The organism is Mesorhizobium sp. P2_B11, from assembly GCF_056404855.1.
Genome location: NZ_JBFUDF010000003.1, coordinates 1 through 230686 on the forward strand (window position 1 = coordinate 1; position 230686 = coordinate 230686).

Below are 230686 nucleotides of genomic sequence, written 5' to 3' on the forward strand. Positions count from 1 at the left end.
CCAGCCGCACCCCACCCCGGACCTGCGGTCCGACCCTCCCCATCGAGGGGAGGGTGGGCGCCAAGCTGGCGAACGCCGCGCAATGAAATATGTTGAGGATATAGATGATGAACTGGATATCGATCGGCTCCCTGTCGGACATCCCACGCCGCGGCGCGCGCTGCGTCGCCACGCCGGAAGGCAAGGTTGCCGTCTTCCGCACCCAGGACGATCAGGTCTATGCCATAGACGACCATTGCCCGCACAAGGGTGGGCCGCTCAGCCAGGGCATCGTGCATGGCACGGCCGTCACCTGTCCCTTGCACAATTGGGTGATCTCGCTGGAGACCGGCAAGGCGCTCGGCGCCGACGAGGGAGCGGTGCGCACCATTCCGGTGCGGATCGACGGCGAGCATCTGTTCATCGCGCTGGAAGCGCTGGCCAGCCGCGCGGCCTGAAATCATGGAGATCGACGCAGCGCGCGAGGTGAGGACCACCTGCCCCTATTGCGGGGTAGGCTGCGGCGTGCTGGCGAAGGTCGCCGCGGACGGGCAAGTGTCGGTCCGCGGCGATCCTGACCATCCGGCCAATTTCGGCCGGCTCTGTTCGAAGGGCTCGGCACTTGCCGAAACCATCGACCTCGATGGCCGGCTGCTCCATCCGGAGATCGACGGCCACCGCGCCGGCTGGGACGATGCGCTCGATCTGGTTGCCTCGACCTTCTCAAAAACCATCGCCGAGCACGGTCCGGATTCGGTCGCCTTCTATGTCTCAGGACAGTTGCTGACCGAAGACTACTACGTCGCCAACAAGCTGATGAAAGGTTTTATCGGCTCGGCCAACATCGACACCAATTCCCGCCTCTGTATGGCCTCGTCGGTCGCCGGCCACCGCCGCGCCTTCGGCTCCGACACGGTACCGGGAACCTACGAGGATCTCGAGCTTGCCGACCTGATCGTGCTGGTCGGCTCCAACCTCGCCTGGTGCCATCCCGTGCTCTACCAGCGCATCGCCGCAGCGCGGGAAAAGCGGCCGGAGATGAAGATCGTGCTGATCGATCCGCGCCGCACCATGACATCAGACATTGCCGACATGCATCTGGCGATCGCGCCGGATGGCGACGTTGCTTTGTTCACCGGGCTGCTCGCCTGGCTCGGCCAGCACAACGCGCTCGACCGCGGCTACATCTCGGCGCACACCGCCGGTTTCGGCCAGGCGCTTTTTGCCGCCTCGAAACTCGACCTTGCAGGCGTCGCCGCCGCAACCGGCCTCAGCGAGGACGAGCTTGGCCGCTTCTACAGCCTTTTCGCGGCCACCGCGAAGACGGTGACGGTCTACAGCCAGGGTGTGAACCAGTCGTCCTCCGGCACCGACAAGGTCAATGCCATCATCAACTGCCATCTCGCCACCGGCCGGATCGGCAAACCTGGGGCAGGGCCGTTTTCGGTGACCGGCCAGCCCAACGCCATGGGCGGCCGCGAGGTCGGCGGCATGGCCAACATGTTGGCCGCCCATATGGAGATCGAAAACCCCGAGCACCGTGACCGCGTGCAGCGCTTCTGGAATGCGCCGGCCGTTGCGCAAAAGCCCGGCCTGAAGGCAGTGGAAATGTTTCAGGCGCTGGCCGACGGGCGCATCAAGGCGATGTGGATCATGGCCACCAACCCGGTCGATTCCATGCCGGACGCCGACGCCGTTGAAGCGGCAATCAAGGTTTGCCCCTTCGTCGTGGTGTCGGACGTGTTGGCCAAGACCGACACAGTGCGCCACGCCCATGTCCGGTTGCCGGCTGCAGCCTGGGGCGAGAAGGATGGCACCGTCACCAATTCAGAGCGTCGCATCTCGCGCCAGCGCGCGTTTTTGGCCGCGCCTGGGGAGGCGCGACCAGACTGGTGGATCATTGCTGAAGTGGCGCGGCGGATGGGGTTTGGCGCGGCGTTTTCGCACGAGGCGCCGGTGGAGATTTTTGCCGAGCACGCGGCGCTGTCCGGGTTCGAGAATGACGGCGCGCGGGATTTCGATATTGGTGCTTTTGGCGAAATGGACGCGGTGGCCTACGAGGAGTTGGCGCCCTTCCAATGGCCAGCGCCGAGCCAAGGCACCCCCCTCTGGCCTGCCGGCCATCTCCCCCTCAAGGGGGGAGATCAGCCTGCACCCCGGCCTTCGCCAATATTCGGCGTTGCAGAACAGGCGGCGAGCGCAACGCTGCCAATCTCCCCCCTTGAGGGGGAGATGGCCGGCAGGCCAGAGGGGGGCGCTCGAGCTGGACGCTTACCGGAGTGGGTCGTTCAAACTGAGCCTCGACCGGAGCGTGCTCTAGTTGGACCTCAGCCAGAGGAGGGCGCCCAGGCTACCCGCGCCGCTTCCACCACCCGCTTCTTCGCCAACGGCAATTTCTACACACCCGACCGCAAGGCGCGCTTCATCGCCATTCGCCCAACCGTCGAAATCCGCACCAATCCGGACTATCCGCTCATCCTCAACACTGGCCGGGTCCGCGACCACTGGCACACCATGACGCGGACCGGCAAAAGTCCACGCCTGTCGCAGCACATCGCCGAGCCCTTCGTCGAAATCCATCCAGCGGATGCGCAGCAACACGGCATTGGCGACGCCGACATCGTGCGTATCTCCAGCCCGCGCGGCGAGGTGCTGGTGCGTGCAATGATCACGTCCCGCCAGCGCCGTGGCAGTCTGTTCGCGCCGATGCATTGGACTGACCAGTTCGCCGCCAAGGGCCGGCTCGATACGCTCACCGCGCCGCTGACGGATCCTGTTTCCGGCCAGCCGGCGCTAAAACATGTCGCGGCTCACATCGAGAAGTTTGCGGCAAGGGCCTTTGGTTTCGCCGTGATGCGCCAGCGGCCGGCGATGGTCGACGCGACGTATTGGGCCGTGGCCAAATGCAAGGGCGGCTGGCGGATCGAACTCGCCTTTGCCAACGACGACATCGACTGGGCAGGTTTCGCCCAGTCCCTGTTCGGCGCGCCGCCGGAAACCGAAATGCTCGCTTACCACGACCGCGACGCGGGCCAGCAACGTATCGCCGGCTTCGACGACAAGCACCTCGCGGGGGCCTTGTTCGTTGCGCCCGGCCCGGTTGCAGTATCACGCGGCTGGGCAGCGCAACAGCTCGAGGAGGTGCACGCCAGCCAGCGCGAACGCTTCCGCATCGTCGCCGGCCGCGCCGGAACTGAGCGACCAGATGCCGGTGCGATCGTCTGTTCCTGTTTCGGCGTCGGGGTCAACCAGATCGTGGCGGCAGTGGCGGCCGGCTGCACGACGGTCGATGCCATCGGCGGCGCCCTGAAGGCCGGCACCAATTGCGGCTCCTGCCGCGCCGAGATCAGGGCGATCATCCAGGTCAATCGGGTTCAGGCCGCAGAGTAGATCGCCCGGCGCTTGGAGTGTCGATGCCTTCGGATCCTGCTTACTGTGGCATCTCAAGTTCCGGCCGCAATCCTGTCGCGACGACTGAGACCCGGAATTTTCCGGCAAGTGCCCGGTCGAATATCGCGCCGACGATGATGTCGGCGTCGGCGTCGACCTCCTCGCGGATGCGGGTGGCGGCCTCATCGACTTCGAACAGCGTCATGTCCATGCCGCCCGAGATCGAGACCAGGACGCCCCTGGCGCCGATCATCGAGGCTTCGTCGAGAAGCGGGTTTGCGATAGCCGCTTCGGCGGCCCTCTTGGCGCGGCCTTCACCCGTGGCTTCGCCGGTGCCCATCATCGCGCGGCCCATGTCGCGCATGACCGACTTCACATCGGCGAAGTCGAGATTGATCAACCCCTCCTTGACGATGAGGTCAGTGATGCAACCCACGCCGGAATAGAGGACGCGATCGGCCATGGCGAAGGCGTCAGCGAAAGTCGTCTTGGCGTCGGCGATCCTGAACAGGTTCTGGTTCGGAATGACGATCACGGTATCGGCGCATTCGCGAAGCCGCTCGATGCCCTCTTCGGCGGCTTGCATGCGGCGTTTTCCTTCGAAGGTGAATGGCTTGGTGACGACCGCCACCGTCAGGATGCCGGCTGTACGCGCAGCGTTCGCGATGACGGGCGCGGCACCGGTTCCGGTTCCGCCTCCCATGCCAGCGGTCACGAAGCACATATGGGTTCCCGCAAGGTGGTCCCTGATCTCGTCGATCGATTCCTCGGCGGCCGCGCGGCCGACCGCAGGCAGCGATCCGGCGCCCAGGCCTTCCGTGACATGGGCTCCCAACTGGATCAGCCGCGTCGCTTTGGACATGGTGAGAGCCTGGGCATCGGTGTTGGCGACGATGAATTCCGCCCCCTGCAGATTTTCGGCAATCATGTTGTTGACCGCGTTGCCGCCGCCACCGCCGACACCGACAACGGTTATCTTCGGCCGCATTTCAGAGATGACGGGCCTTGCCGCGGTGCTCATCGTCTTGTCTCCTTGGAATCGATCGACAAAAAATTCATCCCGAAACGCGCCGTTTGAACACGCCAGGAGCAAGAATCAGCTTTTACAGCCTTGGCGCAGGGAATCAGAGGGTGAATTTCGCGGCAAGACAAGATGTAGCGCTCGTGCCAATTGCGCCGACCTGGCAGAGACGCCATCGCTCGCCTCGCCTATGGACAGCGCGCCACGGAGCAGCGACATTGGCGGCTCACAGCAAGCGAAGCAGGGCAGGCGGCATGGCATCGGTTTCGGATTTCGAGCAAGGGCAGAGTTTTTCGGTCGAAGCCGGCGGCAGGACGATCGCACTGGAACTGAGCGCGGTAAAGCCGATTGCCAACAGCGCGCGTGAGGGCGGCGGCTTCACGTTGCTGTTCAAGGGACCGCGCGACGCGGCGCTGCCGCAGGCGATCTATCGCCTGGTCGGCGAGGGCCGGTCGCATGAGATCTTCATCGTTCCGGTAGCGGCCGACGCGACCGGCTATGTTTACGAGGCCGTCTTCAACTGATTTTCGGCAGTCCGGCCGGTGAGGGCGGCGATCAGACCATCAGGGCGATTTGGCGGGGCGGCGGCTCGACACATGATCGACTATATCGAGATCGCTGGTGTGCTTGACGAAGCAGCATGCAACGCGCTGCGCGCGGAAATTCGGGCGGCCTCGGGCGGTCCGGCCGGCCTGATGGGACGCCCCGACCAGAAGCCGGCATGGCCGGAGATTCGCAAAACCACCCGCGCTGAAGTCTCGCCGGCCACCGAAGCGCGGGTGGATCTGCTGCTGGCAGGGCAAAAGGCGGCGCTTGAGCGGCATTTCGGCGTCGCGCTCGGCCATGCAGAAAAACCCCAGTTCCTACACTATCGTGAAGGCGATTTCTTCGTGCCGCATCAGGATGGCAACACGCCGCTCATTCACGACGAGTCGCGATTCAGAAAAGTCTCGGCGGTGATCTTCCTCAACCGCCAATCGGAAGATTCTTCCCCCGAAAGCTACGCAGGCGGTTCACTGGTCCTGCATGGTCCGTATAGCGGTCCGGACCTGCGCGTCGCCATGCCGGCACTGCCTGGCTCTCTCGTCGCGTTTCGTTCAGAAACGACGCACGAAGTCACCCCGGTCACCCGCAACGAACGTTTCACCATCGTATCCTGGTATCGCGGCGCGTAACGATCACGCGGGCGAACGGACCATCAGGTCGTAGACGCCTTTGTCCTCGGCGACAGCAAAGCCAAGGCGCTGGTACAGCTGCATGGCCGGATTGTGCTTCTCGACATGGATCGACACCGCCTTGCCGACGGCGCCTGCCTCGTCGATGAGGTCGCTGAGCAGAGCGGCGCCGAACCCTTTGCGGCGATATTCCGGCAGGAAGGCGATATCGATGACGCGGTGCTGGCTCGGCCAGCGCTCGATATAGAGGCGGCCGATGTCGTTGCCGCCTTGCACGATCACCAGCCAATCCGCCTCGGGATAGTGTTGACGGTAGTGTGCATGCTGCGCCCGGAACTGCATGTCGAGGAAGGCCGTCTTCTGCTCGGCGCTCCATCCGGTCACACCGAGTTCCTCGGCCCGGGTCGAAGCATAAAGCCGCGACAGGAAAGGCAGATCGGCATCCATGGCCGGGCGGAACGTCAGCCCGACACCAGCCGCCCGCACCCACTCGGCCGAAACCACTCTACGAAAGTCGTCCATGATGAAATCAGGGACGTGGTGGGAAGACACCCTGCAGCGCAATGCAAAAATAGCAGGTGAGGTAGGGCTGCATATTGTTGTGCGGCTGATCGCCACCCGCGGGCGATATTGACTCGGTTGCCAGCGATACCAGGCTGCCTGGCGCGATATAGGCGTTTCCCTGGCTCGACTTGGCAAACGCATTGCCGGGGGCAATGTTGCTGTCCCCGGCAACGAGCGACGGAGCGGCCATCACCAGATGGGTGTGGCTTGGAGTCTCGGACTGAAGCAGCGTCACGACATCCGAGCCACCAGTCTCGCCGAGATCGTGCAGCGACAGACCGGGACCTTGCCCCGGATGCATCGGCGCCCGGCCCTGGAGGTCCGGAAGCGCGAAATTGGACTTGCCGTTGCCGCCATAGGTGGTGCCGAGCAGCGAGAACAGCGCAGTGTTCTGCGACAGCGGCAACAGCTGGCCGTCGCACCAGGCCCAGCCCTTGGGCGCGAAATTGAACGGGAAGATGCGGATTTCGGCAACGAACGGATCGGCCATGACGGTCCTCTTTAAGTCGGCGACGGAAAGATTCCGAACAGCGAGATGATGAAGTCGACGCACAGGTAGGGCTGGAAATTTGTATGCGGCTGGCTGCCGCCGACGGGGCCGAGAAACTGGGGCGCCATTGCCACGGATGGACCGGCGTTGAGGAACGCGTTGACCTGACCCGATCTGCCTATGACGCTCTGGGCCGGATTTGGCGAATTGGCGATATCATTGGACGCGAGGAACGCATGGCTGTGCGCCGGGATCTGCTGTGTCGTCAGCGTGATCTCCTCAGCGCCTCCCGTCTCGGCCAGGATGAACCCGTTGCCCTGGTGAATGGGAATACGGCCACGCAGATCGGGCAGCGCAAAGGTGCTCTCGCCGTCACCGCCATAGGTGGTGCCGATCAATTGGAACAAGGTCTCGTTTTCCGAGATCGGCAGAAGCTGCCCTTCACAGAACATCCATCCCGCCGGCGCAAAATTGCCGGCAAACATGCGGATCTCACCAACATAAGGCTGTGCCACAGTGCGTCTCCGTCAATTCGGCGAGGGGAAGATGCCCTGCAGGGCGATGCAGAAGCTCAATGTCAGGAATGGTTGCATGTTCAGATGCGCCTGGCTGCCGCCGACATTGCTGATCGTGCCCGCTGCCATGGCACCGAGGTTTTGCACCGGACCATAGAGCAGGTTCGGCGTGCTGTTGCCGAACAGGTCGTTGGCCGGCAGATTGGTCGCCCCCGTGACGGACGATGCATTGGCTACGTGCACATGCGTCGGGATTTCCGCAATCGACAGCGTGTGCGCCTGCTCTCCGCCACGCTCGCCAAGCGTGTGCGCGCTGCCGACATGGATTGGCGTGCGTCCGCGATAGTCGGGAAGCGCGAAATTGACCCGGCCGTCGCCACCAAAAGTGGTGCCGAGCAGGGAAAAGAGCCCCTGGTTCTGATTTATGGGGAGAAGCTGGCCGTTACACAGTGCCCAGCCTTTTGGCGCGAACACGAACGACATGATTCTGATTTCCGACAAAAACGGTTCAGCCATACGCCCTCTCCCTAGACTGCTCTACTGACAGTAGGCCAATTACATTAGCAAGTCGACATCAATCTCGAAAGAAAATTTGTTACTTCTTTACTGCCAGCCATCTTGCCAAATGCTTTGAAATCGTATCCGCGTTGCCATCAGTTCGTCGGCACAAGAACCAGCCCCCCATTGTGGCCGGCCGGAACCGCGGCATAGGCCGGCGCGCCGCCGGCATCGATCGCGGTCGCCTTATTCGCCGAATTGGTGACAGTGTTGCCGCCGGCATTCCAGGTAGCGAGAGCGCTCGCCGCGTTGTTGGCGCCGCCGACAAAGCCTTGGAAATAAAGGTGCGACGTGCTGCTGCCTATGCGTGCCAGGAAGCCAAAGTCGTCGGCCGGCTGGCCAAGGGTCACGGTGTTGCCGGTGATATTGAGATAGGTGGTCGTGAGGTCGCCGGCGTTCGAACCCGCGCGGACGTCGATCGCGGGAACGCCGTTGCCCGCCGTGCCATCGCCGGACGTGGTGATCGTGTTGTTCATGATCGTCAGGTCGAGCGAACCGTTGTCGGCACTCGGGCCGGCGCCATCGCCATGCGGTGTGGCAAAGATCGCCGGATCCTTGCCGGTGTTGGTAATCGTGTTGCCGATGATCTCGACGATGCCGGTCGAGGCATCTTCGGGATGGATGAAGATCGCCGAGCCGGTCGAACCGACGCCGCCGCCCTGGATGTCGGCATTGTTGTTGATGCGGCCCATGATGGCGGCGGTGTTGATGCCGAACACGTTGATAACCGGGCCGCCATTGCCATAGATCTTCTTGTTGTTGAGGATCTTGAAGTTCAGGTGCGCGGTGTCCTCGGCATTGAGGCCGATGGCGCGGCCGAGGCCGCCTTGCGGGTCGAATGTGTTGCCGTTGCCGACCGTGCCGCCGTCGGTGATGTTGACGTTCAGCGTCGAGGTGTCGCGCGCAAAGGCTTCGACGCCCGAGGTCTTGAGCTTCAGGAAGCTGCTGTTCGAGATATTGACCGTCGCATTCGCACTGCCAAAGGCCTCGAAGTTCAGACCCTGCGCGCCGTTTGCCGAATCCTTGGTGTTGCTGAACGTGCTGCCGCTGATGTTCAGCGTCAGACTGGTGCCGGAGTCGTTGCGGATATCCACCAGATTGTCGCCGGCACTCGCGTCGCCGGCCGCGAAGCTGAATGTGGAATTGGTGATCGATGACGTGCCGGTGAGATTGTAGAACCGCATATCGCCTTCGAAAACGGCGTCGCCGAAGCCTGTCACCGTGGTGTTGGCAATCGTCAGGTCCGATACGTTCTGGCCGTTGATGCCGACCTGGACGCCGCCGTTCAAATTCAGGTTGGTGAACGTCGCAGTCGCCACGCTGCTCATGTTGATGGCCGCCTGGGCGGCGCTGTTGAATGTCGGACCGTCGACATTGTTCAGCGTGCCGTTGCCGGTGTTGGCATTGGTGAAGTTCATGTTCGACAGCGACAGGTTCTTCGTCGACGTGAACACCGCGCCTTGCGCGGTATTCTGGATCGTTCCGCCGGAGCCAGCCGTCACGCCGCTGCCGGTTACCGTCAGGCCGCCATTGCCGGCGGCGAGGCCGGTGTTGTTGAGCACGATGCCGTTGGTGCCGCCATTGGCCGAAATGCTCTGGAACGTCAAATTGCCGCTGCCGATCGTCGTGTTGACGACGTTGAGCGCGGTGCCAGTGGTTGATGTGATGGTGTTGCCGGTGCCTTGCACCGTCACTGTGCCGCCGGTGGTCGCTGCCGGACCCGCCCCGGTGGCGTTGAAGCCGGTGCCGCTGGTGGTGTTGATGACCAGCCCGCCGCCGGTGAAGTTGATCGTCGCGCCGGCATTGTCGGTCAGGTTCACGGCAATGGCCGACCCCGTGGTGATCGACTTCGATGTGCCGGAGAAGGTGATGGTGCCGGCAGCGTTGTCGTCCAACTGGATGCCGTTCACGCCCGCCACATTGTGCGAGATGTTGCCTGACAGCGTGATGTTGCCCGCGCCCGCGGCGCGGTCCTGGATGTTGACCGCCTGGCCAGTGCCGCTGGTGACCGTGCCGGCATAGGTGAAGGCCGCCGTGCCGCCGCTGTTGGCTGTGCCGGCGCCGTCGCCGATACGGATCACGGCACTGGTGCCGCCGACCAGCGCGCCGGTGCCGAGATCGATCGCCCCGGCACCGGTAACGGTGTCGAGGATAACGGCGCTGGTGCCGCCGGCGCCTTTGTTCGTGGACGCAAAGGTCACGCCGCCCGCCGCGACGGCAACGGTGTCCATGTTGACGGCGACGCCGCTGCCGGTCGAAATCGTATTGGCATTGCCGCCTGTGCCAACGCTCAACGTGCCGCCGCCCGTGGCGTTGAAGCCGATGCCGGAGGTGGTGGTGATCACAAGCCCGCCGCCGGTGAAGTTGATCGCCGTGCCGGTGTTCGTCGTCAGATTGACGGCATTGTTGGCGCCAGTGGTCAGTGTCTTGGTGGCGCCGGAGAAGGTGATCGTGCCGCCGGTGTTGGCGTTGACCAGGATGCCGTTGTCGACGGCGCCGGTTGCGCTGAGATTTCCCGACAGCGTCGTGGTGCCGCCGCTGCGGCTCGAAATGCTGACGACCTTTCCGGCCGTCGTCTTGGTGACGGAACCGCCATAGCTGATGCTGGCCGAACCGCCGCTGACCAGGAACGCTTCGTTCGTCGCGCCGGACAGCGCACCTGTGCCGAGGCTGACCGTGCCGGCACCGGTGACATTGGTCAGCGCCACATTGTTGGCGCCGCCGGTCGATGTCGTCGAGGTGAAGGTGATGCCGGTCGTGGTGGAGATGCCGTTCAGGTTGATGGCCTGGGCAGTCGTGGAGTTGAGCGTGCCGGTGGTGACGTTGACCGTGCCCGTGCCCGTGGCGGTGAAACCTGTCGTGCCGCTCGTCACGATATCGATATTGGTAAAGTTGACGGTCGAGTTGGTGGTAGCCAGCGAAACCGCAGTGCCGGTCATCGTCGTACCGGTTCCGAGATCGACGGTGCCGGTGAAGCTGACGGTGTTCGCGGCTGTCGCGCCAGAGATGACGATGCCGCTCTGCCCGCCATTTGCACTGACGGTGCCAGCAAAGGCGAAGCTGCCGCCGGCGCGGTTGGTGATGCTTGCCGCCGTACCGGTGCCGCCGGCGGCGATGGAGCTGGCGCTGTCGAAGCTGATCGCCGCGTTGCCGCCCACGACCGAGACGCCGCTGCCGCCCGATATGTCGACATTGGTGCCGTTGATCGTGCCTTGCGGACCCGAGGCGCCGCCGAAGGCGATACCGGTGCCGGTCGCTGCCGTTGTGATGTTGAGGTTGGTTAGCGTCGTCGTGCCGGTAGTGTTGCGCAGGTCGAAGGCGATGCCTGTCGCGCCGGTGCTGGTGACGTTGGTGATGGTGGAGTTGAACGCGTTGAGGATGACATCCGACGCGTTGCCGGAGAACGTCACATTGTCGATGGTCGTGCTGGTCGACGGCGTGATCTCGACGCCGGCGGTCAGGAAATTGCGGATCGTCATGTGGCTGATGATAGTGCCGGAGGCGCCCGCGCCATTGTCCTTGATGCCGCGCGCGGCGCCCGCCGGGCTGCCGTCGAGGATGAAGCCGTCGATGATGTTGCCGCTGGCGCCAAGCGTGATGGCGTTGCTGCCGGCATTGGTTGTCAGTGTCGCGGCGCCGTCCGGCGTCTGGTCGATGATCGAGATGGTGTTGCTGGACAGCTGGATTGTGGAGGGCACCGTCAGCGCCAGGTTGATGTTGCCGTTGCCGAAACCGCGCACCTGCTCGCTGGTGGCCAGCGCCAGCGTGTCGTTGCCGTTGCTGCCCTGCGCGGTGATGACGCCGCCATTATTGACGAGGACGATGATGTCGGTCGCGACCGCTGCCGCTTCGGCTGTCGAGAGCGTGGCCAGGTTGTTCTGGTCGCGGCCGCTGCCGTCGCCGGTTGCGCTGGCGCCGACGAAATAGACCTTGCCGACACCGAAGCCGAGGCCGGGGGTCGCCTGGAAATTGACGTCCTGGAAATTGTAGGTGCCGGCCACCGGCGCGCTGGAGGCGTCGATGCCGACATTGGCGCCGATGGTCGAGAGCTGGTCCGTCGCCGATTCGCCGTCGCCATAGATGAAGGCGAGGTTCGTCGTCGAACTCAGGAAGACGCCGGTGTTGACGCCGGCAATGCTGGAGCTCGCGCCGCCAACCACGGCATCGCCGAGCCGTACCGTCTGGCCGCCGGTGGCGCCGCGCAGGTCGACGGCGATCGAGGTGCCGGCGGCGGCCGCGTTGGTGACGTCGAAATCATTGGCCGTTATCGCCGCGTTGATCGCCGCGCCGTTGAGGTCGAAGGCGACGCCCGTCGTGCTGTTCAGGCCGATGTCGAGATCGTTGAACGACAGGGCAGCACCGAGCGTGCCGGAAACATCGACGCCGCGCGTGGTGATGCCTTGCAAATTGACCGTGCCAAGCGCGATGGCGCCGCCGCCGGACGAGGCAATGTTGTTCAGCGAGATGCCAGTCGCCGCGCCATTGACGGAGATGGAGCTGAAGTTGAGGCCGCCCGCGCCGATCGTCGCGCCGCTGAGGTTCAGCGCGGTGCCGGGGCCGGTCGAAATCGTGTTGGCGCCGCCGGTGACGCTTATCGTGCCACCGCCCGTGGCGTTGAAGCCGGTGCCGGACGTGGTGGTGATCCCCAATCCGCCGCCGAAATTGATCACGGCTCCGGTGTTGGCAATCAGACTGACTGCCGGGCTGGCGCCCGTGGAAAGCGTCATGGCTCCGTTGAAATTGAACGTGCCGCCACTGTTGGTGTGGACATCGATGCCGTTGTCGAAGCCGCCGGTGGCGCTGAGGTTGCCTGACAGCGTGACCGTGCCGCCGGTGACGCCGGAGATGTCGACGATATTGCCGAAGGTGGCCTTGGTGACCGTGCCGCCATAGCTGACGGTCGCGTTGCCACCGCCGAGCAGGAATGCGACGGCCGACGCACCGGTCAGCGAGCCGGAACCGAGGCCCACCGTGCCGGTGACGTTGGTCAGGCTGACATTGTTGGTGCCACCACCAGACGATGTCGAGTCGAGCGCGATGATGGCGGCGACGTTGGTGAGGCTGATTGCCTGGCCGAGGGTCGAATTCACCGTTTCGGCGCCGCCAGTGGCGGTGATGCCCATCGTGCCGCCGGTTCCGGAGATGGCCGTGCCGGTGGTGGTGTCGATGGTCAGGCCGCCGGTAAAGCTGGTCGTGCCGCCGCTCTGAGACAGGCCGACGCCGCTCGTCGTATCGATGTTGGCGAGGCCGGTGACGTTGACCGTGCCGGATACCACATTGATGCCGCCACCGGCGGTGGCGGTGTTGTTGACCGTCACCGCGCCGAAGGTGAACGTGCCGGTGTTGGCGCCGGTGACGTCGATGCCGAAGCCGCTGGTGCCGGCGATGCTGGTTGCGCCGGAGACATTCACCGCCCCTGTGACGCCGTTGAGGATGATGCCGCTGGTGCCGCCGCTCGAGGTGATGCTGTCGAAGTTGACCCCGCCGGCGCCGAGCGTGCCTTGCAGTGACAGCGCCGTCTGGCCCGTCGCATTGATCGTCGTGGACCCGGCATTAGCGACGGTCAGGACATTGAGCCCCGACAGGCTGAGGCCGGTGGCGGCGGATGTCGTGATGTCGAGGCCGCCGTTGAAATTGACCGCGGCTGCCGCGCTGCCGCCCGAAATCGAGACGCCATTGCCGTCCGTGATGGTCACCTGGTCGGTAAAGGTCACCGCGCCGCCGGTGCGGTTGGCGATACTGATGCCGCCACCGGTCAGCGTTCCCGGCGTTGCGCTGTTGGGCAGGATGCCGCGCGACACCGAGATGGTGCCGGTGCCGCCATTGACGTCGAGCAGCGTGCCGGCAACGTTGATGTTGTTGTTGATGACCGTCAGATTGCTGTCGAGGGCGACGACCTTGATGGCCGTCTGGCCGGCGGCGACATTGCTGATCGTCACGCCTTCGATGGTGATGCCGCTGGCATTGCTGAAGCCGACCGCGCTCTGGTCGATGAGGAAGGCGGCGCCGGTGGCGCTGCTGAAGTCGAAGGCGGTGTGGCGCACGGCGTTGTCGCCGAGCAATTGCATGAGGTTGGCCGTTCCGCTGACCACGGCCTCGTCGCCGGTGATGTTGCCGCCGGTGGCGCCAAGATTGCCCTGGACATTGACCGGCTGGATGGTGCCGGTCGAAACCACGTTGCTGTTGCCGAAGCCGGTGATCGTCTGGCCGGAATCCAGGGTGAAGGCGGTGGCGCCGAGATTGATCGTGCCGACGAAGGCGAAGTTCTGCGCGCCGGTCAGCGCATCGGCAGCGGCGAGCGAAATGGTGTTGACGCCCATGCTGAGATTGCCGGTCGTCCCGGCGGCGATGAAGCCGCCCGACTGCGAGACCAGAGTGACCGAACCGGGCGCCGTTGCCAGATTGGCGCTGCCGGTGAAGAACACGTCATCGAAATCGTAATTGCCGAGCGTCGGATCGAGACCGACCGTGTTGACGGTAAAGCCGCCAGCGGCGGCAATGATGAAGGATTCCAGCCCGTCGGTGGAGTCGCCGTCGCCGAAAGTGAAGGTGGCGTTGGCTGAGGTCGCGGTGGTGCCGCCGGACGACAATTCGACGCCGACGCCAAGATTGTCGATCTTGGACCCCTGCAGGAAGGTGATGACCTTGTTGCCGGTGGTCGACGACAGGTCGATGCCGCGCGAGGTCAGATCGCCAAGGCCGGTGATCGTCGTCAGGCCGAAATCGGCCGTCGTGGCGGAACCGCTGAAGTCGATGCCGGTCTGGTTGGCGCCAACATTGTCGATGGTCGTCGTGCCGAAGCTCACGTCGGCATTGGTGCCGCTGAAATTGATGCCGGCCGTGTTGGCTGCGGCGCCCATCGTGACCTTGGTCGTGCCGAGGGTGACAGAGCCCGAATTGCCTGAAATGTCGATGCCGTTGCCACCGGCGCCGCTCACCGTCACCGCTCCGAAGGTGGCACTGCCGGCGACATTGGCGACCGACAGGCCGTTGCCGGTCGCGTTGGTGACGGAAAGCGCCGCGGTGGCGTTGAAGGCCGCGCCGACGCCGAGCCCGCCGATCACCGCGCCGCCGCCGCCCGTCGCCGTCAGCGTCGAGCCGGTAAAGCCGATCGTGCCGCCGGTCGGTGCCGTCGTCGAGCCGATGTTGAAGAGATTGCCGGTGCCGGTCGAGGTGACATTGCCGCTGAATGTCACCGAACCACCGGTGATGCCGTCGACCTTCACCGCCGTGCCCGGCGCGGTGGCCGAGCTGGAGATGCCGGCCGAGACCGTGATCGCGGCGCTGCCACCGGATACGACGACGCCGTCGCCGCTGCCGGAGTTGGTGATGGTGCCGCCAATGCCAATCGTGCCGGTGTTGTTGGTCAGGCTGACGTCGGCGCCCGAAACCAGCGTCGTCACCAGGTTGTTGACATTGACCGTCGCGGCGCTGTTTTGAACCACGAAGCCAGGGCCGCCGCCAACGACCGTGTCGATCGTCGTTGTGCCGTTGAAGGTAACGGCGTTGGCTACGTTGGTAAGGCGGATGGCATCGCCATTGACACGGTTGATGTCGACGGCACCGAAAGTGATATTGCTGCCGATGGTGTTCTGGATGACGATGCCCGTCGCCGCCGCTCCGCCAGAGCCGTCGACAGTGACACTGTCGAAAGTAAAGCCTTGCCCGATGACCAGGGTGTTCGGGCCGCCCTGCAGTTGGATACCTCTTTCGGCTAGCCCGGCGCCCGTTGTAACCGTGTTGCCGGAGCCTGTGACGCTCAGTATGCCGCCACCGACGGAGCTGAAGCCAAAGCCGCCGTCGGTTGTCAGGTCGAGCCCGCCGGTGAAATTGATCGTACTACCCAGATTGTTGGTCAGGTCGATCGCGTTGGCAGCGCCGGTGCTGGCGGTAATCTTGCCACCGAAGGTCGCCGTGCTGCCGCCAGACATGGCATTGATCTTCACCGCGCTTGCCGCGCTGGTCTGGTTGATGGTGCCGTTATAGGTCAGGTTCGGCTGGGCATTGTCGATGTTGAACGCCACGCCCGTGGTGTTGGCAATCGAACTCGCGGCGTCAAAGGTCAACGTGCCTGTAGAACCACCAACGAGGTTGATCCCTGTACCGGCGCCGTTGATGTCGAAATTGGCAAAGTTGGCGGTGCCAACGAAATTGTCGAGTGACAGTGCGGTTCCGGTGACGCCACCGATCGTCGTGCTGCCGCTGAAGGTGACCGCGGCCCCGGTATTGTCCAGAGCGATGCCGTTCTGGGCCGCCTGGATCGTTAGGTTGGTGACGCTGACGGCGCCCGACGCGGCGGTCAGGTTGACGCCGGTGACGGCGCTTTCGATGGTCACGCCGCTGATCGTCACGCCGACGGAGCCGGCTCCGTCGATCGCAGAGCCCGAGCCGGCGTTTCGGACGCTGAGATCGGCGACGCGGTTACCGTTGGCGAGGTTGATTGCGCTGCCGGTCGAATTGTTGAGCGTGGCGGCGCCATTGCCGAACGGATCAACCTGGGTGCCGGCGGTCACGACCTCGGTGCCGGTAACGTTGGCCGGAGGCCCGCCCAGAGCGATCGTGTTGCCGTTGGCAAACGAGACGATCTGCTGGCCGTCGGCAAGCGTAAAGCCGTCGGCATCGGTGCCGAGGTTTCCGTTACCGTCGTTGACGAGGACGAAAATGGTACTGGCATCGGTCGTCAGATCGTCGGCAGCCGCGGCATTGATCAGGTCATTGACGCTGGCGCCGGTGCCGGAACCGGTATTGGCGGCACCGACAAAGACAACATTGGCGGCATCGAACAGCTGCGGGCCGACCAGATGGGTGGCGTTGAAGGCATAAGTGCCGCTGCCGGCCATCAGGCCGCGCATATCGAGCGAGGCGGTCGTGCCGGTGATCGTGCCGCCGCCGGTGGCGCCGAAGGAGAACACCGTGTTGGCGGTGGTTCCGGCTGCCCCATGCGTGCCCATCTGCACGCCGGTATCGGCCGTAATTGTTCCGGTGCCGATCGTCACCGAGCCGCCGGTCGTGCCCGACAGGTCGATGCCGGTCGACGTGGCGCCGCCGAAGACGGTGAGCGAATTGGCGGTAAAGGTCGACTGGCTGCCCGACAGGTCGAGGCCGGTGGCTTCGACGGCGCCAATAAATATCGTGCCGAAGCTGATCGTCCCGTTGACGCCCTGAACGTCGATGCCGTTGAGGGCCGGCGTGGTGATTTCCGCATAGCCGAAGCTGACGGCGCCGGTGTTGCCGCTGAGCGCGATGCCATTGCCGAGTACCTGGCTGATGAGCACATCGCCGCTGAACCCGACCGTGGCCGTGCTGCCGCTGATCGAGATGCCGTCGCCCGTGGTGCTGTCGATCGTCGTCGGGCCGGTGACGCTGAAGCTGCCGCTGACGCCCGACAGGCTGACGCCATTCGCGCCGCCGACCTGGCCGATATTGGAGAGCGTGACGTCAAGCCCGATATTCGATGCCGTAAAGGCGGATGCTGTGTTGCTGCTGACGGTACCGCCGTCGATCGAAAGCGAGCCGGTGCCGGTTGACGTGGCCTTTACGCCATTGCCGCCATTGCCGGTCGCATTGAGCGTCTGGAAGCTGGTGATGGCATTGCTGTTGATCAGCAAGCCGTCGCCGGTATTGTCCGACAACGTCGTCGTGCCGGTGAAATTGTACGTGCCGTCGCCCTGGATCGACAGGCCGGCGCCGCCATTGCCGGTCGAACTCAAATTGCTGCCGGAAACGCCATTGCTGCCGTCAAACAGCACGCCGTTGAGATTGGCACCCGACACGGTCATGCCGGTCAGCACGACGCCGGTGACGCCGCTGCCATGGATGCCGTTGGCGGTGCCGCCGGAGATGTTGAAGTCCTGCAGCGAGGTGTTGTTGGCGAGCGTGACGACGTCGCCGCTGGCGGAAGCGGTCAGTGTTGCGGCGCCCGCCCCATCCGAGACCGTGCTGCCGTGATTGACATTGGTGCCGGTCACATTCACGGGCAGGCCGCCGAGCGAGAAGGTGCGGCCGTTTCCGAACGAGGCCAGCGTCTGTCCGGCGCTCAGCGTGAAGCCGTCGGTGTCATCGATGACGCCGCGATTGACCAGCACGAAGATGGCGGTGCCGTCGGCGTTGGCGTCGGCTGTGGTGATCGTGGCGAGATTGTCCAGCGATGACCCGTCGCCGGTGCCGGTTGCCGCGGTGGCGACAAAGATCAGTTGCGTCTGGTCGAAAAGCTGCGGCCCGTTGAATGTCGTCGTGCCGAAGGCATAGAGCCCGGAACCGGAATTCAGGCCGCGCGCGTCGAGCGAGGCGAGGTTGCCGCCGATCGAGCCGCCGCCGAAGGTGAACTGGGCATTGGCGGTGTCGGCCGGCGAGCCGACGAGGCCGAGACGCACGCCGGTGCCGACATTGGCGATGGTGCCGCCATTGGTGATGATGATCGTTCCGCCGTCGGTCTGGACGAGATCGATGCCGATCGACGTCGTTCCACCGGTGCCGGTTATATTGAGCGACTGCGCCGTGAAATTCGTCGCGCTGTTCGAGAAGTCGAGGCCGACGCCGGTGCCAAGGCCCGCAATGACAATGTTGCCGGCAATCACCGATGTATTGGCGCCGGCAAACACCATGCCGTCGGCGAGGGGATTGGTGATGTTGATGTCGCCGAAGCGGATTGCCGCCGGCGATTCCGTAATCGCGATGGCGGGTCCGGTCGTGCCCGTCGCATTGGTCGCGCCGGTAACGGTGAAGCTGCCGGAGACATGGTCGAGGACAACGGCCGACTTGCCGCCGGTCTGGGTGATCGAATCCAGCACGATATGGGCGGTGATCGGATCGATGAAGACGCTGACGCCGTCATCGCCGAGCGCCTTGTTGCCCGACACCTGGCCGCCGGTGATGGTGATCGAGCCGGCGACCCCGGTGCCCTTGACGGTTATGCCGGCGTCGTTGTTGTCGAGGGCATTGAGGGTGGCGAAGGTGTAGGTGCCGTGGCCGGTCGCATCGAGGCCGTCGTCGCCATTGCCCTGCAGCAGCGTCGTGCCGGTGAAGTTGTAGGTGCCGTCGCCTTCGATATGCAGGCCGTCGAGGCCATTGCCGGTTGCCGTGAAGTTCGAGCCTTTGACGCCCGTCGACGTGCCGGTGAAGCTGGCGCCATTGCCGCCGGTGCCGGTGACCGTGACGTTGGTTAGCGTGGCGCCGGTGATGTTGTTGCCGAAAATGCCGTCCTTGCCGCCGGTGATGGTGATGCCGCTCAGCGTGTTGCCGTTGGCGAGCGTGAGAACGTTGTTGGCGGGATTGGTGCCCTGGATGGTGCCGTTGGAGCCGCCGAAATTGTAGGTACCTATGCTGCCGTCGGCGAGCTTTGCCTGGACGCCGCCACCACCGCCGATGACGATCTGGCCGTTGGCGAGCGTCACGCCGGCTGTCGTAATGTTGCCCTTGCCACCGAGCGCGACGACAACGCCATTTGCGCCCGCGCCGGCAACTGCATTGTCGAGCGTGGTCGGGTCGCCGATCGTGCCGAGGCCGAGCGCGTCATTGTCGCCATCGGCGAAGAAGAACTTGCCGAACGCCGTGTTGGTGGCGGCGTTGATCGCCACCCGCGTCGTCGAACTGGTGACCTTGTCGTGGCTCTCGATGCGGACGCCGATGTCGCCGCGCACGCGCTCGTTGAGACGTTTGCGCAGGCCGGGGCTGACCGGGTAGACCGGCTCGGTGCCGTCATCGACCGACGCCGTCGTTTCCCTCTCGAAGGCGTTGAGCGGCACCGTCAGCCGGATGCTGCCGGCGAACTGGGTATCGTCGCGATTGTCGTTGCGCACCTCGCCGGTGAAGGTCAGCGACGTGCCTCTGCCGATGACGTCACCGATCGAATATTCCAGGCCGGCCTTGGCGCCGGTTATGCTGCGGTCGTCGCCATCCGGATCGCCGAAATGGTAGGCGCCGACATCGAAGCGCAGCGAATGGTTTTCGGGCAGGTCGAGCGGCACCTGGACGCCGACCTCGCCCTCTATGCCCCAGGCCGCGTAGTCGCGGTGGTCGATGGCCGATATCTGCTCGATCAGCTGATTGCCGACCAGTGACAGGCTCGACTCTTGCCCGCTCGAGTGGCGGTCGCCGCTGATCGGCAGATAGACGTTTACGTGCGCGTCGTATTTCGAGGTGATGGCCTCGAGGCCGAGTGTCGAAGCGACGAACTGATGGCTGTCGTGATTCTGGATGTTGAGGTAGGCGTAGCCGCCGACCATCAGATCCGGATTGACGATGCGGCGAACGCCGAGGCCGACATCCTGGCCGAAGCCGTCGTCGAAATCGTATTTCGAGCGCACATCGAGGAAGAGAACGGATTCGAGGTTCTGCTTCAGCGGCAGGAAGCCCTCGATGGCCGTGTTGCCGCCATTGTTGTTGGCGCCGATGATGGCGCGGACCTGCGGCTGCCAAAGTCCATTGTCACCCGCCTGCGCGGCCATGCTGGAAAGGGCAAGTGCCAAGGTGGAAAGCGCTGTTGTTTTCCACAAATGTCTGGAGAAGCCTGACCGGCGATACTCAGTATTCGCCCGGAAGAGTCTTCCGTGCATCGCCATGTCATTGATTTGCCGAGTTTTCTCGGTCGTCTCCATCCCGTACCAGCCCCTTGGAGTACACGCTCCGCGCGAATATTTAACCGAATCCTACTGTATAGCGAGCGTCGATTCTTCTTTTTATACGTTCACGACTGCAAAGTTGTTTATTGTGGCAACAGGGCAACAGTACGTTAGCCGGCTCTTATGTACCTGTAGTGGCTTCCCGGCCAAGCCCGCCTGCTGTATCAATGCAATCGCATTAATGTACTTTAGGAAATTCTAATACTGCGAGGATCGGGTGGCTTCATTTCCAGGAACCAAATCCCGCCGGGCCGCATGGTTTGGCGCGTTGTGCCTGATCCTGTCGGCAATCGGCCCGGCGCTCACCCAGGAAGCAAAGCCCGCCGAGACAAAGCCGGCCGAGGCAAAACCCGCCGACGCCAATCCATGGGCGGTTAACTGCTCCAGCGGCTCGGCGAATGCCGAGCTTCAGTGCCAGGTTTCGCAAAACCTAACCGAGGCCAAGACGGGCCAGCGTGTGCTGACCGTGACCGTGCGCCGCGACCCTGGCAACGGAAGCCTGGCAATGTTGCTTGCCCTGCCGCACGGCTTGTTCCTGCCGTCCGGCGCCAGCTATCAGATCGACCAGGGTCAGAAAACGACCATCGCGATCCAGACCAGCGACCAGAACGGAGCGTACGCCGCCACGCCGCTGTCACCGGAGCTTGTCAAGGCGATGAAGTCGGGAACCAATCTGAACATAGGCATGGAATCGGTGACGCGTAAGCCGGTCACCATCCCGGTATCGCTAGGCGGCTTCACCGCAGCCATCGCCAAACTGGAAAGCCTCAAATAGCGGTCAGATTCCAAACTTTACGAAAGCATCGGCTTACGCAACGCCCGATCACCTCACACCTGCTTGCGGCCGGTCCTCACCGCCGGGCTGCGGCTAAAATGCGTCGATGCGGCGGCCGTGCTTGATGCCGCCGCAGTTTCGCTCCACATCGTTAGGAATGAAGACGGAGACATCGCAGCGGCGTCGGACATTGCTGTGGGCCTTGCCCGCATCGCTGATCCTGCATGCGCTCATCGCCGCGCTCCTGGTCTACGGCCTGCCCATTCCTCCTCGGGAGCCGCAGGAGGAGCAGCCGATCAATGTCGCGCTCGTGCCGCTGCCCGAACCGCCGCAGCCCAAACCCGAAGCCAAAAGTCAGCCTGAAAAGAAGGTCGAAAAGCCGACACCGGAGAACCTGCCGTCAGAGAAAGTCCTTAAGCGTGTGTTCCAGTTCGGTGACAAAGACACCGGCCCCAGGAAATCACTGGATGGCAGCAGCGATCAGGACCAGGCGTCATCACCGGCCAAGGACAGTGAACCGAAACCGGCTGCCATGCCAACCGATGCGGAGAGCAGATCTGAACCGACGCCCGACGCTGCAAAGCCGGCAGAGCCTGCCAGCATCGACGAGAAGCCGGAAGCTGACAAACAGGAGGCGGGAGCCCCTGACGCCGACAAACAGGAATCGGCTGCTGCAACGCCTTTGGCTGATGACGGCGGTGAGATCGAGCTTCCTGCGTCGGCTCAGGCGCCTCAGGCCAGACCCGACACTGCACCGAAACCCAGCCCGGCGAAGGCCGCGAAGCCGCCACGCGCAAAGGCCGCAGGGTCAAGCCCCACGGCCAACTCACTGGCGTATGCGGGGCTTCCGGGTGTTCGCAAGCTTTTTTCAAAAGGCGCTACCGGCGATCCCTTCGCAACGAACTCAATGGCCGACGAGCCACGGGGGCAACGCGTAGCCGACCTTTGCTCCAATCTTCTGGGTCAGCAACTGAACGACGCCGCTTATCGCCCCGTATTGCTCCCAAGCATTCCACTAGAGGTCGGCAATCTTCTGGACGCCCCGGATACCGCTTTTCGTACCGCGACGACTTGGTATCATGTGCGCTTTCGCTGTGGGATCGACACCAATGCGACGCATGTGACGTCCTTCACCTTCCGTGTCGGAGCCGCCGCTTCACCCGAGGAAAGCGTTTTTCTAGATCGGGAGGCCCGTCGGCAGGGTTTTCGAGTGGGGCCGGGCATGTAGCCGAAGGCAAGGGTCTCAAAACCCACGTCTTGCGGGGCAAAAAATCACCTCTTGAACGGTTTGCGTGCCGAATGCCGTTGCTGCCGGGCCTCAGCCCTTCACTGGATTGGCTTTGCGCCATTCCTCATATTCGCCGCGGGCATCGTCGTGCAGCGGATAGTAGCGCTGCAGCGGCGCGCCTTGCATCAGCTTCATGCGGGAGAACTCCTCCCACTCGTGATGCTTCTGCGATTCTTCGATCACTTTTGCGGCCATTGCGAGCGGAAGCACAACCACCCCGTCGTCGTCGGCCACGATGATGTCGCCGGGGATCACCGTGACACCGCCACAGGCAATCGGCACGTTGACGGCATTGGGGTAGATGCTGGTCTGCACATGATAGTTTGGGGTCCAGCCGCGCAGCCAAAGGGGGAGGTCGAGCTTCTCGACATTGGGCCGGTCGCGCATGCACCCGTCGATGACGATGCCGGCGCCGCCTCTGCCCTTGAAATACGTCGACATCATATCGCCGAAGACGCCGGAGCTCATGTCGCCGCGCGCGTCGACCACGACCACGTCACCCTCCTGAGCGTGATAGAGCACGTGGCGGTGCAATTGCGTCTCCGGATCGGCATATTCTCCCTCGTTGAAGAGGTCGGGCCGCTGCGGCAGGAATTGCAGCGTCAGCGCCGGCCCGACGATCGACTTGCCGTGGTTCTGCGCCACCGGACCGACCATGTGCGGATTGCGGAAGCCCATGTGGCCAAGCGTGCCGGCAACCGTCGCGGCGCCGATCTCCCTTAGCGCGTCGATCAGGTCTTTTGGCGGCCGCTGCGTGATGTCGGAAGTATGCGTCATTAGGGACTCCGGTTGAATTGAACTACCAGTTGGTGACTGAACCATCGCGGCGCTTGAGGTGAGGCGCTTCCCAGAAGCGGAAGCTCTGCGCCTGGATCGCCTCTTCGTTGATCTCGACGCCCAGTCCCGGCAGATCGCTGACCGGGTAATCGGCGCCGTCCAGCCGTGGTTGCACGGGAAAGAACTCGGAATTGTCGAAGCCCAGCTTCCTTTCCGGCGCCCTGGTCTCGAGCCACGCGAAATTCGGCACCGCCGCGGCGAGATGAATGGTGGCGGCCGTGCAGACCGGGCCAAGCGGATTGTGCGGCATCAGGTCCACATAGTGGGCCTCGCTCCAGCCAGCGACCTTCATCGCCTCGGTGAGCCCGCCGACATTGCAAACATCGAGCCGGTTGAATTGGTGGATGCCACGCTCGATGTAGGGCAGGAACTGCCACTTGCTGGCAAATTCCTCGCCGATGGCGAACGGGATGTCGGTCATCGTGCGCAGTGATTCGTAGGCCTCCGGCGTCTCGTCGCGTATCGGCTCCTCGAGGAAATCGAGCACGCCACGGCCGAGCTTGTTGCAGAAGCTTGCCGCCTCGGCCACCGACAGCCGATGATGATAGTCGATGCCGAGGACCACGTCGTCGCCCAGCGCCTCGCGTGCCTTGTTCAGCATCCTCGCGGTGGCGCCGATCGACTCGCGCGGCTCGAAGATGTCCTTGCTGCTTTGGCCCGCGGGGAAGAAGCGGATCGCCTGCCAACCCTGCGCGCACAGTTCCCGGGCACGTTCGATGGCAACGTCGCCCTCGGCCTCGTCTCCGGTCGAGGCGAAGGTGGGGATGCGGTCTCGCTGTTTGCCGCCGAGCAACTGGTAAACCGGTACTCCCAGTGCCTTGCCCTTGATGTCGTGAAGGGCGATGTCGATGGCGGAAATCGCCGCCTGCAGAACGCGTCCGCCTTCAAAATACTGGCTGCGATAGGCCTCTTGCCAGATCCGCCCGATCTGCATCGGGTCGCGGCCGATGAGGAATTCGCGATAGTGCTCGATCGCGCCGGCCACGGCCTTTTCGCGACCGCTCAAGCCGCTCTCGCCCCAGCCGTGTATGCCCTGGTCGGTCTCGACCTTGACGAGCATCTGGTTGCGTGTTCCCACCCACGCCGGATAAGGCTTGATCGCCGTGATCTTAAGTTTCGTGGTCATTCACCCGCATTCCCCCAACGCATCCGCCCCTGTCTCAATCGGCCTGGAGGGCCATCTCCGTCTCGCCGTCGAACAGATGAATGCGTTCCTGATCGAACTCGAGCCAGATGTGCTCGTCGGGTGTGACGGCGATGTTGGGGGACACGCTGATGTTGACGATCGCGCCGGAGAGGAACGCCTGTACGAAGGTGACGTCTCCGGTTGGTTCCACCGTATAGGCTTTGGCCGGAATGGCGCCGGGGGCGGCGCTCTTGTGCAGTTTGATCGTCGAATGTCGCGCGCCGAGCACGACCTTCCTGGTGGTTGCTCCCGCGACCTTGCGGGCGTTGAGTTGCGACAGCGGCAGGCTCCAGCCTTCGGCGCTCGTCAGGACGGTGCCGCCGTTTGCGGTCGATGCCTCCAGCGGGATAAGGCTCATCGCCGGGCTGCCGACGAAGCTCGCGACGAACATGTTGGCGGGATGGGCGAAAACTTGCGCCGGCGAATCGTATTGTTGCAGGAAGCCGCCGTTCATCACAGCCATCCTGTCCGCCATGGTCACGGCCTCGAGCTGGTCGTGCGTCACATAGACGATCGTGGCCTTGAGGTCCTGGTGGAACCGCTTGATTTCAGACCGCATCTGCACGCGCAGCTTTGCGTCGAGATTGGAGAGCGGTTCGTCCATCAGGAATACCGCGGGATCTCGAACCAGGGCGCGACCGAGGGCCACGCGCTGCTGTTGCCCGCCCGAAAGCTCGCGTGGCTTGCGCTCGAGCAGTTGCGTCATGTCGAGCACCTTCGCCGCGTCCCTGACCTTCCTGTCGATCTCGTCCCTGGGCAGCTTGCGCATCTGCAGCGGGAAGGCGAGGTTCATGTAGACCGACTTTTGCGGATAGAGCGCGTAGTTCTGGAACACCATTGCGATATCCCGGTCCTTGGGGTCGAGGTCGTTGACCACCCGGTCGCCGATGACGATATCGCCCGACGTGATCGGGATCAGCCCGGCGATGAGATTGAGCGTCGTCGTCTTGCCGCAGCCTGAAGGGCCGACGAGCGCAACGAATTCGCCGTCATTGACTGTCAGCGAGACGTTGTTGACGGCTTTGAAGCTGCCATAGGTCTTGACCAGATCTTTGAGGACCACGTGGGCCATCGGCAGCTCCCTAGTGCTTGACCGCGCCTTCTGTAAGGGCACGTACGAAGTATCGTTGCAGGACGAGGAACAGCACCACGACGGGCACGCTCATCATGAAGCTGGCGGCCATCAGGCCGGGAAAGTCCGTCGTATTTTCCGAGAAGAAGCGCTGGATACCGACCGGCAGTGTCAACTGCTCGTTCTTCGACAGGAAGGTATAGGCGTAGATGTACTCGTTCCACGCGCCGATAAAGGAATAGATCGCGGTCGCGATGATCCCCGGCGTCGAGAGCGGCATCACGATCAGGATAAAGGCCTGGAACCGCGTTGCCCCATCGATGCGCGCTGCCTGTTCGAGTTGCACCGGAATGTTGTCGTAGAAGCCCTTCAGCAGCCAGATTGCTAGCGGCAAGCCGAATGTGAGGTAGGTGAGGATGAGCGATCCATGCGTGTTCACCAGCCCGAGCATGCGCATCAGGATGAAAAGCGGCACCAGAAAGATCACCGCCGGGAACATATTGCGCAAAAGCACAGTGAAGAACAGGAAGTTGCGGCCGGGAAAACGGAAGCGCGAAAACGCGTAGGCGGCAGGCACAGCCACGATCACCGAAAGGATTGTCGTGGCGGTCGACACGAAAAGGCTGTTCCAGAAGAAGCGGAGGAAGTCCTGACCGACGCTGTTTTGCGGATCGAGCAGCTTCTGGTAGCTGGCGAGTGTAGGTTCATCGGGCCACCATTGCGGCGGGAATTGCATCGCCGCAAACCCGGATTTGATCGACGTGATCAGCATCCAAACCATCGGCAACGCCGTGTAGAGCAGCATGAACACCAGGAAGATGCGACCGGCCCAACGCCATCCGTCCACGCCTCTACGGCGACGGGTCTGGCTCCGGGGACCTCTCTCGGCAATCGTGCTCATGAGCCTGCCTCTTTCCGCTCGTTGCCGCTCAGCGCACGGACGTAGAAGTAACCCAGCGTCATCATGAACAGGAACAGGAGCACCGAATAGGCGGAAGCCACACCCCAGCGCTGCCGGCCGAAGGCGAGTTCATAAATATGGGTGATCCAGATATGCGACGCGTTGGACGGTCCGCCGCCGGTCATGATCCAGGGGATGATGAAGGAATTGAAATTGGCCACCGCGAGCAGCAGGATCGTCACCGTCGAGACGTCCCTCAGGTGCGGGAAGGTGACGTGCCAGAAGCGCTGCCACGCATTGGCCCCGTCGACTTTGGCGGCGCGCAGCAACTGGTCGGGAACTGTCTGCAGGCCGGCCATCATCATGATCATGGCAAACGGAAACTCGCGCCAGATATTGACGACGATCAGCGAGGGCAGCACCGTTGAGACGCTGTCGATGAAGTTCGGCGGCCGGTCGGTCAATCCGAGGCCGACCAGCACCGCGCCGATGATGCCGAAATCCGAATGGTAGATCCACTTCCAGATATAGGAGGCGGCGACCGCGCTGATCACCCAGGGAATGATCAGGATGGCGCGCAGCACGCCACGACCGACAAAGTCGCGGTGAAGCGCCAGGGCGGCGGCAAAGCCGAGGGCGAAGGAGATGAACGTGGATGCCAATGTCCAGACAAGCGTGTTCCAGGTGACCTTCCRGAACACCGGACTTGTGAGGATGGCCGTGTAGTTGTCGAAGCCGATGAAGATCTTGTCGCGGAGCTGCAGGCCCGGCGGCGTATTAAAGAACGACAGTTCGACCGTGTAGTAGATCGGGTAAGCGATGACGATGAGCATCACGACGATCGCAGGCAGCACATACGCGTAGTCAGCGCGATGCGCCCAGATCTTGCGCAGCAGCAGGCTCCAACGAGCGGGCCGCAACTCTTGCCGAGCTCCGGTCTTGCCGGTCACGATCGTCACTTTGGCGTGCCCTTGTTCTTCGGAACGGACCGGCTGCACCTTTGGCGCAGCCGGTGAGATCGCAGCTCAGGCTTCGGCTAGAGTCCGCCGTCCATCAGTTCTTTCACTCTCTTGGCCGCATCGTCCGCTGCCTGGTCGACGGTCATCGCTCCGGTGAGGGCGTTCTGCAGCATGTCCGGGACGATGATGTTCATGATCTCGGGGGACTGCGGCAGTGCCGGGAACGGGATGCCGTATGGCAACATAGAGGTCGTGACATCGAGGAACTTGATCTTCTCCAGACGTTCCTTCATCCATTTGGTCTTGAAGCCGTTGAGGTTGCCGGGGTTCGAGCCGGCATAGGCCATCTTCAGCGACCATTCCGGGCTCGTCCACATGCAGATGATGGCCTTTGCCGCCGGCTCGTCCACCTTGCCGCCCTCGACATATTCGGGCTTGAGGATGTGAATGTTCGAGCCGCCGAACACCACTGCGCGTTTGCCGTCCGGGCCGGTTGGAATCAGACCGTAGCGCATGTTGTCGATGACGGTCTGCGCCTTGTCCTTGTCGGTGCCTGTCGCCTTCTTCTGCAGGTCGAGCATGACGTTATAGTCGGACGGGTGCGAGACCATCATGCCAAGCTGGCCGGCCAGGAACAGGGGCTGGTTGTCGGCCTGCTGGTTGGTGAGTGCCGAAACCGGAACCGATTTGTCCCTGACATACATGTCGTAGGACGCCTGCAGCGCCGCCTTGCTTTGCGGGCTGTTGAGCTCGATCTCCTTGTAGGTCGGGTTCGCCTTGGCCTCGTCGAAGACGCCGCCGCCATAGGCCCACAGCTGCGGCATGAAACGGTACGGCGTATTGCCGGCATTCTTGCGCGCCACGAGGCCGTAACCGGCAATGCCGAGCTTGTCGTGGATTTGCTTGGAATCCTTGACGACGTCGTCCCAGGTTGCAGGAGCCTTCTCCGGATCGAGGCCGGCACGCTTGAAGATGTCGGCATTCCAGATGAACGCCATGGTCTCATTGTTGGTTGGAATGCCGTAGGTCACCCCGTCCCAGGTCACGGCCTTCATGGCGCCGGGCCAGAAGTCGTCGGTCGAATACCCTACATCCTCGGGCTTGAGCGGCTGCAGGTAGCCCTTTGATGCGAACTCGGTACCACCCAGGATTTGCAGGCGGACCGCCATCGGCGCCGCATTGCCGAGCAGCGCGGTACGGAACTTGTCGAGCAGGTCGTTATAGGTGAGGGCCTGTTCCTCGAGCTGGATGTTCGGATAGGTCTTGCGGAAGGTCTCGAAGAACTCCTTGTAGTACTGGCGCAGGAGGTCGGGGTCGCCCTCGAACACACCCTGGTACCAGAAGGTCAGTCGCCCCTTGTAGTCGAGCGGGGTGACCTTGCCGCAATCGGCCGCCGTATCGAACTCCTGCGTGCCCGCAATGGAGCGCACATATTCCGGCGACCACTTGCTCAAATCGACCGGCGGCGCGCCGAGCGCCGACGCGGACATCAACGATACCATCAAAGCAGTGGAGACAGTGCCGCGCAGGACGGCACCGCCGAGTGAAATCCTCGTCATAGGGTATCCTCCAGGTTTCTCTCCCACGCCGCTCTGCGTCGAGGCGAGCGGTCCTGCTCGTCGGTGGCCGAACGCTTCGTTCGATGTATCCCTTCGAGCACTTCATACGTTTTCAGATCGTGGATTGTCTGTCAACGCGCCAAATCGTACATTGTTTATGGAAACCGTGCGTGATATCGATTGAAGTGTGTATTGATCTGGGGGCAGCCTTGGCCGAAGCAAGCGATTTCAAAGCAGAGCCACCTGAAGGGATCGACCCTAACGGGGCCTCCAGCGAGGGCGCTTCGCTTTATCAACTGATCCGGGAAGACATCATCGAGGGAAGGCTCGCCGCCAATGAGCGGCTTGTGGTCACCGATCTCGCCCGACGTCACGGTACCTCGACCAACCCGGTGCGCGAGGCTCTGCAGCTGTTGCGGGGCGAGGGGTTTGTCACCTTTGTCGCCAACCGTGGGGCGCGCGTTCGGCCCATAGACCAGGATTTTGTCCGCGATATCTACGAGATCGGAGTCCTGATCGAGCCGGCCCTGACGCGATGGTTTGTGAATATGGCTACCGTCGAGGACATTGCCGAACTCGAGCGTATCCAGGGCCTGATTGAAGAGAACAACTTTGCCGACACGTTCCGGCACAGCGAGCTGGATACCGCCTTTCACACCGTGATGTACCAGAGGCACTACAACCGCCATGCTGCCGAGCTTTGGTGGAAGCATCGCGAAGTGCTGCGGGCTGTGAGCCGGCGTTTCAACTTCACGCTCGCCCGGCGTGCCGCGATCCTTCGCGAGCACCGCGAGCTCATCGCGCATGTAAAAGCGGGAAATGCCGACGAGGCAGCCGAACTCATTGCGCGCCATGTCGAAGGCTCCGGCCGGCATGTCCTTGAACACATGCGCGCGCGCAGCGCCGCGCGGGCCGGATAGAACATCCGGTCCGCAACGCAGCTATCCCGATCCACTTCACACAAGGCAGTTGAGATGAAAATCACGAGCGTTCGGCCGTGGCTGATCAAGTCCGGTGCTTCTTATTGGGGAGAGTTCCTGTTCGTCGAAGTGACGACCGACGAGGGGGTGAGCGGCTGGGGAGAGATCACCACCACCACTAGGCTCGCCAACCGCGCGCTCTGCACGATCCTGCGGCAGATCGGTGCCGCCGTGACAGGTGAGGATCCGGCGCGTATCGAGTATCTATGGCACAAGATATTCCGCAGCTTCACCTATATGGGCAGCCGCGGCGCCGCCGTCGAATGCGTGAGCGCCCTTGACATAGCGCTCTGGGACATTCGCGGCAAAGTTCTTGGCAAGCCGATCTACGAGCTGCTGGGCGGACCGGTGCGCGATGAGGTCGCGCTCTATACCCACCCTGATCAACGCAAGTTTACCAGCAAGGAGGCTGTGGTTCGCGAGATTCGAGACATCGTCGAGTCCGGACACACGGGGCTGAAGTTCGATCCTTTCCCGCATCAGGGCCGCACCGCCGATGGGCAGTCGCGCGAGCAGCGGGACGGCTACCTCGATGGCAGCATGAGCCGCAAGGACGAGCGTGAGGCCGCCGAACTGACGGCTCTGATCCGCGAAACGGCGGGGCCAGATGTAGACGTTCTCATCGACGCGCATGGTCGCTTCGACGTCCCCACCGCCATTCGCCTCTGCCGGAGCCTTGAGGAAGCGGGCCAGATCGACTGGTTCGAGGAGCCTTGCCCGCCCGAGAGCCTCAACGCCCTCAAGCAGGTGCGCGAGAAAGTCAGTGCCGCCATCTCGTGGGGCGAGCGCGGCCATACGAAGTGGGATTTCGTGCCGGTGCTCGAGAACAAGCTCGCCGACTACATCATGCCCGACGTGACCTGGACCGGCGGCATTACCGAACTCAAGAAGATTTCCGCTTTGTGCGAAGCCTACTACATCCCGGTGTCGCCGCATGACGCGGCGGGACCGATCAACGTGGTTGCGGGAGCGCAGGTGATGATGACCGTTCCCAACTTCTACAAGCTCGAGACGTCGGAGTGGAACCTTGGCAAATACGATCACCTCATCGACAGACCCCTCGACGTGTCAAACGGCAACCTCAAACTGACGTCGAAACCCGGTCTGGGTATCGAGATGAACCGCGACTATTTGCAGGCCCACGAGATTGAGCTGGGCTAGCAATGCTCTCGCCGGGCGCAGCGTGCGGGCGCCAAGCGCAGCCAAACAGAACGAGGATAGATCATGCCAAGGACGGACGCAGCCGACGAGGCGCTCAATCGGGTAAACACGAATTCCAGGCCGAGCGAGCTGCGCATCACCGATTTGCGCGTCGCCGAGATCGTCGGCGCGCCGTTCACCTCCGCGCTGATCAAGATCTACACCAACCAGGGCATTGTCGGCCTGGGCGAAGTGCGCGACGGCGCAAGTGCCACCTATGCGCTGATGCTGAAGAGCCGGTTGCTGGGCGAGAACCCCTGTGACGTCGACAGGCTGTTTCGCCGCATCAAGCAATTTGGCGGCCATGGGCGGCAAGGTGGCGGCGTCTCGGCAATCGAGATCGCGCTGTGGGACCTCGCCGGCAAGGCCTATGGCGTGCCGATCTACCAGATGCTCGGCGGACGGTTCCGCGACAAGGTGCGGGTCTATTGCGACACCGATGCGGACAAGCCCAGCGGCACCGAGACCGGCAAGCGGCTGAAGGCGCGGATGGATCTCGGTTTCACCTTCCTCAAAATGGATCTCGGGCTGGCGCAGATCGCGCACATACCGGGCGCGGTGGTGGCGCCTGCCGGCGTGCTCGACGGTTTCCGCAGCCATGCCGCCCGCAGCCCGGCACGCACGCTGGACGAGCGCCGGGCGCGCAATGCCGCCTATGATGCGCAGAATGTGCCGCATCCCTTCACCGGTCTCCATTTCACCGAAAAGGGCATCGACCTGCTCGATCAATACATCCATGAGGTGCGCGAGGTGATCGGCTACGAGGTGCCGCTTGCCATCGACCATGTCGGCCACATCTCGCTGCAGGACGGCATTCGTCTGGCACGGCGGATCGAGAAATACGCACCGGCCTGGCTCGAGGATGTGATCCCCTGGCAGTACACCGAGCAGTATCGGCAGCTGCAGCAGGCGACCTCAGTGCCGATCTGCACCGGCGAGGACATTTATCTCAAGGAAGCATTCGAGCCGCTGCTCAAATCAGGCATCTCGGTCATCCATCCGGACTTGCTGACCACCGGCGGCATTCTCGAGACCAAGAAGATCGGCGATGCGGCGCAGGAGCACGGCGTCGCCATGGCCATTCACATGGCGGAAAGCCCGATCGCGGCGATGGCAGCCGCCCATGTCGCGGTGGCCACGGAGAACTTCATGGCGCTCGAATATCACAGCGTCGAGGTCGACTGGTGGGACGATATCGTCACCGGCCTGCCCAAGCCGCTGGTCAAGGACGGCTTCATCACCGTGCCGGACAAGCCGGGCCTCGGCATCGACGACGTCGTCGATGAAGTGATCAGCCGGCACCTGCAGCCCGGCGTCACCGGCATCTGGCAGCCGACCGATCACTGGGACGATGAATATTCCTGGGACCGCACCTGGAGCTGAACCTACACGTCTCCCCGGAGGGAGAGGTGAACAGAAGGATGGACCATGATCTACGAACTTCGTCTTTACGACTGCCTGCCCAGCCGGCTGCCGGCGCTGCTCAAGCGTTTCAACGACCATACCTTGGCGCTGTGGGACAAGCACGGCATCCGCCAGGCCGGGTTCTTCACCACGATGGTCGGCGAAAACAGCAATCGACTGACCTATTTCATCGCCTGGGAATCCCTTGCCGAGCGCGAAGTGAAATGGAAGGCCTTCACCACCGATCCGGCATGGCTCAAGGCCCGCGACGAGTCCGAGCGCGACGGCCCGATCGTGGCCAATATTTCCAGCCAGTTTCTCGCGCCAACCGCCTTCTCGTCGGTGAAATAGAGGGACATCAATGAAAATCACCGATCTCCGGTGCGCCGTCATCGGCAAGCACCCCATCGTGCGCATCGTCACCGACGAAGGTCTTTATGGCCTGGGAGAAGTCGAATACACCAAGACCTATCTCAAGCCGTTTGTCCTGCATTTTCGCGACGCGTTGATCGGCGAAGATCCGACCGACGTCGAGCGGGTAATGCTGAAGATCCGCCAGCGCGGTTCGTTCAAACCTTATGGCGCCGCCGTCAGCGCCATCGAGCACGCGCTGTGGGACATCGCCGGCAAGGCGGCAGGCGTGCCCGTTTACAAGCTGCTTGGCGGCAAGGTGCGCGACCAGGTGCGGGTCTATAACGGCTCGATCCGCCGCAAACGTACGGGCGATCGGCCGGAAGACTATGCGACCGATGTCAAATGGATGATGGAGCAGCCGCAGAATTTCTTCATGGTCAAGCAGGGGATTTCGTTCCACTCGAATATGAAGGACACCATCGAGGGCTTCCATTACGGCGTGACGCAGAAGAAGGCAGGCTATCACGGCGCAATGGACCAGGGGCAGATCAGCGAGCGTGGCTTCAACCATATGCTCGACTGCGTGATCGCGATGAAGGAAGTGCTGGGCGACAAGGTCAGCCTGGCGCTCGACTGCGGTCCCGGCTGGTTCCTGCCGGACGCGATCCGCTTCGCGCAGGCGGTCGAAAAATACAATCTGATGTGGCTGGAGGACATGCTGACGGGCGACTACGTGCCGTGGGTCAATCCGCAGGCCTATCGCGAGCTCACCACATCGACCTCCACCCCGATCCACACCGGCGAGCAGATCTACCTGCGGCACAATTTCAAGGAACTGATCGAGACGCAGGCTGTCCGCATCATCGGCCCGGACCCCGCCGACATTGGCGGCATCGCCGAGCTGAAATGGGTGGCGGAACACGCTTACATGCACTCGATCATGATGGCGCCGCATGGCACGGCCAACGGCCTGCTCGGCCTCGGCGCGCTGATCAATGTCTGCGCCACGCTGCCGGCCAACTACATCGCCTTCGAATATCCCAGCGCCTCCGATCCCTGGTGGGAGGACATCGTCATCGGCCTGCCGGCGCAGATCGTGAAGGATTCGATGGTCGACCTGCTCGAAGCACCGGGGCTTGGCCTCGACATCGATGCCGCGGGAGCGAAAAAATATCTCGCGGAAGAGGACGCCGGTTTCTTCGACTAGCGTGTGCGGCCACGGGGGGGCGACGGTTCTAACCCGTCAATTATAAAACCCAACCACCCGCTATTCGAAATAGCATTGAAATAATTATACGGTTTTCGCGCGAAGTATCTTTAAACCCGTTGGCGCTATGCCTACGTCATTTGATGTAGTGTCTATCAAGGCAACACCGATGTGAGATAACTCACGGCCACGCCGCCCCCACTGGGGACTCGGGACGCGCGGTCATTTTTCCACACAATGAGCAGCCCAAACGTTCGACACGCCCTTGGTGCGTCGGGCGCGCCGGTGCGCAATCTCCCCGCTTCGTCAATCAACACCAACCGGGTGGCCCTCGGGTGAACGAACCCGCGCGCCCCCACAGGAGAGAAGAGATGGAAGCCCTGCAATATCTCGGCCCGATCGAATGGACGGCGATCGAGGTCGCCGTAACAGTCATCGTGCTGGCAATCCTGTTCAGGTGGAGCGGCGTGGTCCGCTACATTCCAAACGACAGGCTCGGCATTCTGGAAAAACTGTGGAGTTTTCGCGGCTCCATCAGCAATGGCTTCATCGCGCTCAACCGTGAGGCCGGCTACCAGCCGGAAGTCGTGCGCGGTGGCCTGCATTTCTTCATGCCGTTCCAATATTCGATGCATCGGGCTAATCTTGTCACCATCCCGCAGGGTCAGATCGGCTATGTCTTTGCCCGTGACGGCAAGCCGCTGCCTCCGACGCAGACACTTGCTTCCAACACCGAAGCCGATGATTTCCAGGATGTACGCGGCTTTCTCGAAAAAGGCGGACAGAAAGGACCGCAACGCAAGATCTTGCGTGAAGGCACCTATGCCATCAACCTCGCACAATTCATCGTGCTGACCGCCCAGTCGATCCATTCCGTCAATCTGAGTTCGTCGGAACAAAGCCTTTTTTCCAACATGTCCAGCATGATCTCGGAGCGAGGCGGCTTTGAGCCGATCGTCATCCACAATGCCGATGACATGATCGGTATCGTCACCATCCATGACGGTCCGGCCCTGCCGGACGGCGAGATCATCGCACCGACCGTCGCCAATGATCCGAACGACCCGAACTTCCACAACAATTTTCAGGACCCGGAGAAGTTTCTCAATGCCGGCGGTTACCGCGGCCGACAGCTGCAGGTGCTGGCGGACGGCAGCTACTTCCTCAATCGCATTTTCGCGACCGTCGAACTGGTCGAGAAGACGATCATCGACGTTGGCACGGTGGGTGTCGTCGTCTCCTATAACGGCCGCCACGGCACCGATATTTCCGGGCAGGCTTACCGTCACGGCGAGCTGGTCGAAATCGGCGCACGCGGTGTCTGGTCCACGCCGCTGCTGCCAGGCAAGTATGCGTTCAATACCTATGCCGGCAATATCATCACCGTGCCGACCACCAACTTCGTGCTCAAATGGACGAAGGAGCAGTTTGGCGAACACAGGCTGGACGAGAACCTGTCTGAAGTGTCGTTGATCACCAAGGATGCGTTCGAGCCTGTGCTGCCGCTCTCCGTCGTCGTGCATATCGACTATATGAAGGCGCCGCTCGTGGTGCAGCGTTTCGGAGATATCAAGCGGCTGGTCGAACAGACGCTCGACCCGATGGTCTCTGCCTACTTCAAGAATATCGCCCAGACAAAGACGCTGATCCAGCTTTTGCAGGAGCGCAGCGATATCCAGCGCAAATCGGGCGAGGAGATGCGCGAAAAATTCAATTCCTACAGCCTCGAGCTGCAGGAAGTGCTGATTGGTACGCCTCGTGCTGCCAATGGCCAGAACAGCATAGAGCAGATCCTGATCCAGCTGCGTGATCGCCAGATCGCAGTCGAAAAGGTCGAGACTTATAAATTGCAGGAGAAGGCTGCCATTCAGGAACGCACGTTGCGTGAGAAGGAGGCGCTCGCCGAACAGCAAGCCAAGATCACGACGTCGGCCCTTACCATCGAGATCAGTGAGAACGAGGGCAAGGCGCAACTCGCCCGCACCCGCCAGGAGGCGGAAACCATTCAGGTCACTGCCAAGGCAGAGGCCGAGAAGGTACGCCTCGGCGGCCAAGGCGAGGCCGACATGATCAAGGCTGTCGCGCTTGCCGATGCCGAACGCATCAAGGCGACCGGTTTTGCGGAAGCCGAGAAGGTGCGCGCCATCGGCCTGGCGGAGGCCGAGGCCACGGAGAAGAAGGTCGCGGCCTTCGGCGGACCGGACTATCAGCTCAACTCGCAGGTTCTCACGCGCTTTGCCGAGGCGATCGAGAATGGCAGGCTGCCGATCGTGCCGCAGATCCAGATCGGCGCTGGCGGTGGCGAGAAGGGGGCTGCCAATGGCCTTGTCGAGATGATGCTTTCGATGCTCGTTGCCGACCGGATTGGACCGCGGAACCTGCCGGATGCGATCCCGGAACCCGTTGAGGAGGAAACCGTCGAGGAGGAATGATTGAAAATGGGCCGGTTGTACCGGCCCATCTTTTTGCGCACTGCCCGCATCGAGTGAACCCGGCGCAGCGGGACCCTTCCCGATAGCGGCTGCTCGTCGGGGCGATGCGGCATGGATTGTTGCCAGAACCGGATTTCTGGTTGAGAATCTGACGGTAATGTTGCGCATTGGGGAAGAATAGATGGACCGTATCGAAGCCATGCGGGTGTTTGTGGCGGCGCTGGACGAGGGCAGTCTGGCGGCCGCGGGGCGAAAGCTGCGGCGCTCGCCCGCCGCGGTGAGCCGGGCCATTGCCTTTCTCGAGCAGCATGTCGGCGCCGAATTGCTTCACCGCACCACGCGGTCGATCAAGCTCAGCGAAGCGGGCGAGCGATACGCCTCGGCCTGCCGGCGTGTGCTGATCGACCTCGAGGAAGCCGATATGTCGGTCGCCGGCGAGCGCGCCGCGCCGCGCGGAACGCTGACCATCAGCGCGCCGCCGATCAGCGGCGAAGAGATCCTGCGCCCGGTCATCGACGCCTATCTCGACGCCTATCCGGCCGTGTCGGTCAATCTCATCCTGATCGACCGTCACGCCAATCTGGTCGAGGAGGGGATCGATGTTGCCCTTCGCGTCGCGCAGTTGCCGGATTCATCCCTGGTCGCCGTGCGGGTCGGCGGTGACGTCAAGCGCGTCATCGTGGCGTCGCCGCGCTATCTCGCCCAGCATCCGCGCATTGTCGAGCCCGCGGATCTGACCAGGCATCGCATCGTGACGACCACGCATTTCGGTCATGACGCGTGGGTCTTTGCGCCGCCGCCGGGCGGCACCATCGCCCGTTCTGTCCACTTCAAGCCACGGCTCGTGGTCAACAGCGTTCGCGCCGCGCTGGCGTCGGCTGTGGCCGGCCATGGGGTTACGCGCCTCTACACCTACCATGTGGCCGAGCGCGTTCAGGACGGCTCGCTGAAGATCGTGCTGCGTGACGCCGAACCCGCCGCTCTGCCCGTACACCTGCTCACGCCGCAGGGCCGCACGCTCGCGCCAAAGGTGCGTACCTTCGTGGACTTTGCGGTGCCGCGACTGCGCGCCGAGTTTGCAAGGCTGTCCGCGCAGGCCGACGCCCTGAAGGACTGAAAGCGCCCTCATTCTTCCGCTTTTAGGAAGGATGCCTGCCGAACAGCGGTTATTCAGTGGATTTCCGATCGAACCGATATTCGTGTCCGACCGCATTGATGGGTCGCCGGCGGCAATTGGCCTGCCGGCCCTCTTTTCAGGACAGGACAGATCATGAGCAACGAACAGAAAGTCGCCATCATTACCGGTGGCTCGCAAGGCATCGGCGGCGCGCTGGTGAAAGCCTATCGCGATCGCAATTTCAGGGTTGTCGCCACCTCGCGTTCGATCAAGCAAGGCAGCGACAAGGATATTCTCGCCATTGCAGGCGACGTCGGCGATCCCGCGACCGCACAACGCATCGTCGGCGAAGCGATGGCGCGGTTCGGACGGATCGACACGCTGGTCAACAATGCCGGCATTTTCATCGCCAAGCCGTTCACGGATTATACCGCGCAGGACTTCACGTCGAAGATCTCGACAAACCTGGCAGGCTTCTTCCACGTCACCCAGGCGGTCGCCGCGCAGATGCTGAAGCAGGGCTCCGGCCACATCGTCAGCATCACCACCAGCCTGACCGATCACGCCATCGCCGGCGTGCCGACTGTGCTGGCCAACCTGACCAAGGGCGGCATCAATTCGGCCACCAAGGCGCTGGCCATCGAATATGCCGACAAGGGCATTCGGGTGAACGCCGTCTCGCCCGGCATCATCAACACCTCGATGCACGCCTCGGAAAACCATGAGTTCCTGGCGGCACTCCATCCGGTCAAGCGCATCGGTGATCTCAGCGATGTCGTGGACGCCGTGCTCTACCTCGAAACCGCCGGCTTCGTGACGGGTGAGATCCTGCATGTCGATGGCGGCCAGAGCGCCGGTCACTAAGGAGGTTCCACCATGCCCATCGTCACCATTCAAGTCACCCGGGAAGGGTCCGCGCCCGGCCGGGATTCCGTCACCGCCGAGGAGAAGGCCGCGCTGATCGGCGGAGTCAGCCAGTTGCTGCTCGACGTCCTCCACAAGCCGCTCGAGGCGACCTTTGTCGTCATCGAGGAGGTCGAGCTGGAAAACTGGGGTTGGGGCGGATTGTCGGTGCCCGAGTACCGAAGGCGAAAAGCCGCCGGCAACAGCTGACCAACCGGGCCGCCACACTGTGGCAGCCCTCAGTCGTCTTCAATTCTCCTGGGGCAATCCGAAGGCCCCGCGACCAACGCAGCGAAGGCGAGGGCGGGCAATACAGCCTGAGGGGGGCGGGGAGACCCCGCGGCAGCCCACCAATAAGGCGCGCTTTTAGCTTTGCCGGTTACATCCCTGGCAGGGGAGCCTTGGCAGTTTACATGCGCCTTCTTCGCCCGACGCTCAAATAAACCTGTGGATATTTGGTTTGCGACCGGATTGTGTCGTATCGCCCAAGTGAAGCCGGAGTAGCGTCCAGCAACTGACTCGGGCGATTCAATGAAGCGGTTGCTTTTGGGCGCGGCTATGTTTGCCGCAGGCATCTTCGGCGCGGATATATCTCACCGCAGTAACCCACCTCGCCACCAACAAAGCTGTGGCTAATCCGTCCTCCACGTTCTCGCTGATATCCCCGTCACACCAGCCCCTGTAATCTCAGCGCGAAAGCCTTCGGCTTAGAATCAACCGGGGCGAGGTGGCTCGTGGCGGCATTGAGCGCGCAATGTCTGGATTTTCGGGACTGGTGGCTGGACGAGCTGCGAGGGGCGCGGCTTTCGCCGAAGCAGAAGCAGGCGCCTGCCGGCGACTGGATCGTCAGCCTGGCGGATGACGGTATTCGCGTGCGCGAGGCGGGCGCGCCGGAGTTTCAGTCGATCCCGCTGGCGCTCACCGCCTCTTCCGACGAGATCCTGGCGCTGCTGCAGGGTGGGCGTCGGGTCAGGCGGCCGCGCTTCGATGTTGTCATCCAGCCCGGCCTGTTCCTGACACGGCAACTGGCGCCGCGACGGCTGCCGGYCCGGCAGGCGCGCGACATGGCCGAGCTCGACCTGCTGGCCGCGACGCCGCTCGATCCGTCGCAGGTGCATGTCGTGTTTGTGAGGGATGACGGGGCCAGGGATGGCCGGGAGGACAGCTCCTATCATGTCGTCAAGGGCAAGACGCTTGCCGCGGTGCTGGATGCGGTGCGCCGGGCCGGCGGCTCGGTGCGCAGCCTGTCTCTGGCGCAGCCCGAAGCGACGCTGCGCGCCGATCCGCTCAGCCTGGCCGCCATCTGGCCGCCGACGGCGCGTGACCGCCGCAAGCGCCGCGCCTGGATCGCGGCTTGTTCGGCGCTGGCGGCGGCCCTGCTCATCACCTTCGCCCACGCGCATTGGCTGATATGGCAGGCCGATGGTGAACTCGACGCGCAGATTGCCGACGCGCAGGTGCTGGCTAAAACGGCGCGCGCGTCGCTGCAGAAGCGCCAGGCCGGCATCGAGCGGGTCGAGAAAATCCGCCAGGAGAAGAAGACGACGGCGTCGCTGGTGCGGGTCTGGGCCGAACTCACGCATTTGCTGCCCGACACGGCCTGGCTGACCGATCTCTCCGCCAAGGGCGATGACCTGACGATCACCGGCTTTTCCACCTCGGCGGCCGAACTGATCCAGCCAATCGATGCCTCGCCGCTGTTTTCGGCGCCTGAGTTCGCCGCACCCGTGGTCAAGGTGCCCGGACAGGATGGCGAACATTTCACCATCTCGGCCAAGATCGGAGCGCTTTGATGCTCTCCGCCATCCTCAACACCAGCCCGCCGCTGCGCCGCCTGATCGCGCTGGCGGTGGCGGTGGTGGCGGCGTGTCTGTGTGCCTGGCTGGTGTTCGCGGTGTTCGACAGCGTCGCCTCGGCGCGGGCCGGGATCGAGGACAAGCGCGCGCTGCTCGGCCAGCTGCAAAACGTGGCGGCGCTGGCCAAGCGCCTCGACAGCGACGCCAGCCCGGTGGCGGCGGCCACTCCAGAATTCCTCACCGGCGAAAGCGAAGCCATCATTCGCGGCGGACTGCAGAAGCGGCTGAACGCGATCGCCGCCGCCAATGGGGTCAGCGTGCTGTCGGCCGGCAACGCTCCGGCGCTGAGTGAAGGCGGGGTCGATTTCATCGGGCTGCGGGTCAATCTGTCGGGGCAGCTGGAAGGCATCCACAACGCCGTGCTTGCCCTGGAGACCTCGCTGCCGGTGCTGTTCATCCGCGAGGCGACATTGCGCACCACCGATGTCAGCCCGGCCGCCGGCCGCACCGGCGACCCCGAGCTGTTCGCCGAGATCCTGTTTTACGGCCCGCTGCAGACGCAAGCAGCACCCGGCGGGGCCAAGCCATGACGGGCAAGGTCGCAGCGCTGGCAATTGTGGCCGGCATGGCAGTGCTGGTGCTGGTCAATGTCGCGCTCTACAACACGCCGGTCGACATCACCCCGATCAGCTCCGGCAAAGGACATGATGGCGGCCCGGCTTCCGCTGCCGGATCGCTGGAATTTCCCACGGCCGGCGATTTCAGCGAGACGTTCCAGCGGCCGCTGTTCACGCCGATGCGGCGAAAGATCATACCGCCGCCAGCGCCGCCGCCTGTGGAGGTTGCCGTGGCACCGGTCGAACAGGCGCCGGCGCCCGTCGACGTCGCGCCGGGGGCTGCGCCATCGCTGCTCGGCATCAGCATTCAGGGCGGGGCGGGAAAAGCCCTGCTGCGCGTTGCCGGCAAAGATGAAGCGGTCTGGTACACCAGCGGCGAGACCGTCGATGGCTGGACTGTCTCGGCGATCGACAGGGACCAGGCCGTGCTGGAGCGGGACGGCAAGGTGGCGCGCATCCTGCTGAATCCACCATGGACGAACCCGCCGCCAGCTCCACCACCGCCGCCTCCGCCGCCTGAGCCACAACTATGAGCGCGCGCGCAACTGCAGTGGACGAAAGCGCCCGCGCCGGCTTTTCGCTGGTCGCGGTGCTGGTGTTCATGCTGATCGTCTCGGCCATTGTCGTGCCCTTCGCCGTCACCGCCAGGACGCGGCTGATGATCGCCAACAACGAGCTGGAGCAGGAGCGCCTGTCGCTGCTGGCCGAGGGCCTCGGCAATGTGGTTGCGAGCGAACTGACCGGCGAGCAGGCGACGCAAAAGCTGCCACTGGATTCCACGCCAGCCGCATGCCGGTCGGGACAATACAGCTTTGTCCTGCGCGTCCAGGATCATGGCGGGCTGATCGATCTCAATGCCGCCGACGACCGCCTGCTGGGGCTGGGCTTTGCCGCGCTCGGTTTTGAGCAGCAGATGTCGGACGAACTGGCCAAGGCCGCGATGCGGTTTCGCGACAGCGCCAAACTGTTCCCCGGTCTGCCACAGGCCAGAAGCCCGGTCGGGCCGTCCGAGGACAAACAGGCGCCGTTCGAATCCGTATCCGAGCTGCAGGAGTTTTCCGCTCTGGCGCGCATCCCGCTCAGCAACCTGCAGGGAATTTTCACCGTCAACTCCAAGCGCGGCACGGTCAGCGCCGACCGGGCGCCGCGCCGGCTGCGCGCTGTTCTCACCGGCGGCCCCAACGCATCGGTCGTTGCGGGCGCAACCGATGTGTCGGCCTACACGGTTGACGTCGTTGTCAGGCGTGACGGTTCCGGCATTACAGGCGAGGCCGGCTTCGTCATCGAGAAATCGCAGGCAGGTGCGGCGTCGTTCGCTCGCGTTTCGCGCAGCCCGGCCGGCGATGCCTCAGCACTGCCACCAGCCGCGATCACCGCCGGCTGCGAGGCGCTGTTCGGCGCTGACGCGGCGCAATTGCTGGCGAGGTGGAGCGCATGAACGCGTCCGTCCAGACCAAGGGTATCGAGGCGTTTCTCAGCTTTCTCGAGGGCGAGAAGGTGCTGACCGCGCATGCTGCCCAGCGTGCTTTGGGAGCATCGCGAACATCCGGGCACCCGTTTGATACGGTGATGACCGAACTCGGCCTGATCGGTGAGCAGGAGCTTGCCAACAGCCTCAGCCGCTATCTCGAAGCGCCGATGCCGGTGGAAGTTCCTGAGCAGGTCGGCGCCGAAATGCTTGCCGGCGTGCCGCTCGCCTATCTCCGGGAAAACGCCATCCTGCCGCTGCAGATGGATGCCGAGCGGCTGGTCGTCGCCGTCGCCGATCCGTTCTCGTCGGCTACCATCGATGCGCTGGCCTTCCATTATGAGCGGACGCTTTCGCTGCGCGTCTTGCCAAGGCGCGTGATCGCCGAATGCATCGACCGTATCGAGCAATCGGCGCTGGCGGCTGTCACGAATGGCAATGGCGCCGGCGAGATCATGGATTTCGGACCGGACGACCTCGAACGGCTGAAGGATTTCGCCCGCGAGGCGCCGATCGTGCGCTTCGTCGCCGAGACCATCCACAAGGCGGTGGACGCCAGAGCCACCGACATTCACATCGAGCCGCTCGAGGATCACGTCCGCATCCGCTTCCGCCACGACGGCATGCTGTCCACGGTCGACACCGCCTCGATTGCGATGCTGTCGGGCATCTCCACGCGCATAAAAATCCTGTCGCGGCTCAACATTGCCGAGCGCCGCCTGCCGCAGGATGGGCGCATGCGCATTGCCGTGCGCGGCCGGGATGTCGATTTGCGCGTCTCGGTCATTCCGTCCATTCACGGCGAGGCAATCGTGCTGCGCATTCTCGACCGCGCCGGGGTCGAGCTGAAGCTGGAGAAGCTCGGCTTCGACAATGCCGCGCAGGCCAAGATCCGCTCCATGTCGCAAGCCGCCAATGGCATCGTGCTGATCACCGGGCCGACCGGCAGCGGCAAGACGACGACGCTCTATTCGATCCTCGCCGAGCGGTCGCGGCCAGACGTCAAGATCTTCACCGTCGAGGATCCGGTGGAATACCGCATGGCCGGCATCACCCAGCTGCAGGTCAATCCGGCAATCGACCTCGATTTCGCCGCGGCCCTGCGGTCGATCCTGCGCCAGGACCCCGACATCATCCTGCTTGGCGAAATTCGCGACCGCGAGACGGCGCAGGTTGCGGTGCAGGCGGCGCTCACCGGCCATCTGGTGTTTTCCACACTGCACACCAACAGCGCGGCGGGCGCGCTGACGCGGCTGCGCGACATGGGCATAGACGGCTATCTCCTGGGCGCCACGATCCGCGGCGTCATCGCGCAGCGGCTGCTGCGCCGTGTCTGCCCGGCCTGCCACGGCGTCGAGCAGGTCGGCTCGCCCTGCCGCACCTGCAACGGCTCGGGCTATAGCGGGCGCACGGTGACTTACGAAATGCTGCAAGTGTCGCCGCGCATCGCGGAGTTGATCGACCAGGGCGCCGGCGAAATGGAGATCGGCCGCATAGCCGCGCAAGACGATCTGGTGCCGATGTCGGTCCACGCCACAGCGCTTGCCCGCGCCGAGGTCACCACCATGGACGAGGTCCGGCGTGTCATCGATCTCGCGGGAGACGGCTGATGCCGGCCTTTGCCTATCGCGCCTATCTCGTCGACGGCAGCACCGAGACCGGTGTTCTCGATGCCTCGACCAAGCAGGAGGCGGCGCGCAAGCTGGCGCAGCAGGGCCGGCGGTCCTACCATCTTGCGCCGGTGAGCAGCGACAAGACGCAGTTGCGCCTGCCGGGCCGCAGCGCACTGACCTTTACCAGGAAGGTCGATCTCAGCCGGCTGTTTTCCGAGTTGTCGGTGCTGCTGAATGCCGGCTTCACCGTTGATCGCGCCTTGGGCGCGGTCATCGCGGGCGAAGCCAATGGCCAGCGGCGCCAGCAGCTGCAGTCGGTGCTCGATCTGACGACAGGCGGACGGCCGATTGCCGAGGCCTTTGCCGCCCTGCCGGGCATCACCTCCGATGTCGCAGCACTTCTCGCCAGCGGCGAGCGCAGCGGCAAGATGGCCTATATCTGCCAGCGGCTGGCGGACACGTTCGAAGCAACCGCCAAGCGCCGCGCGGCAATCGGCGAGGCGCTGGCCTATCCGGCCTTTCTGCTTCTGGTGATGAGCGGGGCGCTGGTCATCCTGGCGACGGTGCTGGTGCCGGCGCTGGAGCCGATCTTTGAGGGCTCGTCCGCACCCAAGCCGTTCACCATGAAGATGCTGTCCGTGTTCGGCACGGTGTTTCGCGACTACCCCTTCGTCTTTCCGCTGGCGGCAGTGCTCGGCCTTTTGTCCTATCTCCTGATATCCCGCTCTGCCGGCGCCAGAAGACAGGTCTCGCACGCGGTGTTGAAGATACCGCTGATCGGCGCGCTGGTCCGGGACGCGGTGATTGCGCGTTACCTCGAAACGCTGGCCTTGCTGCTCGGCAATGGCGTGGCGATGACCGAGGCGCTTGGGCTTGCCGCCAATGTGTCTAGGCAAAACTCGCTGGCGGCAAGCTTTGCCTCGATCGAAGACAATGTCGCCAATGGCGCGCGCCTGCACGGTGCGATCGTCAAGGCGGGGATTTTCGATCATGCGACGATGTCGCTGGTCTCGCTCGGCGAGGAGGCGAACGCATTGCCGGTGGTGCTCGACCGCGCCGCCAAAATGCTGCAGCTGACACTGACACGGCGGATCGACACGGTGCTGAAGCTGCTGACGCCGGCGCTGACGATCTCGCTCGGCTTCCTCGTCGGCAGCCTGGTCATTTCGGTGATGACCACGATCCTCTCGATCAACGATCTGGCGCTGCAATGAACGCGCGGCAAGCCAGCGCAAAGGCGGACGCGACGGCCGGGTTCACCCTGGTCGAAATGCTGGTGGTGCTGGCGATCATGGCGCTTGTCGCAACGATTGCCGCGCCGGGGCTGGTCAGCCACTATCGTAGCAAGACCCTGGAGGCGATGGCCGGCGAGATCACCATGCGGCTGCGCCTGTCGCGCACAACGGCAATCGCCACCGCGCGGCCAAAGCAGGTCCTCGTCGATCTCGGCGCCCGCACCATCCGCTTTGGCGAGCGCGATGTTTTCGCCTTGCCGGACGACGTCAAACTGACCGTGGTCACCGGTCAGGAGACCGTCGTCGCCGACCGCCAGACGGTGCTGACTTTCCTGCCCGACGGCAGTGCGTCCGGCATGGACATTTCGCTGCAGCAAAAAGGCCGGACCGCACGCATTGCGGTCAACTGGCTGACCGGGCTGCCAACATGGCGGGCGCTGCCATGACCGAGCCTTCTCCCGAAGACGGATTTTCGATCCTGGAGATGATCGTGGCCATGACCATCCTGGCGCTGGTGCTGGGCATTGCCAGCCAGTCTATCGTGCTCGCCAGCCGCAGCATCGCCACCGCCAAGGCGCAGATCGAAGCGGCGAGGGCGGCCCGCATCATGCTGGCTGACTACGAGGCCGGGACAAGCGGTTCAGGCGAGCGGGTGCAATCCGGCTGGCGGTTGCAGGCGCGCCCGATCATGGTGTCGAAAGCCAAGATGGCCGCCGTCGTCATTGCCAGAACCAGCGGCGCCGGCCAGCCGTTCTTGACCTTCGTGCCGGTGAAGGACCAGCAATGATCGGGCGGCGGATCCGAGCCTATGCGGATCGTGGCGGTCCGCCATCCGGCTGGCGTGTTCTCAAACAGATATTCCGTTCCCGCAGGCGTCCCAAATCATCGGGATCGATGGAAGGCTTCGCGCTCATCGACGTGCTGGTCGGGCTGGCGATGATCGGCGTGATCTCCGCGCTGATGATCGTCTTCCTCGGCCAGGCGCGCACGATGATGCGCATCCAGAAGACGACCGAGATGCAGATGGAGGTCGATGCCGCGGCGCGATTTCTCGAGACGGCGATCGGCAGCGCCGAACCGCTGCCGCTGTCGCAGTCGACGCCCGACATGGTGCTCTACCTCAGCGGGACCGGCGCGCGCATCGAGTTCAATGCCGTTCAGGCCATAGGCTTCAAATCCTCCGCTTTGCGCGAGATCGCCGTTTCGCTTGGAAGCGACTTGACGATCACTCAGAAAATCCGGCGCGGCACCGATGCCGCCAAAGCGACCGGAGGCGAACCGGTGCGGCTGATCGCCGGCGTCAGCGCGGTCAGGTTCGAGTATCTCGACGGGTCGGCCAAAATTCCATCGTGGTCCTCGACCTGGGCCGAGCCGCGGCGTCTGCCCGCTGCCGTGCGGTTCACCATCTCGGTGGTGAGGGATGGCGCCACCTATTCGTCGACGGGCTTTGCCCGCCTCGATCTGGCTGATATCCAGCCGCCGCCGGCGAAGGGAGGGGCCTGATCGACCCCGGCCTCGTTTCAGCCGGGATCGATCACGGGGATCAGTTGGTGATGTCCTGGTCCTCGCCGGTGCCGTCCGGCTTGCCGTCCTTGCCAAGCGTGCGGATGACCACGCCGCTCGCATCGGCCTTCACTTCATAGGAATAAGGCTTGCCCCAGGGATCCTTGAGGCCGCCCTTGAGATAGGGCCCGTTCCAGCGCGCTTCGCCGGCGGGTTGCGTGACCAGGGCGGCGAGGCCCTCTTCGTCGGTCGGGTATTTGGCGTTGTCGACATAGTAGAGTTCGAGCGCGCTTTCGATGTTGCGGATCTGCGCCTTGGCGGCGTTGGTCCTGGCCGAGCCGAGATAGCGCAACACCTGAGGGGCGGCGAGCGTCGCGATCAACGCAATGATGGCGAGCACCACCAGAAGCTCGACCAGCGTGAAGCCGCTTTCGCTGGAGTCGCGGTCGCGGCGGGATTTTTCGGAAGCTCGGCTAAAGCGCAGCGTGATCATCAGAGCAGTCCCATGTTCAAACCGGCAAATTGTTCCAGCACCCAGCTAGAGCCGAGGCCGATGGCGATAAACGGACCGAAGGCGATGCGGGCGCGCGCGGCTGCCGGTCCTGTCGCAACCACGTGCCCACCGACGAACAGCAGCGCGGTGGTGCTGGCGATGAACAGCAGCATCGGCAACAGCAGCGGGTCGATCCAGCATGCGGCGGCGGCCAGCATCTTGACGTCGCCGAGGCCGAGCCCGATCCGACCGGTGATCAGGAAATGGCCGCGCCGCAGCAGCCAGGCGGCAGCGAGCGTTGCGGCGGCGAAGAGGAGATGCAGCGGCAGGCCGTCAGCGCCGGCGGCTCCCTGATAGCCAAGGCCGATCGCCGCCAGTGCAAGGTTCAAGCGGTCCGGGATGATCTGGCGGCGGAAATCGGCGATCGAAATCGCGGCGAGAATGGCCGCCAGGGCGATCGTGGCAGCCAGCAGAAGCGATGGGTGCGCGGCTGTGATCAATAGGCAAGCCTCTTCAAATCCTGCTGCAGCTTGGTGCCGCCGCGGCGCTTCTGGATCGGCGTCTGCAGGCTGATCTTGCCGCGGAATTCGTCGGTCACTTCGCGCGCCTCGTTGATGTCGCGCACGACATGCGGCCGAATGAAGATGATCAGTTCGGTGCGGATAATCTTGTCGTCTTTCTGTTTGAACGCATTGCCGAGGATCGGGATGTCGCCGAGGATCGGCACCTGTGTGCGGCCGACGCTGTTGGTCTGCTGGATGAGGCCGCCCAGCGCCAGGCTCTCGCCGTCATTGACCAGCACGCGGGTCTGGATCTTGCGCTGCTGTATGGTCGGTGAATCGATGCCGGAGCTCTTCGTCTCGGCAACGTTGCTGACCTCCTGCTGAATGTCGAGCATCACCCGGCCCGCATTGTTGATGCGCGGCGTCACCGTCAGGATGACGCCGGTGTCCTTCATCTGCACCGAGTTGATGATCGGCGCCGAGCCGTTGCCGGTATCCTGCGATTGCTGGGTCAGGATCGGCACCTGGTCGCCGACCTGCAATATCGCCTTCTGGTTGTTCAGCGCCATGATGGTCGGCGCCGAAATGACGTTGACATCGGTGATCGAGGCCAGCGCGTTCAGCGTCACCTGTATGTTGTCGGTGGCATAGCTCCAGTTGAAACCCGGCAAAGTGGCGGCGGCAGCCGCCTTGGCCACGTCGGTCACCGATACCTTCGTGCCGCCATTCTCGAAGAACCAGCGCAGGCCGTATTTCAGCTCGTCGTTGAGCGTCACTTCGGCAATGACCGCTTCCAGCATGACTTGCGTCGGCAGCACGTCGACCTTGGTCAGGATCTGCTCGATGCGCTCGTAGTCGCGCGCCGTGGTCTGGATCAGCAGCGCGTTGTTTTCGATGTCGGCGACAACGGTGGCGTGGGCAGGCGGCTGCCCGTCCTGCTGAGGCAGCGATGGCGACGGTCCGGTCAATGGCACCGGGGTGATGCCGTCCGACTGCATGGCGATCGGCGTCTGGTCAGGCGACACGTTCGAGCCGCCTGAATCGCCCTCGGTCTTGACCGAGGTGCCGAGAACGGAGCTCAGCACCGCGGCCAGTTCCTTGGCCGGGCGGTTCTGGATCTGGTAGACGAACAGCTGATCTTCGTTGGACTCGGCCAGCCTGTCGAGCTTGTTGATCCAGCTTGCGGCCCGCGTGAGATAGGCCGGACGCGAGGTGATCACCAACACCGAATTCAGCCGGTCGTTGGGTATGAACTGGATGAGCTTGGCGCCCGGCCCGTCTTTTGTGCCGAAGATGGAATCGAGCTCGGCGGCAACGGCCTCGGGCTTCGAGGTCTTCAGCGGGTGCAGCGCCACCGACATGCCGCGCATCCAGTCGACGTCGAACACCGACACCGCCTCGCGGATGGCATTGAGGTCGCTGTCGTTGCCGGCGACGGTGATCAGGTTTCGGGTGGCATCGACCCTGAGCACCGAGCCCTGGCGGGTGATCGGCTCGAGAATGGTCTTCATCTCGTCGGCGGCGATGTATTGCAGCTGCAGCACCTGCACCTTGACGCCTGGACCTGACGGCGACACTGAAGGCACGCTGACCGGCGGTGTGCTGGACATGATCTCGGACAGCGGCACTATCTGGTAGGTGCCGGCGCGCTTGGTGATGCCCGCGGCGTTCACCGCCAGCGCCGATTCCAGTATATCGACCAGCGCGTCCTTCGACACCGGCTGCGAGGTCTGCAGCGTCACCGTGCCTTGCACGCGCGGGTCGACGATGTAGTTGAGGTGCAGCGCGTCACCGAGCACCGCCTTGGCCGCGTCGGCGATCGGCGCGTTGACCAGATTGAGCTCGAACTGGCCCGAGCCGTCTGTCGTCACCCTTGTGACCGGGGCGCCGGACGAGACGAACTGGCCGGACCCCTGATACTGCGCGCCGTTGAAGCGCTGCCCGGCGGCTGCGGCCGAGGTGACGGTGGACGGTCCGGTGTATCCTGCCCGCAAGGGCGAGTTCTTGGCGTGCAGGCTGTCGATGGTCTCGGTAAAAAAGTCCTTGCCCGGCGCGGAAGTACAGCCAGCAATAGCAAGCATTGTCAGGCACAAGATTACGCGATTGCTTGACCCGATTGCCATACGCCCGATTCCCCAAGGACTTTAGTCTAGGACGTCCTGAGGTTCAGCGCTTGGATTGATGGGGAGATTTGGAGTCTATCCACAGGGTTAGTGGCAGGGTGAGCGGGCGCTACCAGAGGTTGGGTCTGGTTCTGTTGCGGAAATGCACGTCGACATCCTCCCGCAGGAGCCGGGGCGGGGAGGAGGAGGGGCGCTCCGGCTCCCACGGGAGGACCTCACCGGGGGCGCGCGTGAAGCGGCTCCTGGCGATGCCAGTTTTCCAGGATACGGCCATCGGTGTGCTTCTGGTTCGCCCGGGACGGACTGCGTCCAGGCATGGCGTTATCGCCTATTTGACACCTCTCGGCTGTGAGCACATAAATCGCGCCCCAAGTTACGGAGACCCCAATGACTGTCGAGCAGACGCTACCGGATGCGGCGCCGGTGGAGGCCGAAGCCAGGCCTGATCTGACGACACTGGTCGTCTATTTCGGTGCGTTGATCGCCATGTTCATGGCTACTATCGACATGCAGATCGTCGTCACTGCCTTGCCCACCATTGCCGGCGAACTGGGCAATCTGCATTTGTTCGGCTGGGTGGGTGCTGCCTATCTGCTCTCGACCGCCGCGGTATCGCCGTTCTACGGCAAGCTTGGCGATATGTATGGCCGCAAGAATGTGGTGCTGACGGCGATAGGTCTTTTCCTGGTGGGTTCGCTGGTCTGCGGCATGGCGTGGTCGATGGAAAGCCTGGTCGCGGCGCGCGTGCTGCAGGGCATCGGCGGCGGTGGCCTGATGGTCTCGGCCTTTGCCATGATCGGCGAGCTGTTCGGACCGCGCGACCGCGCCAAATACCAGGGCTACAGTTCGGCGGTGTTCGCGCTGTCGTCGGTGCTCGGCCCGCTGGCCGGCGGCTACATCACCAGCCTGTTCGGCTGGCGCTGGGTATTCCTGGTCAACCTGCCGATCGGCATTATCGTGATGGCGGTGCTGGCGTTCGCCATGCGCAGCCGGTTCAACGAGAAGCGGCACCACATCGACTATCTCGGCGGTGCGCTGCTCGCCATCGGCACGACATCAATCGTCTATTGGGGCTATCACGTGCTCGACCCTACCGGGCCGGACCTTTTCACCTTCGCACTGCCGCTTCTCGCACTGGTCGCCATCGCCCTGTTCATCATGGTCGAGCGCCGGGCCGACGAGCCGATCGTGCCGCTGCGGCTGTTCGGCAATTCGACGGTCAGCATCGTCTCGGGCGTGTCGCTGGTCGCCGGAACGGTGACGCTCGGCATGTTCTTCTATTTCGCGCTCTACATGCAGACGCTGACGGGTCTGAGCCCGGCCGAAGTGGGCTTCCTGTTCCTGCCGGCGTCGCTGACGTCGATGGTCATCTCGATCGTGGCCGGGCGGGTGATTGCCGCAACCGGACGCTACAAATGGATGCCGGTTGTGGCGATGGCCATTGGCGGGTTCCTGATGCTGGGCTTCGTCATCACCAACCAGCACACGCCAATCTGGGTGCTGGCGACGATGATGGCTGTGTTCGGCATCAGCATGGGCCTGCAATTCCAGGTGCTGATCGTGGCGATCCAGGCGGCAGCACCCCTGCAGGATATCGGCGCGGTGACGTCGCTGATCACGCAGGCGCGGACGCTCGGAGCATCGCTTGGACTGGCGCTGAACGGCGCGGTGATGATCTGGGCGCTGAACCGGCAGACATCAGAGCTTCCCGCCGATGCTGCCGCCCTACTGCCGCAGGGCCTGAACGGGCTGACCCCGCATCTTGCATCGAGCCTGCCGGACGCGATCCGCGAAGTGGTGCTCGGCCATTACTCCAGTGGGTTCAACGTGATGTTCATCTGGGTGGCGGCACTCTACTTCGTTGCCATGGGGCTGACATTGCTGCTCGAGGACAAAGAGATCCCGAAACGGGGTTGAGCGGGCAGACTATGCGCTGGGCACCGGTCGACGCTCGACGATGTAGATGTGGTCCGCGGCCAGCACCACATCGCCATGCTGGTTGATCACTTCACAGCGCTCGATCACGCGGCCTGAGCCCGGCCGCTTTGGGTCGTCTTCCTTAGCGGTGATTGTCGTGCGGGTCTTGATCGTGTCGCCGATGAACACCGGCTTGATGAAGCGCAGCCGGTCGTAGCCATAGGAGAAGGCGACAGGATTGACGATACTTGCCGTCAGCCCGACGCCGACCGAGAACACGAGCGTGCCATGCGCAATGCGCTGGCCGAACGGCGTCGTCTTCATGAACTCGGCGTCCATGTGGTGCGGGAAGAAATCGCCGGTGTGGCCGGCATGAACGATGAAGTCGGTCTCGGTGATGGTGCGGCCGCTGGTCAGGCGCGTCGAGCCGATCTGATAGTCCTCGAAGTAAGTGATCTGTTCCATCAGGGCCTTTCCGCGATCGGCGTCGCCGGCGCCGCGCTCGATTTGTACGCCGCCTCGACCAGCGCCATGGTGTTCCAGGCGTCCTCGGCCGAGCTTATCAGCTCGTTGTCCTCGCCGGCGGCAAAACGCTGGACATTGGCCATGCGACCGACAAAGGCATCCGGAAACCATTCGCCGGCCAGCGGCACCGCAACCCAGTCCGTTCCGCCTTTGGGATAGATCTCCAGAATGTCCGGCTCGCCGGTGGGATAGTCGAGATTGAGGCCGAGTTTCAGGTAGGCCGCGCCCTCGGTGCCGCAGATCCGGAATTCACAGGCCTGGTGCCGGCGGCCGAATTTGTGATCGTGGTTGATCGACAGCGCGCAGCGCACGGTGTCGCCATAGTCGAGAATGGCGCTGGTGCGCGTCTGCGCCACCTTGTGGTTGGGATGGCCAAGCGTCTTGGCGTGGACGCCTTTGGGATCGCCGAGCAGCTGCCGGATCAGGTCGAGATAGTGGATCGAGTGCATGGCGATCTCGACGCGCGGCGCCTTGAGCAGGAACTCCCAAAGCTGCCAGGGTGTGGCCAGCGCCAGCCAGGCGTCGAAATCGACGACGTCACCCAGCCAGCCTTTGGCGATGGCATCCTTCAGCGCCAGCATCATCGGCGCAAAGCGCAGCTGGAAATTGACGGCCGCCTTGAGGTTTTTGGCGCGGCAGATTTCGAGGATTTCAGTGGCCTCGCCGAGATAATTGCCCATCGGCTTCTGGATCAGGGCGACCGCGCCGTCGGGCAGGGCCTTCAGGATCTCGGCGTGCCGGCCCGGCGGTGTCGCCAGGTCGAAGATCACGTCCTGGACAGCAGCGGCTTCTTCCACCGAGCTGAATGCCCCTACGCCCCACCGTTCGGCCAGGGCCTGCGCCTTGGCCTGATCCGGATCGTAGAGGCCGGCAATCGGAAAGCCAGCCTTGCGATAGGCCGGGAAATGCGCGTCGCCGACAATCGATCCGGCGCCGAATGTGACGATCGGCCGGGGTTTCGACGGTCTGGGCCAGGACTGAACGAGCGAGGCCGGATCGAAGGCATCAGTCATGATGGAAGACTTCATCCATCGACGCCCACCACTCGCCGTCCTTGCGCGTCGCCAGCGGCTCCTGGCACGGCATGCAGACCGCCCACCATTCCTGCGTCCTCGGATCGGCAGCCATCTTCGCCGTGTCGGCGGCATAGTCGGTGCCATGATATTCGAAGGTGGAAAACAGCAGGTTCTCCGGCCGCTTCAGGTAGATGGAATAGTTCTTGATGTTGCAGGCCGAAATCATGGTCAGCACATCGGGCCAGACTGCGGCGTGCAGGCGGACATATTCCTCGACTTTTTCCGGCTTGAGGCCGAGCACCATTCCCATCCTCTGCATGTGCCAGCTCCCTATTTGGCAATCGTCGTGGTGAATTCGGCGATGCTCTTTGCCTTGACTGCGTCCCAGTCCCAGTCGATGCCGATGCCGGGCTCGTCGGGCGCCAGCGCCTCACCGTTCTCGATGCGCATCTTCTTGCCGGTCAAATCGTCCAGCTGCGGAATATACTCGACATACCTGCCGTTCTGAACAGCGCAGGCCAGGCTGACATGCAGTTCCATCAGGAAGTGCGGGCAGACCGGGATGTCGAAGGCTTCGGCCGCATGCGCCACTTTCAGCCAGGGTGTGATGCCGCCGATGCGGCCGGCATCGACCTGCACGATCGAGCAGGCGCCTTTTTGCATGTATTCGCGAAAATGCCGGATCGAGTAGAGCGACTCGCCAATGGCGATCGGCGTCGACGTCGCGTTGGACAGCCTGACATGGCCGTCAATGTCGTCGGCCGGCAGCGGCTCCTCGATCCAGGCGAGGTCGAGGTCGCGCAGCCGCTCGGCCCGGCGGATGGCTTCGTCGACGGAGAAACCCTGGTTGCAGTCAGTCATGATCTCGTAGCCGTCGCCAACCGCCTTGCGCACCGCCGAGAGGCGGGCCAGATCTTCCGAGCCATGCGGCTTGCCGATCTTGACCTTCGAGCCGCGGAAGCCCTTGGCCTTGGCGGCGACCGCGTCATCGACCAGTGCTGCCGTCTCGATGTGCAGCCAGCCGCCTTCGGTGGTGTAGAGCGGGCAGCGGTCCTTGGCGCCGCCGGCGAGCTTCCACAGCGGCAGGTTCTGTTTCTTCGCGCGAAGGTCCCATAGAGCCGTATCGATGGCGGCAATCGCGATTGCGGTAATGGCGCCGATCGTGGTGGCGTGGGTGGCGAATTCGAGCTCGTGCCAGATCGCCTCGATCTGGTCGGCATCGCGGCCGATCAGGCGCGGCGCCAGATGATCGGACAGCAGCCGCATCACCGAGGAGCCGCCGGTGCCGATCGTGTAGCTGTAGCCGGTGCCGACCGCGCCGTCGGCATCGGTTATGGTGACGATCGGCGTCTCCTGGCTGACAAAACTCTGGATCGCGTCGGTTCGCTTGACCTTGGGGACAAGGTCGACGATGCGCAGCTCGACTTTTTCGATTTTCGCCATGTCGGTCAGCTCCGCAATGTCTTGCCGGTTGCGGCGGAAAACAGATGTGCCTGCGACAAATCGAGGCTCATCTTCACCCGGTCGCCGGCCTTGAGCGGCTTCGGGTTGAGCATGCGCGACACCCAGTCGCTGCCATTGAATTCGGCGAAGACCAGCGTCTCATTGCCGAGCGGTTCGGTGACCGTCACCGGCAGCTCGACCTGATGGACATCGGTGTCGGCACCGGAGTTGAGGCCGTGCCCGGTTGGGTAGATGTCGTCGGGCCGCAGCCCGAAGACGACCTTGTCACCGGTGGCGGCGTTTGCCTTGAACTGGCCGGGCAAGGGCAGGCGCTCGCCGCTGGCAAACAGCAGCTCGCCATTGTCGACCGTCGCCTCATGCAAATTCATCGGCGGCGAGCCGATGAAGCCGGCGACAAAGCGTGTCGCTGGGCGGCGGAACACCTCGTCGGGCGTGCCGACCTGTTCGATGAAGCCGTCGCGCATGATGACGATGCGGTCGGCCAGCGTCATCGCCTCGACCTGGTCGTGGGTGACGTAGATCACCGTCGACTGCACCTTGGCGTGCAGCTTCTTGATCTCGGTGCGCATTTGCGTGCGCAGCTTGGCGTCGAGATTGCTGAGCGGCTCGTCGAACAGGAAGACATCGGGATCGCGCACGATGGCGCGGCCCATGGCGACGCGCTGGCGCTGTCCGCCCGACAGCTGCGACGGCCTGCGTTCGAGCAGCGCATCGAGGCCGAGGATGCCGGACGCTTCGGCAACGCGGCGGTCCATTTCTTCCTTGGCCGCGCCGGCGATCTTCAGGGAGAAGCCGAGGTTCTCTCGCACCGTCATATGCGGATAGAGCGCGTAGGACTGGAACACCATCGAGATGTTGCGCGAGCGCGGCGGCAGATCGTTGACCTTGCGGCCGCCGATCTCGATCACGCCGCCGCTGATGTCTTCGAGGCCGGCGATCATGCGCAACGTCGTCGATTTGCCGCAGCCGGAGGGGCCGACGAGCGCGATGAATTCGCGGTCGGCGACTTCGAGGTCGATGCCGTGCACGACGGCGACCGGGCCATAGTTCTTCGAGAGGTTTTTCAGGGATACGGTTGCCATGTCAGCCTTTCACCGCGCCGGAGGTCAGGCCGCCGACAAGGTGTTTCTGGACGATGAAGGTCAGCGTGAGCGCCGGGATGATCATCACCACGGCCAGCGCGCACATGCCGCGCCAGTCGATGGTGAATTCGGAGGTGTAGTCGAGCAGGCCGACCGGCAGCGTCTTGGAATTGATCGAGCGCGTCAGCTGCGAGGCCAGCGCGAACTCGTTCCAGGAGGTCAGGAAGGCAAAGATGCCGGCGGACGCAATGCCGGGGCCAGCCAGCGGAAACTCGACCTGCCAGAAAGCCTGCCAGCGCGTGCAGCCGTCGATCTGCGCGGCCTCGGCAAGGTCCTTCGGCACCTGGCGGAAGAAGCCGTCGATCAGCCAGACGGTGAACGGCACGTTGAGCGCGACATAAACCAGGATCAGGCCGAAATGCGTATCGATGATGCCGAGCCGCGCGTAGACGAAGAACAGCGGCAGCGACAGCGCGATGCCGGGCACGGTGCGGGTCAGCATCAGGCCAAGGAACATCGCCGACTTGGCGCGGAAGCGGTAGCGGGCGAAGGCGTAGCCGCCGGCCATGCCGATGACGATGGCGATCACCGTCGAGGTCACCGAGATGATCAGCGAATTGCGGAAATAGTCGAGCACCGGAATGCCGCCTTTGCCGACGCCGCTGAACATGGCGACGTAGGCGTCGAGCGACAGCTCCTGCGGAATCCAGACCGGCGGCTTGGCCATGATCTCGACGGTTGGCCGCAGCGACGACAGCACAATCCAGATGCCGGGCAGGCAGATGACCAGCATGGCCAGGAACAGGGTGACGCCGTGGGCGATGCCGAGCGCCTGGCGGCGGACGCGATGCAGGCTGTTCTGGTCCATGTCTACCACTCCGCCGCGATCTGCGTGCGCGCCGCGGCGAGCTTGCGGTAGAAATAGACGGTGAAGCCGATCGACAGCAGGATCGAGAAGTAGGCCATGGCGTTGGCCAGCCCCATCTTGGCGTCGCTGTAGGCGGTGCGGGCAACCAGCGTCCATACCAGCTCGGTGCGGCCGGCCGGTCCGCCATCGGTCATGATCTTGACGATGTCATAGGCGCGCGCCACGTCGAGCGAGCGGATGGTCATGGCGATGAAGGCAAACGGCATGATGAACGGCCAGGTGACATAGCGGAATGTCTGCCATGGCGTGCAGCCGTCGACGCGCGCCGCCTCGACCGGTTCGCGCGGCATGGCGAGCAGGCCGGCCAGGATCAGGATGGCGAAGACCGAGGTCGACGACCAGATCTCGGCGGTGAGGATGGCGATGAAGGCGAGGTTGCCGTCGATCAGCCAGGGGATGGCGCGGTCGGTCAGGCCAAGCGCCTGCAGCGCGTTGTTCACCAGGCCGATATTGTCGTTGAACATGAACTTGAACTGGAAGCCGACCAGGATCGGCGAAAACATCATCGGGAACATCATGATGGTGCGCAGGAGGCGCTGCCCGCGCGAGGCCTTTTCGACCAGCAGCGCCAGGCCGAGGCCGATCAGCATTTCCAGGTTGAGCGCCACCGTCAGCAACACAACGGTGCGGGCGAAGGCGACCCAGAAATCGCGGCTGGTGAAAATGTTGATGTAGTTGCGGGCGCCGATGAAGACCCAGAAGGTCTCCGGCCGCGTCAGCCGAAACGGCGTGAAGCTGGAATAGAGCGACAAAAGCAACGGCACCACCACCACCGCCGCCAGCACGATGACGGCCGGCAGCAGAAGCAGGAAGGGTGGTGAGGGTTTCCAGCCTTTCATGTCGATCCGGTTCTGGTTGGCGCCGTGATGCCGCAAGCCGCTGGGCGAGGGGACATCAGAGAGCATCTTGCTGTTGGAAACAATTCGGGGGCGCTGCTCCTTGGAGATGCCGCGCCCCCGGTGGAAAAGATCAAAGCTTGCCGGCGTCCTCGAGGATCTGGGTGGCCTTGGCGGCCGCGTCGTCCAGTGCCTGCTTGGACGTCTTGTCGCCGAGGATGGCGGCCTGCAGCTCAGGATAGACGGCGTTGGAAATCTCGATCCATTCCGGCGTCTGCGGCACCGGGAAAGCGTTCTTGGCGGCTTCCTGGAAGGCCTGCAGCACTTCGGTCTTGTAAGGATCGGACTTCGCCTGCTCGATGTCCCACTCCCAGACTTTGGTGCGGGTGGGCAGCGGGCCGCCGGCTGCCTCCAGTTTCTGGCTGTCCTCATTGGTCAGCCACCAGACGAGAGAAGCGGCGGCTTCCTTGTTGGCGCAGTTCTCGGTCACCGAGAAGCCATGCGCGCCGGACCAGCCGGACCGCTTGCCGGACGAGCCCTTGGGCTGGACCTTGACGCCGACATTGCCGGCGACCTTGGACGATTTCGGGTCGTTGAAGAAGCCGGCCCAACCCGGCCAATCCAGGTTGATGGCGACGGTGCCCGAGGCGAAGCCCTGGCCGAGATCGTCCCAGAGATAGTTGGTGGTGCCGGCGGGAACGGCCTTGGCCTTATAAAGATTGACGAACCAGTCGAGCGCCTTGACGCCGGCTTCCGAGTTGAAGGCCGGCTTGCCGTCCTTGTCGAGATATTCGCCGCCATCGGCGATGACCATCTCGTAGAAGCGGCCGTTGATAGCCTCTTCCTTGCCGGCATATTGGGTGCCGTAGAAATCCGGCGGGCTGGCGAAGAATTCGGCCTGCTGCGCCATCTCGTCGAACGTGTCCGGCGGCACGAGCTCCTCGCCGTATTTGTCCTTGTAGGCCTTCTTCTTGGCTTCGTCCTGATAGAGGCTCTTCTGGTAGTAGAGCGCGGAGACGTCGAACTGCGCGCGCGGCAGCATCACCAGCTTGCCGTCAAGCGTGCCGGCGGCGATGTTGGCCGGAACGAAGGCGTCGATTTCTTCCTTCGGCAACAGCTTGGCAAGATCGGTGTAGATGCCCGGATATTGCGGTGCGAACGAGGTGTGGTTGGAGCCGACGCACCAGTTGATGCTGCCCGAGGCGATGTCCGATTTGATTTCCTTGTCGAGCTCGAAATGGTTCTTCTTCGAGATGACGTTGACCTTGGCGCCGGTCAGCTTTTCCCATTCGCCGATGCGCGCATAGAGGCCTTCATACTGCTGGCCGCCGATCAGCTTGGCGTCGATGGTGACGCCGTCGAATTTGCCCGGCAGGTCGCCGGCAAAGGCGACGCTCGCGGACAGAGCAAGCAATGTCACGCCGGCCGACAGGCCGGAAAACAGTCTGTTCATTTGGTTTCCTCCCAAAGAGCCTGCGTCGAACCCGTTGTGGGATTCGATTGACAGCCTTCATTCATATACAAACAAAACATTTATGGTAGCGTCAAGCCGGAAAGTGCTTTCAGATGACGATCTGTATGCGTATATGAAGTCTGAAATTCACTGGAGAGTGAGCATGGCCGAGGACGATGACGACGACCGCTATCGTGCCCCCGCGCTGGACAAGGGGCTCGACATTCTCGAGCTGCTGGCAGGCGTTGATGGCGGCCTGACGCAAGCGGAAATCGCCAAAAAACTCGACCGCAGCCCGAACGAATTCTACCGCATGCTCGACCGCCTGGTGCGGCGCGGCTATGTCACGCGTCCCGACGGCGACCGTTACTCGCTGACGCTGAAGCTGTTCGGCCTGGCGCAGTTGCATGCGCCGGTGCGCAGGCTCGGCTCCTTTGCCACGCCGCTGATGCGGGAACTGGCCGAAACTTCGCAGCAGGCCAACCAATTGGTGGTCTTCGACCGCGGTTCAGCCGTGGTGATCGCGCAGCAGGAGGCGCCGGACTATTGGGGCATCTCGATCCGCGTCGGATCGCATATCAGCCTGTTCGACACCGGTTCGGGCCATGTGCTGCTCGCCTTCCGCTCGGACGAGGAGCGGCAGATGATGATTTCGGAGCACATCCGCAGCACCGACAAGCCGGCGCAGTCGCCGGAATTCTTCGCCCGCCTCGACCAGATCCGCGAGCGCGGCTACGAGATGATGGCATCGCTGCAGACGGCCGGCGTGTTCAACCTGTCGGCGCCGGTGCTGGGATCGGACGGCAAGGCGATCGCAGCCCTGTCGGTGCCCTACATCACGCTGGTCAATTCGCCCCAGGCGCCCGACATCACCAAGACCATCGCGCTGTTGCAGGCGGCGGCAGAAAAGCTGTCGCAGCTGGCGGGGTCAACCTTCAAGCCATCGAAGTGAAATTCTTATTTGAATGAACGATTTCTCCATGAGATGATTTGAAATCGCCGAAGAGGATAGCGCCACCATGATCATCGACACCCATCTGCACCTGATCGATCTGTCGGCACTGCGCTATCCCTGGCTCGGCGGCGTGCCGGCGCTCAACCGCGATTTTTCGCATCAGGAATATGCGACCCAGGCCCGCCGCGCCGGCATCGAGGCAGCCTTGCATATGGAGGTCGATGTCGACCCGGCCGACATCCAGACCGAGACCAACCAGGTGAAAACACAGTCACTGGAGAAGGGCAGTCTGCTGCGCGGCGCGATCGCCTCATGCCGTCCCGAGGAGGCTGGCTTTGCCGCCTATATCGAGCGCCAGCAGGCCGATCCCTTCGTCAAGGGGTTTCGCCGCGTGCTGCACGTCATGCCCGACGAACTTTCGGAAAGCGCGCTGTTTCGCGAGAACATCAAACGACTTGCCGGCACCGGCCTGACCTTCGACCTCGTGGTGCTGCCGCACCAGATTCCGCACGCGATTATGCTCGCCGATCTCGCGCCCGATGTGCAGTTCGTGCTCGACCATTGCGGTGTGCCCGATATCAAAGGCAATGCCGAGCACCCATGGCGCGAGCACATGGTCGAGATCGCGCGGCGGCCCAATGTCATCGGTAAAATCTCCGGCGTGGTTGCCTATGCGGATGCCGGCTCATGGACGGTCGAAAGCTTGCGGCCCTATGTCGAGCACACGATCGGCTCGTTCGGCTGGGACCGCGTCGTCTGGGGCAGCGACTGGCCGGTGTGCACGCTTGGCGGCGGCCTGGCTACCTGGGTGGCGGCGACGCATGCGCTGATCGCCGGCGCCAGTCCCGATGAGCGGACGAAGCTGCTCTCGGCCAATGCCAGGCGGATGTGGAAGCTTTAGCGGTCGACGGATAGTGCTCGCCCGCTGGCGAGCGCGTCTCTGCGTCTGGTTCAGGCTCCTCCACCGGCAGCGCCAGGCGCCGGACTACTCTCCCGAAACAGGCTGTTGAGATCGGCAACGACCTGGCCGGGCCGATGCCTTGATCTCAGGCCGCCGATGATGCGGTCGGATGCTTTCTGCTGGAACGCCATGTAGCCGTCATGGCGCGGCCGCACCCATGCGCCTTCCAGCGTCGCGCGTGTGCCGCTGTAGAAATTGCCGGTCGCGGCGTTGACGCTCAGGTCTTCCCAGGCAGCGGCATGACCCGGCTGTCCGCCGGCAGCGGCATAAGGACCGCGCTGGACATCGCCGCTGGCGACCCAATAAGCGAAATCGATCGCTGCCTCCTTGGTCTTGGAGAAAGCAGAGACCGCTATGCCGGTGCCGCCGAGCGCCGAGCCGATCGGGCCGCTGGAGCCGATCACCGGGATGTCGGCGAAGGCCAGCCGGTGCGCGCGAAACCCAGATATTGCGTAGGAGACATAACCGTAGATCAGCGGCGCGCAGGCGATGCGGGCATTGGCTTCCGCCATGCGCTCCGAAACGGCGATCGGATCCATCTCGAAACAGGCGGGATCAACCAGCGCCGCGATCTCGCGCATCGCTTCGAAGACTTTGTCGCCGGTCTCGCTGTCGATGAGATCGCCCGACGGATCGGTGGCGCAGGCGTGACCGAGATTGCCGGCCAGCGTGTAGAAGGTCATCAGGGAATGCGGCGGCCGCAGCGGCAGCAGCACGCGGCCTTGCCGGGCGAGATCGAGCACCTCGCTCCAGCGCGCCGGCGGCGCATCGAGCGCGTCCGGTCGCCAGGCCTGAACCTGTGTTGCCGCATCGATGGGAAAGGCCCATTGCCGTCCCTGCCAGCTGTAGCTCGGATAGGATTGGCCAACGCTGCCCGCGGCAAGAGCTGCGCGCTCGGCTTCGCGGCCGGCGACATCGAGCGGCGCGAGGCAGCGCTCCGCGGTGATCTGGCCGACATGCGGATGGTCGATGACGATCAAATCATAGGCGCGCGCCAGCTCCTCGACCGGGAAGGATTCGAAATCCTGCAGCGAGCGCTTGTCCCACTCGATGGCTATGCCGGTCTTCTGTTCCCACAGCGCCGAACAGGCGACCATCGGATCGTAGCCGCGCGGATGGCTCCAGGTCATGCCGCGCAGCGTCACCTCAGTCACAGGCCGAACTCCGCACGGATTGCAGCACTGTGCTCGCCGATGCGCGGTGCCGCGCGGTCGACCTTGGCCCTGACACCGTCGACCCGGAGCGGCGAGCTGGTGGTAAGGATCGAAACGTCGTCCTCACGCGTCACCGTCTGCAACATGTCGAGCGACTGAAAGCCTTCGCTGGCCAGCATTTCGGGCCAGGTCAGCACCTTGGCGCACCAGATGTCGGCTGGTTCGAGGATGGCAAGCCACTCGTCGATGGTCTTGGTGGCGATGCGCTGCGCGATGATTGCCTTGATATCGTCGCGCGCGGTGAACCACGAGGCCGGCTTGTCGCGATAGGGCGCGAGCGCATCGAGAGCCAAGAGATCGGCGAGTTTCGGGATCGGCGTCATGGCGATGGCGAGATAGCCGTCACTGGCCGGATAGACGCCGTAAGGCGCCGACAGATAGGCATGCGCGCTGCGGAAGCTGGAGCGTCTGGGCAAGCGGCGGCCATCGTTGAGATGCGTGGTCAGCACCTCGAACTGAAAGTCGACCAGCGCTTCGAGCAGGCTGGTTTCGATATGGCTGCCCTGGCCGGTAATGCCGCGCCGAACGAGGGCGGCGAGAATGCCTTGCGCGCAGGCCGCACCGGCCAGCATGTCGCCGATGGCGAGGCCGAACGGCACCGGCCCCTGGTCCTCGTCGCCGTTCAGCCACATCACGCCCGAGCGCGACTGCGCCAGCAAGTCCTGGCCCGGCCGTTTGACCCAGGGACCTTCCTCGCCATAGCCGCTGATCGAGGCATAGACCAAACGCGGATTGATCTTGCGCACGGATTCGTAGTCCAAGCCGAGCCGCTCGATGACGCCGGGGCGAAAATTCTGGATCAGCACGTCTGCCTTGGCCAGCAGCCCGCGCAATGCTTCCAGGTCGGCCTCGTTCTTGAGGTCGATGGCAAAGCTTTCCTTGGCCCGGTTGATGGCATGGAAGATGGTGGAGTCACCGCCGATCTCGGTGTCGCTGAGATAGAGCCGGCGCGACAGGTCGCCGCCATCCGGACGTTCGATCTTGATGACGCGGGCGCCGAGATCGAGCAGCCTGAGCGAACAGTAGGGCCCGGACAGGAACTGGCTCATGTCGACGACGGTGAGACCGGCAAGCGGCAATTCGGCTGCCATCGTCATTTCTCCGTCTTGCCGACGAAGTCCGCGGGATTGCGGTACTTCACCGTTTGCAGGTGCTCGCAGTAGAGAACAAGTTCGCCTTCGCCCTTGAACACTTCGTAGGAGGCGCGAATCAGCCCCATCTCCTTGTAGCGCGGCTTCTTGTCGAGGTTGGAGCGGATCGAATAGATGGTGTCACCAATGAAGACAGGTTTTATGAAACGCAGTCTGTCATAGCCGTAGGAAAAGGCGTTGACGCAGTTGGTGGCGACGAGGCCGAGGCCGGCCGAAAAGACAAAGGCGCCGGCGATCAGCCTCTTGCCGAAAATGCCTTCCGCCTCGGCAAACATCTGGTCCTGCACATAGGGGTGGATGTCGAGCACCAGCGTGTTGAACAAATGGCTGTCGCCTTCGGCCATTGTGCGCCGCAACGAACGGATTTTCTGGCCGACCGGCCAGTCCTCATAGAACCAGTTCTCCGCGTTCCAGACCGGGAGATCGGCATGATCTCTGGGCATGTTGGCAGGATGCGTCGATGCCACGCCGACGGTCGGCGCAAACCCCGTCATGGCGCCATCCCCGGGACGAACAACGCATCCGTCCGGGCGGGCCGCGGACCCGCTGATTGCATGATCGATCCTCCCGTCAATCTTCTTTTGTGAATAGTATTTTCACATATGGGGTTATCTTGCAAGCATGAACAGGCGGCTTGGCAGCCTTACTTCACGCCGATGCCGGCGGTCAGGCCGCCATCGATCCGGTAGTCGGAACCGGTGCAGAAGCCGGCTTTCGCCGAGCACAGGAACGCGATGAGTTCTGCCACTTCCTCCGGTTCGCCGATGCGGCCGAGCGGATGCGCCGCGCCGAAACGCTTATAGGCTTCGTCGACATCGGCATCGCTGCCACTGTCGCCGCGCGCGGCCTTTTCCAGGATCGGCGTGCGGATTGAACCCGGGCTCACCGAGTTCACCCGGATGCCGGCTGAGGCATAGTCGAGCGCCAGCGAGCGCGTCAGCGTGTGGATGGCGCCCTTGGTGGTGGCGTAGGCGGCGACGTTCTGCTGGCAGGCAAAACCTTGCACCGAGGCGACATTGACGATGGCGCCGCCGCCGCGCTTGATCATTTCCGGAATGCCGAAATGCGCCGTCAGGTAGATCGAGCCGACATTGACCGTCATCGTCCGGTTCCAGGTTTCCCAGTCGGTCGTCGTCGCCGTGCCATAGGGATGCACGGCGGCCGAATTGACGATGACGTCGAGGCCACCGAATTTTGCCACGCCAGCCGCCACCGCGTCGCGCACCTGGTCGGAGACGGAGACGTCGGTGTCAATGACCAACGCCTTGGCGCCGGCGCTTTCCAGTTGCGCTTTCATCGCCACGTTGGCGGTGCGGTCGATGCCGCAGGCGATGATCGCAGCGCCGCCGGCCGCAAGGCGTCTGGCGGTCGCCAGACCAATGCCGGTCGTACCCGTCACCAGGGCCACCTTGCCCTCGAAATCCGTCATTTCTAAAAACTCCTTCCTTTTCTATCGACTCCCGTCGCGGTCCAACAATAAGTTGCCAACCTCTCGCAGAAGGAAAGCCGAAAATGGAACAATGCTGGCGCTGGTATGGACCCGACGATCCGGTGACGCTCGATCATGTCAAGCAGGCCGGCGCCACCGGCGTGGTCTCGGCGCTTCATCACATCTATGACGGAAGGGCGTGGCCTGAAGCCGAAGTGCTGGAGCGCAAGCGCATCATCGAGCAAGCCGGACTGACCTGGTCGGTCGTCGAGAGCATCCCGGTCCACAACTCCTTCAAGATCGGCGCGCCGGAACGCGAGCGCTATGCCGGCTACTATCGCGACTCGATCCRTGCGCTGGCCAAGGCCGGCATCGCCACGATCTGCTACAATTTCATGCCTGTGGTCGACTGGACCCGCACCGATCTCGCCTACCGGCTGCCGACGACCGGCTATGCCCTGCGTTTCGATGCGATCGATTTCGCCGCCTACGATCTGTTCGTGCTGAAGCGCAAGAACGGCGCCGACAGCTACACGCCGGCGCGCATTGCCGAGGCGGAGAAGCGGCTCAAGGAATTGCCGCCCGCAAAGATCGACCAGATCGAGCGCAACCTGATCGCCGGCCTGCCGGCGACCGAGCGCAAGTATGATCGCGATAGTTTTCGCGAGGCGCTTGCCGACTATGAGGGGATCGGGCCGAAGGAACTGCGCGACAACCTCGCCTGGTTCCTGCGCGAGATCATTCCGGCGGCGGAAGAGGAGGGGGTGCGCATGTGCATCCATCCTGACGACCCGCCATTCTCGCTCTACGGCCTGCCGCGCGTCGTTTCGACCGCCGAGGATGCGCGTTTCATTCTCAATGCCGTCGACAGTCAGGCCAATGGGCTGACGTTCTGCACCGGCTCTTACGGCACGCGCGCCGACAACGACATTGTCGCCATGGTCAAGGAATTCGCCGACCGCATCCATTTCGCCCATCTGCGCAACATCACCATCGAGAAGGACGGCTCGTTCTACGAGGCCGAGCATCTTGAGGGCGGCACCGACATGGCGAATGTCATCCTGGCATTGATGCAGGAAGAGGCGCGCCGCCACAGGGAAGGCCGCGCCGACTGGCAAATCCCGATGCGGCCGGACCATGGCCATCTGCTGGCCGACGATATCGGCAAGACAAGGATCAATCCCGGCTACTCGCTGATCGGCCGCCTGAAGGGGCTGGCCGAACTGCGCGGCATCATGCGCGCCGTGGAGACGTTCGGGCTGGCTTGAGTTGGCTGGACTTTATGCCCTGTCATTTCAGTGCCGGCCCAACGTGCCGTCGCTGTAGATCATGCGGCCGGCGCGGAATGTCGCCCGCACCCGCGCCACCGGCCGGCGATCGGCGACGACGAGATCGGCCAGCAGTCCAGGCTCGATGGCGCCGCGATCGGTTAGGCCTAGCGCCGAGGCCGGATTGGCGCTGGTCAGCGCTGCCGCCGCCACCAGGCCACCGTCACGCAGTTCGGCGAGGCCGAGCACTGCCGGCAGGATCGAGGCCGGGTGATAGTCGCTGGCCAGCATGTCGAGCAGTCCGGCTTCATAGGCCTGCCGTGCCGACAGATTGCCGGAATAGGACTGGCCGCGCAGCGCATTGGGCGCTCCCATCACGGTATGCATTGCCAGCCTCCTGGCTTCCTGCGCCGCTTCCAGCGTCACCGGGAATTCGCTCAGCGTGGCGCCGAGGCCGTGAACCAGTTCCACCTTCTCTAGCGTGTCGTCATCATGCGAGGCAAGCGCAACGCCATTGGCCTGCGCCCGCGCCGACAAGTCCTGCAAACCGTTGAGCACATCGCCCTGGCCTTCGCGGCCGGCGATGCGATGGCCGACCACCTCGGACGCCTGGGCAACCGACATGCCGCGCTCCTTGGCGATGCGGGCGATGTAAAGCTCGACATCGCGATACTGGCCTTGTCCGGGCGTGTGATCCATCAGCGAGATCAAATGCAGCCTGCCGGCATCCATCAGCTTCTGCAGCATGGCAATGGCCGGCGTGAAAGTGACTTCGAAGCGGGCATGGATGCGGTGGTCGACCAGCAAATGGTCCTTCATCCCGGCGATGGTATCGATGATCGCCGAAGTGTGCTCTTCCGACCGCGCCACGCCACTGGTGATGCTGGCGCCGATGAAGGACAGCGCGGCATAGGCCGTGGTGACGCCGCAGGAGGCCAGCTTCTTGTCGAGTTCGGCAATGCCGATCTTCATCGGCACATGCACGCCGAGGCGCGGCTCGACTTCCTTCTCGACCATGTCGCCATGCATGTCGATGAAGCCTGGCAGAAGCAGGCGACCGCCGCCTGAGATGTCGGCATTTTCGACCGGCTCATTGCGGATCTCGGCGATCCGGCCGTTTTCGATGCGGATGGCGCCGTTCGGGATGATGCGGTCGCGCAGGACAATTTCGAATTCACTTAGCCACATGCAATTTCTCTTCGGGCGGTTCAGGACGGGGTTTCGGTCGACATGACCGAGCGACAGCCGTCCCATAACAGCTGCTTGCCCCTGAAAAATGACAGTCGGTGACATGCCTGGTGATTGACGCGAAAAGTCACGGGCCATGCGGTCGACAGTCGCTTTTCTTTCGAAGCCGGCTTGCAACGGCTTGGCGCTCGATTGCCAGCTTGACAGAAAGCTGACAATGTATCATATCCAAAAAGCTGACTATGTATCATATTATTCCGTGCAGCGATCAAGACCGGTCAAGCCGGCCGTTCCAGGGAGGCGCCAAGTGGGAGAGGCTATCAGCCGGTGGAGCAATTGGTCGGGCTATGTCACGGCCACGCCGCTGGCTTTTGCCGAACCGCAGACTCTCGATGCGTTAAGCGCTGCCATTCGCAACTCGCCCGGGCCGGTTCGCTTCGCGGGCACGGGCCATTCCTTCACGCCACTGGTCAAGAATGACGGGACCATCCTGTCGCTCGATCGCTTCGAGGGCCTGAAGGCACACGACCCCAAAAAGCTTACGGCGCGAGTCGGCGCCGGTACCAAGATCGGCACGATGGCGAAGCTTTTGCACGGCGTCGGCCAGGCGCTGCCGAACATGGGCGACATCGACAAGCAGGCGTTCGGCGGCGCGCTGGGCACTGCTACCCATGGGTCGGGCATCACGCTCGGCGCCTATCATACCCAGCTCGAGGCGATGCAGATCGTCGACGGGCGCGGCGTGGTGAAAGAGTTCGACCGCGCAAAAAGCCCCGACATGATCGAAGCCATGGGCGCCTCGCTCGGCGCCTTCGGCGCCGTCACCGAAGTGACGATCCGCAACATGGCAAGCTACCGGATGCGGCACCGCCGCTGGACGGCGCCGATCGGCGAGGTGCTGTCGCAATTCGAGGCGACGATGACGGCGCATCGTTCAGCCGAGTTCTACTACGTGCCGTTCTCCGGCCAGGCGCTGCTGATCGCCAGCGACATCACCGAGGCGCCGGCGACGGTGCGCCCGCCGACGGAAGACGACGATGCCGTCACCACACTGAGGAAACTGCGCGACTATCTCAGCTGGTTCCCGTGGCTGCGCCGCCGTCTCATCGGTTCGGCCTTCGCCAAGGTGCCGCCTGAGGACTATGTCGAGGACTGGCTGAAGGTTTTTACCTCCGAGCGCAACGTCAAGTTCAACGAGATGGAATACCACCTGCCGTTCGAGGAAGGAGCGGCGGCACTGAGCGAAATCATCGCGCTGCTCGAGACGCGGTTTCCGGAGGTATACTTTCCGATGGAGGTGCGCGTGGTTGCACCGGACAATGTCTGGCTCAGCCCCTTCTACAAGCGGCCGACCTGTTCCATCGCCATCCATCACGGCGTCGAGCGCGATCCGATGGCGTTCTTCAACGCCGCCGAGCCGATCTTCCGCAAGCGTGGCGGCCGCCCGCATTGGGGCAAGATGCACAGCCTGACGGCAAGGGACTTGAGCGCGCTATATCCGCGCTGGAACGACGCCATGGCAGTCCGCCGCGAGATGGACCCGGACAACCGTTTCGTGTCGCCTTATATGGCCAGGCTGCTCGGCGTCACGGCATGAGCCTGACCGACGGATATTTCGCGGAACTGTCGGGCGCGCTTCGAGCCGCCGAAATCCATCAGCCTTGCCTGGTGCTCGATCTCGACCGGCTCGATCACAACATCACAGCGATCAAGGCCAAGTTCGCCACGGGCCTCGATCTGCGCCTTGTCGACAAGTCGCTGCCATGCCTGCCGCTCATCCAGCACATCCGCGCGGCGTTCGCGACCGACAGGCTGATGACCTTCCATCTGCCGATCAGCGCCGAGATGCTGCGAGCCTTCTCAGATGTCGATCTTCTGCTCGGCAAGCCGATGCCGGTTGCAGGTGCGAGACACGCCCTTACCAAGGGAGTGCTCGCCGGGCTCGGCGAAGCGACGTCGCGCGTCGTCTGGCTTATCGACACGGAAGCGCGGCTTGCCGCCTATGGCGCGCTTGCCACCGAGCTCGACCGCGAGCTGCGCATCTGCTTCGAGGTCGATGTCGGGCTGCATCGCGGCGGCATCGGCAATCCCGACGCGCTGGCGCGAGCGGTGGCGGCACTCACCGCTCATCCGCGGCTGAAATGCGAAGGCGTCATGGCCTATGAGGCGCATATCGGCCATATCCCGAAACTGCTCGGCGGACCGGCCAAAGCGCGGGCCAAGGCGGTCAGCCTGTTTCGCCAGTATGTCACCTGTCTCGCGCCCGACCAGCGCAGAATCCTCAACCTTGGGGGCTCAAGCACGGCGCTGCTCTATGACAGCTGGGTCGGCGCCAATGAACTGTCGATCGGATCGGCCTTTGTGCTGCCGACCGATTTCGACGTGCCCAGCCTCAGCCAGTTGCAGCCGGCCGCCTTCATCGCGGCGCCGATCCTGAAAGTGGTCGATGTCCAGCTGCCGGGCCTGGACGAGCGCTCCTGGCTGCTCAAGAAGCTTGGCCTCGCGCCGCGCCGTGGCTGTTTCCTCTACGGCGGCAAATGGATGGCCAAGCCGGTTTATCCCTCGGGCATGAAGACCGACAAGACATTCGGCTTCTCGACCAACCAGCAATTCATGGCGCTGCCCGACGATGCCAATGTCGGACCCGACGACTACGCCTTCCTGCGTCCGACGCAGAGCGAATTCGTGCTACAGCAATTCGGTTCGATCCAGGTCTATTCCGGCGGTAAGATCGCCGCGCAATGGGCCGCGCTGCCGTTTTCGTAAAATCGAGGTGGAGGAGCATCAGATGGTCGCCAAGGCAGTCAAAACCCAGCCCACGCAGCCTGAATGGGCGGCCGAACTCGACCTCGCGCTGGCTGATCTCGACGCGAAAAAGGACGACTGGGCGCGCACCTCGAACAGCGAGCGGATCGCGCTGCTGCGCGAGGTCAAGGAGCATATCCGCGAGGTCGCCGAGGCGTGGGTCAAGACAGCGGTGCGCAAGAAGGGTATTCCGACCGGCTCGCCGCTGGAAGGCGAGGAGTGGCTGGCCGGCCCGGCGACGCTGATGGACGGCTGCAACCAGTTCATCCACACACTCAGCCTGATGGAGGGCAAAAAATTCCTCGACGGGCTGCCGGTCCGCACCTTGCCCAAAGGGCAGGTGGCGGTGACGGTGGTTCCGAATTCGATCTGGGACAAGGTGCTGTTCACGGGCTTGAAAGCCGAGATCTGGATGCAGCCCGGCGTGACCAAGGCCAACCTCGCCGCAAACACCGCCGCGGCCTACGACGCGCCGGCGGCGAGCCGCAAGGGCAAGGTCGGGCTGGTGCTCGGCGCCGGCAATGTCGCCTCGATCGCGCCGCTCGACTGCCTGCACAAGCTCCTCGTCGAACACCAGGTGGTTCTGCTCAAGATGAACCCGGTCAATGACTATCTCATCGATTTCCTGCGGCCGGCGCTGCGGCCGCTGATCGAATTCGGCGCACTGCGCATCGTGCGCGGCGGCGCCGATGTCGGCGGCTATCTGTGCAACCACGATCTCGTCGACGACATCCACATCACCGGTGCCGCCACCTCGCACGATGCGATCGTCTGGGGTCCCGGCGAGGAGGGCCGCAAGAACAAGGCGGCAGGCACGCCGAAGAACAAAAGGCGCATCACCTCCGAGCTTGGCGGTGTGGCGCCGACCATAGTGGTTCCCGGCCCATGGTCGAATGCCGACATCGCCTACCATGCCGAACTGATCGCGACCCAAAAACTCAACAATTCCGGCTTCAACTGCATCGCCTGCCAGATGCTGGTGCTGCCCGAAGGCTGGGACAAATCCGATGCGTTGCTGGCGGCGCTCGAAAAGGTGATGCAGAAAGCGCCGCCACGCCCTGCTTACTATCCGGGCGCGACAGAGCGCCTCGCTGCCTTCGAAGCGCATGCCGACAGCGTGCAGAAATTCGAGCGCCCGGGTGGACCTGCCTGCGTGGTGGTGCCGTTCCGGCCGGGCACGGACGCCTATCTCGAAAACGCCGAGGTGTTTGCGCCGGCGCTCAGCGTCATGCGGCTGCCGGCGGGCAATGCCGAGTCCTATCTGCGTGCAGCGGTCGCCTACGCCAATGAAAAGCTGCACGGCACGCTGGCCGCCAACATTCTCATCCATCCCAGGACGATCGCCGAGATCGGCCGGCCGCGCTTCGAAGAGATCGTTGCCGAATTGCGGTATGGCGGCATCGGCATCAATTCCTGGAGCGGCGTTCTGTTTGCGCTGCTGCGCCCGACCTGGGGTGCTTTCCCCGGCCATACGCTCGAGGACGTGCAGAGCGGCATCGGCGTCGTCCACAACACGTTCCTGTTCGACAAGCCCGAGCGCAGCGTGCTGGAAGCGCCGTTCCGCATCATGCCGAAACCGGCTTGGTTCCTGACCCACAAAAGGGCGCACATCGTCGGTCGGCTGATCACCGAGTTTCACTACCGGCCGAGCGTCCTGAAACTGCCGCGGATCATCTGGAACGCGCTGCTGGGATAGGGGCAAGCAACGATCTCAGGGCAGCGCAAAGGCGAGACAGGAGCTACGACAATGGCTGACGCGGATGCAATCATCGTTGGCGGCGGGCTGGCCGGTCTGGCCGCTGCCGCGGAACTCGGCGATGCCGGCAAGCGCGTGATCATCGTCGAGCAGGAGGGCGGCGGCTTTCTCGGCGGCCAGGCATTCTGGTCGCTCGGCGGCCTGTTTCTGGTCGACACACCAGAGCAGCGCCGCTTGCGCATCAAGGACAGCCGCGACCTCGCCTGGCAGGATTGGCTGGGTTCGGCCCAGTTCGACCGGCCGCAGGACCATTGGCCAAGGAAAGTGGCGGAAGCCTATGTCGATTTCGCCGCCGGCGAGATGCGGCCGTGGCTGCACGGCATGGGCATGCGTTGGTGGCCTGTCGTCGGCTGGGCCGAGCGCGGCGGCGCGCTGGCCAACGGCCACGGCAATTCGGTGCCGCGCTTCCATCTGACCTGGGGCACCGGGCCGGGCGTGGTTGCGCCGTTCGAAAGGCGCGTGCGCGACCACGTCGCCAAGGGGCTGATCACGCTGAAATTCCGCCATCAGGTCAGCCGGCTGGTCAAGACCAATGGCGCGGTCACCGGCGTCGCGGGCGAAATCCTCGAGGCGTCCAACGTCGAGCGCGGCCAGCAGTCGAACCGCACGGTCGTCGGCGATTTCGAACTCTCTGCCGGCGCAGTGATCGTCACCTCCGGCGGCATTGGCGGCAATCACGATCTTGTCCGCAAGGTCTGGCCGGTCGAGCGGCTCGGGCCGGCGCCGAAGCGTATGGTCGCCGGCGTGCCGCACCATGTCGACGGCCGCATGGTGGCGATCACCCAGGACGCCGGCGGCGCCGTCATCAATGCCGACCGCATGTGGCACTATGTCGAAGGGCTCAAGAACTGGAATCCGATCTGGCCGAACCACGGCATCCGCGTGCTGTCGGCGCCGTCGCCGCTGTGGTTCGACGCGCTCGGACAACGCATGGAGGCGCCATTCTTCCCGAGCTTCGATTCGCTCGGCACGCTGAAGCGTATCCTGTCGACCGGCCACGACTATTCCTGGTTCGTGCTGACCAAGACGATCGCCTCGAAGGAGTTCGTGCTGTCGGGCTCGGAGCAGAACCTCGACTTCACCGGCAAGGATTGGCGGGCCGTGCTGAAGAACCGGCGCGGCGGCAAGGCGCCGCCGTCGGTGGCGGCGTTTCTAGAGAAGGGCGAGGACTTCGTCGTCCGCGACAATCTGGCTGATCTGGTCGCGGGCATGAACGCGCTCTCCGGCGACAATCTGCTCGACTACGACCGGCTCAAGGCGCAGATCGTGGCGCGCGATCGCGAGGTCGACCATGCCTACACCAAGGACGCGCAGGTCACTGCCATCCGCGGCGCCCGCAACTACATCGGCGACAAGATCTTCCGGGTGACCAAACCGCACAAGATACTCGACCCCAAACACGGGCCGCTGATTGCGGTGCGCCTCAACATCCTGACGCGCAAGACGCTGGGCGGCCTGCACACCAACCTCAATTCGCAGGTTCTCGACGGCGATGGCGAGCCCATTGCCGGACTCTATGCGGCGGGCGAGGTGGCCGGCGGTGGTGGCGGCGGCTATCACGGCTACAATGCGCTGGAAGGGACATTTCTCGGCAGCTGCATCTTTTCCGGCAGGAATGCAGGTCGGCACGCGGCGGGCAGGTGACGCCCCGAACCGGGCAAACGCTGGCGTCGACCCACGTCAGACCATCAGCGGGTGCCATGGTCGGGATATTTCCCGACGACAGAGCAGATTGTTAATCGTCCTGCGTTATTGGAAGGGTGGGGGTGAATGGATCTGGTAATCTGATCGTGTTCACGGGTCGACTATGGCAGTACTTGGTACCCATCCTCCCGACCTCGGCTGCCGGCCAATTCACCAGGGTGATTGGGACGGCGTAGCCGATTGCCTGCGCCGGGGCTTTCCAGAACGCAGCCGCAAGTACTGGATGCGGGCGCTTGCACGTTTGTCGCAGCGGCCCGTCGTCGCCGATTTTCCACAATACGGCTTCGCCCTGGAGCACGCAGGCCGGATCGTTGGCGTCGTGCTGACGCTCTACGCCCGCTTCCCTGGCGTGGAAGGCGACGAAATCCGCTGCAACATTTCAAGCTGGACGGTGGACGAAGGATACCGTCCCCAGGCCATGAAGTTGATCTGGGCGATCCTCAGGCGGAGAGACGTGACCTTCACGAACATTTCGCCGGCGCCGGCGACATTGAAGGCCAACAAGGCACTCGGCTTTCAGCTTTTTTCGCATGGACAATTTGCCTTCCTGCCCGCCTTGAGTTCGGTGCCGGGGTCGTGTCAGGTGCTTGAGGTTCGTCCCGATCTTGCCGAATTGGCGATGCTCTCCGACGGTGAAAGATACATCGTCCTGGAGCACGCTGCGCTGGGCTGCATCTCTCTGGTCTGCATTTGCGACGGGGTGGCGGCTCCGCTGGTGTTGATGCCGCGCCGAATACTGCATGGTCTCATCCCCTGCGCCCAGATCGTCTATTGCCGCTCGCTTACGGATCTGAGTCGGTGTGCCGGCGCCTTGGGGCGCTTTGTCTTGCGAAGGGGAATCCTGCTTTGCCTGGTCGACGCCAGGGGGCCCATCCCTGGCCTGTTCGGCCGCTACTTCGCCAACAGGGGGATAAAATACTTCAAGGGTCCGAATCCGCCGGCGCCGGGCGACCTGACCTTCACCGAACTTGTGGTGTTCGGGCCGTAATTGCTCTCTTTTGTTGACGCAATTCCCAAGGGAAAGCGCACGCGCTTTTCCCGGGAAAACCGTTTCACACTCTTCCTGAAATTGCTCTTTGCATCGCCAGTTCGCGCCAGCGCGTGCCCAGCGACACGCCGACAAGCAGCAGGCAGAAGCCGAGCGCAAGCGGTGAGTAGAAGGCTTCTTCCTGCAGCACGGCATTGGCCGAGATGGTGACGATGACGACGAAACCGAACAGGAAATCCGGGTCGCGGGTTTCGATCAGCTGACGCCGCGCCGCCATGGCGAGCGCCGCCAGGAAGCCGAAGAAGACAAAGCTGCCTATACCCATCTGATAGAGCATGACGCCGACGGCGCTTTCGACGGGCACCGAGGCGACACCTTCCGCCTGGGCATTGGCCCAGCTGAGATTGACGCTGGTGCTCGACAAATTGCCGCCAAAGCCCAGTCCCTGTCCAAGCGGGTTGGCCAGGAAGTCGCGCAGGCCGGCCGTCAAGCCAAGCACGTGATAGTCGCCATGCGTCGCGCCATAGCCGATTGCCGCGGTCGTCCAGGCCAAAGCCAGGACTATGACGGCGGTGAGCGTAAAACCGGCACGGGAGGGGCTGTAGATCAGACGCATGGCGAGCGCGACGAGCAGCAGGAACGTCGCGCCCTTGGAGCCGATGACGAGCAGCAGCGGCAAGGCCGCAATGGGAAGCAGCCAACGTCCTTTGAAGAGCAGCCAGGCTGATATGATGCTGAGGGCATAGGCATAGCTGATCGGATGAAAATTCGGGCCGCCGACACGAAAGACGCTGGGCAGGATGTCGTTGAAGAACGGCGTGTTGAAGAAGGTCGTGGTCATCACGTCCTCAAGCCCACGGAAAACGAAGCCGGTCTCCTGCAGCGCCTTCTCCCAGACGCCGGTCTCGATCTGCCGCGATATGCTGCGTTCGATGTAAAGGTCGCCATGGAAGAGGCTGAGGAAATTCATCGTGAAGATCAACTCCAGATATCCGTAGACGACCGCGCCGGCACCGAGCCACAACATGCTCTTGCGCAGGTCGACCGGATAGAGGCTGGCGGCGAGCACGGCGATGTGGAAGCAGGCAAGCGGCGTGATGGTGTTGCGGAAATAGACGACCGCGTCCTTGGGCTGGCCGTGCACGATCCCCAGGGCGAGATAGAAGGTGATGGTTCCACAGAGTACGAGGCTGAGCAGCAGCCAGAAGCGCAATTCGATCAGGGCGCGCACGCGCTGCTGGAATGACGCGGCAAGGAAAATGCCGAAGGCGCTCATCAGGATGACGAAATTGGTACCGCGCAGCGAATCGAACGTATCGTTGTCCGGGATGTAAGGGGTGTACCAGGTGACCACGAGGTTCTGGTAGAGAAAGGCGCAGATGATCAGGACGGGAACGCCCGCGGGCAGGGCGTTGGACACGATCAGCGTCAGGAGGAAGGTCGCGGCAATGCCGAACGGGGTCCAGACGGCAAAGGCCGAAACCGTCAGGACAACAACGATCAGCGACACGCAGACATGCAGCAGCGCCTCGCTGCTATCCGGCGCGCGCAGCCCGACCCGCGGATATGCGCCGATGACGCTCATTGCCCGGCTGCCTCGCCGCCCAGCAGGGCAGCCATAATCGCGGCGTCGAAACCTTCCGTGCTCAGCCTGCTCTTGATGAAGCCAAAACCCTGATCGAGCTCCCAATAGGTCCAGCCGATATGGTTGGCTTCGGCGGCCTCGCGCACGGCACGGACCCAGGCGGCGCGGCTTTGTGCATCGACGCAGAAATTGAGCACGCCGAACTCGTTCAGCATGACCGGACAGTCATGCGCCGCCGACCAACGTGCGGCCTCGGCAAAGTTCGCAGCAATTGCGGCCTCTGTCCACGGGTTCGCGAGTTCGCTCTCGAGCAGGGAGGCGGCTTCTTCGTCGCCGGCAGTGCGCAATTTTGCGATGAGGTCGCGGACCGCGGGGGTCTCCCTTGTCGCAGGAAACGGCAAGTTGGCCATGCGCGCCAGCGGCGACGTATCCCAGTTCTCGCATTGATGGGTAAACGCCATCGGTGCGTAGAAGTGGATGGCGGCGATCTGGTTGTCGTCGGCCAGAGGCGGCGCGTCGACTATTTCCCATATGCCCTGGAAGCGTGCCGGGCCCCAGACCAGCGTATGGCGCGGACATGTTGCGCGCAGCGTCTCGGCGAGCCTGTTGCGCAGCGCCAGCCAGACGGCAGGCTCCATCGGCGGCTCGTTCAGCAGTTCCGGATAGACCGAGGCCGCCGGCAGATCGGCGATGACGGGACGCAAGGCCGTCCACGCCTGGATCACCTGTTCGCTTGCGGCTGCCGGATCGCGCTCGAAAGCGGCGTGAAGGTCGGCGGACGGGTGCATGTCGACGAGAACGGCAAAGCCCAGCCGGGCAAGATCGGCGACACCGTCATGGATAAGGCGGAGCCCGGCCGGGTCGCCGGCCGAGATAAGGTCGCTGTTCACCGGCAAGCGGATGGTTTCGAACCCCGACTGGCGCAGCTTTTCGAGCGTCGCAGGGGCGGGAGCAGTCCCAGCCTCGCGATCGAGCCATCCCGGAAGATTGAAGCCGCGCGATGGAACGCTGCGCGCGGTTGTCGCCGCACGGGCCGAAAAGGGGAGGGTGGCAAGCGCAGTCCCGCCAGCCAGCGCCAGCGCCTGCCGCCGTGACATCACCGGCAGCGATGTCAGATCCGCCGGCACGGATCAGCTCCTCGCGGCCAAACCGCGGCGCCAATCGGCGGCGCCGGAAGGCTGTACAGGCGCGCGGGCGGCCGGCTGCGCGGTCTGCGGTGCGATCACCAGCGTGGCGCTGCGTCCGATCTGGGCGGCGCCCAGCCGTTGCGCCAGCAGGGCGGCAGCGTCGGCTGCCTGTTCGGACGGGTTCAGCGCAAGCAGCGTCAGATCGGCCTGCGTGAAAAACTCCGGGGACCAGGCCTTTTCGCTGAAGGCCGGGGCGCTGATGAGGATGAAGTCGAAGGCGTTCCCGGCCTCGGTCAGGACGTCACCCAGGGTCCTGCCATTTTTTTGCCCCTGCGGGCTGCAGATGGCGGTTCTAAGCCCGCTGGCGCTGTCGACGAATATGCCGGGGCCATGGTCCGCCGAAGCCGATGGCTGGCCTTCGATCTCGACGACCAGCACGTTCTGCTCGACGCGCTGCAGGCTGATTCCGATCAATGCGCCGGCAAGCCTTGCCTCGAGGCTGCTGCGCGTCGAGGACACGGCCAGCACAAACGGTTTGGGATGGTCGTGCAGGCGCAGGATGATCTGCCGCATCAGCTTCAGCACGTCGCGCGAAAGCGCCTCGTCGCCATCCTGGAACAGCGAGGCCCTGATTGCCTTGATGCCCGAAAGCGCAGTGCCGCTGGCCGGCACGCGGTATTCGCCCAGACTGGGCGGAACCGGCTTCGGAGCCGGCTGGGCAACCGGGCGCGATGTGTCCTGCCTCGGCTGGACCGCCGGCGCCATTTCTTCCTTGGGCGCCTGCGGTTCGTCTTCCGGCCGGCGGACCGGGCCGAACGCCAGAGCGAGACCGCATCCGGCGAGAAGGCCAAGAACCGCGCCCACCGGCAGCAGCAGCGCAGGCTTCGGCCAGGTCGGCTGGATCGGCGGCGAAGCCTTGGCGATGGTACGCGCCTCGGAGGTCTGGACGCCCTCCATCTGCGAGGTTTCCTTGGCCCGCTTCAGATAGTCGTCGAGGACGCCGCGAGCCGCCTGGGCCTTGGATTCCAACTGCCGCAGCTGCACCTGGGCAAGGCTCGAGTCGGAAGACTGTTGGCGCAAGGCTTCGAGCTTGGCCTGCAACTTGCCGACATTTTGGGCGGCAAGATCGTAGCTGGCCTTCAACTGCTGCCTGATGCGATCGGCCTCGGCGCCCATGAGCCGGTTCATCCGTTCGATCTCGGACCGCAGCCGCGCGATCGCCGGATGGCGCGGCCCATACATGGTTTCGAGATTGGCGAGTTCGGCGGCGCGCTGATTGTAGTCGTCGCGCAATTTGATGGCCGAGTTGGAGGACAGGATTTCCGACAGCCTGGCGAGACCCGCCGGCGAGTTGCCGGCGGCAAGCGCCTGATTGTAGCGGTCCCTTGCCTGGTCGGCGTCGCCCTGGGCGGTGATCAGCTGCGTCGTCAGCTGGTCGAGCTGGAATTGCAACGTGCCGCCGTCGGTCGGGTCGACGATCCTGTGCGTCGTCTTGAAATCCTCGACCGCGCGCTCGGCGTCGCTGACGTCCTTCTGCAGGCCCTTGATCCGGTCGTTGAGGAGGGAGTTCACATCGCTGTTGGCGCCTTCGCGTTCACCGGCAAGGCCGGTCCGGTAGCGCTCGACGATGGCGTTGGCGATGCGCGCGGCCGTCTCGGGCGATTTCGAGGTGAAGCTGATATTGATGACATAGGTGAGCCCTTCGCGCTCCACCGATACCGCTTTTTGAAAGCGCTTGAAGGTCGCGTCGCGCGTGGCCTTCTTGTCCGATCCGAATATGGAAAACAGCCGCGATACCAGGCCTCGGCCCGAGAATTCGGGGTCGCTCTCCACCTTTTGACCGTCGAATACGTCTCCCAGCAGATCCTGCGATTCGATGACGAAGACCTGGCTGGCAATGGCGGCGCTGTCGGAGCCGATGCCGGGAAGAACATTGTTGAAATTGGTGGAACGTGAATCGCGCGGGTCGATCAGGATCGATGCTGTTGCCGTGTAGCTCGGGCTGGTCACGGCGAGATAGAGCACGGTCAGCAGCAGCACGGCGCCGGCGATGATCAAAATCATCAGGCGACGGCCCCAAAGGATCGCCCACAGCGCCGCGATGTCAAACAACGGCGGAAGCGTGCGATCGTCGATGCTGGAAGGACTCATCATTTTTCCTCTGCAGAGTCACGTCACTCTACACCTCGCACTATTCCCCATTATCGTTAGCCTTTCGTTAAGGTTACCAAAGCGTTTCACCTTTGTATGCAGGGGCGCCGGTAACCATTCGTGGCGTAGGCACTGGCGCTTGCGTGAGTTTTTGTTCTATTCAGGGACAGGTTTCAGGGTCGGTTCGGCTGCCGCGGGGGCAAGGCCATTGCCGATCGTCACGGGAGCCGATCTTGGATGACAACATAAGCGACAAAAAGGCCGCAATGGCTGGGAGCGGCAATCCGGCAGCCGACATACGCATGTCCATCCCCGCGCTCGCCAGGAGCGGGGCGGTCGCGGGTGTGATCAAGCTCGCCAGTGCCGGCCTGTCGTTCCTGATGTTCGTGGCCGTGGCGATGGTGATGGACGAGCGGCAGTTCGGCCTCTACAGCGCCACCTATGCCGGCGCCAGCCTGGTTTCTTTCTTTGCCTCGGTCGGCCAGCAGAGCACGGTGCTCAGGTTCTGGCCGCAATATGTCGGCCTCGGCGACCTCAACTCGGCGCATGGCATGATGGCACGCGCGATTGTGGTGGCGCTGATGGGACTTGTCGCCTCCAGCCTGCTCATCCTGGTGGCGGGTTTCATGCCGTTCGCCAGCAGCGCCACGCCGGAGTGGTTTTCGCTGTGCCTGGCTGCGGCCGTGCTATCGCTCTCGCTCGGCTGGTCGGAGTTCACCTCCGGCGCGTTCCGCGCCAAGAATGCACTCATTTACGGCCTTTTGCCGCGCGACATCATCTGGCGGGCGGCGACCATTGCCGCCATGCTCGGCTGCCGCTTCCTGCATGTCGAGATGGGTGCGGTCGCGGCGACCTTTCTGACCGCCGGGCTGCTCATCCTTTCGGTCGTGCCGCAGACGGTGCTTCTGCTGCGCGACACGTCGCGCGCCGAGCGTGGCCCGCTTACGGCAGAGCAAAAAAGCGAATTCAAGACGGTAACGCTCGGCCTGTGGGGCGTGACCTCGCTGCCGCCGGCGCTCGGCCAGGTCAGCACCTTGCTGGTGGCCATGATCCTGGGGCCGGTGCCGGCCGGCGCCATCTTCGTCGCCGACCGCACCACGCGGTTCGTGGCGCTGGCGCTCAACGGCATCAACCAGGCGCTGGCGCCGCAGATTTCGAGCGCCTTCTACAGCGGCGACAGGGCGCATGTGCAGCGCATCACCAGCCTTGCGGCACTTGGCAGCTTTGCCATTGCGCTCTGCGTGCTGGCGGCGTTCTGGCTGTTCGGCGGCTTCATCCTGTCCATTTTCAATCCGGCCTATGACACGCCGACCATGCGCACGACGCTCGTCATCTTCGGCATCGGCGCGGCCTTCGCCACCGCATGCGGCCCGATCGAGATCCTGCTGCAACTGACCGGCCTGCAGCATGCACTGTTCAAGGTGCTGGTCATCGTCAACGTGCTGGGGCTCGCCGCGACGGCCGTGACGACCTACTATTTCGGGCCGGTCGGCGCGGCGGTCACCATCGCCGGAACGGTGATTGCCTGGACGGCCATCGCAGTCTCGATCGCACGGCGTCGAATAGGCATAAACCCGTCCATCTTCGGCCTGGCGATGAGCAAGGCGGCAGCCGTTTCCCGCCCTGTGCTTAGGGACCGTACGTGAAGATTGTGCAGGTGCAGACGCAGGCGGAGGCGGCCGGCGCGCAACGCGTTTCCGACATGGTGGGTGAAGGATTGCGGGCGCGCGGCCATGATGTCCGCACCGTCTTCATGTACCGCAAGACCGACGCCTTCGACCACGACGCCAGCGCCGATTTCATTCTTACCGAACCGCCAAGAGGCTTGCCGGGACAGATCCGGGCGACCATCGGGCTGGTGCGTTACCTCAGCAAGGCGCGGCCGGATGCCGTCATCACCTATCAGCACTATGGCAACATCTTCGGCACGATTGGTGCACGACTGGCCGGGGTCAGGCAGATCGTCGCCAACCAGAGCGGCGCACCGCACACCAAAGGCATCATGGGCCTGCTCTCCCAGATCGACAAGCTGATGGGCGTGACCGGGCTTTACCAGGCAAACATCGTCAACTCGGCCTGGACAGAGGCGCAATTCGATCACTATCCGCAAGCCTACCGGCGGCGGCTCCATCGCATCGATCACGGCGTTCCGGCACCGCGTGAGCCATTCGACAAGGCGGCGGCGCGTGCCCGCTTCGGCTTGCCAGGCAATGCATGGCTTGCCGTCTCGTCCGGACGGCTGACACGGTCGAAGAACCAGATCGCGCTGGTCGGAGCACTTGCACGGTTGTCCGACATCCATGTAGCGCTTGCCGGCGTCGGACCGGAACTGGAGACGCTTGTCACCTTTGCCAAAGAGCGGGGCGTGGCTGATCGGTTGCACCTGGTCGGTGAAGTTCCGCCGGCACAGATTTTCGAATTCCTGGCGGCAGGCGATGTCTACGCGTTCCCGTCGACGAGCGAGACCTTCGGTCTTGCCTGCGTCGAAGCGGCGATTTCCGGGCTGCCGGTGGTGGCGAGCAATCTTGCCGTGATGCGCGAGGTGCTGACCGCGCAAGACGGCGAACCGGCTGCGATCTTCGTCGAGGCCGACGCCGACGGCATGGCCACGGGGCTTGCCGAGATGATCGCCAGGCCAGAGCTCATGACCAGGCTTTCGGCAGCCGGGCGGCGGCTCAAGGACAAGTACTCGCCAGCCCAGATGTGTGCCGGCTACGAGGCGCTACTGCTTTCCTGAACTCCTCCGCACCGCCGCGATCCCGTCGATCACTTCCAGCCTGCCGGCGCGGTTGAGCGTGTGGATTTTCGGGTATGGCCAGTCGCCGTCGGCGACGATCGGCCGGGGTGCTGAAAGCCGCACCGTCTTCCGGTCGAGCTGCAACAGTTCGGACAGGCCGAGGCCGCCGCCATAGCCGAGCGTTCCGTCCTGAACAGGAAGGACGACGCGTCCGTCTGGGGCGCGAGCGAAAGCGCCGCCCGGACGCGCCATGCGGTGGTCGATCAGGATCGGGTTGCCGGCATGCGGCGTCCAGGGGCCGGTGAGGGCAGGAGCTGAAAACACCAGCAGCGTGTCGGAGGTGCTGCCGTAGCCGTCGCGGTCGGTGGCGAACAGCCAGAGCAGCCCGTCATGCTCGAGCAGCGTTGCGTCGGAAATCTCGCCCTCGACCAGAACGGTCTCTGCGGTCCAGCGATCCGGAAAGGCTGAGGCACGGTAGAGGGTGAGCTTGCCGCTGGCGCTGGCTTCGGGAAGCATCCAGATGGCCCCGTCGCGCTCGAACACTTGCGGATAGGAGAGGTGGTGCGGTTCCTCCAGCACCAGCCGTGGCGTCTCGGGAACGCCGTTGGCATCAAACGCAACGACCGAGATGACAGCCTTGCCGGTGGCGTGGGGATAGTCCTCGACGAACAGGAACGACCGGCCTTGCCGTTCGAACGGGAACGGATCGGCATAAAAATGGTCGCCGGGGTCGGGCAGCACCGACCAGCCGCTGCCCAACCTGCCGGTTTCCGCGACGCCCGGGGCATCGGCAAAGCGATAGCCGACCCGCCAATGCGCGTGGCGATAGCGGACGCGCCGGATGATCTCCCGGCCAAGCCGCGGCAGCGCCGAGCCGAGATAGGTGGGCAGGAGTTGCCTCGCCGGACCGCTGCGAGCTTCAGACGACGGTTCGTCCTGCAAGGTCCGTCCGTCGGCAAAGGCCTTGGCGAGCGAGACGACCAGGGTGATGGCGCGTGCGAGGACATCTTCCGTGCCGAGTGCCACCGATTCGCGTTTGTCCACCATCGGCCGTGCACGGCCGACCACTTTTCCGTCGAGGACGGCCTCGATCACAGGCAATCTTCCGGCCGCGATCACCGTCGCCGCTGCAAGATCGGACGGAGATCCATCGAACAGCAGGCCAATGGTTGGGACATCGGATCGCGGCGCATTGCCGGCAAGGTCCAGCCTGAGCGCTGCGGGCCGGCCGGCGGGCTGGACCGGAATCTCGTTCAGCGTTGCGGCCAGACTGGGACGGCGGCGCCGAAACAGGCGTTGTTCGAAAGCAAAGGCGGCTTTGGCCGATCCTGGCCAACCTGCCGTTCCCGGCTGCTGCACCACGGCGACATCGTGGCCATCCGACCGCAGCCGCTCGATGACAATCTTCTGCCACAGGCGCGGGCTAGATTGCGGAACAATGACGTCGATCGCCAGCATGTCGTACCAGTTCGCGATTGTATCGGGACCCGGCCTGGACATTTGAAAAACAATGACCGGTACAAAGAAATGACTGACCGAAAAAACTTACCTTGCGGTTACTTGGACATCTGGTCATCCGCTTTAGGGGAAGATCTTGACCAATCCTGCCGGTCAGTCGCCGAATGCTGGATTGACGACAGATATGCAATCAGCGCCTGAGGCCCCGTATATACCAAGTTCCTAACATTCCATGCGGTTGACCTTGACGTGGAACGCAAGACAGCGTCGATAGACCATGCCCAGCCGGTTCGGACCATATGTTTGAAGTCACAGTCGAGGATTCGTTCGATTTTCGTTCGAAGGAATATGCCGAGCTTTTCGCCAGCTCGGCTGCGACCGCTTTTCAGCACCCCATTTGGCTCGCTTTGCTGTACGAAAAAATCGTCGGACATGGTGCGGCCACGCCGCTGATCATCGTCGTGCGCACGGGCGGAAAACTGGCGATGGTGCTGCCGCTGGTCAGGCGTCGCTACACGCTCTTGAAAGTCGTGGAATTCGCCGACATGCGTGTTTCCGACTACATATCGCCGGTCGCCGACGAGGAGACGTTTTCGCGCATCGTGGCAGACGGCCGCACCGTGGCCGCCATCCGAAAACATGTGAAGCCCTATGATCTGCTGCGCATCGGCAAGCTGGCCGACCGCTCGCTGGCAATCGAGCGCCTGTTTGGCATCGACAAGCGCGAAAACATGGGCATGAGCGCCTATTCCAGCACGCTGGAACCGACATTCGCGGCGTGGCGCGAACACCAGCTCGACAATTCCTATCGCAAGGAACTCGACAAGAAGGCGCGGCAGCTCGGCCGGATGGGCCAGGCGCGTTTTGAATGTTCGGATAGTATCGACGCCATCCGAACGACATTCGATGCGCTCAAATTGTACCGCGGCAAGCGTTTCGACGGCAGCGACGGCCCGGCCGACCTGTTGCAGTCGCCGTCCTATTTCGACTTCTACATGGCTGTGGCGGCGGAGGGATGTGGCGGCTTTGCCCGCACCTACACGTTCTGGATGGATGATCGCGCGATTGCCGGCGCGCTCGGTCTCGCCCATCGCGGCTCGCTGCTGGTCATTCTCGGCGGCTTCGACGAGGCGGGCTACAGGAAGCAGTCGATCGGCAGCCTGATGTTCGAACAGATCGCCCGCGACTGCATCGAGCGTGGCGACCATTCGCTCGATTTCACCATTGGCGACGAACCTTACAAGATTACCTTCGGTGGCCGGCCATCGCCGATGTGGCAGATTTTCAGGGCCGGCAGCCCGCTCGGCTATGCCGCGCACATGACCGTCGAGAAGCTGCCGGCGGCCAAGGCCCTGGCGCGGCGACTGGTCGGATCGCACGGCAAGAAGCGCAAGCCCGACCGTACCGTCGTGCCGCAGGCGCCCAGCGACGAGGCGGCCGGATCCTGAACGTCCAGGGCAATTCCAGGGAAAGCGCTACGCGTTTCCCCGGAAAACCGCTCCACACTTTTCCTGGAATTTGCTTAGCCTGCGATCAACTCGCGGCTTCGATGCCGGGCTTTCTGAAACCGCGCAGCCTGGCCGCGAAAGCGGGGCTGAAATTGCTGATCTGCTGCAACACGCGACGACGGCTGAAATGAAGCTGCCGGCGCGCACGCCAGCGCAGGTCGGTGTCGATGGTCAGGCTGCGGCGAAAATCAGCCATGTGAAGGCCATGCTCATCCATCGCCCGCTTTGCCGGATCGTCGTAGAACGTTGCGATCTTGGCAGCCGCCATCCCCGGCGAAGCCATCCAGTTCGGCACATGCATGCACAACCGCTCGACATCGGTGAGCAGCCGGCTGACGCCGGTGCCGGCGGCCGGACAGGATGTCTGATAGGCATCGCCGATCAAGACGACGCCGTTGCGCACGCAATTCTGCGCCACGGTGATGTCGGTAAGCCAGCTGTCGACCCGGTTGATGACTTCGAAATCGCCGAACGCGTTGACCAGCCCCGGCAGCGTGTCGATGAGCGTCTCGCGTGGACGTTCGCGCAGCGCTTTCACCCAGGGATCACGGTGATCGCGGAAGACGAACAGATTGGCGCGCGTGACGTCGGCGGCGGGAAACAGGTTAAGGTAATCGATGCCGTCGGAGACCCCGCCGTAATAGGTGAGGGCCGGGTGCTTGAAGGCGCTTGCTCCCACCGGGCGCAGATTGAAACCGAAGGTCAGCGACTGCTTCTGATGGACGAAATGGCGCTCGATGCCAACATCGCGTTTCAGAATGTCGCCCATGCCCGTGGCGAGCACGAGCAGCCGCGCCGTCACATCGTGATGGTCGAGGATCGACACGCGCTGGCGGTCCGCTCCCGTCTCCAATGCGTTCACGCGGCCGGCTATGAAGCGAACGTTTTCGGGCAGTTCGGCGCGCATGGCGGCAACGAGGTCATCGTAGAAAATGCCGTAGTGGCGCGCATGCGTACGATCGAGGAAGCGTCCCCTGCGAATGTTGACGATCTCGTCAAAAGCCACCGCAGCCGTCGAAAGCCTGTCCAGAAGGCCAAGCCGGCGCATTTTTTCAATCTGGTCGCCGGCGACTTTTTCGACGCGGAATTCCCTGGGAAAAACCGAATGGCGATCGATCAGGATGACGCTGTAGCCGGCCCGTGCGAGCACGTTCGCCGCAATGGTGCCGGACAGTCCGGCACCGACGATGGCGATCTCGGCATCGGTCCCTTCAGGCAGCGGACTGTGGCTGTGCTCGGCCGTCATTTGGAGTACCTCAACAGGGCGTACACGGCCCGGGGACTGGTGGTGAAATAGCGCCAGAAAAGCCTACGCGGCTCCATCATCACACGCCAGAGCCACTCGAAACCGGCCTTCTGCACCCATAGCGGGGCGCGCCGGACCTTGCCGGCGATATGGTCGAAAAGCCCGCCCGACGTCTTGATCAGGCCGACATTGTGAAGCCGCGATGCATAATCGCGGATAAAGATCTGCTCGCGCGGCACGCCGAGGCCGAGCCACAATATGTCGGGCGCAAGCGCGTTGATCTCGTCGAGTTTCCTTTCAAGCGCCGGGCCGTCCAGAAAGCCGTGGCAATTGCCAGCGATGCGCAGGCGAGGGTATTTGGCGCTGATGCGGGCGACAGCCTTGTTGTTCTCCGCCTCCGTCGAACCCAGCAGGTAGAACGTCGTGCCTTCCTGTTCGGCGAGCCCGGCCACATCATGGAACAGGTCCGTGGTGGCGACCCGCTCCGGCAGGTGCACGCTGCACAGCAGGCGCGAGGCAAAAACCAGCGGCTGGCCATCGGCGAAGATCTGGTCGGCCTGGCGAAACAGCCGGGCGACTTCCGCGTTCTGCCCCACCTGGGCGATGACATCGCCATTGGCGGAGGTGAAATAATAGGGGCGGGTGTTGGGCAGATGCCCGCGCGCTGAAGCGATCATCAGCCGGGCGGCGTCTTGCCGGTCGATCACGGTGATCGGCAGGCCGCCGAGCACCACCGTCGGCAAGGTGGGAAGTGGCGCGCCGGTTGTCACGCCTGCAGGTCCGGTCTCGCCAAGCGAACGGGGATGGGAAACCTCATTTGCCGCGGACGCGTCGGGGCGCCGCGAATCCGCTTCGCGGATCGCGTCCTTGCCCCTTCGAGACTTTTTCGAAACGTCGCCCATCGTGGAGATAACCCATTTCGAAGTATTCTAAGTAAAATGAGGGGAAAGTTAAGCGATACGTTAATAGGTAGTTAATGCGTAAATTTTTCACAAAAATCTATAAATAAATCAATGCGTTGCATCGCCGCAGCGAAGCGTGCCGAATCGCGAAGAACGAACCGTTTCAGGCCCGCTTGCCTTTTGACCCTGAAGCGCAAAAAACCAATTGGATCAATGCGCTCTGTGCATTTTTTCAGCCGACAGAGTTCGATGGCGGCGTGGCGGGAGTTTGGGGTTGCGAACGCCCAGGCGGCCACCGGGCGACGTGGACATGTCGACGCGGTCCGCGACAAGAAAAGGTCGATGGAAAGGGATTTCCGTCATGGTCCATGGCTAGCGATAGCTTTCGATTGAATGTCAAAGGCTTCAATCGATGTGATGCTTGTAAGCAACCGCTGCCAGCGGAATATGTATTTCTGGTTGCATTTACTTGCAGAAATCTTTGCCCATCGCATGGGTCGAAAATTCGCCGCCGCTGCTTTTCGCAACCCGCTTCGCTCTCTCGGACTGCCCGGTACCGGTCATCGAAGGGTAGGCGCATCGTGAGGCAGTCGGACCAAAAATCCTGCCGACCTATCCCTTGGAGGGATGCCCATTGCGGCAGAATGCCTTATCGTCGAAGGCGGGCGCAAGCGCCAAATTCTGTGAACCAACCTGAGTAGCATGCTGCTTGATTCAGGCACCGCGTCAGAGGATACCGAACGGATCAAGCATGGAGTCCAGTTTGCCATCTGCTGTTTCGCAACCGGTCGTCGCGAAGTTGTCGCGGGCCGCGATATTTCTGGTCGTTACGCTGAAATCCGGGCCGCAAGAGGATGCGGCCGTGCGCAGCCTGTGCGGCGATCTCGCCGGCCTATTGCGCGCGGTCGGCTTTCGCGATCTCGAAGGCCAGCTGTCCTGCGTCATGGCCTTCGGCTCTGACGCATGGGACCGGCTGTTTGGGACGCCCCGGCCGAAGGAGCTGCATCCGTTTCGCGAGATCCGCGGCCAGCACCATGCCGTCTCGACGCCGGGCGATATCCTGTTTCATATCCGCTCGGTGCGGACGGACCTCTGCTTCGAACTGGCGACACAGATCATGTCGCGGCTCGGCGGTGCGGTTGCCGCGAGCGATGAGGTGCATGGTTTCAGCTATTTCGACAGCCGCGATCTGATCGGTTTCGTCGACGGCACCGAGAACCCGGTGGATCAGGGCGCCATCGACGCCACCATCATCGGCGAGGAGGATCCCGGCTTTGCCGGCGGCAGCTACGTCATCGTGCAAAAATATTTGCACGATCTGGCGCGCTGGAACGAGGTGCCGGTGGCGGAGCAGGAGAAGATCATCGGCCGGACCAAGCTTTCGGACATCGAACTGGACGATGCGGTGAAGCCGACATCGGCGCACAATGCGCTGACCTCGATCACCGAGGATGGCGAGGAGCTCGAAATCCTGCGCGACAACATGCCGTTCGGCGATGCAGGCAAGGGCGAGTTCGGCACCTATTTCATTGGCTATGCCCGCTCGCCGCGCCGCATCGAGCAGATGCTGGAGAACATGTTCATCGGCCGGCCGCCCGGCAATTACGACCGGCTGCTCGATTTCAGCCGGGCAGTGACCGGCACGCTGTTTTTCGTGCCGTCGGCGACTTTTCTCGACGGTGTTTCGGCGGATACCGCGGCTGCTGCGTTGTCGGCCCCGCCCGAGGCAGCGGATCAACCGCGTCCGCGCGATGGTTCACTCGGTATCGGATCTCTCAAGGATGTGAGGCAGGCATGAACAATCTTTATCGCGAACTCGCTCCCATTTCCGACGGCGCGTGGGAGCAGATCGAAGACGAGGCATCGCGCACCCTCAAGCGCCATCTGGCGGCGCGCCGCGTCGTCGATGTCGTCGGCCCGAAGGGTTTTGATCTGTCATCTGTCGGCACTGGCCATACCAAGCCAATCGCTGCACCGGGCGAAGGGGTGCAATCGGTGCAGCGCGAGGTGCAGGCGCTGGTCGAACTGCGGGTTCCGTTCGAACTGACACGCCAGGCCATCGACGATGTCGACCGGGGCGCCACGGACTCAGACTGGTCCGCGGTGAAGGAAGCGGCGCGCAAGATCGCTTTTGCCGAGGATCGCTCGGTGTTCGACGGTTACGCCGCCGCCGGCATCCAGGGTATTCGTGAAGGCACCAGCAATCCGGTGGTGGCGCTACCGGCCAATGTGATGGGCTATCCCGAAGCGATCGCCCAGGCGGTCAGCCAGTTGCGGCTCGCCGGCGTCAATGGCCCCTATGCGCTGGTGCTGGGTGCTGCGGCCTACACGGCCGCCAGCGGCGGCAGCGACGAGGGTTACCCGGTCTTCCATCATATCGAGCGCATGGTCGATGGCGGCATCATCTGGGCGCCGGCCATCGAAGGTGGCTTCGTGCTGTCGACGCGCGGCGGCGATTTCGAGCTCGATATCGGCCAGGACCTGTCGATCGGTTACCTCTCGCATTCCAGCACGAGCGTCGAGCTCTATCTGCAGGAGACGTTCACCTTCCGGCTGCTGACGGCGGAGGCCTGTGTGACGCTCGCGCCGTCGCGGAAGTGACGCAATCGGCGCCGTCTACTCCGAGGTTCCAGACCAGGTGTTGAAGCGCTCGTTCAGCTCTTCCAGATGGTCGAGCCAGAAGGCGCGCGCCTCTTCGCTGCCGATATGCAAGCCGGTTTTCAGATTGTCGCCGGCCGGCAGCAGCGCGATACGCTCGGGCTTGATGAACTTATCGGCGCCGTTGATCGTCGTGCCATAGGCGAAGATGTTGGTGAAGTCGGCCTGCCGCCTGGCGTCGGACGCGTATTTGATGAATTCGTGGGCGAGTTCGATATAGGGCGACTTGGCGGGGATGGCCCAAGCGTCGACATCGTACTGCGTGTTCTGCCACACGATGCCAAGATGCTTGCCGTCGTCGAGTGCGGCTGAAACCCGGCCGTTGTAGGCGAGAGCCATGGCGACATCGCCTGATGCCAGCCATTGCGTCGGCTGTGCGCCGGCCTTCCACCATTGAATCTCAGGCTTGATCGTGTCGAGCTTGGCGAAGGCGCGGTCGATGCCTTGCGGTGTCGACAGCACCTTGTAGACATCCGCGGGTGCAACGCCATCGGCCATCAGGGCGAATTCAAGATTGATCTTCGGGCCCCGGCGCATGGCACGCTTGCCCGGCCATTTCTGAAGATTGAAGAAGTCCTGAACCGTGGTCGGGCCGTCCTTCACGCTGTCCTTGTTGAAGGCAAGCACGATCGACCAGGCCGTTGTGCCGACGCCGCATTCGGAAACCGCGTAGGGCACGAAATCCTTCTTGTCGCCGATCTTCGACCAGTCGAGTGGCGCGAAGACACCTTCCTCGCAGCCGCGCACCAACTCGGCGGTCTCGACCTGGACGACATCCCATGGCGCGATGCCGGTATCCTGCATGGCCTTGAACGGCGCCCAGCCGCCCTCGTAGACATCGTCAAGAACCTTGATGCCTTTCTCCTGAGCGAAAGGCGTGAAGTAGATGGTGCGCTTGGCGTCCTGCACCGCACCGCCCCACGCCGTTACCGTGAAGTCGCGCGCCTGCGCCACACCGTGCTGCGTTACGCTGAGCGCGGCTGCCAGCAACGCGCCTTTGATGAAACCCTTCATGCCCAACCCCTCTGTGTGCGGCCCCTCAAGGACCGTTTGCCATCGCTTTGGTAGCCCAAGTCGTTCGAAACTGCCTGACGATTTTTGGGGTGCAGCCGCCAAAAATGCATGCAGATCACGGAAGCACGCCGTCCACCTTGCCGAGGCTGCGCAAGGCGCGGCGGCGCAGGGCCTCGAACACTCCCAGGAAAATCAGCGTGCAGGCGATCAGCAGCGTGGCGACAGCCACGATCGACGGTTCGAGTTGGTCGCGCAGGCCGGCGAAAAGCTGACGCGGCAGCGTGAATTGTGCCGGCGAGGCAACGAACAGCGCAACCACGACCTCGTCGAAGGAGGTGATGAACGCAAAGACCGCGCCCGACAGCACGCCCGGCGCGATGATCGGCAGCGTGATCATGCGGAAGGTGGTGAGCGGTGTTGCGCCACAGCTTTGCGAAGCACGCAGCAACTGGCGGTCGAAGGTCTGCAATGTCGCCATGACGGTGAGCACCACAAACGGCGCGCCAAGCATGGCGTGCGCCAGGATCAGGCCGGTGAATGTTCCCGAGAGCCCGATGCGGGCATAGAGGAAATAAACCCCGAGCGCGATGATGATGGGGGGAACGATCAGCGGCGACAGGAAGATCGCGATCACGATCCCGCGTCCCGGGAACTTTGCCAGCGTCAGCCCGCAGGCGGCCATGGTGCCGAGCACGGTGGCGAGGATGGTCGAAGCGCCGGCCACGATCAGGCTGTTCTTCAGCGCCGTGAGCCATGGCGTCGGCTGCAGAACCTCAGCGTACCAACGCAGCGACAGGCCGGGCAGCGGATAGCTGAGGAAGGTGCCGGAGCTGAATGAGATCGGGATGATGGCCACGATCGGCAGAATGAGAAAGGCGCAGGCAAGTGCAACGACAACCCGCAACGCAATTGCGCCGAGACGCTGCTGCCAGGTGACGAAACCGTGTGGGGCGGAAAAGGTCCTCATGTCAGAAAGCCGCGCGCGCCAAACAGCTTGGCGAAGACCAGGTAGCTGATCAGTGTCGAGACCAGCAGCAAGGTCGCGGCGGCACTCGCCATGCCCCAATTGCCGATCTCCAGCGCGAACTCCGTCACCAGCGAGCTCAGCATCTGGTCACCCGGGCCACCGACCAGCGCCGGCGTGGTGTAGTAACCGAGCGACAGGATGAAGACGAGCAGGGCGCCGGCGCTCAAGCCCGGCAACGACTGCGGCAGGTAGACGCCGAGGAAAGCCGACAGCGGCGTCGCGCCGAGCGAGGCGGCGGCGCGCATATGCAATGGCGGAATGGTTCGCATGACGCTGTAGAGCGGCAGCACCAGAAACGGCAGCAGCACATGCACCATGACGACATAGACGCCGAAGCGGTCGAAGATGAGCGGCAAGGGCTGGTCGACAAGACCAAGCCGCAACAGCAGGCTGTTGACGATGCCGTTCTTTTGCAGGACGACGATCCACGCCGCGGTTCGCACCAGCACGGAGACCAGGAATGGCAGCAGCACGGCTGCAAGCACCAGGTTTCTGGCAAGCGGCCGGCAGTGTGCAGCATAGAAGGCCAGGGGATAGCCGATGGCGATGCACAGCAGCGTGACCACGATGCTCATCCAGAAGGTGCGCGCGAGATAACCGATATAGACCGCGCGGTCGGGCGGTACGCGCACGATCGAGCCATCCCATTCGCGCTCGAGGTCGAGCACCTGCAGGAGGTAGCGCGGCGTCAGCGGCCCGGCAGCCGAGCGCATGGCGCGCCAGGTCGCGATGTCGTCCCAGCGAGGATCGATGGCCGCGAAAGCTGTCCGGTAGGGCGGCGTCAGCGTGTCTGCCTTGCGTGCGGCCTGCATGACCAGGCTGCGCATGCCTGGTATCTCCTGGTTGAGCCGCGTTGCGACGCCGGCCACGGTCTTTTGCGCGTAGCCTTGCCCCAGATCGGCGGCAAGGGCGGCATAGGCCGGCTCGGGCGGCAGCGTTTCGCCGGTCCAGCCGGCCAGGGCCGCCGTCGTTCGCGGCAGTGCGTCGCGCATTTCGGTGCTCGAAATCGAAAACAGCAGCGTCGAGGCGATCGGCAGCACAAAGATCGCCAGCAGGAAGGCAAGCAGCGGGCTCACCAGCGCAAAGGCGCGCAACTGACGTCCACGCTCGGCACGGCGCAGGCCCGCGCGCAGATCGACCATCGGCGCGGCAGTGACAGTCATTGCGCCTGTCTCTCATCCAGCACGCGGGCCTTTTCGGCGTCCCAGCTCAACGCGACGCTTGCGCCGGCTGCAAAGCGCTGCGATCCGGCTGTGCGTGCCATGAAATCGGAGCGGCCATCGACCTCGATTTCATAGCGCAGATGATCGCCATGATAGATCGTCGAGCGCACCGTCGCCGGTATGGCGCCAGCTTCGCCAGGCAGGCCGAGACGTGTGTGCTCCGGCCGCACGGCGACGTTGACGCGCATGCCGGGCATGGCGGCAATCGCATTGACGGCTTGCACGGTGGCGCCGCAGTCGAGCGCGACGCGGCAGACGCCATCGTGGTCGCGCACCGTGCCGGGAAAATTGTTCATCTCGCCAATGAAGTTGGCGACGAAGGAGGAATTGGGCGTCTCGTAGATCTGTTCGGGCGTTCCGATCTGCAGGATCGCGCCCTTGTCGAGCACCGCGATCCTGTCCGACAGCGTCAGCGCCTCCGACTGGTCGTGCGTGACATAGAGAACCGTGACACCGAGCGCCGCATGCAGGTGCTTGATCTCGATCTGCATCTGTTCGCGCAACTGCTTGTCCAGCGCTCCGAGCGGCTCGTCCATCAGCACAAGATCAGGCTTGAAAACGAGCGCGCGGGCCAGCGCCACGCGCTGCTGCTGGCCACCGGAAAGCTGCGCCGGCAGCCGCTCGCCAAAACCGTCGAGATGGATCATGGCCAGCGCCTCGTCGACCCGCCGCGCGATCTCGGCCTTGGCGATGCCGCGCTGCAGCAGGGGATAGCCGATATTCCGGCGCACGTTCATGTGTGGAAACAGTGCGTAGCTCTGAAAGACGATCCCCATGTTGCGCTGGTGGGCCGGCGTGCGGTCGAGAGGCCGACCGTCGAGCCGCAACTCGCCGCCGGTTGGGCTTTCAAACCCGGCCAGCATCATCAGCAGCGTCGTCTTGCCGGAGCCAGAGGGGCCAAGCAGCGTCAGGAATTCGCCCCGACCGATGGCGAGATTGAGGTTTTCAACGACGTTGGCGACGCCATCATAGGTCTTGCTGATGCTGCGGAATTCGACGAGAGGGGTGGCCTCCGCAGAGGGCCGCTCGTCGCTCAAATTGCCGGCCGCGCCAGCCTGTGGCCGCTGAAGGGCTGAGAGCTGCTCGTTCATGTCCCCACCCAAGTCGTCCTGCCGCCATTTCCCGTTAAGCCGGTCCGCGGCGAAATAGCAAGGTTTCGTGCGCTTGCCGGGCGCGGGGCGTTGGTGTTTAGCTGGGAAAGGGCAGGGGTGCAGGTGTGTGGTGAATCGATCCGATCAGCCGCGGCGGAGTTCTCATCGGCGCGGGCGCCAGAGATGAAGACGTATGCCGAACTTTCGCTCGGCCAACGCTTCGTTCTGGCGGCGGCGCGGGTGTTGATCACGATCCGGCACCCGGTTCTCGTCGTCCGGTTTTTCCGGCGGCTTGGCTACTGGCCCAATCCCGCCGCGCCGGAACGCTACAATGAACGCATGCTGTGGCGGAAGGTGATCGACCACAATCCGCTGTTCATCACGTTGTCCGACAAGCTCGCCGTCAAGGATTACATCGGCCGCGTCTGCCCGGATCTGCCGATACCCAGGACCTTGTGGCGCGGCCGGGACCCCGACGACATTCCGTCCTCGCTGTTGGCTGGCGATGTGGTGGTCAAGGCCAATCATGGCTGCGATATGAACATCTTCGTTTCCGGGGGCGAGCCTGATCGCGCGACGATCGTGCGCAAGATGAAGCGCTGGTTGGGCAAACAGCATGGAAGGCGCTTTGGCGAGTGGGCCTATTGGTCAATCGTACCGGAAGCGTTTGTCGAGGAAGCGCTGCCCTTAAGTGGCGGCAGGATCGCGACCGAGATCAAGGTGCAAGTGTGCAGCGGTGTGGTCTGCCATGTCAGGGCAGAGGACAAGAAAGCGCTGATGTCACGGCTGTTCGATCCGCAGGGCAATCCCTTGCCCGGGCGCGACATCGACTATCCGCGCGAGGATCAGGCGCTGACGGTCACGCCGCGTCTTGTCGAGTTCATCCGGCAGGCGGCTGAAATCGGGCCGCGCATCGCCGGCGATCTCGACTACGTCCGCGTCGATCTGCTGGTCACCGACGATTGCCTGTTCGCCGGCGAGGTCACGGTCTATTCAGCGGCCGGCTACGCCACCTGGAGCAATCCGGCGATCATGGCGGATGTCGAGCAGCGATGGCGGCTCGATCAGTCGGATTACCTGCGCCGACGCCACAGCGGGTTTGCCCGGCTCTATGCCAACGCGCTGCTGGCGAAGTACGGCAATCGGACGCCGGTTGCCGAGAACCTGCCCGTGCGAAGCCTGCCGGGCTGAAGCGCCTTCAGCAGCGCTTCACCACTCCGCGAACGAACCGTCCTTATGACGCCAGATCGGGTTGCGCCAGCGGTGGCCCTCCTTGGCGTGTTCCTTGACGTAGTCTTCGTCGATCTCGACACCGAGGCCGGGGCCATCGGGGATGGCGACATAGCCGTCCTCGTAACGGAAGACGTCCTTGTTGGCGGCGTAGTCGAGCAGATCGTTGGCGGCGTTGTAGTGGATGCCGAGGCTCTGCTCCTGGATGAAGCAGTTGTAGCTGACGGCGTCGAGCTGCAGGCAGGCTGCCAGCGCGATCGGGCCGAGCGGACAGTGGGGGGCAACCGCGATGTCATAGGCTTCGGCCATGGCCGCGATCTTGCGGCATTCGGTGATGCCGCCGGCATGCGACAGATCGGGCTGGATGATGTCGACAGCGCCTTGCTCGAACACCGACTTGAAATCCCAGCGGCTGTAGAGCCGCTCGCCGAGCGCGATCGGCGTCGAGCCAAGGGCGGCGATCTCTTTCAACGCCTCGCGGTTTTCGCTCAGCACCGGCTCCTCGATGAACATCAGCCGGTAGGGCTCCAACTCCTTGACCAGCATGCGCGCCATCGGCCGGTGCACGCGGCCGTGGAAATCGACGGCGATGCCGATATTGGGGCCGACAGCTTCGCGCACCATGGCGACACGCTCGACGGCGGCATCGATCTTGTCGTGGCTGTCGACGATCTGCAGTTCCTCGGTGCCGTTCATCTTCAGCGCCTGGAAACCGCGCGCAACCACTTCCCTGGCGCCATCGGCGACTTCCGCCGGCCGGTCGCCGCCGATCCAGGAATAGACTTTTATGGTGTCGCGCAATTTACCGCCGAGCAGTTCGTGCACGGGAACGCCGAGCGCCTTGCCCTTGATGTCCCACAGCGCCTGGTCGATGCCGGCAATGGCGCTCATCAGGATCGGGCCGCCACGGTAGAAGCCGCCGCGATGCATCACCGTCCAATGGTCCTCGATCAGGCGCGGGTCCTTGCCGATGAGATAGTCGGCGAGTTCGTTGACCGCCGCCTCGACGGTCAGCGCCCGGCCTTCGACGACAGGCTCGCCCCAGCCGGTGACGCCGGCATCGGTCTCGATCTTCAGGAACAGCCAGCGCGGCGGGACGATGTAGGTGGTGAGCGAGGTGATTTTCATGCTGGTCTCAGTTGTTCTTGAGTTTCTTGGCGCTGAGGAGATCGCGCGCTGCAAGGTCGAGAATCTTGCTTGCCGCCGCGCGCGCCGCAGGGGCGTCGCGCATGCGCAAGGCCTCTACCACCTCGCGATGCGCAGCGACCGCTTCCATGCGCCGTTCGAGCGAAATCGTGGCCGACGCCTCCAGCGAGAATTTCAGCCCGGTGTCGATCAGATTGCCGATCTGGCGGAAGATCGGATTGTGGCTCGCGGCATAGACGATCTGGTGGAAGGTGACATCGGAGCGCGAGAAGGCGGCGGCGTCCTCACCGGCGTCGGCCATGCCGCGCCAAGCGGCTTCGAGATCGGCGACCTCCTGCAGCGTCGCGCGGGTGGCGGCGAGTTCGGCAACCAGCGGTTCAATGGCGCGGCGGGTCTCGAGGATGGCGTCGAACAGCTTGTCGTCCAGCGCATGCGGCGCATGCCAGGCCAGCACTTGCGGGTCGATGATGTTCCAGTTGTCCTGTTCACATACAACCGTGCCGATGCGAGGGCGCGACAGCACCAGCCCTTTGGCGGCCAGCACCTTCAGCGCTTCGCGGATGACGGTTCGGCTCACGCCATATTCGACGCCGAGTTCGTTTTCGGTCGGCAGAGATGAGCCGGCCGGATAGCGTCCGGAAAAGATGTCGGAGGCGATGGCCTTGATCACGTCGGGCATGACGCGCGGGCGGCGGGTGGGCGTATCGCCCTGCAGCTTTTTAGACGTCTCGGTCACCTCAGCCCTCCTCCAAGGCGGCGAACCCGCTGTTTCGCGCAACCGGCCCGGCCTTACCGGATGCGGATCAATTGCGCCAGCGATCTCTGGTCAGAGCATGTAGCTTAATTATCATACCAGATCAATTGACGAGTATGATAAAAAGAACTAGAGACTCTGCATCCGGGCTGAGCGCCCGGCCATCGCTGGGAGGTAATCATGCGACTCTTAAAGACCGCGCTCGTCGCGGGCGCGCTTGCCGTGCTGTCCGTCACGACCATCGCTGCATATGCTCAGGACACCAAGATCGGTTTCATCGTCAAACAGCCGGAAGAGCCCTGGTTCCAGGACGAATGGAAGTTCGCCGACCAGGCCGCCAAGGAAAAAGGTTTCACCCTCGTCAAGATCGGCGCCGAGGACGGTGAGAAGCTGATGTCGGCCATCGACAATCTCGGCGCGCAGGGCGCGCAGGGCTTCATCGTCTGCACGCCTGATGTGAAGCTCGGCCCCGGCATCGTCGCCAAGGCGGCCGCCAACAATCTCAAGCTGATGACCGTTGACGACCGCCTGGTCGGGGCTGACGGCAAGGCGCTGGAAGACGTGCCGCATATGGGCATTTCGGCGACCAAGATCGGCGAGGCCGTCGGCCAGGCCATCGTCGACGAAATGAAGGCACGCGGCTGGAAGGCCGACGAGGTCGGCGCGATCCGCGTCTCCTATGACCAGCTGCCGACCGCCGTCGATCGCGTCGAAGGCGCCATTTCGGTGCTGAAGGCAAATGGCTTCAAGGCCGAGAACATCTTTGATGCGCCGCAGGCCAAGACCGACACCGAGGCCGCGCTCAACGCTGCAACGGTGGTGCTCAACGCCCATGCCGATGTCAAGAAATGGGTCGCCTTCGGCCTCAATGACGAAGCCGTGCTGGGCGCAGTGCGTGCTTCCGAAAGCGTCGGCATTCCGGCTGAAAACGTGATCGGCGTCGGCATTGGCGGCGCGGATTCGGCGATCAACGAGTTCAAGAAGCCGACCGCCACCGGCTTTGTCGGCACGGTGATCATCTCGCCGAAGCGTCACGGCTATGAGACGGCGCTCAACATGTATGACTGGGTCGCCAACAACAAGGAACCCGAGAAGCTGATCCTGACCGCCGGTGCGCTCGCCAAGCGCGACGACTACCAGACGGTCCGCAAGGGTCTCGGCATCGAATAATCCTCCCTGTACAAACAGGCGGCGGCTTGATGTCGCCGCCTGTTTGGCATCACGCAGAAGGATCGACCCGTGTCCTTTCTCGACTTCTCGCACATCACCAAGACCTATCCGGGCGTCAAGGCGCTGTCGGACGTCTCGTTCGGCGTCGACAAGGGCGCCGTGCACGGCCTGATGGGCGAGAACGGCGCCGGCAAATCCACACTGATCAAGATCCTGTCCGGCGACCAGCATGCCGATGAGGGCGAGATCCGCATCGACGGCAAGGTCCAGGCCTATGCATCGACAAGGGACGCCTTCGACAACGGCGTCATCGTCATCCACCAGGAACTGCAGCTCGTTCCCGAACTGACGGTTGCCGAAAACCTCAGCCTCGGCCGTTTTCCCGCCAGCGCCGGCATCATCGCCCGCGCCAGGATGCGGGACGATGTAGGCGCCAAGCTGAAATCGGCGGGCATCGACATTGACATCAGCCGCAAGGTCAAGACGCTGTCGATAGGCGAGCGCCAGATGGTCGAGATCGCCAAGGCGATCATGCTCGACGCGCGTGTCATCGCGCTGGACGAACCGACGTCGTCGCTGTCTTCGCGTGAAAGCGAAATCCTGTTTGCGCTGATCGACCGGCTGCGCGGCGAAGGCAAGGTCATCATCTACGTCTCGCATCGGCTGGATGAAGTGTTCCGGCTCTGCGACAGCCTGACCGTGCTGCGCGACGGCAAGCTCGCGGCGCATCACGCTTCGCTGAAAGATGTCACGCGCGATCAGGTCGTCGCTGAAATGGTCGGCCGCGAAATCTCCGACATCTGGGGATTTCGCCCGCGCTCATCCGGCAATGTCCGGCTGAAGGTCGACGCTGTCGCCGGCGCAAAACTGAAGACGCCGGCGAGCTTCGAGGCGAGGGCAGGCGAGATCGTCGGCTTCTTCGGCCTGATCGGCGCCGGGCGCTCCGAACTGATGCGGCTGGTGTTTGGCGCCGACCCGCGTTCGGGCGGCACGATCAGCGTCGATGGCAAAATCGTTCATGCCGCCGATCCACATGACGCGATCCGCGCCGGCATTGTGCTGTGCTCGGAAGACCGCAAGCATGACGGCATCATCCAGGGCCGTTCGATCGAGGAGAACATCAACATCTCCTCGCGGCGCCATCACACCCGCTTCGGCGTCTTGAACCGCGCCGCCGAGATCGCCACAGCGGAAACCTTCATCAAGAAGCTCAAGGTGCGCACGCCGTCGCGCAAGCAGGACATCATCAACCTGTCCGGCGGCAACCAGCAGAAGGTCATTCTTGGCCGCTGGCTGTCGGAGCAGGGCGTGCGCGTGCTGATCATCGACGAGCCGACGCGCGGCATCGATGTCGGCGCCAAGGCGGAAATCTACGAGCTGCTCTACCAGCTTGCCGAGGACGGCATGGCGATCGTCGTCGTCTCGTCCGAACTGCCGGAGGTGATGGGCATTTGCGACCGCATCCTGGTGATGTGCGGCGGCCGCATCAGCGCCGAACTTGCCCGCGACCAGTTCGCCGAAAAGGCAATCCTGGCTGCCGCTCTTCCCGATACCAAAACCCCTGACGCGATCGCATCCTGAGGATCTTTGCCATGACCGATCAGTTGAAGAAAATCCTGCTCGGCGAACAGGGCCTCGTCGTCATCTTCATCGTCGCCTTCGCGCTGGTGTCGTTGCTGGTGCCGAACTTCCTCACCGACCGCAACATGCTCGGCCTTTTGCAATCAGTCGTCACCGTCGGCATCGTCGCCTGCACCATGATGTTCTGCCTCGCCGCGCGCGACTTCGACCTGTCGGTCGGCTCCATCGTCGCCTTTGCCGGCATGGTCGCGGTGATGGCGTCGAACTACACCGGCTCGATCATGCTCGGCCTTCTCGCGGCCATCGCTTGCGGCGCGTTGGTCGGTTTCATCAACGGCGTCGTGATCGCCAAATTCCACATCAATGCGCTGATCACGACGCTGGCCACCATGCAGATCGTGCGCGGCTTTGCCCTGATTGCGTCAGACGGCCGCGCGGTCGGCATCAACAGCCCGGATTTCTATCAGCTGGCGCTGTCGAAACTGCTCGGCATTCCGACGCCGGTCTGGGTATTGGCCGTGCTGTTCTGCATCTTCGGCTTCGTCTTGAACCGTACCGTTTTCGGCAAGAACACGCTGGCCATCGGCGGCAATCCCGAGGCGTCGCGCCTTGCCGGCGTCAATGTCGACTGGACGCGCATCTGGATCTTCGCGCTGCAAGGCGTGGTCTGCGGCATTGCCGGCATCCTTCTGGCCTCGCGCATCACGTCGGGCCAGCCCAATGCGGCGGTCGGGCTCGAGCTTTCGGTCATCTCGGCCTGCGTACTCGGCGGCGTCTCGCTCGCCGGCGGCCGCGCCACCATGTCGGGCGTCATCGTCGGCGTGCTGATCATGGGCATCGCCGAAAACGCCATGAACCTGCTCAACATCCCGGCCTTCTACCAGTACATTGTGCGCGGCGTGATCCTGCTGCTTGCCGTGCTGCTCGACAATCTGCGTTCGTCGGCACTGGGCCGGCGCTGACAATCTTCCAGTGGAGTGACAGCCATGGCTGAGCGCCTGTCCGGCAAACGCATTTTCCTGACCGGCGCCGCGCAAGGCATCGGGCTTGCCATTGCGCAGGCCTGTCTGGCCGAGGGGGCAAAGCTGTTCCTGGTCGATCGCGAAGGCGCTTTGTTGGACAAGACGGTGGCCGGCCTTGACGCGTCGCGTGGGCATATCGGACACGTTGCGGCCGACATCAGCGATGGCGCCGCGATTGCCGCCGCCGTCAGCCAAGCGGCCGACGCTATCGGCCCCATCAACGCACTGATCAACAATGCCGGGGTGAATGTGTTCTCCACGCCGCTCGAGGCGACCGAGGAGGAGTGGAATCGCAATTTCGACGTCAACGTCAAAGGCGCCTGGAATTGCAGCAAGGCGGTGCTGCCGGGCATGATCGCAAGCGGTGGCGGGGCAATCCTCAACATCGCTTCGACGCACAGCTTCACCATCATTCCGCACACCTTTCCCTATCCCGTCGCCAAGCACGCGCTGCTCGGGCTGACCAAATCGCTGGCGCTCGAATATGCGGGGCAAGGCGTGCGCGTGAATGCGCTGGCGCCCGGCTATGTCGAGACACAGAAGGCGACCGACTACTGGAACAGCTTTGCCGACCCTGCGGCGGCGCGCGCCAAGACGCTGGCGCTGCATCCGGGCGGCCGCATCGCCTCGGCGCGCGAGATCGCGCTGGCTGCCGTGTTCATGATTTCCGACGAGTGCCCGTTCATGAACGCGGCCACCCTCGTCGTCGATGGCGGGCTCAGCCAGCTGCAGCATCCCGCCTGAACGCTAAGGGGCCTGCGCGACACGGCGCGAGCAGTCGCGATCAGAAACGCTCGCGATAGGCGCGCGGGTTGGTGCCCAGCACGCGCAGAAAGCCGCGCCGCATCGTTTCCTCCGAGCCGAAACCGCAGCGGCGTGCCGTCTGGTTGACCGGCTGGCCGCGCTCGAGCATCCGGCGCGCCGCCTCGATACGGATCTCCTCGATCGCGCGCGCCGGTGTCCGGCCGGTGGCCTCGCGGTAGCGGCGCGAAAAACTGCGCGGGCTCATATTGGCGTGGTCGGCCAGTTGCGTCAGCGACAGGTCGCTTGCCAGATTTTCGAGGATCCAGCCATGCAGCCGGTCGAAGCGCCCGTCGCCTTGCTGCAGCTTGAGGGTCTGGCTGAATTGCGCCTGGCCGCCGGGACGTTTCAGGAAGACCACCAGCTCGCGCGCCACCGCCAGTGCCGTGTGCCGGCCAAGGTCGGCCTCGACGAGTGAGAGGGCGAGATCGATACCCGCCGTTACGCCGGCCGACGTCCAGACATTACCGTCACGGATGAAGATCGGGTCTGGTTCGAGGCGGACCGCGGGAAAGCGCCGGGCGAACTCCGCGCAGCGTCCCCAGTGGGTCACGGCGCGACGCCCGTCGAGCAGGCCCGCCTGCGCCAGCAGCATGGCGCCGCTGCAGACGGAAGCGGTTCGCGTTGCATCGCGCGAGCGGCGGGCGATCCACTGGACCAGCACGGGGTCGTCGCAGGCCGCGTTGACGCCCCATCCGCCAGGCACGACCAGCGTGTCTATCTGACCTCCGTGGGGCGGCAGCGCTGCTGCCTCTAGCACGAGACCGGCCGATGTCCGGATCCGCGGCGATGCGGCGACGAGCGTGACCTCGTAGGGCGCCGGCTCGCCGGCCTGCCGCTTGAAGTCGTTGGCGCTGGCAAAGACCTGAAGTGGTCCGCTGACATCGAGGAGCTGAATGTCGGGATAGGCAAGCACTTCGATACGGCGCATCGGGTTTGGCCTGAAACGAGGGGTGAATGGCAATCGTGCCAAACCATGATGGCCTAGATTGCCGGAAGTCAACCCACGGAGATTTCCATGACCCTTCGTTTCGGCATCCTCGTATTCCCCAACGTCCAGCAGCTCGACCTCACCGGTCCCTACGAAGTCATGGCTTCGGCCAAGGGTGTAGAGGTGGAATTGATCTGGAAGGATCGCAACCCGGTGATGTCATCGACACGGCTGTCGCTTACCCCGACGGCGACCTTCGACGATTGCCCGCCGCTCGACGTGCTGTGCATTCCAGGCGGCGGCGGGGTCAACCCGCTGCTGGAGGACCAGGCAGTCCTCGATTTCGTCTGGGAGCGCGCGGCGCAGGTGCGCTACATCACCTCGGTCTGCAGCGGCGCCCTGGTGCTCGGCGCGGCCGGGCTGCTCAGGGGCAAGCGGGCGACGACGCACTGGTATGCGCATGATTTCCTTGAGGAGTTCGGGGCGATCCCGGTCGATGAGCGTATCGTCGAGGACGGCAAGCTGATCACCGCCGGCGGCGTCACCTCCGGCATCGATTTCGGTCTGGCGCTGGTTGCAAGGCTGCTCGGGCAGGAAGAGGCTGAGATCGTGCAGCTTTCGCTCGAATATGCTCCGGCACCTCCGTTCCAGTCGGGCACGCCTGCCGAGGCTTCGCCTGCCGTGCTTGCGCAGGCAAAGGTGCGCCTCTCTGGTTCGAGACGGGTTCGCGAGGAGATGTTCGCGCGCTGGCGCGCCGCCCGCGCGGCTGTCGAACTCGTGCGCATCCACGGCTGAAGCAGCTGGGCCGAAGGCGAATATCCCCGGCCTTCGGCCCTGCCGCGTTTCCCTGTTGACAGCTCCTGTCATTCATGCAGAAATTGGTTGGACCATTGGACCACTTTCTGTGATTGCCAGCGTGACCGAATTCAGCCTTCCGCCCATCCAGACGACTGCGCGCGACGACGCGGTGCTGAAGGCATTGGCCGGTTTCGTCATGCGCGAAAAGCTGGAGCCCGGCGAGCGGCTGCCGACCGAACGCATCCTGGCCGAGCAGCTCAAGGTCAGCCGCAACACGGTGCGCGAGGCGCTGACACGCTGGGAAGGGCTTGGCCTGGTCGAGCGCCGGCAGGGCTCGGGTACCTATCTCAAGGCCGCGGTTTCGCTCGATATGCTGCACATGCCGCTGACGCTTGCCGGCGGCAATGATTTTACCGGCCTGATGCGCACGCTGGAGATTCGCCGGGCGCTAGAGGCGGAAGCCGCAGCCCTTTGCGCCATTCGCGCCGACGAGGACGACCTCGCCGAGATCGAGCGCAAGCTCGACATCATGGAAGACGCCTTCAAGATGCGCGCCGGCATGTCGTCGGAGGAGGACTGGGAGTTCCACCAGGCGATCTATCGCGCCTCCGGCAATCCGCTGTTCGAGCAAATCATCGCTGCCATGCACGAACTGTTTCACCGCTTCTGGGAGCATCCGCTCGGCGTGCGCGATTTCGGCCATGCCAGCTTTCCCTACCACCGCACCATCTTCAATTGCATCGCMGCGCACGACCCGGAAGGCGCCCGGGCCGAAGCGCTGAAGCTGATCGCTACCGTCGAGGACGATCTGAAGCGCGGTGCCGCCAACCTCAAACTTTCGGACCGCAAATGAACGAGCACGGCTTCGACCAGGGCACTTTCGGCAGCGACTATCTCGCCGAGGCGGCGACGCTTCTAGCGCATGATGATCCGTTCCCTGGCAATGCCGTGGTACCGCCGATCTACCAGACCTCGCTGTTCACCTTCGGCAGCTATGCCGAGATGGCCGACACGTTTGCCGGCCGCAGGAAGCAGCCGATCTATTCGCGCGGCGACAATCCGACGGTGATGGAATTCGAGTCACGTGTCGCCGCCCTCGAAGGTGCGGAAGCCGCGCGCGGCTTTTCCAGCGGCATGGCGGCGATCAGTGCCACACTGCTGGCCTTTGTCGGCGCCGGCGAGCGCATCGTTGCGGTGCGCAACTGCTATGGCGACGCCTACCGGCTGTTCGAGCGGCTGTTCCCGCGCTTGCACATCAAGGTCGACTATGTCGACGGCTCCGATCCGGATGCGGTCGCGGCGGCACTGCCGGGCGCCAAACTGCTTTATCTGGAAAGCCCCACATCGATGATGTTCGAGCTGCAGGATCTCGAGCATCTGACGCGGCTGGCGAAAGAGCAGGGCATCGTCACCACCATCGACAATTCCTGGGCAACGCCGGTGTTCCAGAAACCGATCCTGCACGGCGTCGATCTGGTGCTGCATTCGGCCTCGAAATATCTCGGCGGCCACAGCGACACCGTTGCCGGTGTGGTGGCGGGCTCGGCCGCCCACATCAAGCACATCAACGACCAGACCTATTCGCAGCTTGGCGCCAAGCTGTCGCCCTTCGAAGGCTGGCTGCTGCTGCGCGGCCTGCGCACGCTGCCGCTCAGGCTGCCGCATCATATGAAGAGCGGGCTCACCATCGCCGAGCGGCTGAAGGCGCATGACAAGGTCGAGCGGGTCAATCATCCCGCCTATTCCAACCATCCCGGCAAGAAGACACTTGCCGGCTATGCCGGGCTGTTCTCGTTCGAGGTGACGGAGGATGTCGACATTCCCGCTTTCGTCGATGCGCTGAAATTCTTCCGCATCGGCGTCAGCTGGGGCGGTCACGAAAGCCTGGTCGTGCCGGCAAAAGCCTCGCTCGAGCAGACGCCGGGTCTCAATTCGATGGCGCGCTTCGGCGTCAGCCCCCGAACCATCCGCTTCAATGTCGGATTGGAAAGCGTCGAAGACCTCTGGGCCGACATCGCCCAGGCCTTCGACAAAGCAAAAAAATAACTGGGTTCAAAATGGGAGTTCTGAACATGAAAAGACTGAGCATCATGCTTGCCACCGCTGCCGGCCTGGCAATTTCCGCCAGCGGCGCATTGGCCGACACCACACTCAAGCTGGTCGAGGTCATCACCAGCCCGCAGCGCACCGAATTTTTGAAGAAACAGATCGCCGAGTTCGAAGCCGCCAATGCGGGCGTCAAGGTCGAGGTGGTCTCGCTGCCCTGGGGCCAGGCCTTCGAGAAATTCCTGACCATGGTGCAGGCCGGCGACACGCCCGACATTGTCGAGATGCCGGAGCGCTGGATGGGCCTCTATGCCACCAACGGCCAGCTCGAGGATCTCGGCCCCTACATGGCCAAGTGGGACGACGCCAAGACACTCGGCGAGCGCGCCAAGCAGTTCGGCTCGACCGTCAACAACACCCAGTTCATGATCCCCTACGGCTACTATGTGAACGCGCTGTTCTGGAACAAGAAGCTGTTCAAGGAAGCCGGTCTCGACGGCCCGCCGGCGACGCTCGACGACTTCATCGCCGACTCCAAGAAGATCTCGGCCATTCCCGGCAAATATGGCTATTGCCTGCGCGGTGGACCGGGCGCCTTCAACGGCATGCACATGTTTATGAACATCGCCCAGGGCAAGGGCGGCTATTTCAACGAGGACGGCACCTCGACCATGAACGAGGAAGGCTCGGTCAAGGGCCTGCAGATGCTGGCCGACATGTACAAGGATGGACTGGCGCCGAAGGATGCGGTGAGCTGGGGCTTCAACGAGACCGTCACCGGCTTCTATTCTGGCACCTGCGCCATGCTCAACCAGGATCCGGATGCGCTGATCGGCATTGCCGACAAGATGAGCGCCGACGATTTTGCCGTGGCGCCGCTGCCGGTCGGGCCAAGCGGCAAGTCCTATCCGACGCTGGGCTATGCCGGCTGGGCGATGTTCGCCAATTCGCAGCACAAGGACGATGCCTGGAAGCTGATGGCGACGCTGTTGTCGCCCAAGGACAATCTGGAATGGGCCAAGGAAGTCGGCGTCGTGCCGATCCACAACGGCGCCGACCAGGATGCCCATTTCAAGACCGAGCAGTTCAAGGGCTGGTTCACCGAGCTCAGCGACACCTCCAAATATGAAATGGTGACGCCGCCGACACATCTCGAAAATCTCGGCAATTTCGTCGACCAGGTGGCGATCAAGAACTTCCAGGAAGTGCTGCTCGGCCAGAAGTCGGCCAAGGAGGCGGCCGACGCATGGGCCGCGTTCCTGACCAAGGAACAGCAGGACTGGATGGCCAAGAACAAGAAGTAGGCCTTCTTCCTTCTCCCCGTCACTATACGGGGAGAAGTTGGCCCGGAAGGGCCGGATGAGGGGCAGCGCAAGCACCCCAAGGCTGGCGCTGCCCCTCATCTGCCTGCCCGTCCTCCGCGGCAGCTGCGCTGCAGCTACGGAGGGTGGACCGGCATCTTTCCCCGTGAGCGGGGAGGACGCTTGTCGCCAATCCCGGCGCTCCTCCAGGAGACGAATTAGCACCCGATGACCTATGCCGTGTCCGAAATACGATCCGCAGGCCGGCCGCGAAAGAAGCGGCTGACGCATGCCGCCATCGAGCCCTGGCTTTATCTCTCGCCGGCGATCGTGCTTCTGGTCGTGGTGCTGCTGGTGCCGCTGATCATCGGCATCAGCTATTCCTTCCGCAAATTCTCCGCCTTCAAGTCCGAATATGTCGGCCTCGGCCAGTACGAGGCGATGCTGTCCGACCAGGTGCTGGGGCAGGCGCTGGTCAACACGCTGTGGTGGACCGTCGCCAGCCTGTTCTTCCAGTTCTTCCTCGGGCTTGGTCTCGCGCTGCTGCTGGACAAACCGTTCTATGGCCGCAAGTTCGTGCAGGCTGTGGTGTTCCTGCCCTGGGCGGTGCCGTCCTTCCTGTCGGGCCTGACCTGGGCGTGGCTGTTCAACCCGATCATCGGGCCGCTGCCGCACTGGCTGTTCGCACTTGGGTTGAAGGCCGAGCCGACCAATGTGCTGTCGGATCCGGCCACTGCCATGTGGGGGCCGATCGTCGCCAACATCTGGTTCGGCATTCCGTTTTTCGCCATCACGCTCTTGGCGGCGCTGAAGTCGATCCCGTCGGAGCTGCATGAGGCAGCCGCCATAGACGGCGCCTCGCCATGGCAACGCTTCACCAAGGTGACGTTGCCGTTCCTGGCGCCGACCATCGTCATCACCGTCATGCTGCGCACGATCTGGATCGCCACCTTCGCCGACCTGATCTTCGTCATGACCGAAGGCGGGCCGGCGGGATCGACCAGCACCGTGCCGGTCTACATCTATGTCAGCGCCTTCAAGTCGCTGGACAAGGGCTATGCCTCGGCGGTGGCGGTGCTGCTCTTGGTCCTGCTCATCGCCTATGCGATTGCGCTGATCGCAATTCGTCGCTTGCTGGTGAGGCACGTCTGATGATCGCCGGTCGCTCCACCTCATCGCGCATTTTCAGCGGCATCGGCCTCTACGCGGCGATCGCCGCCTACATGATCTTCGCTCTGTTCCCGATCTTCTGGACGCTGAAGATTTCGGTGACGCCGGAGCGGCTGCTCTATTCCGAGGGCATCACGCTGTGGCCCTCGGAAACGACGCTGCGCAACTTCATCACTGTGCTCGAAGCCTCTGATTTCCCGCGCTATTTCCTCAACAGCGTCATCGTCTCGGTGTCGACAGCGGCATTCGTCACCGTCATCGCCACGCTCGCCGGCTATGCCATGTCGCGCTTTACCTTTCGCGGCAAGGCGACGCTAGCGATTATGCTTTTGCTGACGCAAACTTTCCCGCTGGTGATGGTGATACCACCGATCTACCGCGTCATGGGCGAGCTCGGCCTGACCAACAGCCTGGTCGGCCTGATCATCATCTACACCGCCTTCAACACGGCGTTCGCCACCTTCCTGATGCAGTCCTTCTTCGACGGCATTCCGAAGGACCTCGAAGAGGCGGCGATGATCGATGGCTGCACGCGGGCGCAAGCGATGCGCAAGGTGATCGTGCCGCTGACCTTGCCCGGCATGGGCGCCACGCTCGGCTTCGTCTTTACCGCAGCCTGGAGCGAATTGCTGTTTGCGCTGATGCTGATCTCCAGCGACGACCAGAAGACCTTCGCCGTCGGCCTGCTCACCTATATCGGCAAGTTCGCCGTCGACTGGGGGCAGATGATGGCGGCGTCGATCCTGGCGCTGATCCCGGTCTGCATCTTCTTCGCCTTCCTGCAACGCTATCTCGTCACCGGCCTCACCGCCGGCGCGGTCAAAGGATAATCGATGGCTTCCGTCACGCTGCAAAACGTCGAGAAGGATTACGGGTCGCTGCGCATTCTGCACGGCGTCGATCTCGAAATCGCCGATGGCGAGTTCGTCGTGCTGGTCGGCCCGTCCGGTTGCGGCAAGTCGACCTTGCTGCGCATGATCGCCGGGCTGGAGGAAGTGTCCGGCGGTGAAATCCGCATCGGCGAACGGCTGGTCAACGATGTCGCGCCGAAGGACCGCGACATCGCCATGGTGTTCCAGTCCTATGCGCTCTATCCGCATATGGATGTGTCATCGAATATGGGCTTCAGCCTGCTCTTGAAGAAGGCGGAGAAGACGACGATCGACGGCAGGGTAGGGGCGGCCGCCAAGCGGCTCGGCCTCGACAGTTTTCTGGGCCGCCTGCCGCGGCAATTGTCGGGCGGCCAACGCCAACGCGTCGCCATGGGCCGCGCCATTGTGCGCGATCCCAAAGTGTTTTTGTTCGACGAGCCGCTCAGCAATCTCGACGCCAAACTGCGCGTGCATATGCGCGCCGAGATCAAGGCGCTGCACCAGCAGCTGAAAACCACTTCGGTCTATGTCACGCACGACCAGATCGAAGCCATGACCATGGCCGACCGTATCGTCGTCATGCATGACGGCTACGTCCAGCAGGTCGGCCATCCGCTCGAACTCTACGATCGGCCGGTCAACACCTTCGTCGCCGGTTTCATCGGCTCGCCCGGCATGAATTTTCTGCCGGCGACAGTCGCCAAGGGCGGCAAGGTGGATGCGGTGCTGGCCGATGGCCAGAAGCTGAGATTGCCAGACGGTCTGCCGCTCAAGGATGGTGACAAGCTGACCGTCGGGTTGCGGCCGGAACACATCCAGCTCGTGGACGATGGTCCGCTCAAGGCTGAGGTCGAAGTGGTTGAGCCGCTCGGCCTGTCGACGCAGTTCTATGTCAGGTTCGCGGGGCAGCTGGTCTGCGTCTTCGTCATGGGGCGCAGCACCATCCGACCGGGCGATACGGTGCGGCTGTCGGCCGATCCGGCAGCGCTGCATCTGTTCGATCCGGAGAGCGGCAACCGCATCGGCTGACAGTCGCCTGAAGCCGGCAACCAATCCTACCGGTTGGTGCCCAGGCTGGCATACATGCCGGTGGTGCGGAACTGCGTCGGGTTGATGCCGTAGAGCCGGCGGAAGACTTTCGAGAAATAGTTGGCGTCCTCGAAGCCGCATAATATGGCGACCTCCTTGACCGGCAGGAAGTCGGCCTTGGTCAGCAGCTTTGCCGCCCGCTGCAGCCGCTGCTGCAGCACGAATTCGGCCGGCGGGATGCCTTCGCTTTCGGCGAAGCAGCGTGAGAAATGCGCGCGGCTGAGGCCGCTGATTTGCACCAGATCGGCCACCGGCAGCGGCTTGTCGAGATTGGCGTTGATATGGTCGATGACCGGCTGCATGGCGCTCTGCTTTTCGGTGAAGGCGTGCGAGCCGAAGACATCGTCGTAGAGCGCCATCGCCGCCTCATAGGCGATCGCCGAAGCAGATCCGGGCGAAGCGCCACCCTTGATCAGGCGCAGGCTGCAATCGGCGAGATGATCGATCGTCTCCGGCTGCAGCCGGAGCACCGGACCTGAGACGCTGAGAATGGATTTGTGGATGCGCAGCGCCTCCTCGCCATTCATCGAGATCCAGAAATATTCCCAGCGGTCGCCTTTCTCCAGCCAGTAGCGGTGGTTGTGCGGTACCAGCACCAGCAGCGTGTCGTTGGCCTGCAGGCGGTAGTTGCGGTTTTCGTAGCGCAGCTGGCCGGTGCCGCTGATCGTGTGCTGGAGCACGGTGAACGGTGTCTGGCCGCGCTTGCGCCCATCCCAGTCGTAGGTCACGCCCTCGCGCACCTCATAGCCGGTACTGGTCGGCATGGCGTGCAGGCGCTGGCGGCCGCGCGGCAGCGAGATGGTCCGCATCAACTGTCCGTTGGCGATCAGATCACGCAGCACAAAATTACCCTCGAAAGCATAATCGTTCTCTGGCCGTGCCCGCGAATAACGGCATAATCCAAATCCTGAGAACGCGAAAGACCCGCGGTCGAGGAGCGGGCGGGAGGAGAAAGAGCCGGAATTCCGGCTTCAATGGCATGCGCGCCAATGGCGTGCGGCCATGCGCTCCTCCTTTGCTCCTTGCCTGGCATTCGATTGGACCCGAGGTAAGGTGATGAGTTTCAAAATCGCTATTATTGGCGCCGGCAGCGTCGGCTTCACCAAAAAGCTGTTCACCGACATTTTGTGCGTTCCGGAATTCGCCGACATTGAATTCGCGCTGACCGATCTCAGCGAGCACAATCTCGGGATGATCAAGGCGATCCTCGACCGCATCGTCGAGGCCAACGGGCTGCCGACAAAAGTCACGGCGACGACGGACCGTCGCAAGGCACTGGAAGGCGCGCGCTATGTCATCAGCTGCGTGCGGGTCGGCGGGCTCGAGGCCTATGCCGACGATATCCGCATTCCCTTGAAATACGGCATCGACCAGTGCGTCGGCGATACGATCTGCGCGGGCGGCATCCTCTATGGCCAGCGCAACATCCCGGTCATCCTCGACTTCTGCAAAGACATCTTGGAGGTTGCAGAGCCGGGCGCCAAATTCCTCAACTATGCCAACCCGATGGCGATGAACACCTGGGCGGCGATCGAATACGGCAAGGTCGACACCGTCGGCCTCTGCCACGGCGTCCAGCACGGCGCCGCACAGATCGCCGAAGTGCTCGGCGCCAAGTCGCATGGCGAACTCGACTATGTCTGCTCCGGCATCAATCACCAGACCTGGTTCATCGATCTGCGGCTCAACGGCCGCAGAATAGGCAAGGATGAGCTGATCGCCGCCTTCGAGGCGCATCCGGTGTACTCGCAGCAGGAAAAGCTGCGCATCGATGTGCTGAAGCGTTTTGGCGTCTATTCGACCGAAAGCAACGGCCATCTCTCCGAATATCTGCCCTGGTACCGCAAGCGGCCGGACGAAATCACCCGCTGGATCGACATGTCCGACTGGATCCATGGTGAGACTGGCGGCTACCTCCGCTATTCCACCGAAACGCGCAACTGGTTCGAGACGGAGTATCCGCAATTCCTCGAAGCGGCGTCGCAGCCGATCGATCCGGCCAAGCGCTCCAACGAGCACGCCAGCCGAATCCTCGAAGCGCTGGAGACCAACCGCGTCTATCGCGGCCATTTCAACGTCAAGAACACCGGCATCATCACCAACCTGCCGCAGGACGCCATCATCGAGTCGCCCGGCTTCGTGGATCGCTTCGGCATCAACATGGCGTCCGGCATCACACTGCCGGAAGCCTGTGCTGCCACCTGCATGGCCTCGATCAACGTCCAACGCATGTCTGTGCATGCTGCGATATCGGGCGACATCGACCTGTTGAAGCTCGCCGTGCTGCACGATCCGCTGGTGGGTGCCGTGTCGACGCCGGAAGAGGTCTGGCAGATGGTCGACGAGATGGTCGTCGCCCAGGCGCGCTGGCTGCCGCAATATGCCGATGCCGTGCCGGCAGCGCAGGAGCGGCTTTCCAAATCGAAGGTCAAGACCCGCGACTGGGCGGGTGCGGCGCGGCGCAATGTGCGCTCGATCGAGGAATTGCGCGCCGAAAAGACGGCACTGAAACAGGCCGGCTGAAATGCTTGCAGGCGAACCGCGGGAGGCCGGTTCGCCGATCAGCCGTCGTGAAGTGATGCAGGCAGCAGCAGACGTCGAAACATCTGGGAGGACACGATGAGGAACTTTCGCAGAATTGGCATTCTCGCCGGCCTGGCGCTAAGCGTCTCGGCCTTGGCGTTCAGCGCATACGCATCCGAGCCGACCACGCCGCCGGTACCGGCGCAGTTTCCCGCCGAGGGCAAGATCAAATACGTCGCCCGCGATTCCATCCTGGAATTCAAGGCTCTGCCCGAATATCACGAGCCTGACTGGGTTACCGAGAAATACGTCAAGACCGGCAAGCTGCCGCCGGTCAAGGATCGCCTGCCGAAGGAGCCGCTGGTGTACAAGACCGGCAACATGCCGGACGGCATCGGCGTGTACGGCGACACCATGCGCCACGTCATCGGCGGCCGGCCGGAAGGCTGGAACTATGGCGCCGGCCAGACGCAAGGCTGGGGCGGCATCGACATCGGCCTTTCCGAATGCCTGACGCGCACCGCGCCCTTGTTCCAGGTCGAGGCCAAGGACACGGAGCCGCTGCCGAATCTGGCCAAGAGCTGGGAGTGGTCGAAGGATGGCCACAAGCTGACGATGCATCTGATCGAAGGTGCCAAATGGTCCGATGGCGTTGCGTTCAATGCCGACGATCTGATGTTCTACTGGGATGACGAGGTCGTCGATCCCAATGTCTCGCCGCTGAACGGCGCCACGCAGGAAACTTTCGGCGTCGGCACGACGCTGAAGAAGATCGACGACTACACCGTCGAGTGGACCTTCAAGGAGGCTTTCCCAAAGCAGTATCTCTACGCCATGGCCTACGGCACCTTCTGCCCCGGTCCGTCGCACATTTTGAAGCCGCAGCACCCGAAATATTCGAAGAACACCTATGAGCAGTTCAAGAACGCCTTCCCGCCGGAATATATGAACATACCGGTGATGGGCGCCTGGGTGCCGGTGGAGTACAGGCCCGACGACATCATCGTCATGCGCCGCAACCCCTACTACTGGAAGGTCGACGAGAAGGGCAACCAGCTGCCCTACCTCAACGAGCTGCACTACAAGCTGTCGACATGGGCCGACCGCGACGTCCAGGCGGTGGCGGGCGCTGCCGACTTCTCCAATCTCGAACAGCCGGAGAATTTCGTCGCTTCGCTGAAGCGGGCGGCGGACAAGGATGCGCCGGCCCGTCTCGCCTTCGGCCCGCGCCTGATCGGCTACAATCTGCGCATGAACTTTTCCGCCAATGGCTGGGGCAATCCGGACGAACGCGGCCAGGCGATCCGCGAGCTGAACCGCAATGAGGATTTCCGCAAGGGCGTCACCATGGCGCTCGATCGCAAGGCGCTCGGCGACTCGCTGGTCAAGGGTCCGTTCAACGCCATCTATCCCGGCGGCTTTTCCTCCGGCACCTCGTTCTATGACCGCAATTCGACCGTCTACTATCCGTTCGATCTGGAAGGCGCCAAGGCCGAACTCGCCAAGGCAGGGCTCAAGGACACCGACGGTGACGGCTTCGTCAATTTCCCCGCAGGCACCGCCGGCGGCAAGAATGTCGAGATCGTCATGCTGGTCAACAACGACTACACCACCGACAAGAGCCTGGCGGAGGGCGTCGTCGGCCAGATGGAAAAGCTCGGCATTCGTGTCGTGCTCAACAGCCTCAATGGCACCCAGCGCGACGCCGCGCAATATTCCGGCCGCTTCGACTGGCTGGTGCGCCGCAACGATCAGGAACTGACCGCCGTTGTGCAGAACACCGAGCAGCTCGCGCCGGTCGGACCGAAGACCAGCTGGAACCATCGCGCGCCGGAAAGCGGCGTGGTCGACCTGATGCCGTTCGAAAAGGAGCTTGTCGACATCGTCAACAAGTTCGTCTCCAGCCAGGACAATGACGAGCGCGCCAGCCTGATGAAGACGTTCCAGAAGATCTCGACCGAGCATGTCTACAATGTCGGGCTGACCGAATATCCCGGCGCCCTGATCCTCAACAAGCGCTTCTCCAACGTCCCGCAAGGAACGCCGATCTTCATGTTCAACTGGGCCGAGGATTCGATCGTGCGCGAGCGGTTGTTCGTCGCCGCCGACAAGCAGCAGAAATACGAACTCTTCCCCGAGCAGCTTCCTGGCAAGCCCGGCGAAAAGGGTCCGACAAACTGAGTTACCTCCCCTGGCTGACTCCCGGCCGCGCTGCGCGCGCGGCCGGGATGGAGTAAGGTCAGCGGCAGACAATCCTTAACCTGCAACAAGGAGGCGAGACGGTGCTGCGATTCCTGGCCATGCGCATAGCATCGGCAATACCGGTTCTCGTCATTTTGAGCCTGGTCACCTTTGCCATCATCCAGGCGCCGCCAGGCGACTATGCCGACTACATCCGCTCGCAGCTCATCAACCAGGGCGGCGCGTCCTTTGCCGAGGCGGATGCGCAGGCGCAGGCATACCGGGTCGAACACGGTCTCGATAAGCCTTTGCCGGTCCAGTATCTGAACTGGGTCGCGGGCATCGTCACCCGCGGCGATTTCGGTTACAGCCTCTATTACAACAAGCCGGTCGCCGACGTCGTGGGCGAACGTCTGCCACGCACGCTGCTGCTGGCGCTGGTCTGCCATCTGCTCGCTTCGGTGCTCGGCATCACCTTCGGGATATGGGCGGCGACCCGGCAATACACCTGGATCGACACGACGCTGTCGGCCATCTCCTTCCTCGGCATGACCGTGCCGCGCTTCCTGATGGCGCTGATCATCGTCTATCTCATGGTCTTCCAGTTCAACGTGTCGGAGATCGGCAGCTTCTTCTCGCCGCAATATGGCGGCGCGCCGTGGTCGTGGGCGAAATTCGCCGACCTCGTCCGGCATGTCTGGCCGGTGGTGGCGATCGCCACTTTTGGCGGGCTCGCCTACAATATGCGCGTCATGCGCGGCAATCTGCTCGATACGCTGAACGCCCAATATGTCGAGACCGCCAAGGCCAAGGGCTTGACCGGCGGCGCCGTCGTCATGCGCCATGCCGTGCCCAACGCGCTGCACCCGCTCATCATGTATCAGGGCGTGGTGCTGCCCTACATGCTGACCGGCGAGATCGAGACGGCGATCATCTTCACGCTGCCGACGGTCGGGCCGGCCATTGTCGGTTCGATGGCGGTCGGCGACGTCTATGTCACGGCGACCTTCATGATGGTGCTGTCGGCGACGCTGATCGTCGGCAACATCATTGCCGACATGCTGCTTGCGCTGCTCGACCCGCGCGTGCGCCAGTTCGGGGAGAGCTAGATGCTGGCGCGCGACCCATCCCCGCCGCCGCTGCCGGCCGAAGCAATCGCGGTTGCGACCCCGCGCGGCAATGAGAGCTACATGGCGCTGGTCTGGCGCCGGCTGCGGCGCTCCTGGACCGGCATGGCCGGGCTGATCCTGGTTGTGCTTCTGGTGGTGATGGCGCTGTTTGCCGATTTCTTCGCGCCGATGGACCCCAAGGTGACCGATGTCGCTTTCGCCCCACCGCAAGTGATGAGCTTCCACGACAAGGACGGCAATTTCGTTTGGCAGCCGCGGGTCTATGCACTGGCGGATTCAGCTGACCTCGACCCGGTCACCTTCCAGCCGGTCGTTGGGCCGGATTACGAGCATCCGCGCCTGCTCGGCTTTTTCGTGAAAGGCGCCGAGTACCGGTTGCTCGGGCTGATCCCCGCCAACCGGCATTTCTTCGCCTCGACCGACGGCCTGCCGGTGCATTTCCTCGGCACCGACAAGTTCGGCCGGGACGTGCTGTCGCGCGCCATCCAGGGCTCGCGTGTCTCGCTGATGATCGCGCTCACGGTCGTGTTCATCATCACCGTCATCGGCACCACGGTCGGCATGGTGTCAGGCTATTTCGGCGGCCGTTTCGACGTCTGGGTGCAGCGCTTCGTCGAGCTGGTGCTCGCCTTCCCGCAATTGCCGCTTTATCTGGCGCTGACGACGCTGATCCCGGTGACCGCGCCGACCAACGTCTTCCTCGCCTTCGTCATCATCGTGATGTCGGCACTGGGCTGGGCGCAGATGTCGCGCGAGGTGCGCGGCAAGACTTTGGCGCTGGCGCGGATCGACTATGTGCGCGCCGCCATGGCAGTCGGCGCCACCGACATGCGCATCATCATGCAGCACATTTTCCCCAATGTGATGAGCCACGTCATCGTCGCCGTGACGATTGCGATCCCGACGGTGGTGCTGCTCGAAGCCTTTCTCGGTTTCCTCGGCTTCGCGGTGAAGCCGCCGCTGATCTCGTGGGGGCTGATGCTGCAGGACACCGCGACCTATTCGGTCATCGGCACCTATCCCTGGATCCTGTCGCCGGTCGGCTTCGTGCTGATCACCGTGTTTGCCTTCAACGCGCTGGGCGACGGCCTGCGCGATGCCGTCGATCCCTATTGAGGTGGCCGGAATGACCGTCGCGCTCGCACAATCCTTCGCACCCGCCGTCCGGCTCGACCATGCCGATCGCCACGACCAGCCGATCATCGATGCCCGCAACGTCGAGGTCGCCTTCAAGGTCGAGCACGGTGTCGTCGAGGCGGTGAAGGACGTCTCGTTCCAGCTTTATCGCGGCGAGACCATCGCGATCGTCGGCGAGTCCGGCTCTGGCAAGTCGGTGACGGCGCGTACCGTCATGGGGCTGTTGTCGAAGCGGGCGACCGTCTCTGCGAAATCAACCGTCGACTATTGTGGGCAGGACATACTGAAGTTTCCGGAGAGCGCCCGGCGCAAGCTGCGCGGCAACCGCATCTCGATGATTTTCCAGGAGCCGATGAGCTCGCTCAACCCGATCTACACGGTCGGCAGCCAGATCGTCGAGGCGATCCGGGTGCATCGCAAGGTGAGCCGCAAGCAGGCCTGGGCGCGGGCGCTCGAATTGCTGCGGCATGTCCAGATCCCCGAGCCGGAAGCACGTATCAAGCAGTATCCGCACCAGATGTCGGGGGGGCAGCGCCAGCGGGTGATGATCGCCATGGCGCTCGCCAATGATCCCGATGTGCTGATTGCCGACGAGCCGACGACCGCGCTCGACGTCACCGTGCAGGCGCAGATCCTCAACCTGATCCGCAATCTGCAAAAAGAGCTCAGGATGGCGGTCATCCTGATCACCCACGACCTCACCGTGGTGCGCAAATTCTCCGACTATGTCTATGTCATGCAGCATGGCGAGATGTGCGAGCACAATGTCACCGAGCGGCTGTTCGCCGATCCGCAGCATTCCTACACCAAACGGCTGCTCGCCTCCGAGCCGCACGGCAAGCCGCAGCCGCTGCCGGAAAACAGCGGCACCATCCTCGAGGCTCGCGACATGCGCGTCTCATTCATGCTGCGCCATGGCTCGTTCCTGAAACCGGACTGGCGCGAGTTGGTCGCCGTCGACAATCTCGGCCTGAAACTTTGCCGCCACGAAACGCTGGGGCTGGTCGGCGAATCCGGCTCCGGCAAGACCACGTTCGGTCTCGCTTTGCTCAAACTCACCGATGCCAAGCGCGGCGAGATCAGCTTCGACGGCCAGCCGATCCAGGGCCTGTCGCGCGCCGAGATGCGGCCGCTGCGCTCACGCATGCAGGTTGTCTTCCAGGATCCGTTCTCGTCGCTCAACCCGCGCATGACGATCGGCCAGATCATCGAGGAAGGGCTGGTCGTCAACAGGTTGGGCGCGACACGGCGCGAGCGGGTCGAGCGGGTGCGCGACGCGCTGGTCAGCGCCGGCATGCCCGGCGATATCCTTTCGCGCTTTCCGCACGAATTTTCCGGCGGCCAACGGCAGCGCATTGCGATCGCGCGTGCCATAGCGCTCGAGCCCGAATTCATCCTGCTCGACGAGCCGACATCGGCGCTCGACCTTTCGGTGCAGGCGCAGATCATCGATCTGTTGCGCAAGCTGCAGGACGAACGCGGCCTGAGCTATCTCTTCATCTCGCACGACCTCAAGGTGGTGCGCGCACTCTGCCATCGCGTCATCGTCATGCAGAACGGCAAGATCGTCGAACAGGGACCCGTCGACGAGGTCCTCACCAATCCCAAGACCGCCTACACCGAACGGCTCGTCAGGGCCGCCTTCGACGTGGCGTAGAACAGTGCCGGAGGTTTAGAAGTGGCAAGACATCCCAGGATCACCTTCATCGGCGCGGGCTCGACCGTGTTCATGAAGAACATTGTCGGCGACGTGCTGCAGCGGCCGTCGCTGTCTGGCGCGACGATCGCGTTGATGGACATCAATCCGCAGCGGCTGGAAGAGAGCGCCATCGTCGTCAACAAGCTGATTGCGACGCTCGGCGTGAAGGCGAAGGCCGAGACTTATTCAGATCAGCGCAAGGCGCTTGCCGGCGCCGATTTCGTCGTCGTCGCTTTCCAGATCGGTGGCTATGAACCTTGCACCGTCACCGATTTCGAGGTGCCGAAGAAATACGGCCTGCGCCAGACCATTGCGGACACGCTCGGCGTCGGCGGCATCATGCGCGGCTTAAGGACCGTGCCGCATCTGTGGAAGATCTGCGAGGACATGCTGGCCGTCTGTCCAGAGGCGATCATGCTGCAATACGTCAACCCGATGGCGATCAACACCTGGGCGATTTCAGAGAAATACCCCAGCATTAAGCAGGTCGGCCTTTGCCATTCGGTGCAAGGCACGGCGATGGAACTGGCGCACGATCTCGACATTCCCTACGAGGAGATCCGCTATCGCTCGGCCGGCATCAACCACATGGCGTTCTATCTGAAGTTCGAGCATCGCCAGGCCGACGGCACCTACCGCAACCTCTATCCGGACCTCGTCCGCGCCTATCGCGAGGGCAGGGCGCCGAAGCCCGGCTGGAATCCGCGCTGCCCCAACAAGGTGCGCTACGAGATGCTGACGCGGCTCGGCTACTTCGTCACCGAAAGCTCCGAGCATTTCGCCGAATACACGCCCTATTTCATCAAGGAGGGGCGCCCCGACCTGATCGAGAAATTCGGCATTCCACTCGATGAATATCCAAAACGCTGCATCGAGCAGATCGAGCGCTGGAAGGGACAGGCCGAGGCCTATCGCTCGGCCGACCGCATCGAGGTCGAGCAGTCGAAGGAATACGCCTCCTCGATCATGAATTCGGTGTGGACCGGCGAGCCGTCGGTGATCTACGGCAATGTCCGCAACAATGGCTGCATCACCTCGCTGCCGGACAATTGCGCAGCCGAGGTTCCATGCCTGGTCGACGCCTCCGGCATCCAGCCGACCTATATTGGCGAGTTGCCGCCGCAGCTCACCGCGCTGATCCGCACCAACATCAACGTACAGGAACTGACCGTGCAGGCGCTGATGACGGAGAACCGCGAGCACATCTACCACGCCGCAATGATGGACCCGCACACGGCGGCCGAACTCGACCTCGACCAGATCTGGTCGCTGGTCGATGAGCTGCTCGCGGCGCATGGCGACTGGCTGCCGGCCTGGGCGCGTGGGAGCGCCAAAGTCCGGGCCGCCTGACCACTGCAGCGATCTCTTGCTCCGGCGTCAAGTTTGCGGTGGCGCCGGTAGCCGGTGGCGCAGTTCTTCGACCAGGACACGCTCGTTCTCCGAATAGTCGATCGGAACGACGACGAGATGGACGCCGCCGGCGGTGAACGCACTTTCGAGCGTCGGCTTGAGGTCGGCGATGGCGCCGACCCTGGTGCCCTTGGCTCCATAGGCTTCTGCATATTTGACGAAATCAGGGTTGCCGAAGGTCATGCCGAAATCGGGAAAGGCGTCGACCGCTTGCTTCCAGCGGATCATGCCGAACGCATGGTCCTCGATGATCAGCACGACCAGATTGAGCTTGAGCCTGACGGCGGTTTCCAGCTCCTGGCTGTTCATCATGAAGCCGCCATCGCCGCAGATCGCCATGACGCGGCGGCCGGGATAGAGCATCGCCGCCGTCATCGCCGAGGGCAGGCCTGCGCCCATCGTGGCCAGCGCATTGTCGAGCAGCAGCGTGTTGGCGACGCGGGTGCGGTAATTGCGGGCGAACCAGATCTTGTACATGCCGTTGTCGAGAGCCAGGATGCCGTCGGCCGGCATCACCTCACGGATATCGTGGACCAGACGCTGTGGCGTAAAACGGTCCTCGGTGGCGCGCGCGGCGATGCGGCTCAAAATGCCTTCGCGCAGCGGCAGCAGCGCCTGTGCGTTGGGGATCTTGCCCTCGATACGATCGGCAAGCAGCCTGAGCGAAGCGCCGATGTCGCCGATCACCTCGGTCTGCGGGAAATAGACCTGCTCGACATTGGCCGGCTGGTAGCCGACATGGATGACCTTCGGTCCCTTGTCGCCCATGATGAAGGGCGGCTTCTCGATCGTGTCGTGGCCGATGGTGATGATGAGGTCGGCCTGTTCTATCGCCTCATGCACATAGTCGCGCTCGGACAGTGCTGCCGTGCCCATGTAGAGCTCGGTGCCGCCGGGCACCGTTCCCTTGCCCATCTGCGTGGTGAAATAGGGAATGCCGGTCCTGATCACGAACTGGGCGAGGTCCGAGGTCGAGCGCGGCCGCGAGGCGGCGGCGCCCAGCATCGCCAGCGGACGCTGTGCCTTGATGATCATCTCGGCGGCGCGATCGAGCGCCAGCGGGCTCGCCAGCGGCAGCTCGACCGGATGCGGCGGGATCAGCGCGACATCGTCGCATTCCTCGGCCGCGATGTCTTCGGGCAGTTCCAGATGCACCGGCCCCGGACGCTCTTCCTCGGCAATGCGGAAGGCTTCCCGCACCACGGCAGGTATCGTGCGCGGCGAGATGATCTGGCGCGACAGTTTGGTCAGCGGCTTCATCGCCGCGACGATGTCGACAATCTGGAAGCGGGCCTGACGCGACGAGCGGATGCCCTTCTGCCCGGTGATCATGATCATAGGCATGGCGCCCAGCAGCGCATAGGCCGCGCCGGTTGTCAGGTTCAGGGCGCCTGGCCCGAGCGTGGTGATGCAGACACCGGGCTTGCCGGTGAGCCTGCCATGGGTGGCGGCCATGAAGGCTGCTGCCTGCTCATGCCGGGTCAGGATGAGCTGGATGGACGATTTGCGGATGGATTCCACGACATCGAGGTTTTCTTCGCCCGGAATGCCGAAGATGCGATCGACGCCCTCATTCTCGAGGGCGGCAACAAGCAGGTCAGAACCTTTGGGCACGAAGCATCTCCTGGGCAAGCGGCGGACCGCGTCGGATATGATCAGACATAGTGCTGACAAAGCCCTACCGCGAGGCGCAACTGCCGCCAACGTCGTTTTGCGCTTACAGACCGTTCGGTTTCTCGCAGCCTGAGACCAGCGGGCGTTTCGGGCAAACGGAAAAAAATTCCCTAGGGATGGCGCTAGATGGCCTATCCTTGCTTCTTGAGGCGGGCGCAAGCCTGTAAACAGGCGGTATGAAGCCCGCCGCGCGAGAGGTGCCAGACCATGCCCAATCCAACCGTCGTCGGATTTTCCGGCAATTTCACCCGGCCGTCCAAGACGCGCGGCTTCGTCGACCAGGTCGTGAAGGATATTGCGCGCCAGCATGGGCTGTCGGCGAGCACCTACGACATTGAAGACCTCGGCCCCTCGCTGGGCGCGGCCAAATGGGCGCGCGATCTCGACGGTCAGGCGCGGGCGATTTTCGACAGCGTCGTCAATGCCGATGTCCTAGTGGTGGGTTCGCCGACCTACAAGGGCAGCTACACCGGCCTGTTCAAGCACTTCTTCGATCTGTTCGATCCGGCGTCCTTGCGCGGCAAGCCGGTGGTGCTGCTCGCCACCGGCGGCAATGGCCGCCATGCGTTGATCGTCGAACACCAGTTGCGGCCGCTGTTCGGCTTCTTCGAGGCGCTGACGCTGCCGACAGGCGTCTACGCGACGGACAAGGATTTTACCGACGGCGTGCTGAGGGCCGAACCCATCTTGAAGCGCGTCGAACAGGTTGTCGGCGAAGTCGGGCTGGTGCTGACCAATCGCTCGACCACCAATACCGCTGTCGGATAGAGCGAGGCCGCCTCCAGCCATAACGGCCTTCGCTCGGGGGCGAATAAAAAGGCCCGCCACCGACGCGAATCGTGACGGGCCTCCCTGGAGTACGCTGGGCCTCCCACTGCCCGGCTGTCTTTAAGAAACTTCCTGGCGGCAGGATTGTTCCGCCAGCCTGGATCCGACAGGCCCTAATCATCGCCAAAATCAATACCCCGCCGGCCAGGCGTGGCTTTCGCAGCCGAGGTTTGCGTCGTTGATGGCGCAGAACCCGTCGACGTCCGACCCGGACCGCCGGAACCGCCACTGCCGCCAGTCATTATCCTCCAGCAGGAGGAACCACTGATGCCCAAGTACATCACCATCGGCTATGGCGATCGGGCCGGATATGATCGCACACCAGAGGATGTCAGGCAGGCAGCCCATGAACACGATGCATCGCTCAAGCAGCGCGGCGTGGTGATGGGCATCGCCGAAACGCCGGTGCAGGTGCGAAATCCTGACGCCAGTGGCGTGCTGACCGAAACCGGGCCTTACCTCTCGTCGGATCTGCCCATCGCCGGCTTTTCGATCATGGAAGCCAGCGACATCGACGAGGCGATCGCGCTGGCTTCAAAATCACCCTGTGCCGTGGCGCATGGGGTAATCGAGATCTGGCCGCTCAACGAACGGTAGCTAATTCCTATCCGCCGGCTTCGACCGCATCCTCGACACCGTTTCGCGTTCGGCGCGCTTGGAGCGCAGCGGTGGCAGGCCGCGGTCGATGAGGTCCATGTCTTCCAGCACCATATCGCCCATGCGCTTGAAGGCGATGTCGAGCGCACCGGCGCGGTGGGCGGAGCGCAGGAAGCCGGGGATGGTGCGGACAGGGTGGTCCTGCGCCAGCGGCTCTTCGGGGAAGACATCGCTGGCGGCGACGATGTGGCCGCTCTTCACCGCTGCCATCAAAGCTGGGAAGTCGACGACGCCGGCGCGGCTGAGCAGGATGAAGGCGGCACCCTTGCGCATCGAGGCAAAGGCATCGGCGCCGAGAAAGCCCTGGTTCTCCGATGTCACGGAAGCGACGACAAAAACGAAGTCGCTTGATGTCAGCACCTCGTCCAGCGAAGCCGGCTCGACGCCATTGTCGATGAGGATCGACGGCGGCAGCCAGGGATCGAAGACTTTGGTTCGGGTGCGAAAACCCGACAGCAGGCGGTTCAGCGCCCGACCAAGATCGCCGAAGCCGATGATGCCGACATCGGCGCCTGACAGAAGCCGCGCGGTGAGATTGCCGTCGCCGCCCCACAGCTCCTCGCCTTTGCGGAAGGCGAGGTCGGCGTCGACGATGTTGCGGGCGAGGTTGAGCGCCATGGCAAGGCCAAGCTCGGCCACCGGCTCGGCGAAGACGAGGCCGGTGGTGACGACATGGATGCCGCGCGCGAACAGCGTCTCATAGGGCATGTTGTTGATGAGGTTGGTCTCGACATTGAAGATGCAGCGCAGCGCTTTCATCTGCTCCAACGTCTCGGGCGAGATCGGCGGCTGGCCGACGATGTAGCGGGCCTCGGCCAGCACATCGGCCGGCAGTTTCGCCACGCCTTCGGCCGTCGTCTCAACGATGCGGTAGTGCGCCTTGAGGCGCGCCAGCTGGGGTGGGGTGAAGATCAGCTCGAGCGTGCGTGGTTCGGGCGCGCTGATGACCAGCGGCAAGGCCTTGTTTGGCATGACGATTCCTCCCGGCGCGATCCGCATCGCGTATTTTTGCTTGGCGCTTGCCGTTATCCCAAAACCGCTTCACACTTCGGGGCGGCATGCGCTCGACGGGTAAAATACCCGCGATTAAACGATTTACAACTCCGAAAAATCGATTTACTCATTTCTCCAGCGGACGGAATGCCTCGGTCCGCGCCTCGGGAGGAGGACCAATGGCGCACAGGCAGGACCAGCAGCGGCGTGCGTCGATCCACGATGTGGCAAGCCGCGCCGGCGTGTCCGCTGCCACCGTCTCCAAGGTCATGGCCGGCGTCACCACGGTGAAGCCCGAAAATGCGCAACGCGTCTTCGATGCCGTCGAGCAGCTGGGTTACCGCGTCGATCCGCTCGCCTCCGACATGCGCCGGGCCAAGCGCCGCATCATCGGCGCCATCATGCCCGAGTTCGAAAGCGAATTTTTCGGCCAGATGGTCACGCAGCTCGAGAGCCTTGCCGAGCAGCGCGGCTATACGCTTGTGGCAGCGTCGAGCCGTGAATCCGAGGTGCGCGAAAAGGAAATCCTCGCCCGCATGCATGACTGGCGCGTCGCCGGTGTGGTGCTGGCGCCGGTGCGCAACGAGCATGGTCCGGCTGCCGACTTCATGAAGGCCAATGGCATGACCGGCGTGCTGATCGACCGCGTGCTCTCCGATGACGCCTTCGACACGGTGTCGGCCGACAGCGCCGCAGCCAGCGCCGAAGTGGCGCGCGAACTGATCGCCAAGGGCCATCGCCACATACTGGTCGTCGGCCTCGGCGAGCAGGCGGCGACGGTGCGCGCCCGCCTCGACGGGTTTCGCACGGCTGCGCTGAAACTGGCGCCGGATGTGCGCATCGATGTCGTGCTGGCCGAAACCGATGTCGAGCCGCTCAGGGCGCAATTGCGCGACTATTTCGACAAGGGCGAAGGCCGGGGCGAGCGCCCGACGGCGGTCTATTCGCTGTTCCTCAAGGGCACGCTGGTGGCGCTGTCGGAATTCCGCCGCCGCGGCTGGCACTGCCCTAACGACATTTCGCTGGTCGGCTTCGACGACGCCGAATGGATGCAGGTGACATGGCCGGCCATCGCAGCGGTTGTGCAGCCGGTACGCCAGATCGCCGGCCACGCCATGGAGGCGCTGTTTGCCAGAATTGAAGGTGGGGAGGGGCCGCCGATCGCGCGGCTCGAGCCTTGCCGGGTTTTGATGCGGGAATCCGTTGGCTCGCCAGGTAGCGGCCCGCATTCCGGGGGAGGAAACCGGCAATAGCCCCCATTGTCGACAACCAGAAGCCGCACCTGGCCTGGGCTCGCGGCACATGACACCAACCGGAGGATAATAAAAATGACATCGCGCATTCTGAAGATAAATCGATTTACTTTCGCTCTAGGCGCGGCAATCGCGTTCTCGGCCATCTCCGTCGCGAAAGCCGACGATGCCGAATACGGCGTGCTGATGAAGACGCTGGCCAATCCGTTCTGGGGCGCGATGAGCCAGGGCGTCGAAGCCGGCGCGAAAGACTCCGGCGTCAAGATCTTCGAGCAGGCGGCCGACAGCGACCAGGCGGCCGAGCCACAGCTGAACCTGTGCAACACCATGCTGGAGCGCAAGCCGGCGGCGATGATCACGGCGGCCATCAACTCGACCAATCTCTTGCCTTGCCTGAAGGTGGCGCAGGAAGCCGGCGTCAAGATCGTCGACCTCGACAACAATATGGACCAGGCGGTGCTAGACAAGGAAGGGATCAAGGTCACCTTCCACATCGGTTCCGACAATGGCGCGGCCGGCGCGCAAGGCGCGGACTATCTCGTCTCCAAGCTTGGCAAGGACGCCAAGGGTCCGGTGCTGGTGATCGAAGGCCTGTCGGGCAACATCACCGGTGAGAAGCGTGCCAAGGGCTTTGCCGACAAGCTCAAGGAATTGGCGCCGGGTCTGGAAATCGTCGCTTCGCTGCCGGGTGACTGGGACCGCGGCAAGGCCGCCTCGATTGCCACCGACACGCTGACGGCGCATCCCGACCTCGTCGCCATCTTCTGTGCCAATGACGGCATGGCGCTGGGCGCGGTCGAATCCGTCTACGCCGCCGGCAAGGGTCCGCAGGTGACGATCATCGGCGTCGACGGCAATTCGGATGCCGTGAAGTCGATCAAGGAAGGCCGCTTGAATGCCTCGGTGGCGCAGCTGCCTTATCTCGTTGGCAAGCAGGCGGTCGAGAACGTCAAGAAGGCGCTGGCTGGAGAGAAGGTCGAAGACAGCATCGCCGTGCCGACCCTGGTGCTGACCAAGGAAGTGATCGAGGCCGGCAAGGAGCCGATGCTCGAATTTGTGAAATAGTCCCTCCCAGGACTCGGCCGGCGCGCCATGCTCGCGCCGGCCACCTCTTTCAAAGGTGTGAAAAGATGGCTTCTGAAACGGCGCAGCCCGGCTTCTGGGCACGGGTGCAGCGCGCATCCGTCGAGCGGCTTCATATCAGGCTGGAATCGCTGCTGGTGCTGGTGGCGCTTAGCGCCGTGATGGCGGTGCTGTCGCCGTATTTCCTGTCGCTCAGCAATTTCCTCAACATCCTGCTGGCGACCTCGACGATCGGTGTGCTGGCCATTGCCGCCACCTTCGTCATCGGCTCGGGCGGGCTCGATCTGTCGCTGGGTTCCGTGATGGGCCTGTCCGGCGTCGCCGGCGCCTTCGTTGCCGTCAATCTCGGCTGGCCGTGGCCGTTCGCCGTTCTCGCCTGCATCATCGCCGGCGGCATTGCCGGCTACATCAACGGCCAGCTGGTCACCCGCGCCTTCGTGCCGGCCTTCATCGTCACGCTCGGCATGCTGGGTCTGGCGCGCGGGCTGGCGCTGGTCATCTCGCAGGGCAGGGCGATCTACGGCCTGCCGGCCGAGATCGTCTATATCGGCCAGGGCCGCCCCTTTGGTATCCCGATGCCGGTCATCCTGTTGGTGCTGACGGCCATCGTCGCCCACTGCCTGCTCGCTTACACACGCTTCGGCCGCCACACGTTGGCGCTGGGGGATAGTGAAGGTGCTGCACGCGCCGCCGGCATCCGCGTCGAGCACCACCGCCGCATCATCTACACACTGTCCGGTGCGCTTGCCGGTCTCGCCGGCCTGCTGTTCACCGCCCGCGTCAATGCCGGCGACCCGACCGCCGGCATCAATTACGAACTCACCGCCATCACCGCGGCTATCATCGGCGGCACCAATCTGTTCGGTGGCCGCGCCTCGATCCTCGGCACCATGATCGGCGCGCTGATCATGGGCGTGCTGCAGAACGGGCTGACGCTGCTTGCCGTGCAATCCTACTACCAGCAGATGGCGATCGGCGCCGTGCTGATCCTGGCAGTGTTCATCGACCAGTACCAGGTGCGCAAGGAGTCACGCGTATGAGCCTCCTTTCCCTGCAAGGCATCCGCAAGAGCTTCGGCGCGGTCGACGTGCTTCATGGCGTGGATCTCTCGATCGATGCCGGCGAAGTGGTCGGCCTGGTCGGCGACAATGGCGCCGGCAAGTCGACGCTGATGAAGACCATCACCGGCATCTACCGCGCCGATTCCGGCGCGATCAGCTTCGACGGCAAGGACATTCTGCCGCTCGATCCCGGCCAGCGGCGCCGGCTCGGCATCGAGATGATTTATCAGGACCTGTCGCTGGCCAAGCAGCAGGATGTCGCCGCCAACATCTTCCTCGGCCGCGAGCCGGTAAAGAAATGGTTCGGCCTCATCCCGGGCTTTGTCGACAAGGCCGAGATGGACCGCCAGGCGGCAAAAATGATCGAGCGGCTGGGCGCGCATCTGCCGTCGATCAACCGCTCGGTCGGCTCGTTCTCGGGCGGCCAGCAGCAGACCGTGGCGATTGCCCGCGCGCTGACCTTCAACCCGAAGCTCGTCATCATGGATGAGCCGACGGCGGCCCTTGCCGTGCGCGAGGTGCAGAGCGTGCTCGACCTTATCCGCCGGCTGAAATCGGAAGGCATTGCCGTCATCCTGATCTCGCATCGGCTGAACGACGTGCTGTCGGTCACCGACCGCATCGTCGTGCTGCGTCACGGGCGGGCCGATGCCGATCTCGTCACCGCGAAAACCAACATGACCGAAGTCGTCAGCCGCATCGTCGGCGGCGGCGATATCGCTGCTGCGGCGGCGCATGAACAACGAGGCTGAACTGATGAACACTTTTGGACTGCACACTTTCGCCATCGCCCCGGTCTGGGACCTCGACCTGATCGAGCCGCAGATGGAACGGCTGAAGGGGCTCGGCATCGGCCTGCTCGAAATCCCGCTGCTGCGCCCCGAGGAGATCGACACTTTGCGCACGCGCGCGTTTGCCGAACGGCAAGGTGTCGAGCTCATCCCGTCGCTCGGCCTGCCGCGCGCACTCGACGTGGTGGCGCGGCCGGACGAGGCGCTGGCTTTCCTCGAACCGGCCTTTGCCGTTTGCGAGGCGGTGGGCAGCAAGGCGCTTGGCGGTGTCACCTATGGCACGATCGGCAAGACGACAGGCCGCGCGACGACGACGGAAGAGATCGACGGCATGTGCCGTTTCCTGGTTCGTGCCGCCAAAGCCGCCAAGGCGCATGGCCTGAAACTCGGCATCGAGCCGTGCAACCGCTACGAGACGCATCTGATCAATCGCGGCATCGACGCGGCGCGGATCATCGAGCGCGTCGGCGCCGACAACATCTTCATCCATCTCGACACCTACCACATGCATATCGAGGAGGAGAGCTTTGCGGCCGGCTTCAAGGCGGCCGCGCCGTACCTCGGCTATGTCCATGTCTCGGAGGCCAATCGCGGCGTGCCCGGTCGCGGCATGCTCAACTGGGCCGCCTGCATGAAGGCCATCGCCGACATCGGCTACACCGGCGCGATCACGCTGGAGAGCATGAACCATGTCGACGTTGATATCGCCGGTGGGTTGGCGGTGTGGCGGCCGGTGGCGGACAATCCCGACGATGTCATCGGTGTTGGATTGCCGTTCCTGCGCGAGGAGGCGAGGAAGGCTGGGTTGCAGTTGGGGTGAGGGGTTTCTTCCTTCCCCCGTTGTGGGGGAAGGTGGATTGCCGCGAAGCGGCAAGACGGATGAGGGGTGTTCCACGGAACGCCAACGCCTCACTCCGCTGGAACACCCCTCAACCGTCTCGGCGCTGCGCGCCGATCCACCTTCTCCCACAGGGGGAGAAGGAAGAGCGCTAATCAGAACGGATAGTGCTGGTTCGGATCCTCGATGGTCAGCCAGCGCAGATCGGTGAACTCGGCGATCGAGGCCTTGCCGCCGAAGCGGCCGTAGCCCGAGCCCTTGACGCCGCCGAACGGCATCTGCGCCTCGTCGCCGACGGTCGGGCCATTGATGTGGCAGATGCCGGCCTCGATGCGCGCGGCAACGGCCATGGCGCGGCAGATGTCACGGCTGAACACGGCCGAGGACAGGCCGTATTCGGTGTCGTTGGCGACGCGCACGGCTTCCTCTTCGCCTTTGACGCGGATCACCGGTTTGACCGGACCGAAAGACTCTTCGGCATAGACGCGCATGGCCGGCGTGACGTGGTCGAGCAGCGTCGCCTCGACCACGGTGCCGGTGCGCTTGCCGCCGGCCACCAGTCTGGCGCCCTTGGCGACGGCATCGGCCACCAGCTCTTCCATCTTGTCGGCGGACTGGCTGCTGATCAGCGAGCCCAGCACGACATGGCCGCGCGGGTCGCCTGCCGGCAGTTGCGAAGCGCGGGCGGCGAGCTTGGCGACAAACTCGTCGGCGATTTTTTCATCGACGACCAGCCGCTCGGTCGACATGCAGATCTGGCCCTGATGCATGTAGGCGCCGAAGGCCGCCGCATTGACCGCGGCGTCGATGTCGGCATCGTCAAGCACGACCAGTGGCGCCTTGCCGCCGAGTTCGAGCAGCGCCGGTTTCAGGTGCTTGCCGGCGAGTTCGGCGATGATCCGGCCGACCTTGGTCGAACCGGTGAAGTTGACGCGCCTGACCGCGGGATGCGCGACCAGCGCCTCGACGATTGCCGCGGCGTCCTTCGGGTCATTCGTGACGACATTGATGACGCCTTTCGGCAGGCCGGCCTCGACCAGCACCTGGCCGATCAGCCGGTGCGTGCCCGGGCACATTTCGGAGGCTTTCAGCACCACCGTGTTGCCGCAGGCGAGAGGCATGGCGACGGCGCGGGTGCCGAGAATGACCGGCGCGTTCCACGGCGCGATGCCGAGGCAGACACCGGCCGGCTGGCGGATCGCCATGGCCAGCGTGCCGGGCTTGTCGGAGGGGATGACCTCGCCGGAAATCTGCGTCGTCATGGCGGCCGCCTCGCGCAGCATCTTGGCGGCCAGCATGACGTTGAAGCCGGCCCACGGGCCGGTGGCGCCGGTTTCTTCCATCATCAGTTTGGTGAATTCGCCAACCTTGGAATCCATCACATCGGCCGCTTTGCTGAGCAAGGCGCGGCGCTCGCCGGGACCGGTCTTCGACCAGGCCTTGAAGGCGGCGGCCGCGGCTTCGACGGCGGCATCGGCATCGGCCACGCTGGCAGCTGCGGCGCGCGTCGCCAGCTTGCCGGTGAACGGGTCCATGCGCTCATAAGAGGCAGCACCCGACGCATCCCTTTTATCGCCGTCGATCAGAAGTCCGATGTCCATGGTTCTCTCCTCGCTCGCATTGGAGCGTAACAAAATTAGAAGCCGAGCACTTCGGCGTTGATCGATGCTTCGAGGCCGCCGTCAACCGGCACATTGGCGCCGTTGACCCAGCGCGCGCCGTCCGAGCACAGGAACAGCACGACGGGCGCAATGTCACCGGAGGTGCCGGCGCGACCGACACGGGCGATGTCGCTGTCGACGCGGGCGTCGCCCAGCACATTACGGAATTGCTTCAGGATCGGCGTCTCGACCGGGCCGGGGCTCACCGCATTGACGCGGATGCCGCGGCTTCTGAACAGCTCGTGATGCGCGGCGCGTTGCGTCCACAACACGAGCAGTTCCTTGGAGACGGGATAACCTTCCTCGTTTTTCACCTGGTGGTCGGCGACCACTTTGGCGACGTCGGGAAAACCTTCGATGCCGACCATCGACGCTGCACGGTTGAGGTTGGCGCGCCAGCCATAGCCGGCGATCGAGGCGACGTTGACGATGGCGCCGCCTTCGCGAAGCTTTGGCGCGAGACCTTCCGAAAGCGCGCGCAGGCCGTAGAAGTTGACCGCCAGTGTCGACACCGCGCCGGTGTTGCCGGAGAGGCCGGCGACGTTACAGAGCGCGTCGATGCGTTGCGGCAGGTGCGCGATGAGAACATCGACGCCGGCCCTGGACGAGATGTCGGCCTTGACGAAGCTGCCGACCGCAGCTGTCGGCTCACGCACATCGACGCCGATGACGTCGGCGCCAAGCTGGCTGGCCAATTCCGCTGTGCGGGCGCCGATGCCGGAGGCGACACCGGTGATGAGGATGGTCTTGCCGAAAAGCATGGTCACGCCTTCTCCCGATGTGTCGTGGTTTGTTGAGACACCAGCGCGGTGTCGCCGTCGCCGGCGTTTGCCGGGAGCCGGACGCGGTAGCCGACCGGCAGCAGGCGTATGCCGAAGCGTTCTTCCAGCGTTCCCCATAGACCGCGCGGCAGGAACAGCGAGAACAGCACGGCGGTGGCGCCGAGGCCGATCAGATACCAGACGCCGGTGCCGCCGAACCAGGTCTCGATGAGGAAGAACAGCAGCGCGCCGAGGATCGCACCTTCGAACGTGCCGATGCCGCCGACCAGCACCATGAAGATCATGTAGGCGGTCCACTGGACGTTGAAGTAGGTCTTCGGCTGGAAGGTGATCGAGGTCGCCAGCCACAGCGCGCCGGCCATGCCGATGCCGAAGGCGGCGAGCACGAACAGAAGCCGCTTGGTGCCGGTCACACGCACGCCTACGGAAGCGGCCGCATCCTCATTGTCGCGGATCGCCCTGATGGCGGCACCGGTGCTGCCGCGCAGCAGGCCGAACAGAATGGCAAGCAGCGCCGTCATCGAGGCCAGCGCCAGCCAGTAGATTGTCGCCCGCCTGGCGCCGGCGTCATAGACGTTGAGCGAAATCAGTGACGTCCCGGTCTCGCCTTGCACCAGCCGGTCGAGATTGACCAGGAGATGGGTGAGCGCCGCGATCACCCACATGCCGATAGCGAACTCGCCGTTTCTCAGCCGCAGCATGAACAGCGACATTGGCCAGGAGATCGCGCCGACGATGATCGCCGAAACGAACAGCGAGGCGAACGGGTTGAGGCCGGCATCGGCGAGCCGAATGGCGAAATAGGCGCCGAGGCCGAAGAACACCTGCTGTCCCACCGAGACCAGGCCGCCGAAGCCTGCCAACGCATTCCACATCGCCGCCAGGATCACATAAATGAACAGGGCCGTCATGCGGTCGACCGCGCCGGCCGACAGGAAGTGCGGCGCTACCGCGAGCAGCGCGATGATCACGACGACCGCGATCGCCGAGATGCGCGAAGCAGGTGTGCCGCGCTCGATGACGGGGGAGGTCGAAACGGCGCTCATGTCGTCTTCCTCGCGGGCAGGCGCAGCAGTCCGCGCAGGCCGAGACCCGACGTGGAGAGCCGAATGAACAGCACGATCAGGAACGCGACATGGCCGCCGATCAGAAAACCTTGCGGATGCACCTGCGCGCCGAGCGTCTGGGCGAGCGCCAGCACGATGCCGCCGAGAAGCGTGCCCCACAGCGAACCGGCGCCGCCGATGACAGCCGCCTCGAAGGCGAACAGCAATTGCGGTGCGCCGGTATAGGGATCGAAGGTGGCGCGCATGCCGAGGAAAGCGCCGGCAAGACCGACTGTGACCATGGCAATGGCAGCGGCAAGGGCGTTGGCACGGCGCGCATCGACGCCGACGAGGCCAGCCGTATCAGGATCTTCCGAGGTGGCGCGGATCGAACGGCCGAGCCTGGTGCGGGTCAGGAACAACTGCAGCCCGCCAAGCAGGATGACGGCGGCGGCAAACATGATGACGGCAAGCTTCCCGACATAGATGCTGCCCGGCCATTCCCAGGAATCGTAGGACAGGCTGCCGATATAGGGCGCCAGCGACCGTGTGTCGGCGCCGAATTGCTCGAACAGCGAATTGTCGATGACGATGGCGAGGCCGAATGTGGTCAGGATCGGCAGCAGCGCACCGCCGCGGGCGCTGCGCTCAAGCAGGAAGCGCTGCAGCGCCCAGCCGATCGCTGCCATCAGCGGCAGCACGATGAGCAGGCCGACAAACGGCGAGATATGGAATTGCGAGGCGAGCCACCACAGCGCATAGGCCGAAAACACCGCAAGGCTGCCATGCGCGAGATTGATGATGCGCATCACTGAAAACATGAAGGACAGGCCGCAGGCGATCAGCGCGTAGTAGCCGCCGAGCAGGATGCCCTGAACGATCTGGTTGCTCATGCCGGCACCGCGCTTTTCCGGTGCAGGCCGAAATAGGCTTTCGTTACCTCGTCGCGCGAGATGCCCTTGCTCGAACCCTCGAGCGCAACGCGCCCTTCGAGCATGCAGATGACCTTGTCCGAGACCGAGAGCGCGCGGTTGAGGTCCTGTTCGACCAGGATGATTGTCGTGCCGGAGCTGATCAGCCCTTGCAGCGAAGCATAGACGCGGTCGACCACCAGCGGCGACAGGCCGAGCGAGACCTCGTCGAGCAGCAGCAGCTCCGGATTGCTCATCAGGGCGCGGCCGATGGCGGTCGCCTGCTGTTCGCCACCGGAGAGATGCCCGGTCTTGGCATGGCGGCGTGGCTTCAGATTGGGAAAGGTGTCGAGCACGCGTTCCACGCTCCAGTCGCCGGGACGGCCGGCGGTCTTGCCAAGCAGGAGGTTCTCCTCGACCGTCATCTGCACGAACAGCTTTCGTCCCTCGGGCACCAGGGCGATGCCCATGCCGACGCGCTTGTGCGACGGCACGCCGGTGATATCGGCGCCATCCAGCAGCACACGGCCGGCCGTCGGCTGATGCGCGCCGGCGATCGCTCTCAGCAGCGTCGTCTTGCCGGCGCCGTTGGCGCCGACCAGGGCCAGCGTTTCGCCGCGCTCGATCGTGAAGTTCACCCCGCGCACCGCCTGCAACAGGCCGTGCCGGACAACCAGGTTCTCGATTGCGAGCAGGCTCATTTCGGGCCTCCGCCGAGATAGGCGCGCACGACTTCCGGGTCGGCCATCACCGCTTGCGGCTCGCCGTCGGCGATGATCTTGCCGGCATCCATGCAGATCAGCCGCTCGGCCACCTGCAGCAGGATATGGACGATGTGCTCGATCCAGACGATGCCGATCTTGCGCCGGCGCAATTCCTTGATCGTATCGACAAGTTCGCTGGCTTCGCCATCGGTCAGGCCGCCGCCGATCTCGTCGAGCAGAAGCAGCGTCGGTCTTGCCGCTAGCGCGCGGGCCAGTTCCAGCCGCTTGCGGTCGAGCAGGCCGAGCGTCTCTGCGCGGCGGTTGGCGACGCCCATCATGCCGCACAGTTTCAGCGACGCGAGCGCCTCCTCATAGGCTTCGTCGCGGGCAAGCCCGGCGCCATGCGACGCGGCGACGAAGACGTTCTCGAAGGTGGTCATGCCGCTGAACGGTTTTGGCACCTGGTGCGTGCGCACCAGGCCGAGACGGCAGCGGGCCGTGGCCGGCAGCGCCGTCACGTCGTCGCCCTTGAAGGCGACGGTGCCGGCGCTCGGCGGAAAGGCGCCTGACAGCACGCTGAGCAGTGTCGTCTTGCCGGCGCCGTTCGGGCCGACAATGCCGACCGCCTCGTCGGCCGTCATGGCGAAGTCGATATCGTCGAGCACCACCAGCGCGCCGAAGCGTTTGTGGATGCCGGCGGCGCTGAGGATCGCAGCGTTTGATGAACCGTTCACGATGCGATCCCCGTGACCGTTCGATCAGCCGTTATACGGCTGGAGCTTGGCCTCGACCGGCACCTTCGGGTCGGTGGCGTTCTCGGTCACGACATAGTCTAGCGGGAATTTGCTGCCTTCCTTGGCGGCCACCCACTGCGTGCCGATGATCGGGCCGGGCGAGACATTGGCGACAGGGCCGCTGGTGAAGTCGACCTTGCCGATCATGGTCTCGGTGTTGAGCGTGCTCAGCGCCTTGGCGACCGCTGCCTTGTCCTTGGCGTCGGTGCTCACCTTCAGCGCTGCGAAGCCGGCGTCGAGCAGCGACATCGAGGCGCCGAGTTGCTGCGTCCACTGCTTGCCGCTTGCGGCCTCATAGCCGTCGGCCAGTTCGGTTCCCGAGACGCCGGTCAGCGGCGACTTGTAGGGGAAGGCCTTGTGCCAGTAGGCGGCGCTCGAAATCTTGTTGCCGAGATCGCCAAGCGCCTCGATGTCGGACGGGAACAGCCCGGTCTTGGCGACCTGGCAGATCTTGATCTGCTTGATCAGGCCCTGCTGCGCTGCCTGGCGCCAGAAGGCGGCGAAATCAGGCGGGATCGGGAAGGAGTTGAAGATCTCGACGCCTTCCTGCTTGAACAGCGCGATCTGCGAGGAATAGTCGGTTGTGCCGGTCTCGTAGGCGCCGGGATCGACGATGGTGAAACCCTGCTTGGCCAGCAGCGGCGCCAGATGGGCGCGGATGGCGTTGCCGTCGGCGTCGTTGGGGTACATGACGCCGACCTTCTTGTTGGTCTCGATCAGGTTCCACTGGGAAATATAGGCCTTGAAGAATTCGCCGACGCCGAAGCCGAAATGATAGGTCCACTTGAACGGCGAGGGGGCGTCCGGCTTGGCGCCGCGACCGAAATACCAGGCCTCCCATGGCATGACGGTGGAGAGGCAAGGCACCCCTGCGGCTTCGCAGGCGTCGGCGACCGGATTGATCACCTCGGGCGTGGAGACGGCGAGCATCAGGTCGATGGCCTGGTTGTTGATCAGGTCCTTGGCGAGCTGACCTGCGCGGGACGGGTCCGACTGGGTGTCCTGGTCGATGATCTCGACGCTGTATTTCTTGCCGCCGATGTCGAGGCCGCCGGCGAGCGCCTTGCGGGCGAGGTCGAGCACATAGCCGTCGGTCTGGCCGAAGCCTGCGAGCGGCCCGGTGCGCGGGCTGACAAAGCCGACTTTCAGCGTGTCGGCGGCCTGCGCGAAGGCCTTGCCGCGGCTGAGCGCAAGGGCTGCGCCGCCGGCGAGCGATGTGGCGATGAACTGACGTCGCGAGACGCCGGATTTCTCTGAGGTCATGCTGATATTCCTCCCTTTCCTGGCGGTACCTGGAGGCGACCGCCGGCCTGCTCAAAATCGGTGCCGCCCGTTGTTAGATCGGATATCGCCCCGGCTGGCTTTGAGGCGGCAGCGGAACGCCGCCAATGCCGGCAAACGGCACGATTTCGATCCTCCCATCGTCACAGTGCCCTAGGTGTTTGGTTTGGTAAAATGATATTTTGCGGTATTTCGTTAACCCTGGGGTTATGAGATTGCGCCTTACCGCCGGCCTGCGGCGGCCAACCTGACCGCTGTGCCCTCGCGGAGGACGTCTGCCTCAGCCGCCTCGGCTGGCTGCCTCGCGGATGGTTTTCAGCAGGATGGCGAAGGCCGGCGAGGGGGCGGTGTCGGTGCGCATGGTCAGCCCGACGGGTCCCTTGGTCTCTTCGGTGTTGACGGGCAGCGTGACGAAGGCGCCGCTGGAGATTTCATTGGCGACGACGCCGGTCGAGATGATCCAGACGGCATCGCTCTGCCGCAGGAAGGCGCGGCCGAAGGAATCCGAGACGGTCTCGATCTCGGTCGCCGGCGCGGTCATGCCATTGGTGATGAACAGGCGGTCGACGAAGGGGCGGATGACCGATTCTCGCGTAGGCATCAGCACCGGGAACTCGTCCAGCCGGGCGAAGATGTCCTGGCCCGGCTGCGCCAATGGATGGCCGGCCCGCACCACGAACAGAACCTGTTCGGAATAGAGATGCTCGAAGAAGAAGCCGGTCATGTTTTCCGGCGCCGCAAGCCGGCCGACGACGAGGTCGAGCGCGCCGACGCGCAACTGTTCGAGCAGCACCGCATTCTCGCCGGTGACAATCTTGATCGCAGCGCCGGTGTTTTCACTCAGGAACAGGCTCATGGCGAGCGGCATGACCCTGGCCGACACCGTGGGCAGGGCGCCGATGCGGATCGGATGGCGGTTGATGGCGCCGTCTTGCCTGACCGAATCGACGCCGCGCTTCAAGGCGGTGATCGCCGTGCCGGCGTGGCCGAGAAAGATTTCGCCGAGCCGCGTCACCCTTATGCCGCGGCCGTCGCGTTCGACGACGGCGATGCCAAGCGCCTCCTCCAGTTCGCGCAGCGTCTTGGTCACCGCCGGCGGGCTGACATGAAGAAAGTCGGCCGCCCTCGCCACGCTGCCTTGCCGCGCTACCTCAAGGAACGCCTGCAGGTGACGAAACCTTATGCGGCTTTCGGACATGGTTCTCGTAACCTCTCAGTTAATGAAACGGCACAAAATATCATTTTACCAAACCAAATGCCTTGTGCAATGTGAACACGGAGGATCGAAATCGTGCCATTCGTCAACATTGGCGGCATCACGCTGCACCATCGCCACTTCAAGGCGCATGGGAACGCGCGACCGGTCGTGTTCATCAATTCCCTCGGCACCGACTTTCGCATCTGGGACGAAGTGGTGTCTGAATTGAACGCTGACATGCCCTTGCTGGTTTACGACAAGCGCGGCCACGGGCTCTCCGATATTGGCGGCATCTCCTCGATCGACGATCATGTCGACGATCTCTCCGGCCTCATCGATCATTTCGGGCTGACCAATGTCGTGCTTTGCGGCCTGTCGGTCGGCGGCCTCGTCGCGCAAGGCTTTTACGCGCGACGCCCTGAACTCGTGGAAGGCCTCATCCTGTGCGACACCGCGCACAAGATCGGTACGCTCGACAGCTGGAACACCCGTATCGCAACGGTCGAAAGCAAGGGCATCCAGGCCGTCGCCGACGCGGTGCTCAAACTATGGTTCACCCCGGCCTTTCACACCGAACGTGTCGCCGAACTCGACGGCTACTGGAACATGATGACCAGGCAGGCCGTCGCCGGTTATGTCGGCACGTGCGCTGCGGTGCGCGACGCGGATTTCACCGAAGTCGCACAGGCGATCGCGGTCCCCACGCTTTGCGTCGTCGGCGACCAGGACGGCTCGACGCCCCCAGATCTCGTCCGCTGGCTGGCGGATCTGATCCCCGGCGCGCGCTTCGAGATCATCAGGGATGCCGGCCACATTCCTTGCGTCGAACAGCCCGGGGCGCTGATCGCCCTGATCCGAGAATTTCTCGCGTCGCTTCCTCAGAGAAAGCAGATCCATGGATGAAGTGTCCAAGACCACGACCAGATACCGGACCGGGCTGACAGTGCGGCGCTCGGTGCTCGGTGACCCGCATGTCGACCGCAGCGAGGATGCCGTCACCGATTTCGACCGGCCGTTCCAGGAGCTGATTACCGAGGCAGCGTGGGGGACAGTCTGGGCGCGGCCGGGTTTCAGCAAGCGCGAGCGCTCGATCGTGACGCTGGCGCTGCTGGCGGCCCTCGGCCATGATGAAGAGGTCGCCATGCATGTGCGCGCCACCGCCAACACCGGCGCGTCGCGTGACGACATCTGCGAAGCGTTCCTGCATGTCGCCATCTATGCCGGCGTGCCAGCGGCCAACCGCGCCTTCAGGATCGCCAAGGAGGTGTTTTCGGACATGGACGCAAGCAGGAATGGCCATGCCAGCTGATGCCGGCTCGAACCGCAGGCCGGAGACCGGCGCCTTCTTCCAGCGCGACCGCAACTGGCATCCGCCGGCGCTGACGCCGGACTACAAGACATCGGTGCTGCGCTCGCCGCAGAAGGCGCTGCTGGCCTTCGACAACACGGCGTCGGAAATCACCGGTCCGGTGTTCGGCCACGCCATGCTGGGCGAGCTTGACGCCGACCTGATCCACAATTTCGCCAAGCCCGGCGAGAGCGCCATCGGCGAGCGCATCATCGTCTATGGGCGGGTGCTCGACGAGCGCGGCGTTGGTGTGTCTGGCGCGCTGCTCGAATTCTGGCAGGCCAATGCAGGCGGCCGCTATCGCCACAAGAAGGACGGGTATCTGGCGCCGCTCGATCCGAATTTCGGCGGCTGCGGCCGCACCATCACCGACGCCGATGGCGGCTATGCCTTTCGCACCGTGAAGCCCGGCCCCTATCCGTGGCCGAACGGACCGAATGACTGGCGTCCCTCGCACATCCATTTCTCGGTGTTCGGCCATGGCTTTGCGCAGCGGCTGATCACACAGATGTATTTCGAGGGCGACCCGTTGATCTGGCGCTGTCCGATCGTCGGCGGCATCCGCGACAAGGCTGCCGTTGAGACGCTGATCGCCGCGCTCGACATGCAAGCGACGATCCCGTTCGACGCGCGCGCCTACAAGTTCGACATCGTGCTGCGCGGACGCCGCGCCTCGCTGTTCGAAAACCGGCCGGAGGGCAATTGATGGCGCAGGCGCTCACCCGGCTGAAGGAGAGCCCGTCGCAAACGGCGGGGCCTTACGTGCACATCGGCCTGACGCCGAATTTCGGCGGCATTGGCGGCGTCTATGCCACTGATCTCGGCGCGACGATGATCAGCGACAAGACCAAGGGCGAGCGCATCGGTTTGCGCATCCGCGTGCTCGACGGCACCGGCACACCGCTCCGGGACGCGCTGATCGAAATCTGGCAGGCGGATACCAATGGCCTTTACAATTCGCCGGCCGAATTGCGCGTCGATGCCGATCCGGATTTTCAGGGCTGGGGCCGCCAGCCGACCGACATGGAAACCGGCCTCTGCAGTTTTCAGACCATCAAGCCGGGGCGGGTGCCTTTTGGCGACGGACGGCTGATGGCGCCGCACATCAGCCTGTGGATCGTCGCGCGCGGCATCAACATCGGCCTCCACACAAGGCTCTATTTTTCCGACGAGGAAAAGGCCAATGCCGAAGATCCGATCCTTGCCCGCATCGAGCACAAGGTGCGGGTGCCGACGCTGATCGCCGATCGGCAAGGCGATGACTACATTTTCGACGTCCATCTCCAGGGGGAGAAGGAAACGGTCTTCTTCGACAGCTGACGGTCAGGAAACAAAGACATGACCGTATCGCCCTTCGACCATCCGCTGCTGTCCGGCCTGCTCGGCGACGAGGAGGCGGCGCGGCATTTTTCCGCCGATGCGGAAATCGCCGCCATGCTCGATTTCGAGCGCGCGCTGGCGCAGGCGCAGGCCGAAAGCGGGGTCATCGGCAAGGACGCCGCGGCGGCAATTGTCGCTGTCCTGTTGTCCTACAAGCCGGATACCGCGCGGCTGCGGGCCGGTGTGGCGAAAGACGGCGTGATCGTGCCCGAACTGGTGCGCCAGTTGAAGGCCACGGTCGGTGCACCGCATGACGCCAGCGTTCATTTCGGCGCAACCAGCCAGGATGTGATCGATACGGGCCTGATGCTTCGGCTGCGCCGTGTGATCGACCATCTCGATCTCTTGCTGACCGAAAATATCGTGCGGCTGACGGCGCTGGAAGAGCGCTTTGGCGGCAAGGTGCTGACCGCTATGACACGCATGCAGGTGGCGATTCCGATCCAGGCATCGGACCGCGTTGCGGTGTGGCGCGCGCCGCTGCAACGGCATCAGAGGCGGCTGTCGGAACAATCCGCTCGTCTGCTCGTGGTGCAGTTCGGCGGCGCTGCCGGCACGCTGGAAAAGCTCGGCGACAAAGGGCCTGCAGTGCGCGCGGCACTCGCTGCAAAACTCGGGCTAGGCGATGCGCCGCAATGGCACAGCCAGCGCGATGCGCTGGCCGAGTTCGCGAGTCTCCTGTCGCTCATCACCGGCAGCCTCGGCAAGTTCGGGCAGGACATTGCGCTGATGGCGCAGGGCGGCACGGAGATCGCGCTGTCCGGCGGCGGCGGCTCGTCGGCCATGCCGCACAAGCAGAACCCGGTGAAAGCCGAGGCGCTGGTGGCGCTGGCCCGCTTCAACGCCACGCAGCTTTCCGGCATGCACCAGGCGCTGGTGCACGAACAGGAGCGCTCGGGCGCTGCCTGGACGCTGGAATGGCTGCTTCTGCCGCAAATGGCGGTAGCGACCGCGGCTGCCCTGCGGCTCGCCGCCGAACTTGCCGGACAGATCGAGAGCCTGGGCCACTGATGCGCACAAAAATTGTCATTGTCGGCTCGGGACCATCCGGCCTGCTGCTCGGCCAGCTGCTCAGCGGCATCGGCGTCGAAACGGTGATCCTCGAGCGGTCGAGCCGGGAGCATGTGCTTGGCCGTGTGCGGGCAGGGGTGCTCGAACAGGGCACTGTCGAATTGCTGGAAGAGGCGGGCGCCGCTGCAAGGCTGCATGCCGAGGGCCTGCCGCATTCCGGCATCTCGCTCGCCTTCGGTGGCGGCTTGCACCGGCTCGATCTCACGGCACTGACCGGCGGCAAGCACGTCACCGTCTATGGCCAGACCGAAGTGACGCACGATCTGATGGACAAGCGCGAGGCGGCGGGGCTCACCACTGTCTACGAGGCGGCCAATGTCACGCTGCACGGTTTCGACGGCGAGGCGCCCTACGTCACCTACGACAAGGATGGTGTCAGCCACCGCATCGACTGCGACTTCATCGCCGGCTGTGATGGCTATCACGGCGTCAGCCGCAAATCGGCGCCGGAACGGGCTCTGAAGACGTTCGAGCGGACCTATCCGTTCGGCTGGCTGGGCGTGCTGGCCGAGGTGCCGCCGGCCGATCACGAACTGGTCTACGCCAATCACGAGCGCGGCTTTGCGCTGTGCTCGATGCGCTCGACGCATCGCAGCCGCTACTATGTGCAAGTGCCGGCCGATGAGCGCGTCGAAGCGTGGAGCGACGACCGCTTCTGGGATGAGTTGCGCAGCCGCCTGCCGGAACAGACGGCGGCCGCCGTCGTCACCGGCCCGTCCTTTGAAAAATCGATCGCGCCGCTGCGTTCCTTCGTCGCCGAACCGATGCGCTTCGGCCGGCTGTTCCTGGTCGGCGACGCCGCTCACATCGTGCCGCCGACCGGCGCCAAGGGTCTCAACCTCGCCGCCAGCGATGTGCGCTATCTCTTTGCCGGGCTTCGCGAATTCTATCTCGATAAATCACAAGCCGGGCTCGACGCCTATTCGGCCAAGGCGCTGGCGCGAGTCTGGAAAGCGGTGCGCTTCTCCTGGTGGATGACGACGATGCTGCACCGCTTTCCCGATACGGGCGATTTCGGCCAGCGCATCCAGGAGGCCGAACTCGACTATCTCGTGCATTCGCAAGCGGCGTCGACCGCGCTTGCCGAGAACTATGTCGGGCTGCCTTATTGACGGAAGTGCGATCTCAAACCCGCTCGAGCGCCACAGCGATGCCCTGGCCGACGCCGATGCACATGGTGGCCAGCGCATAGCGGGCGTCGCGCTCGCGCAACTCCAGCGCTGCCGTCCCGGCGATACGGGCACCCGACATGCCGAGCGGATGGCCGAGCGCGATGGCGCCGCCATTCGGGTTGACGTGTTCCGCGTCCTCGGCGATGCCGAGTTGGCGGAGCACGGCGATGCCTTGGGAGGCGAAGGCTTCGTTGAGTTCGATGACATCGAATTGCTGCGGCGTCAGGCCGAGACGGGCACAGAGCTTCTTCGTCGCCGGCGCCGGGCCGATGCCCATGATGCGCGGCGCCACGCCGGCGGCAGCACCGCCGAGGATGCGGGCGATCGGCGTCAGGCCGTATTTTTTCACCGCTGCTTCCGAGGCGACGATCAGTGCTGCCGCGCCATCGTTGACGCCGGAAGCATTGCCGGCGGTGACCGTGCCGCCCTGGCGGAACGGCGTCGGCAATTTGGCGAGCAACTCGACCGTGGTGCCGGCGCGGGGATGTTCATCCTTGGAGACGACAACGGCATCGCCCTTCTTCTGCAGGATCGTCACCGGGGTGATCTCTTTCGCCAGCCGGCCATTCGCCTGCGCTGCGACCGCCTTGTCCTGGCTGCGCACGGCAAACGCGTCCTGGTCGGCGCGCGACACGGAAAAATCCTCGGCGACGTTCTCGCCGGTCTCCGGCATCGAATCGACACCGTACTGTTTCTTCATCAGCGGGTTGATGAAGCGCCAGCCGATGGTGGTGTCGTAAATCTCGGCGTGGCGCGAAAAGGCGGTCTCTGCCTTGGGCATGACGAAGGGCGCACGGCTCATCGATTCGACACCGCCGGCGATCATCAGCTCGGCCTCGCCGGCCTTGATGGCGCGCGCGGCGATGGTGAGGGCATCCATGCCTGAACCGCAAAGACGATTGACGGTCGAGCCGGAAACCTCCTTCGGCAATCCGGCGAGCAGCAGCGACATGCGCGCGACGTTGCGATTGTCCTCGCCGGCCTGGTTGGCGCAGCCATAGATGACGTCGTCCACCGCTTGCCAGTCGATGCCGGCATTGCGCTCGATCAGCGCCTTCAGCGGAATGGCGCCGAGATCGTCGGCACGCACCGAAGACAGCGCGCCGCCGAAGCGGCCGATCGGGGTGCGAATGTAGTCGCAGATGAACGCCTCGGTCATGTCATGCAGCCTTTTCTTTTCCGCTGCCTTCATGCGCCGCCTTGGTGCGGGCCTGCAGGTCTCGCAATGTCGTCAGCTCGAGTTCCGTCGGCGCCGGCGTTTCGTCAAGCGCCTCGGCGAACTTTACGATCCAGCCACAGCTGTCCTGCACCTGCTGGCACGTGACCCCGGGGTGCAGCGACACGACGGTGAATTCCTTGGTTATGGGGTCCGGCTTCCAGATGGCGAGATCGGTGATCAGCAGCGTCGGCCCCGCTGTGTCGATGCCGAGACGCCGGCGATGGTCACCGCCGTCGCCATGGCCGAAGGAGGTGAAGAAGTCGATCTCTTCGACCATGCCGCGCTTCGACTGCGCCATGGTGATGTAGATCTCTTTCGACGAGGTGGCGATCTCCGGCGCGCCGCCGCCGCCGGGCAGGCGGGTTTTCGGATGCGCATAGTCGCCAATGACGGTGGTGTTGATGTTGCCGAATTTGTCGAGCTGCGCGGCGCCGAGGAAACCGATGGAAATGCGGCCGCCCTGCAGCCAGTAGCGAAACATCTCCGGCACCGAGACGGTGGTGACGGCGGTGTCGCAGAGTTCGCCGTCGCCGATCGACAGCGGCAGCACATCGGGCGCGGTGCCGATGGTGCCGCTTTCATAGATCAGCGTGATGTCGGGCGCATGCGTCAGCCGCGCGACATTGCAGGCGGCCGACGGCGCGCCAATGCCAACGAAGCAGACATCGTCGTTCTTCAGCGCGCGGCTGGCGGCGATTGTCATCATCTCGTTGGGGGTGAAGCCGCTCATGCCGCGCTCCTCAGATGTTTTACGCGGCCGGCGAAATCGTGGGCCGTGCGTTCGATGACATTGGCCTGCATCCAGGCCTGGAACTTTTCACGATCGGCGGCGATCTCGTCCCATTCGAGATAGGCGGCATTGTCGCGCGCATAATAGCCGTGCGTGTAGGAGGGATGCGAGCCGCCGGGCACCACCGATATCGCCGCAATGGTCCAGCGCGGCAGCACGGTGAGGTTGGGGTGGAGATCGTCGAAATCGTCGACCACTTCCTCCACCGTCACGACGGCGCGTTTGGCCGCCAGCACAGCTTCCTTCTGGATGCCGATAATACCTTCGACCAGCACATTGCCCTTTTTGTCCGCCTTCTGGGCGTGGATGAAGGTGACGTCGGGACGGATCGAAGGAACAGCGGCCAGCACTTCGCCGGTGAAGGGGCAGGTGACCGATTTGATGTTCGGATTGACCGCTGCCAGTCCGGCGCCGCGATAGCCACGGAACACCGCGCAGGGTAGGCCGGCGGCACCCGCCTCATAGGCATTGGCCATGCCGGCATGGCTGTGTTCCTCGATCTCGATCGACCGGGGAAAGCCGTTTTCGATGGAATCGCGGGCGCGGCGCAGCAGGCCGACGCCGGGATTGCCGACATAGGAGAAGATGATCTTCTTCGCCATGCCCATGCCGATCATCTGGTCGTAGATCAGGTCGGGGGTCATGCGGATGAGGGTGAGGTCGCGAAACCCCTGGCGGATCGCCTCATGCGCCGCTGCCGTCGGGATCAGATGGGTAAAGCCTTCGAAAGCGACCGCGTCGCCATCATGCAGGTTCTCGGCCACAGCCTCACTGAGCGGCAGGAATTTGACCATCGCCATGAACTCCGGATCAAAAAAGTTCGTATTGCGAACATTTGTTTTGTATGAGATACTTTTACGTCAAGTCGCCTTGTCGAGTCAATGGCGACAGATTGTTTCGCGGAGGCCACATGGACGACGAGGCAACGACGCGCGACCATGTCGGTTCGCTGGAACGCGGCCTTGCAGTCATGGAGATCCTGGCCCGGCATCCTGCCGGCATGACGCTGACCGAAATGGCGGAGGAGGCGGGGTTGACCCGCGCCGGTGCGCGCCGCTTCCTGCTGACGCTGACCGCGACCGGCTATGCAACGCAGGTCGGCCGGCAGTTTTCGCTTTCGCCGCGCCTGCTCACCATCGTCCGCACCTGGCTAGGCGGCGCCTCGCTGTGGACATTCGCGGCCCCGATCATGCGTGAACTGGCGGGCCAATTTAATGAAGCCTGCAACGCGGCCGTGCTGTCGGGCGAGGAGGTCGTCTATGTCGCGCGTATCCCCGGCCGCCGCATCCTCAGCGTGTCGCTCGATGTCGGCACCAGGCTGCCGGCGCATTGCACCTCGATGGGTCGCGTGCTGCTTGCGGGGCTCACGCCGGATGAACTGAAGGCCTTCCTTGCCGAGGCAAGGATCGAGCGGCGGACGCCAAAGACGATCACCAGTCGTGCCGCTCTCGGCAAGGCGATCGACGCGGCGAGGGCGGATGGCTTTGCCATCGTCGATGAAGAGCTGGAACTCGGGCTGCGCTCCATCGCCGTGCCGATTGCCGACCGGTCCGGGCGGACGGTGGCGGCAATCAACATGTCGACCCAGTCGGCACGGTTTTCGGTGGCAGAGATGGAACGCGATATCCTGCCGGTCTTGCGAAAGGCCAAGCAGCGGGTGGAGGAGTTTTTCTTCGTCTGACCGACGCGCGAACTGTCCGAAGCTGGCGCCCCCTGGTTCTGATGGGAATTGATGGAGCGGACCTTGGCTGATCGACCGGCCATGGCGTTATATCCTGTCCCGTAGGGGAGGAATGGATGGCAGGCCAGGGTTTCGAGCCGGATGTAAGGGTTCGCAGCAGCGAATACCGGATCGGCTGCATCGGCGCCGGCATGATCATGGCCGAATGCCATCTCGCCGCCTATGCGCAGGCGGGCTTTCCCGTGGTGGCGATCGCATCGCGGACCAAGGCCAGCGGCGAGAAAGTGGCGCAGCGCTGGGGCATCCCGACCGTCCACGACACGCCGGAACAGCTGATCGAGAGTACCGAGGTCGAGATCGTCGACCTTGCCTTTCCGCCCGACCAGCAGCCGGCGCTGATCCGTCATGCGCTGAAGCAAAAGCACATCAAGGCGATCCTGGCGCAAAAGCCACTGGCGCTGTCGGTCGAGGAAGCGGTCAAGCTGCGCGACGAGGCAGCCAGGTCCGGCAAGATCCTCTCGGTCAACCAGAACATGCGCTACGACCAGTCGATGCGCGTCTTGAAGCAGATCATCGACAGCGGCGCGCTGGGCGACATCGTCTTCGCGCAGATCGACATGCATGCGATCCCGCACTGGCAGACTTTTCTCGCCGGTTACGACCGGCTGACGCTCGCCAATATGAGCGTGCATCACCTCGACGTGCTGCGTTTTCTGTTCGGCGATCCCTCTGAAATCACCACGCTGACGCGCAAGGACCCGCGCACGGCGTTCGACCATTCCGATGGCATCACCGTCTCGACGCTGCGCTTTACCTCCGGCGTGCTTGCCGTGTCGCTGGAGGACGTCTGGTCGGGTCCGCGCCAGGAAGGCTACGAGGACGACCAGCACATCAACTGGCGCGTCGATGGCACCAAGGGGGTCGCCAAGGGCACGATCGGCTGGCCGAAAGGCGTTGCCTCGACGCTGACCTATGCCTCGACCGAGACGACCGGCGGCAAATGGGTGAGCCCGCGCTGGGAGACGATGTGGTTTCCGCATGCCTTCATCGGCGTGATGGAGCAATTGCAGCATGCGGTGAAGACCGGCACACCGCCGGCGCTGTCGGTTGCCGACAACGTCAAGACGATGGCGCTGGTCGAGGCCGGCTACCGCTCTATGGCGGAAGGCCGCACCGTCAAACTGTCCGAGATATCGATCGATTGACCATCTGGCCGCCGAATAGCGTGACGGCTGAATCGCTTACCGGGAGGAGTTCACATCATGATGCAGGCAGGGATCTTCACCGGCTATTTCCCCTATGAGCTCGCGGAGTCCGCGCGGCGCATCCGCGCGCTCGGCTTCAACACAGTGCAGCTCGATCTGCATTTCCGGGATATCGATCTCACGGCCGGGCAGATCACGAGGGATAAAGCGAGGACGGTCCGCGACACATTCCGCGACCACAATCTGCCGGTCTGCTGCATCTCGGGCTACACCAACATCATTCACCCGGATAAAGCCGAGCGCGAGAAGCGCGTTGGCTATCTCAAGGAAATCATCCGCAACGCGCGCGATTTCGGCTCGCCCTATGTGATCTCGGAGACCGGCACCTACAACACTGAATCCGACTGGGTGCATCACCCCAAGAACAAGACCGAGGAAGGGTTCGAGGAATGCCGCAAGGTGATCTCGGATCTTGCCCAGACTGCCTATGACCATGGTGCGGTGTTCCTGCTCGAAACCTATGTCAACAATGTCGTCGGCTCGGTCGAGGAGACGGTGAAGATGTTCGCGCAGGTCGATCATCCCGGCCTCGGCCTTTTGATGGACCCGACCAATTATTTCGAGGCGCACAACATCGACCGCATGGACCAGGTGCTGAACCAGGTGTTCGACACGCTGACCGACAAGATCCGCATCGCGCATGCCAAGGACGTGAAGCGTTCCGGCAGCGACAAGACGGAGAAGCATGCGGATATCGGCGATGCGGACGCGCATGAAGGGCTGACCTTCCGCGGTGTCGGCGAGATCGAATTGCCGGCGCCTGGTCTCGGTTCGCTGAACTACGATCTTTATCTCAAGCGGCTCAGCGAAAAGCACCCGAACATCCCTGTCATCATCGAGCATCTGACCGAGGACGACGTGCCGCGGGCGAAGACATTTCTCGACGGGAAGTTCCGCGCCAACGGCCTTTGAGGCCGGGCGGGAGGTGACGATGGCGGTCAAAACAAAACGCGATTACAGCCTGGTCGGCGAAAGCACCCGCCGGGCCATCGAGACCGGGTTGGCCTCCGCCGAATGGTATCACACAGATGTGCCGCGGAAAGCGATGAAGGAGCTGATGCAGCGCTCCGACGGGCCGGCGATCCGCGACACCATCATCTGGATCGCTGCGATCCTGAGCTCGGCCGCCGGCATTGTCTGGTTCTGGGGGACGTGGTGGGTGGCGCCGTTCCTGCTCGTGTATGGCGTGCTCTACGGCTCGTCGAGCGACTCTCGCTGGCATGAAGGTGGCCATGGTACGGCTTTCCGCACACGCTGGATGAACGATGTCGTCTACGAGATTGCCTCGTTCATGGTGGTGCGCAATCCGGTGCAATGGCGCTGGAGCCATGCCCGGCATCACACCGATACCGTCATCGTCGGGCGCGATGCCGAGATCGCCGTCATGCGGCCGCCAAACCTGATCAAGGCGGCGCTCGCCTTCACCGGCATTCTCGATTTCCGCTATTCGCTGCCGATCCTGGTGCGCCAGGCGTTCGGCAAGCTGTCTGACGATGAAAAGAGCTACATTCCGGAAAGCGAACAGGGCAAGGCCATCATGGCCGCGCGCTGGCATGTGGCCATCTATGCGGCGGCGATTGTCGCCGCGATCGCGCTAAAATCGTGGCTGCCGCTGGTGCTGATCGGCCTGCCGCGCCTCTATGGCAGCTGGCACATGGTGCTGACCGGCCTGTTGCAGCATATCGGGCTGGCCGACAATGTCGTCGACCATCGGCTGAACACCCGCACCGTCTACATGAACCCAGTCAGCCGCTTCATCTACTGGAACATGAACTATCACGTCGAACATCACATGTTCCCGATGGTGCCCTATCACGCGTTGCCGAGGCTGCACGAACTGATCAAGCACGATCTGCCGGTGGCGAACCCATCGATGTTGCACGCTTATCGCGAAGTCTGGCCGGTGCTGCTGAAACAGCTGCGATACGAGGACTATTTCCTCAAGCGCGAATTGCCGCCGACGGCGCGGCCTTATCGCGGCGAGTTTCATGAGGTCGATATGTCGGCGGCCGCCGAATGAGCCACGCCTTCTATCCGGCCTGTCACATGGCCGGTAAGGTGGAAGATGAATTCCAGCAAACAGGGACATCCCGATGAGCCGAAAGAGACCGACCGTCGCCGATCTGCGCGCCATGAAAGGCAAACGCCAGCTGACCATGCTGCGCGTCCTGACGATGGACGAGGCCGAGGCTGCCGAGCGGGCAGGGGTCGACATCGTCTCGGTGCCGCCGGAGCTGGTGCTCAACCCGCAGTATCGCGATGCCGCCCCCAGCCTGTTCACCATGCCGGGCGAGAACTTTTTTGAGATCGGCACGGCGGATGATTTCATCCGCTGGGCTTTCCCGCTCTACAAGGCGGGCGCCGACGCAGTCTATTGCAGCGCCGGCTTCGCCACCGTGAAGCGGCTGGCCGACGATGCCATCCCCGTCATCGGCCATGTCGGCCTCATTCCGTCCCGCGCCACCTGGACCGGCGGGTTCAAGGCCGTCGGCAAGACCGCCGACACCGCCATGCAGATTTTTGAGGCGGTCAAGCAATATGAAGCGGTCGGGGCGATGGGCGCCGAGATCGAGGTGGTGCCGGTCGAGGTCGCCAAGGCGATCTCGGAACGCACCTCGCTGATCATGCTGTCGATGGGCGCCGGCACCGGCTGCGATGCGCAATACCTGTTTGCCGACGACATTCTCGGCCAGAATCGGGGCCACATGCCGCGCCACTCCAAGGTCTATCGTAACTTCGCCGCCGAGTATGACCGGCTGCAGGCGGAGCGGGTCGCGGCGTTTTCCGAATATGTCGCCGACGTCAACAGTGGCGCCTATCCGGAAGACAAGCATGTCGTGCGCATGGACCCTGCCGAGCTCAGCCAGTTCATGAAGAGGGTAGACGCAAAGGTGGACGCAAAGAGCTGATTACGCCGGGTCTTTATCGACCGTCCCAGCGCCTCGCCATGTTCCGTCGGCGAGCAAAGCGTGGAGCACTTCGGCGTCCGCTCCCAGCGGCCGGTCTTCCCTGAGCATTGCCACATGCGCGCGCACCGCGGCATGGATCGCGGCGGTGCCCGGCGCGAGCTTCAGCCCGTCGCGGAAATCGACGGCTTGCGCAGCCGCCATCAGTTCGAAGGTAATCAGGCGCCGCCACAGGCCGATCATTCCGGCGCATTTCGACACGGTGAGCGGTGTCTGCGTGGCAACGTCCTCGACGCCCTCGGATACGGCCAGGAAATCCAGCATCACCGGATTGGCCTTGTGGCGGATGCCAGCCAGGATCGCCGCCACCGTCTTTTGCAACGGCACGAAGCCGGCTGAGGCGCCACCGACCGGCGACAGATATTTCGGCAGGCCGTTGCGGCCGGAGCCGGTGAGCTGGACGAAACGGGCGGCACTGGCGGCCGCACATTGGGCGATCGCCAGGCCGAGCGTCTCGAAGGCAAGCGCCAGCGACGTTGTATGAAAATTGCCGGTGGACAGCACCTGGCCGTCATCGCCCAGCACCAGCGGATTGTCGGCGGCGGCGTTGAGTTCGATCTCCAGCGCCAGTCGCGCCTGGTCGATCGCCTGGATCAGCGCGCCATGGATCGACGGCATGCAGCGGATCGACAGCGGGTCCTGCAAGGTTGTCGGCGCCGCCTCCTCGTCGCGGGCAAGCAGATCGCGCAGGCTCTTTGCCGCCATTTGCTGGCAGGCGGCCGGTCGCGCCAGATGCAGGCGCGGATCGAGGATGGTACGGTTGGCGCCGAACCCTTCCATGGTCAGCGCGCCGGCCTGCTGCTGTTGCGCGAAGGCCGAGAGCGCGTCGGTCAGCGCCAGCGCGCCGCTGCCGGCCGAGACCGCCGAAGCGTTGATCAGCGACAGCCCGTCTTTCGGCGCCAGGCTAATGGGAGCGAGCCGCGCCATCATCAGGGCCTTGGCGGCCGGCATGCGCCGGCCCTGATAGTCTGCTTCGCCGTCGCCGGTGAGCAGACGGGCAAGGGCCGTCATCAGCACCAGATCGCCGTCGCCGATCGAGCCCAGTCCCGGCATCACCGGTTGCACACCGGCATTGAGCGCGTCGATCAGCGCGGTGAAAACCGCGGGCGAAATGCCCGAACCGCCAACCGAGAACATCGCGGCACGGGCAAACATGGTCGCCCGCACCGCCTCTTGCGGCAACGGCTCGCCGACGGCGCCGCTGCGTCCCTCCAGCAACTGGCGCTGGAAGGCGCTGGCATCGCCTTCGACCGAGCTGCCGAGATTGGCGCCGAGGCCGGTGTTGAGGCCGTAAATCTTCTGGCCGGACGCGGCGGCCTGGTCGAGCACCTTGCGGGCTTTGTCGAGCCTCTCGATGACGGCAGGCTCGACCTCGACCTTGCGGCCGTTACGGGCGACCGCCGCGACATCCTCGACGCTGACGCCGGCGCCAGTGAGGACGAGCGCGCTCATGCGAAGCGCAGCCTCTGGCCGATGCCCTTGTCCGCGGCCTTGGCCAGCATTGCCTTGCCAAGTGCGATGTCGGACAGCGACAGGCCGCGATGCCAGAACAGGATCGTCTCGTCGTCACTCTGCCGGCCCGGCTTGAGGCCGGCGGCGATCTGGCCGAGCTCGGCATGCAGCGTCTTTTCGCTCAGCCGCCCCGTCTCGACATGGGCGCGCAGCGAACCGAACTTGCCGCCCTTGCACTGGCCCCAGTCGTCGACGACCATTTTCTGCATGATGTCGGTCAGCGACAATTCCACCGCGCTCATTGTGCCATAGGGCACGACGAAGGCGCCGGGCTTGATCCATTCGGTCTTGAGCAGCGGCTGCGGTTCGGAAAGCCGCGAAGCCTCGACGACGATGTCGGCGCCCTTGACGCAACTTTCCCAGTCGGCGACAGCGGTGACTGTCTTGCCGAGGTCGGCGGAGAGTTTGGCGGCAAAACCGTCGCGGCTTTCCGGCCGGCGCGAATGGACGCGGATCTCGTCGAAATCGAACAGATGATCGAGCAGGCGCACATTCCAGTAGGCGGTGCCGCGCGCGCCGATATGGGCGAGCACCTTCGAGTTCTTGCGCGCCAGATGTTTGGCGCCGATGGCGGTGACGGCGCCGGTGCGCATGTCGGTGATGACCGTGGCGTCGAGAATGGCGCGCGGCGTGCCGGTGCGCGGATCGAACAGGTTCAAGATGCCGAATTCCGAGGGCAAGCCGTGCAGATAATTGTCGACATAGTCGCCGACGATCTTCACGCCGGCCGCATCGAGCGGCGCGACGTAGCCGCGCAGCACGTTGAAATGGCCGTGGAAGGAGGGATCGGGTTCGAGATGGACGCGGGGCTCGATCACCGTCTGGCCATTGCCTTGCGCGATCAGTCCGGCCTCGACGGCGGCGATGATTTCGCCGTCGGTCATCTCAAGGGCTTCGATATCGAGGGCATTGAGGTAGTCGATATAGATCGGCTTCATTTATGCGCGCACTTTCCTCCGTCGGCCCGTCCATCCCATAGCAGGCTGCGGGCCGACACGGAAGTTTGTTGGCTAGGCTCTGGACTGGGCCAGCCATATGCTGTTCAACGCGGTTCGTCATGACTGCCGTTCCCGATAGCGAAGCCTCCACCGAAACCGCCAGCAATGCGCGGCGCGTGGCGCTCATCGTCGCCATCGCATTTTTCATGCAGCTCCTGGATTCGACGATCATCTCGACCTCGCTGCCGCAGATGGGACAATCTTTCGGCGTGCCGGCGGTGGCGATGAGCATCGGCATCACCGCCTACATGCTGACCATGGCGGTGTTCGTGCCTCTGTCGGGCTGGCTTGCCGACCGTTTTGGCGCGCGCAACATCTTCCTTCTGGCGATCGTCCTGTTTACGCTCTCTTCGCTTGCCTGCGGCTTCTCGCAGAGTCTCCCTCAATTTGTTGCCGCCCGCGTCGTGCAGGGCCTTGGCAGTGCGCTGATGACACCGGTCGGGCGTATTCTGGTGCTGCGCAATGCGCCGAAATCGGAGCTGCTCAACGCCACGGCATTGATCACCTGGCCTGCGCTATTCGCGCCCGTCGTCGGGCCGGTGCTTGGCGGTTTCATCACCACCTACCTATCCTGGCACTGGAATTTCTTCATCAACATCCCGCTTGGGCTGATCGGATTGGCGCTGGTCGCCCGCTTCATTCCGGGCGACCGCGAGGCCGACCCCAAGCCATTGGACTGGCCGGGGTTCTTCCTGACCTCGCTGGGGCTCGCCCTGCTGCTCTATGGTCTGGAGCGGATCGCGCATCCGGAAGACGGCGCCTTGCCGACCGTGCTGCTGGTCTCAGCGGGCATTGTCGTAGGCTGGCTGGCGGTGCGGCATCTCAGGCGTGCGCCGCATCCGCTGCTCGATCTCTCAGCCTTCAAGGTACTGACCTTCGCCCTCTCAACGCTTGCCGCCGGTACGATCTTCCGGGTGGCGATCAACGCTACGCCGTTCCTGCTGCCGCTGCTGTTCCAGGTCGGCTTCGGCCTTTCGCCCGTCGATGCCGGCCTGATGATCCTGGCCTATTTCCTCGGCAATCTCGGCATGAAGACGGTGACGACGCCGACGCTCAGGCGCTTCGGTTTTCGCACGGTGATGGTCGTCAACGGCATCATCGCCTCGGCCTCGATCATGGCCTGCGCGGCGATCTCGCCGGAGACGCCGCAGGCGCTGGTCGTGGCGCTGATGTTGATCGCCGGCCTGTCGCGCTCGATGCAGTTCACCGCGCTCAACACGCTGGCCTTCGCCGATATCGACGCGACGCAGCGCAGCTCGGCGGCGACGCTGTCGTCCATGCTGCAGCAGATATCGATGCTGTTCGGCGTGGCGGTGGCGGCGGCGATCCTCAACCTGTCGCAGATCGTCAGGGCGCAGCCGGCGCTCGACCTCGTCGATTTTCGCATCGCCTTCGTCGTGATCGGCGCCATCGGGCTGGTGGCGGCGTTGCGGTTCCTGGTGCTGCCGCCCGGTGCGGGCGCCGAGGTTTCCGGTCACGCTCTGAAGAATTGACGTCGAATTCTTCCGCCGCGAAACTTGAATCGACAAATGGTTAGGCGCGTTTGCTCGAAATCTGATTCAAGGACCTGATCCACCGATTCAACGAAGGGAAATGCCATGGCCGCGACAAGACTCCTGACCGACGCCGAGGTCGAGAAAATCCCGGCGGTGAAGGCGGTGTTCGACGATATCCGTGCAACCCGCAAATCCGATTTCGTCAACAATTTCTGGCGCGGGCTGGCCAATGATCCGGCTTTGCTGAAACGGACGTGGGAACAGGTGAAAATGGTGATGGCCACCGAAAGCGCCATCGATCCGCTGACCAAGGAGATGATCTACATCGCGGTGTCGACCGCCAATGGTTGCTCGTATTGCGTTCATTCGCACACGGCCGCAGCGCGGGCCAAGGGCCTGACCGATGCGCAGCATGGCGAGCTGGTGTCGATCATCGGACTGGCCGGGCAGACCAACCATCTGGTGACGGCGATGCAGATCCCGGTCGATGCGGAGTTTGAGGTGGAGTGAAGGTTCACACCGGCCGATACACCTTCTCTGCCGTGTTCCAGAATACATCCGCCTCGGCAGCCGGCCCGTGCTTCGCCACCGCGGCACGGTGCGCCTTGATCAGTTCGGCGTGGCTGGTCCAGAGTTTTTCGATCGGGAAGTTGGAACCGAACATCAGGTGGTCTGCGCCCAGAATGTCGACCGCGCTGTCGACGATGTAGGCGATGACAGCCGGGTCGTTGCGGTGCACGAAGGTGCCGAGCCCTGACAGCTTGGCGTAAAAATTCGGCGCGGCGGACAGCGTGCGCAGGCCGGCCTTCCAGGCCTCTGTGGTCTCCGGCTCCATGCCGGTCAGCATTCCGGCATGGGTGAGGATGAAATTGGTCTCAGGGTTCTCGCCGACCAGCGTCAGCCCGTCCTTCATCTGGGCGGGGAAAAGCTGCAGGTCGAAGGACAGGCCATAGTCCTTCAGCCGCGCCACATTAGCGCGCACCTTGGGGTCGATGACCTGGTCGGCCGAGGCGGCGAAGCGGAAGGCCGGCGTTTCGTGCCAGTGCAGCTGCATGCGCACGCCGCGCAGCAGCCTGTATTTCATCAGCCGATCGATTTGCGGCCGGACATCATCCACTGTCATGTCGGCATAGCCGACAATGGCGTGCGGCCAGCCGGTCTCGTCAGCGGTCTTCTGCAAGAAGGCGACCTCCTTTTCGAAATCCTCCTTGGCCCAGTTGGTCTGGACATAGACGGCTTTTTCGACGCCGGCGCCGTTCTGGTCCTGAAGAAATTCCGTGATCGGATAGTCGCGGCGGATCGGCTCGTAGGGGCCGAAGATGCGCGGCACCATCGGACCGACCAGCCAGGGCTGGTCCTGTTGACGCCAGATGTGGAAATGCGCGTCGATGGCTTTCTGCATCACGAAACCCTTTTCCAGAGTGTCGCCGCCGCAGAGGCAGGGCGGGCGAGCGACAGGATGAAATCGGTGAGACTCCCAAGCGACGAACCGTCGATGAGATCGTCGAGATCGGGCAGGATTGCGCGCAGTGCTGCCGTCGCCGGCCGGAAGCGCGGATCGCCGGCGAGCGGTGTCGCCAGCGACAGCCGGAAGGCGCGGGCGCTCAGGCGTCGTATCGCCGTTTCGAGGTCGGCATGGTCGCCGCGCTCCAGCGCATCCGACAGGATGATCACGGCTGCACCGCGCGCAAAGGCCGAGAAACGCGGTACCGAGAGGAAAGCGAGCAGCGTCGGCCCCATGCGTGTGCCGCCATCCCAATCGTCGACCAGTGCAGCGGCGCGAGTGAGCGCCTGCTCGCGGTCGCGGATGCGCAGCGCCGATGTGACGCGGGTGAGGCGCGTGCCGAAGGTGAAGATTTCGGCGCGGTCGGCGCCTTGCACGGCGGCGTGCGCGAGCTTGAGGTAGTCCGCCGTGTGCAGCTTCATCGAGCCGGACACGTCGATCAAGAGCAGCAGTTTGCGCGGTACGGTCTGGCGGCGGCGAAGCTGCGGCGAGGGGATGTCGCCATCGGCGCTGACGATTTCGCTGAGCGAGCGCCTGAGGTCGAGCGTGCCGCGCGAACGGGTGCGTACGGTGCGGAAGGAGCGACGCGCGGGCAAGGCGGAGGCCAGCTTGCGGCTGAAGGGGACAAGGCCATCGTCGTCGCGCTGGAAGTCGCGGCTGCTCAGTTGTTCGATCCCCGACGACAGCTCGCCGCCTTTTTCGTGGCGTGGCGGTTGGTTCTCTTCCTCGCGCGTGCCGTGGTCGTCCTTGATGCGCGTTTCCTCGTCTTCTTCGCCTGAGATCGAGGTTCTGGCGTCGCCGTAGAAATGGCTGCGGAAATGCGCTTCGAATTCGCTGCGGCGGTCGGGTGAAGGGGCGAGCGTGGCAAGGGCGGCCTCGCGGATGTCATTCATCGAGCGCGGGCCGAGGAGGGTGACGGCCTGCATGAAGCTGGAGACCTGCTCGGGCGCGATTGCGAAGGCGTGGCGGCGCAATAGGCGGGCGAAGTTGAGGAACGGTGCCGCAGAGCGAGGCAGGTTTTCTTCCCGCATCATTCCTTCGCGCCCCCCTCTGTCCTGCCGGGCATCTCCCCCACGAGGGGGGAGATCAGCAGCTTTGGCGCGCCGCATCTTCCTGCAACGTTGGAGATTGGCGAAGGCCATGACAACAGCTGATCTCCCCCCGTGTGGGGGAGATGTCCGGCAGGACAGAGGGGGGCGCTGTCCCGCCAGCGTTGCGGAATGAACGGTGAGATGACGTCCCGGCTCACCCCAGCGCCTCCTTGACGATCCGACCCAACTCCGGCCCGATCGAGGACAAATCTTCCTCGTCCTTGATCAACACGCCGATGGCGCGGCGGAAGGCTTGGGGCCATGGGCTGCCGCCCTTTTCGAGAATGGTTGCCGCATTGGCCCATTCGACGGCCTCGGAGATGCCCGGCGGCTTGGCGAGTGGGCGGGCGCGGATTTGCTGCACGGCGTCGGCCACCGCACGCGCGGTCGCTTCGGCGACATCACCGGCGCGCAGCATGATGATCTCGGCTTCGCGCGCGGCATCGGGATAGCCGATCCAGTGATAGACGCAGCGCCGCCTGAGCGCTTCCGCCAGCTCGCGGGTGCGGTTGGAGGTCAGGATAACGATCGGCTGTGCTTCGGCGCGGATGGTGCCGCGCTCGGGGATGCTGATCTGAAAGTCGGAAAGGAATTCGAGCAGCAGCGCTTCGAATTCATGGTCCGAGCGGTCGATCTCGTCGACGAGAAGCACGCGCTGCCGAGGCGCACGCAGCACCTGAAGCAGCGGGCGGGCGATCAGAAAACGATCGTCATAGATATCGATCTCATGCTCGCCGGCATGGCGGATGGCGAGCAGCTGGCGCTGATAGTTCCATTCGTAGAGCGCATGGGCAGCGTCGATGCCTTCATAGCATTGCAGCCGCACCAGCTCGCGTCCGAGCAGTTCGGCGATCGCCTTGGCGGCTTCCGTCTTGCCAACGCCCGGCGCGCCTTCAAGAAGCAGCGGTTTGCCCAACCGGATGGCCAGGAAGATCGCGGTCGCCAGGCTGTCGTCGGCGAGATAGCGCGAAGCGGCAAGCCGCAATGCCACCGCCTCCGGTGAGGTCGCGACAGTCTCGGCATTCACCTCCGGCATCTCTGTCCTCAGTTCGCCGCTTGCGCCTTCAGCGCGCGCAAGATCCGCTCCGGCGTGATAGGCAGCGTGTCGATGCGCACGCCGACGGCGTCGAAGACGGCATTGGCCACCGCTGGTATCTGCGGGTTGGCGCACATTTCGCCCGGACCCTTGGCGCCATACGGGCCATCCGCTGAAGGACGCTCCAGCACAATGATCTCGGTCTGGGCGAGATCGCCGGGGCCCGGCATCAGATACTGGTTGAAGTCGGTGCCGCCATGGTCGCGGTTTGGGTAGTAGGGTTCGGTCGTCTCATAGAGCGCGTGGCTGATGCCCATCCAAGAGCCGCCAACCAGTTGCTGCTCGACCATTTTCGGGTTCAGCGCGCGGCCGATCTCAAAAATGTTCTTCACCGTCAGAACGGTCACTTCGCCGGTCTCGTCGTCGACCTCGACCTCGGCAACCGTGCAGGCATGGGCGTAGCAGGTCGATGGCTTCATCGCGCCGGTTTCCTTCTCTGGGTAGGAGCGCGGGATCAGGAACATGCCGCGTCCCGAAATCGAGCGGCCACGCTTGAAATGCGCCGACAGTGCGACATCGAAGATCGAGATCGATTTCTGCGGCGCGCCTTTCACGAGGATGTTGCCTTCACCGTCGGTTTCGAGGTCGGAGGCATTGACCTCCAGCTCTTCCGCCGCCACCTCCAGCATTACCTGGCGGGCTTCCTTGGCGGCCTGGATGACGGCATTGCCGGCGCGGTGGGTGCCGCGCGAAGCAAAAGTGCCCATGCAGTGCGGGCCGGTGTCGGTGTCGGCGGTGTCGATGGTGACGCGGTCGGTCGGCACGCCGATGGTCTCGGCGCAGATCTGCGCCATGATCTGCTTCAGGCCCTGGCCGAGATCGACCGAGGACAGCGTGACCATGAAATTGCCGGTCGGCGTCGAATGCACCAGCGCCTGGGTCGGGTCGCCACCGAGATTCATGCCTGTGGGATAGTTGATCGCGGCGACGCCGCGTCCGCGCCGGATCGCCATATCAGGCTCCCTTTTTGTAGGAGGACATCGCCATGTACTTTTCCGCCACTGGCCAGTTGGCGGCGCGCGAGGCTTCCTGCATGCATTCGATGAGGGCGGCGCCTTCGGTCGGCTGGCGATGCGCCTTCATGTCGCCGTCGCGGTAGGCGTTGATGAAGCGGAATTCGAGCGGATCCATGCCGATCAGCCGCGCCAGCTTGTCCATCTGTACCTCGAGCGCGAAGTCGCCGATGGTGACGCCGAAGCCGCGCATGGCCGATGACGGCGTGCGGTTGGTGTAGACGCAGTAAGTGTCGATCCAGACATTGGGGATCGTGTAGGGGCCGGGATAGTGTGCCGCGCCTTTCTGCGCGCCATAGGGCGAGTGGCGCGAATAGGCGCCGGCATCGGTGTAGCCGGTGACTTTTCGCGCGACGATGCGGCCGTCCTTCATCACGCCGTCCTTGATGACGACCTTTTCGGCGGCCCGTGGGGACGAGATCTGCATCTCCTCCTCGCGGCTGTAGATGAAGGAGACCGGGCGCCCGGTCAGCTTGGCGCCGAGGATGGCGATCGGTTCGACGATGACGTCGACCTTGCCGCCAAAGCCGCCACCGACCGTGCCGCCGACGAAATGCAGTTTGGAGCCCGGCATCTGCAGGATGATGGAGGCGTTGTCGAGAGTGAAGAACATCGCCTGCGTGTTGGTGTAGCAGGTGAAGCGGTCATTGCCTTCCGGGACCACAACGCAGCCGGTGGTCTCGGTCGGCGCATGCTCGATCGGTGAAGACTGGTAGCTCTGTTCGAGGATGTGGTCAGCTTCGGCAAAGCCTGCCTCGACATCGCCGAAGCGCACCTTGCGACACTCGCCGCTGTCGTAGAGATAATAGTTCTGGCCGTGATATTCGTTGACCAGCGGCGCGCCGGGTTTCAGCGCTTCCTCCATGTCGAAGACGGCCGGCAGCACCTCGTAGTCGACCTTGACCTTGGCAGCGGCCTCCTGCGCGGCGCGCTCGGTCTCGGCCAGCACGGCGACAACCGCCTCGCCCTTCCAGCGCACCTTGCCGTCGGCCAGCACCGTCTCGTCCTCCGGCCCGATCTGGATCAGGATCAGGATGGTGTAGACATTGTGCGGCACGTCCTTGGCGGTGAGGATTTTCACCACGCCGGGGTGCTTCGCCGCTTCCGACGTGTCGATCGAGCGGATTCGGGCGTGGTGATGCGGGCTGCGCACCATTTTCAGGTGCAGCATGTTGGGAAAGTTTCGGTCGGCGAAATAGGCGGTCTTGCCGGTGACATGGCCTGGCGAATCCAGACGCGGCCGCCCCTGGCCGATCTCGTGCAGGCCGTCCTTGCGCTGATCGGCAAAATAGTTTTTGCGCAGTTCCATTTCTTTGGTCCTTCAGGCGGCGTTCTGCGAATTGGCGCGGGCTGCGGTCAGCACTGCCTGGATGATCGGCTCGTAGCCGGTGCAGCGGCAGATGTTGCCGGACAGCGCCTCGACCACATCCTCGCGGCTTGGGTTGGGTGTGTGGTCGAGCAGCACCTTGGCGGCCATGATCATGCCCGGCGTGCAGAAGCCGCATTGCGTGGCGAAGGCGTCGAGGAAGGCGCGCTGCAGGGGATGCAGGACGCCGGCTTCGGCAAGGCCGGAAGTTGTGGTGATCGTCGCGCCGTTGCAGGCTTCGGCCAGCGTCAGGCAAGAGAGCTTCAGCTCGCCGTCGATGATGACCGAACAGGCGCCGCACGTTCCCTGGTGGCAGCCGCCTTTCGGCGAGGTGTCGCCGATCTTGTCGCGCAGCGCGTGCAGCAGCGTCGTGCCGCCTTCGACGAATTCGGCCTTCTCGGAGCCGTTGAGCGTGAACTGGACCGGGACCTTTGCCATTCTTCCTCCTTGCGCGCCTGCCCGGATGACCGGACAGACGCGCGCCCCCCAAACGGGTGTTTCAGGTCAACAGCAGCCGGCCGAGATGGACCGGCAGAACTTCAGCGCGATACCAGGCGCTGGCGATCGGGTCGGTGATGGGCGAGGTGCCTTGGCCGGCCACGGCGAGCGCCAATGCGATGCCGTCCCGGTCCAGCTTCTTGCCGATCAGGGCCTTTTCCGCCGCCTTGGCGCGTAGCGGCCGGTCGGCCATGCAGCCGAGTGCAATCCGCGCCGAGGACACGGTGCCGTCGCCGGCCTGGTCGAGCACCGCGGCTATGCTGAGCACAGAGACGCCCTTCGGCTTGACCCGCGACACCTTCAGGAAGCGGAAGTTTTCGGCCTTCGGAAGCACGAAATGCACCGACGTGACGATGGCGCGACTGCCGTCCCGTTTGGCCAGGAAATCCTCGATAGGCAATTCCCCGTTATCGGTGCCGACCGTCGCATCAAGGGCCAGCAGCGCCACAGCGAAATCGCCATAGGGCGCGGGTGCAAACAAATTGCCGCCGATGGTCGCCATGTTGCGGATCGCCGGGCCACCGACGGCGCGTGCGGCCTTGGTGAGCGCAGCAAGGCCGGGATGGCGGGCGATGGCGGCCATCGTCACCGACGCACCGATGCGGGCCTTTCCGTCGGTGACCTCGATGGCCGCAAGCGCCGGATCGGTGGAGCGGACAAGACTGAAGACCGAAATGTCGCCTTCATTGGCGGCGCGCACGACCAGCGTGCCGCCGCCGAGATAGCGGGTACCGGCCGCTTTCAGCGCAGCATTGGCGTCCCTGACGGTCGAAAAGGTCTGGAGTGCAAGCGCCATGGCAGGCTCCCAAGCTCAGCTTTGGCCGGAAAAATGGCTCTTCAGCGCATTGAAGCCGCCCTGAAAAACATTGGCGCCCATGCCGGCGGCTATCTTGTCGGCCTCTTCTGGTGCGGCGTCGAAGCTTGCGGTCCATTCGGCATAGGTGCGGTCGCCATCGGTCACCCGGCGCAATTGCAGCGTCGCCTTGTGGTTGGTCAGCGGCTGCGGCGTCTCGAGGATGGAGTAGCTGACGCGGAAGTTCTCGTCGGAAAAGTCGAGCAGTTTTTCACGAATACGGGCGCCGCTGGCGAGCTCGAAATTGCGCACGCAGCCAATGGTTTCGGCGCCCTTGCCGTCCTCGATATGGCTTTCGACCATACGCGGATGCCAGCCCGGAAGGCCGTTGAAGTCGCGAATGCGCGCCCAGACCTGTTCGACCGGCGCGTCGATGACGCTGGAGATGGTGACGGCAACCATATGATCTTCCCCTGCAAATCCAATGCGGAGAGGGTAGGTCGGCCGCTGGTGCCGCGCTTATCAATGGGTCTTGCGGCCCTATCAAGGAGTCTGAAAAACAGCCGTTTGGCTCAGGCCATCGCCCGCGCCGCCTCGCGGTAGAGCGTCGGCGGCACGCCGACATGGTCGCGGAAGAAGCGCGAGAAATTGCCCTGGGTGGTGAAGCCGAGATTGCAGGCGACCGAGATCAGCGGCTCCTGCGACCACTGCAGCTGCCGCACGGCTTCCTCCATGCGCAGCGTGTTCCAGTAGACATTGGGCGTCAGATTGGTCTGTTCCTTGAACAAGGCGAAGAAATGCGGCCGCGACAGGCCGACGCTGCGGGCCACATCATCGAACGAAATGCGTTCGCAGACATTGGCTTTCATCAGCTGGATCGCCTTGCGGACGCGGAAATCCTGCATGGTGTTGATGCGGATGCGCGCCTCCTGCGGCGCCGAGGCGTCGGCGGCGTCAAGCACGCTATCGATGAAGCGCTCGATCTCGTAGTTGGCGACGTCGTCGATGCTTTCATTGTCGCTCAAATGGTCGAGCAGGTTGGCGGCGGCCTGGTGCAGCCAGGGTTCGAGCGTGATCGCGGCCTGTGCAAACAGCGGCGCCGAGGAAGGCAGGTCGCGGCGCCGGCGCGCCCAGTCAGGATCGATGTAGAAGGCGAGGAACAGGCCCGGCCTGCCATTCTGCGACAGGACATGGCTGTGCGGCTGGAAGGAGTTGATCCCCGCGGCAATGCCGGGTCCCAACGCCACCGTCTCGCGGCCAATGGTCATCTCGCCGGCCGTGCCTTCCAGCCAGATAATGATGTGTGCTTCGACATGGGCATGGGTGACGAAGTCGCTGGCGACATTCAGGACAGAAACATGTCCGAACCGGCCCCAATAGAGCCTGATCGCGTCCGTCATGGGTATATCCTCCCGCAGACGACTGGCCTCCCTTCGCCTGCGCTGGGATTGTGCGGCTGAGTTCGGGCCGGCGTCAAGGCGCGAGGGGATTGGTGGGGTGGCAGACGGTCGATGGCGATGGATTTTCAGACTGAGCGATAGGGTTCTTCCTTCCCCCCTTGTGGGGGAAGGTGGATCGGCGCGACAGCGCCGAGACGGATGAGGGGTGTTCCAGCGGAGTGAGACGTTGGCGTTCCCTGAAACACCCCTCATCCGACCTCGCTTCGCGAGGCCACCTTCCCCCACAAGGGGGAAGGAAAAAACTGTCAAACCGAAGCCGTCATGCCACCATCGACGTAAAGCGTGTGGCCGTTGACGAAGGACGATGCGTCGGAGGCTAGGAAGACGGCGGCGCCGATCAGTTCGTCGACATAGCCCCAGCGGCCGGCCGGGGTGCGCTTTTCCAGCCAGGCGGAGAATTCCTGGTTGTCGACCAGCGCCTGGTTCATTTCGGTGCGGAAATAGCCGGGTGCGATGGCGTTGATCTGCAAGCCATATTTCGCCCAGTCGGTGCACATGCCGCGGGTCAAATTTCGGATCGCGCCCTTGGTTGCCGTGTAGGGCGCGATGTTGGGCCGGGCGAGTTCGCTCTGCACCGAACCGATGTTGATGATCTTGCCTTTGCCGCGTGCGATCATGTTGCGGGCGACGGCCTTGCCGGCATGGAAGGCGCCGGAGACGTTGGTCTTGAACAGCCGCTCCCATTGCTCCTCGGGAAAATCCTCGAGCGGGGCGCGAAACTGGATGCCGGCATTGTTGATCAGGATGTCGATGGCGCCGATCTCGGCCTCGATCCTGGCGACATCGGCACCGACGGCGCGAAAATCGGTCACGTCGAAGGTCGAGGCATGCGCCGTGAAGCCGGCTTCGCGTAACCCCGCCACTGCACCCGCAACCTTGCCGGCATCACGGCCGTTGAGCACCACGCTTGCGCCATGCTCGGCAAGGCCGCGCGCCAAGGCCAGGCCGATGCCCTGGCCGGAGCCGGTGATCAGCGCCAGCCGGCCGGTGAGGTCGAACAGGGATTTCGATGTCAAAGCAATGGCTTCCAGCGGAAAGGTTCAGTCCCGAAAAATCAGTCGTTGCGCCTGAAGTTGCGGATACGGTCGAACAGCACCGCGAGCAGGATGGCGCCGCCGATGAACACGCCTTGCCAGAAGGCATTGATGCCGAGCAGGCCAAGGCTGTTGCGGATCACTTCGATGAGCGCGGCACCGACAATGGCGCCGAAAGCGGTGCCGACGCCGCCGGCCAGATTGGCGCCGCCGATGACGGTGGCGGCGATCACCTGTAGCTCCATGCCGGTGCCGAGATTGGTGGTGACCGCACCCAGCCAGCCGGTCTGGACGATGCCGGCAATGCCGGCCGCCAGCGCCGAGATCATATAGACGGCGACCTTGATCTGCTTGACGGGAACGCCGGTCAGCGTCGCCGCATGCTCATTGCCGCCGATGGCGAAGATGTGGCGGCCGAACTTGGTCCAGCGCAGCGTGAAGCCGGTGATCAGCGCCAGCAGGATCATGTAGAGCACCGGGTTGGCGATGCCAAACACCCAGGCGCCGCCGCCCAGCGCGAGAAGCTTGTCGTGGTCCGGGCCGAACTGGAAGACGACGGTGTTGTTGGAGGCGACCATGGCAAGGCTGCGGGCGATCGACAGCATGCCGAGCGTGACCACGAAAGGCGGAAAGCCGAGATAGGCGATCAATATGCCGTTGAAGGCGCCGATGGCCAGCGCCGTGGCGATCGAGGCGAGGATGCCGACCTCGATCGAGTAGCCGGCATGCATGGTGACGGCCAGCACCATCGACGACAGACACAGCACCGAGCCGACCGACAGGTCGATGCCGCCGGTGATGATGACGAAGGTCATGCCGAGCGCAATGATGGCAACGAAAGTGATGTTGCGGGTGATGTTGTAGAGGTTTTTCTGCGTCGCAAAGGCGTCGGTGGCAAACGACAGGAAAATGCAGGCGAGGATGACGGCGATCACCACCCAGAAGGTCTGGCTGGCGAACATGCGCGAGAAAAAGCTGTGCTGTTTCTGCGCGATCGTCTGGTCAAGCGTGACTGCCATTGTCGACCTTTATCCCCTAATCAGACCTGTTCGATGGCGCCGGTGATCAGCCCGGTGACTTCCTCGGGCGAACTCGACGCGATCCTCTTGTCGGCGACTTTCCTGCCGCGCCGCATGACGATGACGCGGTCGGCGACGTCGAAGACGTCGGGCATGCGGTGGCTGATCAGCACGACAGCGATGCCCTGGTCGCGCAGATGGCGGATCAGGTTGAGCACTTCTGCGACCTGGCGGACCGAGATCGCCGCCGTCGGCTCGTCCATCAGCACGATCTTGGCTTGCGACAGCATGGTGCGGGCAATCGCCACCGCCTGCCGCTGGCCGCCGGACATCTGCTTGACCAGGTCGCGCGGCCGCGTCTCCGATTTCAGCTCGGCAAAAATCTGGCCGGCGCGCTTGTACATTGCGGCATAGTCGAGGATGCGGAACGGGCCGACGCCCCGGCGCAATTCGCGGCCGAGATAGACGTTGGCGGCGGCGGTCAGGTTGTTGCACAGCGCCAGATCCTGGTGGACGATCTCGATGCCGTGCTGGCGCGCCTCCACCGGCTTGTGCAGGATCAGCTCCTTGCCGTCCATCTGCATCGAGCCGTGGCTCGGGCGGAAATTGCCGGCGATCATCTTGACCAGCGTCGACTTGCCCGCGCCGTTGTCGCCCATCAGGCCGACGACCTGGCCCGGCTCGATGGACAACGAGACATCGTTGACCGCCTGGATGGCGCCGAAATGTTTCGAGATGTTGGTGAGTTCGAGAACCGCCACCAGCCTTCTTGCCTCCCCGTGCTTTGACCATCGGTTCTGCCCGCGGTCCTCGCTTGCCCAGCTCCTCCCGGGACAGCGATGTTGAATTGCATTTACGCAAATGACTGCATGGGCGTCAATCGGCAGGCGGAATCTAAAAATCCGTTTTGTAGGACAAATACCATTGACGTTGGCCACAAGCCGATATTAGCTGGATGGCGGAGGAGTAGCCTGCCGGTCCCATCCGGTTTGCCCATGGGATCAGCAGGCATCGGTGCTTGCCGGCCTTTTCGAGCCGGCTGACCGAACTGAAAATGCTTATCGACCTGGCCTGCCGACACGAGTGTTCGCATAACGATCCTCTGTCACCGCATTCCGGGTTGGTCTGTGTGGCGGGCACGCCGTGTCCGTCTGTTTCCAAGGGAGGACTGATATGAGGAAAACAGTTTTGCTCGCCGCCGTCGCCGCCATGGCGCTGGGCGCCGGGCCGGCTTTGGCCAAGAAGCAGCTCGTTATCGTGGTGAAAGGTCTCGACAATCCGTTCTTCGAGGCCATCCACCAGGGCTGCGAGAAGTGGAACAAGGAAAACGCCAGCTCGGAGTATGAGTGCTTCTACACTGGCCCGGCGTCGACTTCCGACGAGGCCGGCGAGGCGCAGATCGTGCAGGACATGCTAAGCAAGGCCGACACGGTGGCGATGGCGATTTCGCCGTCCAATGCGCCGCTGATCGCACAGACGATCAAGAGCGCCAATCCGACGATCCCGATCATGACCGTCGACGCCGACCTGGCCAAGGAAGATGCAGCCCTTCGCAAGACCTATCTCGGCACCGACAACTACCTGATGGGCAAGAAGATCGGTGAGTACATCAAGAAGGGCAAGCCGAACGGCGGCACCATCTGCACCATCGAAGGCAATCCGGCGGCCGACAATATCCTGCGCCGCGCGCAAGGCATGCGTGATGCGCTGTCGGGCAAGGAAGGCCTCGCGGCTCTGGCCGGCGAAGGCGGCTGGACTGAAGTCGCCGGCTGCCCGGTGTTCACCAATGACGACGGCGCCAAGGGCGTGCAGGCGATGACCGACATCCTCGCCGCCAACCCGAAGCTCGACGCCTTCGGCATCATGGGTGGCTGGCCGCTGTTTGGCGCCCCGCAGCCCTATCGCGACCTGTTCGGGCCGCTCAAGGACCGCATCGCCAGCAACGATTTCGTCATCGGCGCCGCCGACACGATCGGCGACGAAGTGGCGATCGCCAAGGACGGCCTGGTCACCGCACTGGTCGGCCAGCGGCCGTTCGAAATGGGCTACAAGGCGCCGTCGGTGATGATCGATCTCATCGAAGGCAAGGCCGTCGCCGATCCGGTGTTCACCGGCCTCGACGAATGCACCAAGGATACGGTCGACACCTGCATCCAGAAGTAGTTTGCGATACCGGGGCGTCCCTTCAGGGGCGCCCCGTCACTTCCCTCAGGGACAAGGACAGGCAGCATTGTCGGGGCGGCAGCTCCGGCTTTGACGGGCCCATGCGTCTTGCTTTCGGCCAAGACATCGGCTTTCGGCGACGCATTGGTGGGTTCGGACAATTCCGGATGGTTGCCAGCGACAGAGTGCCGATGCCGAAGATGCCGGACGACAAGCCAAGAAGCCTATCCGCCAGAACCGACGTGCACGCCAGCCCGGTGGCTACAACTGTTCGACGACCGGATATGGCGTGGAGCCCCGGATCGAGCGTGCATGGATCGCTGGCCAATGAAATTGGGCTTCGGATCGTGCGCGGCGACTATCCGCCCGGCACTATCCTGCCCAACGAAGCCAAATGGGCGGAAACCTTCAACGTCAGCCGCTCGGCGGTGCGCGAAGCGATCAAGATGCTGATGGCGAAAAGCCTTTTGGCATCGCGTCCGAAGATCGGCAGCTGGGTCGAGCCGAGGGAGCGCTGGAACCTGCTCGACCGCGATGTGCTCGCCTGGTACGCGACCTCGCCCGACCGGGAAGCCTTTCTGCGCACGGTACAGGAATTCCGCCACATCATCGAGCCGGAAGCAAGCGCCTTTGCCGCCATGCGCCGGACCGACGAGCAGATGGCCGAGATCAGCCAGGCCTGCCGCGAGATGGGCGAGGCATTGAGCCTGCAGCAGCGCATCCGCGCCGACACCCGCTTCCACATCGCCATATTGCGCGCCTCCGGCAACGATCTTTTGGTGCCGCTCGGCGTCCTGTTCGAGCAGGCGCTCGACCACCTTTTCGTCTTCACGACCATGCAGGTCGCCGACCAGCGCCACGCCCACAAACTGCACGAGGCGATCGAGAAGGCCATCCGGCTGAAACGGCCGGACGCGGCGCGGAATGCCGTGCGAAAGCTGCTGGCGAATACGGACGAGGGGATCGGCAACGCGCGGCGGTGAGGCGCTAATCTCCCCCACAAGGGAGGAGATCAGCTCGATGGCCAGCTGATCAAATCGTCTGCTTCTTGCCGTCCTTGCTTGGCATCAGATCGACGCCATTCACCTTGGCAATATGCGTGGCCAGCATCGGTACGAATTGTTCGGCCGGGCCGGTGGCGTGGGCTCCGGCGAAGGAGTTTTTCGTCGCATTGCCGAGCGGGTTGGCAATGCCGGCGGCTCCCGCCATCGATTCCAGATAGGTCAGGTCCTTGAAGGCGTTGGCGATGGTGAATTTGTGCGCGTCGCGGTCGCCCTCAAGCGTCCAGCGCATGAAGGTCTGGTAGAAGCCGCAATCCATGCGGCCATTGCGGATGACGCTGTCGAAACGTGGCGGCGAGATGCCGACCTTTTCGGCCAGCGCCAGCGCCTCGGAATAGATCGCGGCATAGCCCAGCGAGATGAAGTTGTTGAGCAGCTTCATGCGGTGGCCGTCGCCGGTGTCGCCGATATGGACGATGCGTCCCGCCCAGGTCTCGATGACGGGCTTCACACGCGCAAACAGCGCGTCGGGCGCGCCGACCATGGCATCGAGCGTGCCTTCCCAGGCTTCCTTCGGGGTGCGGCTCAGCGGCGCATCGACGAAATCGACACCGATCTCCTTCAGTTCGGCCGCCAGCGCTACGGTCGAGACCGGGTCGGAGGTCGAGCAATCGACGATGACCGAGCCCTTCTTCAGACCCTCCTTGAGCCCGCCGGCGCCGCGGATGATGCCTTCGACCTCGCGCGAGCCGGTGACGCAGATGAAGATGATATCGGAAGCCGCCGCCACCTCGCGCGACGTCGCCGCTTCCTTGGCGCCCCGGCCGATCAGGTCTTCCGCCGGCTTACGGTTCTTGCGGCCGAGGAAGGTCAGGCCATAGCCCTTGTCGACGATGTTCTTGGCGATGCCGTGCCCCATCAGGCCAAGGCCGATGAAGCCGATCTTTTCGCTCGCGGCAGTCGTGGTCATGTCTTGAAGTCCTGTTGCAATGATTGATATCTGGCGCCGCCGTTTTGCCCGCGAGGGTGGTTGCGGAATGCCATATTGTCTGACAATACACAGAAATCCTAGGCATTGGAGGCGAAAATGACGAAGCGGATCATGTTCACCGGCGGCAGCGGCAAGGCCGGGCGCCATGTCGTGCAATATCTGGTCGAGCAGGGCTGCCAGGTGCTCAACATCGACACCAAGCCGCTCGACAATCCCAAGGTGCGCACGCTGATCACCGACATCACCGACAGCGGCCAGGTGTTCAACGCGCTGACGAGCTATATGGGCCTGCATGAATTCGACCCATCGCTGCGCGCGCAGCCGGTCGATGCCGTGGTGCATTTCGCCGCCATTCCGCGCATCATGATCACGCCCGACAATGAGGTGTTCCGGATCAATGCGATGGGCACCTACAATGTCATCGAAGCCGCTGTGAAGCTCGGCATCAAGAAGGTGGTGATCGCCTCCAGCGAGACGACCTATGGCGTGGTGTTCGCCAACGAACCGCGCGACCCGAAATATTTCCCACTCGACGAAGAATACGACGTCGATCCGATGGACAGCTACGCCCTGTCCAAGGTCGTCAACGAGCACACGGCGCGCGCCTTTGCGCAGCGCAACGGCACCGACATCTATGCCCTGCGCATCGGTAACGTCATCGAGCCGCATGAATATTCGCTGTTTCCGAATTGGTTCGCCGATCCGGGCTTCCGCAAGCGCATCGCCTGGAGCTATGTCGATGCCCGTGACCTCGGCCAGATCACGCTGCGCGCGGTGGAAAAGGACGGTCTCGGCTTCCAGGTCTTCAACGCCGCCAATGACGACACCTCGTCAGACCTGCCGACGGCCGAGCTGTTGAAGCGGTTTTATCCCAATGTGCCGGTCAAGGTGGAGCTCGGCGAATATGAAACGCTGCTCTCCAACCGCAAGGCCAGGGACATGCTTGGCTTCCGCCCCGAGCACAGCTGGCGCAAATACGTCAAATAGGGCTGGCAAAAAGGGCTTTGGGGGCGAGGTTGCAAGCTGATCTGTGCACAGCCGCGGGCTTTGCCGCCAACGCCCTTTCCTTTGCTTGACAGCTTCAAAAATCCGGACTTTGTGGACGCATGAGGGACGGAAAGCCGAATAAGGGAAAGAAGCCCGAAAAGGCAGCGCCCGCCGAGCGCCCGGCGGCGCTTCGTCGGGCTGACGCAACCCGGGTGCCCGGCTCCAGCGTGCATGCCTCGCTGGCGAGCGAAATCGGGCTTCGGATCGTGCGCGGCGATTATCCGCCGGGCACCATCCTGCCCAATGAAGCGAAATGGTCGGAAACCTTCAATGTCAGCCGCTCGGCGGTGCGCGAAGCAATCAAGATGCTGATGGCCAAAAGCCTTCTGGCATCACGCCCCAAGATCGGCAGCTGGGTTGAACCGAGGGAACGCTGGAACCTGCTCGACCGCGATGTGCTGGCCTGGTACGCGACCTCGCCCGATCGCGAAGTGTTCCTGAAAACGGTGCAGGAATTCCGCCACATCATCGAGCCGGAAGCGACGGCCTTCGCCGCCATGCGGCGGACCGAGGAGCAGATGGCCGAGATCAGCCAGGCCTGCCGCGAGATGGGCGAGGCGACGAGCCTGCAGGAGCGCACGCGCGCCGACACACGCTTTCATCTCGCCATATTGCGCGCCTCCGGCAACGATCTCCTGGTGCCGCTCGGCGTGCTGATCGAATCTGCTTTCGACCACCTGTTCACCTTTACGACGCGCGAACTCGACGATCTGCAGCACGCACAGCAGCTGCATGAGGCGATCGAGAAAGCCGTCCGGCTGCAGCGGCCGGACGCGGCCCGCAACGCGGTGCGCAAGCTGCTTGCCAATACGGACGGCGTCATCAAATCCAGGTAGGCTGATACTCAGCCGGCCGGCGCGGTTGCAAGATGCCGCCTGGTCAGCGCGATCAACAAGGCCTGGTCGCGGGCGGCGTGCTCGGGCGGGTTGACCACTTCGTCGCCGTTAACGATCGCGCCCCAGAAGCCGCGCATCTCCTCGACGAAGGCTTCGCCATAGCCGGCGCGCAGATCCTGCTTCGATAGTGTGTGGCCTTCCGACGTCTTCACCGTCAGCCGGGTCGGGTGATGATTGAGCCAGGGCGAGGGGAATTCGAGCTCGAGGCTGGCGTCGTCGAAGAACAGCGTGATGCGTTCCTTGTAGTCGGCAAGCTTCGGCACCGTCAGATGCGTCATGGTCCACAGCGCCTGGCCCTCGAGCAGTTTTACCGCGCCCTGGCCGCCGTCGCCATTGGCGAAGATCTGCGCGCCGACGACGTCGCCATCCGGCACGCCGAGTGCGTCGAGCAGGCCGTGCACGGCATTCACATCGTGAATCAAGGCGGAGCTGTAAGCGCCGGTAAATCCACGGAAAGCAAGCTCGGTCAGAGGCTGACCGATGGCGCGCTCGACCTGGTGTTTTTGCTTGCCTTGCGCGGCGGCGATCAGCTCCTTGGGAATGTCGTTGCCTCTGACATAGCGCTGGTGGGCGATGAACGGCCAGGCATCGGGATCGTTGACCTCGACCGAGACGCCGCGCAGCGTCTTCGCCGTGCCGGGCAGCGAGTCCAGCGCCAGCCGGTAGCTCGGATCGAAACGCTTCATGTAGCCGACCTGCATGACCTTGCCGGCCTTGTCGCGCGCGGCGACGATATCGGCGATTTCCGCCGGGGAATAGCAGAGCGGCTTTTCGCAGAAGACATGCAGGCCTCGCTCCAGAGCCGCCAGCACCTGCTCGTGATGCAGCGGATCGGGCGAGCCGATGACGACGGCGTCGAGTTTCTGGTCGAACAGCTGCTCCGGCGTCTCGAAATTGGCGATGCCGTGAATCGCGCTGACATATTCGCGCGAGATTTTCGAGGGGTCGGCGACGCCGACCAGCTCGAACAAATCGCCGAGCTGCAGAAGGTTCGGAACATGCTCGACCTGCGAAATCATGCCGGCGCCGATGACGCCGACCCGTATCCTGCTCATGCTGCTACTCTCTGCAAATGTTCACGGCGCTGCCGATGGCCTATTGCCGATCTGGGCGAGGAGGCCAGCGATCTCCGCCTCGACTGCCTTAAGGTCTTCACCACCCGACATGATCGAGATCACCTCGTCGCGCGAGATCTCCGACTTGGCGTAGGTGCCACGGTTGCGGCCACGGTTAAGCAAGGTGAAAGTGTCGCCGACCGGATAGGCGTGGTGGATGTTGTGGCTGATGAAGATCACCGCCAGGCCGCGCATGCGCGCCTCGATGATGAATTTCAGCACCATCGCCGCCTGATGCACGCCGAGCGCCGAAGTCGGCTCGTCGAGGATCAGCACCTTGGCGCCGAAATGCACGGCGCGCGCAATCGCCACCGACTGGCGCTCGCCGCCCGACAGCGTGCCGACGGCTTGCGTCGGGTCGCGCACGTCGATGCCGATATCGGCCATCGCCTGGCGGGCTATTGTGTTGGCGCGTTCCTTGTCGAAGCGCGAGAAGGGCAAGCGGCTTCTGGTCGGCTCGCGGCCGAGGAAGAAATTGCGGGTGATCGACATCAGCGAAATCATGCCGAGGTCCTGGAAGACCGTGGCGACGCCGAGATCCTGCGCGTCGCGCGGGCTGCGGAAGGCGACCTGCCTGCCGTCGACGAAAATCTCGCCCTTGCTCGGCCGATGCACGCCCGACAGAACCTTGATCAGCGTCGACTTGCCGGCGCCATTGTCGCCGAGCAGACAGTGCACCTCGCCGGGATAGACCTTGATGTCGATGTCCTGCAGCGCGCGCACGGAACCGAAATTGACCGAGACGCCGCGCAGTTCCATGGCCGGCTGGATGGTCGGGGTTGGATTGCTCATTTGCCGCCTCCACGTCCGAGCGCCTTGAGGCGGATGTAGTTGTTGACCAGCACCGCCATCAGGATGACGATGCCGAGGAAGACCTTGAACCAGTCGGTGTCGATGCCGGTGTAGAAGATGCCCATCTGCACCAAGCCGAAGATCAGCGCGCCGAACAGCACGCCATAGACAGTGCCGTAGCCGCCGGTGAGCAGAACGCCGCCGATGACGGCGGCGATGATCGCCTCGAATTCCTTGAGCAGGCCGCGCGTGGTATCGGCGGAGCCGGCCTCCATAACCTGGATGGTGGCCAGCAGGGTCGCGGCGCAAGCGGTGTAGATGAACAGCGCGATCTTCACCCGGTCGACCGGCACGCCGACATTGCGAGCGGCATTGAGGTCGCCGCCGGTGGCAAAAATCCAGTTGCCGTATTTGGTCTGCGTCAGGACATAACCGGCCAGCGCTGTCAGGCCGAGCCACCAGACGATCGACATTGGAATGCCGACGACGAAGGGAATGCCGTCGGTGCGGGTGGCGATCCAGCCTTGCGTGCCCATCCAGTGGAAGAAGCCGGTGAGCAGATGGCCATTGAACAGGCCGGCGGTTGCCGGATCCGGCGCACCGTCGAGGATGTAGGGGATCTGCGTGCGGCCGGTGACGGCGCGGGTGATGCCGATCGACAGGCCGCGCAGGATGTAGAGCGAGGCGAGTGTCACGATGAAGGAGGGCAGGCGGGTTTTTACCACGATCAGGCCGTTGACATAGCCGGTGAGGATGGCGACCGCGAAGGCGCAGGCGATGCCGCCCCACAGCGGCAGGCCCCAATATTTCACCGTCAGGCCGATGACGACGCCGGCGAAACCGACCATCGATCCCACCGAGAGATCGAACTCGCCGGCAATGATGAGAAGGGCTGCGGCGGTGGCGATGATGCCGAGTTCGGCCGCCAGCGTCAGGAAGGTCATCGACCCCTGCAGCGAATAGAGGTTTGACGCACCCGGCAGCAGCGCGAAGATGATGATGGTGGCGATCAGGCCGCCGGCGGCACCCGCTTCGGGCCGGCGCAGCCATTGCGTCAGCCGGCCGGTGCTGGCCAGCCGTTCGTCAGTGCCGGCGGCCCGCTTCGACGTCATGCCGAAGCGGTCCTTGACCGGCCCTTCTGAAGGTATCGCCTTGTCTTCCACGGCTGCCATTAGGCTCCCCAATCGCTCACTTCGCAATGTCGACCAGAGACCGGGGAGCGCATGATAGCTCCCCGATCTACTTGGTTTGTTGCCTTAGCGGATGCCGTCCTTGGCGAGCGCGAGGATCGCCTTGGCCTTGTCGGGTGAGTCGATGAACAGCGGGCCGGTATAGGCGTTGTTCTGCGGCCAGAAACCGTGCGTGGCGTGCTCGACCAGATAGATCACCGGCAGGTAACCCATCAGATATTGCTGGGCGTCCATGCCGAAGCCCATTTCGCCGGCGACGACTGAATCCAGCACTTCCGGGCTGATGTCGAAGGTGTAGAGCTTGATCTTACCGAACAGTTCCTTCTGGCGAAAGAACGGGATCAGCGGATTGGCGGCGGTGGCGCCAAGCGCGAACACGGCCTGGGTGTCGGGATGCGCCGACAGATAGGCTTCGGTGCGGCGCTGGATGTCGGCCGGATCGGGCGACACGGTCAGGACTTCTGTGCCGCCGCCGGAAGGCTTCAGCCCGTCATTCAAACCCTGGCAGCGCTGGTCGAGACTGACATTGCCGACCTCGTGGTTGATGCACACGACCTTGAGCGTGCCATCCTTGGCCAGCCGCTCGCCGGCCTTCTTGCCGGAATCATATTCGGAGACGGTGCCGACATACAGGGTCGTGCCGAGCTCTGCGCCTTCCTTCTCACCGGAATCCAGCACCACCATCGGAATGTTGGCGGCAAGACCCGCCTTGACCGATTTGCCGAGCGCATTGGCGTCGGCGATGGAGACGGCAATGCCGTCTGGATTGGTGGCGATGGCCGCGTCGAGCAGGCGGGCCTGCTCGACCACATCGAAGACTTGCGGCGCATAATACTCGACCTTGGCGCCGGTGAGTGCCGCCGCGTCGTCGACGCCCCGCTTGACCACCGACCAGTAGGGGTCTGATGCAGAACCATGCACCACGAAGGTGATACGGACATCCTTCGGGTCCTTGAGGCCAGCGGCATGCGCGACGCCCGCCAGCATACTCATCGAGACAAGCGCGCCGAGCGCCAGTTTCAGAACAGTCTTCATGTCATTCTCCCATTGTCGTTGCAGTTCCAATTCCCTCTTTGCACCTTAGGCCGACGGATCGGCTTACAGCGCTGACCGGGTGGCCGCTTTGCGGGCCTTTGCCGGTATCGATGTTCCAAGCCTTGCACGCAGATCCTCGCGCAACGGCTTCATGCCGATGATGTCGACGTCCTGCGCGCCGAGCCAGTCGCGAAAACCCTGGTCGCGAAACAGCTCATATTCCTCGGTGCGGATATAGGCGGAGCGCGGTTCGATCAGTTCGAGTTCGCCCGGCGCGTTGAAATGCAGGCAGAAGAAGGTCAGCCCTTCGCGCACGCCTTCGACCAGCGCCTTGTAGGCCGGCTCGATCGGCTTCGAACGCGGACGGCCCCATGTCGTCTGGATGGCGGCGTCGAAGATGACAAAGCCCTTGGCGCGGGCCTCAGTGACGCCGCGCTGGAAACCCTCCTCGGTGACGCCGACCAGATTGTCGTTGGGCGAATAGGCCGACAGTGTCTTGGTCAGCAGAACCGGCAGGCGATATTCCAGCCCGAGCTTGATGTAGATGTCGCAAAACTCGGGCGACAGGGCAGCGCCCATATGCGCGTCGAGATGGGTGACGTCGATGCCGGCGCGGTAGGCAGTGTCGATCTGGGCGCGGAGCTCGGTCTCGACCGCTTGCGGTGCTGCCTTGCGGCGGGTGGTTGCGACATCGGGCCAGAAATAGCCGAACTCGTCGGTCAGCCCGGCCGCGCGTGACGGCGACGTCAACGGCCGCCATTTGTAGTGCTGCTTTTCGCTGTTGAGCGTCAGGTGGACGCCGAGATCAAGCGCAGGGTCCGCGGCCGCCGCTTCGGCCATCTCGGGGAACCACGGGCAAGGCACCATCACCGCGCCGGAGCTGCAGGCGCCGAGCCCGGTCAGTTCGAGGAAGGCGCTGTTGGCGCCATGGCACATGCCGACATCGTCCTCATGCAGGACGAGCTGCCGCCTTTGGGCACTCACCGGGGCATTCATGGACGGCCACCGTCTTGCCGGCACGCCGGTCGAGAGGGTCTTCCAAAGTGTGTCCCGTGCAGCATGGAACCGACCGTTTGCCCAACTGGACGCGATGGAACGCCCAAAGCCGGTCTTCCGACAGGGCCACTTCAGCAAATTCGGATGGGTACGATTTTCCGTGGACCTGCCTTCTGGAATGCCGATTTCATTCGCTGTGCCCACATTCGGCGTCAAACCCGTCCGCGCGCAGCCGGGATGGCTTGGTCCGATCGTGGTGGAGTGGTTCTTTCAAACGGCACCGGCAAGCGTAGACCTTTCACACCATCAAGCGATGTGGAGAGCTGTCATGTACACTGCCGGCGAAGAAGAGATCGAAGCCATTGCCAGGGTGATCCGCTCCGGCGCGCTGTTTCGCTATGGCGACAACAGCGAATGCAACCGCTTCGAGGCCCGCTATGCCAGGCATCTCGGCGTCGAGCATTTCGCGCTGGCCGCCAGCGGCACCTATGGGCTCGCCGCCGGCCTGATCGGACTCGGCATCGGGCCTGGCGACGAAGTGCTGGTGCCGGCGCATACCTATATGGCGACGGCCACCGCAGTGCTGTCGGTCGGCGCCATTCCGGTCATCGTCGACATCGACGAGAGCCTGACCATCGATCCGGCAGCGCTGCGCGATGCCATCGGCCCGCGCACTAGGGCGGTCATTCCGGTGCACATGTGGGGTGCCGCCTGCAACATGAACGCGATCATGGACATCGCCAAGAAGCGCAACCTGCTGGTGCTGGAAGATGTCTGCCAGGGCATTGGCGGGGGCTATGAGGGCAAGAAGCTCGGCTCGATCGGCCATGCCGGCGCCTATTCCTTCAACTACTTCAAGAACATGACCTCGGGTGAGGGCGGCGGCATCGCCACCAGTGACCCGAAGGTGGCGGAGCGGGCGCGCTGCGCCATCGATCCCTGCCATTTCTACTGGCAAGGCCGCAGCGACAGCATCAAGCCGTTCGCCGGCATCGGGGCGCGCGCCTCGGAACTGATGGGCGCCATGCTCAATGTCCAGCTCGACCGGCTCGACGGCATCATCGAGGCGATGCGGGCAGAGAAGAAGAAGGTGCTGGCCGGCACCCGCCATCTCGGCAATCTCGGCCTGACGCCGTCGCCGATGAACAGCCCCGACGACGATTGCGCGGCGCAGGTGATGTATCTCCTGCCCAGCGAACAGGCGGCGCAGACTTTTTCGAAGACGATTCCCAGCGTCATCGCCGGCAAGACCGGCCGCCACAATTTTACCCAGTGGGATCAGGTGCTGATGCATGAGGGCGCGCACCATCCGGCGCTCAATCCCTACACGCTGCCTCAGAACAAAGGGCTGCGGCTCACCTATGCCGACGATCTCGGCAAGGGGTCGCTCGACATCCTCAACCGCACGGTGATGGTGGCGATGAACCCGGCGCATGGCGATGCCGAGATCGACGACATGATCCACAACATCGATGCGGCGGCGCGGGTGGCGCTGGAGAACGCCTCGCTGGACGATGTCGACGTGCGCAAGGCAGCGCCGGTCGATCTGCAGAAATTCGACAGCGTAAACTAGGACGCGGACTCATGAAGGCGCGGCCATAGCCATGATCGACGCGAGTTGAACGAAGGCAAGATAGTTGGCGGCGAGCCTGTCGTAGCGCGTCGTTTGAATTCCCTCACGGCTCGAAGCGGTCGCCTGAATCTCAGTTCTTGTTGATTTGGGCGGCGTCGATCAATTTGCGGCGACGGTTCATGTTATCAATGACGTCCGCCGGCAGCAGCCCTTTTTCTGCCATTGGTTCAGCTTTGTAAACGTTTGTTACATCCGGGAAGTTTATGTCAAAGATGAATTTTGGCCCGCAACGCTCGCCGGCGACCATTTCGGCTGGCTGATCGACCGGTGCCGTCGCGAGGCCGACAATGACCTCCTTGCCGACGAGGTCGGAAAATTCCAGGTCGAACATCGCGGGAATGAAAACTAGCGAAAACGGCGAAAACCCAACCGTCCAGGACGCGCGATGCTGGCCCTTGATCGTCGTTATCGTATGGAATTTGAGCAGCTTGCCGTCGCCCACCGTTTGGACGGCGTCAAAGGTCGCCCGAACAATAACGACGGCTTCATCCACCGACTTAGTCGTCAACGGACGAAAAGAAGTGTCCGGGACGCATATGTCCGCCCTCTCGGCTGCCGCCATCCCCACGGTTAAGCCGTAGATCAGGATTGTGAGCGAAACGACACTGCGCATTCTGCCGGTTCCCTTTATCGCAGTCCAATGGCCGCCGAGTCGAACAATGGCATGAAACCCTACCCCAACAGTATAGCACGCCTGATCCAGACCGAGCGGCCCCTGACGATTTTGACGGGCAGGATGGTTTCAAGGCCTAGCTGCGGTCCAGCCGCATGAACGCGGCGCGCAGTGCCAGCACCGCGCGCAGGATCTGGCGCTCGTCCATGGCGGCATAGCCGAGCAGCAGGCCGTGTTCCGGCTCGCCGGAGTGGTAGTTGATCGAGATGCCCTGCACGTCGAGCCCCTCCTTGACGGCGGCGGCGACGACGTCGCTGTCCTTGTAGGGCCTGGTGAAACTGGCCAGCAGCTGCATGCCGGAATCGTTCTCGGTTACCGCCAGCCATTCGGCCAGATGCTCCTGGCACAGTTTGACGAAATTGGCCTGCCGGCGTGCGTAGAGCCGGCGCATGCGCTTCAGATGCGTGGCGAAATAGCCCTGGGTGATGAAGTCGTTGACCGTCGCCTGCAGGATCAGCGGCGCGAACTGACCGGTGATCGAAACGGCGCGGTCGAAAGGCACCGACAATTCGCGCGGCACGATGAGATAGCCGATGCGCAGCGCGGGGATCAGCGTCTTGCCGAAGGAGCCGATATAGACGACGCGGTCGGCATGATCGAGGCCGCGCAGCGCCGGCACCGGACGGCCGCGGTAGCGGTACTCGCCGTCATAATCGTCCTCGACGATCCAGGCGCCGTGACGCTCCGCGATGTCGAGCAGCTGCAGCCGTTCCTCGATGCGCATGATGGTGCCGAACGGCCATTGGCAGGACGGCGTCACATAGATCAGACGCGGCGACGGCAGCTCGGGGTCGGACAGATGCCAGCCGTGCCGGTCGACCTTCAACGGCGCAAGCCGGGCGCCGCTGGCGAGGAAGGCGCTCTTGGCGCCGAGATAGCCGGGCTCCTCCATCCAGACATGGTCGCCTTCGTCCATCAGCACGCGCGAGGCGAGGTCGAGTGCCGCCTGCGCGCCGGTGACGATGATGACCTGGTCGGCGGTGCAGTTGATGCCTCGCGACAGGCTGATGGTCGAGGCGATGGCCTGGCGCAGGCCGGGATGGCCGGCAAAGGAGAGATAGCCGAGCAGGTTCTCGTCTCGGCTGCGGGCATTGCGCACCAAAAGGCTCGACCAGATGGTGAAGGGGAAGGACGCGGTTTCCGGCACGCCGGGATGGAAGTTGATGACGCCGGCATTGCGCGGCGGCTGCGGGCCGTTGACTATGGTCTGGCCGCGCCGCGACAGCTTTTGCGGAGCGGCGAGACCGGCGCGCAGCGAGGCCGGCGGGCGCTTCTGCTGGATCGGCGCCACCCAGGTGCCAGATCCGGCGCGCGCCTCGATAAACCCTTCGGCAAGCAGCTGGTCGTAAGCGGCAATCACCGTGTTGCGGCCGACTTTCAAATCCTCGGCCAGCGAGCGGGTCGAGGGCAAAAGCGTGTTCTGCTGGATCTGGCCGTCGAGGATGAAACGCCGCAAGGCGCCGTAAATCTGCCGGTGCATCGGTTCGTCCGAGGCGCGGTCGACCGACATGATGTCGAGGGAAAGGCGCATGTGGTCGCCCAAACCTAGTCTCCCACGAACCGGGCCGCGCGGGCGATCTTTTCCTCGTTGAGAAGGCAGACGGTCTCAAGCACCAGCCGCCTGGTTTCGGCACGAACCTCGCGGCTGTTCTTCAGCGCGCGATGCACGGTTGCCGCACCAAGCTCCGCCTTTTGCGCGATCTCACGGATGGTGCAAAGCCGTTCCATGCCGAGTGCCGCCTCGAATGCCATGTCTCTCCTCCACCTCCCATCAAGGCACGGCTTGCCGCCAGCCTCAAGCTGGAAACTCCGGGGTCGAAAATCCGACCTCACCAGGCCGGGGCCGGGAATTCTGCGATCCGCGCCGCCAGGGGAGGACGGCGGCGCGGATCGCCGGGCGCTTTCGCGTCGCTACCCCTACCGAGGCGCGCGCCCAACCGGCCAACCACCAGCCCCCCGGCGGTGGTCAGGCCAAGTCTCGTGTCGCTACATCGAAGCCGGCCGCGCAGGCCGTCTTGAGAAGCGAAGCGTAACCCTTCGTGGCGTAGGTAAACGGATGCGCCTTGGCCGGATCCTGTTCAGCCTCGACGACGATCCAGCCTTCGTAGCCGTGTCTGGCGAGTGGCTGCAGCAGCGACAGGAAATCGACGGAGCCGTCGCCGGGCACGGTGAAAATCCCTTCCATCACCGCCGCCATGAAACTCATGTCCTGGCGCCGTGCCTTTTCCAGCACGGCCGCGCGGACATCCTTGCAATGAAAATGCACGATGCGGTCGAGATGCCGGTTCAGGAGAGAGGCCGGGTCGCCGCCCGAAAACAGGCAATGGCCGGTGTCGAACAGCAGGCCGACGCTGTTGCCGGTCGCGGCCATCAGCCTGTCGACCTCGTCGTCGGTCTCGACGATGGTGCCCATGTGATGATGGAAAGCCATGCCGACGCCGAAGGCAGCCATGCGGTCGGCAAGCTCGGTCAGCTTCTTGCCATAGGCGACCCATTCGCCGTCGGCTAGCCGCGGCCGCTGCGAGATCGGCGCAAAAATGCCGTCATGACGACCGCGCGAGGTGTCGGCATAGACCACGACCTTGGCGCCGAGGTCGCGCAGCAGGGTCAGATGCGGGGTGATGGTGGCGAATTCCTCGTCGACCATGCGGTCGAGAATGCGGCCGTCATACCAGCCGGAGACGAGCTCCAGTCCGTAGGAGGACAGGATCGGTCCAAGCTCGTCGCTTCGCCTGGGGAATTTGCCGCCGAGCTCGGTGCCGCGATAGCCGGCCTGCCTGGTTTCCGACAGGCAGGTCTCGAGCGGCGTGTCGCCGCCGAGTTCGGGAACATCGTCATTGCTCCAGGTAATGGGATTGATGCCGATCTTGACCGTCATGCCGCTGCTTTGCAGGCTTGGAGGAACACAATGCCGAAGCTGGCAAACTGGAGGGAAAGAGGACCTGTCACTAGGTCCAGTTGGTGCGAGTTTGGCAGAACCAATCGCTGGAGCCACGGATCGGGGCGCTGTGGCGCTGCCCGTCGCCGCGAATGCGCCGATAGTGGCGCTGGTCGACTTCCCGGAAACCGCGGACAGGAAACACCTTGACCCCCATCGTCGCCAATCGGGCGAGCAACCCTGGCATCGACAGCTCCTATGCCTGGATGCGTCTTGCCATCTCGATGCTGCTGGCGACGATCGGCGCCGTCGGCATGTGGGCTGTCGTGGTGGTGCTGCCGGCGGTGCAGGCCGAGTTCGGCGTTGACCGCGCGGCGGCATCGATGCCCTACACCGCAACCATGGTGGGCTTTGCTGCCGGCAATGTGCTGGTCGGCCGCGCCATCGACCGCATGGGCTATTGGATCCCGGCGCTGATCTCCTCGGTCGCGCTCGCCGCCGGCCTGCTGCTCGCGGCCGCGTCGACGTCGATCCTGCAATTCACCCTTGCCCAGGGGGTGCTGATCGGGCTTGGCTCATCGGTGATCTTCGGGCCGCTGATCGCCGATATCTCGCACTGGTTCAACCGTCGGCGCGGCGTTGCCGTCACGGCGGCGGCTGCGGGCAATTATCTCGCCGGAGCGCTGTGGCCAACCATCATGCCGACGCTGATCAAGGCGGAAGGCTGGCGCTTCACCTATGCCGCCATCGGCATCTTCTGTCTGGTCACCATGATACCGTTGGTGCTGTTGCTGCGGCGCCGGGCTCCGGACGCGGCAGCGGCCGGCTCGCCGGGAAGCCGGCCTGTGCAGCCGATTTCAATCTCGCCGGGGGCATTGCAAATGCTGCTGGTCGTCGCCGGTCTCGGCTGCTGCGTGGCAATGTCGATGCCGCAGGTGCACATCGTCGCCTATTGCATGGACCTTGGCTACGGCATCGCGCACGGTGCCGACATGCTGTCGATCATGATGGCGGCGGGCGTCGTCAGCCGGCTCGCCTCCGGCTTTATCGCCGACCGCATCGGTGGCGTGAAGACGCTGTTGATCGGTTCCGTGCTGCAATGCCTGTCGCTGCTGTTCTACATCCCGTTCGACGGGCTCGCCTCGCTCTATGTCGTGTCGCTGGTGTTCGGCCTGTCGCAAGGCGGCATCGTGCCTTGCTACGCCATCATCGTGCGCGAATACCTGCCGGCCAAGGAGGCCGGCCAGCGCATCGGCATCGTCATGATGGCGACCATTTTCGGCATGGCGATCGGCGGCTGGATGTCAGGCTGGATCTACGACCTGACCGGTTCCTACGCGGCCGCGTTCCTCAATGGCATCGCGTGGAACCTGGTCAACGTGGCGGCGATCCTTCTACTGATGTGGCGGGCCGGGCGTCCGGCCATGGTTACGGCCTGAGGCTTCAGCCGGCGAGGCTGCAACCCGCCGTCGGCTTGACAATCGCCAGGTGCTGCGCGACGCCAAGCTGGCATGGCGTAGTGAGGGAAGCCGGACAGGGATGCCAATAGAGACGACGATGCCGCAACTGCGCGCGACGCAAAGGGCAGGGCTGTGACCAAGCCGCGCTCGCGCCGTGGTGGCGGCCGCCCGACCATTGCCGATGTCGCGCGCAAGGCCGGTGTCGGCGCCATCACCGTGTCGCGGGCGCTGCGCGAACCCGACCGTGTCAGCCAGGATTTGCGCCGCCAGATCCAGGCCGCCGTCGACGAGCTCGGCTATGTGCCGGACCCCAATGCGCGGGCGCTGGCCTCGGCGCGTGCCGATGTGTTCGGCGTGCTGGTGCCGTCGCTCACCAACAACGTCTTCGCCGAAGTGGTGCGCGGCATCTATGACAGCCTGTCGGACGGCCCGTTCCGTGTCCAGCTCGGCAACACCCATTATTCCGGCCTCGAGGAGGAGCGCCTGCTGCAGGTCTTTGCACCGCAGCGCCCGGCAGCGCTGATCGTAGCCGGCATCGACCAGACGCCGACCTCGCGAAAACTGCTGGAGAGCGCGGGCTGCCCGGTGGTGCAGGTGATGGAGACCGGACCCGACCCGGTCGACATGCTGGTCGGCTTCTCGCATTTCGACGGCGGCAGGACAGCGACCGAGCACCTGATCAAGGCGGGCTACCGACGGATCGGCTTCATCGGTGCACGCATGGATCCGCGCTCGCAGCGGCGCCTGGCCGGCTATCGCGCGGCAATGGAGAAGGCCGGCCTGTTCGACCCGCGGCTGATCACCACCACGCCGCTGTTGTCCAGCGTGACGCTCGGCCGCGAGCTGCTTCGCGATGCACTGGCCAAGGTGCCGGCACTCGACGGCGTCTTCTGCAACAATGACGATATCGCGCTCGGCGTTCTGTTCGAATGCCATAGTGCGGCACTCGACGTGCCGAAGACCATCGGCATTGTCGGCTTCAACGACCTCGAGATGATGCAGGCGGCGTTCCCGCCACTCACCAGCATCCGCACGCCTCGCTATGAAATCGGCCGTCGGGCCGTTGCCATGGCGCTGGCGGCGATCGCCGGGCAAAGGCCTGAGCAGCGGGTCGTCGATCTCGGTTTCGAGCTCAAACCCCGCGAGAGCACGGCACGCTGAACACGCTTTGGCGACCTCAGCAAATGGTGCTTTACACAACGTCATGGTAGCGCTACCATTTTTGACTGACAGGCGTTGTGATTGAGGAGCTGCGCCTGTTTATTATACATAAGCAACAGCTCATGCTTGTTTATTATGTATAATATGCTAGGTTGAGTGTCTCGCCCATGAAGCGGCGAGGGGGAGGGGATCGGGCCGGCTTCGGGCCCTTGAGACGTGCCGCCGGCAAGGCTGGAGGGCCTTCGCCAGGCGTGGAAAATCACCACGACAAACAGCATCAAGCAGCACTGCAAACGGGAGGAATATCGATGATCAAGTCATTCGTTGGCGGCATCGTTGCCGCCACTGCATTCGTCATGTTGAGTTCGTCGGCGATGGCCGGCCCTGAAGTCGTCAAGGGACCAGCGGCCGAGCCCGACTGCTTCGCGCCGTGGGCGGCCGATACGCAGTTCTTCAAGTTCCCCAAGAAGGAAGGCCCATACCGCATCGCGCTCGCCAACGGCTATATCGCCAACACCTGGCGCATCCAGATGATCCAGACGGCCAAGGCCTACGCCGCGCAGAAGGACGTCGCGGCAAAGTTGAAGGAATTCAAAGTCGTATCGACCGGTGAAGATGTCCCGGCGCAGATTTCGGCGATCAACAACTTCATCGATTCCGGCTACGACGCCATCGTCGTCAATGCGCAGAACCCGACCGCCTTCGGGCCGGTCATCAAGCGCGCCAAGGAAGCTGGCGTCATCCTCGTCGCCTTCGACAACATCCTCGACACCAAGGACGCCATCAACGTCAATGTCGACCAGAAGGGTCTGGGCGCGCTGTGGGGCAAATGGCTGGTCGACCATATACCGGATGGCGGCAAGATCCTTGAAGTGCGCGGCGTTGCCGGCACGTCGGTCGATACCGACCGCCACAACGGCATCCACGAGGTCTTCGACGCCTCGGGCAAGAAATGGGACGTCACCGAAGTCGCCGGCAAGTGGGATGATCCGACAGCGCAGAAAGTCACGGCTGACGCGATCGCCACCAACGGCCCGTTCGTCGGCATCACCGGCCAGGGCGGCGACACCGGCATCGTGCAGGCGATGATCGACGCCAAGCATCCCTGGGTGCCGTTCGGCGGCGAGACGGAGAACGGCTTCCGCAAATTCTGCGCGGCGCACGCCGCGGACGGCCTGAAATGCTCGTCCGCCGGCACCGGCCCCGCGCAGGTGGCGGTTGCCATCAAGACGGCGATCTCGGCACTCGAGGGCAATGTCGTGCCGCAATCGGTGAAGCTGCCGCTGGCGATCGTCGAGGATCCGAACTTCAAGGAAGGCCAGGACTACTTCGCCAAGGAATCCGACAATTTCTTCGTCGGCAACTCCTTCCCGACCTGCGGCATCAATTTCACCGCGCAGGAAATCATGGGCCAGACCAAGGCGGACCAATAGGCTGCACATTCGGCGCCGCGGGATGCTTCGCGGCGCCGAACCACTTGCCATCTCAATCCCATAAAACTGCCCCGGAGGGCTGATGGACGGTGCGGCTCCACTCTTTCGCATGGAAGGCATTTCCAAGCGCTATGGCGGCGTGCGTGCGCTGGAGAAGGCCGAACTTTCGGTCACATCAGGCAGCATCCACGCCATCCTCGGCGAAAACGGCGCCGGCAAATCGACGCTGATCAAGGTCATGGCCGGCGTGGTGGCGCCCGATGAGGGGTCGATGACCCTGGACGGGCGCGAGGTCACCTTTGCCTCGCCGGCGGCGGCGAACCAGGCCGGCATCGTCTGCATCTTCCAGGAACTGTCGCTGGTCCCCGAACTCAGCGTCGCCGACAACATCGTCATTTCCGATCCGCCGACACGGTTCGGCATGATCGACCGCAAGGCGCAGCGCCGCATCGCCGAAGAAGCTCTTGCACGCGCAGGTGCGGCCGACATCCATCCGCTGGCGCTGGTCAAGGATCTTCCCCTGTCGCGAAGGCAGATGGTCGAGATCGCCAAGGCATTGGCCAGGAAGCCGCGCATCCTGATCCTCGACGAGGCGACGTCAGCGCTGGCTGCCGCCGATGTCTCCAAGATCTTCGCGGTGCTGAAGCGGCTGCGCGGGGAAGGGCTGGCGCTGCTCTACATCTCGCACCGGATGAACGAGATCGCGGAGCTTGCCGACCAGTGCACGGTGTTTCGCAACGGCCGCAACGTCGCCAGCTATGCCGCCGGCTCCAAGAGCGACAATGAGGTCGTCGAGCTGATGATCGGGCGAGAATACAGCCATATTTTTCCGCCCAAGTCGGTGCGCCTGCCGGCTGCTGCCGCCCCGGTGCTCGAGGCGCGCAACCTGTCGTGGACAGACCGGCTGGACAATGTCTCGCTGACCGTCGCGGCCGGCGAGGTGGTGGGCCTCGGCGGCCTCGACGGCCAGGGCCAGCGCGAGTTGCTGCTTGCCTTCTTCGGCGTGCTGCGCGGTCTCACCGGAGAGATACTGATCGATGGCAAGCCGGTGGCGATCGCCAGCCCGGCGGCGGCGCGCGACGACCGGATCGGCATGGCGCTGATCCCCGAGGATCGCAAGACGGAAGGGTTGATGCTGCCAATGACGGTGCGCGAAAACCTCTCCTTCGCGGCGCTCGACCGGCTGTCCAAAGCCGGCATCATCGACCGCGCCGCCGAGCAGCGGCTGATCGACGACATGGTGGGTCTGCTGGCGATCAAGACGGCCGGTCTCGACATTCAGGTCGGCGCGCTGTCGGGCGGCAACCAGCAGAAGGTCGTCATCGCCAAATGGCTGATGCGCCAGCCGCGCATCATCCTGCTCAACGACCCGACGCGCGGCATCGATGTCGGCACCAAGCAGGAGCTGTATCAACTGATGCGCAAGCTTGCGGACGCGGGTGCCGCGATCCTGTTCTATTCGACCGACTATGACGAGCTGATCGGCTGCTGCGACCGGGTGCTGGTGCTCTATGACGGCGCGGTCAAGCGAGAGCTGGTCGGCGCCGAACTCACCGAACGGGCGCTGATCGCCAGCGCGCTCAACATCCATGGCGGCGACGCCACCCCAAGGCACGGAGCGGACGCGTGAAGGATTGGCGCTACTGGCTTGCCGAACAACGCGGAACGCTGCTGGCGTTCGCCATCTTCATCCTCATGTTCGCGATCTACACCGCGAACCATCCGGCAGGGTTTACCGCCAATGTCGTGCAGACGGCCTCCAACAAGGGCGTGCTGCTCGCCTTCGTCGCCATGGCGCAGACGCTGGTGGTGATCACCGCCGGCATCGACCTTTCCGTCGGCATGATCTTCACGCTGACCAATTGCCTGGCATCCTGGCTGGTCATCGGCACCGGCCTCGAGACCGCCTTCGGCGTCATCGCCGTGCTCGGCACCGGGCTCTTGTGCGGGGCGATCAACGGCGCCATCGTCATTTACGGCCGACTGCAGCCGATCGTGGCGACCATCGCCACGGGTGCCGTCTATTTCGGCATCGCACTGCTGCTTCGGCCGTTCCCGGGCGGCTCGGTCAATGAGGATCTGGCCGATGCGCTTACCGGGCGCCTCTTCGGCATCGTGCCGGCGAGCCTGGTCGCGCTGTTTGCCGTCGTGCTCCTGGTCTGGGTGCCGTTCAGCCGTTCGGTGCTTGGCCGTGCCGCCTACGCCGCCGGCTCCTCCGAGACGGCGGCCTACATGTCAGGTGTGCCGATCCGGCGCGGCAAGTTCGCGGCTTACGCGCTTGCCGGGCTGCTGGCGGCGATCGGCGGCCTGTTCCTGACCTTCTTCACCTATACGGGCGACGCGGCCTATGCCAGCGGCAACGCCTACACGCTGTTCTCGATCGCTGCCGTCGTGCTGGGCGGCGTTTCGCTGTTCGGCGGCAAAGGCAGCGCCATCGGCGCGATCTTCGGCGCGCTGGCCTTCCGCACCATCGGCGACCTTTTGTTCGTCTTCGATTTCGACCCGCTTTGGCAGCCGCTGTTCCAGGGCGTTATCCTGCTGATCGCAGTCAGCCTCGGCGCCTTCGCCCTGTTTCGGGTCCGCAACCGGCTGGAGTGGTTCCTGTGAGCGAGACGACGATGAACGGCATCGCCAACCGTATGCCCAAATTCATTCGCCGCGCCGATCCGGCGGTGCTGACGGCCTTTGCCTGCATCGTGCTCTTGCTGTTTCTCGGCAGCCTCTATTCCAGAAGCTTCCTGTCGCCGGAATATCTGCTGCAGCAGCTCAAGGTGGCATCGTTCCTCGGTGTCATCGCCACCGGCATGATGCTGGTCATCCTGCTCGGCCAGATCGATCTGTCGGTGCCGTGGTCGGTGGCGGTCGGCGCCATGATGGCGGCCGCAGCCGCGGCCTATGGTCCGATCGGCGTGGCGCTGGCCATTCCGTTCGGCATCTTTTGCGGGGTGCTGATCGGCATCGTCAACGGCATCGGTGTCGCCTATCTGCGCATCCCATCGATGATCATCACACTCGCTACCAACGCCGTCGCGCAAGGGCTCATGGTCGTCTATACAGGTGGCTTCTCGCCACAGGATTCGGCCACTGGCGCCATGCGTTATCTCGCGACAGGTTTTACCATTCCGGGCGTGCCTAACGCTGTCATCATCTGGGCGCTGATCGGCGCCGCGATGGTGTTCGTGCTGACCCGCACCGGTTTCGGCCGCGCCGTCTACGGTATCGGCAACCGCGAGCGTGCCGCATATCTCTCCGGCATCGACACAAGGCGCGTGGTGATGATCGCCTTCGCTATCTCAGGTGGGCTGTCCGCCTTCGGCGGCGTGCTTCTCGCCGGCTATGCGTCCAAGGCGGCGCAATCGATGGGTGACGCCTATCTCCTGCCGTCGATCGCCGCCGTGGTGCTTGGCGGCACCTCGATCCTCGGCGGGCGCGGCTCCTATCTCGGCACCGTCGCCGGCGTCATCCTGATCACGCTGCTGCAGTCCATCCTGTCGGTCATGCAGATGCCCGAGGCCGGCCGGCAGATCATCTATGGCGTCGTCATCGTCGCCATGCTCCTGCTCTACGGCCGCGCGCCGGCAAGCCGCTGACCGTGGACGAAAAGACGGCACAGGCGCCAGCGGGCGCTCACGGCCCAGTGCCTCGGGCCATCGTGGTGATGGGCGTCGCCGGCTGCGGCAAGTCGGCCGTCGGCAAGGCGCTGGCGGCAGAGCAAGGGGCTGTCTTTGTCGAAGGCGACAGGCTGCACCCGCCCGAAAACGTCGCGCGCATGGCGAGCGGCAAGCCGCTCACCGATCAGCTTCGCGAAGGCTGGCTCGATGCCATTGGTGAGCGGATCGCGGACCTGGCCGGCAGCGGCCAAAGCGTGGTCGCCGCCTGCTCGGCGCTGAAGCGCAGCTACCGCGATCGCCTGCGCGGTTTCCGCCGAGATATCGTGTTTGTCTATCTGGAGATCGATCGCGCCACCGCCAAGCGGCGCGTCGCCGCCCGCAAAGGGCATTTCATGCCGGCAAGCCTGGTCGAAAGCCAGTTCGCCATCCTTGAGCCACCTGGCGCCGACGAGCAGGCGCTGACGGTCGACGCCAAGCTTCCGGTGGCCGACATCGTCACCGCCGTTGCCAGCCTGCTGGCCGGCGCAAAATCATGAACCACCCTCATCGGGCAAGGCGCTTTCCGGCCGTTCGGTGAACCGGTCGGCGCCGGACCAGACCATCATTTGCTCGGGATAGAGTTTCAGTGCCTCCAGCACGCGGTCGCGCTTGAGCAGGATGTACTCGGCCTGCAACGCCATGTTCTTGGCGCCGCCGGCTCTGGTGGTGGGCTCACCGGTTCCCGCCGGGGCCGGCACCAGTTCGGGGCTCAGGATGGCGCGGTATTGGCGGAACGGATCGGTCTCGAAGGTCGACATGGAAAACAGCGCCGCCTTGCCTCTGGCTGCGAAATTCGTCGGCGCCGAGGCGAGGTGGGTCCAACCGCTTTCGCCGATGCCGACTTCGGTGAATGTCGAACCGGCATGCACGGTGTTGGTCACCAGCACGACGCCGTTGCTGCCAAGGATCTTCTGGATACGGCCGGTGACCTGGTAGGCATCGCCGCGATCGAACACGATCCGGCTTTTCAGGAAACGATTCTCGACCCGGACCATTGGCGGGTTCAGGAAGCGCAGGCCGAAGGTCGAGTCGGAGATGCCGTGAGCGCTGACGCTGAGCTGATGCGCCTCGATACCGGCCTCATAGAGAGCGCGTTTGCCGATGATGGTCTGAGCCGTGAACTGATCGCACCAGATGATGGCACCATGGCCGCGCGCCAGCGCCGTTTGCAGCCCTTCTAGGCCCTTGAGCTGGATATCGGGCGACCAGCGGCGGCCGACGAGATGCGCGGCAAGCAGCAAACGCCGGCGATGGTTGGCGTAGAGCAAGGCCCTGAACTGCCTTTGCGCGTCGATGCCGTTGCCGAGCACGGCGCGCGTCGCGGCGGCGTAGCGCACGAAATCCTTGCGGATATGGCGTTTGAGGCGCAGCCCCGATACGCGGCTGCAGATCGCGGCCCACCAACGGATCGGCAGCAATGCCGCAACGCCGAGATAGAAGGCGGCCAGCAGCAGCTCGCGGAAATCCCTGTTGTTGAAGGTGCGTAACTTGCCGGGGCGGATCACCTTGCGGCTGAAGAAACGCACATGCTCGGCGCGTTCAGGCACCAGGAGATCGGCGATGATTTCAGTATGGTAAATGACGGCGGACGCTGGTGTCCGGTCGGCTTTCCGGGATTTTCCCAACCACGGCAGCCTCATCCGATCGGTGTCCACCTGTTCTTGCGCGCGTCCGAAAATCGCTTTACTGCGTCTGCCACGGGCGCGCAATCGGCGCCGGCAGGCCACGGTGAGCGCCATTCAAGGTTCGAACTTGCAACAGGCCCTATCGGTAGCACTTCCGCAACTGGCGCCCTGGCAGCCGGCCGCGGTGGCGCTGATGGCGCCGGATCGGGCTCCGCTCAGCTTTGCCGGCCTCGCCAACCTTGTCGACCAACTCTGCGGCGATCTCGCCAGGCGTGGTGTTCGCCGCGGCACGGCCGTCGGCATCGTCCTGCCCAACGGCCCGGAAATGGCGAGCTGTTTCCTGGCGGTCTCGGCGCTGGCGACGGCGGCGCCGCTCAATCCGGCTTACGGCGAAGACGAGTTCCGCTTCTATCTCGGCGATCTCGACGTGAAGCTTCTGCTGTGCGGACAAGGCATGGGTGAAGCCGCCCGCAACGCCGCAGAGGGGCTCGGCATTGCGGTGCTCGATGTCGTCGTGGCCGAGGGCGCCAAGGCTGGCGAATTTGTCCTGTCGGGCGAGGCCGAACTGGCGGCTGCCGGCGACGCGCAGCTCAACGGACCCGACGATTTCGTGCTGGTCCTGCACACATCGGGAACCACGGCGCGGCCGAAGATCGTCGGCTTGCGGCAACGCAATCTCAAGGCATCGATGGCCAACATCGCCCGCACGCTGGCGCTGTCGGGAAACGACATTTGTCTCAATGTGATGCCGCTGTTCCATATTCACGGGCTGATGGCGGCGCTCAGCGCGCAGCTGGCAGTCGGCGGCGCTGTGGTCTGCACGCCGGGCTTCAACGCGCTGAAATTCTACGGCTGGCTGGGCGACTTCCGGCCGAGCTGGTACAGCGCGGTGCCGACCATGCACCAGGCGATCCTGGCGCGCGCCGCGCGCAATGGCGAGACGATCGCGGCGGCGCGGCTGCGCTTCATCCGCTCGTCTTCGGCCGCACTTCCCGATGCCGTGTTCCGCGACCTCGAGCGCGTCTTCGGCTGTCCGGTGGTCGAGGCCTATGGCATGACCGAGGCAGCGCATCAGATGACGTCCAACGGGCTGCCGCCGGCGCGCCGCAAGCCGGGCTCGGTCGGCTTGCCTGCCGGCCCGGAAGTGACGATCCTGGACGACAAAGGGACGATCCTGCCGGCCGGCGAAAAGGGCGAGATCGCGGTGCGCGGCGCCAACATCCATGACGGCTATCTGAACAATCCGGCGGCCAATGCCACGGCTTTCACCGATGGCTGGTTCCGCACTGGCGACCAGGGATTGATCGACGGCGATGGGGACCTCAAGATCACCGGCCGGCTGAAGGAGATCATCAACCGCGGTGGTGAGAAGATCTCGCCGCTCGAGGTCGACAATGTGCTGCTCGATCATCCGCTGGTGGCGCAAGCGGTGACCTTCGCCGTGCCGCACGCCATGCTTGGCGAAGAGGTGGGGGCGGCCATCGTGCTGGCCGAGGGCGCCGTCGCCGATGCCGATGAGATTCGCGATTTTGCACGCAGCCGCATCGTCGAGTTCAAGGTGCCGCGCCACATCCTGTTTCTGCAGGAGATACCCAAGGGGCCGACCGGCAAGATCCAACGCGTCGGGCTTGCCGGCAGGCTCGGCCTAGTCTGAGGAAGCCCTGGGGAGTTAGATCTGCGACGTTAGCTCGACCGGAAAGTCGTCATTGTCGGCATCGCGCATGGCGGCGAGGCTTCTGTTGTCCAGCACCTCGGCGATAGCCTGGCGCACCTCCAGCATCATGTGCCGGACCTGGCAGGTCGCCTCGTCGCAATCCTCGCAGCGCTGGTATTGGGTGCGGCTGGCGCACGGGATCGGCGCCAGCGGTCCGTCAAGGACGCGCACGACATGGCCGATCTTGATCTCGGAAGCTGGCCGGGCGAGGCGGTAGCCGCCTTCCTTGCCCTTGCGGCTGATGACGAAACCGGCATTGCGCAGCTCGCCCAGAATGGCATCCAGGAATTTCTTCGGGATGTTGTTGGCGACCGCGATGTCGTTGACGAACGCAAGCTGGCCGACCGGCAGGCCGGAAAGATGCACGAGGGCCTTGAGGCCGTATTTGCCTTTTTTGGTAAGCATGCCCGATTCAGTTCATGAAAACCCCAACCACCCGCATCTGGCGGTTGTTTGTGTGCAAATCATGACGTTTCGCCTGAACAACCCGGTTTCGCGTAGAACAAGCCGCCCGGTTGAGAGGTTAGGCACAAAGGCGTTGATTCTTTGTAACGTTTTTCACAGATGCCGCCGGATTCTGCCAGGTAGCAATCTCTAGGGCGCTAAACGAAAAGCCGGCAAAGAGCCGGCTTTCCTGTTCCGTTTTCAGGGCGGATGCTGCCGATCAGCGGCTGCCATAGGTCTGGTCGAGCAGGCCGCCGGCGGCGAAATGCTCCTTCTGCACCTTGTCCCAGCCGCCGAAGACGTCTTCCACCGTCAGCAAGCGGACATCGGGGAAGTCGGCCTTGTATTTGGCCGCGATTTCGGCGTTGCGGGCGCGCAGGCCATTTTCGGCGGCGATGGTCTGGCCTTCCGGCGTGTAGAGGAAATCGAGATAGGATTTGGCGAGGTCGCGTGTGCCATGCTCGTCGGCAACCTTGTCGACGATCGCCACCGGGAATTCGGCAAGCAGGCTGACCGTGGGGGTGACCTGTTCGAATTTGTCGTTGCCATACTCCTTGCGGATGCCGCGTGTTTCCGACTCGAAGGTGATCAGCACGTCGCCGATCTCGCGCTGCACGAAGGTGGTGGTGGCGGCGCGGCCGCCGGTGTCGAAGATCGGCACGTTGTTGAACAGCTTGGTGACGAACTCCTTCACCTTAGCGTCGTCACCTTTGAAGGCTTCCTTGGCGTAGGCGGTCGCCGCCAGATAGGTGTAGCGCGCATTGCCCGATGTCTTCGGGTTGGGGAAGATCACCTGGACGTCGTCGCGCACGAGGTCGTTCCAGTCCTTGATGTGCTTGGGGTTGCCCGCGCGGACGAGAAACGAAGGCAGCGAATAGAAGGGCGAGGCGTTGTCGGGAAAATCCTTCTGCCAGTCGGCGGAGACGAGGCCTTTCTTGACCAGGAAATCGATGTCGGTGACCTGGTTGAAGGTGACGACATCGGCGCCAAGGCCTTCGGCAATCGCGCGCGCCTGGGCAGACGTGCCGGCATGCGACTGGTCGACGGTGACGCCGGGATGGCCGGCGATGAAAGCCTTGTTCACCTGGACGAACAATTCGCGGCCGACATCATAGGAAGCGTTGAGCAATTTGTCGGCCGACCAGGCTTGCGAGGAGGCGAGCACCAGGCTGGCTGCGGTGGCGACGCTGAGCAAAAATCGCTTCATGAAAAGGGGCTCCTTGAGAATACAGGTTCGAATGCTTCGATATAGTGCGCCAACATAATAGGACGATGTCCAGCGCCGCCAGACACGCAGTCCGGGTCCATTGAGCGGTGATGAGAAAAAGCGTTGCTGAAACAGCCGGTTGGTAGGATTTCCTTCCAAACGGAGTCGCTTCGGCCGGTCGGCGGATGATGTCTATGCCGCCGGGAAAAGTTTCCAGCGCCGCGGCCTGAAGGCAACCCGGCTCTTCTGCGCCGCCGGATGGTCGACGGGCAGTTCGATCTCGACGCGCTGGCGTTCGCCGCCGATTTCCAGTTCGACGCGCCTGGTGCCGGCGACACGGCGGCTGGCGGCGACCGTGCCGGCGATGCAGCCGCTGCAGCCGTCGAGCAGTTCGACATCGTGCGGGCGGAAGTAGAGCACGGCATCGCCACTTGGCGCATGGGGCGCCGATAGCCCGATCGGCCGGTCGGCGATCCAGACCTGGCCGTCCTCGACCTTGACCGGCAGCGTGCTCGATTCACCGATGAAGGAGTAGACGAAGGGCGAGTTGGGCGTGTCGTAGATCTCGTCGGCCGAGCCGACCTGCTCGATGCGGCCCTGGCTCATCACCACGACACGGTCGGCAAGTTCCAGCGCTTCTTCCTGGTCGTGGGTGACGAACACGGTGGTGTGGCCGGTACGGTCATGGATCTCGCGCAGCCAGCGGCGCAATTCGCGCCGCACCTGCGCATCGAGCGCGCCGAATGGCTCGTCGAGCAAGAGCACCTTGGGCTCGATCGCCATGGCGCGGGCGAGCGCCACACGCTGGCGCTGGCCGCCGGAAAGCTGCGCGGGGTAGCGCTTTTCAAGGCCGGAAAGCTGGACGAGGTCGAGCAGTTCGGAGGCGCGGCGGCGGATTTCCGCCGCCGGCGGCCGCGACGGCCCATGCCGGACCTTCAGGCCAAAGCCGATATTGTCAGCAACCGTCATGTGCCGGAACAGCGCATAGTGCTGGAAGACGAAACCGACATTGCGTTCCTGGATCGACTTCTGCGAGGCGTCGTCGTCGCCGAAGAAGATTTTTCCGCGCGTGGGGCGTTCCAGGCCGGCGATCAGCCTGAGCAGCGTCGTCTTGCCGGAGCCGGATGGCCCCAGCAGCGCGATCAACTCCCCCGACTTGATGTCAAGCGATACGTCATGGAGGGCCGGAAACCGGTCAAACTCCTTGCGCACGTTGGCAACGCGAACTTCCATTTACAGAACCCTCTAATGCCCGCGCGTCGCGGCGATCTCGGCGCCGTAGCGCATCTCGAGAAGTGTTTTCAAGACCAGCGTCACCAAAGCCAGGCCGGCAAGCAGCGAAGCGACGGCGAAAGCGCCAACGGCGTTGTACTCGTTGTAGAGGATTTCGACATGCAGCGGCATGGTGTTGGTCAGCCCGCGTATGTGGCCGGACACGACCGAGACCGCGCCGAATTCGCCCATCGAGCGGGCGTTGCACAGAAGCACGCCGTAGAGCAATCCCCATTTGACGTTGGGCAGCGTCACATACCAGAAGGTCTGCCAGCCATTGGCGCCGAGCGAAAGTGCTGCCTCCTCATCGCCATTGCCCTGTTCCTGCATCAGCGGGATCAGTTCGCGGGCAACGAAGGGGAAGGTGACGAAGACGGTGGCGAGCACGATGCCGGGCACGGCAAATAGGATCTGGATGCCGTGCTCCTTCAGCCAGCCGCCCAGCAGGCCCTGCGCGCCGAACAAAAGCACATAGACCAGGCCTGATATGACCGGCGAGACCGAGAAGGGCAGGTCGATCAGCGTGGTCAGGAACGCCTTGCCCTTGAATTCGAACTTGGCGATCGCCCAGGCAGCCGAAATGCCGAAGACGACGTTGAGCGGCACGGCGATCGCCGCCACCAGCAACGTCAGCCTGATCGCCGAACGCGTATCGGGGTTGGAGAGCGCCTCCGTGTAGGCGCCGACGCCCTTGGCCAGCGCCTCGTGAAAGACGATGATCAGCGGCAGGAGCAGGAAGACGACGAGGAAGGCGAAGGCCACCGCCATCAAAAGCAACCGCACCGGCAGGCTTTCGGTCACCGCCGCCGACTGGCTCTCGTGGTGCGGTTCGTAGGATTTGATCTCGGGATCAGCCATAGCGTTTGCGACTCCATGACTGCGCCAGGTTGATGACCAGCAGCATCAGGAACGACAGCAACAGCATGATCGCCGCGATCGCGGTCGCCGCCGGATAATTGTACTCCTCCAGCCGGATGACGATCAGAAGCGGCGCGATCTCCGATTTGTAGGGCAGGTTGCCGGCGATGAAGATGACCGAGCCGTATTCGCCGACGCCGCGCGCGAAGGCGAGCGAGAAGCCGGTGACAATGGCCGGCGCCAGGCCTGGAAACAGGATGCGCGTAATGATCTGGAAGCGGTTGGCGCCAAGCGTGGCGGCGGCCTCCTCCACTTCCTTGTCGATCTCCTCCATGATCGGCTGCACCGTGCGCACGACAAAGGGCAGGCCGATGAAGACCAATGCCACCACGATGCCGAGCGGGGTATAGGCGACCTTGATGCCGAGCGGCGCCAAGAGATGGCCGATCCAGCCATTGGGCGCATAGAGCGTGGTCAGCGCAATGCCGGCCACCGCGGTCGGCAGCGCGAAGGGCAGGTCGACCATGGCGTCGACGACGCGGCGGCCGGGAAAGCGGTAGCGCACCAGCACCCAGGCGACGAGCGTGCCGAAGACGACATTGACGACAGCCGCGATGAAGGCGGCGCCAAAGCTGATTTCGAGCGCGTTGAGGGTACGGCGATCGGTGGCGATCGCCCAGAAGTCGGTCCAACCGAGGGCTGCCGAGCGCCACACAAGGCCCGACAAAGGGATGAGGATGATGAGCGTGAGGTAGGCAAGCGAGAAGCCGAGCGTCAATCCGAAACCCGGAATGACACTCGGCTGTCTGAACCGCCACCCCGCCTTGGCGGGTGCTATGGTCATGTCGTCCTGATCTAGATTTTAGCTCACTGGGCCGGCTTGTAGATCTGGTCGAATATACCACCGTCGCCGAAATGATAAGGCTGTGCCTTCTTCCAGCCGCCGAAAAGCGGATCGTCGATGGAGATCAGCTTGATTTCAGGGGTTTTCGGAATATCCGCAGGATCCACCAGCTCAGGCTTGGCCGGACGATAGTGGTTCTTGGCGATGATCGTCTGGGCTTCCTTGGAATAGAGCCAGCCGAGATAGGCTTCGGCCACTTTGCGGGTCCCCTTGGCGTCGACATTGGCGTCGACGATCGCCACCGGCGGCTCGGCCAGGATCGAGGTCGGCGGGTAGACGATCTCGAAATTGTCGGCGCCGAATTCATTGAGCGCCAGATAGGCATCGTTTTCCCAGCCGATCAGCACGTCGCCGATGCCTTTTTGCGCGAAGGTGACGGTCGAGCCGCGCGCGCCGGTGTCGAGCACCGGAGCATTGGCGTAGAGCTTGCCGACGAATTCCTTGTTTTTGGCTTCGTCGCCGCCATCATTGGCATTGGCGTAGGCCCAGGCGGCGAGGTAGTTCCAGCGCGCACCGCCCGACGTTTTGGGGTTGGGCGTGATCACCTGGACGCCGTCCTTGACCAGATCGCTCCAGTCATGGATGCCTTTCGGGTTGCCCTTGCGGACCAGGAAGATGATGGTCGAGGTGTACGGCGCCGAATTGTTCTCGAACTTCTTGCGCCAGTCCGGATTGATCTTCTTCGACTTGGTGACGATGGCGTTGATGTCGCCTTCGAGCGCCAGCGTGACCACATCGGCATCGAGGCCGTCGATCACGGCGCGGGCCTGAGCGCCGGAGCCGCCATGCGATTGCTGGATGGTGACGGTCTCGCCGGTCTCGGCCTTCCAGTGCGCGGCGAAGGCCTCGTCATAGGCCTTGTAGAGTTCGCGTGTCGGATCGTAGGACACGTTGAGAATGGTGGTATCGGCAAACGCGAAACCGAGCGTGCCGAACTGGATCGATGTGGCGACCAGTGCGCCGAGCAGTTTCCTGAAATGAGGTTTGGTCATTTCCGCCTCCGTTGATGACGGCTGAACTCTATCGAATTGATAGAAATTAGATGCATTCAACGTTGCCTTTTTTGGCCCTTCGAAGCAATTTTTCGCCGATATTGCGCGCTGGGAGGAAACGTTTTCCTCATATTAGCCTAAGCCGACTCCAGGCCGGTCCGGCGCTATTTAGAAGCGGGCCGCGCTGAGGCAAGCCACCGCGGCGGAGATTCGTCGTAGCACCTGGGTGGTTTCAATTCGCGGTGACGGGGAAGTCGAAGCGCTGCTTTGGAAACGGCTCGTTTGCCAGCGTGTAGTGCCACCACTCGCGCGCATAATTCTTGAAGCCGCCGGCGCGCATGGCATCGAGCAGTCTTTTGCGGTTTTCCGCCGCCCCTGTTGCCAATGGGCTGTGGGCGGTTTCGCTCGCCGGGTCGAAACAGTCGAAGCTGGTGCCGAAATCGAGCGTGCCGGCGCCGGCCGCGCCGCAGGCGGCGGATGACCTGTTTTTGCCGTCGCTGCGGGCGATGGCGACATCGACGGTCGAGCCGCGCGAATGGGTGGACAGTTCGCCGATAAAGCCCTTGGCGATAAGATCGCCGCGCTTGACCAGGGGATACCATTGCGGGTCGGGCGGGCCACCTTCTCTGGTCCATTTGCCCATGTCGGCGACGGCGCGGGCCGGCCGGTAGCAGTCGAAGACGACCAGCGTCAGGCCGTCGGCGGCGAGTGCCTTTTGCACGCCGGACAGCGCTTGCGCCGCCTGTCTTGTGAGGATGCAGACCGGCGCGTCGTAGCCGTCGGCCTTGCGATGCAGGAAGTTTTCCAGGCCGGCATAGCGAATGTCCTGGCGGATAGAGCGATCGACATCGGCCAGGCGGACAAAGCCGGTGGGCAGGGGATCGGCGGAGGCGGGGAGGGTCGTCAATAACGTGGCGAGAATGGCGGCAAAGGTGCGGAAGGTATGGCGCGAGGCACCCCCCTCTGCCCTGCCGGGCATCTCCCCCTCAAGGGGGGAGATTGGCAGCGTCGGCGTCGTGCGCCACTGTTTGTCGTTGGCGAAAGCCGTGGAGACATCTGATCTCCCCCCTTGAGGGGGAGATGGCCGGCAGGCCAGAGGGGGGTGCCTCGCGACGGGTATTAGGCGGAAAAACCGAATCCCCTGAATCGCTTGGCCCCTTCTATTCAACGAACACCTTCACGCTGGCGGCGCGTCCCACGGCATCAATGACGGTCAGCGTCGAATAGCCGGCGCCGTCGGGCAGCCAGGTTGCGGTGCGGCGGCGATCGATCCCGACGAGCGGCTTGCCGTTGGCCAGCCAGCGGAACGGCGCGCGGCCGCCTTGCAGTTTCAGCACCAGCGGCGAGGCCTCGGCGGAGTTGGTGGCGAGATCGACGCGGGCGCCGTTGGGCGGGAAGACGATGGTGGGCGCCGGTTCGGTCGGGCCTGCCTGCACGAGGCCATCGGCGCCGGCGCCGAAACGGGCCAGGGTCACCGGCAGGTCTTCGCGCTTGGCCTTGACGACGCCGGCCGGCTGGCCGGGCAACGGCACCGCGGCGAGGCCTGAGCGGACGAAACCTTCGAACAGAATGGGCGCGGCCGAGACATAGCCGGAGAGGCCAGGCACCGCACCCGCATCGGCGCGGCCGACCCAGACACCCAGCACGTAGCGGCCGTCGAAGCCGACCGACCAGGCATCGCGGTAGCCATAGGACGTGCCGGTCTTGTAGGCGATGCCGCGCTGAAGTGCGCCCTCGGGCGGCTTTACGCCCGACAATATGTCGGTGATCTGCCAGTTCGCCTGGGCGTCGAGAATGGTGGCGGTGGTGCGTTCGGCGTTGGCCGGCTCGGTGCCGTCATGCAGCGTGTTCGCCTTGCCGCCATTGGCGAGCCCGGTATAGAGCTGGACGAGATCGCGCAGCGTCACGCCGACGCCGCCGAGGCCGATGGCGAGGCCCGGCGCCTCGTTGACCGGCAGCACCGGGCTGACGCCGGCCTGGCGGAAGCGCGCCATCAGCCGTGCCGGGCCGACCGAATCGAGCACCCGGATCGCCGGCACGTTGAGCGACAGCTGCAGCGCCTGGCGGATCGAGACATCACCCTGGTAGCCCATGTCGAAATTCTTCGGCCGGTAGCCGCCGAAATCGACCGGACTGTCCTCGATCAGCATTTCCTGTGCCACCAGCCCTTGCTCGAAGGCGAGGCCATAGATGAACGGTTTCAGTGTCGAGCCGGGCGAGCGCACGATTTTGGTCATGTCGATCCAGCCGGAGCGGCTGGCATCGAAGAAATCGGCCGAGCCGACTTCGCCCAGAATGTCGCCGGTGCGGGCGTCGGCCAGCACCATGGCGACGGAGAGGCGAGGGCCGAGCTTGATGGCAGCGTCGCGCGCGACTTGCTCCAACCCTTGCTGGACGCTTTTGCGGATCGTCAGTTGCAGCGGCTTGCCGGGCACGGCCTTGGGCAGCATGGCGTAGGCGGCGTGCGGCGCCAGCGCCGGCAGTTTGCGGCGCAGGCCCGAGACATCGTCAAGCGCGGCGCGCGCGGCCTCGCGTTCGCCGAGCAGGCCGGAGGAAACCATGCGGGTCAGCACGCGGTCGCGGGCGGCATGCGCGATGCCGAGATTGCGGTCGGGGCGGCGCTTTTCCGGCAATTGCGGCAGTGCGACCAGCAAAGCGGCTTCCGAAACGGTCAACCGCTTCGGCTCCTTGCCGAAATAGGCGAGCGAAGCGGCGCGCACGCCTTCGAGATTGCCGCCATAGGGGGCCAAGGTCAGGTAGCGTTCGAGGATCTCCTGCTTGGACAGCCGCCGCTCGATCTGGATGGCGCGCAGCATCTGTTTGAGCTTGGAGCCGAGGCTGCGGCTTTCGCGCGGCTCGATCAGCCGGGCAAGCTGCATCGACAAAGTAGAGCCGCCGGAGACGATGTGGCCATTGGTGACAAGCTGACCGGCGGCGCGCGCCAGCGCCAGCACGTCGACGCCGTCATGGTCCCAGAAGCGCTTGTCCTCATAGGTGACCAGCATGTCGACGAACTGCTTGTCGACCTGGTCGAGGTGTGTGTCGAGCCGCCAGTAGCCGTCCGGCGTGGCGAAGGCGCGCAACAGCTGGCCGTCGCGGTCCTGGACTTCGGTCGAGACGGTGAGTTTTTCCGGCAGCGGCGGCGGGTAGGCGCGGTCGAGCTGCCAGAGAGAAGCAGCAGCGATGGCCGCAAAGCCCGCAAGGGAAGCTGCGGCGATGCCTGTTCGACGGAGAAGTTTTCTGGAGAGCATGGTGCTGCCCCTCATCCGCCAGCCGGCACCTTCTCCCCGTGGAACGGGGAGAAGGAGATTGTCGCGGCCGTCGGCATGTTCATCTTCGCCAAGGCGCCTTACGGCGCCTTGATCTCCATCATGCCGGTGGCGGTGCGGGCCGAATATTGCGGCCGGTACATGTCCTCCACCGTGGCTGCCGGATGAGCATAGGTGCCCGGCGTCACCGCACGCACGACGTAGGCCAGCATGATGTTGCGGTCGCCGTCGCCGTCATTGGGGTTGAATGCCGCGACGAAACGGTCGTCGCGGAATTCGAGATGGGCAGCGTCGGTCTGCGCCAGCCAGGTGAAGTTCGACAGCTGGGCGCTGGAGACCAGGCCCGGATTGTCGATCTCGAAGCCGGCCGGCAACAAATCGGTGATCAGCAGGCGCGACGGCCAGCGGTTCTGCTCGTAGATCTTGAGCACGACCACGTAGCGTTCGTTCTGCGTCGCCTCGGTGACGTTGGCTTCGGTGCCATCGAGCTTGTAGTAAGTGCGGTCGATGGTGAAGCCGTCACCGCCGGCCGGCAGAGGCTCGACCGGCGAGGCGACCGTGGTGACAACCGCCTGCAGCGGCGTCGAGCCGGTGTTGGCGATGGTCAGCGGGCTGTCGGCGATGTCGGTGCCGCTGAGCTGGGTGGAATACCCACCGGCATGCGGCGCGCCGTTGACCGACAGCTTGATCGAGTCGTTGCCCGACTTCAGCGCACGGGCCGCCAGAAGCATCCAGGACTCGTCCTGCGTGCTGGTCCAGCGGGCATCGGCGCGTTCCCTTGCCACCAGCCGGATCAGTTCCGGCACGATGGTCGGCACTGGCTTCGATTCGGCGGCGAGCGCCAGGATCGCAGCGCCGTCACGCAGCCGCGAGCCATAGTCGGACCGGTAGTAGTCGTACTCGGTGGTCGCCTTGGCCAGCTGCAGCGCCGTCTGGAAGGTCGCTTCCGAACGCTGCGCGTCGCCGTAGAGCGCCAGGCTCGCCGCCAGCTGGGCGACGGCCATCGGGCTCGAGAAGGCTTCGAGCTTGGTGTCGGCGTAGTAGCGCAGATCGCCGACCGAGGCCTTCTTGTTGCGGGCCAGGACGTAGAGCGCGTAAGCGATCTCGCTGCCGCGGTCCTGAACGTCCTGGTCGTAGCCGACCGAGTTCTGCAAATTGCTCAGCGCCTGGCTCATCGCCAGGGCCGGCACGTCGTAGTTCTGCTCGCGCGCCCGGGTCAGGAAGTCGGTGACATAGGAGTCGAGCCACAGATCGCCGGAGCCCGGACCCCACAGGCCGAAGCTGCCGGCCGAAGCCTGGTAGCTCAGCACCTTGTAGATGGCGGCCTGGATGCGGTCGTGCAGATCGGGATCGCTTGCCATGCCGATGGAGGACGCCAGATCGTTGACGTAGAGCAGGGGCATGGCGCGGCTGGTGGTCTGCTCGGCGCAACCATAGGGGTAGCGGTCGAGCGTCATCAGCAGCGACGGCACGTCGAAGGCGGCGGCCTGCGAAACGCCGACGCTGACCGAGGCGCCGTCGAGCAGGCTTGCCGCCAGCAGCTCCCTGTCTACGCGCAACGAACCGCCATTGCCCTTGAGGTCGACGACCAGCCGGGTGGTGACCGGCAACTGCGCCGGACGCACCGGCACGTACAGCGTCTGTTCGACGGCGGTGCCGTCGCCATGGGCAAGCTTGATGGTGATCGAGGCATTGCCCGCCGTCTGTGCAATCAGCGGCACAGTCAGCGTCTGGCGCTTGCCTTTGGCCAGCGTCAGCTTTTCGGGCAACGGCTTGTCGCCGGTCGAGAGGTCGCCTGTCGTTGCGATCGACAAGGCATAGTCGCCCTCCGGGCCGTCCGTGTCGGCAACGTCGAGCCGCATGACGGCGGCATCGCCGGGCGCCAGGAAGCGCGGCAGGCCGGCGGTGATCACCACCGGATCGCGGACAATGACGTCAGTCGAGGCATGGCCGACGGCATCCTTGGTCCAGGCGACGGCCATGACGCGCACGGTGCCGTTGAACTGCGGGATGTCGAAGTCGATCCTTGCCTTGCCGTCGGCGTCGAGCTGGACCGGGCCGGAGAAGAAGGCGACCAGCTTTTCGGTCGGCGGGCTGCCTTGCGTCTGCATGGCGGAGCCGTCACCGCCGGTCCTGAGCTTGCCGGTGGTGCCGAGCGAGCCGTCGATGAGGCGGCCATAGATATCGCGGACTTCAAGCCCCAGCATGCGCTGGCCGAAATACCAGTCCTCGGGATTCGGCACCTTGTAGTTGGTGAGGTTCAAAATGCCGACATCGACGGCCGCGACCGTGACATAGGCATTGCTGCCAGGCGCCACGCCGGCCACCGAAACGGGGATCGACAGCTGCTGGCGCGGCATCGTCTTGTCCGGCGGCGTCAAGGTGACGGCAAGCTTCTTCGAGCCCGGATCGACCGTCAGCCATTTCACGCCGATGGCGCGGGCCGGCATGCGCGTCTCCTGCGCATCGCCCGGCCGGAACAGGGTTGCGGTGATGTAGGCGCCGGCGCCCCAGTCGTCGCCGACCGGAATGTCGACCGTGCTGCCGCCGGCCGGCACGGTTGCCGTGACGGTCTTGAGCAGCTTGTCGGCGCCGATGGTGACCAGCAGTTCGCCGGCAAAATGCGGCGATACCTTCAGCTTGGCCACTTCGCCGGCGGCATAGCTGTCCTTGTCGAGAGCGATCTCGAGCCCATCGGGCGTTTCGGTGGAGGTCGAGGAGACATACCAGCCGGCGTCGAACTCATAGCTGGTCGCCGGACCCTCGGGGTCGGCGGTCTCGATCTCGAGCCGGTATTGGCCCCAGTCGACCGGCATCGTCACGGTCGCCTCGGCATCGGCATTGAGGTCGACGGTGCCGTTGGCGATCGACTTGGTGAAGGTCACCGGCTCGTAGTTCCAGGAGTTGTTGGAGCGGTACCACTGGTAATTGCGTTCGACCTTGACCAGCGACCACTGCGCGCCTTTCAGCGTTTCGCGCTTGCCGTCGGGGTCGACCGCGATCAGGCTGAACTTGGCGGTGCCGCCCTGCGGCACCTCATTGTCGGCGAAGTCGGGACGAATGCCGATCATGTGGCCTTGCGGGCGGATGCCGATGTTGAGCGAGCGCTCGATGGCACGGCCGCCGGTTTCGCGCATGCGCACGGTCACTTTGGCGTCGACCAGCTTGGTCGTCGCCGGCAACTGATCGACCGTGACCGGGAAGGTCGCCTTGCCGTCATCGCCGACCACGGGAAGACCGGTGAACGGGGTGACCGAAGGCTCGGCCGACTGTTCGTCGGCGAGGCCGAACGAATAGCCGGCGAAACGGTCCCAGTCGCGCGCCGTCGACAGTGTCAGTTCGCCTTCGAGTGCCAGGCCGGCAGCCGGCGCGCCATAGAGGAAGCGGCCGTCAATGTCGATGTTGGCGGTTTCGCCCTGTGCGATCTCCTGCTTGTCGGACTTCATGTCGAATTCGATGCGATCCGGCACGAAGTCTTCGACCAGGAACATCTGGCTGGAAACGGCGGCCTGCTTGGGATCGGTATAGATCGACACCGTCCAGGTGCCGCGCATGGCGTTGGCCTCAAGCGGCAGGTCGACGGCATAGCCGCCGGCCGAGACGCCGTCGGCGACAATGCGGCGGTTTTCGACGCCGTCGGGACGGGTGAAGATGAAGGTCAGGGGCAGGTTTTCAACCGCCTTGGAGGCGCCGTCGCGGGCGAGGGCTGCGACATGCACATCCTCGCCGGCGCGGTAGATGCCGCGTTCGGTCCAGGCATAGACATCGAGCGCGCCAGGTGCGGCACGTCCGGAGACGCCGCGATCGGACAGATCGAAGCCGGCGCGGCCCATGTCGAGGAAGACGAAGTCGTTGTCGCCCTGCTTGGCCATCAGCACGGCCGGCACCATGCCGCCGTCGCCGCGGGTCAGGCCGGGGTTGAAGACGGCGTGGCCTTCGGCATCGCTGGTTGCGGTGCCGAGGATTTCATTGTTTCGGGCCAGCAGCGTCAATTCGGCGCCGGCGATCGGCTTGGCGGTGCCGAGCGAGCGGGCGAAGACATTCAGCCCGTCCTGGCCGGTATAGGTCGACAGGCCGATGTCGGAGACGACGAACCACTGCGTGGCAAGCGAATTGTAGCTGTCCTCGCCATTGTCGTTGACCGGTTGCGCAGTCAGCACGTAGACGCCCGGCTTGCGCTGCGGCAAGGCCTCGTCGACCGGGAACGAGGTCGTGACGTCCTTGTTGAGGTCGTTGGCGATGTCGAGCTGGCCCTTCCAGACCGGCTCGCCCATCTGGTCGGAAATGCTTGAGATGTCGTAGCCGTCGAGCTGCTTCAGGAACTGGTAGCCGGACAGAAGCTGCGCCAGCGAACGATCGCCGATGCGATAAAGCTTCATCTGCGCGGCGTTCATGTTGACGGTGACGACCGGAATGCCGCGGCGCGCGCCGGCCGGCAGCACGAAGCTGTCGCCGGTGAAGCGGGCGGACGGCGCGCGGTCCTGAACATAGATCGACAGCACGACTGGGGCGGCGGTGACTTCGCCGATGGCCGCCGGCAGACCGGCGCGGAAGGTCACTTCGTAATGCTGGCCGTGTTCCAGGCCTTCGACGCAGATCTGCTTGTCCTTGGCCTCGACGCCCTTGGGCGGCTGGTTGTCGACGGTGACGAACTGCGCATAGTCGACGCCGGTCTTGACCAATTCTTCCGAGAACTGCGCGCAAATGCGCGGCGCGCTGGTGTCGGCGTCGACCGAGTGATCGATGACCCGGAAGCCCTTGCGGGCCTTGAGATCCTCATATTCGGCCTTGACCGCCGGCGAACTGACCAGCGCAAGGCTGGCTTCATAGGCCTGCAGGGCCGGGCGGTAGAGATCGCGGCGGTCGAGGCCGGCGCCGAGCAGCGCCAGCACTTCCGCGCGAGTCTTGGTGGTGCGCAGCAGTTTATAGGCATTGATGGCGGCGGAAGTGCCTTTGACCGGCAGATTGTAGGATTCCGAGCTGCCGCTAGCCGGCTGTATGGCCAACGTTTCGCGCGCCAGGCCGAGCCAGAGCTGGCCGTCGTCGGGCAGGACCGAAACCGCGGCCTCGTATTTGTTCATGGCCTGGCCATGGTCGCCGGTCAGCGCAGCCTGTTCGGCCGCGGCGCGGAGCGCTTCCAAGCCGTCCGCCGGCTTGTCATAGGCCGGATCGGTCAGCTTGTTGCGGTATTGCTGGGCCTGGTCGTCCATCCAGTTGGGGAAGAAGGAGAGTGCCGGCGGAGCGCCGATATCGGGGTCGCCATCGACATTGACAACCTTGCCCGCGACCGCGCCGTTGAATGTTTTCAGCTGGTTATAGTCGGATTTGAGAAAGCACCATTTGGCCTTGGTGTTGTAGGTGAAGGCGCGGCACATGGGGTCGCCGAGGCATGTCGTCTTGCACTGATCGAGGCTGACATTCTGGTCCGATCTGAGATCGAAACCGAAATAGTCGGAATTGTTTGAGGTCACCACCCGGCGTGCTTCGGCCGCTTGCGCGACAGTCCCCCAGGCGAAAAAGAGAAGAATCAGGATCGACAGACCACGAGCCGCCGCGCGCATTGCCATAACACCCTCCAGACACTGCTTACGTCCAAGGCATGTTCAAGCTTCAGTCGGGCTTGTCAACACGAGGACGCGGCAGGTGCCGCCTGCCAACGGTTTCCTTTCCGGTCAATGACCGGTAGTAGCTCAACAGGACAGGGGATCACGCTTTCTTGCGAAAACGCAAAAGGTGTGAATTCCAAGCCCTGCCTATTTCAGACAATTGGATTGTGGCCCCTTTACGAGCACTTCAGAACTTCATTCCAATTTTAGTTTTGTAGCCTAGGTTGTCTTAATGCCGGCGTATGAAGCGCAGATGTCGAAGGGACGCACGCCACGGCGTGCGCTTTCGCGCGCGCTGCTTTTCGCGTTGGCGTGCTCGACCGTGCTCGTCGCCGAATCAGGCTCGGCCGCTGCCTTCGAGATTTTCGGCATCAAATTGTGGGGTTCGTCTAACGACGAGGACGCCGATATCGTCGACCCGCTGCGCTATTCGGTAAGCATCGAAGTTCCCGATGCCGACAAGGATCTGGTCAAGAAGCTCGAAAACGCCTCGTCGCTGAAATCCGACGAGGAACGTCCGGTTTCCGGCTCGCTCGGCTTGCTGGCCAAGGCGCGCAGCGACCGCGAACAGCTGGTCGCCGCCCTTTACTCGGATGCCCGTTACGAAGGCGTCGTCACCATCACCATCCAGGGCAAGGCGCTCGACGATCTGCCGCCGGACGCCGAATTTACCGGTCCGCAGCCGATCCCGGTGGTGGTCAGCATCGCCAGCGGGCCCAAATTCACCCTCGGCAACATCCGGCTGGAAGGCGACGCCGCCGGGCTGGCGAGCGCCGATTTCGGCCTGATCGCCGGCGGCGATGCCGGTTCCGGCGCGGTGCTCAAGGCCGAGGCGCTGATCGTGCGGGCGTTGAAACAGGAGGGCCGGCCGCTCGCCCGTATAACCGACCGGCAGATCGTCGCCGAGCACAACACCTCGACGCTCGACGTGACGCTGACGGTGGCTGCAGGTCCGGTAGCCGGCTATGGCGACACCACCGTCGAGGGCACCGAGAAGGTCGATCGCGAGTTCACCGAATACATGACAGGCCTGAAACGCGGCCAGCAATATTCGCCTGACGAGATCGACGATGCCCGCGACCGGCTGCTTGGGCTCGAAGTGTTCAACAGCGTCACGCTGAAGGAAGCCGAGAAGCTGGACGCTGACGGCAACATTCCGATCGGCGTCCAGGTCAGCGAGCGCAAGCCGCGCTATTTCGGCGTCGGCGGCACCGTCTCCAACACCGAGGGGCTCGGCCTCGAAGGCTATTGGGGCCATCGCAATCTGTTCGGCCGGGCCGAGAAGCTGCGCATCGACGGCAAGATCAGCGGCATCGGCAGCAATGATCTGAGCGAGCTCAACTACAATGCCGGCATCATGTTCGAAAAGCCGGGCGTGGTCGGACCGGCCTCGAAATTCATCGCCAGCATCAAAACCGTGCTCGAACATCCCGATGCCTACGACCATTTCTCGGTCAAGGGCAGCACCGGCCTGTCCTACGAGATCGACAAGAAGCAGACGGTTTCGGCTGAAATCGCGCTCGACTATTCGAGGATCACCGACGCCTTCGGCAAGCACAAATATCTGATCGCCAGCATCCCGCTGCAATATGTCTATGATAACCGCGACAACCGCCTCAACCCGACCAGCGGCTTCAGGGTGCTGGCCTATGCCGAGCCGAGCTACGACATTATGAGCGGCGCCGCCTTCCTCAAGCTGAAGGGCGAGGGGTCGGCCTATCAGTCGCTCGACACGGCGTCGAAATTCGTCCTTGCCGAACGCGTTGCGCTCGGTTCGATCGTCGGCACCAGTCTCGAACACGTTCCGGCCGACCGGCGCTTCTATTCCGGCGGCGGCGGCTCGGTGCGCGGCTATTCCTATCAAGGCATCGGTCCGAGGGACATCGACAATCAGCCGATCGGCGGGCTGTCCTTCTTCGAGACATCGGTCGAGATGCGCATCGCGCTCACCGACACGATCGGCATCGTTCCGTTTGTCGATGCCGGCACCGTCTCGACCAAATCGGCGCCCGACTTTTCCGACATGAAGGTCGGCGCTGGCGTCGGCCTGCGCTACATCACACCGTTCGGGCCGCTGCGCATCGACGCCGCACTGCCGCTCAACCGCGAGCGTGGCGACCCGCGTTTCGGCATCTATGCCGGCATCGGACAGGCGTTCTGACGATGAAGATTTTTAGACGCATCCTTCGCCTCTTTTTCTACACGCTGCTGATCGTGCTGGCGGCGGGCATCGGCGCGCTGGTCGTGCTGACCAAGACCGAGCGCGGCCGCGACAATCTCGCTGGCATCATTTCCAATATGGCCTCATCAGCCGACAGCAAGGTCACGGTCAGCGGCATTGACGGCATCTGGTCCGGCGCGCTGACGGTCGACCATGTCGTGCTGGAAGACCGTGAGGGCGCCTGGCTGGTGGCGCGAAAAGTGGCCGTCGACTGGTCGCCGCTGGCGCTGCTGTCGAAGAATTTCAGCGCCGACCGTATCGCCGCCGAACGCATCGAACTGGCGCGGCTGCCGGTGGCCAGCACCGAGCCTGCCAAGAGCGGGTCTACCGGTCTGCCGGTTTCGCTCGATATCAGAGCGATCGATCTGCCGCAGATCGCGCTCGGCCAGCAACTTGCCGGCAGCGGCATTGCCGAACTCGCCGCCAAGGGATCGGCCAAGGTCGATGCTTCGCCGCTGGCGGTCCAGACGGTGCTAAATATTACCCGCCATGACGGCAAACAGGGCAATGTCGACGCCAACATCCATTTCGCGCCGGATGAAAACAAGCTCGACCTCGATCTCAAGGCATCCGAGCCGGCTGGCGGCATCATCGCCAATCTGCTCAAGCTGCCCGGCGCGCCGCCGGTCAACATCGTCGTCTCCGGCACCGGGCCGCTGGCCAACTGGAGCGGCGTTGGCACTTTCATGGTCGACGGCCAGATCGTCACCCAGCTCACCGGCCGTCATCAGCTGACCGACAAAGGCAATAGGATCGAGGCCAAGGGGGACGGTTCGTTCGAAGGGTTCCTGCCGGAACAGTTCAAATCGCTGTTTGCCGGCAAGACCAGCTTCGACCTCGCCGGCACCGCAACCGCGGCCGGCGGCGTCGACATCGAGCGCGCCACGATCGAGAGCGGCGCCGTCCACGGCTCCGCCACCGGCATGGTCGATCCGAAGGGCGCCAGCGACCTTTCGGTGGAGCTCGCTGCCAAGGGCGAGCCTGTCACGGTCAATGTCGGCAACCCGGCGCAGCCGATCATGGTGGCCATCAACAATGTCACGGCCCGCGCCTTCGGCGACGGCAAGGCGCCGATGATCGACGCCAGTGCTTCACTGGTCTCGGTGGTGGCGGGCGGCTCCCAGGTCAACAATCTGGATGCGCAGATCCATTCCGACGGTTTTGATATCGAGAACCGCGCCGGCCCGGTCAGCGTATCGCTGTCGGCAGCCGGCCTTAAGACCGACGTGGCAACGCTTGCGCCGCTCATCACCGGCAAGCTGACGGCCTCTCTGGCCGGCACGATCAGCAAGGAGGAAATCTCGCTCGATGAAGGCACGCTGCGCAGCGATGCCCTCAATGCCGGGCTGACGGCCAAGATCTCGTTGGCCGATCTCGCCATGACGCTGAAGATGAATGCCGATGCGGTGTCGACGGCACTGCCGCCGCAGATCAGTTCGCTGCTTGGCGAACGGGTCAAGTTCTCCGCGACCGCCACCCGCGATCCGCAGGGGTCCTTCGCCGCCAATTCGATTGAGCTGACCTCCGGCTCGCTCAGTGCAAGTGGCACCGCCAGCGCGCAAGGCAGCGACATCCAGGCCGATATCAAGGGCAAGCTTGGCGACGTCTCGGTGCTGTCGCCGCTGGTTGGCGTGCCGGTCGCCGGCGGCGTCGATTTCGGGCTTACGGCAAGCGGTGCGCGCAACGCGCCGGACTTCTCGGTTTCAGCCGACAGCGCCAGCCTGACGGCGTCGGGGCGCACGGTCAAAGACATCAAGCTGACCGCATCGGGTAAGGCCGACATTGCCAGCCCGGCTGCCAATGTCTCGCTGACCGGCTCGGTCGACGGCCAGCCGCTCGCGGTCAAGGCGGCGCTGGTGACCAGCGACGGCAAGCGTTCCATCAACGGGCTCAGCGTGGCGCTGGGCGACAACAAGGTGTCTGGCGATCTGGCGCTGGATGAAAAATTCCTGCCGCTGGGCACGCTGACGATTAGCGCTCCCGATATAGCGCCGCTGGCTTCGCTGGCCGGGCAGACGGCAGCCGGCGATATTGGCGGCACCGTCGTCTTCGCCAAGGACGGCGAGACGCCCACCGTCACCATCAATGCGGCCAGCGTGTCGATTGCACGCGGCGATGTGGCGGCCAAGGCAATCACGGTTAGCGCGCTGATCGCCAACTATCTCAACAGCCCGGCGATCTCCGGCACGATCAAGGCCGACAGCGTGACGTCGGGAACGACGGTCGTCAGCGGCATCGGCGTCGACCTGAAGCGCGACGGTGACTGGACCAACTTTACCGGTGGCGCCACCATCGCCGGCATCCCGGCGACGGCCGCGGGGCGGGCGAAGATCGCCGGCGGCACGACCAGCGTCGAGATCGCGTCCGGCGAGGCGACGGTGCGCGGCATCAAGGCAGCGATCACCGAGCCGTCGAGCCTGACGATCGCCGATGGGGTGACCAACATTCAAAGGCTGGTGGTCGATCTCGGTGGCGGATCGGTGACGCTTTCGGGCACAGCAGGCCAGACGCTGGATCTGGCGGCAACTTTCTCCGCCTTGCCCGCAACCCTCGCCAATGATTTTTCGCCTGGCCTCGACGCCGCGGGCACTCTGGACGGCACGGCTGAGATCACCGGGGCGTCGGCCAATCCGGACGTCCGCTTCAATGCAAAGCTGGCCGGGGCTGAAACCAGCCAGACCCGCCAGGCCGGGCTCGGGCCGCTCGATCTCGACGCGGCCGGCAGCTATTCCGTGGCCGGTGGCGTCGTGCTGGACCAGGCGACGCTTTCGGGCGAAAAAATCTCCGGCAAGGCAGCCGGCACCATCAACCCGAACGGCGCCAGCGATTTCGCAATCGACCTGACGTCGTCCGGTCCGAGCCTGCCGTTGACGCTTGGCAGCGCGGAAAGCCCGATCAATCTGGAACTGCAGGCGCTGTCGGTGAAGGCGGTGGGGCAGGCTGCGCAAGCCAGGCTTGATATCTCGGCGGTGCTTCCTTCGGTGGCGACGAATGACACCAAGGTCGAAGGCATCTCGCTGGCGCTGCACTCCGATGCATTCGATGTGAAGAGCCGCACCGGCCCGATCACGGGCACGGTGACGGCGACCAAGATCGGGCTGAAAAATCCAACCATCGCGCCGCTCATTGCCGGCAAGATCACCGCCAAGGTCGCCGGCAGCCTGGCGGCGGACGCCATCACCATCGACAGCGGCTCGGTACAAGGCGATGCGCTGGGCGCTGCCTTCAATGGCCGCGTCTCGTTCGCCGATGGCGCCATCGACCTCAACCTCAACGCCGATGCCTTGTCGGCAGCGCTGCCAGCGGCGGCGCGCGGCGTGCTGGCGGAGCGGACGAAGCTCAGCGCCACGCTGAAGCGCGATGCCAATGGCAATGTCAGCGCCAATCCGGTCAAGCTGGTGTCGGGCGCGCTGACCGCCGACGGCCAGGCCAGCCTCGCCGACAACAAGCTCAGCGCCGACATCAAGGGCGCACTTTCGGACATCTCGCTGCTGTCGAAGGACGCCAAGGGCGCGATCAGCTTCGCGCTCAATGCGCAGGGGCCGAGCCTGGCGCCGGACCTGTCGCTGACGGTGAACAGTGACCGGCTGCTGGTGGCGGAACGCGAAATCACCGGGCTGAAGTTGACCGCCACCGGCAAGGCAGATGCCGCCAGTCCGGCGGCCAATGTGCAGCTGACCGGCAATGTCGCGGGGCAGGCGCTGCAAGGCAGCGCGGTGCTGGCGACGGCGGACGGCAGGAGCGCCATCAACGGCCTGCTGTTGTCGCTGGGCAAAAACAGGATTTCCGGCGACCTCGCGCTCGACGAGGCTTTCGTGCCGGTCGGCACCATCGCACTCGACCTGCCCGATATCGGGCCGCTGGCAGCACTGGCGTTGGAAAAGGCCGAAGGTGACGTGCGCGGCACCATTGCCTTCTCCAAGAGCGGCGATGGCGCCAACGTCGCCGTCAAGGCGTCGACGGCGTCGATCACGCGCGGCGACCTGCAGGCAAAGACGGTCTCGATCGATGCGCTGGTCGCCAACTATCTCGCCGCGCCGGTCATCTCGGGCAAAATCCGCGCCGACAGCGTCATCTCCGGCGGCACCGCCATCAGCGGCATCGATGTCGACCTCAAGCGCGACGGCGACTGGACCGGCTTTTCCGGCGGCGCCACGGTCAAGGGCATTCCGGCCAAAGCCGCGGGCCGGGTGAAAGTGGCTGGCGGCACCACTACGATTGAACTCGCTTCCGGCCAGGCCACGGTGCAAGGCATCAAGGCCGCCATCGCCCAGGCCTCGACCGTCAGCATCGCCAACGGCACCACAACGCTGGACAGGCTGGTACTCAATCTCGGCGGCGGCACGGCGACGGTGACCGGCAAGGTCGGGCAGGCGCTCGACATCAATGCGGCGCTGTCGAAAGTGCCGGCCTCGCTGGCCAACAGTTTTTCCCCGGGCCTGCAGGCCGCCGGTTCGATCTCCGGGACCGTGAAGGTGACCGGCGCGCCGGCCAATCCGGCGGTTGCCTTCAACATCGACGCCGGTGGGGTGCAGACATCGCAGACGCGCAGCGCCGGCCTCGGCGGCATGAACATTTCTTCGTCGGGCACGTTCGCCGGCAAGAAACTCACCTTCAATGCCGATATCAGCGATGGCGCCGGGCTTGGCATCAAGGGCGGCGGCAGCGTCACCACAGCGGGCACGCCGGCGCTGGTGCTCGACTTCAACGGCAAGGTGCCGTTTTCCTTCCTCGCCGCCAAGCTGGCCGCGCAAGGCCTGTCGCTGAGCGGCACGGCCAACGTCAATGTCCAGGTGCGTGGCCCCGCGACATCGCCGGTGATCGGCGGCACGGTCTCGACGTCGGGTGCCCGCCTGGTTGACGCACGCTCGGGCCTTGCGGTCAACGACATCACCGCCGATGTTTCGATCGGCAATGGCGTTGCCCGGATCAACCGGCTGACCGGCACGCTGTCGACGCGCGGCAGCCTGTCGGCCTCCGGCACGATCGGCATCAATCCGGCACAAGGTTTCCCGGCCGACCTGTCGATCAAGCTGGTCGACGGCCGCTACACCGACGGGCGCGTCGTGACCGCCAATCTCGGTGGCGACCTCACCATCAAGGGACCGCTCACTTCGGCGCCGGTGATTTCGGGCACCGTCAACCTGGCCAAGACCGTCATCACTGTTCCTGACAAGCTGCCTGGCTCGCTGGCCGCGCTTGACGTCAAGCACAAGAACGCACCCGCCAGCGTGCGGGCGCAGGACAAGGCCTTGCGCCCGGCTACTGCCAGCGGTGGTGGCGGCAGCGGCCTCAATCTCGATGTCACAGTTAACGCGCCGAACCAGATCTTCATCCAGGGCAGGGGTGTCGATGCCGAGCTCGGCGGTTCGCTGAGGCTGACCGGCCCCGCGGCGTCGCCGCAAGCGGTCGGCACCTTCACCTTGCAGCGCGGACGGCTGTCGATCCTCGGCAAGCGGCTGACCTTCACCGAGGGCACGGTCGGGTTTTCGGGCTCGCTGGTGCCCTATCTCAATTTGACCGCGACCTCGACCACGACCAGCACCACCGTCACCATCGTCGTGTCGGGCGAGGCGACCAATCCGAAATTCAACTTCTCCTCGGTGCCGGCGCTGCCGGAGGACGAGGTACTGGCGCAGCTGATTTTTGGCCGTTCGATGTCGAACCTGTCGCCGCTGCAGATCGCCCAGCTGGCCGAGGCCGCCGGGCAACTGGCCGGCGTCGGCGGCTCGACCTCCCTGCTTGAAAACTTGCGCAGTGCAATCGGCATCGATGATCTGGATGTGACTACGGACGATCAGGGCGGCACCGCCGTGTCGGCGGGCAAATACCTCAACGACCGCACCTATGTGACGATCCAGAAGGGCGACAAGCCGGGATCGGGCAAGGCGACGATCGACCTCAATGTCGGGCGTGGTGTCAAGCTGCGTGGCGAGGCCAATGATGGCGGCGAGGCCAAGGGCGGCATTTTCTACGAAAAGGAATATTGAGCCTCTGGCCCGTACCGCAGCCTGAACTGGCGCTGTCGTAAGCTGCCCAAATGTATCAATTTAATCGCCTAAGAAAGATTCAGGCGGAATCTGGGCGCACTAGCAAATTTGCGTCAAGACTGTCGTTATCGCGCGAACCGCTCTCCTTCCAAAGTTGCACATTCGCTAACATGTTCCCATCCATGCCGTCTTTGACATCACGGCAGGGATGCGGAATGGTAAAAGGCGGAAAGCCAACAATGGGAGTTAAGTCATGACAATCTACAAGAGTAATGGCGATCGCGTTCCCGATCATATCGTGGCCATGGCCGAAGAAGCCAAGGCAGGTAGGGTCGATCGCCGCGAATTCCTCGCTCTGGCCAGCGTCTTCGGCGCGTCCACGGCGATGGCCTATGGCATGCTCGGACTGGTAGACCCGACGCCCGCCAAGGCCGAAGAAGTTCAGGGCAAGAAAGGCGGCATCCTGAAGGTCGCCCAATGGATCAAGGATCCCAAGGATCCGCGCAAGGCCGACTGGTCGGAAATCGCCAATGCCGAGCGCCAGGCGCTTGAGCCGCTGGTCAAGTACACGACCGAATACACCTTCCGTCCCTATCTGCTCGAGAGCTGGGACGTCAACGACGACGCCACGCAGTACACGCTGCATGTGCGCAAGGGCGTGACCTGGAACAACGGCGATGCCTTCACCGCCGATGACGTCATCTTCAACCTCAAGCGCTGGGCCGACAAGAAGGCCGAGGGCAATTCGATGCCTGGCCGCCTCGGCTCACTGGTCAAGGACGACAAGCTCGACGAAAGCGCCGTCTCCAAGACGGACGACCACACGGTCGTGCTGAAGCTCACGAAGCCCGACATCGCGCTGATCCCGAACATGTGCGACTATCCCGGCCTGATCGTTCACAAGAGCTTCGACGAAAAGGGCGGTGACTTCAAAGCCTGCCCGATCGGCACCGGCCCGTTCGAACTGGTGTCCTACGATGTCGGCCAGAAGGTGGTCTACAAGCGCCGTGAAGACAACAAGTGGTGGGACGGCGAGGTCTTCCTCGACGGCATCGAATTCATCGACTACGGCACCGATCCGGCGGCCATGGTCAGCGCCTTCGAGGCCGGCGAAGTCCACACCAATTTCGAGACTTCGGCGGACTACGTGTCGATCCTCGACGGCCTGGACCTGGTAAAGTCGGAAGTCGTGACCGCGGCAACCATCGTGTGCCGCACCAACGTCAGCAACAAGCCCTACGACAACCAGAAGGTTCGTCAGGCCTTGCAGCTCGGCGTCGACAACGCCGTGGTTCTCCAGCTCGGTTACGGCAATGCCGGCACCGTCGCCGAGAACCACCATGTCTGCGCGATCCATCCGGAGTATTTCGAACTGCCGAAGATCGCCCGCGATCCGGCCAAGGCCAAGGCTTTGATGGCCGAAGCCGGCCAGGCCGATTTCGAGCATGAGCTGATCACCGTCGACGAGGACTGGCACAAGAACACCGGTGACGCCATCGCCGCCCAGCTTCGCGATGCCGGCATCAAGGTGAAGCGCACGGTGCTGCCGGGCTCGACGTTCTGGAACGACTGGACGAAGTACCCGCTGTCGATGACCAACTGGAACATGCGTCCGCTCGGCGTCCAGGTGCTGGCCATCGCCTACCGGACCGGCGAGGCTTGGAACGAGGCCGCCTACTCGAACCCGGACTGGGATGCCAAGCTCAACGCGGCGCTGTCGGTCGCCGACGCTACCAAGCGCAAGGAAATGATGAAGGATATCGAGCAGACGCTGCAGGAGTCCGGCATCATCATCCAGCCGTACTGGCGCAAGCTCTACAGCCACTCGGTCAAGGCGGTGCAGAACTACAAGATGCACCCGACCTACGAGCGCGACTACGGCAAGATCTGGCTCGAACGGGCCTGATCGGACAGATCGGGAGGGGGCGGTTTGCCTCCTCCCCATCACTCCTCGCAGGGGTCCAGGACCTGAAACCGGCGCAGCAACAAGTTGCGGACTCTTCAGCAAGGACCATGCAATAAAACAGGGTTGATCGCATCCGAGGGCCGGTTTGAGGGCCAACTCTGCCGGCAACGGCAAAGCTGGTGTTCCAGGCTGGCTCCAACCCCAACCAGACCGGCAGGGGACCGCCATGCTTTCTTTCGTAATCAGGCGCCTGGGCACCATGGCATTGACGATGCTGTGCCTGACGATGATCGTCTTCTTCCTGATCAATCTCGAGCCGAATTTGAAGAAGCTGGCGATCAGCCAGACCGAAATGCATACGTCCGCCGAGCAGCTCGAAAGCTGGCTTGTCGAGCATGGCTACCGGCAGAACTTCTTCGCGCGCTATGGCCAGTGGCTGGGCGTCCTGCCCAAGCAGCCGGTGACCGATCCCGCGACCGGCAAGCCGGCGCAGCGTTTTTCCTTCTGCAATGACCCGCTGGAGCCGAAATTCTCCGGCATACTGGAAGGCGATTTCGGCTGCTCGACCAAGTTCAAGACCACCGTTGCGTCAAAGCTCTTCCCCGCACTCGGCGCCACCGGCATCCTGATGCTCTGCGTGCTGGCGGTGATGGTGCCGATTTCGCTGCTGATCGGCATCTTGGCTGGCATGCGCGAGGGCTCGCGAACGGACCGGACGCTGTCCGTCGCATCGATCGCCTCGACGGCGACGCCTGAATATGTGTCGGGCGTCATCTTCACCGTCATCTTCGCCTCCTGGCTCGGCTGGCTGAACGGTTCGGCCGCGTCGGCCAGCCAAGGCATCACCTTCTACAATTTCACCCTGCCGGTGATGACGCTGGCGATCTACGGCATCGGCTATATCGCCCGCATGACGCGCGCCTCGATGGTCGAGGTGATGACGCAGCAATATATCCGCACCGCCCGCCTGAAAGGGCTCTCCTTCGGGAGCGTCGTCGTCAAGCACGCGCTGCGCAACGCACTGATTGCGCCCTTCACCGTCATCATGCTGCAATTCCCCTGGCTGCTCACCGGCGTCGTCATCGTCGAGGTGATGTTCCGCTATCAGGGCTTTGGCTACACGCTGGTCGAGGCTGCGGGCAACAACGACATCGACCTTTTGCTCGGCTGCTCGCTGGTCTCGGTGTTCATCGTGCTGATCACGCAGCTCATCTCGGATGTCGGCTACGCGTTCCTCAATCCGCGTATCAGAGTTCAATAGGGGTCTGGGCAGATGCAGGTCGAATATATCGGCGCCTTCAACATCGTGCTCGGCGTGATTGCGCGCTTCTGGCCGGTCTGGCTAGGGCTTGCCCTGGTGATGGGGGCGAGCTTCTCCTACAAGAAAAGGCTCGGCCTTTACGGCCAGCTGTTCGACAGCGGCGTCGGCATTGTCGGTGTCGGCATCTGCCTGTTCTGGCTGTTCACCGCGATCTTCGCGGCGACCATCGCGCCCTTCGATCCGCTTTCCCAGGTGCCGATCATGAAGGACGCACTGCCGGGCGGGATCGAGCCGGTATCGAAGCTCATCTACTATTTCGGCGGCGACAAGCTCGCCCGCGATGTCTTCTCGCGCATGGTCTATGGCAGCCAGATCGTGCTGATCATCGCACCGGCGGCGACGGGGTTCGCGCTGATGGTCGGCATTACGCTCGGCCTGCCCGCCGGCTATTACGGCGGCAGGATCGACACGGCGCTGTCGTTCCTGGCCAATCTGGTGCTGGCTTTCCCGGTCATCCTGCTGTTCTACCTCCTGGTGACGCCGGGCATCATGGATACGCCCATCCCCTACGCCATGGCCGGGCTGTTCTTCATGTTCCCGATCATCTTCTTTTCCGTGCTGTTCTGGACCCGCTACAAGAACCGTCCGGACCGGCTCTACATATTGCTCGGGCTGACGCTGGTCATCGGCGGCTGGGTCTATGCCGGCCTGGTGTTCGATGCCGATCCGTTCAAAATCATCCACATCGATCCCAACCAGCTCAACATCTTCGTGGCGGTGGTGTTCGCCTCCAGCCCCGGCGTGTTCCGTATCGTGCGCGGCCTGGTGATGGACATCAAGACGCGCGACTATGTGGCGGCGGCGCAGACGCGCGGTGAATCGCCCTGGTACATCATGCTGTGGGAAATCCTGCCCAATGCGCGCGGACCTCTGATCGTCGATGCCTGCCTGCGCATCGGCTACACCACGATCCTGCTCGGCACACTCGGCTATTTCGGCTTGGGTCTTGCGCCGGAGAGCCCGGACTGGGGCACCGCGATCAAGGACGCCAGCCGCCTGCTGCGCTCCTTCATCCATCCGGCGTTGCCGCCGACGATCGCGCTGATGTCGTTTGTGCTGGGGCTGAACCTGCTCGCCGACTCGCTGCGCGAACAATCGATGAAAGACTGATCTGCGGGTTTTGGCCCGACGCATGAAAATAGGATTGGAGCGACCCATGAATGAGGCAGTTCGAAATCCCGGCGAACCGATCATCGAGATCGAGAACCTGTCGATCTCCTTCTTCACCCGCAAGGGCGAGATCCCTGCCGTCATGGATTTTTCCTGCACGGTGATGCCGGGCGAAGCGATGGGCATCGTCGGCGAATCTGGCTGCGGCAAGTCGACCGTGTCGCTCGGCATCATGCGCGACCTCTCCAACATCGGTAAGATCGTCGGCGGCAAGATCAAGTTCCAGGGCAAGGATATGGGCGAGCTCTCCGACGAGGAACTGCGCGCCATCCGCGGCAACAAGATTGCCATGATCTACCAGGAGCCGATGGCCAGCCTCAATCCGGCGATGAAGGTCGGCCAGCAATTGATGGAAGTGCCGCTGATCCACGACAAGGTGTCGAAGGAAGAGGCCTATTCAAGGGCGCTCGACATGGTGCGCGCGGTGAAGCTGCCCGATCCCGAGCGCATGATGCGCTCCTATCCACACCAGCTTTCCGGCGGCCAGCAGCAGCGCATCGTCATCGCCATGGCGCTCTTGTCAAAGCCGGCGCTGCTTCTGCTCGACGAGCCGACGACGGCGCTCGACGTGACGGTGGAAGCGGGCATCGTCGAACTGGTCAAGGGCCTGGGCGAAAAGTTCGGCACGTCGATGATCTTCGTGTCGCACAATCTTGGCCTCATCCTCGAGACCTGCGACCGGATCACGGTGATGTATTCGGGCGAGGCCGTCGAGACAGGCAAGATCAAGGACGTTTTCGACCGGATGCGTCATCCCTATACGCAAGGGCTGTTCCGTTCGATCCCGCTGCCCGGCGCCGACAAGAATTCGCGGCCGCTGATTTCCATTCCCGGCCAATTGCCGCTGCCGCATGAGCGGCCCAAGGGCTGCAATTTCGGTCCGCGCTGCCACCATTTCGTTGAGGGCGTCTGCAACGCCGCCGAAATCCCGATGATCGAAGTCGCCGGTCACGAAGGGCATTTCTCGCGCTGCGTGCGCTTCAACGAGATCGACTGGGAAGCACTGCCGCCCGGCGCCAAGAAGGTCAATGAAAAGGTCGTGCCAGGTGCACCGGTGCTCAAGATCGAGGACCTCAGGAAATACTACAAGGTCGGCGGCAGCGAAGTCTTCGGCTCGAGCGAAGGCCGCGTCGTCAAGGCCAATGAGACGATCTCGTTCATGGCGCGCGAATCCGAGACCGTCGCCATTGTCGGCGAGTCCGGCTGCGGAAAGTCGACGCTGGCCAAGGTGCTGCTCGGGCTGGAGACGGCAAGCTCGGGCACGGTGACGCTCGGCAACAAGCAGATCCAGTCGACCAGCATCGAGAAACGCAGCGTCGAAACGGTGTCGTCGATCCAGATGGTGTTCCAGAACCCGTTCGACACGCTCAACCCCAGCCACTCCGTCGGCTCGCAGATCATCCGCACGCTGGAGAAATTCAATGTCGGCAAGACGGTCGCCGACCGGCGCAAGCGCATGCTGGAACTGCTCGACCTGGTGAAGCTGCCGCGCGCCTTCGAGACGCGCAAGCCGCGCCAGCTCTCGGGTGGCCAGAAGCAGCGCATCGGCGTGGCCCGCGCCTTTGCCGGCGATGCCAAGGTGGTGGTGGCCGACGAGCCGGTCTCGGCCCTCGACGTCTCCGTGCAGGCGGCGGTGACCGAACTCTTGATGGACATCCAGCGCAAGAACAAGACGACGATGCTGTTCATCAGCCACGATCTGTCTGTCGTGCGCTACATCGCCGACCGCGTCGTCGTCATGTATCTCGGCTATATCGTCGAGCAAGGCACGACCGACCAGATCTTCGCGCCGCCCTACCACCCCTATACCGAGGCGCTGCTGTCGGCGATCCCGATCGCCGACACCAGCGTGGTCAAGAAGCACATCGTGCTGGAAGGCGACATCCCGTCGGCGATGAACCCGCCGAGCGGCTGCCCGTTCCAGACACGCTGCGGCTACAAGAAGCTGGTGCCGGACAATTTGTGCGAAACCAAGGTGCCGCCGGTGAAACATCTCGGCGACGGCCATATGAGCCTGTGCTGGCTGTCGGACGATGTGCTGGCGACGATGGAGCCGGTGATCAAGTTCGACAAGGAGCACGCGGCGCATGAAGGCGTGCCGGAAGACGCTCCCCATATCGCTGGGCCGGGTTCGACAGGAACAGCGCCCAAACGGCCGCGTGGCAAATCGTCGACCGCGGCAGCGGACGAGATCGGCGATGCCGTGGAGCAGGGCCAGGCTGGGATGCGAGTCCGTCGCCTCAAAGTCGTCGACGAGACTTCCGAGACCGGTATCAAGAAGCCGAAAGATACGACAAGGCGGCACTAAACCGAGAACGGTGCTAGTTTTCGCATTGCCGGAGCTGCGCGTTCAGTTGCTGCACTGCTGCAGCTGGACGGCGTAGTCGCGGGCCATCTTTTCGGTCGCCCGCGCATAGCCCTGCACGCCGGCATCGCCGCGGTTGCCGCGGCCATAGGCGGTCCAGCCGAGATAGTAGGCGAGGTAGAGATTGTAGGTGTCGTTGCGGGCGACGCCGAAGGTGTCGGCTGTTTTTGAGTGATACCAGCCGACGAAATCGACGGCATCGGCGAACTTTGTCCGCCGCGCCCCCCAACTGCCGGTTTCGCTCTGGTATTGCGACCAGGTGCCGTCGAGCGCCTGCGAGAAACCGGTGGCCGAGGAGACGTGCTTCCACGGAATGAAGCCGAGCAATTTGGTGCGCGGCGGCCGGGCGTTGGCCTTGAAGCCGGACTCCTTGCGCACCGTCGCCATCAGCACGGGGACGGGGATACTGTATTTCTGCGAGGCGCGTTCGGCCGCCGCCTGCCAGTTGTCGAACCAGCCGTCATTCTGGTCGAAGACGGCACAGACATTGTTGATATGGTTGGGCGGCGTCGCGCAGGCCGACAACGCCAGCAGCACACCAACCGCTACAATTTTACTAAAACTCGACCTACGCATGGGAAGACGAATAGGCCGAAATCATAAAGGGAATCTTGCGGCGTTTCTTAACGGCTTGCCGGGCGGGCTTCGCCGGTGAGAGCCGGTATCATTATTCCGACTTTTGGCGTCGCCTTTGTCCTCATCGGAATTCAGAAATGCCGCCTTGGCTAAAATCACGCCCGCGAAGGGCGGATTTCTGACAGCCGCAGCCGGATACCGGCGTTCTGATGCCGGTATGAATGAACCAAGACGCAAGCGCGGCGCCGAGCGCACCAGCAACAGGGGGCCGTCGGCCATCCCGCAACTGCCGCTCAGGCGCGTGACCAATCCCTATCCGCCGATGGCAATGCTGTCGGCCGACCAGATCGAGGCGATCCATCAGGCCTCGATGCACATTCTGGAAAATTTCGGCATCGAGGTGATGAGCCCCCGGGCGCTGTCACTGTTCGAGAAGGCGGGCGCCACGGTCGATCATGCGACGGCGAATGTCCGCATCGACAGGGGGCTCGTTGCCGAGGCGCTGAAGACCACGCAGTCCAGCTATCGGCTGACGCCGCGCAATCCGGCCAACACCATCCATCTCGGCGGCAACACGATCAATTTCACCCTCGTCGCCGGGCCGCCCAACGTGCATGACATGGAGCGCGGCCGACGCGCCGGCAATTTGCGCGACTATGCCGATCTGACCCGGCTGGCGCAGCATTTCAATTGTATCCACATGCTCGGCAACCAGGTCTGTGCGCCGGTGGAGCTGCCGGCCAATTCAAGGCATATGGACACCTATTTCACCAATCTGACGCTGACCGACAAATCGTTCCATGTCTCGGCGATCGGCCGCGGCCGGGCGCTGGACGGCATCGAGATGATGGCGATCGCGCGCGGGCTGACGCTGGACCAGATGCGCGACGACCCCGGCATCGCCACCATCATCTCGGTCAACTCGCCGCGCCGCTTCGATGAGATGATGGCCGAAGGGCTGATGACCATGGCCGAGTTCGGCCAATCGGTGGCGGTGACGCCGTTCACACTGATGGGCGCGATGAGCCCGGTGACGCTCGCCGGCGCATTGGCGCAGCAGAACGCCGAGGCGCTGTTCGGCGTGGTGCTGACGCAGCTGGTGCGGCCCGGCGCGCCGGTGATGTACGGCGCCTTCACCTCCAATGTAGACATGAAGTCGGGCGCGCCGGCCTTCGGCACACCGGAAAACACCAAGGCCAACATCGCCTCGGGTCAATTGGCGCGGCGCTACAATCTGCCCTACCGCACGACGCCGGGTTCGGCCTCCAACGCCGCCGATGCGCAAGGCGCCTATGAGACGCTGATGGCGCTGTGGGGCGCGGTGCTCGGCCACGGCAATCTCGTGTACCACGCCGCCGGCTGGCAGGAGGGCGGGCTGACGGCGTCGTTCGAAAAGCTCATCATCGATGTCGAGATGATCCAGCACATGATGGAGTTTCTGCGTCCGATCGTCGTCGACGAGGCGGAGCTGGCGGTCGAGGCGCTTGGCGCGGTGCCGACGGGTGGCCATTTCTTCGGCGAGCCGCATACACTGGAGCGCTATGCCACCGCCTTCTACCAGCCAATGTTGTCCAACTGGCAGAATTACGAGGCGTGGCAGGAGGCCGGCGGTCTCGACACGACGGCGCGCGCGACGCGGCTGTGGAAGAAGGCGCTGGAAGACTATGCCGAGCCGGCGATGGATCCCGCCGTGCGCGAGGCTCTGGAGGCGTATGTGGCCAAGCGCAAGGAAGCGATCGGGTCGGGTGAGCCGTGATAGGTCTGCGCGCGTCCACCCCCCTCTGTCCTGCCGGACATCTCCCCCTCAAGGGGGGAGATTGGCTGCTACGTCTTCCTTCGCTAATCACTAACGATGAAAAGAAAGCGGCGGTGCGGACGCTGCTGATCTCCCCCCTTGAGGGGGAGATGGCCGGCAGGCCAGAGGGGGGTGCCTCGCGCTGCCTCTCTGATTCACTTTATGCTTCCAACTCCCTGATATCAGAGAAAAATCCATGAAATCGCATGCAAAGGTGGTGGTTATTGGCGGTGGCGTCGTGGGCTGTTCGGTGCTGTTCCATCTGGCGCGCCATGGCTGGACCGATGTCGTGCTGCTGGAGCGCGACGAGCTGACCTCCGGCTCGACCTGGCATGCGGCCGGCGGCATGCACACGATCAATGGCGACCCCAACGTCGCCAAGCTGCAGAAATACACGATCTCGCTTTACAAGGAGATCGAGGAGCTGTCGGGGCAGGCGACCGGCGTGCATCTGACCGGTGGCGTGCTCCTGGCGGCGACCGAAGCGCGGCTCGACTGGCTGCGCGGCGTCGTCGCCAAGGGGCGCTATCTCGGCATCGACCTTGAAGAAATCTCGGCCAACGAGGCGGCCGAACTCATGCCGCTCCTCGACCCCAAGCAATTTGTCGGCGCCGTCCGCAACAAGGAAGACGGCCATCTCGATCCGTCAGGGGTGACGCATGCCTATGCCAAGGCCGCGCGCAAGCTGGGCGCCGAGGTCGAGCGCTTCACCAAGGTCGAGGACATTGTGCGCAGGCCCGACGGGCTGTGGCGCGTCATCACCAACAAGGGCGAGGTCGTGGCCGAGCATGTCGTCAATGCCGGTGGCCTGTGGGCGCGCGAGGTCGGCCGCATGGTCGGGCTGGAATTGCCGGTGCTGGCCATGGAGCACATGTACCTGATCACCGAGGACATGCCGGAGGTCGCTGCGTGGAACGCCAAGACCGGCACCGAAATCATCCATGCGGTCGATTTCGACGGCGAGCTGTACCTGCGCCAGGAGCGCGGCGGCATGCTGATGGGCACCTATGAGAAGGCCAACAAAGTGTGGTCCGAATTCTCCACACCGTGGAACTTCGGCCATGAATTGCTGGAGCCGGACATTGACCGCATCGCGCCGTCACTGGAGGTAGGGTTCCGGCATTTCCCGGCCTTCGAGAGGACCGGCATCAAGCAGATCATCAACGGGCCTTTCACCTTCGCGCCGGACGGCAACCCGCTGGTCGGGCCGGTGCGTGGCCTGCCGGGCTTCTGGGTCGCCTGCGGCGTCATGGCGGGCTTTTCGCAAGGCGGCGGCGTTGGTCTGGCGCTGTCCAACTGGATGATCGAGGGCGATCCCGGCGCCGACATCTGGGCCATGGATGTCGCCCGCTATGGCGACTGGGCGACGATGGCCTACACCAACGCCAAGGTGCGCGAGAACTATTCGCGCCGCTTCTCGATCCGCTTTCCCAATGAGGAACTGCCTGCCGGGCGGCAGCTGAAGACGACGCCGATCTACGATTTGTTGGCGGCCAAGGGCGCGCAATGGGGCGTTTCCTACGGGCTGGAAGTGCCGCTCTGGTATGCGCCGGAGGGCGTCAAGGACGAGTTTTCGTGGCGCCGGTCCAGCGACTTCACCCATGTCGCGAAGGAAGTCGCGACGGTTCGTGAAGGCGTCGGCCTGGCGGAGATTTCGAACTTCGCCAAATACAAGGTGACGGGCGAGGGGGCTGCCACCTGGCTCGATCGCATCTTCGCCTGCAAGCTGCCGAAGCCCGGCCGCATGACGCTGGCGCCGATGCTGAAGGAGGACGGCAAACTGATCGGCGACTTTACGCTGGCCAACATAGGTGGTGGCGAATGGTTCATCGCCGGGTCCGGCATTGCCGAGCAGTATCATATGCGCTGGTTCGAGGCGCATTTGCCGGAAGACGGTTCGGTGCGCATCGAGGCGCTCGGGCAAAAACTCACCGGCATGGCGATCGCCGGACCGAAGGCGCGGGAGGTGTTGGAAAAGGTCACCCGCGCCGATGTCGCCAATGCTGCGTTTCCGTTCATGGCAGTCGCCAAGATAGACATCGGCATGGCGCCGTGCCTGGTCGGTCGCGTCAGCTACACCGGCGATCTCGGCTACGAGATCTGGGTGGCGCCGGAATATCAGCGCGCTGCCTTCCAGGCGCTGATGGCGGCGGGCGCGGAGTTCGGCATCGGCCTGTTCGGCTCGCGTGCGCTCAATGCGCTGCGGCTGGAGAAGAATTACGGCTCGTGGGCGCGTGAGTACCGGCCGATCTATGGGCCGCTGGAAGCCGGGCTCGACCGTTTCGTCGCCTATGGCAAGGATGCCGATTTCATCGGCAAGGCCGGCGCTCTCGCCGAGCGCAAGCAGGGCGGCAAGCTCAGGCTGCGCACCTTCATCCTCGACGCTGTCGATGCCGATGTCATCGGCGACGAGCCGATCTGGTTCGGCGGCGCGGTGCGCGGCTGGGTGACGTCAGGGGGCTACGCGCATCATCCGAAAAAATCCGTCGCCCTCGGCTATGTGCCGAAGGAGATCGCCGACGAGAGCGACGGCTTCGAGATCGAACTGTTGGGCAAACGCCATGCCGCGCGCATGCAGGCGGCGCCGCTGTTCGACGCCAATTTCGAACGGATGCGGGGGTGATGGCTCACCCCCTGTCTCGCCTTAAGCGGGTCAGCCGTTGCGGCGGTTGTCGAGCGCGAAAGCGCCGGCGCCGGCAAACACCAGATAGAGGAAGATGAAGCAGAAGGAGATGGCGGCGTCGCCATTGTTGTTGATCGGAAAGAAGTCGCGCGGGTAGTGCGCCATGAAATAGGCGATGGCCATCTCGCCGGCCAGCAGGAAGGCGACGGGGCGCGTGAGCAGACCGAGCGCCAGCAAGATACCGCCGGCGAATTCGAGAATGCCCGCCGTCAGCGTCAGGCCGGTCAAGGCGTGCGGCTCACCGCTGCTCACCGGGAAATTGAACAGTTTCTGCGAGCCATGCTCGATGAACTGCAGGGCCGTCATGATGCGCAGGATGCCGAGGGCCTGCGGCTGAAATCTGGCGAGACCGTCAAAAAGCTTCATCTAAAACTCCATTTTTCTACCCCTTCGGTTCGGCCATAAATTATCACCCGGCATCGGACCATTCACTTCCCGTGGCCTGCCATCAACAATCGGTGATTGAAATTGTTTCCAGTCTGAACTTCGATTTTTGTTCTCGTTATGGTTGCATTTGTATCGCTATGGTTGTATATCTGCGCGTAGACACTCCAAACCAAATGGGTTCTCCCGGTCATGAAAAAAGTCGTCCTCACCCTGTTCGCAATCCTTGCAGGCACCAGCTTCGCCATGGCCGCAGACGGCGGTTGTGATGCCTTCAAATGGCCGGTGGCGCGCGAGCAGGCGCTGTTTCCGGCAGCGCCGACCGCACAGTCCGGCGCTACGCTCGCGGCTGGCGAGGCCGCGGATCTGGCGCTCGAGCCGGTCGACGCGGTCAGCTTCACCGTGCCGCCGGAACGTGCGCCGGCAGCCGGAACGTTTGGCGCGATGGCGACCGTGACTGTCCCACCGGAAGGCGAGCTCCAGATCAGCCTGTCAGGCGAAGCCTGGATCGACGTGATCCAAGACGGCCATGCCACGAAGTCGGCAGCGTTCAGCGGTGTGAAGACCTGTCCCGGCATTCGCAAGAGTGTGCGCTTCAAGCTGACGCCGGGTGCAGCCACCATCCAGCTCAGTGGCGCCAAGGACGAGAGCATCAAGGTCGCGGTGCTGGCGCCGGAATGATGCGCGCTTCCTCATCGCGCCGGCGGTGCGATGAGGGCGGTTACGAGTTGCGCCTCTGGCCGGATCAGCGTCCCGGAGCGATCAATGCGAAATAGGCGCCTTGCGGATCGGTGAACTGGGCGATCCATTGGCCGGTCGGCACCGGCATCGGACCCATGACGATCTTGCCGCCATTGTCGGTGACGCGTTTGGCGGCGGCGTCGATGGCATCGACATTGAAATAGAACAGCCACACCGGCACCGGCAGCTGCTGCGGCTTGTTCATGATGCCGCCGCCGGATTCAGGGCCGGCCCCGAAGGTCTGGTAGATGCCCATCTCGCCAATGTCCATGCTACCGGCATCGGTCCAGCCGAACTGGCTTGAATAGAAATCGAAGGCCGCCTGCCGGTCGGCTGCATAGAGCTCGTGCCAGCCGACATGGCCGGGCGTGGTGGCGGGAAGGACGGGCTGGTCGGGCCCATTGGGCTGCAGGAACATGAAGGTGGCGCCCTGCGGGTCGGCGACGACGGAAAAGCGGCCAACGCCGGGAATGTCGTCGGGTTCGCGGTGCACCGCTCCGCCGGCAGCCTTCAGCGCCCTGGTCGAGGCATCCGTATCTTTGGTGTGGATATAGCCGAGCCAGGCCGGCTTCATGCCCATCTTGGCGGCGTCCTCGGGCAAGGTCATCAGCCCGCCGACGCCACGCTCGGCGGAGTTCACCACGATGTAGCGTGGCATGCCGGGCGCCTTGTCGAAGGGCTCGGCCTTCCAGCCGACGACGGTGGTGTAGAACGCTTCCGCCGCGTCGAGGTCGTTGGTCATCAGCTCGTACCAGAAGAACGGCATTGGGGTTTTCGGCATTTTTTCGGTCTCCTCACCTTCATGCATCGATCGTTGTCCGATCCATCAAAGGACGATTTCAGCGACACGAATCCGACAGCGAGCCTGGGAAAATTCAACGGCTGCGTTGACACATCGTTCCGCACTTCGTTGCGCTCTGCGGCTTGCACGCGTGGCCGTTTTCGACTTTCCTTGGGAGAACGAGGGGTAGTCGTTTCATGCGCCTTATGTCGCTCACGCCTGAGCTTGTGTCACTGTGCCATCGGCAGGAGGTCGATCCCGGCCCCGACGGCAGCTGGACTCAGCTAACCGACGAGGACTTCCGCACGCTTGCCGCACAGCTGGCTGACGAAGCGGATGCAGGGCCATTATGGGTGTTCGCCTATGGCTCGCTGATCTGGAAGCCGGCCTTCGAGTCCGTCGAGCAGCTGCGCGCCACCGCGTTCGGCTGGCATCGTTCGTTCTGTCTCGACATGGTGCGCTGGCGCGGGACCGCGGCACAGCCGGGGCTGATGATGGCGCTCGAACGCGGCGGGCGATGCGACGGCGTCATCTACCGTCTGCCTGACGGCGACAAGGCAGAGCAGATCGAAAGACTGTTGCGGCGCGAGATCGACGACCACGAGAGTGTCAGCTCGGTCCGGTGGGTTCCGGTGCGCACGGCGCAAGGGGTAGTGCGGGCGCTCGGCTTCTGGGTCGGGGTGACGGGCAGGGGAACGTCGCTTGGGCAGCCGCTGGACCGGGTGGCGCGGGTGCTGGCCCGGGCGTGCGGCCATGTCGGCTCGGGTGCGGAATATCTCTACAACACCGTCAGCCACCTCGAGGAATTCGGCATACGCGACCGCAATCTGTGGCGGCTGCAGCAACTGGTCGCCGACGAGATCCGGTCGATCCATGGCAGTGCCTCCGCGGCCTGCTCCTAGACGGCGCCTTAACCGGTGTCATCACCAACGCGTAGTGCTCAGCGAGTGGTCAGATCCAAGCAGCTGTGGCTTCCTGAGCAATCACCTCAACTGTGCATTCGAGACTGAGCAACATAAAATGCGAGCAGTCGTTTGCGGGGCCGAGTATCGATCGCAACCAGTGCGAGTTCTCCACTTGGAGGATGGGCCACCTGTAGGAAGCCTGGCTGCCAGATCCAATCAATGGGATCGAGGTGCCAGCGCGGATTTTAGTCAGCCCCAGCATGTCATCATGAGCTGCGAGGGCTAGTACTCCTTGAAAGTCTATCTTGAGGGTTCTGTTGG

Annotated in this window: 192 protein-coding genes (1 of these 192 cut by a window edge); 99 read left to right on the top strand and 93 right to left on the bottom strand. The window is 63.7% G+C overall.

Annotation, left to right across the window (positions count from 1 at the left end; translation table 11 throughout):
- The first annotated feature begins 107 nt into the window (after nt 1-107).
- Nucleotides 108-437: a nitrite reductase small subunit NirD gene (nirD, locus tag AC1DYJ_RS08675; RefSeq protein ID WP_477280238.1), complete on the top strand. Its 330-nt coding sequence runs from the start codon at nt 108-110 to the stop codon at nt 435-437.
- Nucleotides 438-441: 4 nt separating this feature from the next.
- Nucleotides 442-3369: a nitrate reductase gene (locus tag AC1DYJ_RS08680; RefSeq protein ID WP_477280239.1), complete on the top strand. Its 2928-nt coding sequence runs from the start codon at nt 442-444 to the stop codon at nt 3367-3369.
- Nucleotides 3370-3409: 40 nt separating this feature from the next.
- Here the strand turns inward: AC1DYJ_RS08680 and ftsZ are convergent, their stop codons facing one another.
- Nucleotides 3410-4390: a cell division protein FtsZ gene (gene ftsZ / locus AC1DYJ_RS08685; RefSeq protein ID WP_477280240.1), complete on the bottom strand. Its 981-nt coding sequence runs from the start codon at nt 4388-4390 to the stop codon at nt 3410-3412.
- A 254-nt stretch (nt 4391-4644) separates the two neighbouring features.
- On the opposite strand from ftsZ, the gene AC1DYJ_RS08690 reads away from it, so the two are divergent.
- Both AC1DYJ_RS08690 and AC1DYJ_RS08695 read left to right on the top strand, forming a co-directional pair.
- Nucleotides 4645-4914: a DUF6916 family protein gene (locus AC1DYJ_RS08690; protein WP_477280241.1), complete on the top strand. Its 270-nt coding sequence runs from the start codon at nt 4645-4647 to the stop codon at nt 4912-4914.
- A gap of 72 nt (nt 4915-4986) precedes the next feature.
- Nucleotides 4987-5565, top strand: a complete 579-nt coding sequence (locus AC1DYJ_RS08695; RefSeq protein WP_477280242.1) for a 2OG-Fe(II) oxygenase — start codon at nt 4987-4989, stop codon at nt 5563-5565.
- Between the two features lie 3 nt (nt 5566-5568).
- On the opposite strand, the gene AC1DYJ_RS08700 is transcribed toward AC1DYJ_RS08695, so the two are convergent.
- The 5 genes from AC1DYJ_RS08700 to AC1DYJ_RS08720 all read right to left on the bottom strand — a co-directional run bounded on the left by AC1DYJ_RS08700 (nt 5569) and on the right by AC1DYJ_RS08720 (nt 20159).
- Nucleotides 5569-6087, bottom strand: a complete 519-nt coding sequence (locus AC1DYJ_RS08700; protein ID WP_477280243.1) for an N-acetyltransferase family protein — start codon at nt 6085-6087, stop codon at nt 5569-5571.
- Nucleotides 6088-6094: 7 nt separating this feature from the next.
- Nucleotides 6095-6619: a phage tail protein gene (locus AC1DYJ_RS08705; protein ID WP_477280244.1), complete on the bottom strand. Its 525-nt coding sequence runs from the start codon at nt 6617-6619 to the stop codon at nt 6095-6097.
- Between the two features lie 11 nt (nt 6620-6630).
- Complete coding sequence (locus tag AC1DYJ_RS08710) at nt 6631-7134, bottom strand: phage tail protein (RefSeq protein WP_477280245.1); 504 nt, start codon at nt 7132-7134, stop codon at nt 6631-6633.
- 12 nt (nt 7135-7146) lie between these two features.
- Nucleotides 7147-7650, bottom strand: a complete 504-nt coding sequence (locus AC1DYJ_RS08715) for a phage tail protein (RefSeq protein WP_477280246.1) — start codon at nt 7648-7650, stop codon at nt 7147-7149.
- 137 nt (nt 7651-7787) lie between these two features.
- A complete protein-coding gene (locus tag AC1DYJ_RS08720; protein ID WP_477426036.1) occupies nt 7788-20159 on the bottom strand; it encodes a beta strand repeat-containing protein in 12372 nt (4123 codons plus the stop codon).
- Nucleotides 20160-20529: 370 nt separating this feature from the next.
- Here AC1DYJ_RS08720 and AC1DYJ_RS08725 point away from each other — a divergent pair, with 370 nt between their 5' ends.
- The gene (locus tag AC1DYJ_RS08725; protein WP_029869290.1) at nt 20530-21087 is read left to right on the top strand and encodes an invasion associated locus B family protein; all 558 of its coding nucleotides are present in this window, start codon (nt 20530-20532) and stop codon (nt 21085-21087) included.
- A 124-nt stretch (nt 21088-21211) separates the two neighbouring features.
- Nucleotides 21212-22315 (top strand): DUF930 domain-containing protein, encoded by a 1104-nt coding sequence (locus AC1DYJ_RS08730; protein ID WP_477426105.1) that lies wholly within the window; start codon nt 21212-21214, stop codon nt 22313-22315.
- A gap of 90 nt (nt 22316-22405) precedes the next feature.
- Here AC1DYJ_RS08730 and AC1DYJ_RS08735 read toward each other — a convergent pair whose 3' ends face one another.
- The 6 genes from AC1DYJ_RS08735 to AC1DYJ_RS08760 all read right to left on the bottom strand — a co-directional run bounded on the left by AC1DYJ_RS08735 (nt 22406) and on the right by AC1DYJ_RS08760 (nt 28889).
- On the bottom strand, nt 22406-23152 hold the full coding sequence (locus AC1DYJ_RS08735; RefSeq protein ID WP_025583731.1) for a ribonuclease activity regulator RraA: 747 nt from the start codon (nt 23150-23152) through the stop codon (nt 22406-22408).
- Between the two features lie 22 nt (nt 23153-23174).
- A complete protein-coding gene (locus AC1DYJ_RS08740) occupies nt 23175-24338 on the bottom strand; it encodes an enolase C-terminal domain-like protein (protein ID WP_025583733.1) in 1164 nt (387 codons plus the stop codon).
- A gap of 34 nt (nt 24339-24372) precedes the next feature.
- On the bottom strand, nt 24373-25470 hold the full coding sequence (locus AC1DYJ_RS08745; protein ID WP_025583735.1) for a sn-glycerol-3-phosphate ABC transporter ATP-binding protein UgpC: 1098 nt from the start codon (nt 25468-25470) through the stop codon (nt 24373-24375).
- 10 nt (nt 25471-25480) lie between these two features.
- Complete coding sequence (locus AC1DYJ_RS08750) at nt 25481-26371, bottom strand: ABC transporter permease subunit (protein WP_025583737.1); 891 nt, start codon at nt 26369-26371, stop codon at nt 25481-25483.
- A complete protein-coding gene (locus AC1DYJ_RS08755; RefSeq protein WP_477426038.1) occupies nt 26368-27330 on the bottom strand; it encodes a carbohydrate ABC transporter permease in 963 nt (320 codons plus the stop codon). Before AC1DYJ_RS08755 ends, AC1DYJ_RS08750 begins: the two co-directional genes overlap by 4 nt.
- Before the next feature lie 77 nt (nt 27331-27407).
- Nucleotides 27408-28889: an extracellular solute-binding protein gene (locus tag AC1DYJ_RS08760; protein WP_025583741.1), complete on the bottom strand. Its 1482-nt coding sequence runs from the start codon at nt 28887-28889 to the stop codon at nt 27408-27410.
- Between the two features lie 209 nt (nt 28890-29098).
- Here AC1DYJ_RS08760 and AC1DYJ_RS08765 point away from each other — a divergent pair, with 209 nt between their 5' ends.
- The 18 genes from AC1DYJ_RS08765 (at nt 29099) to AC1DYJ_RS08850 (ending at nt 46718) form a co-directional block, all read left to right on the top strand.
- On the top strand, nt 29099-29809 hold the full coding sequence (locus AC1DYJ_RS08765) for an FCD domain-containing protein (RefSeq protein ID WP_025583742.1): 711 nt from the start codon (nt 29099-29101) through the stop codon (nt 29807-29809).
- A gap of 54 nt (nt 29810-29863) precedes the next feature.
- Complete coding sequence (locus AC1DYJ_RS08770) at nt 29864-31030, top strand: enolase C-terminal domain-like protein (protein ID WP_025583743.1); 1167 nt, start codon at nt 29864-29866, stop codon at nt 31028-31030.
- 63 nt (nt 31031-31093) lie between these two features.
- Nucleotides 31094-32452, top strand: a complete 1359-nt coding sequence (locus tag AC1DYJ_RS08775) for an enolase C-terminal domain-like protein (protein ID WP_025583744.1) — start codon at nt 31094-31096, stop codon at nt 32450-32452.
- Between the two features lie 45 nt (nt 32453-32497).
- Nucleotides 32498-32824, top strand: a complete 327-nt coding sequence (locus tag AC1DYJ_RS08780) for an NIPSNAP family protein (protein ID WP_025583745.1) — start codon at nt 32498-32500, stop codon at nt 32822-32824.
- A 10-nt stretch (nt 32825-32834) separates the two neighbouring features.
- Nucleotides 32835-34034, top strand: a complete 1200-nt coding sequence (locus AC1DYJ_RS08785) for an enolase C-terminal domain-like protein (protein WP_025583746.1) — start codon at nt 32835-32837, stop codon at nt 34032-34034.
- A gap of 371 nt (nt 34035-34405) precedes the next feature.
- Entirely contained in the window at nt 34406-36466 is a 2061-nt protein-coding gene (locus tag AC1DYJ_RS08790; protein WP_477280249.1) for an SPFH domain-containing protein, read from the top strand.
- A gap of 181 nt (nt 36467-36647) precedes the next feature.
- Complete coding sequence (locus tag AC1DYJ_RS08795) at nt 36648-37583, top strand: LysR family transcriptional regulator (RefSeq protein WP_477280250.1); 936 nt, start codon at nt 36648-36650, stop codon at nt 37581-37583.
- A 153-nt stretch (nt 37584-37736) separates the two neighbouring features.
- Nucleotides 37737-38447, top strand: coding sequence for an SDR family NAD(P)-dependent oxidoreductase (locus AC1DYJ_RS08800; protein WP_477280251.1), 711 nt, complete (start codon nt 37737-37739; stop codon nt 38445-38447).
- A 12-nt stretch (nt 38448-38459) separates the two neighbouring features.
- Nucleotides 38460-38696 carry a tautomerase family protein gene (locus tag AC1DYJ_RS08805; RefSeq protein ID WP_477280252.1) on the top strand — a complete coding sequence of 79 codons (237 nt, stop codon included), beginning with the start codon at nt 38460-38462 and terminating at the stop codon, nt 38694-38696.
- A gap of 524 nt (nt 38697-39220) precedes the next feature.
- Nucleotides 39221-40279, top strand: a complete 1059-nt coding sequence (locus AC1DYJ_RS08810) for a PilN domain-containing protein (RefSeq protein ID WP_477426040.1) — start codon at nt 39221-39223, stop codon at nt 40277-40279.
- The gene (gene gspM / locus AC1DYJ_RS08815; RefSeq protein ID WP_477280254.1) at nt 40279-40872 is read left to right on the top strand and encodes a type II secretion system protein GspM; all 594 of its coding nucleotides are present in this window, start codon (nt 40279-40281) and stop codon (nt 40870-40872) included. Before AC1DYJ_RS08810 ends, gspM begins: the two co-directional genes overlap by 1 nt.
- Complete coding sequence (locus AC1DYJ_RS08820) at nt 40869-41432, top strand: hypothetical protein (protein WP_477280255.1); 564 nt, start codon at nt 40869-40871, stop codon at nt 41430-41432. Before gspM ends, AC1DYJ_RS08820 begins: the two co-directional genes overlap by 4 nt.
- Nucleotides 41429-42337 carry a hypothetical protein gene (locus AC1DYJ_RS08825; protein ID WP_477280256.1) on the top strand — a complete coding sequence of 303 codons (909 nt, stop codon included), beginning with the start codon at nt 41429-41431 and terminating at the stop codon, nt 42335-42337. Before AC1DYJ_RS08820 ends, AC1DYJ_RS08825 begins: the two co-directional genes overlap by 4 nt.
- The gene (locus AC1DYJ_RS08830; protein WP_477280257.1) at nt 42334-43977 is read left to right on the top strand and encodes a GspE/PulE family protein; all 1644 of its coding nucleotides are present in this window, start codon (nt 42334-42336) and stop codon (nt 43975-43977) included. Before AC1DYJ_RS08825 ends, AC1DYJ_RS08830 begins: the two co-directional genes overlap by 4 nt.
- Nucleotides 43977-45194, top strand: a complete 1218-nt coding sequence (locus AC1DYJ_RS08835; RefSeq protein ID WP_477280258.1) for a type II secretion system F family protein — start codon at nt 43977-43979, stop codon at nt 45192-45194. The genes AC1DYJ_RS08830 and AC1DYJ_RS08835 overlap by 1 nt, the downstream gene beginning before the upstream one ends.
- A complete protein-coding gene (locus tag AC1DYJ_RS08840) occupies nt 45191-45661 on the top strand; it encodes a GspH/FimT family pseudopilin (RefSeq protein ID WP_477280259.1) in 471 nt (156 codons plus the stop codon). Before AC1DYJ_RS08835 ends, AC1DYJ_RS08840 begins: the two co-directional genes overlap by 4 nt.
- A complete protein-coding gene (locus tag AC1DYJ_RS08845; protein WP_477280260.1) occupies nt 45658-46002 on the top strand; it encodes a PulJ/GspJ family protein in 345 nt (114 codons plus the stop codon). Before AC1DYJ_RS08840 ends, AC1DYJ_RS08845 begins: the two co-directional genes overlap by 4 nt.
- A 107-nt stretch (nt 46003-46109) precedes the next feature.
- Nucleotides 46110-46718 carry a hypothetical protein gene (locus tag AC1DYJ_RS08850; protein WP_477280261.1) on the top strand — a complete coding sequence of 203 codons (609 nt, stop codon included), beginning with the start codon at nt 46110-46112 and terminating at the stop codon, nt 46716-46718.
- 40 nt (nt 46719-46758) lie between these two features.
- Here AC1DYJ_RS08850 and gspG read toward each other — a convergent pair whose 3' ends face one another.
- From gspG to gspD, 3 genes are read right to left on the bottom strand one after another with little or no spacing between them, the layout of a single operon-like run.
- Entirely contained in the window at nt 46759-47211 is a 453-nt protein-coding gene (gene gspG, locus AC1DYJ_RS08855) for a type II secretion system major pseudopilin GspG (protein WP_477280262.1), read from the bottom strand.
- Nucleotides 47211-47711 (bottom strand): prepilin peptidase, encoded by a 501-nt coding sequence (locus AC1DYJ_RS08860; protein WP_477280263.1) that lies wholly within the window; start codon nt 47709-47711, stop codon nt 47211-47213. The genes gspG and AC1DYJ_RS08860 overlap by 1 nt, the downstream gene beginning before the upstream one ends.
- The gene (gspD, locus tag AC1DYJ_RS08865; protein WP_477280264.1) at nt 47708-49795 is read right to left on the bottom strand and encodes a type II secretion system secretin GspD; all 2088 of its coding nucleotides are present in this window, start codon (nt 49793-49795) and stop codon (nt 47708-47710) included. The genes AC1DYJ_RS08860 and gspD overlap by 4 nt, the downstream gene beginning before the upstream one ends.
- Nucleotides 49796-50224: 429 nt before the next feature.
- Here gspD and AC1DYJ_RS08870 point away from each other — a divergent pair, with 429 nt between their 5' ends.
- Nucleotides 50225-51754, top strand: coding sequence for an MDR family MFS transporter (locus tag AC1DYJ_RS08870; protein ID WP_477280265.1), 1530 nt, complete (start codon nt 50225-50227; stop codon nt 51752-51754).
- Nucleotides 51755-51763: 9 nt separating this feature from the next.
- On the opposite strand, the gene AC1DYJ_RS08875 is transcribed toward AC1DYJ_RS08870, so the two are convergent.
- From AC1DYJ_RS08875 to AC1DYJ_RS08910, 8 genes are all read right to left on the bottom strand, one after another.
- The gene (locus tag AC1DYJ_RS08875) at nt 51764-52222 is read right to left on the bottom strand and encodes a MaoC/PaaZ C-terminal domain-containing protein (protein WP_477281685.1); all 459 of its coding nucleotides are present in this window, start codon (nt 52220-52222) and stop codon (nt 51764-51766) included.
- Nucleotides 52219-53292 carry a Gfo/Idh/MocA family protein gene (locus tag AC1DYJ_RS08880; protein ID WP_477280266.1) on the bottom strand — a complete coding sequence of 358 codons (1074 nt, stop codon included), beginning with the start codon at nt 53290-53292 and terminating at the stop codon, nt 52219-52221. Before AC1DYJ_RS08880 ends, AC1DYJ_RS08875 begins: the two co-directional genes overlap by 4 nt.
- Nucleotides 53285-53614: an L-rhamnose mutarotase gene (locus tag AC1DYJ_RS08885; protein WP_477280267.1), complete on the bottom strand. Its 330-nt coding sequence runs from the start codon at nt 53612-53614 to the stop codon at nt 53285-53287. The genes AC1DYJ_RS08880 and AC1DYJ_RS08885 overlap by 8 nt, the downstream gene beginning before the upstream one ends.
- A gap of 11 nt (nt 53615-53625) precedes the next feature.
- Entirely contained in the window at nt 53626-54738 is a 1113-nt protein-coding gene (locus AC1DYJ_RS08890; protein ID WP_477280268.1) for a mandelate racemase/muconate lactonizing enzyme family protein, read from the bottom strand.
- A gap of 5 nt (nt 54739-54743) precedes the next feature.
- A complete protein-coding gene (locus tag AC1DYJ_RS08895) occupies nt 54744-55841 on the bottom strand; it encodes an ABC transporter ATP-binding protein (protein ID WP_477280269.1) in 1098 nt (365 codons plus the stop codon).
- A 1-nt stretch (nt 55842) separates the two neighbouring features.
- Nucleotides 55843-56709: a carbohydrate ABC transporter permease gene (locus AC1DYJ_RS08900; protein ID WP_477280270.1), complete on the bottom strand. Its 867-nt coding sequence runs from the start codon at nt 56707-56709 to the stop codon at nt 55843-55845.
- Between the two features lie 2 nt (nt 56710-56711).
- The gene (locus tag AC1DYJ_RS08905) at nt 56712-57608 is read right to left on the bottom strand and encodes a carbohydrate ABC transporter permease (protein WP_477281687.1); all 897 of its coding nucleotides are present in this window, start codon (nt 57606-57608) and stop codon (nt 56712-56714) included.
- Between the two features lie 130 nt (nt 57609-57738).
- Entirely contained in the window at nt 57739-59058 is a 1320-nt protein-coding gene (locus AC1DYJ_RS08910; protein ID WP_477280271.1) for a type 2 periplasmic-binding domain-containing protein, read from the bottom strand.
- A gap of 163 nt (nt 59059-59221) precedes the next feature.
- Between AC1DYJ_RS08910 and AC1DYJ_RS08915 the strand changes: the two genes are divergently transcribed.
- Nucleotides 59222-60010: an IclR family transcriptional regulator gene (locus AC1DYJ_RS08915; RefSeq protein ID WP_181055551.1), complete on the top strand. Its 789-nt coding sequence runs from the start codon at nt 59222-59224 to the stop codon at nt 60008-60010.
- A 67-nt stretch (nt 60011-60077) separates the two neighbouring features.
- Nucleotides 60078-60914, top strand: coding sequence for an amidohydrolase family protein (locus AC1DYJ_RS08920; RefSeq protein ID WP_477280272.1), 837 nt, complete (start codon nt 60078-60080; stop codon nt 60912-60914).
- A gap of 50 nt (nt 60915-60964) precedes the next feature.
- Here AC1DYJ_RS08920 and AC1DYJ_RS08925 read toward each other — a convergent pair whose 3' ends face one another.
- The 4 genes from AC1DYJ_RS08925 to AC1DYJ_RS08940 all read right to left on the bottom strand — a co-directional run bounded on the left by AC1DYJ_RS08925 (nt 60965) and on the right by AC1DYJ_RS08940 (nt 64768).
- The gene (locus AC1DYJ_RS08925; RefSeq protein ID WP_477281689.1) at nt 60965-62104 is read right to left on the bottom strand and encodes an extracellular solute-binding protein; all 1140 of its coding nucleotides are present in this window, start codon (nt 62102-62104) and stop codon (nt 60965-60967) included.
- 20 nt (nt 62105-62124) lie between these two features.
- Entirely contained in the window at nt 62125-63285 is a 1161-nt protein-coding gene (locus AC1DYJ_RS08930; RefSeq protein ID WP_477280273.1) for a CaiB/BaiF CoA transferase family protein, read from the bottom strand.
- Entirely contained in the window at nt 63282-63833 is a 552-nt protein-coding gene (locus AC1DYJ_RS08935; protein WP_477426042.1) for a MaoC family dehydratase, read from the bottom strand. Before AC1DYJ_RS08935 ends, AC1DYJ_RS08930 begins: the two co-directional genes overlap by 4 nt.
- A gap of 149 nt (nt 63834-63982) precedes the next feature.
- Nucleotides 63983-64768: an SDR family NAD(P)-dependent oxidoreductase gene (locus AC1DYJ_RS08940; protein WP_477280275.1), complete on the bottom strand. Its 786-nt coding sequence runs from the start codon at nt 64766-64768 to the stop codon at nt 63983-63985.
- A gap of 83 nt (nt 64769-64851) precedes the next feature.
- Here AC1DYJ_RS08940 and uxuA point away from each other — a divergent pair, with 83 nt between their 5' ends.
- A complete protein-coding gene (uxuA, locus tag AC1DYJ_RS08945) occupies nt 64852-66036 on the top strand; it encodes a mannonate dehydratase (RefSeq protein ID WP_477426044.1) in 1185 nt (394 codons plus the stop codon).
- 27 nt (nt 66037-66063) lie between these two features.
- Here uxuA and AC1DYJ_RS08950 read toward each other — a convergent pair whose 3' ends face one another.
- Entirely contained in the window at nt 66064-67224 is a 1161-nt protein-coding gene (locus AC1DYJ_RS08950) for an alpha-D-ribose 1-methylphosphonate 5-triphosphate diphosphatase (protein ID WP_477280277.1), read from the bottom strand.
- Nucleotides 67225-67531: 307 nt separating this feature from the next.
- Here AC1DYJ_RS08950 and AC1DYJ_RS08955 point away from each other — a divergent pair, with 307 nt between their 5' ends.
- The 5 genes from AC1DYJ_RS08955 to AC1DYJ_RS08975 all read left to right on the top strand — a co-directional run bounded on the left by AC1DYJ_RS08955 (nt 67532) and on the right by AC1DYJ_RS08975 (nt 74477).
- On the top strand, nt 67532-68821 hold the full coding sequence (locus AC1DYJ_RS08955) for a D-arabinono-1,4-lactone oxidase (RefSeq protein WP_477280278.1): 1290 nt from the start codon (nt 67532-67534) through the stop codon (nt 68819-68821).
- Nucleotides 68818-69990, top strand: a complete 1173-nt coding sequence (locus tag AC1DYJ_RS08960; RefSeq protein ID WP_477280279.1) for an alanine racemase — start codon at nt 68818-68820, stop codon at nt 69988-69990. The genes AC1DYJ_RS08955 and AC1DYJ_RS08960 overlap by 4 nt, the downstream gene beginning before the upstream one ends.
- 22 nt (nt 69991-70012) lie before the next feature.
- Complete coding sequence (locus AC1DYJ_RS08965; protein WP_477280280.1) at nt 70013-71725, top strand: aldehyde dehydrogenase family protein; 1713 nt, start codon at nt 70013-70015, stop codon at nt 71723-71725.
- Between the two features lie 51 nt (nt 71726-71776).
- A complete protein-coding gene (locus tag AC1DYJ_RS08970) occupies nt 71777-73429 on the top strand; it encodes an FAD-binding dehydrogenase (RefSeq protein WP_477280281.1) in 1653 nt (550 codons plus the stop codon).
- Nucleotides 73430-73592: 163 nt separating this feature from the next.
- Nucleotides 73593-74477, top strand: coding sequence for a hypothetical protein (locus tag AC1DYJ_RS08975; protein ID WP_477280282.1), 885 nt, complete (start codon nt 73593-73595; stop codon nt 74475-74477).
- A gap of 64 nt (nt 74478-74541) precedes the next feature.
- On the opposite strand, the gene AC1DYJ_RS08980 is transcribed toward AC1DYJ_RS08975, so the two are convergent.
- The 3 genes from AC1DYJ_RS08980 to AC1DYJ_RS08990 are packed head-to-tail and all read right to left on the bottom strand — an operon-like array spanning nt 74542 to nt 79340.
- Nucleotides 74542-76062: a hypothetical protein gene (locus tag AC1DYJ_RS08980; protein WP_477280283.1), complete on the bottom strand. Its 1521-nt coding sequence runs from the start codon at nt 76060-76062 to the stop codon at nt 74542-74544.
- Entirely contained in the window at nt 76059-77189 is a 1131-nt protein-coding gene (locus tag AC1DYJ_RS08985; RefSeq protein WP_477280284.1) for a glycoside hydrolase family 5 protein, read from the bottom strand. The genes AC1DYJ_RS08980 and AC1DYJ_RS08985 overlap by 4 nt, the downstream gene beginning before the upstream one ends.
- 3 nt (nt 77190-77192) lie before the next feature.
- The gene (locus AC1DYJ_RS08990) at nt 77193-79340 is read right to left on the bottom strand and encodes a GumC family protein (RefSeq protein ID WP_477280285.1); all 2148 of its coding nucleotides are present in this window, start codon (nt 79338-79340) and stop codon (nt 77193-77195) included.
- Between the two features lie 233 nt (nt 79341-79573).
- Between AC1DYJ_RS08990 and AC1DYJ_RS08995 the strand changes: the two genes are divergently transcribed.
- Both AC1DYJ_RS08995 and AC1DYJ_RS09000 read left to right on the top strand, forming a co-directional pair.
- Nucleotides 79574-80986, top strand: a complete 1413-nt coding sequence (locus AC1DYJ_RS08995) for a lipopolysaccharide biosynthesis protein (protein WP_477280286.1) — start codon at nt 79574-79576, stop codon at nt 80984-80986.
- Entirely contained in the window at nt 80983-82077 is a 1095-nt protein-coding gene (locus tag AC1DYJ_RS09000; protein ID WP_477280287.1) for a glycosyltransferase family 4 protein, read from the top strand. Before AC1DYJ_RS08995 ends, AC1DYJ_RS09000 begins: the two co-directional genes overlap by 4 nt.
- On the opposite strand, the gene AC1DYJ_RS09005 is transcribed toward AC1DYJ_RS09000, so the two are convergent.
- Nucleotides 82063-83577 carry a glucosamine inositolphosphorylceramide transferase family protein gene (locus AC1DYJ_RS09005; RefSeq protein WP_477426045.1) on the bottom strand — a complete coding sequence of 505 codons (1515 nt, stop codon included), beginning with the start codon at nt 83575-83577 and terminating at the stop codon, nt 82063-82065. The two genes, AC1DYJ_RS09000 and AC1DYJ_RS09005, sit on opposite strands and share 15 nt — an antisense overlap.
- Nucleotides 83578-83834: 257 nt before the next feature.
- Here AC1DYJ_RS09005 and AC1DYJ_RS09010 point away from each other — a divergent pair, with 257 nt between their 5' ends.
- On the top strand, nt 83835-84983 hold the full coding sequence (locus tag AC1DYJ_RS09010; RefSeq protein ID WP_477280289.1) for a GNAT family N-acetyltransferase: 1149 nt from the start codon (nt 83835-83837) through the stop codon (nt 84981-84983).
- A gap of 85 nt (nt 84984-85068) precedes the next feature.
- Here the strand turns inward: AC1DYJ_RS09010 and AC1DYJ_RS09015 are convergent, their stop codons facing one another.
- Both AC1DYJ_RS09015 and AC1DYJ_RS09020 read right to left on the bottom strand, forming a co-directional pair.
- Nucleotides 85069-86289, bottom strand: a complete 1221-nt coding sequence (locus tag AC1DYJ_RS09015; RefSeq protein WP_477280290.1) for an FAD-dependent oxidoreductase — start codon at nt 86287-86289, stop codon at nt 85069-85071.
- On the bottom strand, nt 86286-87059 hold the full coding sequence (locus AC1DYJ_RS09020; protein WP_477280291.1) for a WecB/TagA/CpsF family glycosyltransferase: 774 nt from the start codon (nt 87057-87059) through the stop codon (nt 86286-86288). Before AC1DYJ_RS09020 ends, AC1DYJ_RS09015 begins: the two co-directional genes overlap by 4 nt.
- A gap of 883 nt (nt 87060-87942) precedes the next feature.
- Between AC1DYJ_RS09020 and AC1DYJ_RS09025 the strand changes: the two genes are divergently transcribed.
- Nucleotides 87943-88989, top strand: coding sequence for a Dyp-type peroxidase (locus AC1DYJ_RS09025; protein WP_477280292.1), 1047 nt, complete (start codon nt 87943-87945; stop codon nt 88987-88989).
- Nucleotides 88986-89792, top strand: a complete 807-nt coding sequence (locus tag AC1DYJ_RS09030) for a family 1 encapsulin nanocompartment shell protein (protein ID WP_477280293.1) — start codon at nt 88986-88988, stop codon at nt 89790-89792. Before AC1DYJ_RS09025 ends, AC1DYJ_RS09030 begins: the two co-directional genes overlap by 4 nt.
- A gap of 15 nt (nt 89793-89807) precedes the next feature.
- Here the strand turns inward: AC1DYJ_RS09030 and AC1DYJ_RS09035 are convergent, their stop codons facing one another.
- The 4 genes from AC1DYJ_RS09035 to AC1DYJ_RS09050 form a co-directional block, all read right to left on the bottom strand.
- A complete protein-coding gene (locus AC1DYJ_RS09035) occupies nt 89808-90863 on the bottom strand; it encodes an ABC transporter substrate-binding protein (RefSeq protein WP_477280294.1) in 1056 nt (351 codons plus the stop codon).
- A 115-nt stretch (nt 90864-90978) separates the two neighbouring features.
- Entirely contained in the window at nt 90979-91830 is an 852-nt protein-coding gene (locus AC1DYJ_RS09040; protein ID WP_477280295.1) for an ABC transporter permease, read from the bottom strand.
- Nucleotides 91827-93053: an ABC transporter permease gene (locus AC1DYJ_RS09045; RefSeq protein WP_477280296.1), complete on the bottom strand. Its 1227-nt coding sequence runs from the start codon at nt 93051-93053 to the stop codon at nt 91827-91829. Before AC1DYJ_RS09045 ends, AC1DYJ_RS09040 begins: the two co-directional genes overlap by 4 nt.
- Nucleotides 93050-94204 carry an ABC transporter ATP-binding protein gene (locus AC1DYJ_RS09050; RefSeq protein ID WP_477280297.1) on the bottom strand — a complete coding sequence of 385 codons (1155 nt, stop codon included), beginning with the start codon at nt 94202-94204 and terminating at the stop codon, nt 93050-93052. Before AC1DYJ_RS09050 ends, AC1DYJ_RS09045 begins: the two co-directional genes overlap by 4 nt.
- 183 nt (nt 94205-94387) lie before the next feature.
- On the opposite strand from AC1DYJ_RS09050, the gene AC1DYJ_RS09055 reads away from it, so the two are divergent.
- Nucleotides 94388-95395 carry an ATP-grasp fold amidoligase family protein gene (locus AC1DYJ_RS09055; protein ID WP_477280298.1) on the top strand — a complete coding sequence of 336 codons (1008 nt, stop codon included), beginning with the start codon at nt 94388-94390 and terminating at the stop codon, nt 95393-95395.
- Nucleotides 95396-95413: 18 nt separating this feature from the next.
- Here the strand turns inward: AC1DYJ_RS09055 and dgoD are convergent, their stop codons facing one another.
- Together dgoD and AC1DYJ_RS09065 are read right to left on the bottom strand one after the other, a co-directional pair.
- A complete protein-coding gene (gene dgoD, locus AC1DYJ_RS09060) occupies nt 95414-96562 on the bottom strand; it encodes a galactonate dehydratase (protein WP_477280299.1) in 1149 nt (382 codons plus the stop codon).
- Between the two features lie 7 nt (nt 96563-96569).
- Nucleotides 96570-97259, bottom strand: coding sequence for a FadR/GntR family transcriptional regulator (locus tag AC1DYJ_RS09065; protein ID WP_477281691.1), 690 nt, complete (start codon nt 97257-97259; stop codon nt 96570-96572).
- Nucleotides 97260-97514: 255 nt separating this feature from the next.
- Between AC1DYJ_RS09065 and AC1DYJ_RS09070 the strand changes: the two genes are divergently transcribed.
- From AC1DYJ_RS09070 to AC1DYJ_RS09085, 4 genes are all read left to right on the top strand, one after another.
- Nucleotides 97515-98504, top strand: coding sequence for an arabinose ABC transporter substrate-binding protein (locus tag AC1DYJ_RS09070; RefSeq protein ID WP_477280300.1), 990 nt, complete (start codon nt 97515-97517; stop codon nt 98502-98504).
- 69 nt (nt 98505-98573) lie between these two features.
- Entirely contained in the window at nt 98574-100085 is a 1512-nt protein-coding gene (gene araG, locus AC1DYJ_RS09075; RefSeq protein ID WP_477280301.1) for an L-arabinose ABC transporter ATP-binding protein AraG, read from the top strand.
- Between the two features lie 11 nt (nt 100086-100096).
- On the top strand, nt 100097-101047 hold the full coding sequence (gene araH, locus AC1DYJ_RS09080) for an L-arabinose ABC transporter permease AraH (protein WP_477280302.1): 951 nt from the start codon (nt 100097-100099) through the stop codon (nt 101045-101047).
- 24 nt (nt 101048-101071) lie between these two features.
- Nucleotides 101072-101851 (top strand): SDR family oxidoreductase, encoded by a 780-nt coding sequence (locus AC1DYJ_RS09085; protein WP_477280303.1) that lies wholly within the window; start codon nt 101072-101074, stop codon nt 101849-101851.
- Nucleotides 101852-101891: 40 nt separating this feature from the next.
- Here AC1DYJ_RS09085 and AC1DYJ_RS09090 read toward each other — a convergent pair whose 3' ends face one another.
- On the bottom strand, nt 101892-102839 hold the full coding sequence (locus AC1DYJ_RS09090) for a GlxA family transcriptional regulator (protein ID WP_477280304.1): 948 nt from the start codon (nt 102837-102839) through the stop codon (nt 101892-101894).
- 87 nt (nt 102840-102926) lie between these two features.
- Here AC1DYJ_RS09090 and AC1DYJ_RS09095 point away from each other — a divergent pair, with 87 nt between their 5' ends.
- The 7 genes from AC1DYJ_RS09095 (at nt 102927) to AC1DYJ_RS09125 (ending at nt 110055) form a co-directional block, all read left to right on the top strand.
- Entirely contained in the window at nt 102927-103634 is a 708-nt protein-coding gene (locus tag AC1DYJ_RS09095; RefSeq protein WP_477280305.1) for a DJ-1/PfpI family protein, read from the top strand.
- Nucleotides 103635-103755: 121 nt separating this feature from the next.
- A complete protein-coding gene (locus AC1DYJ_RS09100) occupies nt 103756-104490 on the top strand; it encodes a FadR/GntR family transcriptional regulator (protein ID WP_477280306.1) in 735 nt (244 codons plus the stop codon).
- Nucleotides 104487-105683, top strand: coding sequence for a PLP-dependent transferase (locus AC1DYJ_RS09105; protein ID WP_477280307.1), 1197 nt, complete (start codon nt 104487-104489; stop codon nt 105681-105683). The genes AC1DYJ_RS09100 and AC1DYJ_RS09105 overlap by 4 nt, the downstream gene beginning before the upstream one ends.
- Before the next feature lie 26 nt (nt 105684-105709).
- Complete coding sequence (locus tag AC1DYJ_RS09110) at nt 105710-106987, top strand: ABC transporter substrate-binding protein (protein ID WP_477280308.1); 1278 nt, start codon at nt 105710-105712, stop codon at nt 106985-106987.
- Between the two features lie 225 nt (nt 106988-107212).
- Complete coding sequence (locus tag AC1DYJ_RS09115; RefSeq protein ID WP_477280309.1) at nt 107213-108136, top strand: carbohydrate ABC transporter permease; 924 nt, start codon at nt 107213-107215, stop codon at nt 108134-108136.
- Nucleotides 108136-108984 (top strand): carbohydrate ABC transporter permease, encoded by an 849-nt coding sequence (locus tag AC1DYJ_RS09120; protein WP_477280310.1) that lies wholly within the window; start codon nt 108136-108138, stop codon nt 108982-108984. Before AC1DYJ_RS09115 ends, AC1DYJ_RS09120 begins: the two co-directional genes overlap by 1 nt.
- Before the next feature lie 3 nt (nt 108985-108987).
- The gene (locus AC1DYJ_RS09125) at nt 108988-110055 is read left to right on the top strand and encodes an ABC transporter ATP-binding protein (RefSeq protein ID WP_477280311.1); all 1068 of its coding nucleotides are present in this window, start codon (nt 108988-108990) and stop codon (nt 110053-110055) included.
- Between the two features lie 26 nt (nt 110056-110081).
- Here the strand turns inward: AC1DYJ_RS09125 and AC1DYJ_RS09130 are convergent, their stop codons facing one another.
- Nucleotides 110082-110957 carry an AraC family ligand binding domain-containing protein gene (locus AC1DYJ_RS09130; protein WP_477280312.1) on the bottom strand — a complete coding sequence of 292 codons (876 nt, stop codon included), beginning with the start codon at nt 110955-110957 and terminating at the stop codon, nt 110082-110084.
- Between the two features lie 214 nt (nt 110958-111171).
- On the opposite strand from AC1DYJ_RS09130, the gene melA (AC1DYJ_RS09135) reads away from it, so the two are divergent.
- The 6 genes from melA (AC1DYJ_RS09135) to melA (AC1DYJ_RS09160) all read left to right on the top strand — a co-directional run bounded on the left by melA (AC1DYJ_RS09135) (nt 111172) and on the right by melA (AC1DYJ_RS09160) (nt 120135).
- Nucleotides 111172-112638, top strand: a complete 1467-nt coding sequence (melA, locus tag AC1DYJ_RS09135) for an alpha-galactosidase (RefSeq protein WP_477280313.1) — start codon at nt 111172-111174, stop codon at nt 112636-112638.
- A 96-nt stretch (nt 112639-112734) separates the two neighbouring features.
- Nucleotides 112735-114819: an ABC transporter substrate-binding protein gene (locus AC1DYJ_RS09140; RefSeq protein WP_477280314.1), complete on the top strand. Its 2085-nt coding sequence runs from the start codon at nt 112735-112737 to the stop codon at nt 114817-114819.
- A 101-nt stretch (nt 114820-114920) separates the two neighbouring features.
- Nucleotides 114921-115928, top strand: a complete 1008-nt coding sequence (locus AC1DYJ_RS09145) for an ABC transporter permease (RefSeq protein ID WP_477280315.1) — start codon at nt 114921-114923, stop codon at nt 115926-115928.
- Nucleotides 115929-117065, top strand: a complete 1137-nt coding sequence (locus tag AC1DYJ_RS09150) for an ABC transporter permease (protein WP_477280316.1) — start codon at nt 115929-115931, stop codon at nt 117063-117065. It abuts the gene before it with no gap.
- Nucleotides 117066-117075: 10 nt separating this feature from the next.
- A complete protein-coding gene (locus AC1DYJ_RS09155; protein WP_477280317.1) occupies nt 117076-118743 on the top strand; it encodes an ABC transporter ATP-binding protein in 1668 nt (555 codons plus the stop codon).
- Between the two features lie 21 nt (nt 118744-118764).
- A complete protein-coding gene (gene melA / locus AC1DYJ_RS09160; protein ID WP_477280318.1) occupies nt 118765-120135 on the top strand; it encodes an alpha-galactosidase in 1371 nt (456 codons plus the stop codon).
- A gap of 27 nt (nt 120136-120162) precedes the next feature.
- Here melA (AC1DYJ_RS09160) and AC1DYJ_RS09165 read toward each other — a convergent pair whose 3' ends face one another.
- A complete protein-coding gene (locus tag AC1DYJ_RS09165; protein ID WP_477280319.1) occupies nt 120163-121809 on the bottom strand; it encodes an acetolactate synthase large subunit in 1647 nt (548 codons plus the stop codon).
- A 267-nt stretch (nt 121810-122076) separates the two neighbouring features.
- Between AC1DYJ_RS09165 and msuE the strand changes: the two genes are divergently transcribed.
- Together msuE and AC1DYJ_RS09175 are read left to right on the top strand one after the other, a co-directional pair.
- Entirely contained in the window at nt 122077-122637 is a 561-nt protein-coding gene (gene msuE / locus AC1DYJ_RS09170; protein WP_477280320.1) for an FMN reductase, read from the top strand.
- A gap of 327 nt (nt 122638-122964) precedes the next feature.
- Nucleotides 122965-123294, top strand: a complete 330-nt coding sequence (locus AC1DYJ_RS09175) for a YciI family protein (RefSeq protein ID WP_477280321.1) — start codon at nt 122965-122967, stop codon at nt 123292-123294.
- On the opposite strand, the gene AC1DYJ_RS09180 is transcribed toward AC1DYJ_RS09175, so the two are convergent.
- On the bottom strand, nt 123295-124326 hold the full coding sequence (locus AC1DYJ_RS09180; RefSeq protein WP_477280322.1) for a hydroxyacid dehydrogenase: 1032 nt from the start codon (nt 124324-124326) through the stop codon (nt 123295-123297).
- Nucleotides 124327-124526: 200 nt separating this feature from the next.
- Between AC1DYJ_RS09180 and AC1DYJ_RS09185 the strand changes: the two genes are divergently transcribed.
- The 5 genes from AC1DYJ_RS09185 (at nt 124527) to AC1DYJ_RS09205 (ending at nt 129355) form a co-directional block, all read left to right on the top strand.
- Nucleotides 124527-125600 (top strand): LacI family DNA-binding transcriptional regulator, encoded by a 1074-nt coding sequence (locus AC1DYJ_RS09185; protein ID WP_477280323.1) that lies wholly within the window; start codon nt 124527-124529, stop codon nt 125598-125600.
- Between the two features lie 75 nt (nt 125601-125675).
- Entirely contained in the window at nt 125676-126665 is a 990-nt protein-coding gene (locus AC1DYJ_RS09190; RefSeq protein ID WP_477280324.1) for a sugar ABC transporter substrate-binding protein, read from the top strand.
- 65 nt (nt 126666-126730) lie between these two features.
- Entirely contained in the window at nt 126731-127723 is a 993-nt protein-coding gene (locus AC1DYJ_RS09195; RefSeq protein ID WP_477280325.1) for an ABC transporter permease, read from the top strand.
- Entirely contained in the window at nt 127720-128496 is a 777-nt protein-coding gene (locus AC1DYJ_RS09200) for an ATP-binding cassette domain-containing protein (RefSeq protein ID WP_477280326.1), read from the top strand. The genes AC1DYJ_RS09195 and AC1DYJ_RS09200 overlap by 4 nt, the downstream gene beginning before the upstream one ends.
- Before the next feature lie 4 nt (nt 128497-128500).
- Nucleotides 128501-129355, top strand: a complete 855-nt coding sequence (locus AC1DYJ_RS09205; protein ID WP_477280327.1) for a sugar phosphate isomerase/epimerase family protein — start codon at nt 128501-128503, stop codon at nt 129353-129355.
- 173 nt (nt 129356-129528) lie between these two features.
- Here the strand turns inward: AC1DYJ_RS09205 and AC1DYJ_RS09210 are convergent, their stop codons facing one another.
- The 8 genes from AC1DYJ_RS09210 to pcaQ form a co-directional block, all read right to left on the bottom strand.
- Nucleotides 129529-130974: an aldehyde dehydrogenase gene (locus AC1DYJ_RS09210; protein ID WP_477280328.1), complete on the bottom strand. Its 1446-nt coding sequence runs from the start codon at nt 130972-130974 to the stop codon at nt 129529-129531.
- Between the two features lie 35 nt (nt 130975-131009).
- Nucleotides 131010-131795: a coniferyl-alcohol dehydrogenase gene (locus AC1DYJ_RS09215; RefSeq protein WP_477281693.1), complete on the bottom strand. Its 786-nt coding sequence runs from the start codon at nt 131793-131795 to the stop codon at nt 131010-131012.
- A gap of 2 nt (nt 131796-131797) precedes the next feature.
- A complete protein-coding gene (locus AC1DYJ_RS09220; protein ID WP_477280329.1) occupies nt 131798-132862 on the bottom strand; it encodes a branched-chain amino acid ABC transporter permease in 1065 nt (354 codons plus the stop codon).
- A complete protein-coding gene (locus tag AC1DYJ_RS09225) occupies nt 132859-133755 on the bottom strand; it encodes a branched-chain amino acid ABC transporter permease (RefSeq protein WP_477280330.1) in 897 nt (298 codons plus the stop codon). The genes AC1DYJ_RS09220 and AC1DYJ_RS09225 overlap by 4 nt, the downstream gene beginning before the upstream one ends.
- Nucleotides 133752-134474, bottom strand: coding sequence for an ABC transporter ATP-binding protein (locus AC1DYJ_RS09230; RefSeq protein WP_477280331.1), 723 nt, complete (start codon nt 134472-134474; stop codon nt 133752-133754). Before AC1DYJ_RS09230 ends, AC1DYJ_RS09225 begins: the two co-directional genes overlap by 4 nt.
- Nucleotides 134471-135211, bottom strand: coding sequence for an ABC transporter ATP-binding protein (locus tag AC1DYJ_RS09235; RefSeq protein ID WP_477280332.1), 741 nt, complete (start codon nt 135209-135211; stop codon nt 134471-134473). The genes AC1DYJ_RS09230 and AC1DYJ_RS09235 overlap by 4 nt, the downstream gene beginning before the upstream one ends.
- Before the next feature lie 24 nt (nt 135212-135235).
- Nucleotides 135236-136534: an ABC transporter substrate-binding protein gene (locus AC1DYJ_RS09240; protein WP_477280333.1), complete on the bottom strand. Its 1299-nt coding sequence runs from the start codon at nt 136532-136534 to the stop codon at nt 135236-135238.
- A gap of 298 nt (nt 136535-136832) precedes the next feature.
- On the bottom strand, nt 136833-137750 hold the full coding sequence (gene pcaQ, locus AC1DYJ_RS09245) for a pca operon transcription factor PcaQ (protein ID WP_477280334.1): 918 nt from the start codon (nt 137748-137750) through the stop codon (nt 136833-136835).
- Between the two features lie 93 nt (nt 137751-137843).
- On the opposite strand from pcaQ, the gene pcaD reads away from it, so the two are divergent.
- From pcaD to pobA, 6 genes are read left to right on the top strand one after another with little or no spacing between them, the layout of a single operon-like run.
- Nucleotides 137844-138653 (top strand): 3-oxoadipate enol-lactonase, encoded by an 810-nt coding sequence (pcaD, locus tag AC1DYJ_RS09250; RefSeq protein ID WP_477280335.1) that lies wholly within the window; start codon nt 137844-137846, stop codon nt 138651-138653.
- Nucleotides 138646-139059: a 4-carboxymuconolactone decarboxylase gene (pcaC, locus tag AC1DYJ_RS09255; protein WP_477280336.1), complete on the top strand. Its 414-nt coding sequence runs from the start codon at nt 138646-138648 to the stop codon at nt 139057-139059. Before pcaD ends, pcaC begins: the two co-directional genes overlap by 8 nt.
- Nucleotides 139049-139804, top strand: a complete 756-nt coding sequence (gene pcaH / locus AC1DYJ_RS09260) for a protocatechuate 3,4-dioxygenase subunit beta (protein WP_477280337.1) — start codon at nt 139049-139051, stop codon at nt 139802-139804. Before pcaC ends, pcaH begins: the two co-directional genes overlap by 11 nt.
- Nucleotides 139804-140418, top strand: a complete 615-nt coding sequence (gene pcaG / locus AC1DYJ_RS09265) for a protocatechuate 3,4-dioxygenase subunit alpha (protein WP_477280338.1) — start codon at nt 139804-139806, stop codon at nt 140416-140418. Before pcaH ends, pcaG begins: the two co-directional genes overlap by 1 nt.
- An 18-nt stretch (nt 140419-140436) precedes the next feature.
- Nucleotides 140437-141489 (top strand): 3-carboxy-cis,cis-muconate cycloisomerase, encoded by a 1053-nt coding sequence (locus AC1DYJ_RS09270; RefSeq protein ID WP_477280339.1) that lies wholly within the window; start codon nt 140437-140439, stop codon nt 141487-141489.
- Complete coding sequence (gene pobA / locus AC1DYJ_RS09275) at nt 141489-142661, top strand: 4-hydroxybenzoate 3-monooxygenase (RefSeq protein ID WP_477280340.1); 1173 nt, start codon at nt 141489-141491, stop codon at nt 142659-142661. The genes AC1DYJ_RS09270 and pobA overlap by 1 nt, the downstream gene beginning before the upstream one ends.
- Before the next feature lie 13 nt (nt 142662-142674).
- Here pobA and pcaF read toward each other — a convergent pair whose 3' ends face one another.
- Genes pcaF through AC1DYJ_RS09290 form a run of 3 tightly spaced genes read right to left on the bottom strand, consistent with a single transcriptional unit; the run spans nt 142675 to nt 145524 of the window.
- The gene (gene pcaF / locus AC1DYJ_RS09280; protein WP_477280341.1) at nt 142675-143880 is read right to left on the bottom strand and encodes a 3-oxoadipyl-CoA thiolase; all 1206 of its coding nucleotides are present in this window, start codon (nt 143878-143880) and stop codon (nt 142675-142677) included.
- Between the two features lies 1 nt (nt 143881).
- Nucleotides 143882-144670 carry a CoA-transferase subunit beta gene (locus AC1DYJ_RS09285; RefSeq protein ID WP_477280342.1) on the bottom strand — a complete coding sequence of 263 codons (789 nt, stop codon included), beginning with the start codon at nt 144668-144670 and terminating at the stop codon, nt 143882-143884.
- A complete protein-coding gene (locus tag AC1DYJ_RS09290; protein WP_477281695.1) occupies nt 144667-145524 on the bottom strand; it encodes a CoA transferase subunit A in 858 nt (285 codons plus the stop codon). Before AC1DYJ_RS09290 ends, AC1DYJ_RS09285 begins: the two co-directional genes overlap by 4 nt.
- Before the next feature lie 116 nt (nt 145525-145640).
- Between AC1DYJ_RS09290 and AC1DYJ_RS09295 the strand changes: the two genes are divergently transcribed.
- The 5 genes from AC1DYJ_RS09295 (at nt 145641) to AC1DYJ_RS09315 (ending at nt 150585) form a co-directional block, all read left to right on the top strand.
- Nucleotides 145641-146411, top strand: coding sequence for an IclR family transcriptional regulator domain-containing protein (locus AC1DYJ_RS09295; RefSeq protein WP_477280343.1), 771 nt, complete (start codon nt 145641-145643; stop codon nt 146409-146411).
- Nucleotides 146412-146527: 116 nt separating this feature from the next.
- Nucleotides 146528-147616: a Gfo/Idh/MocA family protein gene (locus AC1DYJ_RS09300; RefSeq protein WP_477280344.1), complete on the top strand. Its 1089-nt coding sequence runs from the start codon at nt 146528-146530 to the stop codon at nt 147614-147616.
- 57 nt (nt 147617-147673) lie between these two features.
- Nucleotides 147674-148588: a sugar phosphate isomerase/epimerase family protein gene (locus AC1DYJ_RS09305; RefSeq protein WP_477280345.1), complete on the top strand. Its 915-nt coding sequence runs from the start codon at nt 147674-147676 to the stop codon at nt 148586-148588.
- Between the two features lie 19 nt (nt 148589-148607).
- Nucleotides 148608-149696 carry a fatty acid desaturase family protein gene (locus tag AC1DYJ_RS09310; protein ID WP_477280346.1) on the top strand — a complete coding sequence of 363 codons (1089 nt, stop codon included), beginning with the start codon at nt 148608-148610 and terminating at the stop codon, nt 149694-149696.
- 73 nt (nt 149697-149769) lie between these two features.
- Nucleotides 149770-150585 carry a 3-methyl-2-oxobutanoate hydroxymethyltransferase gene (locus AC1DYJ_RS09315; protein WP_477280347.1) on the top strand — a complete coding sequence of 272 codons (816 nt, stop codon included), beginning with the start codon at nt 149770-149772 and terminating at the stop codon, nt 150583-150585.
- Here the strand turns inward: AC1DYJ_RS09315 and AC1DYJ_RS09320 are convergent, their stop codons facing one another.
- Entirely contained in the window at nt 150586-152094 is a 1509-nt protein-coding gene (locus AC1DYJ_RS09320) for an HAL/PAL/TAL family ammonia-lyase (RefSeq protein WP_477280348.1), read from the bottom strand.
- Nucleotides 152091-153092: an ornithine cyclodeaminase family protein gene (locus tag AC1DYJ_RS09325; RefSeq protein ID WP_477280349.1), complete on the bottom strand. Its 1002-nt coding sequence runs from the start codon at nt 153090-153092 to the stop codon at nt 152091-152093. The genes AC1DYJ_RS09320 and AC1DYJ_RS09325 overlap by 4 nt, the downstream gene beginning before the upstream one ends.
- A 119-nt stretch (nt 153093-153211) precedes the next feature.
- Here AC1DYJ_RS09325 and AC1DYJ_RS09330 point away from each other — a divergent pair, with 119 nt between their 5' ends.
- On the top strand, nt 153212-154645 hold the full coding sequence (locus AC1DYJ_RS09330; protein ID WP_477280350.1) for a DHA2 family efflux MFS transporter permease subunit: 1434 nt from the start codon (nt 153212-153214) through the stop codon (nt 154643-154645).
- A gap of 105 nt (nt 154646-154750) precedes the next feature.
- The gene (locus AC1DYJ_RS09335; RefSeq protein WP_477280351.1) at nt 154751-155158 is read left to right on the top strand and encodes a carboxymuconolactone decarboxylase family protein; all 408 of its coding nucleotides are present in this window, start codon (nt 154751-154753) and stop codon (nt 155156-155158) included.
- A gap of 4 nt (nt 155159-155162) precedes the next feature.
- On the opposite strand, the gene AC1DYJ_RS09340 is transcribed toward AC1DYJ_RS09335, so the two are convergent.
- From AC1DYJ_RS09340 to AC1DYJ_RS09395, 12 genes are all read right to left on the bottom strand, one after another.
- Nucleotides 155163-156050, bottom strand: a complete 888-nt coding sequence (locus AC1DYJ_RS09340; RefSeq protein ID WP_477281697.1) for an amidohydrolase family protein — start codon at nt 156048-156050, stop codon at nt 155163-155165.
- Nucleotides 156050-157186 carry a vWA domain-containing protein gene (locus AC1DYJ_RS09345; protein ID WP_477280352.1) on the bottom strand — a complete coding sequence of 379 codons (1137 nt, stop codon included), beginning with the start codon at nt 157184-157186 and terminating at the stop codon, nt 156050-156052. Before AC1DYJ_RS09345 ends, AC1DYJ_RS09340 begins: the two co-directional genes overlap by 1 nt.
- 211 nt (nt 157187-157397) lie before the next feature.
- Complete coding sequence (locus tag AC1DYJ_RS09350; protein WP_477280353.1) at nt 157398-158279, bottom strand: AAA family ATPase; 882 nt, start codon at nt 158277-158279, stop codon at nt 157398-157400.
- Nucleotides 158280-158287: 8 nt separating this feature from the next.
- On the bottom strand, nt 158288-159292 hold the full coding sequence (locus AC1DYJ_RS09355) for a xanthine dehydrogenase family protein molybdopterin-binding subunit (protein WP_477280354.1): 1005 nt from the start codon (nt 159290-159292) through the stop codon (nt 158288-158290).
- Between the two features lies 1 nt (nt 159293).
- Nucleotides 159294-160661 carry a xanthine dehydrogenase family protein molybdopterin-binding subunit gene (locus AC1DYJ_RS09360; protein WP_477280355.1) on the bottom strand — a complete coding sequence of 456 codons (1368 nt, stop codon included), beginning with the start codon at nt 160659-160661 and terminating at the stop codon, nt 159294-159296.
- A 12-nt stretch (nt 160662-160673) separates the two neighbouring features.
- Nucleotides 160674-161156: a (2Fe-2S)-binding protein gene (locus tag AC1DYJ_RS09365; RefSeq protein ID WP_477280356.1), complete on the bottom strand. Its 483-nt coding sequence runs from the start codon at nt 161154-161156 to the stop codon at nt 160674-160676.
- A 61-nt stretch (nt 161157-161217) separates the two neighbouring features.
- Nucleotides 161218-162012: an FAD binding domain-containing protein gene (locus AC1DYJ_RS09370; protein WP_477280357.1), complete on the bottom strand. Its 795-nt coding sequence runs from the start codon at nt 162010-162012 to the stop codon at nt 161218-161220.
- Between the two features lie 15 nt (nt 162013-162027).
- The gene (locus AC1DYJ_RS09375; RefSeq protein WP_477280358.1) at nt 162028-162471 is read right to left on the bottom strand and encodes an SRPBCC family protein; all 444 of its coding nucleotides are present in this window, start codon (nt 162469-162471) and stop codon (nt 162028-162030) included.
- 110 nt (nt 162472-162581) lie between these two features.
- The gene (locus tag AC1DYJ_RS09380) at nt 162582-163409 is read right to left on the bottom strand and encodes a helix-turn-helix domain-containing protein (protein ID WP_477280359.1); all 828 of its coding nucleotides are present in this window, start codon (nt 163407-163409) and stop codon (nt 162582-162584) included.
- 305 nt (nt 163410-163714) lie between these two features.
- Nucleotides 163715-164485 (bottom strand): SDR family oxidoreductase, encoded by a 771-nt coding sequence (locus tag AC1DYJ_RS09385; protein ID WP_477280360.1) that lies wholly within the window; start codon nt 164483-164485, stop codon nt 163715-163717.
- A gap of 38 nt (nt 164486-164523) precedes the next feature.
- Entirely contained in the window at nt 164524-165522 is a 999-nt protein-coding gene (locus AC1DYJ_RS09390; RefSeq protein WP_477280361.1) for an ABC transporter permease, read from the bottom strand.
- A gap of 20 nt (nt 165523-165542) precedes the next feature.
- The gene (locus AC1DYJ_RS09395) at nt 165543-166283 is read right to left on the bottom strand and encodes an ATP-binding cassette domain-containing protein (protein WP_112560281.1); all 741 of its coding nucleotides are present in this window, start codon (nt 166281-166283) and stop codon (nt 165543-165545) included.
- A gap of 412 nt (nt 166284-166695) precedes the next feature.
- Here AC1DYJ_RS09395 and AC1DYJ_RS09400 point away from each other — a divergent pair, with 412 nt between their 5' ends.
- On the top strand, nt 166696-167685 hold the full coding sequence (locus tag AC1DYJ_RS09400; RefSeq protein WP_477280362.1) for a sugar-binding protein: 990 nt from the start codon (nt 166696-166698) through the stop codon (nt 167683-167685).
- Nucleotides 167686-167885: 200 nt separating this feature from the next.
- Entirely contained in the window at nt 167886-168668 is a 783-nt protein-coding gene (locus tag AC1DYJ_RS09405; protein ID WP_477281699.1) for a FadR/GntR family transcriptional regulator, read from the top strand.
- A 49-nt stretch (nt 168669-168717) separates the two neighbouring features.
- On the opposite strand, the gene AC1DYJ_RS09410 is transcribed toward AC1DYJ_RS09405, so the two are convergent.
- Nucleotides 168718-169656, bottom strand: coding sequence for an NAD(P)-dependent oxidoreductase (locus tag AC1DYJ_RS09410; RefSeq protein ID WP_477280363.1), 939 nt, complete (start codon nt 169654-169656; stop codon nt 168718-168720).
- A gap of 117 nt (nt 169657-169773) precedes the next feature.
- On the opposite strand from AC1DYJ_RS09410, the gene AC1DYJ_RS09415 reads away from it, so the two are divergent.
- Nucleotides 169774-170664 carry an NAD-dependent epimerase/dehydratase family protein gene (locus tag AC1DYJ_RS09415; RefSeq protein ID WP_477280364.1) on the top strand — a complete coding sequence of 297 codons (891 nt, stop codon included), beginning with the start codon at nt 169774-169776 and terminating at the stop codon, nt 170662-170664.
- A gap of 119 nt (nt 170665-170783) precedes the next feature.
- Entirely contained in the window at nt 170784-171560 is a 777-nt protein-coding gene (locus AC1DYJ_RS09420) for a FadR/GntR family transcriptional regulator (RefSeq protein ID WP_477426048.1), read from the top strand.
- Nucleotides 171561-171568: 8 nt separating this feature from the next.
- Here AC1DYJ_RS09420 and AC1DYJ_RS09425 read toward each other — a convergent pair whose 3' ends face one another.
- The 5 genes from AC1DYJ_RS09425 to AC1DYJ_RS09445 form a co-directional block, all read right to left on the bottom strand.
- Nucleotides 171569-172675, bottom strand: a complete 1107-nt coding sequence (locus AC1DYJ_RS09425; protein ID WP_477280366.1) for a Gfo/Idh/MocA family protein — start codon at nt 172673-172675, stop codon at nt 171569-171571.
- A gap of 21 nt (nt 172676-172696) precedes the next feature.
- Nucleotides 172697-173527, bottom strand: a complete 831-nt coding sequence (locus AC1DYJ_RS09430; RefSeq protein WP_477280367.1) for an ATP-binding cassette domain-containing protein — start codon at nt 173525-173527, stop codon at nt 172697-172699.
- Nucleotides 173524-174639: an ABC transporter permease gene (locus AC1DYJ_RS09435; protein ID WP_477281701.1), complete on the bottom strand. Its 1116-nt coding sequence runs from the start codon at nt 174637-174639 to the stop codon at nt 173524-173526. Before AC1DYJ_RS09435 ends, AC1DYJ_RS09430 begins: the two co-directional genes overlap by 4 nt.
- Before the next feature lie 144 nt (nt 174640-174783).
- Entirely contained in the window at nt 174784-175752 is a 969-nt protein-coding gene (locus AC1DYJ_RS09440; RefSeq protein WP_477280368.1) for a rhizopine catabolism ABC transporter substrate-binding protein, read from the bottom strand.
- 63 nt (nt 175753-175815) lie between these two features.
- On the bottom strand, nt 175816-176748 hold the full coding sequence (locus tag AC1DYJ_RS09445; protein ID WP_477280369.1) for a ChbG/HpnK family deacetylase: 933 nt from the start codon (nt 176746-176748) through the stop codon (nt 175816-175818).
- 328 nt (nt 176749-177076) lie between these two features.
- Here AC1DYJ_RS09445 and AC1DYJ_RS09450 point away from each other — a divergent pair, with 328 nt between their 5' ends.
- Entirely contained in the window at nt 177077-178321 is a 1245-nt protein-coding gene (locus AC1DYJ_RS09450) for a DegT/DnrJ/EryC1/StrS family aminotransferase (protein ID WP_477280370.1), read from the top strand.
- Between the two features lie 130 nt (nt 178322-178451).
- On the opposite strand, the gene AC1DYJ_RS09455 is transcribed toward AC1DYJ_RS09450, so the two are convergent.
- The 4 genes from AC1DYJ_RS09455 to iolE form a co-directional block, all read right to left on the bottom strand.
- Nucleotides 178452-178994: a hypothetical protein gene (locus tag AC1DYJ_RS09455; RefSeq protein ID WP_477280371.1), complete on the bottom strand. Its 543-nt coding sequence runs from the start codon at nt 178992-178994 to the stop codon at nt 178452-178454.
- A 136-nt stretch (nt 178995-179130) separates the two neighbouring features.
- The gene (gene mocR / locus AC1DYJ_RS09460) at nt 179131-180585 is read right to left on the bottom strand and encodes a rhizopine catabolism transcriptional regulator MocR (protein ID WP_477280372.1); all 1455 of its coding nucleotides are present in this window, start codon (nt 180583-180585) and stop codon (nt 179131-179133) included.
- 14 nt (nt 180586-180599) lie between these two features.
- On the bottom strand, nt 180600-180806 hold the full coding sequence (locus AC1DYJ_RS09465) for a LacI family DNA-binding transcriptional regulator (RefSeq protein ID WP_454585280.1): 207 nt from the start codon (nt 180804-180806) through the stop codon (nt 180600-180602).
- Between the two features lie 214 nt (nt 180807-181020).
- Nucleotides 181021-181932 (bottom strand): myo-inosose-2 dehydratase, encoded by a 912-nt coding sequence (gene iolE / locus AC1DYJ_RS09470; protein WP_477280373.1) that lies wholly within the window; start codon nt 181930-181932, stop codon nt 181021-181023.
- Nucleotides 181933-182198: 266 nt separating this feature from the next.
- Between iolE and AC1DYJ_RS09475 the strand changes: the two genes are divergently transcribed.
- The 7 genes from AC1DYJ_RS09475 (at nt 182199) to AC1DYJ_RS09505 (ending at nt 190133) form a co-directional block, all read left to right on the top strand.
- Nucleotides 182199-183371, top strand: a complete 1173-nt coding sequence (locus AC1DYJ_RS09475) for an MFS transporter (protein WP_477281703.1) — start codon at nt 182199-182201, stop codon at nt 183369-183371.
- 153 nt (nt 183372-183524) lie between these two features.
- Nucleotides 183525-184553, top strand: coding sequence for an HTH-type transcriptional regulator GntR (gene gntR / locus AC1DYJ_RS09480; RefSeq protein ID WP_477280374.1), 1029 nt, complete (start codon nt 183525-183527; stop codon nt 184551-184553).
- Between the two features lie 308 nt (nt 184554-184861).
- Nucleotides 184862-185986: a sugar ABC transporter substrate-binding protein gene (locus AC1DYJ_RS09485; protein ID WP_477280375.1), complete on the top strand. Its 1125-nt coding sequence runs from the start codon at nt 184862-184864 to the stop codon at nt 185984-185986.
- 82 nt (nt 185987-186068) lie between these two features.
- The gene (locus AC1DYJ_RS09490; protein WP_477280376.1) at nt 186069-187616 is read left to right on the top strand and encodes a sugar ABC transporter ATP-binding protein; all 1548 of its coding nucleotides are present in this window, start codon (nt 186069-186071) and stop codon (nt 187614-187616) included.
- Nucleotides 187613-188593, top strand: coding sequence for an ABC transporter permease (locus AC1DYJ_RS09495; RefSeq protein ID WP_477280377.1), 981 nt, complete (start codon nt 187613-187615; stop codon nt 188591-188593). The genes AC1DYJ_RS09490 and AC1DYJ_RS09495 overlap by 4 nt, the downstream gene beginning before the upstream one ends.
- Nucleotides 188590-189576, top strand: a complete 987-nt coding sequence (locus AC1DYJ_RS09500) for an ABC transporter permease (protein ID WP_477280378.1) — start codon at nt 188590-188592, stop codon at nt 189574-189576. The genes AC1DYJ_RS09495 and AC1DYJ_RS09500 overlap by 4 nt, the downstream gene beginning before the upstream one ends.
- A 2-nt stretch (nt 189577-189578) precedes the next feature.
- The gene (locus AC1DYJ_RS09505) at nt 189579-190133 is read left to right on the top strand and encodes a gluconokinase (protein WP_477280379.1); all 555 of its coding nucleotides are present in this window, start codon (nt 189579-189581) and stop codon (nt 190131-190133) included.
- On the opposite strand, the gene AC1DYJ_RS09510 is transcribed toward AC1DYJ_RS09505, so the two are convergent.
- Nucleotides 190128-191183 (bottom strand): hypothetical protein, encoded by a 1056-nt coding sequence (locus AC1DYJ_RS09510; protein ID WP_477280380.1) that lies wholly within the window; start codon nt 191181-191183, stop codon nt 190128-190130. The two genes, AC1DYJ_RS09505 and AC1DYJ_RS09510, sit on opposite strands and share 6 nt — an antisense overlap.
- 205 nt (nt 191184-191388) lie before the next feature.
- On the opposite strand from AC1DYJ_RS09510, the gene AC1DYJ_RS09515 reads away from it, so the two are divergent.
- Nucleotides 191389-192915: an acyl--CoA ligase gene (locus AC1DYJ_RS09515; protein ID WP_477281705.1), complete on the top strand. Its 1527-nt coding sequence runs from the start codon at nt 191389-191391 to the stop codon at nt 192913-192915.
- Nucleotides 192916-192930: 15 nt separating this feature from the next.
- Here AC1DYJ_RS09515 and AC1DYJ_RS09520 read toward each other — a convergent pair whose 3' ends face one another.
- From AC1DYJ_RS09520 to AC1DYJ_RS09560, 9 genes are all read right to left on the bottom strand, one after another.
- A complete protein-coding gene (locus tag AC1DYJ_RS09520; RefSeq protein WP_477280381.1) occupies nt 192931-193380 on the bottom strand; it encodes an RrF2 family transcriptional regulator in 450 nt (149 codons plus the stop codon).
- 259 nt (nt 193381-193639) lie between these two features.
- Nucleotides 193640-194626, bottom strand: coding sequence for a sulfate ABC transporter substrate-binding protein (locus tag AC1DYJ_RS09525; RefSeq protein ID WP_477280382.1), 987 nt, complete (start codon nt 194624-194626; stop codon nt 193640-193642).
- A 192-nt stretch (nt 194627-194818) separates the two neighbouring features.
- Nucleotides 194819-195859, bottom strand: a complete 1041-nt coding sequence (locus tag AC1DYJ_RS09530; RefSeq protein ID WP_477280383.1) for a sulfate/molybdate ABC transporter ATP-binding protein — start codon at nt 195857-195859, stop codon at nt 194819-194821.
- Nucleotides 195860-195871: 12 nt separating this feature from the next.
- Nucleotides 195872-196756 (bottom strand): sulfate ABC transporter permease subunit CysW, encoded by an 885-nt coding sequence (cysW, locus tag AC1DYJ_RS09535; RefSeq protein WP_477280384.1) that lies wholly within the window; start codon nt 196754-196756, stop codon nt 195872-195874.
- Complete coding sequence (gene cysT / locus AC1DYJ_RS09540; RefSeq protein ID WP_477280385.1) at nt 196749-197600, bottom strand: sulfate ABC transporter permease subunit CysT; 852 nt, start codon at nt 197598-197600, stop codon at nt 196749-196751. Before cysT ends, cysW begins: the two co-directional genes overlap by 8 nt.
- A 23-nt stretch (nt 197601-197623) precedes the next feature.
- Nucleotides 197624-198652, bottom strand: a complete 1029-nt coding sequence (locus AC1DYJ_RS09545; RefSeq protein WP_477231602.1) for a sulfate ABC transporter substrate-binding protein — start codon at nt 198650-198652, stop codon at nt 197624-197626.
- A gap of 232 nt (nt 198653-198884) precedes the next feature.
- Entirely contained in the window at nt 198885-199631 is a 747-nt protein-coding gene (locus AC1DYJ_RS09550; RefSeq protein ID WP_477426050.1) for a M15 family metallopeptidase, read from the bottom strand.
- 181 nt (nt 199632-199812) lie between these two features.
- Entirely contained in the window at nt 199813-201903 is a 2091-nt protein-coding gene (pbpC, locus tag AC1DYJ_RS09555; RefSeq protein WP_477280387.1) for a penicillin-binding protein 1C, read from the bottom strand.
- 98 nt (nt 201904-202001) lie between these two features.
- Complete coding sequence (locus AC1DYJ_RS09560) at nt 202002-207488, bottom strand: alpha-2-macroglobulin family protein (RefSeq protein WP_477280388.1); 5487 nt, start codon at nt 207486-207488, stop codon at nt 202002-202004.
- A 271-nt stretch (nt 207489-207759) separates the two neighbouring features.
- Between AC1DYJ_RS09560 and AC1DYJ_RS09565 the strand changes: the two genes are divergently transcribed.
- The 6 genes from AC1DYJ_RS09565 (at nt 207760) to AC1DYJ_RS09590 (ending at nt 222443) form a co-directional block, all read left to right on the top strand.
- Nucleotides 207760-209688, top strand: a complete 1929-nt coding sequence (locus tag AC1DYJ_RS09565; RefSeq protein WP_477280389.1) for an autotransporter assembly complex protein TamA — start codon at nt 207760-207762, stop codon at nt 209686-209688.
- Nucleotides 209689-209690: 2 nt separating this feature from the next.
- Nucleotides 209691-215738, top strand: coding sequence for a translocation/assembly module TamB domain-containing protein (locus tag AC1DYJ_RS09570; RefSeq protein WP_477426052.1), 6048 nt, complete (start codon nt 209691-209693; stop codon nt 215736-215738).
- 253 nt (nt 215739-215991) lie between these two features.
- A complete protein-coding gene (locus AC1DYJ_RS09575; protein WP_477280391.1) occupies nt 215992-217644 on the top strand; it encodes an ABC transporter substrate-binding protein in 1653 nt (550 codons plus the stop codon).
- Nucleotides 217645-217870: 226 nt separating this feature from the next.
- On the top strand, nt 217871-218905 hold the full coding sequence (locus AC1DYJ_RS09580) for an ABC transporter permease (RefSeq protein ID WP_477280392.1): 1035 nt from the start codon (nt 217871-217873) through the stop codon (nt 218903-218905).
- A 12-nt stretch (nt 218906-218917) separates the two neighbouring features.
- On the top strand, nt 218918-220075 hold the full coding sequence (locus tag AC1DYJ_RS09585; RefSeq protein WP_477280393.1) for an ABC transporter permease: 1158 nt from the start codon (nt 218918-218920) through the stop codon (nt 220073-220075).
- Nucleotides 220076-220121: 46 nt separating this feature from the next.
- Nucleotides 220122-222443: a dipeptide ABC transporter ATP-binding protein gene (locus AC1DYJ_RS09590; protein WP_477280394.1), complete on the top strand. Its 2322-nt coding sequence runs from the start codon at nt 220122-220124 to the stop codon at nt 222441-222443.
- A 42-nt stretch (nt 222444-222485) separates the two neighbouring features.
- On the opposite strand, the gene AC1DYJ_RS09595 is transcribed toward AC1DYJ_RS09590, so the two are convergent.
- Nucleotides 222486-223076 carry a transglycosylase SLT domain-containing protein gene (locus AC1DYJ_RS09595; protein WP_477280395.1) on the bottom strand — a complete coding sequence of 197 codons (591 nt, stop codon included), beginning with the start codon at nt 223074-223076 and terminating at the stop codon, nt 222486-222488.
- A 217-nt stretch (nt 223077-223293) separates the two neighbouring features.
- On the opposite strand from AC1DYJ_RS09595, the gene AC1DYJ_RS09600 reads away from it, so the two are divergent.
- Together AC1DYJ_RS09600 and AC1DYJ_RS09605 are read left to right on the top strand one after the other, a co-directional pair.
- Nucleotides 223294-224832 carry a trimethylamine methyltransferase family protein gene (locus tag AC1DYJ_RS09600; RefSeq protein ID WP_477280396.1) on the top strand — a complete coding sequence of 513 codons (1539 nt, stop codon included), beginning with the start codon at nt 223294-223296 and terminating at the stop codon, nt 224830-224832.
- A gap of 235 nt (nt 224833-225067) precedes the next feature.
- A complete protein-coding gene (locus AC1DYJ_RS09605; RefSeq protein WP_477280397.1) occupies nt 225068-227494 on the top strand; it encodes a GcvT family protein in 2427 nt (808 codons plus the stop codon).
- A gap of 30 nt (nt 227495-227524) precedes the next feature.
- On the opposite strand, the gene AC1DYJ_RS09610 is transcribed toward AC1DYJ_RS09605, so the two are convergent.
- Nucleotides 227525-227920, bottom strand: a complete 396-nt coding sequence (locus AC1DYJ_RS09610) for a DoxX family protein (protein ID WP_477280398.1) — start codon at nt 227918-227920, stop codon at nt 227525-227527.
- A gap of 210 nt (nt 227921-228130) precedes the next feature.
- On the opposite strand from AC1DYJ_RS09610, the gene AC1DYJ_RS09615 reads away from it, so the two are divergent.
- Nucleotides 228131-228619, top strand: a complete 489-nt coding sequence (locus tag AC1DYJ_RS09615; protein ID WP_477280399.1) for a hypothetical protein — start codon at nt 228131-228133, stop codon at nt 228617-228619.
- A gap of 64 nt (nt 228620-228683) precedes the next feature.
- Here AC1DYJ_RS09615 and AC1DYJ_RS09620 read toward each other — a convergent pair whose 3' ends face one another.
- The gene (locus AC1DYJ_RS09620; protein WP_477280400.1) at nt 228684-229460 is read right to left on the bottom strand and encodes a VOC family protein; all 777 of its coding nucleotides are present in this window, start codon (nt 229458-229460) and stop codon (nt 228684-228686) included.
- A 197-nt stretch (nt 229461-229657) separates the two neighbouring features.
- On the opposite strand from AC1DYJ_RS09620, the gene AC1DYJ_RS09625 reads away from it, so the two are divergent.
- Nucleotides 229658-230362: a gamma-glutamylcyclotransferase gene (locus AC1DYJ_RS09625; protein WP_477280401.1), complete on the top strand. Its 705-nt coding sequence runs from the start codon at nt 229658-229660 to the stop codon at nt 230360-230362.
- 49 nt (nt 230363-230411) lie between these two features.
- Here the strand turns inward: AC1DYJ_RS09625 and AC1DYJ_RS09630 are convergent, their stop codons facing one another.
- Nucleotides 230412-230686 carry the 3' portion of a hypothetical protein gene (locus AC1DYJ_RS09630; RefSeq protein ID WP_477280402.1) on the bottom strand. The gene runs 136 nt beyond the window's last position, so the window shows 275 of its 411 coding nt (coding positions 137-411); its start codon lies off the right edge, out of view; the stop codon is at nt 230412-230414.

Coding starts and splice junctions, on each gene's coding strand:
- nirD (WP_477280238.1), top strand. CDS start 108: ATGAACTGGATATCGATCGGCTCCCTGTCGGACATCCCACGCCGCGGC.
- AC1DYJ_RS08680 (WP_477280239.1), top strand. CDS start 442: ATGGAGATCGACGCAGCGCGCGAGGTGAGGACCACCTGCCCCTATTGC.
- ftsZ (WP_477280240.1), bottom strand. CDS start 4,390: ATGAGCACCGCGGCAAGGCCCGTCATCTCTGAAATGCGGCCGAAGATA.
- AC1DYJ_RS08690 (WP_477280241.1), top strand. CDS start 4,645: ATGGCATCGGTTTCGGATTTCGAGCAAGGGCAGAGTTTTTCGGTCGAA.
- AC1DYJ_RS08695 (WP_477280242.1), top strand. CDS start 4,987: ATGATCGACTATATCGAGATCGCTGGTGTGCTTGACGAAGCAGCATGC.
- AC1DYJ_RS08700 (WP_477280243.1), bottom strand. CDS start 6,087: ATGGACGACTTTCGTAGAGTGGTTTCGGCCGAGTGGGTGCGGGCGGCT.
- AC1DYJ_RS08705 (WP_477280244.1), bottom strand. CDS start 6,619: ATGGCCGATCCGTTCGTTGCCGAAATCCGCATCTTCCCGTTCAATTTC.
- AC1DYJ_RS08715 (WP_477280246.1), bottom strand. CDS start 7,650: ATGGCTGAACCGTTTTTGTCGGAAATCAGAATCATGTCGTTCGTGTTC.
- AC1DYJ_RS08730 (WP_477426105.1), top strand. CDS start 21,212: ATGCCGCCGCAGTTTCGCTCCACATCGTTAGGAATGAAGACGGAGACA.
- AC1DYJ_RS08735 (WP_025583731.1), bottom strand. CDS start 23,152: ATGACGCATACTTCCGACATCACGCAGCGGCCGCCAAAAGACCTGATC.
- AC1DYJ_RS08740 (WP_025583733.1), bottom strand. CDS start 24,338: ATGACCACGAAACTTAAGATCACGGCGATCAAGCCTTATCCGGCGTGG.
- AC1DYJ_RS08745 (WP_025583735.1), bottom strand. CDS start 25,470: ATGGCCCACGTGGTCCTCAAAGATCTGGTCAAGACCTATGGCAGCTTC.
- AC1DYJ_RS08750 (WP_025583737.1), bottom strand. CDS start 26,371: ATGAGCACGATTGCCGAGAGAGGTCCCCGGAGCCAGACCCGTCGCCGT.
- AC1DYJ_RS08760 (WP_025583741.1), bottom strand. CDS start 28,889: ATGACGAGGATTTCACTCGGCGGTGCCGTCCTGCGCGGCACTGTCTCC.
- AC1DYJ_RS08770 (WP_025583743.1), top strand. CDS start 29,864: ATGAAAATCACGAGCGTTCGGCCGTGGCTGATCAAGTCCGGTGCTTCT.
- AC1DYJ_RS08775 (WP_025583744.1), top strand. CDS start 31,094: ATGCCAAGGACGGACGCAGCCGACGAGGCGCTCAATCGGGTAAACACG.
- AC1DYJ_RS08780 (WP_025583745.1), top strand. CDS start 32,498: ATGATCTACGAACTTCGTCTTTACGACTGCCTGCCCAGCCGGCTGCCG.
- AC1DYJ_RS08785 (WP_025583746.1), top strand. CDS start 32,835: ATGAAAATCACCGATCTCCGGTGCGCCGTCATCGGCAAGCACCCCATC.
- AC1DYJ_RS08790 (WP_477280249.1), top strand. CDS start 34,406: ATGGAAGCCCTGCAATATCTCGGCCCGATCGAATGGACGGCGATCGAG.
- AC1DYJ_RS08795 (WP_477280250.1), top strand. CDS start 36,648: ATGGACCGTATCGAAGCCATGCGGGTGTTTGTGGCGGCGCTGGACGAG.
- AC1DYJ_RS08800 (WP_477280251.1), top strand. CDS start 37,737: ATGAGCAACGAACAGAAAGTCGCCATCATTACCGGTGGCTCGCAAGGC.
- AC1DYJ_RS08805 (WP_477280252.1), top strand. CDS start 38,460: ATGCCCATCGTCACCATTCAAGTCACCCGGGAAGGGTCCGCGCCCGGC.
- gspM (WP_477280254.1), top strand. CDS start 40,279: ATGCTCTCCGCCATCCTCAACACCAGCCCGCCGCTGCGCCGCCTGATC.
- AC1DYJ_RS08820 (WP_477280255.1), top strand. CDS start 40,869: ATGACGGGCAAGGTCGCAGCGCTGGCAATTGTGGCCGGCATGGCAGTG.
- AC1DYJ_RS08825 (WP_477280256.1), top strand. CDS start 41,429: ATGAGCGCGCGCGCAACTGCAGTGGACGAAAGCGCCCGCGCCGGCTTT.
- AC1DYJ_RS08830 (WP_477280257.1), top strand. CDS start 42,334: ATGAACGCGTCCGTCCAGACCAAGGGTATCGAGGCGTTTCTCAGCTTT.
- AC1DYJ_RS08835 (WP_477280258.1), top strand. CDS start 43,977: ATGCCGGCCTTTGCCTATCGCGCCTATCTCGTCGACGGCAGCACCGAG.
- AC1DYJ_RS08840 (WP_477280259.1), top strand. CDS start 45,191: ATGAACGCGCGGCAAGCCAGCGCAAAGGCGGACGCGACGGCCGGGTTC.
- AC1DYJ_RS08845 (WP_477280260.1), top strand. CDS start 45,658: ATGACCGAGCCTTCTCCCGAAGACGGATTTTCGATCCTGGAGATGATC.
- AC1DYJ_RS08850 (WP_477280261.1), top strand. CDS start 46,110: ATGGAAGGCTTCGCGCTCATCGACGTGCTGGTCGGGCTGGCGATGATC.
- gspG (WP_477280262.1), bottom strand. CDS start 47,211: ATGATCACGCTGCGCTTTAGCCGAGCTTCCGAAAAATCCCGCCGCGAC.
- gspD (WP_477280264.1), bottom strand. CDS start 49,795: ATGCTTGCTATTGCTGGCTGTACTTCCGCGCCGGGCAAGGACTTTTTT.
- AC1DYJ_RS08870 (WP_477280265.1), top strand. CDS start 50,225: ATGACTGTCGAGCAGACGCTACCGGATGCGGCGCCGGTGGAGGCCGAA.
- AC1DYJ_RS08880 (WP_477280266.1), bottom strand. CDS start 53,292: ATGACTGATGCCTTCGATCCGGCCTCGCTCGTTCAGTCCTGGCCCAGA.
- AC1DYJ_RS08885 (WP_477280267.1), bottom strand. CDS start 53,614: ATGCAGAGGATGGGAATGGTGCTCGGCCTCAAGCCGGAAAAAGTCGAG.
- AC1DYJ_RS08890 (WP_477280268.1), bottom strand. CDS start 54,738: ATGGCGAAAATCGAAAAAGTCGAGCTGCGCATCGTCGACCTTGTCCCC.
- AC1DYJ_RS08895 (WP_477280269.1), bottom strand. CDS start 55,841: ATGGCAACCGTATCCCTGAAAAACCTCTCGAAGAACTATGGCCCGGTC.
- AC1DYJ_RS08900 (WP_477280270.1), bottom strand. CDS start 56,709: ATGGACCAGAACAGCCTGCATCGCGTCCGCCGCCAGGCGCTCGGCATC.
- AC1DYJ_RS08905 (WP_477281687.1), bottom strand. CDS start 57,608: ATGAAAGGCTGGAAACCCTCACCACCCTTCCTGCTTCTGCTGCCGGCC.
- AC1DYJ_RS08910 (WP_477280271.1), bottom strand. CDS start 59,058: ATGAACAGACTGTTTTCCGGCCTGTCGGCCGGCGTGACATTGCTTGCT.
- AC1DYJ_RS08915 (WP_181055551.1), top strand. CDS start 59,222: ATGGCCGAGGACGATGACGACGACCGCTATCGTGCCCCCGCGCTGGAC.
- AC1DYJ_RS08920 (WP_477280272.1), top strand. CDS start 60,078: ATGATCATCGACACCCATCTGCACCTGATCGATCTGTCGGCACTGCGC.
- AC1DYJ_RS08925 (WP_477281689.1), bottom strand. CDS start 62,104: ATGACCTGGAGCCATCCGCGCGGCTACGATCCGATGGTCGCCTGTTCG.
- AC1DYJ_RS08930 (WP_477280273.1), bottom strand. CDS start 63,285: ATGACGATGGCAGCCGAATTGCCGCTTGCCGGTCTCACCGTCGTCGAC.
- AC1DYJ_RS08935 (WP_477426042.1), bottom strand. CDS start 63,833: ATGACGGGGTTTGCGCCGACCGTCGGCGTGGCATCGACGCATCCTGCC.
- AC1DYJ_RS08940 (WP_477280275.1), bottom strand. CDS start 64,768: ATGACGGATTTCGAGGGCAAGGTGGCCCTGGTGACGGGTACGACCGGC.
- AC1DYJ_RS08950 (WP_477280277.1), bottom strand. CDS start 67,224: ATGTGGCTAAGTGAATTCGAAATTGTCCTGCGCGACCGCATCATCCCG.
- AC1DYJ_RS08960 (WP_477280279.1), top strand. CDS start 68,818: ATGAGCCTGACCGACGGATATTTCGCGGAACTGTCGGGCGCGCTTCGA.
- AC1DYJ_RS08965 (WP_477280280.1), top strand. CDS start 70,013: ATGGTCGCCAAGGCAGTCAAAACCCAGCCCACGCAGCCTGAATGGGCG.
- AC1DYJ_RS08970 (WP_477280281.1), top strand. CDS start 71,777: ATGGCTGACGCGGATGCAATCATCGTTGGCGGCGGGCTGGCCGGTCTG.
- AC1DYJ_RS08975 (WP_477280282.1), top strand. CDS start 73,593: ATGGCAGTACTTGGTACCCATCCTCCCGACCTCGGCTGCCGGCCAATT.
- AC1DYJ_RS08980 (WP_477280283.1), bottom strand. CDS start 76,062: ATGAGCGTCATCGGCGCATATCCGCGGGTCGGGCTGCGCGCGCCGGAT.
- AC1DYJ_RS08990 (WP_477280285.1), bottom strand. CDS start 79,340: ATGAGTCCTTCCAGCATCGACGATCGCACGCTTCCGCCGTTGTTTGAC.
- AC1DYJ_RS09005 (WP_477426045.1), bottom strand. CDS start 83,577: ATGTCCAGGCCGGGTCCCGATACAATCGCGAACTGGTACGACATGCTG.
- AC1DYJ_RS09010 (WP_477280289.1), top strand. CDS start 83,835: ATGTTTGAAGTCACAGTCGAGGATTCGTTCGATTTTCGTTCGAAGGAA.
- AC1DYJ_RS09015 (WP_477280290.1), bottom strand. CDS start 86,289: ATGACGGCCGAGCACAGCCACAGTCCGCTGCCTGAAGGGACCGATGCC.
- AC1DYJ_RS09025 (WP_477280292.1), top strand. CDS start 87,943: ATGGAGTCCAGTTTGCCATCTGCTGTTTCGCAACCGGTCGTCGCGAAG.
- AC1DYJ_RS09030 (WP_477280293.1), top strand. CDS start 88,986: ATGAACAATCTTTATCGCGAACTCGCTCCCATTTCCGACGGCGCGTGG.
- AC1DYJ_RS09035 (WP_477280294.1), bottom strand. CDS start 90,863: ATGAAGGGTTTCATCAAAGGCGCGTTGCTGGCAGCCGCGCTCAGCGTA.
- AC1DYJ_RS09040 (WP_477280295.1), bottom strand. CDS start 91,830: ATGAGGACCTTTTCCGCCCCACACGGTTTCGTCACCTGGCAGCAGCGT.
- AC1DYJ_RS09045 (WP_477280296.1), bottom strand. CDS start 93,053: ATGACTGTCACTGCCGCGCCGATGGTCGATCTGCGCGCGGGCCTGCGC.
- AC1DYJ_RS09050 (WP_477280297.1), bottom strand. CDS start 94,204: ATGAACGAGCAGCTCTCAGCCCTTCAGCGGCCACAGGCTGGCGCGGCC.
- AC1DYJ_RS09055 (WP_477280298.1), top strand. CDS start 94,388: ATGAAGACGTATGCCGAACTTTCGCTCGGCCAACGCTTCGTTCTGGCG.
- dgoD (WP_477280299.1), bottom strand. CDS start 96,562: ATGAAAATCACCTCGCTCACCACCTACATCGTCCCGCCGCGCTGGCTG.
- AC1DYJ_RS09065 (WP_477281691.1), bottom strand. CDS start 97,259: ATGCCCGACGTGATCAAGGCCATCGCCTCCGACATCTTTTCCGGACGC.
- AC1DYJ_RS09070 (WP_477280300.1), top strand. CDS start 97,515: ATGCGACTCTTAAAGACCGCGCTCGTCGCGGGCGCGCTTGCCGTGCTG.
- araH (WP_477280302.1), top strand. CDS start 100,097: ATGACCGATCAGTTGAAGAAAATCCTGCTCGGCGAACAGGGCCTCGTC.
- AC1DYJ_RS09085 (WP_477280303.1), top strand. CDS start 101,072: ATGGCTGAGCGCCTGTCCGGCAAACGCATTTTCCTGACCGGCGCCGCG.
- AC1DYJ_RS09090 (WP_477280304.1), bottom strand. CDS start 102,839: ATGCGCCGTATCGAAGTGCTTGCCTATCCCGACATTCAGCTCCTCGAT.
- AC1DYJ_RS09095 (WP_477280305.1), top strand. CDS start 102,927: ATGACCCTTCGTTTCGGCATCCTCGTATTCCCCAACGTCCAGCAGCTC.
- AC1DYJ_RS09105 (WP_477280307.1), top strand. CDS start 104,487: ATGAACGAGCACGGCTTCGACCAGGGCACTTTCGGCAGCGACTATCTC.
- AC1DYJ_RS09110 (WP_477280308.1), top strand. CDS start 105,710: ATGAAAAGACTGAGCATCATGCTTGCCACCGCTGCCGGCCTGGCAATT.
- AC1DYJ_RS09115 (WP_477280309.1), top strand. CDS start 107,213: ATGACCTATGCCGTGTCCGAAATACGATCCGCAGGCCGGCCGCGAAAG.
- AC1DYJ_RS09120 (WP_477280310.1), top strand. CDS start 108,136: ATGATCGCCGGTCGCTCCACCTCATCGCGCATTTTCAGCGGCATCGGC.
- AC1DYJ_RS09125 (WP_477280311.1), top strand. CDS start 108,988: ATGGCTTCCGTCACGCTGCAAAACGTCGAGAAGGATTACGGGTCGCTG.
- melA (WP_477280313.1), top strand. CDS start 111,172: ATGAGTTTCAAAATCGCTATTATTGGCGCCGGCAGCGTCGGCTTCACC.
- AC1DYJ_RS09140 (WP_477280314.1), top strand. CDS start 112,735: ATGAGGAACTTTCGCAGAATTGGCATTCTCGCCGGCCTGGCGCTAAGC.
- AC1DYJ_RS09150 (WP_477280316.1), top strand. CDS start 115,929: ATGCTGGCGCGCGACCCATCCCCGCCGCCGCTGCCGGCCGAAGCAATC.
- AC1DYJ_RS09155 (WP_477280317.1), top strand. CDS start 117,076: ATGACCGTCGCGCTCGCACAATCCTTCGCACCCGCCGTCCGGCTCGAC.
- msuE (WP_477280320.1), top strand. CDS start 122,077: ATGCCCAATCCAACCGTCGTCGGATTTTCCGGCAATTTCACCCGGCCG.
- AC1DYJ_RS09175 (WP_477280321.1), top strand. CDS start 122,965: ATGCCCAAGTACATCACCATCGGCTATGGCGATCGGGCCGGATATGAT.
- AC1DYJ_RS09180 (WP_477280322.1), bottom strand. CDS start 124,326: ATGCCAAACAAGGCCTTGCCGCTGGTCATCAGCGCGCCCGAACCACGC.
- AC1DYJ_RS09185 (WP_477280323.1), top strand. CDS start 124,527: ATGGCGCACAGGCAGGACCAGCAGCGGCGTGCGTCGATCCACGATGTG.
- AC1DYJ_RS09190 (WP_477280324.1), top strand. CDS start 125,676: ATGACATCGCGCATTCTGAAGATAAATCGATTTACTTTCGCTCTAGGC.
- AC1DYJ_RS09195 (WP_477280325.1), top strand. CDS start 126,731: ATGGCTTCTGAAACGGCGCAGCCCGGCTTCTGGGCACGGGTGCAGCGC.
- AC1DYJ_RS09200 (WP_477280326.1), top strand. CDS start 127,720: ATGAGCCTCCTTTCCCTGCAAGGCATCCGCAAGAGCTTCGGCGCGGTC.
- AC1DYJ_RS09205 (WP_477280327.1), top strand. CDS start 128,501: ATGAACACTTTTGGACTGCACACTTTCGCCATCGCCCCGGTCTGGGAC.
- AC1DYJ_RS09210 (WP_477280328.1), bottom strand. CDS start 130,974: ATGGACATCGGACTTCTGATCGACGGCGATAAAAGGGATGCGTCGGGT.
- AC1DYJ_RS09215 (WP_477281693.1), bottom strand. CDS start 131,795: ATGCTTTTCGGCAAGACCATCCTCATCACCGGTGTCGCCTCCGGCATC.
- AC1DYJ_RS09220 (WP_477280329.1), bottom strand. CDS start 132,862: ATGAGCGCCGTTTCGACCTCCCCCGTCATCGAGCGCGGCACACCTGCT.
- AC1DYJ_RS09225 (WP_477280330.1), bottom strand. CDS start 133,755: ATGAGCAACCAGATCGTTCAGGGCATCCTGCTCGGCGGCTACTACGCG.
- AC1DYJ_RS09230 (WP_477280331.1), bottom strand. CDS start 134,474: ATGAGCCTGCTCGCAATCGAGAACCTGGTTGTCCGGCACGGCCTGTTG.
- AC1DYJ_RS09240 (WP_477280333.1), bottom strand. CDS start 136,534: ATGACCTCAGAGAAATCCGGCGTCTCGCGACGTCAGTTCATCGCCACA.
- pcaQ (WP_477280334.1), bottom strand. CDS start 137,750: ATGTCCGAAAGCCGCATAAGGTTTCGTCACCTGCAGGCGTTCCTTGAG.
- pcaC (WP_477280336.1), top strand. CDS start 138,646: ATGGATGAAGTGTCCAAGACCACGACCAGATACCGGACCGGGCTGACA.
- pcaH (WP_477280337.1), top strand. CDS start 139,049: ATGCCAGCTGATGCCGGCTCGAACCGCAGGCCGGAGACCGGCGCCTTC.
- pcaG (WP_477280338.1), top strand. CDS start 139,804: ATGGCGCAGGCGCTCACCCGGCTGAAGGAGAGCCCGTCGCAAACGGCG.
- AC1DYJ_RS09270 (WP_477280339.1), top strand. CDS start 140,437: ATGACCGTATCGCCCTTCGACCATCCGCTGCTGTCCGGCCTGCTCGGC.
- pobA (WP_477280340.1), top strand. CDS start 141,489: ATGCGCACAAAAATTGTCATTGTCGGCTCGGGACCATCCGGCCTGCTG.
- pcaF (WP_477280341.1), bottom strand. CDS start 143,880: ATGACCGAGGCGTTCATCTGCGACTACATTCGCACCCCGATCGGCCGC.
- AC1DYJ_RS09285 (WP_477280342.1), bottom strand. CDS start 144,670: ATGAGCGGCTTCACCCCCAACGAGATGATGACAATCGCCGCCAGCCGC.
- AC1DYJ_RS09290 (WP_477281695.1), bottom strand. CDS start 145,524: ATGGTCAAATTCCTGCCGCTCAGTGAGGCTGTGGCCGAGAACCTGCAT.
- AC1DYJ_RS09295 (WP_477280343.1), top strand. CDS start 145,641: ATGGACGACGAGGCAACGACGCGCGACCATGTCGGTTCGCTGGAACGC.
- AC1DYJ_RS09300 (WP_477280344.1), top strand. CDS start 146,528: ATGGCAGGCCAGGGTTTCGAGCCGGATGTAAGGGTTCGCAGCAGCGAA.
- AC1DYJ_RS09305 (WP_477280345.1), top strand. CDS start 147,674: ATGATGCAGGCAGGGATCTTCACCGGCTATTTCCCCTATGAGCTCGCG.
- AC1DYJ_RS09310 (WP_477280346.1), top strand. CDS start 148,608: ATGGCGGTCAAAACAAAACGCGATTACAGCCTGGTCGGCGAAAGCACC.
- AC1DYJ_RS09315 (WP_477280347.1), top strand. CDS start 149,770: ATGAGCCGAAAGAGACCGACCGTCGCCGATCTGCGCGCCATGAAAGGC.
- AC1DYJ_RS09320 (WP_477280348.1), bottom strand. CDS start 152,094: ATGAGCGCGCTCGTCCTCACTGGCGCCGGCGTCAGCGTCGAGGATGTC.
- AC1DYJ_RS09325 (WP_477280349.1), bottom strand. CDS start 153,092: ATGAAGCCGATCTATATCGACTACCTCAATGCCCTCGATATCGAAGCC.
- AC1DYJ_RS09330 (WP_477280350.1), top strand. CDS start 153,212: ATGACTGCCGTTCCCGATAGCGAAGCCTCCACCGAAACCGCCAGCAAT.
- AC1DYJ_RS09335 (WP_477280351.1), top strand. CDS start 154,751: ATGGCCGCGACAAGACTCCTGACCGACGCCGAGGTCGAGAAAATCCCG.
- AC1DYJ_RS09340 (WP_477281697.1), bottom strand. CDS start 156,050: ATGCAGAAAGCCATCGACGCGCATTTCCACATCTGGCGTCAACAGGAC.
- AC1DYJ_RS09345 (WP_477280352.1), bottom strand. CDS start 157,186: ATGATGCGGGAAGAAAACCTGCCTCGCTCTGCGGCACCGTTCCTCAAC.
- AC1DYJ_RS09350 (WP_477280353.1), bottom strand. CDS start 158,279: ATGCCGGAGGTGAATGCCGAGACTGTCGCGACCTCACCGGAGGCGGTG.
- AC1DYJ_RS09355 (WP_477280354.1), bottom strand. CDS start 159,292: ATGGCGATCCGGCGCGGACGCGGCGTCGCCGCGATCAACTATCCCACA.
- AC1DYJ_RS09360 (WP_477280355.1), bottom strand. CDS start 160,661: ATGGAACTGCGCAAAAACTATTTTGCCGATCAGCGCAAGGACGGCCTG.
- AC1DYJ_RS09365 (WP_477280356.1), bottom strand. CDS start 161,156: ATGGCAAAGGTCCCGGTCCAGTTCACGCTCAACGGCTCCGAGAAGGCC.
- AC1DYJ_RS09370 (WP_477280357.1), bottom strand. CDS start 162,012: ATGGCGCTTGCACTCCAGACCTTTTCGACCGTCAGGGACGCCAATGCT.
- AC1DYJ_RS09375 (WP_477280358.1), bottom strand. CDS start 162,471: ATGGTTGCCGTCACCATCTCCAGCGTCATCGACGCGCCGGTCGAACAG.
- AC1DYJ_RS09380 (WP_477280359.1), bottom strand. CDS start 163,409: ATGACGGACGCGATCAGGCTCTATTGGGGCCGGTTCGGACATGTTTCT.
- AC1DYJ_RS09390 (WP_477280361.1), bottom strand. CDS start 165,522: ATGGCAGTCACGCTTGACCAGACGATCGCGCAGAAACAGCACAGCTTT.
- AC1DYJ_RS09400 (WP_477280362.1), top strand. CDS start 166,696: ATGAGGAAAACAGTTTTGCTCGCCGCCGTCGCCGCCATGGCGCTGGGC.
- AC1DYJ_RS09405 (WP_477281699.1), top strand. CDS start 167,886: ATGCCGGACGACAAGCCAAGAAGCCTATCCGCCAGAACCGACGTGCAC.
- AC1DYJ_RS09410 (WP_477280363.1), bottom strand. CDS start 169,656: ATGACCACGACTGCCGCGAGCGAAAAGATCGGCTTCATCGGCCTTGGC.
- AC1DYJ_RS09415 (WP_477280364.1), top strand. CDS start 169,774: ATGACGAAGCGGATCATGTTCACCGGCGGCAGCGGCAAGGCCGGGCGC.
- AC1DYJ_RS09420 (WP_477426048.1), top strand. CDS start 170,784: ATGAGGGACGGAAAGCCGAATAAGGGAAAGAAGCCCGAAAAGGCAGCG.
- AC1DYJ_RS09425 (WP_477280366.1), bottom strand. CDS start 172,675: ATGAGCAGGATACGGGTCGGCGTCATCGGCGCCGGCATGATTTCGCAG.
- AC1DYJ_RS09430 (WP_477280367.1), bottom strand. CDS start 173,527: ATGAGCAATCCAACCCCGACCATCCAGCCGGCCATGGAACTGCGCGGC.
- AC1DYJ_RS09435 (WP_477281701.1), bottom strand. CDS start 174,639: ATGACGTCGAAGCGGGCCGCCGGCACTGACGAACGGCTGGCCAGCACC.
- AC1DYJ_RS09440 (WP_477280368.1), bottom strand. CDS start 175,752: ATGAAGACTGTTCTGAAACTGGCGCTCGGCGCGCTTGTCTCGATGAGT.
- AC1DYJ_RS09445 (WP_477280369.1), bottom strand. CDS start 176,748: ATGAATGCCCCGGTGAGTGCCCAAAGGCGGCAGCTCGTCCTGCATGAG.
- AC1DYJ_RS09450 (WP_477280370.1), top strand. CDS start 177,077: ATGTACACTGCCGGCGAAGAAGAGATCGAAGCCATTGCCAGGGTGATC.
- AC1DYJ_RS09455 (WP_477280371.1), bottom strand. CDS start 178,994: ATGCGCAGTGTCGTTTCGCTCACAATCCTGATCTACGGCTTAACCGTG.
- mocR (WP_477280372.1), bottom strand. CDS start 180,585: ATGCGCCTTTCCCTCGACATCATGTCGGTCGACCGCGCCTCGGACGAA.
- AC1DYJ_RS09465 (WP_454585280.1), bottom strand. CDS start 180,806: ATGGCATTCGAGGCGGCACTCGGCATGGAACGGCTTTGCACCATCCGT.
- iolE (WP_477280373.1), bottom strand. CDS start 181,932: ATGACGGTCAAGATCGGCATCAATCCCATTACCTGGAGCAATGACGAT.
- AC1DYJ_RS09475 (WP_477281703.1), top strand. CDS start 182,199: ATGCGTCTTGCCATCTCGATGCTGCTGGCGACGATCGGCGCCGTCGGC.
- AC1DYJ_RS09485 (WP_477280375.1), top strand. CDS start 184,862: ATGATCAAGTCATTCGTTGGCGGCATCGTTGCCGCCACTGCATTCGTC.
- AC1DYJ_RS09490 (WP_477280376.1), top strand. CDS start 186,069: ATGGACGGTGCGGCTCCACTCTTTCGCATGGAAGGCATTTCCAAGCGC.
- AC1DYJ_RS09520 (WP_477280381.1), bottom strand. CDS start 193,380: ATGCTTACCAAAAAAGGCAAATACGGCCTCAAGGCCCTCGTGCATCTT.
- AC1DYJ_RS09525 (WP_477280382.1), bottom strand. CDS start 194,626: ATGAAGCGATTTTTGCTCAGCGTCGCCACCGCAGCCAGCCTGGTGCTC.
- AC1DYJ_RS09530 (WP_477280383.1), bottom strand. CDS start 195,859: ATGGAAGTTCGCGTTGCCAACGTGCGCAAGGAGTTTGACCGGTTTCCG.
- cysW (WP_477280384.1), bottom strand. CDS start 196,756: ATGGCTGATCCCGAGATCAAATCCTACGAACCGCACCACGAGAGCCAG.
- cysT (WP_477280385.1), bottom strand. CDS start 197,600: ATGACCATAGCACCCGCCAAGGCGGGGTGGCGGTTCAGACAGCCGAGT.
- AC1DYJ_RS09545 (WP_477231602.1), bottom strand. CDS start 198,652: ATGACCAAACCTCATTTCAGGAAACTGCTCGGCGCACTGGTCGCCACA.
- AC1DYJ_RS09550 (WP_477426050.1), bottom strand. CDS start 199,631: ATGCCCGGCAGGGCAGAGGGGGGTGCCTCGCGCCATACCTTCCGCACC.
- pbpC (WP_477280387.1), bottom strand. CDS start 201,903: ATGCTCTCCAGAAAACTTCTCCGTCGAACAGGCATCGCCGCAGCTTCC.
- AC1DYJ_RS09560 (WP_477280388.1), bottom strand. CDS start 207,488: ATGGCAATGCGCGCGGCGGCTCGTGGTCTGTCGATCCTGATTCTTCTC.
- AC1DYJ_RS09565 (WP_477280389.1), top strand. CDS start 207,760: ATGCCGGCGTATGAAGCGCAGATGTCGAAGGGACGCACGCCACGGCGT.
- AC1DYJ_RS09570 (WP_477426052.1), top strand. CDS start 209,691: ATGAAGATTTTTAGACGCATCCTTCGCCTCTTTTTCTACACGCTGCTG.
- AC1DYJ_RS09575 (WP_477280391.1), top strand. CDS start 215,992: ATGACAATCTACAAGAGTAATGGCGATCGCGTTCCCGATCATATCGTG.
- AC1DYJ_RS09580 (WP_477280392.1), top strand. CDS start 217,871: ATGCTTTCTTTCGTAATCAGGCGCCTGGGCACCATGGCATTGACGATG.
- AC1DYJ_RS09585 (WP_477280393.1), top strand. CDS start 218,918: ATGCAGGTCGAATATATCGGCGCCTTCAACATCGTGCTCGGCGTGATT.
- AC1DYJ_RS09590 (WP_477280394.1), top strand. CDS start 220,122: ATGAATGAGGCAGTTCGAAATCCCGGCGAACCGATCATCGAGATCGAG.
- AC1DYJ_RS09595 (WP_477280395.1), bottom strand. CDS start 223,076: ATGCGTAGGTCGAGTTTTAGTAAAATTGTAGCGGTTGGTGTGCTGCTG.
- AC1DYJ_RS09600 (WP_477280396.1), top strand. CDS start 223,294: ATGAATGAACCAAGACGCAAGCGCGGCGCCGAGCGCACCAGCAACAGG.
- AC1DYJ_RS09605 (WP_477280397.1), top strand. CDS start 225,068: ATGAAATCGCATGCAAAGGTGGTGGTTATTGGCGGTGGCGTCGTGGGC.
- AC1DYJ_RS09610 (WP_477280398.1), bottom strand. CDS start 227,920: ATGAAGCTTTTTGACGGTCTCGCCAGATTTCAGCCGCAGGCCCTCGGC.
- AC1DYJ_RS09615 (WP_477280399.1), top strand. CDS start 228,131: ATGAAAAAAGTCGTCCTCACCCTGTTCGCAATCCTTGCAGGCACCAGC.
- AC1DYJ_RS09620 (WP_477280400.1), bottom strand. CDS start 229,460: ATGCCGAAAACCCCAATGCCGTTCTTCTGGTACGAGCTGATGACCAAC.
- AC1DYJ_RS09625 (WP_477280401.1), top strand. CDS start 229,658: ATGCGCCTTATGTCGCTCACGCCTGAGCTTGTGTCACTGTGCCATCGG.